At 51.5% G+C, this 230,686-nt stretch carries 209 protein-coding genes, 1 tRNA gene, 1 other RNA gene, 1 pseudogene, 1 CRISPR repeat array and 1 riboswitch (2 of these 214 cut by a window edge); of the genes and pseudogenes, 128 read left to right on the top strand and 84 right to left on the bottom strand.

Going from position 1 to position 230,686, the window contains the following annotated elements; all coding sequences use genetic code 11:
- The 12 genes from TERTU_RS14255 to TERTU_RS14200 all read left to right on the top strand — a co-directional run.
- On the top strand, positions 1 to 156 hold the end of the coding sequence (locus TERTU_RS14255) for a DUF2799 domain-containing protein (protein WP_228378163.1). It extends 297 nt beyond the left edge of the window; the window shows 156 of its 453 coding nt (coding positions 298-453); the start codon falls outside the window, past its left edge; the stop codon is at positions 154 to 156.
- Between the two features lie 449 nt (positions 157 to 605).
- The gene (locus tag TERTU_RS14250) at positions 606 to 1,574 is read left to right on the top strand and encodes a hypothetical protein (RefSeq protein ID WP_015817878.1); all 969 of its coding nucleotides are present in this window, start codon (positions 606 to 608) and stop codon (positions 1,572 to 1,574) included.
- A gap of 57 nt (positions 1,575 to 1,631) precedes the next feature.
- Entirely contained in the window at positions 1,632 to 2,669 is a 1,038-nt protein-coding gene (locus TERTU_RS14245) for a GGDEF domain-containing protein (RefSeq protein WP_015817139.1), read from the top strand.
- 510 nt (positions 2,670 to 3,179) lie between these two features.
- Positions 3,180 to 3,256 (top strand) — tRNA-Met (locus TERTU_RS14240).
- A gap of 630 nt (positions 3,257 to 3,886) precedes the next feature.
- Entirely contained in the window at positions 3,887 to 4,345 is a 459-nt protein-coding gene (gene rimP, locus TERTU_RS14235) for a ribosome maturation factor RimP (protein WP_015819781.1), read from the top strand.
- A 70-nt stretch (positions 4,346 to 4,415) separates the two neighbouring features.
- Entirely contained in the window at positions 4,416 to 5,906 is a 1,491-nt protein-coding gene (nusA, locus tag TERTU_RS14230) for a transcription termination factor NusA (protein WP_015818113.1), read from the top strand.
- A 57-nt stretch (positions 5,907 to 5,963) separates the two neighbouring features.
- A complete protein-coding gene (infB, locus tag TERTU_RS14225; RefSeq protein WP_015820772.1) occupies positions 5,964 to 8,786 on the top strand; it encodes a translation initiation factor IF-2 in 2,823 nt (940 codons plus the stop codon).
- 37 nt (positions 8,787 to 8,823) lie between these two features.
- Positions 8,824 to 9,222, top strand: a complete 399-nt coding sequence (rbfA, locus tag TERTU_RS14220; protein ID WP_015819029.1) for a 30S ribosome-binding factor RbfA — start codon at positions 8,824 to 8,826, stop codon at positions 9,220 to 9,222.
- A 3-nt stretch (positions 9,223 to 9,225) separates the two neighbouring features.
- Positions 9,226 to 10,167: a tRNA pseudouridine(55) synthase TruB gene (gene truB, locus TERTU_RS14215; protein ID WP_015818912.1), complete on the top strand. Its 942-nt coding sequence runs from the start codon at positions 9,226 to 9,228 to the stop codon at positions 10,165 to 10,167.
- A 142-nt stretch (positions 10,168 to 10,309) separates the two neighbouring features.
- Positions 10,310 to 10,579: a 30S ribosomal protein S15 gene (gene rpsO / locus TERTU_RS14210; RefSeq protein WP_015818841.1), complete on the top strand. Its 270-nt coding sequence runs from the start codon at positions 10,310 to 10,312 to the stop codon at positions 10,577 to 10,579.
- A gap of 200 nt (positions 10,580 to 10,779) precedes the next feature.
- The gene (pnp, locus tag TERTU_RS14205) at positions 10,780 to 12,897 is read left to right on the top strand and encodes a polyribonucleotide nucleotidyltransferase (protein ID WP_015818246.1); all 2,118 of its coding nucleotides are present in this window, start codon (positions 10,780 to 10,782) and stop codon (positions 12,895 to 12,897) included.
- A gap of 125 nt (positions 12,898 to 13,022) precedes the next feature.
- Positions 13,023 to 13,850 (top strand): MipA/OmpV family protein, encoded by an 828-nt coding sequence (locus tag TERTU_RS14200; protein WP_015816927.1) that lies wholly within the window; start codon positions 13,023 to 13,025, stop codon positions 13,848 to 13,850.
- Positions 13,851 to 13,890: 40 nt separating this feature from the next.
- Here TERTU_RS14200 and TERTU_RS14195 read toward each other — a convergent pair whose 3' ends face one another.
- Positions 13,891 to 14,175: a glutaredoxin family protein gene (locus TERTU_RS14195; RefSeq protein WP_015817019.1), complete on the bottom strand. Its 285-nt coding sequence runs from the start codon at positions 14,173 to 14,175 to the stop codon at positions 13,891 to 13,893.
- 207 nt (positions 14,176 to 14,382) lie between these two features.
- Here TERTU_RS14195 and TERTU_RS14190 point away from each other — a divergent pair, with 207 nt between their 5' ends.
- The 3 genes from TERTU_RS14190 (at position 14,383) to TERTU_RS14180 (ending at position 20,674) form a co-directional block, all read left to right on the top strand.
- The gene (locus TERTU_RS14190; RefSeq protein WP_015819929.1) at positions 14,383 to 16,566 is read left to right on the top strand and encodes a glycoside hydrolase family 3 N-terminal domain-containing protein; all 2,184 of its coding nucleotides are present in this window, start codon (positions 14,383 to 14,385) and stop codon (positions 16,564 to 16,566) included.
- Between the two features lie 255 nt (positions 16,567 to 16,821).
- On the top strand, positions 16,822 to 18,435 hold the full coding sequence (locus TERTU_RS14185; RefSeq protein ID WP_015817527.1) for a sensor histidine kinase: 1,614 nt from the start codon (positions 16,822 to 16,824) through the stop codon (positions 18,433 to 18,435).
- 4 nt (positions 18,436 to 18,439) lie between these two features.
- A complete protein-coding gene (locus TERTU_RS14180) occupies positions 18,440 to 20,674 on the top strand; it encodes a bifunctional diguanylate cyclase/phosphodiesterase (protein ID WP_015817493.1) in 2,235 nt (744 codons plus the stop codon).
- A 53-nt stretch (positions 20,675 to 20,727) separates the two neighbouring features.
- Here TERTU_RS14180 and TERTU_RS14175 read toward each other — a convergent pair whose 3' ends face one another.
- Genes TERTU_RS14175 through dtd form a run of 4 tightly spaced genes read right to left on the bottom strand, consistent with a single transcriptional unit; the run spans position 20,728 to position 23,485 of the window.
- Complete coding sequence (locus TERTU_RS14175; protein ID WP_015817662.1) at positions 20,728 to 21,594, bottom strand: 5-oxoprolinase subunit C family protein; 867 nt, start codon at positions 21,592 to 21,594, stop codon at positions 20,728 to 20,730.
- Positions 21,587 to 22,282 (bottom strand): 5-oxoprolinase subunit B family protein, encoded by a 696-nt coding sequence (locus TERTU_RS14170; protein WP_015820977.1) that lies wholly within the window; start codon positions 22,280 to 22,282, stop codon positions 21,587 to 21,589. The genes TERTU_RS14175 and TERTU_RS14170 overlap by 8 nt, the downstream gene beginning before the upstream one ends.
- The gene (locus tag TERTU_RS14165) at positions 22,275 to 23,018 is read right to left on the bottom strand and encodes a 5-oxoprolinase subunit PxpA (protein ID WP_015820924.1); all 744 of its coding nucleotides are present in this window, start codon (positions 23,016 to 23,018) and stop codon (positions 22,275 to 22,277) included. The genes TERTU_RS14170 and TERTU_RS14165 overlap by 8 nt, the downstream gene beginning before the upstream one ends.
- Positions 23,019 to 23,047: 29 nt before the next feature.
- Positions 23,048 to 23,485, bottom strand: coding sequence for a D-aminoacyl-tRNA deacylase (dtd, locus tag TERTU_RS14160; protein WP_015819151.1), 438 nt, complete (start codon positions 23,483 to 23,485; stop codon positions 23,048 to 23,050).
- 549 nt (positions 23,486 to 24,034) lie between these two features.
- On the opposite strand from dtd, the gene TERTU_RS14155 reads away from it, so the two are divergent.
- From TERTU_RS14155 to TERTU_RS14140, 4 genes are read left to right on the top strand one after another with little or no spacing between them, the layout of a single operon-like run.
- A complete protein-coding gene (locus tag TERTU_RS14155) occupies positions 24,035 to 24,916 on the top strand; it encodes a MipA/OmpV family protein (protein WP_019602613.1) in 882 nt (293 codons plus the stop codon).
- A 37-nt stretch (positions 24,917 to 24,953) separates the two neighbouring features.
- Positions 24,954 to 25,343 carry a DUF3019 domain-containing protein gene (locus TERTU_RS14150; protein ID WP_015817960.1) on the top strand — a complete coding sequence of 130 codons (390 nt, stop codon included), beginning with the start codon at positions 24,954 to 24,956 and terminating at the stop codon, positions 25,341 to 25,343.
- On the top strand, positions 25,343 to 26,032 hold the full coding sequence (locus tag TERTU_RS14145) for a response regulator (protein WP_015818559.1): 690 nt from the start codon (positions 25,343 to 25,345) through the stop codon (positions 26,030 to 26,032). Before TERTU_RS14150 ends, TERTU_RS14145 begins: the two co-directional genes overlap by 1 nt.
- 12 nt (positions 26,033 to 26,044) lie before the next feature.
- A complete protein-coding gene (locus tag TERTU_RS14140; protein ID WP_015817397.1) occupies positions 26,045 to 27,385 on the top strand; it encodes an ATP-binding protein in 1,341 nt (446 codons plus the stop codon).
- Here TERTU_RS14140 and pip read toward each other — a convergent pair.
- The 7 genes from pip to TERTU_RS14105 all read right to left on the bottom strand — a co-directional run bounded on the left by pip (position 27,377) and on the right by TERTU_RS14105 (position 31,102).
- Positions 27,377 to 28,348: a prolyl aminopeptidase gene (gene pip, locus TERTU_RS14135; protein WP_015816863.1), complete on the bottom strand. Its 972-nt coding sequence runs from the start codon at positions 28,346 to 28,348 to the stop codon at positions 27,377 to 27,379. The two genes, TERTU_RS14140 and pip, sit on opposite strands and share 9 nt — an antisense overlap.
- Positions 28,349 to 28,432: 84 nt before the next feature.
- The gene (tatC, locus tag TERTU_RS14130; protein WP_015817503.1) at positions 28,433 to 29,200 is read right to left on the bottom strand and encodes a twin-arginine translocase subunit TatC; all 768 of its coding nucleotides are present in this window, start codon (positions 29,198 to 29,200) and stop codon (positions 28,433 to 28,435) included.
- Entirely contained in the window at positions 29,197 to 29,583 is a 387-nt protein-coding gene (gene tatB / locus TERTU_RS14125; RefSeq protein WP_015818083.1) for a Sec-independent protein translocase protein TatB, read from the bottom strand. Before tatB ends, tatC begins: the two co-directional genes overlap by 4 nt.
- A gap of 27 nt (positions 29,584 to 29,610) precedes the next feature.
- Positions 29,611 to 29,853: a Sec-independent protein translocase subunit TatA gene (gene tatA, locus TERTU_RS14120; RefSeq protein ID WP_015820458.1), complete on the bottom strand. Its 243-nt coding sequence runs from the start codon at positions 29,851 to 29,853 to the stop codon at positions 29,611 to 29,613.
- A 103-nt stretch (positions 29,854 to 29,956) separates the two neighbouring features.
- On the bottom strand, positions 29,957 to 30,289 hold the full coding sequence (locus TERTU_RS14115) for a phosphoribosyl-ATP diphosphatase (protein WP_015820976.1): 333 nt from the start codon (positions 30,287 to 30,289) through the stop codon (positions 29,957 to 29,959).
- A complete protein-coding gene (gene hisI, locus TERTU_RS14110) occupies positions 30,286 to 30,678 on the bottom strand; it encodes a phosphoribosyl-AMP cyclohydrolase (protein ID WP_015818413.1) in 393 nt (130 codons plus the stop codon). Before hisI ends, TERTU_RS14115 begins: the two co-directional genes overlap by 4 nt.
- Before the next feature lie 181 nt (positions 30,679 to 30,859).
- The gene (locus TERTU_RS14105) at positions 30,860 to 31,102 is read right to left on the bottom strand and encodes an exodeoxyribonuclease VII small subunit (protein WP_015817745.1); all 243 of its coding nucleotides are present in this window, start codon (positions 31,100 to 31,102) and stop codon (positions 30,860 to 30,862) included.
- Between the two features lie 217 nt (positions 31,103 to 31,319).
- Here TERTU_RS14105 and pomA point away from each other — a divergent pair, with 217 nt between their 5' ends.
- From pomA to TERTU_RS14085, 4 genes are all read left to right on the top strand, one after another.
- Entirely contained in the window at positions 31,320 to 32,081 is a 762-nt protein-coding gene (gene pomA / locus TERTU_RS14100; protein ID WP_015820167.1) for a flagellar motor protein PomA, read from the top strand.
- A gap of 16 nt (positions 32,082 to 32,097) precedes the next feature.
- Positions 32,098 to 33,087, top strand: a complete 990-nt coding sequence (locus tag TERTU_RS14095) for a flagellar motor protein MotB (protein WP_015820763.1) — start codon at positions 32,098 to 32,100, stop codon at positions 33,085 to 33,087.
- 12 nt (positions 33,088 to 33,099) lie between these two features.
- Positions 33,100 to 33,672, top strand: coding sequence for a PilZ domain-containing protein (locus tag TERTU_RS14090; RefSeq protein ID WP_015820545.1), 573 nt, complete (start codon positions 33,100 to 33,102; stop codon positions 33,670 to 33,672).
- Between the two features lie 1,195 nt (positions 33,673 to 34,867).
- Positions 34,868 to 35,440 (top strand): HNH endonuclease, encoded by a 573-nt coding sequence (locus TERTU_RS14085; protein WP_015819464.1) that lies wholly within the window; start codon positions 34,868 to 34,870, stop codon positions 35,438 to 35,440.
- Between the two features lie 41 nt (positions 35,441 to 35,481).
- Here the strand turns inward: TERTU_RS14085 and moaB are convergent, their stop codons facing one another.
- Together moaB and moaA are read right to left on the bottom strand one after the other, a co-directional pair.
- Positions 35,482 to 35,991, bottom strand: a complete 510-nt coding sequence (moaB, locus tag TERTU_RS14080) for a molybdenum cofactor biosynthesis protein B (protein WP_015817906.1) — start codon at positions 35,989 to 35,991, stop codon at positions 35,482 to 35,484.
- 12 nt (positions 35,992 to 36,003) lie between these two features.
- Entirely contained in the window at positions 36,004 to 36,987 is a 984-nt protein-coding gene (gene moaA / locus TERTU_RS14075) for a GTP 3',8-cyclase MoaA (RefSeq protein WP_015818056.1), read from the bottom strand.
- A riboswitch (molybdenum cofactor riboswitch) is annotated at positions 36,975 to 37,115 on the bottom strand. (Overlaps the previous gene by 13 nt.)
- 168 nt (positions 37,116 to 37,283) lie before the next feature.
- Between moaA and TERTU_RS14070 the strand changes: the two genes are divergently transcribed.
- From TERTU_RS14070 to TERTU_RS14060, 3 genes are read left to right on the top strand one after another with little or no spacing between them, the layout of a single operon-like run.
- Entirely contained in the window at positions 37,284 to 38,861 is a 1,578-nt protein-coding gene (locus TERTU_RS14070; protein WP_015817171.1) for an alpha/beta fold hydrolase, read from the top strand.
- 10 nt (positions 38,862 to 38,871) lie between these two features.
- Positions 38,872 to 39,624 (top strand): ABC transporter ATP-binding protein, encoded by a 753-nt coding sequence (locus TERTU_RS14065; protein ID WP_015817750.1) that lies wholly within the window; start codon positions 38,872 to 38,874, stop codon positions 39,622 to 39,624.
- Positions 39,621 to 40,793 carry an ABC transporter permease gene (locus TERTU_RS14060; protein WP_015820482.1) on the top strand — a complete coding sequence of 391 codons (1,173 nt, stop codon included), beginning with the start codon at positions 39,621 to 39,623 and terminating at the stop codon, positions 40,791 to 40,793. Before TERTU_RS14065 ends, TERTU_RS14060 begins: the two co-directional genes overlap by 4 nt.
- Before the next feature lie 93 nt (positions 40,794 to 40,886).
- On the opposite strand, the gene TERTU_RS14055 is transcribed toward TERTU_RS14060, so the two are convergent.
- Positions 40,887 to 42,074 (bottom strand): alginate export family protein, encoded by a 1,188-nt coding sequence (locus tag TERTU_RS14055; RefSeq protein WP_015819008.1) that lies wholly within the window; start codon positions 42,072 to 42,074, stop codon positions 40,887 to 40,889.
- On the opposite strand from TERTU_RS14055, the gene TERTU_RS22035 reads away from it, so the two are divergent.
- The 8 genes from TERTU_RS22035 (at position 42,013) to TERTU_RS14020 (ending at position 50,524) form a co-directional block, all read left to right on the top strand.
- Entirely contained in the window at positions 42,013 to 42,240 is a 228-nt protein-coding gene (locus TERTU_RS22035) for a hypothetical protein (RefSeq protein ID WP_187148818.1), read from the top strand. The genes TERTU_RS14055 and TERTU_RS22035 overlap by 62 nt on opposite strands.
- 994 nt (positions 42,241 to 43,234) lie before the next feature.
- Complete coding sequence (locus TERTU_RS14050; RefSeq protein WP_228378161.1) at positions 43,235 to 43,813, top strand: GspH/FimT family pseudopilin; 579 nt, start codon at positions 43,235 to 43,237, stop codon at positions 43,811 to 43,813.
- Positions 43,801 to 44,313 carry a type IV pilus modification protein PilV gene (gene pilV, locus TERTU_RS14045; RefSeq protein WP_015817253.1) on the top strand — a complete coding sequence of 171 codons (513 nt, stop codon included), beginning with the start codon at positions 43,801 to 43,803 and terminating at the stop codon, positions 44,311 to 44,313. Before TERTU_RS14050 ends, pilV begins: the two co-directional genes overlap by 13 nt.
- Before the next feature lie 15 nt (positions 44,314 to 44,328).
- On the top strand, positions 44,329 to 45,450 hold the full coding sequence (locus TERTU_RS14040; protein WP_015817492.1) for a PilW family protein: 1,122 nt from the start codon (positions 44,329 to 44,331) through the stop codon (positions 45,448 to 45,450).
- A gap of 3 nt (positions 45,451 to 45,453) precedes the next feature.
- Positions 45,454 to 45,987, top strand: a complete 534-nt coding sequence (locus tag TERTU_RS14035) for a pilus assembly PilX family protein (RefSeq protein ID WP_015819896.1) — start codon at positions 45,454 to 45,456, stop codon at positions 45,985 to 45,987.
- 38 nt (positions 45,988 to 46,025) lie between these two features.
- On the top strand, positions 46,026 to 49,763 hold the full coding sequence (locus TERTU_RS14030; protein ID WP_015819046.1) for a pilus assembly protein: 3,738 nt from the start codon (positions 46,026 to 46,028) through the stop codon (positions 49,761 to 49,763).
- A gap of 13 nt (positions 49,764 to 49,776) precedes the next feature.
- Positions 49,777 to 50,079: a hypothetical protein gene (locus TERTU_RS14025; protein ID WP_015819617.1), complete on the top strand. Its 303-nt coding sequence runs from the start codon at positions 49,777 to 49,779 to the stop codon at positions 50,077 to 50,079.
- A gap of 19 nt (positions 50,080 to 50,098) precedes the next feature.
- A complete protein-coding gene (locus TERTU_RS14020; RefSeq protein WP_015819838.1) occupies positions 50,099 to 50,524 on the top strand; it encodes a type IV pilin protein in 426 nt (141 codons plus the stop codon).
- Between the two features lie 11 nt (positions 50,525 to 50,535).
- Here the strand turns inward: TERTU_RS14020 and TERTU_RS14015 are convergent, their stop codons facing one another.
- Complete coding sequence (locus TERTU_RS14015; protein WP_015818089.1) at positions 50,536 to 51,006, bottom strand: CYTH domain-containing protein; 471 nt, start codon at positions 51,004 to 51,006, stop codon at positions 50,536 to 50,538.
- Positions 51,007 to 51,156: 150 nt separating this feature from the next.
- On the opposite strand from TERTU_RS14015, the gene TERTU_RS14010 reads away from it, so the two are divergent.
- Entirely contained in the window at positions 51,157 to 52,029 is an 873-nt protein-coding gene (locus TERTU_RS14010) for an SMP-30/gluconolactonase/LRE family protein (RefSeq protein ID WP_015816793.1), read from the top strand.
- A 123-nt stretch (positions 52,030 to 52,152) separates the two neighbouring features.
- Here TERTU_RS14010 and TERTU_RS14005 read toward each other — a convergent pair whose 3' ends face one another.
- The 7 genes from TERTU_RS14005 to TERTU_RS13975 form a co-directional block, all read right to left on the bottom strand.
- Positions 52,153 to 53,898 carry an alpha-amylase family glycosyl hydrolase gene (locus tag TERTU_RS14005; protein ID WP_015818420.1) on the bottom strand — a complete coding sequence of 582 codons (1,746 nt, stop codon included), beginning with the start codon at positions 53,896 to 53,898 and terminating at the stop codon, positions 52,153 to 52,155.
- A 21-nt stretch (positions 53,899 to 53,919) separates the two neighbouring features.
- A complete protein-coding gene (locus tag TERTU_RS14000; RefSeq protein WP_015819827.1) occupies positions 53,920 to 55,143 on the bottom strand; it encodes a glycosyltransferase family protein in 1,224 nt (407 codons plus the stop codon).
- 26 nt (positions 55,144 to 55,169) lie between these two features.
- Positions 55,170 to 56,006: an HAD-IIB family hydrolase gene (locus TERTU_RS13995; RefSeq protein ID WP_015820566.1), complete on the bottom strand. Its 837-nt coding sequence runs from the start codon at positions 56,004 to 56,006 to the stop codon at positions 55,170 to 55,172.
- Positions 55,999 to 56,910 carry a phosphoribulokinase gene (locus tag TERTU_RS13990; RefSeq protein ID WP_041590251.1) on the bottom strand — a complete coding sequence of 304 codons (912 nt, stop codon included), beginning with the start codon at positions 56,908 to 56,910 and terminating at the stop codon, positions 55,999 to 56,001. The genes TERTU_RS13995 and TERTU_RS13990 overlap by 8 nt, the downstream gene beginning before the upstream one ends.
- 184 nt (positions 56,911 to 57,094) lie before the next feature.
- Positions 57,095 to 57,544, bottom strand: coding sequence for a GatB/YqeY domain-containing protein (locus tag TERTU_RS13985; RefSeq protein ID WP_015820174.1), 450 nt, complete (start codon positions 57,542 to 57,544; stop codon positions 57,095 to 57,097).
- 138 nt (positions 57,545 to 57,682) lie between these two features.
- The gene (gene rpsU, locus TERTU_RS13980) at positions 57,683 to 57,898 is read right to left on the bottom strand and encodes a 30S ribosomal protein S21 (protein WP_015817302.1); all 216 of its coding nucleotides are present in this window, start codon (positions 57,896 to 57,898) and stop codon (positions 57,683 to 57,685) included.
- Between the two features lie 268 nt (positions 57,899 to 58,166).
- Complete coding sequence (locus tag TERTU_RS13975) at positions 58,167 to 59,162, bottom strand: 2-hydroxyacid dehydrogenase (protein ID WP_015817161.1); 996 nt, start codon at positions 59,160 to 59,162, stop codon at positions 58,167 to 58,169.
- A gap of 150 nt (positions 59,163 to 59,312) precedes the next feature.
- Here TERTU_RS13975 and TERTU_RS13970 point away from each other — a divergent pair, with 150 nt between their 5' ends.
- The 4 genes from TERTU_RS13970 to folK are packed head-to-tail and all read left to right on the top strand — an operon-like array spanning position 59,313 to position 62,847.
- A complete protein-coding gene (locus TERTU_RS13970; protein ID WP_015817827.1) occupies positions 59,313 to 60,926 on the top strand; it encodes an L-lactate permease in 1,614 nt (537 codons plus the stop codon).
- A 3-nt stretch (positions 60,927 to 60,929) separates the two neighbouring features.
- Entirely contained in the window at positions 60,930 to 62,000 is a 1,071-nt protein-coding gene (gene tsaD, locus TERTU_RS13965) for a tRNA (adenosine(37)-N6)-threonylcarbamoyltransferase complex transferase subunit TsaD (protein ID WP_015817380.1), read from the top strand.
- A gap of 5 nt (positions 62,001 to 62,005) precedes the next feature.
- A complete protein-coding gene (gene folB / locus TERTU_RS13960) occupies positions 62,006 to 62,359 on the top strand; it encodes a dihydroneopterin aldolase (RefSeq protein ID WP_015816808.1) in 354 nt (117 codons plus the stop codon).
- Positions 62,359 to 62,847 carry a 2-amino-4-hydroxy-6-hydroxymethyldihydropteridine diphosphokinase gene (gene folK, locus TERTU_RS13955; RefSeq protein ID WP_015818569.1) on the top strand — a complete coding sequence of 163 codons (489 nt, stop codon included), beginning with the start codon at positions 62,359 to 62,361 and terminating at the stop codon, positions 62,845 to 62,847. The genes folB and folK overlap by 1 nt, the downstream gene beginning before the upstream one ends.
- Positions 62,848 to 62,921: 74 nt before the next feature.
- Here the strand turns inward: folK and TERTU_RS13950 are convergent, their stop codons facing one another.
- Together TERTU_RS13950 and TERTU_RS13945 are read right to left on the bottom strand one after the other, a co-directional pair.
- Complete coding sequence (locus TERTU_RS13950; protein WP_015819707.1) at positions 62,922 to 63,659, bottom strand: pteridine reductase; 738 nt, start codon at positions 63,657 to 63,659, stop codon at positions 62,922 to 62,924.
- A complete protein-coding gene (locus TERTU_RS13945) occupies positions 63,652 to 64,887 on the bottom strand; it encodes a multifunctional CCA addition/repair protein (RefSeq protein WP_015820440.1) in 1,236 nt (411 codons plus the stop codon). Before TERTU_RS13945 ends, TERTU_RS13950 begins: the two co-directional genes overlap by 8 nt.
- A 386-nt stretch (positions 64,888 to 65,273) precedes the next feature.
- Here TERTU_RS13945 and TERTU_RS13940 point away from each other — a divergent pair, with 386 nt between their 5' ends.
- On the top strand, positions 65,274 to 66,257 hold the full coding sequence (locus tag TERTU_RS13940) for a DMT family transporter (protein ID WP_015819987.1): 984 nt from the start codon (positions 65,274 to 65,276) through the stop codon (positions 66,255 to 66,257).
- Between the two features lie 29 nt (positions 66,258 to 66,286).
- Here the strand turns inward: TERTU_RS13940 and TERTU_RS13935 are convergent.
- The 3 genes and pseudogenes from TERTU_RS13935 to TERTU_RS13925 form a co-directional block, all read right to left on the bottom strand.
- Positions 66,287 to 67,802, bottom strand: a pseudogene (locus TERTU_RS13935) (SpoVR family protein).
- An 8-nt stretch (positions 67,803 to 67,810) separates the two neighbouring features.
- A complete protein-coding gene (locus TERTU_RS13930; protein ID WP_015819317.1) occupies positions 67,811 to 69,070 on the bottom strand; it encodes a YeaH/YhbH family protein in 1,260 nt (419 codons plus the stop codon).
- 19 nt (positions 69,071 to 69,089) lie between these two features.
- Positions 69,090 to 71,012: a PrkA family serine protein kinase gene (locus TERTU_RS13925; RefSeq protein ID WP_015818624.1), complete on the bottom strand. Its 1,923-nt coding sequence runs from the start codon at positions 71,010 to 71,012 to the stop codon at positions 69,090 to 69,092.
- A gap of 895 nt (positions 71,013 to 71,907) precedes the next feature.
- Here TERTU_RS13925 and galE point away from each other — a divergent pair.
- A complete protein-coding gene (gene galE / locus TERTU_RS13920; RefSeq protein WP_015820685.1) occupies positions 71,908 to 72,927 on the top strand; it encodes a UDP-glucose 4-epimerase GalE in 1,020 nt (339 codons plus the stop codon).
- A gap of 93 nt (positions 72,928 to 73,020) precedes the next feature.
- Here the strand turns inward: galE and TERTU_RS13915 are convergent, their stop codons facing one another.
- The 6 genes from TERTU_RS13915 to TERTU_RS13890 are packed head-to-tail and all read right to left on the bottom strand — an operon-like array spanning position 73,021 to position 79,844.
- On the bottom strand, positions 73,021 to 73,836 hold the full coding sequence (locus TERTU_RS13915) for a symmetrical bis(5'-nucleosyl)-tetraphosphatase (RefSeq protein WP_015819541.1): 816 nt from the start codon (positions 73,834 to 73,836) through the stop codon (positions 73,021 to 73,023).
- Between the two features lie 12 nt (positions 73,837 to 73,848).
- Positions 73,849 to 74,244 (bottom strand): Co2+/Mg2+ efflux protein ApaG, encoded by a 396-nt coding sequence (gene apaG / locus TERTU_RS13910; RefSeq protein ID WP_015816889.1) that lies wholly within the window; start codon positions 74,242 to 74,244, stop codon positions 73,849 to 73,851.
- 8 nt (positions 74,245 to 74,252) lie between these two features.
- On the bottom strand, positions 74,253 to 75,056 hold the full coding sequence (gene rsmA, locus TERTU_RS13905) for a 16S rRNA (adenine(1518)-N(6)/adenine(1519)-N(6))-dimethyltransferase RsmA (protein ID WP_015820349.1): 804 nt from the start codon (positions 75,054 to 75,056) through the stop codon (positions 74,253 to 74,255).
- The gene (gene pdxA / locus TERTU_RS13900; protein ID WP_015817810.1) at positions 75,053 to 76,036 is read right to left on the bottom strand and encodes a 4-hydroxythreonine-4-phosphate dehydrogenase PdxA; all 984 of its coding nucleotides are present in this window, start codon (positions 76,034 to 76,036) and stop codon (positions 75,053 to 75,055) included. Before pdxA ends, rsmA begins: the two co-directional genes overlap by 4 nt.
- Positions 76,037 to 76,045: 9 nt before the next feature.
- Positions 76,046 to 77,332 carry a peptidylprolyl isomerase gene (locus tag TERTU_RS13895; protein WP_015817358.1) on the bottom strand — a complete coding sequence of 429 codons (1,287 nt, stop codon included), beginning with the start codon at positions 77,330 to 77,332 and terminating at the stop codon, positions 76,046 to 76,048.
- A gap of 10 nt (positions 77,333 to 77,342) precedes the next feature.
- Positions 77,343 to 79,844: an LPS-assembly protein LptD gene (locus TERTU_RS13890; protein WP_015819634.1), complete on the bottom strand. Its 2,502-nt coding sequence runs from the start codon at positions 79,842 to 79,844 to the stop codon at positions 77,343 to 77,345.
- A 92-nt stretch (positions 79,845 to 79,936) separates the two neighbouring features.
- Between TERTU_RS13890 and TERTU_RS13885 the strand changes: the two genes are divergently transcribed.
- The gene (locus TERTU_RS13885; RefSeq protein WP_015819161.1) at positions 79,937 to 81,031 is read left to right on the top strand and encodes an aminoglycoside phosphotransferase family protein; all 1,095 of its coding nucleotides are present in this window, start codon (positions 79,937 to 79,939) and stop codon (positions 81,029 to 81,031) included.
- Positions 81,024 to 81,725 (top strand): N-acetylmuramate alpha-1-phosphate uridylyltransferase MurU, encoded by a 702-nt coding sequence (gene murU / locus TERTU_RS13880; protein WP_015820352.1) that lies wholly within the window; start codon positions 81,024 to 81,026, stop codon positions 81,723 to 81,725. The genes TERTU_RS13885 and murU overlap by 8 nt, the downstream gene beginning before the upstream one ends.
- On the opposite strand, the gene TERTU_RS13875 is transcribed toward murU, so the two are convergent.
- On the bottom strand, positions 81,694 to 82,731 hold the full coding sequence (locus TERTU_RS13875; protein WP_015820797.1) for an alpha/beta hydrolase family protein: 1,038 nt from the start codon (positions 82,729 to 82,731) through the stop codon (positions 81,694 to 81,696). The two genes, murU and TERTU_RS13875, sit on opposite strands and share 32 nt — an antisense overlap.
- A 50-nt stretch (positions 82,732 to 82,781) precedes the next feature.
- Between TERTU_RS13875 and rpe the strand changes: the two genes are divergently transcribed.
- From rpe to TERTU_RS13860, 3 genes are all read left to right on the top strand, one after another.
- Positions 82,782 to 83,486 (top strand): ribulose-phosphate 3-epimerase, encoded by a 705-nt coding sequence (gene rpe / locus TERTU_RS13870; RefSeq protein ID WP_015817203.1) that lies wholly within the window; start codon positions 82,782 to 82,784, stop codon positions 83,484 to 83,486.
- Between the two features lie 123 nt (positions 83,487 to 83,609).
- Positions 83,610 to 85,088, top strand: a complete 1,479-nt coding sequence (gene trpE, locus TERTU_RS13865; protein ID WP_015816820.1) for an anthranilate synthase component I — start codon at positions 83,610 to 83,612, stop codon at positions 85,086 to 85,088.
- 135 nt (positions 85,089 to 85,223) lie between these two features.
- Positions 85,224 to 85,976, top strand: coding sequence for a P-loop NTPase family protein (locus TERTU_RS13860; protein ID WP_015818491.1), 753 nt, complete (start codon positions 85,224 to 85,226; stop codon positions 85,974 to 85,976).
- 83 nt (positions 85,977 to 86,059) lie between these two features.
- On the opposite strand, the gene prsR is transcribed toward TERTU_RS13860, so the two are convergent.
- The 3 genes from prsR to TERTU_RS13845 form a co-directional block, all read right to left on the bottom strand.
- The gene (gene prsR / locus TERTU_RS13855) at positions 86,060 to 87,430 is read right to left on the bottom strand and encodes a PEP-CTERM-box response regulator transcription factor (protein ID WP_015820210.1); all 1,371 of its coding nucleotides are present in this window, start codon (positions 87,428 to 87,430) and stop codon (positions 86,060 to 86,062) included.
- 41 nt (positions 87,431 to 87,471) lie between these two features.
- Positions 87,472 to 89,508, bottom strand: a complete 2,037-nt coding sequence (gene prsK / locus TERTU_RS13850; RefSeq protein ID WP_015816842.1) for an XrtA/PEP-CTERM system histidine kinase PrsK — start codon at positions 89,506 to 89,508, stop codon at positions 87,472 to 87,474.
- A gap of 188 nt (positions 89,509 to 89,696) precedes the next feature.
- Positions 89,697 to 91,985: a DUF1631 domain-containing protein gene (locus TERTU_RS13845; protein WP_015817166.1), complete on the bottom strand. Its 2,289-nt coding sequence runs from the start codon at positions 91,983 to 91,985 to the stop codon at positions 89,697 to 89,699.
- A gap of 524 nt (positions 91,986 to 92,509) precedes the next feature.
- On the opposite strand from TERTU_RS13845, the gene TERTU_RS13840 reads away from it, so the two are divergent.
- The 3 genes from TERTU_RS13840 to trpC all read left to right on the top strand — a co-directional run bounded on the left by TERTU_RS13840 (position 92,510) and on the right by trpC (position 95,034).
- Positions 92,510 to 93,094 (top strand): anthranilate synthase component II, encoded by a 585-nt coding sequence (locus tag TERTU_RS13840; protein ID WP_015819494.1) that lies wholly within the window; start codon positions 92,510 to 92,512, stop codon positions 93,092 to 93,094.
- A gap of 86 nt (positions 93,095 to 93,180) precedes the next feature.
- Entirely contained in the window at positions 93,181 to 94,206 is a 1,026-nt protein-coding gene (gene trpD / locus TERTU_RS13835; protein ID WP_015818364.1) for an anthranilate phosphoribosyltransferase, read from the top strand.
- 15 nt (positions 94,207 to 94,221) lie between these two features.
- Positions 94,222 to 95,034 (top strand): indole-3-glycerol phosphate synthase TrpC, encoded by an 813-nt coding sequence (gene trpC / locus TERTU_RS13830; protein WP_015817905.1) that lies wholly within the window; start codon positions 94,222 to 94,224, stop codon positions 95,032 to 95,034.
- A gap of 242 nt (positions 95,035 to 95,276) precedes the next feature.
- Here the strand turns inward: trpC and crp are convergent, their stop codons facing one another.
- Complete coding sequence (gene crp / locus TERTU_RS13825) at positions 95,277 to 95,912, bottom strand: cAMP-activated global transcriptional regulator CRP (protein WP_018015740.1); 636 nt, start codon at positions 95,910 to 95,912, stop codon at positions 95,277 to 95,279.
- Positions 95,913 to 96,195: 283 nt separating this feature from the next.
- On the opposite strand from crp, the gene TERTU_RS13820 reads away from it, so the two are divergent.
- Positions 96,196 to 96,615 (top strand): OsmC family protein, encoded by a 420-nt coding sequence (locus TERTU_RS13820; RefSeq protein ID WP_015819729.1) that lies wholly within the window; start codon positions 96,196 to 96,198, stop codon positions 96,613 to 96,615.
- 200 nt (positions 96,616 to 96,815) lie between these two features.
- On the opposite strand, the gene coq7 is transcribed toward TERTU_RS13820, so the two are convergent.
- Entirely contained in the window at positions 96,816 to 97,457 is a 642-nt protein-coding gene (gene coq7, locus TERTU_RS13815) for a 2-polyprenyl-3-methyl-6-methoxy-1,4-benzoquinone monooxygenase (protein WP_015820097.1), read from the bottom strand.
- Between the two features lie 63 nt (positions 97,458 to 97,520).
- Here coq7 and TERTU_RS13810 point away from each other — a divergent pair, with 63 nt between their 5' ends.
- Complete coding sequence (locus TERTU_RS13810; protein ID WP_015818275.1) at positions 97,521 to 99,002, top strand: AAA family ATPase; 1,482 nt, start codon at positions 97,521 to 97,523, stop codon at positions 99,000 to 99,002.
- A 153-nt stretch (positions 99,003 to 99,155) separates the two neighbouring features.
- Here TERTU_RS13810 and TERTU_RS13805 read toward each other — a convergent pair whose 3' ends face one another.
- On the bottom strand, positions 99,156 to 100,721 hold the full coding sequence (locus TERTU_RS13805) for a SulP family inorganic anion transporter (RefSeq protein ID WP_015818735.1): 1,566 nt from the start codon (positions 100,719 to 100,721) through the stop codon (positions 99,156 to 99,158).
- A 202-nt stretch (positions 100,722 to 100,923) separates the two neighbouring features.
- Here TERTU_RS13805 and TERTU_RS13800 point away from each other — a divergent pair, with 202 nt between their 5' ends.
- The 10 genes from TERTU_RS13800 (at position 100,924) to TERTU_RS13755 (ending at position 115,429) form a co-directional block, all read left to right on the top strand.
- Positions 100,924 to 101,877 carry a helix-turn-helix transcriptional regulator gene (locus tag TERTU_RS13800; RefSeq protein ID WP_015817314.1) on the top strand — a complete coding sequence of 318 codons (954 nt, stop codon included), beginning with the start codon at positions 100,924 to 100,926 and terminating at the stop codon, positions 101,875 to 101,877.
- A gap of 190 nt (positions 101,878 to 102,067) precedes the next feature.
- Complete coding sequence (locus TERTU_RS13795; protein ID WP_015817777.1) at positions 102,068 to 104,524, top strand: CRISPR-associated helicase/endonuclease Cas3; 2,457 nt, start codon at positions 102,068 to 102,070, stop codon at positions 104,522 to 104,524.
- Positions 104,525 to 104,564: 40 nt separating this feature from the next.
- The gene (cas5c, locus tag TERTU_RS13790) at positions 104,565 to 105,275 is read left to right on the top strand and encodes a type I-C CRISPR-associated protein Cas5c (protein ID WP_015818109.1); all 711 of its coding nucleotides are present in this window, start codon (positions 104,565 to 104,567) and stop codon (positions 105,273 to 105,275) included.
- Positions 105,272 to 107,305, top strand: coding sequence for a type I-C CRISPR-associated protein Cas8c/Csd1 (gene cas8c, locus TERTU_RS13785; protein WP_015818588.1), 2,034 nt, complete (start codon positions 105,272 to 105,274; stop codon positions 107,303 to 107,305). Before cas5c ends, cas8c begins: the two co-directional genes overlap by 4 nt.
- Positions 107,302 to 108,144, top strand: coding sequence for a type I-C CRISPR-associated protein Cas7/Csd2 (gene cas7c / locus TERTU_RS13780; RefSeq protein WP_015817183.1), 843 nt, complete (start codon positions 107,302 to 107,304; stop codon positions 108,142 to 108,144). Before cas8c ends, cas7c begins: the two co-directional genes overlap by 4 nt.
- Before the next feature lie 67 nt (positions 108,145 to 108,211).
- Positions 108,212 to 108,850: a CRISPR-associated protein Cas4 gene (cas4, locus tag TERTU_RS13775; RefSeq protein WP_015818476.1), complete on the top strand. Its 639-nt coding sequence runs from the start codon at positions 108,212 to 108,214 to the stop codon at positions 108,848 to 108,850.
- Positions 108,831 to 109,850: a type I-C CRISPR-associated endonuclease Cas1c gene (cas1c, locus tag TERTU_RS13770; protein ID WP_015818069.1), complete on the top strand. Its 1,020-nt coding sequence runs from the start codon at positions 108,831 to 108,833 to the stop codon at positions 109,848 to 109,850. Before cas4 ends, cas1c begins: the two co-directional genes overlap by 20 nt.
- A gap of 14 nt (positions 109,851 to 109,864) precedes the next feature.
- Complete coding sequence (gene cas2 / locus TERTU_RS13765; protein ID WP_015819316.1) at positions 109,865 to 110,158, top strand: CRISPR-associated endonuclease Cas2; 294 nt, start codon at positions 109,865 to 109,867, stop codon at positions 110,156 to 110,158.
- A 178-nt stretch (positions 110,159 to 110,336) separates the two neighbouring features.
- Positions 110,337 to 112,354: a CRISPR direct-repeat array (repeat unit 32 nt; unit sequence TTCGCGCTCCTCGCGAGCGCGTGGATTGAAAC).
- Positions 112,355 to 113,300: 946 nt separating this feature from the next.
- Entirely contained in the window at positions 113,301 to 113,999 is a 699-nt protein-coding gene (locus TERTU_RS13760; protein WP_015820879.1) for a hypothetical protein, read from the top strand.
- An 8-nt stretch (positions 114,000 to 114,007) separates the two neighbouring features.
- Complete coding sequence (locus tag TERTU_RS13755; RefSeq protein WP_228378160.1) at positions 114,008 to 115,429, top strand: alkaline phosphatase family protein; 1,422 nt, start codon at positions 114,008 to 114,010, stop codon at positions 115,427 to 115,429.
- 414 nt (positions 115,430 to 115,843) lie between these two features.
- On the opposite strand, the gene TERTU_RS13750 is transcribed toward TERTU_RS13755, so the two are convergent.
- The 9 genes from TERTU_RS13750 to TERTU_RS13705 all read right to left on the bottom strand — a co-directional run bounded on the left by TERTU_RS13750 (position 115,844) and on the right by TERTU_RS13705 (position 125,161).
- Positions 115,844 to 116,599, bottom strand: coding sequence for a spondin domain-containing protein (locus tag TERTU_RS13750; RefSeq protein ID WP_015818931.1), 756 nt, complete (start codon positions 116,597 to 116,599; stop codon positions 115,844 to 115,846).
- 10 nt (positions 116,600 to 116,609) lie between these two features.
- Positions 116,610 to 117,311: a spondin domain-containing protein gene (locus TERTU_RS13745; protein ID WP_015819272.1), complete on the bottom strand. Its 702-nt coding sequence runs from the start codon at positions 117,309 to 117,311 to the stop codon at positions 116,610 to 116,612.
- A gap of 123 nt (positions 117,312 to 117,434) precedes the next feature.
- Entirely contained in the window at positions 117,435 to 117,737 is a 303-nt protein-coding gene (hmuQ, locus tag TERTU_RS13740; protein WP_015819853.1) for a heme-degrading protein HmuQ, read from the bottom strand.
- 447 nt (positions 117,738 to 118,184) lie between these two features.
- On the bottom strand, positions 118,185 to 118,364 hold the full coding sequence (locus tag TERTU_RS13730) for a DUF3012 domain-containing protein (RefSeq protein WP_015817560.1): 180 nt from the start codon (positions 118,362 to 118,364) through the stop codon (positions 118,185 to 118,187).
- A gap of 246 nt (positions 118,365 to 118,610) precedes the next feature.
- A complete protein-coding gene (locus tag TERTU_RS13725) occupies positions 118,611 to 118,796 on the bottom strand; it encodes a DUF3012 domain-containing protein (protein ID WP_015820396.1) in 186 nt (61 codons plus the stop codon).
- 355 nt (positions 118,797 to 119,151) lie between these two features.
- A complete protein-coding gene (locus TERTU_RS13720) occupies positions 119,152 to 120,360 on the bottom strand; it encodes a response regulator (protein ID WP_015820564.1) in 1,209 nt (402 codons plus the stop codon).
- A 153-nt stretch (positions 120,361 to 120,513) separates the two neighbouring features.
- A complete protein-coding gene (locus TERTU_RS13715) occupies positions 120,514 to 121,872 on the bottom strand; it encodes a class II fumarate hydratase (RefSeq protein ID WP_015819184.1) in 1,359 nt (452 codons plus the stop codon).
- On the bottom strand, positions 121,872 to 124,652 hold the full coding sequence (acnA, locus tag TERTU_RS13710) for an aconitate hydratase AcnA (protein ID WP_015819138.1): 2,781 nt from the start codon (positions 124,650 to 124,652) through the stop codon (positions 121,872 to 121,874). The genes TERTU_RS13715 and acnA overlap by 1 nt, the downstream gene beginning before the upstream one ends.
- Before the next feature lie 41 nt (positions 124,653 to 124,693).
- Positions 124,694 to 125,161: a hypothetical protein gene (locus TERTU_RS13705; RefSeq protein WP_015820873.1), complete on the bottom strand. Its 468-nt coding sequence runs from the start codon at positions 125,159 to 125,161 to the stop codon at positions 124,694 to 124,696.
- Between the two features lie 1,024 nt (positions 125,162 to 126,185).
- Here TERTU_RS13705 and TERTU_RS13700 point away from each other — a divergent pair.
- Positions 126,186 to 126,518, top strand: coding sequence for a hypothetical protein (locus TERTU_RS13700; RefSeq protein ID WP_015820006.1), 333 nt, complete (start codon positions 126,186 to 126,188; stop codon positions 126,516 to 126,518).
- 84 nt (positions 126,519 to 126,602) lie between these two features.
- Here TERTU_RS13700 and TERTU_RS13695 read toward each other — a convergent pair whose 3' ends face one another.
- On the bottom strand, positions 126,603 to 127,325 hold the full coding sequence (locus TERTU_RS13695) for a hypothetical protein (RefSeq protein WP_015817329.1): 723 nt from the start codon (positions 127,323 to 127,325) through the stop codon (positions 126,603 to 126,605).
- 201 nt (positions 127,326 to 127,526) lie between these two features.
- Here TERTU_RS13695 and TERTU_RS22030 point away from each other — a divergent pair, with 201 nt between their 5' ends.
- Both TERTU_RS22030 and TERTU_RS13690 read left to right on the top strand, forming a co-directional pair.
- Positions 127,527 to 127,676 (top strand): hypothetical protein, encoded by a 150-nt coding sequence (locus TERTU_RS22030; RefSeq protein WP_187148795.1) that lies wholly within the window; start codon positions 127,527 to 127,529, stop codon positions 127,674 to 127,676.
- Positions 127,677 to 127,875: 199 nt separating this feature from the next.
- A complete protein-coding gene (locus TERTU_RS13690; RefSeq protein ID WP_015817965.1) occupies positions 127,876 to 128,442 on the top strand; it encodes a hypothetical protein in 567 nt (188 codons plus the stop codon).
- A 143-nt stretch (positions 128,443 to 128,585) separates the two neighbouring features.
- Here TERTU_RS13690 and purD read toward each other — a convergent pair whose 3' ends face one another.
- The 10 genes from purD to TERTU_RS13640 all read right to left on the bottom strand — a co-directional run bounded on the left by purD (position 128,586) and on the right by TERTU_RS13640 (position 140,199).
- Positions 128,586 to 129,872 carry a phosphoribosylamine--glycine ligase gene (gene purD / locus TERTU_RS13685; RefSeq protein WP_015819302.1) on the bottom strand — a complete coding sequence of 429 codons (1,287 nt, stop codon included), beginning with the start codon at positions 129,870 to 129,872 and terminating at the stop codon, positions 128,586 to 128,588.
- Positions 129,873 to 129,958: 86 nt separating this feature from the next.
- Positions 129,959 to 131,539 carry a bifunctional phosphoribosylaminoimidazolecarboxamide formyltransferase/IMP cyclohydrolase gene (gene purH, locus TERTU_RS13680; protein ID WP_015820917.1) on the bottom strand — a complete coding sequence of 527 codons (1,581 nt, stop codon included), beginning with the start codon at positions 131,537 to 131,539 and terminating at the stop codon, positions 129,959 to 129,961.
- 227 nt (positions 131,540 to 131,766) lie between these two features.
- Entirely contained in the window at positions 131,767 to 132,078 is a 312-nt protein-coding gene (gene fis, locus TERTU_RS13675) for a DNA-binding transcriptional regulator Fis (protein WP_015820233.1), read from the bottom strand.
- On the bottom strand, positions 132,075 to 133,067 hold the full coding sequence (gene dusB, locus TERTU_RS13670) for a tRNA dihydrouridine synthase DusB (RefSeq protein ID WP_015817701.1): 993 nt from the start codon (positions 133,065 to 133,067) through the stop codon (positions 132,075 to 132,077). Before dusB ends, fis begins: the two co-directional genes overlap by 4 nt.
- A gap of 276 nt (positions 133,068 to 133,343) precedes the next feature.
- Positions 133,344 to 134,717, bottom strand: coding sequence for a zinc-ribbon and DUF3426 domain-containing protein (locus TERTU_RS13665; RefSeq protein WP_015818716.1), 1,374 nt, complete (start codon positions 134,715 to 134,717; stop codon positions 133,344 to 133,346).
- Between the two features lie 99 nt (positions 134,718 to 134,816).
- Positions 134,817 to 135,716: a 50S ribosomal protein L11 methyltransferase gene (gene prmA, locus TERTU_RS13660; RefSeq protein WP_015818397.1), complete on the bottom strand. Its 900-nt coding sequence runs from the start codon at positions 135,714 to 135,716 to the stop codon at positions 134,817 to 134,819.
- A gap of 51 nt (positions 135,717 to 135,767) precedes the next feature.
- On the bottom strand, positions 135,768 to 137,108 hold the full coding sequence (gene accC, locus TERTU_RS13655) for an acetyl-CoA carboxylase biotin carboxylase subunit (protein WP_015819112.1): 1,341 nt from the start codon (positions 137,106 to 137,108) through the stop codon (positions 135,768 to 135,770).
- 16 nt (positions 137,109 to 137,124) lie between these two features.
- Positions 137,125 to 137,589 (bottom strand): acetyl-CoA carboxylase biotin carboxyl carrier protein, encoded by a 465-nt coding sequence (accB, locus tag TERTU_RS13650; RefSeq protein WP_015819848.1) that lies wholly within the window; start codon positions 137,587 to 137,589, stop codon positions 137,125 to 137,127.
- A gap of 85 nt (positions 137,590 to 137,674) precedes the next feature.
- On the bottom strand, positions 137,675 to 138,139 hold the full coding sequence (gene aroQ, locus TERTU_RS13645) for a type II 3-dehydroquinate dehydratase (RefSeq protein WP_015820301.1): 465 nt from the start codon (positions 138,137 to 138,139) through the stop codon (positions 137,675 to 137,677).
- Between the two features lie 260 nt (positions 138,140 to 138,399).
- Positions 138,400 to 140,199: a protein-disulfide reductase DsbD family protein gene (locus tag TERTU_RS13640; protein WP_015820746.1), complete on the bottom strand. Its 1,800-nt coding sequence runs from the start codon at positions 140,197 to 140,199 to the stop codon at positions 138,400 to 138,402.
- 313 nt (positions 140,200 to 140,512) lie between these two features.
- Here TERTU_RS13640 and TERTU_RS13635 point away from each other — a divergent pair, with 313 nt between their 5' ends.
- The 3 genes from TERTU_RS13635 to TERTU_RS13625 are packed head-to-tail and all read left to right on the top strand — an operon-like array spanning position 140,513 to position 142,675.
- A complete protein-coding gene (locus TERTU_RS13635) occupies positions 140,513 to 141,112 on the top strand; it encodes an N-acetylglucosaminyltransferase (protein ID WP_228378159.1) in 600 nt (199 codons plus the stop codon).
- Positions 141,113 to 141,161: 49 nt separating this feature from the next.
- Positions 141,162 to 141,599, top strand: coding sequence for a copper chaperone PCu(A)C (locus TERTU_RS13630; RefSeq protein WP_015816980.1), 438 nt, complete (start codon positions 141,162 to 141,164; stop codon positions 141,597 to 141,599).
- A 2-nt stretch (positions 141,600 to 141,601) separates the two neighbouring features.
- Positions 141,602 to 142,675 (top strand): DUF2333 family protein, encoded by a 1,074-nt coding sequence (locus TERTU_RS13625; protein ID WP_015818162.1) that lies wholly within the window; start codon positions 141,602 to 141,604, stop codon positions 142,673 to 142,675.
- A 23-nt stretch (positions 142,676 to 142,698) separates the two neighbouring features.
- On the opposite strand, the gene TERTU_RS13620 is transcribed toward TERTU_RS13625, so the two are convergent.
- On the bottom strand, positions 142,699 to 143,691 hold the full coding sequence (locus tag TERTU_RS13620; RefSeq protein WP_015818458.1) for an adenosine kinase: 993 nt from the start codon (positions 143,689 to 143,691) through the stop codon (positions 142,699 to 142,701).
- Positions 143,692 to 144,042: 351 nt separating this feature from the next.
- Between TERTU_RS13620 and TERTU_RS13615 the strand changes: the two genes are divergently transcribed.
- Both TERTU_RS13615 and TERTU_RS13610 read left to right on the top strand, forming a co-directional pair.
- Positions 144,043 to 146,313: a DUF1631 domain-containing protein gene (locus TERTU_RS13615; RefSeq protein WP_041590249.1), complete on the top strand. Its 2,271-nt coding sequence runs from the start codon at positions 144,043 to 144,045 to the stop codon at positions 146,311 to 146,313.
- Positions 146,300 to 146,656 (top strand): hypothetical protein, encoded by a 357-nt coding sequence (locus TERTU_RS13610; protein WP_015820538.1) that lies wholly within the window; start codon positions 146,300 to 146,302, stop codon positions 146,654 to 146,656. Before TERTU_RS13615 ends, TERTU_RS13610 begins: the two co-directional genes overlap by 14 nt.
- Before the next feature lie 396 nt (positions 146,657 to 147,052).
- Here the strand turns inward: TERTU_RS13610 and hemL are convergent, their stop codons facing one another.
- From hemL to TERTU_RS13585, 5 genes are all read right to left on the bottom strand, one after another.
- Positions 147,053 to 148,336 (bottom strand): glutamate-1-semialdehyde 2,1-aminomutase, encoded by a 1,284-nt coding sequence (gene hemL / locus TERTU_RS13605; RefSeq protein WP_015820971.1) that lies wholly within the window; start codon positions 148,334 to 148,336, stop codon positions 147,053 to 147,055.
- The gene (gene thiE / locus TERTU_RS13600; protein WP_015820471.1) at positions 148,329 to 148,967 is read right to left on the bottom strand and encodes a thiamine phosphate synthase; all 639 of its coding nucleotides are present in this window, start codon (positions 148,965 to 148,967) and stop codon (positions 148,329 to 148,331) included. The genes hemL and thiE overlap by 8 nt, the downstream gene beginning before the upstream one ends.
- Positions 148,968 to 148,980: 13 nt before the next feature.
- Positions 148,981 to 149,823 (bottom strand): bifunctional hydroxymethylpyrimidine kinase/phosphomethylpyrimidine kinase, encoded by an 843-nt coding sequence (thiD, locus tag TERTU_RS13595; RefSeq protein WP_015819061.1) that lies wholly within the window; start codon positions 149,821 to 149,823, stop codon positions 148,981 to 148,983.
- Between the two features lie 74 nt (positions 149,824 to 149,897).
- Positions 149,898 to 150,323, bottom strand: coding sequence for a protoporphyrinogen oxidase HemJ (gene hemJ, locus TERTU_RS13590; protein WP_015819571.1), 426 nt, complete (start codon positions 150,321 to 150,323; stop codon positions 149,898 to 149,900).
- Positions 150,310 to 152,136, bottom strand: coding sequence for a chloride channel protein (locus TERTU_RS13585; RefSeq protein ID WP_015818439.1), 1,827 nt, complete (start codon positions 152,134 to 152,136; stop codon positions 150,310 to 150,312). The genes hemJ and TERTU_RS13585 overlap by 14 nt, the downstream gene beginning before the upstream one ends.
- Positions 152,137 to 152,511: 375 nt before the next feature.
- Here TERTU_RS13585 and argC point away from each other — a divergent pair, with 375 nt between their 5' ends.
- From argC to TERTU_RS13455, 27 genes are all read left to right on the top strand, one after another.
- Positions 152,512 to 153,552, top strand: coding sequence for an N-acetyl-gamma-glutamyl-phosphate reductase (gene argC / locus TERTU_RS13580; RefSeq protein WP_012779335.1), 1,041 nt, complete (start codon positions 152,512 to 152,514; stop codon positions 153,550 to 153,552).
- A gap of 90 nt (positions 153,553 to 153,642) precedes the next feature.
- Positions 153,643 to 154,383 (top strand): DUF6776 family protein, encoded by a 741-nt coding sequence (locus TERTU_RS13575; RefSeq protein ID WP_041590248.1) that lies wholly within the window; start codon positions 153,643 to 153,645, stop codon positions 154,381 to 154,383.
- A gap of 3 nt (positions 154,384 to 154,386) precedes the next feature.
- On the top strand, positions 154,387 to 154,854 hold the full coding sequence (locus tag TERTU_RS13570; protein WP_015816910.1) for a bactofilin family protein: 468 nt from the start codon (positions 154,387 to 154,389) through the stop codon (positions 154,852 to 154,854).
- 85 nt (positions 154,855 to 154,939) lie between these two features.
- On the top strand, positions 154,940 to 155,296 hold the full coding sequence (erpA, locus tag TERTU_RS13565; protein ID WP_015820242.1) for an iron-sulfur cluster insertion protein ErpA: 357 nt from the start codon (positions 154,940 to 154,942) through the stop codon (positions 155,294 to 155,296).
- 6 nt (positions 155,297 to 155,302) lie between these two features.
- The gene (locus TERTU_RS13560; protein WP_015820677.1) at positions 155,303 to 155,809 is read left to right on the top strand and encodes a hypothetical protein; all 507 of its coding nucleotides are present in this window, start codon (positions 155,303 to 155,305) and stop codon (positions 155,807 to 155,809) included.
- Positions 155,810 to 155,852: 43 nt separating this feature from the next.
- Positions 155,853 to 156,204, top strand: an RNA gene (rnpB, locus tag TERTU_RS21110) — RNase P RNA component class A.
- Positions 156,205 to 156,361: 157 nt separating this feature from the next.
- Entirely contained in the window at positions 156,362 to 158,368 is a 2,007-nt protein-coding gene (locus TERTU_RS13555; RefSeq protein ID WP_015819332.1) for a PAS domain-containing hybrid sensor histidine kinase/response regulator, read from the top strand.
- A gap of 412 nt (positions 158,369 to 158,780) precedes the next feature.
- On the top strand, positions 158,781 to 159,224 hold the full coding sequence (mraZ, locus tag TERTU_RS13550; RefSeq protein WP_015819777.1) for a division/cell wall cluster transcriptional repressor MraZ: 444 nt from the start codon (positions 158,781 to 158,783) through the stop codon (positions 159,222 to 159,224).
- Between the two features lie 8 nt (positions 159,225 to 159,232).
- Positions 159,233 to 160,168: a 16S rRNA (cytosine(1402)-N(4))-methyltransferase RsmH gene (gene rsmH / locus TERTU_RS13545; RefSeq protein ID WP_015817894.1), complete on the top strand. Its 936-nt coding sequence runs from the start codon at positions 159,233 to 159,235 to the stop codon at positions 160,166 to 160,168.
- A gap of 58 nt (positions 160,169 to 160,226) precedes the next feature.
- Positions 160,227 to 160,496 (top strand): cell division protein FtsL, encoded by a 270-nt coding sequence (gene ftsL / locus TERTU_RS13540; protein ID WP_228378158.1) that lies wholly within the window; start codon positions 160,227 to 160,229, stop codon positions 160,494 to 160,496.
- Positions 160,493 to 162,199, top strand: a complete 1,707-nt coding sequence (locus tag TERTU_RS13535) for a peptidoglycan D,D-transpeptidase FtsI family protein (protein ID WP_019602690.1) — start codon at positions 160,493 to 160,495, stop codon at positions 162,197 to 162,199. The genes ftsL and TERTU_RS13535 overlap by 4 nt, the downstream gene beginning before the upstream one ends.
- 2 nt (positions 162,200 to 162,201) lie before the next feature.
- Entirely contained in the window at positions 162,202 to 163,725 is a 1,524-nt protein-coding gene (locus tag TERTU_RS13530; protein ID WP_041590247.1) for a UDP-N-acetylmuramoyl-L-alanyl-D-glutamate--2,6-diaminopimelate ligase, read from the top strand.
- On the top strand, positions 163,722 to 165,098 hold the full coding sequence (locus tag TERTU_RS13525; RefSeq protein WP_015817079.1) for a UDP-N-acetylmuramoyl-tripeptide--D-alanyl-D-alanine ligase: 1,377 nt from the start codon (positions 163,722 to 163,724) through the stop codon (positions 165,096 to 165,098). Before TERTU_RS13530 ends, TERTU_RS13525 begins: the two co-directional genes overlap by 4 nt.
- Entirely contained in the window at positions 165,092 to 166,174 is a 1,083-nt protein-coding gene (gene mraY, locus TERTU_RS13520) for a phospho-N-acetylmuramoyl-pentapeptide-transferase (RefSeq protein WP_015817542.1), read from the top strand. Before TERTU_RS13525 ends, mraY begins: the two co-directional genes overlap by 7 nt.
- A 9-nt stretch (positions 166,175 to 166,183) precedes the next feature.
- The gene (gene murD, locus TERTU_RS13515) at positions 166,184 to 167,545 is read left to right on the top strand and encodes a UDP-N-acetylmuramoyl-L-alanine--D-glutamate ligase (protein ID WP_015818286.1); all 1,362 of its coding nucleotides are present in this window, start codon (positions 166,184 to 166,186) and stop codon (positions 167,543 to 167,545) included.
- Entirely contained in the window at positions 167,542 to 168,681 is a 1,140-nt protein-coding gene (gene ftsW / locus TERTU_RS13510; RefSeq protein WP_015818768.1) for a putative lipid II flippase FtsW, read from the top strand. Before murD ends, ftsW begins: the two co-directional genes overlap by 4 nt.
- On the top strand, positions 168,674 to 169,795 hold the full coding sequence (murG, locus tag TERTU_RS13505) for an undecaprenyldiphospho-muramoylpentapeptide beta-N-acetylglucosaminyltransferase (RefSeq protein WP_266352071.1): 1,122 nt from the start codon (positions 168,674 to 168,676) through the stop codon (positions 169,793 to 169,795). The genes ftsW and murG overlap by 8 nt, the downstream gene beginning before the upstream one ends.
- Positions 169,796 to 169,797: 2 nt before the next feature.
- Entirely contained in the window at positions 169,798 to 171,219 is a 1,422-nt protein-coding gene (gene murC / locus TERTU_RS13500; protein WP_015818500.1) for a UDP-N-acetylmuramate--L-alanine ligase, read from the top strand.
- A 26-nt stretch (positions 171,220 to 171,245) separates the two neighbouring features.
- Complete coding sequence (locus TERTU_RS13495; RefSeq protein ID WP_015819204.1) at positions 171,246 to 172,199, top strand: D-alanine--D-alanine ligase; 954 nt, start codon at positions 171,246 to 171,248, stop codon at positions 172,197 to 172,199.
- Positions 172,200 to 172,201: 2 nt separating this feature from the next.
- Positions 172,202 to 173,083: a cell division protein FtsQ/DivIB gene (locus TERTU_RS13490; RefSeq protein WP_015819690.1), complete on the top strand. Its 882-nt coding sequence runs from the start codon at positions 172,202 to 172,204 to the stop codon at positions 173,081 to 173,083.
- A gap of 47 nt (positions 173,084 to 173,130) precedes the next feature.
- Positions 173,131 to 174,357 (top strand): cell division protein FtsA, encoded by a 1,227-nt coding sequence (ftsA, locus tag TERTU_RS13485; RefSeq protein WP_015818532.1) that lies wholly within the window; start codon positions 173,131 to 173,133, stop codon positions 174,355 to 174,357.
- Positions 174,358 to 174,413: 56 nt separating this feature from the next.
- Positions 174,414 to 175,583, top strand: coding sequence for a cell division protein FtsZ (ftsZ, locus tag TERTU_RS13480; RefSeq protein WP_015819585.1), 1,170 nt, complete (start codon positions 174,414 to 174,416; stop codon positions 175,581 to 175,583).
- Between the two features lie 434 nt (positions 175,584 to 176,017).
- Complete coding sequence (lpxC, locus tag TERTU_RS13475) at positions 176,018 to 176,929, top strand: UDP-3-O-acyl-N-acetylglucosamine deacetylase (protein ID WP_015819010.1); 912 nt, start codon at positions 176,018 to 176,020, stop codon at positions 176,927 to 176,929.
- 241 nt (positions 176,930 to 177,170) lie between these two features.
- Positions 177,171 to 178,103, top strand: a complete 933-nt coding sequence (locus TERTU_RS13470) for a M23 family metallopeptidase (RefSeq protein WP_015818733.1) — start codon at positions 177,171 to 177,173, stop codon at positions 178,101 to 178,103.
- 98 nt (positions 178,104 to 178,201) lie between these two features.
- On the top strand, positions 178,202 to 180,937 hold the full coding sequence (gene secA / locus TERTU_RS13465; protein ID WP_015818110.1) for a preprotein translocase subunit SecA: 2,736 nt from the start codon (positions 178,202 to 178,204) through the stop codon (positions 180,935 to 180,937).
- A gap of 58 nt (positions 180,938 to 180,995) precedes the next feature.
- Positions 180,996 to 182,213: a bifunctional glutamate N-acetyltransferase/amino-acid acetyltransferase ArgJ gene (gene argJ / locus TERTU_RS13460; RefSeq protein ID WP_015817188.1), complete on the top strand. Its 1,218-nt coding sequence runs from the start codon at positions 180,996 to 180,998 to the stop codon at positions 182,211 to 182,213.
- A complete protein-coding gene (locus TERTU_RS13455) occupies positions 182,194 to 183,153 on the top strand; it encodes a Nudix family hydrolase (RefSeq protein ID WP_015817365.1) in 960 nt (319 codons plus the stop codon). Before argJ ends, TERTU_RS13455 begins: the two co-directional genes overlap by 20 nt.
- Here the strand turns inward: TERTU_RS13455 and yacG are convergent.
- Genes yacG through pilB form a run of 5 tightly spaced genes read right to left on the bottom strand, consistent with a single transcriptional unit; the run spans position 183,147 to position 187,775 of the window.
- A complete protein-coding gene (gene yacG, locus TERTU_RS13450) occupies positions 183,147 to 183,347 on the bottom strand; it encodes a DNA gyrase inhibitor YacG (protein WP_015820058.1) in 201 nt (66 codons plus the stop codon). The genes TERTU_RS13455 and yacG overlap by 7 nt on opposite strands.
- Positions 183,337 to 183,945: a dephospho-CoA kinase gene (gene coaE, locus TERTU_RS13445; RefSeq protein ID WP_015819115.1), complete on the bottom strand. Its 609-nt coding sequence runs from the start codon at positions 183,943 to 183,945 to the stop codon at positions 183,337 to 183,339. Before coaE ends, yacG begins: the two co-directional genes overlap by 11 nt.
- Positions 183,945 to 184,829, bottom strand: a complete 885-nt coding sequence (locus TERTU_RS13440) for a prepilin peptidase (RefSeq protein WP_015817013.1) — start codon at positions 184,827 to 184,829, stop codon at positions 183,945 to 183,947. The genes coaE and TERTU_RS13440 overlap by 1 nt, the downstream gene beginning before the upstream one ends.
- A complete protein-coding gene (locus tag TERTU_RS13435; protein ID WP_015819548.1) occupies positions 184,830 to 186,044 on the bottom strand; it encodes a type II secretion system F family protein in 1,215 nt (404 codons plus the stop codon). It lies immediately after the preceding gene.
- Positions 186,045 to 186,047: 3 nt separating this feature from the next.
- Positions 186,048 to 187,775: a type IV-A pilus assembly ATPase PilB gene (gene pilB / locus TERTU_RS13430; protein WP_015818976.1), complete on the bottom strand. Its 1,728-nt coding sequence runs from the start codon at positions 187,773 to 187,775 to the stop codon at positions 186,048 to 186,050.
- A gap of 398 nt (positions 187,776 to 188,173) precedes the next feature.
- On the opposite strand from pilB, the gene TERTU_RS13425 reads away from it, so the two are divergent.
- Positions 188,174 to 188,674 carry a pilin gene (locus TERTU_RS13425; protein WP_015818399.1) on the top strand — a complete coding sequence of 167 codons (501 nt, stop codon included), beginning with the start codon at positions 188,174 to 188,176 and terminating at the stop codon, positions 188,672 to 188,674.
- A 135-nt stretch (positions 188,675 to 188,809) separates the two neighbouring features.
- Complete coding sequence (locus TERTU_RS13420) at positions 188,810 to 189,550, top strand: hypothetical protein (protein WP_143876291.1); 741 nt, start codon at positions 188,810 to 188,812, stop codon at positions 189,548 to 189,550.
- A gap of 51 nt (positions 189,551 to 189,601) precedes the next feature.
- On the opposite strand, the gene nadC is transcribed toward TERTU_RS13420, so the two are convergent.
- Together nadC and TERTU_RS13410 are read right to left on the bottom strand one after the other, a co-directional pair.
- Positions 189,602 to 190,444, bottom strand: a complete 843-nt coding sequence (gene nadC / locus TERTU_RS13415) for a carboxylating nicotinate-nucleotide diphosphorylase (RefSeq protein WP_015819320.1) — start codon at positions 190,442 to 190,444, stop codon at positions 189,602 to 189,604.
- Positions 190,445 to 190,457: 13 nt separating this feature from the next.
- A complete protein-coding gene (locus TERTU_RS13410; protein ID WP_015818911.1) occupies positions 190,458 to 190,991 on the bottom strand; it encodes a retropepsin-like aspartic protease family protein in 534 nt (177 codons plus the stop codon).
- Between the two features lie 254 nt (positions 190,992 to 191,245).
- Between TERTU_RS13410 and TERTU_RS13405 the strand changes: the two genes are divergently transcribed.
- The 3 genes from TERTU_RS13405 to TERTU_RS13390 all read left to right on the top strand — a co-directional run bounded on the left by TERTU_RS13405 (position 191,246) and on the right by TERTU_RS13390 (position 195,108).
- Positions 191,246 to 193,558 carry a DUF1631 domain-containing protein gene (locus tag TERTU_RS13405; protein WP_015817848.1) on the top strand — a complete coding sequence of 771 codons (2,313 nt, stop codon included), beginning with the start codon at positions 191,246 to 191,248 and terminating at the stop codon, positions 193,556 to 193,558.
- Between the two features lie 153 nt (positions 193,559 to 193,711).
- Positions 193,712 to 194,254, top strand: coding sequence for a 1,6-anhydro-N-acetylmuramyl-L-alanine amidase AmpD (gene ampD, locus TERTU_RS13395; RefSeq protein ID WP_015816898.1), 543 nt, complete (start codon positions 193,712 to 193,714; stop codon positions 194,252 to 194,254).
- Between the two features lie 14 nt (positions 194,255 to 194,268).
- Positions 194,269 to 195,108, top strand: a complete 840-nt coding sequence (locus TERTU_RS13390) for a histidine kinase (RefSeq protein WP_015820970.1) — start codon at positions 194,269 to 194,271, stop codon at positions 195,106 to 195,108.
- A 356-nt stretch (positions 195,109 to 195,464) separates the two neighbouring features.
- On the opposite strand, the gene TERTU_RS13385 is transcribed toward TERTU_RS13390, so the two are convergent.
- Positions 195,465 to 196,751 carry an AmpG family muropeptide MFS transporter gene (locus TERTU_RS13385; RefSeq protein ID WP_015817491.1) on the bottom strand — a complete coding sequence of 429 codons (1,287 nt, stop codon included), beginning with the start codon at positions 196,749 to 196,751 and terminating at the stop codon, positions 195,465 to 195,467.
- 130 nt (positions 196,752 to 196,881) lie between these two features.
- On the opposite strand from TERTU_RS13385, the gene TERTU_RS13380 reads away from it, so the two are divergent.
- The 8 genes from TERTU_RS13380 (at position 196,882) to TERTU_RS13340 (ending at position 203,973) form a co-directional block, all read left to right on the top strand.
- On the top strand, positions 196,882 to 197,319 hold the full coding sequence (locus TERTU_RS13380) for an FxsA family protein (RefSeq protein WP_015820718.1): 438 nt from the start codon (positions 196,882 to 196,884) through the stop codon (positions 197,317 to 197,319).
- 193 nt (positions 197,320 to 197,512) lie between these two features.
- Positions 197,513 to 197,803 (top strand): co-chaperone GroES, encoded by a 291-nt coding sequence (gene groES / locus TERTU_RS13375; RefSeq protein ID WP_015819234.1) that lies wholly within the window; start codon positions 197,513 to 197,515, stop codon positions 197,801 to 197,803.
- Positions 197,804 to 197,865: 62 nt separating this feature from the next.
- Positions 197,866 to 199,506 (top strand): chaperonin GroEL, encoded by a 1,641-nt coding sequence (groL, locus tag TERTU_RS13370; RefSeq protein WP_015816860.1) that lies wholly within the window; start codon positions 197,866 to 197,868, stop codon positions 199,504 to 199,506.
- A gap of 256 nt (positions 199,507 to 199,762) precedes the next feature.
- On the top strand, positions 199,763 to 200,344 hold the full coding sequence (locus TERTU_RS13365) for a Fe-Mn family superoxide dismutase (protein WP_015818510.1): 582 nt from the start codon (positions 199,763 to 199,765) through the stop codon (positions 200,342 to 200,344).
- Positions 200,345 to 200,714: 370 nt separating this feature from the next.
- On the top strand, positions 200,715 to 201,476 hold the full coding sequence (locus TERTU_RS13355) for a hypothetical protein (RefSeq protein ID WP_228378157.1): 762 nt from the start codon (positions 200,715 to 200,717) through the stop codon (positions 201,474 to 201,476).
- A gap of 111 nt (positions 201,477 to 201,587) precedes the next feature.
- Positions 201,588 to 203,108, top strand: coding sequence for a fumarate hydratase (locus TERTU_RS13350; RefSeq protein ID WP_015817711.1), 1,521 nt, complete (start codon positions 201,588 to 201,590; stop codon positions 203,106 to 203,108).
- A 10-nt stretch (positions 203,109 to 203,118) separates the two neighbouring features.
- Positions 203,119 to 203,490, top strand: a complete 372-nt coding sequence (locus tag TERTU_RS13345) for a 4a-hydroxytetrahydrobiopterin dehydratase (RefSeq protein ID WP_015817958.1) — start codon at positions 203,119 to 203,121, stop codon at positions 203,488 to 203,490.
- A 297-nt stretch (positions 203,491 to 203,787) separates the two neighbouring features.
- Complete coding sequence (locus tag TERTU_RS13340) at positions 203,788 to 203,973, top strand: hypothetical protein (RefSeq protein WP_015818595.1); 186 nt, start codon at positions 203,788 to 203,790, stop codon at positions 203,971 to 203,973.
- Positions 203,974 to 204,027: 54 nt separating this feature from the next.
- On the opposite strand, the gene purN is transcribed toward TERTU_RS13340, so the two are convergent.
- Both purN and purM read right to left on the bottom strand, forming a co-directional pair.
- A complete protein-coding gene (gene purN / locus TERTU_RS13335) occupies positions 204,028 to 204,678 on the bottom strand; it encodes a phosphoribosylglycinamide formyltransferase (protein WP_015816792.1) in 651 nt (216 codons plus the stop codon).
- A gap of 9 nt (positions 204,679 to 204,687) precedes the next feature.
- On the bottom strand, positions 204,688 to 205,746 hold the full coding sequence (gene purM, locus TERTU_RS13330) for a phosphoribosylformylglycinamidine cyclo-ligase (RefSeq protein ID WP_015817382.1): 1,059 nt from the start codon (positions 205,744 to 205,746) through the stop codon (positions 204,688 to 204,690).
- 184 nt (positions 205,747 to 205,930) lie between these two features.
- Here purM and TERTU_RS13325 point away from each other — a divergent pair, with 184 nt between their 5' ends.
- Together TERTU_RS13325 and hda are read left to right on the top strand one after the other, a co-directional pair.
- Positions 205,931 to 207,061 (top strand): DUF2066 domain-containing protein, encoded by a 1,131-nt coding sequence (locus tag TERTU_RS13325; protein ID WP_015820311.1) that lies wholly within the window; start codon positions 205,931 to 205,933, stop codon positions 207,059 to 207,061.
- Positions 207,062 to 207,086: 25 nt separating this feature from the next.
- Positions 207,087 to 207,797 carry a DnaA regulatory inactivator Hda gene (hda, locus tag TERTU_RS13320; RefSeq protein WP_015820859.1) on the top strand — a complete coding sequence of 237 codons (711 nt, stop codon included), beginning with the start codon at positions 207,087 to 207,089 and terminating at the stop codon, positions 207,795 to 207,797.
- A 108-nt stretch (positions 207,798 to 207,905) separates the two neighbouring features.
- On the opposite strand, the gene sppA is transcribed toward hda, so the two are convergent.
- From sppA to arsC, 4 genes are read right to left on the bottom strand one after another with little or no spacing between them, the layout of a single operon-like run.
- A complete protein-coding gene (gene sppA / locus TERTU_RS13315; RefSeq protein WP_015819602.1) occupies positions 207,906 to 209,762 on the bottom strand; it encodes a signal peptide peptidase SppA in 1,857 nt (618 codons plus the stop codon).
- Complete coding sequence (locus TERTU_RS13310) at positions 209,755 to 210,147, bottom strand: DUF2069 domain-containing protein (RefSeq protein WP_015819647.1); 393 nt, start codon at positions 210,145 to 210,147, stop codon at positions 209,755 to 209,757. The genes sppA and TERTU_RS13310 overlap by 8 nt, the downstream gene beginning before the upstream one ends.
- A complete protein-coding gene (gene wrbA / locus TERTU_RS13305; protein WP_015818811.1) occupies positions 210,147 to 210,737 on the bottom strand; it encodes an NAD(P)H:quinone oxidoreductase in 591 nt (196 codons plus the stop codon). Before wrbA ends, TERTU_RS13310 begins: the two co-directional genes overlap by 1 nt.
- Positions 210,734 to 211,087 (bottom strand): arsenate reductase (glutaredoxin), encoded by a 354-nt coding sequence (gene arsC / locus TERTU_RS13300; RefSeq protein WP_015818305.1) that lies wholly within the window; start codon positions 211,085 to 211,087, stop codon positions 210,734 to 210,736. The genes wrbA and arsC overlap by 4 nt, the downstream gene beginning before the upstream one ends.
- A 129-nt stretch (positions 211,088 to 211,216) precedes the next feature.
- Between arsC and TERTU_RS13295 the strand changes: the two genes are divergently transcribed.
- The 3 genes from TERTU_RS13295 to TERTU_RS13285 all read left to right on the top strand — a co-directional run bounded on the left by TERTU_RS13295 (position 211,217) and on the right by TERTU_RS13285 (position 214,412).
- Positions 211,217 to 212,503: a YihY family inner membrane protein gene (locus TERTU_RS13295; RefSeq protein ID WP_015818268.1), complete on the top strand. Its 1,287-nt coding sequence runs from the start codon at positions 211,217 to 211,219 to the stop codon at positions 212,501 to 212,503.
- A gap of 87 nt (positions 212,504 to 212,590) precedes the next feature.
- On the top strand, positions 212,591 to 212,962 hold the full coding sequence (locus TERTU_RS13290; RefSeq protein WP_015817792.1) for a response regulator: 372 nt from the start codon (positions 212,591 to 212,593) through the stop codon (positions 212,960 to 212,962).
- Between the two features lie 220 nt (positions 212,963 to 213,182).
- Positions 213,183 to 214,412 (top strand): valine--pyruvate transaminase, encoded by a 1,230-nt coding sequence (locus tag TERTU_RS13285; RefSeq protein ID WP_015819408.1) that lies wholly within the window; start codon positions 213,183 to 213,185, stop codon positions 214,410 to 214,412.
- 35 nt (positions 214,413 to 214,447) lie between these two features.
- On the opposite strand, the gene rnt is transcribed toward TERTU_RS13285, so the two are convergent.
- Complete coding sequence (gene rnt / locus TERTU_RS13280) at positions 214,448 to 215,083, bottom strand: ribonuclease T (protein ID WP_015818992.1); 636 nt, start codon at positions 215,081 to 215,083, stop codon at positions 214,448 to 214,450.
- A gap of 18 nt (positions 215,084 to 215,101) precedes the next feature.
- A complete protein-coding gene (gene pyrC / locus TERTU_RS13275; RefSeq protein ID WP_015820100.1) occupies positions 215,102 to 216,136 on the bottom strand; it encodes a dihydroorotase in 1,035 nt (344 codons plus the stop codon).
- 231 nt (positions 216,137 to 216,367) lie between these two features.
- On the opposite strand from pyrC, the gene TERTU_RS13270 reads away from it, so the two are divergent.
- Complete coding sequence (locus TERTU_RS13270; protein ID WP_041590436.1) at positions 216,368 to 217,231, top strand: flagellar protein MotY; 864 nt, start codon at positions 216,368 to 216,370, stop codon at positions 217,229 to 217,231.
- Positions 217,232 to 217,260: 29 nt separating this feature from the next.
- Here the strand turns inward: TERTU_RS13270 and TERTU_RS13265 are convergent, their stop codons facing one another.
- Positions 217,261 to 217,959 carry an ABC transporter permease gene (locus tag TERTU_RS13265; protein WP_015820560.1) on the bottom strand — a complete coding sequence of 233 codons (699 nt, stop codon included), beginning with the start codon at positions 217,957 to 217,959 and terminating at the stop codon, positions 217,261 to 217,263.
- 154 nt (positions 217,960 to 218,113) lie between these two features.
- Here TERTU_RS13265 and TERTU_RS13260 point away from each other — a divergent pair, with 154 nt between their 5' ends.
- The 13 genes from TERTU_RS13260 to TERTU_RS13200 all read left to right on the top strand — a co-directional run.
- A complete protein-coding gene (locus tag TERTU_RS13260) occupies positions 218,114 to 219,349 on the top strand; it encodes an argininosuccinate synthase (RefSeq protein ID WP_015817727.1) in 1,236 nt (411 codons plus the stop codon).
- Positions 219,350 to 219,652: 303 nt separating this feature from the next.
- Positions 219,653 to 221,095 (top strand): cytochrome-c oxidase, cbb3-type subunit I, encoded by a 1,443-nt coding sequence (ccoN, locus tag TERTU_RS13255; RefSeq protein WP_015819586.1) that lies wholly within the window; start codon positions 219,653 to 219,655, stop codon positions 221,093 to 221,095.
- Positions 221,096 to 221,106: 11 nt separating this feature from the next.
- On the top strand, positions 221,107 to 221,718 hold the full coding sequence (gene ccoO, locus TERTU_RS13250) for a cytochrome-c oxidase, cbb3-type subunit II (protein ID WP_015818712.1): 612 nt from the start codon (positions 221,107 to 221,109) through the stop codon (positions 221,716 to 221,718).
- A gap of 5 nt (positions 221,719 to 221,723) precedes the next feature.
- Positions 221,724 to 221,924 (top strand): CcoQ/FixQ family Cbb3-type cytochrome c oxidase assembly chaperone, encoded by a 201-nt coding sequence (locus TERTU_RS13245; RefSeq protein WP_015818133.1) that lies wholly within the window; start codon positions 221,724 to 221,726, stop codon positions 221,922 to 221,924.
- Positions 221,925 to 221,938: 14 nt separating this feature from the next.
- Positions 221,939 to 222,841, top strand: a complete 903-nt coding sequence (ccoP, locus tag TERTU_RS13240) for a cytochrome-c oxidase, cbb3-type subunit III (RefSeq protein WP_329600475.1) — start codon at positions 221,939 to 221,941, stop codon at positions 222,839 to 222,841.
- Between the two features lie 130 nt (positions 222,842 to 222,971).
- Positions 222,972 to 224,405: a cytochrome c oxidase accessory protein CcoG gene (ccoG, locus tag TERTU_RS13235; RefSeq protein WP_015817242.1), complete on the top strand. Its 1,434-nt coding sequence runs from the start codon at positions 222,972 to 222,974 to the stop codon at positions 224,403 to 224,405.
- A gap of 27 nt (positions 224,406 to 224,432) precedes the next feature.
- Positions 224,433 to 224,927 carry a FixH family protein gene (locus TERTU_RS13230; RefSeq protein WP_015818711.1) on the top strand — a complete coding sequence of 165 codons (495 nt, stop codon included), beginning with the start codon at positions 224,433 to 224,435 and terminating at the stop codon, positions 224,925 to 224,927.
- Between the two features lie 7 nt (positions 224,928 to 224,934).
- Positions 224,935 to 227,325, top strand: coding sequence for a heavy metal translocating P-type ATPase (locus TERTU_RS13225; protein WP_015818112.1), 2,391 nt, complete (start codon positions 224,935 to 224,937; stop codon positions 227,323 to 227,325).
- A 24-nt stretch (positions 227,326 to 227,349) separates the two neighbouring features.
- Positions 227,350 to 227,595 carry a cbb3-type cytochrome oxidase assembly protein CcoS gene (gene ccoS, locus TERTU_RS13220; RefSeq protein WP_015817755.1) on the top strand — a complete coding sequence of 82 codons (246 nt, stop codon included), beginning with the start codon at positions 227,350 to 227,352 and terminating at the stop codon, positions 227,593 to 227,595.
- The gene (locus TERTU_RS13215) at positions 227,588 to 228,310 is read left to right on the top strand and encodes a sulfite exporter TauE/SafE family protein (protein WP_015817180.1); all 723 of its coding nucleotides are present in this window, start codon (positions 227,588 to 227,590) and stop codon (positions 228,308 to 228,310) included. The genes ccoS and TERTU_RS13215 overlap by 8 nt, the downstream gene beginning before the upstream one ends.
- Before the next feature lie 115 nt (positions 228,311 to 228,425).
- Complete coding sequence (locus TERTU_RS13210; protein WP_015820505.1) at positions 228,426 to 228,980, top strand: DJ-1 family glyoxalase III; 555 nt, start codon at positions 228,426 to 228,428, stop codon at positions 228,978 to 228,980.
- A 422-nt stretch (positions 228,981 to 229,402) separates the two neighbouring features.
- Positions 229,403 to 230,263: a choice-of-anchor A family protein gene (locus TERTU_RS13205; RefSeq protein ID WP_228378156.1), complete on the top strand. Its 861-nt coding sequence runs from the start codon at positions 229,403 to 229,405 to the stop codon at positions 230,261 to 230,263.
- Positions 230,264 to 230,426: 163 nt separating this feature from the next.
- Positions 230,427 to 230,686: the 5' portion of an RNA polymerase sigma factor gene (locus TERTU_RS13200; RefSeq protein ID WP_015817149.1), read on the top strand. It continues 232 nt past the right edge of the window; 260 of the gene's 492 nt are visible here — the first part of the coding sequence; its start codon is at positions 230,427 to 230,429; its stop codon lies beyond the right edge, outside the window.

Raw genomic sequence — 230,686 nt, 5'->3', positions numbered from 1 at the left:
ATTCGTGCCGACTTTGTAAAAGGCTATAGAGATGGGAGTCTTGCTTACATGGATCAGATCAAGCGATTTGAAAAAGCGCAGGACGATTTTACTGACGAGGCCGAGCGAGCTAAACGAATTAATGATGCGAATCGTGCGAGGCAGTCGGCTAGGTAATTGATTTCAAGCAGTGTGATCGATGACCGGCTTGGTGTGTTGGCGCAGCGGATAGTTAACTCTCACGAAGTTCTACCATGAGTGCGTTCCGCTATGTTGGATAGCAATATACATGTGATCTATTAGTACGAAAGATCCAAAAGAGAAAAGCGTTATTAATTTTTATTCAGGCCTGGTCTATGCTATAGGTCAGGCCCAAACCTATATTGTGCCAAACACGTGTAAATAAACGCCACCAGCGTCGGATGGTTTGCGCTAAATACGCGTTTGGTTTAATGCCTAGTCAGCTGGAAACGGCTAAATAAAATGGCTAAATGTAGTTAAAACCACTCGCTTAATCGTGAGCATCCCACGTCTTACTGCGTACTGCAGCTGGTTGATGAAGTTATGCTTTACCAAACCTACGCATGTGTCTATTGCGTTTCACGTCCTGCATTCGCAGGGCAAGCGTGTTTAGGCGCAGAATTTATATTGTTGTCGGCTATGACGACTGGTTCGGTGTAATGTCTGCGCTCAAACTTGTCGTACTGTGTCTGCTTGGCAGCATTGTGATTGTTTTGGGCGTGCAGGAAAAAGCCGAAGCATCAGAACAGACACTCAGAATTTCCTACCCTTATGTGCAGACTGACCCAGTTTATAAAGACATTTCCGATTATGTTCATGACCTGCTAAAACTGCTGCTCAGTAAATCTGGTAATCCGTACGTCGTAGAGCCCGTTTATGTGCCGCCTGTACCAATGAGTCGTACGGTGATGTATTTGAATTCAGGCAAATTTAATGTTGCCTGGGCACATTACGATAAGCATTTAGATGAGTTATTGCTGCCAATTCCTGTGCCAATTTTTCGTGGCTTGGGTGGCTGGCGGTTGTTCTTCGTCCGTGCCGACGATACGCGCATGGCAGAAGTCAGAGACTTGGCGGAACTAAAAAACTTTCAGCTGGGGCAGGGGCATGACTGGCCGGACACGACAATTCTGCGCGCTGCGGGTTTTGAGGTTCGTACCGGGGTCGCGAGGGACAACCTATTTCAACTGCTCAAACATCAGCGTATCGACGCATTTCCTCGCAGCGTAATGGAGATATGGAGCGAGGCTAAGCTGCCCCAGGCATCAGGTCTGAGAGTCGAAGAGCACGTGGTGTTGCATTATCCGACGGCATTTTATCTCGTCCTCAAGCGTTCTGACCGTGAGCTGGGTGAAATTCTGCAGGCCAGCTTCGACAAGGCAATTTCAGACGGTTCTTTTCAGCAACTGTTTCTCGCCTGGAAGGGCGATATTTTTGAGCAGTCTCGTTTAAATCAACGGCAGGTCATTTCCATTGATAATCCTGTTTTGGGCGCAAACGCTCGTTTGGACCGTCATGAGCTATGGTTTTCCCCTTCGGATCTCACGGGAGTAAAAAGCGATGCACAGCGTTGATTCTGAATTCCTTTCTATCGCGTTGGTCTTATCGCCTTGCGGCCCTGGGGCGCAAGAATGAAAGCTTTGTTAGCCGGAGTGACACCTGTCGTCGGCTTTGCATTGCAGTCTATTCTTGTCGGTGAACTGGGTGTCGCCAAAGTTGTTCAATGTGCCAACGCGGAGGAGTTGTTACGCGTACTCGAAATTGAACCAGATTTTAATATTTTGATTGTTGGAGATGTAGGTGAGGCTATAGGTGAGACGTTTTTGTCAGAGACAAAAAAGCGTCACTCGGGTTTACGGGTCATCGGTTTTGGTGATTTCGGCCGCTGGCCTAAGCTTGCCAATTTGGATGGATTATTGGCTCAGGAGACCAACCTGGCTCAGATCACAACTGTATTGAGAGGCGCGCTCATGATGGCACCTGAGGGCATCACTGGCGATATGGCTATAGCGGGCGGTATATTGGCGGGACAAGGGGGGAGTGAGCGCAGCAGTGGGCTCCAGCTTTGCTCTGTAGAAGACCCCAATGCCGTTGTTTCTGACTCTGTCACAGGTGAAAACTCTATTATCAGAACCCTAATCACTGAGCTGGCGGGGAAGCCTTCTCCGCTTCAGATAACAAATTTCTCCGATCCACTAACTGGCGTTGCAAACCGCAGGCTCTTTGTCGAGCGCGCAGAATCGGCCCTTAAGCATTCTCGTAGAATGCGACAGCTGTTGGCGTTAGTATATATCGATTTACGTCAATTAAGCCGGATTAATGAAAGCTTGGGTTATGACGCCGGCGATAAAGCGCTGATAGAAATTGGTCGACGCCTAACTAAAATTGTTCGGGAGATCGACACGGTCGCAAGGTTAGGCAGCGACGAATTCGCACTGGTACTTGTTGACATAGAAACACGTGCAGGTGTGGGTGAGGCGGCAGAGCGTGTACAACGTGAAATGGCCTTACCAGTGAATTTACCGCATGGCAATATTTGGGAACCGGAATTCAGTATGGGGGTTGCTGTTTCAGATGGAAATGAAACTTTGCGTGAGTTGATAGCTCGTGTGGATTCGCTAATGGCGCGGGTAAAGCGCACTCATGCCAAGCAGTTCATTATTGGCTGACTTGCTCGTATTGTCGCGCTGATGTTGCACTTGCAGCAGTGTTTACACCCTTGGCCTGTTGAGTCGATCCGCAAAGGGTTGGCGGGCATCCATAAAACGACTTGCGTTGCAGCTGAGTGTTAAGAGTAAATTCAGGGAGCATTGCAGGTCGAAAGCTATAAACGATCATAAATTGTTCCGTACAACTTTCATTCAACCGCCCACGGGGTCTTTCCGAACCACTCTCGGATTACGAGATCGAAATAAAAATGCGATTGAATGCAAAGATGGTCTTGACGCCATAAAATCACCCCCCTATAATGCGCCCCCTCTGATGCACAGGGCGTAACGCAAAGCGCATCAGTTGTCAGCTCAAGCTAAAGCCTTTGCTCAAAGGTTTTGAGTTGGTCGCGAGACTGGTTCGATGTGGTTTTAAAATCCTTATCGAAATACCAGGCTGCTGTATAAGGTTGTTAGTGGCCATTTTACAGTGGGGCTCCGGTGGAGAATCGCATAACACTAACATTCTGGTGCGGGGTGGAGCAGCCTGGTAGCTCGTCGGGCTCATAACCCGAAGGTCGTTGGTTCAAATCCAGCCCCCGCTACCAACTTACAAAGTGGGTCTTAGTAAGTAGGCCCGGGCGTCGGGCTCAACTCTTTGTTGGGCGCAGCCACTGAAGGTCGTTGGTTGGAATCAGCCTTCGTTGCCAACTTACAAAGTGGGCCTTAATAAGTAGGCCCGGGCGTCGGGCTAAACTCTTTGTTGGGCGCAGCCGCTGAAGGTAGATAGCAAACAACTTTTTACCAGCTTATATACGGGTGTCTGATAGTCGGATTCCATGGTCTGCTCAAATGTCAGGTGGATCTAAAAAGTATTTGCGTATAGTTGCGTGGATACGTATCTCTTCTTACAGTTGTATTTGTTTAAAGCGGCTGTTGTTCGGGGAGGCATTGCAACTTTAGAAGTTGCCTATGCTAACCGGTAGATACTGAATTAGATTAAATGTTGGGTTTAGTCGGTATTTGGTATTAACCCAGACAGATGGTGGTACAATATAACGGTACCACCCATTCGAGAGGCCCCGTTTGGGGTTTTTTCGTATCTGGGTACTGGAGTTTCGCAATTTAAACGTTGCAATAATCTCGTCGGGGCGTTGGCAGCGCACTGATAGTCGTAGAAATGGGCTTTAGGCCCATTTTTTGTTTTCAGAATCCAGCTTTTTTGAGGTTTGCGGCACTTGGCAGGCAAGCATACACAATTGGAAGAACTTATCGCGCCGGTTGTCGAGTCTTTGGAGTGTGAGCTCTGGGGCTTGGAATATTCCGTCCAGGGGCGGCGCTCGATGCTTCGCATATTTATCGATAAGCAGCCAGATGGCGTGTTGGTTGAAGACTGTGAAAAAGTCAGTCGCCAGGTCAGTAGCGTCCTTGATGTAGAGGACCCAATTTCTGGCGAATACACCCTGGAAGTCTCATCTCCCGGTATGGATCGCCCCCTGTTTAAACTTGCGCACTTCGAACTTTATGTTGGGCATCGCGTTGCATTGCGCCTGCGTGTGGCTTTTGAAGGGCGACGTAAGTTTCAGGGGTTACTGAAAGGTATTGAAGACGGAGAAATTGTCTTGGAAGTAGGGGAGGAAGAGTATCTACTCCCTTTCGAACTTATTGATAAAGCGAATGTGGTTCCTCAGTTTTAGAGCCCACTTACACTTTGGATATTCTGGTAATACGCGGTAATCCGGTACAGAAGGAATCAGAGGCAACTCGATGAAAAAAGAAATTTTGTTGGTCGCAGACGCAGTATCGAATGAAAAAGGCGTTGACCGCGATGTAATATTTCAAGCCATTGAATTGGCATTGGCGACGGCGACCAAGAAACGCTACGACGAAGACTCAGATATTGAAGTCTTGATTGATCGTAGAACCGGTGACTATGTCACCAAGCGTCGTTGGCTTGTTGTTGACGATGATACTCTGGCGGAACTTGGCACGCAGTTCACCCTGGAAGAGGCGCACGAAAAAGATACTGCGCTGGTCGCCGGCGATGTGTATGAAGAGGTTGTCGAGAACGTTGAATTTGGGCGGATTGCTGCACAAACCGCTAAACAGGTAATAGTACAGAAAGTCCGCGAAGCTGAGCGTGCGCAGATTGTCGACCAATACCGCAGTCGGGTTGGCGAACTGGTTTCTGGCAGTGTAAAGAAAGTGACGCGCGACAATATCATTGTTGATTTAGGCAACAACGCAGAAGGCCTGTTACCGCGCGAAGAATTGGTCGGGCGCGAAGTTTTTCGCATGAACGACCGCGTGCGTGCTCTTTTAATGGATGTTCGTCCAGAAGCGCGTGGCCCTCAGTTGTACCTCAGTCGCGCCTGTTCAGAAATGTTGATCGAGCTGTTTAAAATAGAAGTCCCGGAAATCGCAGAGGAAGTTATTGCGCTTAAAGGCGCAGCGCGCGACCCGGGTTCTCGTGCAAAAATTGCCGTTTCTACAAACGATGGTCGTATTGATCCGGTGGGGGCTTGTGTAGGAATGCGCGGTTCGCGTGTTCAGGCAGTGTCCAATGAGCTGGGCAATGAGCGAATCGACATTGTGCTGTGGGACGACAACCCCGCCCAGTTCGTTATTAATGCGATGGCGCCTGCTGAAATTGAATCCATTGTATTGGATGAGGAAACTCACGCAATGGATCTCGCGGTTGACGAAGATAATCTGGCCCAGGCAATTGGTCGTGGTGGGCAAAATGTCCGCTTGGCCTCTGAATTGACGGGTTGGGAAATCAACGTTATGAGCGTTGAACAATGGAACGAAAAACAAGCCCAGGAAGCGGGCAGCTCGAAAGAAGTCTTTATGGAAGCGTTGGACGTGGATGAAGACGTTGCCGATGTGTTGGTAGATGAAGGCTTCACCACTCTGGAAGAAGTTGCTTATGTACCTCTCGAAGAGTTTTTGGCGATTGAAGGTTTTGATGAAGATATCGCCAATGAGCTGCGTAGTCGTGCGAAGGATGCCTTGTTAACGCAAGCGTTAGCGACTGAAGAGCAGACGGTTGGTCAGGAGCCTGCCGAAGATTTGCTCACTATGGAAGGAATGGATAACGAACTGGCTTTTGTGCTCGCGTCACGGGGTGTGACCTGCATGGAAGACCTCGCCGAGCAATCGGTGGACGAACTGATGGAAATTGATGGCATGGATGAAGAGCGCGCTGCGGCACTCATTATGAAAGCGCGCGAACCCTGGTTCGCCGACGGCGAATAGCTGCAAGTGCAGTAATTATTTGAAAGAAGAAATTAATATAGGATCTGAGACGAATTTATGGCTGAAGTAACGGTAAGTGAACTCGCCAAATCTGTGGGCGCTTCGGTTGATCGCATTCTGGCGCAAATGAAGCAAGCGGGCCTATCCCATCAGACACCAGATGACACTGTGTCCGATGAAGAGAAGCAAACATTGTTGAGCTTTTTGAAGTCGAGTCACGGCGAGAGTGCGGCGGCGCCCAAAAAGATCACGTTGAAACGCAAAACCACGACAACCCTGAAAACAGGGAGCGGTTCTGGCCGTAAAACGGTTAACGTCGAAGTGCGGAAAAAGCGTACTTACGTGAAGCGCGAGCTCACCGCGGAAGATGCTACAGAAACTGCGGCAGACGAAGTATTGATTCCGGAGCAGGAGCAGCTGGAGTCTACCTCCGTTGCAGAAATACCTGAATCGGTCAGCTCTGATACCGCTGTAGAAGAGATCGTGGCCGATACAGTTGTCGAAGCTGAAGTGGAAGCTGCTAGTCCTGAGCCTGAGCCTGAGGTTGAAGCAACACCCGAGCCCGAAGTAGAGGATGTAGTCGCAGAAGAAGCCGAGCCAGCCGCTGCAGAACCTGCACCTGCGCCTGTTGTCGAGCAGCGATCCAGTTTTGTTGACGATGCGGAAATACTGCGCCAACGCGCTGCCGTGCGGAAGAAAGCCGAAGAAGAAGCTGAAGTCGCACGCCGCAAAGCTGATGCCGAAAAAGCCGAAGCTGCCGCGAAGCAAAAAGCTGAGCAAGCTGCAGTGCAGAAGGGTTCTGTAGAAAAACCTGCCGCTGGGGATAAAGACGAAAGCAAGCATCACAAGAAGCCCAAGCCCAAGTCTGAAACCGAAGAATTCGACGAAGAAGCTAAAGCCAAGCACAACAAAAAAGCGGGTAAAGCCGTTAAGAAAGTCGCCGGTCCGAAAAAAGTGGCTTCAGCTCTCGATTATGTCGAAGACAAAGAGGAGATCGATGAAGTTATTCATTCCGCTCCCAAGTCTAAAAAAGGCGGCCAGAACAACAACAGCAGTAATTCTGGTTCACGCCCATTAATAAAAGTTGCGAATCGTCACGGCTTTAAAAAGCCGACGGGTAAAATTACGTACAAAGTGGAAATTCCAGAAGAAATCGTTGTTTCCGAGCTTGCTCAGCGCATGAATGTAAAAGCCGGGGAAGTGGTTAAACACCTGTTCAAACTCGGCACTATGGTGACCATTAACCAAGCAATTGACCAGGAAACTGCGCAGTTGGTGGTAGAGGAAATGGGCCATGAAGCGGTACTTGTCAGTGGCGATGCGGTCGAACAAAAACTGCGCGAGCAAGTCGTAGAAGTTGACGACGCAGAGTTGGTTGCGCGCGCGCCTGTAGTGACTGTTATGGGGCACGTTGACCACGGTAAGACTTCTCTGCTGGACTACATCCGAAAAACACGCGTGGCTTCTGGAGAGGCCGGCGGTATCACCCAGCACATCGGAGCTTACCGGGTGAATACCAGCCACGGTGAACTGGCATTTTTAGATACGCCCGGACACGCCGCCTTTACTGCGATGCGTGCTCGCGGTGCGCAGTGTACAGACGTGGTCATTTTGGTTGTCGCTGCGGACGACGGCGTAATGCCGCAAACCGAAGAAGCCGTGCAGCATGCTCGCGCGGCAGGTGTACCGCTGGTGGTCGCTGTCAACAAAATTGATAAGGAAGCTGCAGACCCGGATCGTGTGAAAAACGAGCTGTCTGCGAAAGATGTTATTCCTGAAGACTGGGGTGGTGATACGCAGTTTATCAATGTATCCGCGCAGACCGGTGAGGGTATAGAAGAATTGCTGGAAGCGGTTGCGCTACAGGCAGAGCTGCTGGAACTGAGTGCACCGGTTAATGTGCCCGCACGTGGTGTGGTCATTGAATCGCGTATGGACAAAGGTCGCGGTGTAGTCGCGACCGTCCTGGTGCAAGGTGGCGAGCTCAAGCGTGGTGACATTATGCTTGCCGGTCAGAGCTTTGGCCGAGTGCGTGCTATGGTAAATGAATACGGTGATAACATCGATTCCGCACCGCCCTCAACTCCTGTAGAAATTCTGGGTCTGGACACGCCGCCGGAAGCTGGTGACGAATTCCTCGTAGTGCCGGACGAGCGTAAAGCTCGCGAAGTTTCCGAGTTCCGTGCAGAAAAAGAGCGCACCGAACGTATGCAGCGTCAGCAAGCTGCCAAGCTCGAAAATATGTTCGCCGGAATGGGCAGCGACGAGAAGAAAATTCTGCCTATTGTGCTGAAAACAGACGTACGCGGCTCGCTGGAAGCCATCCAGGCTGCACTTCTGGATGTTGGCAACGACGAAGTGCAGGTGAACTTCGTTGGCGGCGGAGTTGGTGGTATTACCGAGAACGACGTTAACCTGGCGCTGACATCCGGTGCCGTTATTGTTGGTTTTAACGTCCGTGCTGATAATTCGGCTCGCAAACTGGCTGAGTCTGAATCTGCGGAAATTCGTTACTACAGCATCATCTATCAGCTGATTGATGAGGTGAAATCTGCTCTCGCAGGTATGCTTGACCCCGAGCGCGTGGAAGAGATTGTTGGTATTGCCGAAGTGCGCGATGTATTCCGCTCACCGAAGTTTGGACAGGTTGCGGGTTGTATGGTGGTCGAAGGCAATGTGTACCGCAACAAGCCCATTCGTGTGCTGCGCGATAATGTCGTGATTTTTGAAGGGGAGCTGGAATCTTTGCGCCGCTTTAAAGACGACGTTAATGAAGTCCGTAACGGGATGGAGTGTGGCATCGGTGTTAAGAACTATGATGTAAAAGTTGGCGACCAGATCGAAGTCTTTGACGTCAAAGAAGTGGCGCGCGAACTGTAAGAGTGAGGATAGCCTCCTCAGGAGATATTGAGGCACTATGCCTAAAGAGTTTAATCGATCAGACCGGGTTGCAGATGCAATGCAGCGCAGCCTGGCAAATGCTATACGGATGGAAATTCAGGACCCAAGGGTGGGCATGGTAAACATTAACGCCGTTGAGGTATCGCGAGACCTGGCACTAGCGAAGGTGTTCGTGACCTTTATTGGTGTTGATGATGAGCGTGCCATTGAAACGTCCGTGAGTATCTTGAATAAAGCCGCAGGATTTTTGCGAAATGTGGTATCCAAGGATCTTACAATTCGCTCAACTCCGCGCATTCACTTTTATTACGACAAGACTGCCGTACGTGGACAAGTGCTCTCGAGCCTGATTGATCGTGCGATTGCAGAAGACAAATCACATCATCAGGATGATGCCGGGCAGGAAGAGGAATAGCGTTTGGGGCGTCGACGTAAGTTTGGCCGTCCCTTGCACGGCGTTGTAGTAATAGATAAACCCGCTGGTATGACCTCGAACGATGTTGTGCAAAAAGCGAAGCGTTTGTTTTTTGCGAATAAGACAGGTCATACCGGAGCGCTCGATCCACTCGCTACAGGCGTGCTCCCTCTCTGTTTTGGTGAGGCGACTAAATTTTCCCAATACCTGCTGGATTCGGATAAAGCGTACAAAAGTACCTTCTGCTTTGGTGTGAGTACCGATACTGCGGATGCGGACGGCCAGACTCTCAGCACTACAGACGCCTCAGCGCTGACAGCGGATCGGGTTCGGCAAGCGATGACGGCGTACTTGGGTGATATTGATCAGGTCCCACCCATGTATTCCGCGCTTAAAAAAGATGGTCAACCGCTTTATAAACTGGCGCGAGAAGGCATTGAAGTTGAACGCGAGGCGCGCCCGGTGACTATTCTTGAATATGAATTGCTGGCGTTCCGTCCGGGGGTGGTCGCGGAGGCTGACGTATATATTGCCTGCACCAAAGGCACTTACGTTCGAACCTTAGCGGAAGATCTTGGGCGCGATTTACAGGTTGGCGCGCATGTAGCGAAATTACGGCGTGTTCAAGCGGGGCCTTTTAGTGAATCACAGGCATTGGACCTGGAGGCGCTTGAGCTGGAGCGCGGTGAGGATCGCGCTGAGGCTCTGGATCATCACTTGCTTCCAGTCGATGCTCCGGTGGAAGCCTTACCAAGGCTGGACCTGGACGAGCATTCGGCGTTTTACTTTTCTCGAGGGCAGGCGGTTATCAATAACCAAGTCTACCGTTTGGGGGATGAAGGTGATACAGTGCGCGTCTTTGACGCTAATGAACAATTTTTAGGCGTTGCGGAGATCACAGACGATGGCCGCGTGGCGCCTAAACGCTTGGTTCAATATGGCTAAATAAGCCAATTACTGTACCGACAAGCAAAGAATCGCAGGAGTTTCCTGCGACCGACCTGGCTGTAAATATGCACGGGCAGGCCGGATTCATGGCAACTGGTTTCAGTTGTTGAAGCATATTCTCGAATGTTGAGGAAATACCATGGCACTGAGTGCACAAGAAAAAGACGCAATCGTAAAAGAACATCAAACTTCCGAAACCGATACCGGTTCACCTGAAGTTCAAATCGCATTGCTGACGGCTAATATCAATAAATTGCAGGGTCACTTTGCTGATCACAAGCAGGATCACCACTCTCGTCGTGGTCTGATCCGTATGGTAAACCAGCGTCGCAAGCTGCTGGATTACCTGAAAGGAAAAGATGTTAACCGTTATGCAGCTCTGATCCAAAAACTGGGTCTGCGCCGCTAAGTTGCAAAGTGCCCGCCTCGAGCGGGCACTTTTGCTTTTGAAGTACCGTTTTCTCTTTCTTCCCGCTGGATAATCGTGCAAACCGAGGTTGTCGGGTGGTGGAAAACCCGCTGTACATGCGTTTTGAATGGCAGCGTTTTATATGCAAAGAAATGAAAAATTAAAGTGCAATGGGGCACTTACTGTACGAAGGATAAGCAATGAATCCCGTAATTAAAAAATTCCAATACGGAAACGACACAATCACCCTGGAAACTGGCCGTATCGCTCGTCAAGCGACTGGTGCGGTATTGGCTTCCATGGGCAAAACCAGCGTTCTATGCACCGTAGTTGGCGCAAAAGAAGCGTCACCTGGCCAGGACTTCTTCCCTCTCTCTGTACACTACCAGGAGAAGGCTTACGCAGCTGGTAAAATTCCCGGTGGCTTTTTCAAGCGAGAAGGCCGACCTTCTGAGAAAGAAACACTTACCTCGCGCCTGATTGACCGACCAATTCGTCCTCTTTTCCCAGACGGCTTTGTCAACGAAGTACAAGTGGTATGTACCGTTGTTGCAGCGGAAAAAGATGTGGACCCCGATATTTGCGCCATGATCGGAACTTCTGCTGCGTTGGCGATCTCCGGAATTCCATTTAATGGTCCGATTGGCGCCGCGCGCGTCGGTTACACCCAAGCAGACGGCTACCTGTTGAATCCTACTTACCAGGCACTGGCCAGTTCAGAGCTGGATATGGTGGTTGCCGGTACGCAAGACGCCGTGCTGATGGTGGAATCTGAAGCGAACGAATTGCCAGAAGACATTATGCTGGGTGCTGTCCTTTACGCGCACCAGGAAATGCAAGCGGTGGTGCAAGCGGTCAACGAGCTGGCCAAAGACGCAGGCAAGCCCACCTGGGACTGGCAGCCAGAAGCGGTCAATCAAGCGTTGGTTGATGCCCTGAAGGCGGATTTTGAAGAGTCAATCGGTGTTGCCTACCGCATTACCGATAAGCAGAAACGTTACGATCGTCTCTCCGAACTGCGCAGCCAGGCTGTTGCTCAGTTGGCCGGTGAAGGTTCAGATATTTCGCAAGATGATGTGAAAAAAGTTTTCGGCAAGCTCGAGAAAAACATTGTGCGTTCACGTGTTGTTGCCGGTGAGCCGAGAATTGATGGTCGCGATACTAAAACCGTTCGTCCACTCCAAGTCGAAGTGGGCGTTCTGCCAAAGGTACATGGATCTGCATTGTTTACCCGTGGCGAAACTCAGGCTCTCGTGGTTGCCACCTTGGGCTCTGCCCGAGACGCACAAATTATCGACGCGCTCGAAGGTGAGCACCGTGATAATTTTATGCTGCACTACAACTTTCCACCGTATTCCGTTGGTGAGTGTGGCCGTATGGGCGCAACAGGCCGCCGTGAAATCGGTCATGGCCGTTTGGCGCGCCGTGGCGTTGCAGCCATGTTGCCGAAGGAAGACCAGTTCCCTTACACCATGCGTGTGGTGAGTGAAATTACTGAATCTAACGGCTCCAGTTCTATGGCATCTGTGTGTGGTTCCAGCCTGGCGTTGATGGATGCAGGTGTGCCACTGAAAGCACCAGTCGCGGGTATCGCGATGGGCCTGGTGAAAGAAGAAAACGGCTTTGCTGTATTGACCGATATCCTGGGTGATGAAGACCACCTGGGTGATATGGACTTTAAAGTCGCCGGTACTGCCAATGGTGTAACTGCGCTGCAGATGGACATTAAAATCGAAGGCATTACCGAAGAAATCATGGAGACTGCGCTCGAACAAGCACTGCATGCACGCTTGCATATTCTGAGCGAAATGAATGCGGTTATCGCGCAGCCTCGAGAGAGTCTGTCCGACAATGCGCCGCAATTCCACACCATGAAAGTTGATCCGGAAAAGATTCGTGACATCATCGGTAAAGGCGGTGCGACAATTCGCTCCATTACCGAAGAAACCGGCGCATCTATCGATATCGATGACGACGGCACCGTGAAAATTTACGGTGATGATGGCGATAGCCTGCAAGGCGCAATTAATCGTATCGAAGAAATCACTGCTGAAGCCGAAATCGGTGAAGTCTATAAAGGTAAGGTTGTTCGTATCGTAGACTTTGGTGCATTTGTAAACTTCTTGCCCGGCAAAGATGGGCTGGTACACATTTCTCAGATCGCTCACGAGCGCGTCCAAAATGTGACCGACTATTTAAAAGAAGGCCAGGAAGTGGACGTGAAATGCATGGACATCGACCAGCGCGGTCGAATCAAACTGTCCATTAAAGAGTTGCTGCCTCAGCCTGAAGAAACGGGTGGAAGCGACGCAGAATAATCCTGCGCGCAGCAAAGTTCAGGAGCCCGCTTTACGCGGGCTTTTCTTTGCCTGGAATTTACGTGAGACCGTAGCCTGTCAATGTGCAATCACCATGGTAGGATATGGCTGACTGAGGGGATTAAGTGAGTTTTGTTGCTGTGTTAAAAAAAAGTTTGCTGCTTGTACCACTTTGTTGCGCTACCGCTGCTTATAGCGAGCCGCTTCCTAAGCTTGAATTGGGCGTAGGGGCTGCAGTACAGCACCTGGGGGATTACCGGGGCTCTAGCGAGGAGCAAACGCAGGGTTTGCCTTTTCCGTTTCTGATTTATCGCGGAGAGCGATTGCGAGCCGATCGGGATGGAATTCGAGGGCGCATATTTCATAGCCGATCAGTGGAGTTGAATGTAAGCGGAGAAACCGCGCTAAATGGCGACAGCGAGGATAATAAAAAGCGCGAGGGCATGCCCGAACTGGATTCCGCACTCGAATTTGGCCCATCGTTGAATATCAACCTCAGCGGTTACGATTTTCACGAGGGCTGGTCGTTACGAATGCCGTTGCGGGCTGTTTTTACGGTGAGTTCATCGGGTTTTGAGCCTATCGGTTACAATTTTAATCCAAAATTAACGTACCGCTGGCGGGAGACAAATACCGGTTGGAAAGCCAAGTTTGATATGGGTGCACTCTGGGCGACAGAAAAATACCACGCCTACTATTACGATGTTGCGGAGCAATTCGCTACGGAATCACGGCCGATGTATAGCGCGGAAGGTGGTTTCAGCGGAACCTACTTCAAATTGAGTCTAAAAAAGCGCAGCGGCCGTTTTTGGTATGCCTGGGCGCTCAGGTACGACAACATTGGCGATACAGTCTTCGCGGATAGCCCATTGGTGGAAACAGATCACTATTACTCTACCGCCATTGCCGTGGGCTGGATGTTCTGGCGCTCTGAGACCCCGGGACGTCGCTAGGAATTGCACTCAATTGTTGTCGGTGCGCTTTTCTGTGCCCTTATTCGCTGAAGTGTTGCTGTAAAAAATCGATGATATCCAGCGATTCGTACATCCACACATAGTCACCATTTGGCTGGCGAATGCGCAGCGCTGGAACCTGGTTTTTACCGCCGCCTTTATAAAGGTCTGTGCGCGCCTGACTGTTTTGCCAGATATCTTCTTTGGGGATATCCAGATTCATATCTTTAAGTGCGTACATGACGCGAGAGCAAAAACCGCAGGCAGGACGATGGTAAAGCGTTACATCTGCTGTGGTGAGGTTTTCAAATTTATCAGTAGCCATCACAACATTTCTAGTTAAGTGGGGCGAGCATTATAGATTCTCGGGCAAATAGTGTTCAACCCATGCCAAAAGCTGTGCACACTGGCTGTTGCATAGCCCAACCTGTTTACCTGTATAGTAGCTATAGCAACTAGTCTGAGGGCGGTTGGGCGCCGAAGATAACAGATAAAAATAATGTCAGATCGCTGAAACAAGGAGATCCTAGCCGTGGGCGCTGATTTGCAAGACGCACTTTATAAAAACCCCGAAGCTCCAATTGCTGATCGCGTAGACGATTTATTAGCGAGAATGTCACTCGAGGAAAAGTTGGGTCAGATGATGCAACTTCCCGCGATTGATGAAGGCTATGAGACGTATATCGAAAAATATCACCTGGGGTCATACCTGCACGCCCTCGGTGACACCATTGTGCAGCTGAGACGCCGTAACGCGGAAAAGTCGCGCCTCGGCATTCCTTTAATATTTGGTATTGATGCTATCCACGGCCACTGTTTTGAAGACGGCTCTACCGTCTTCCCAACCCAGCTGGCGACCGCCTGTAGCTGGAATACCGAACTGTTTGGCCGCATTGGGGAGATTACCGCGCAGGAGGCGTATGGCGCAGGGCTCGATTGGACATTTTCACCAGTGCTATGCATGGCGCGTGACCCCCGTTGGGGACGAACCGGAGAGACCTTCGGCGAGGACAGTTTTCTCATTGGTGAGTATGCCGGCGCGTTAGCCGCGGGCTACGAGGGTGCCGGGGTGCCTTTTGCTGCGTGTGCCAAGCATTTTGCCGCCTACGGAGAGGCGGAGGGGGGGCGAGACAGCACCGATGTTCACGTTTCTGAGCGCAATATGCGCACCGTTTTTTTGCCCCCGTTTAAAAAAGTTCTCGATGCAGGCTGCAAAACCCTGATGGTGGGGTACCAATCGCTTAACGGCATCCCTTGCTCCGCCAATACCTGGTTATTGAACGACCTGTTGCGGGAGGAATGGCGTTATCAAGGTGTAGTGGTCACGGATTGGAATAATTGCGGGCAAATGGTAAATCTGCAGAGCGCAGCGTCGGATATTGAACAGGCCGTCGAGCTTTGCCTTGAAGCCAGTAACGATGTTTTTATGAACACACCAGAATTTTTCGATTGTGCGGTGGCGCTTGTGCGCAGCGGTAAAGTGACCGAGGAGCGGATCAACCAAAGCGTGCGCCGCATTCTCCACCTAAAATTTTCCCTGGGCTTGTTCGAAGCCGAGCTGCAGCGAGACAAAGCTGAGCACTGGCAGCCGGAACGCTGGCAGGTGTCCGAGGAGGCGTCTCGTCAATCTATCACCTTGGTCAAAAACGACGGTACTTTACCACTGGTTGCAAACCGCCTGAACAAAGTTCTGGTTGTTGGTGACAACGCTAAAAATCTGGTCAACCAATTGGGCGACTGGGCGTTTCTTGCCAATAAGGTCAATAATGTCGACCATCGCACGGTGGTGGTCACCCTCGAACAGGCATTGCGCGAACGCAGTGTCAGGGGCGGATATCGCTTGGATTATCTCGGTGCAGATTACTGTGGCCCGTTGAATAACGAAGCTCCTAATCGTTTTGCCATCGAAGAAGCGGCGAGAGATGTCGATGCTATCGTTTTTTGCGCAGGGGACGACCTCACACAATACGGGGAGTATCACGATCGAGCCAACCTATCCCTGCCAGGAAATCAATCGGCGGTTTTTGACCTACTGGTCGAGACGGGCAAGCCTATTGTTACGGTAATGATAATGAGCAAGCCGCACACGATTGGCTGGGTGCTTGAAAAATCGGCGGCCGTTATGATTGCGTTCAACCCAGGTCCCTTTGGTGGAAGTGCCATCGCTGATTGCTTGTTTGGCGATGTGAACCCTGCGGGACGGTTGCCGATAAGTTTTCCCGTAACGGTAGGTCAGTTACCGGTATTTTATAATCAGGCGCCTGGCTGGCACGCTCAACTATCGCCAAAGTATGACAAAACTGATCACTATGTCGACGCTCCCCCAGAGTCTCTACTGGCGTTTGGCGAGGGAATGAGTTACAGCTCGATCGTCTATGGTGACGCGCAAATAATGGCGTCAAAAGCAGCTAACGCATGTTCGTTGAAAGTGAACATTAAAAATACAAGCGCCAGAGCTGCAGTGGAAGTCGTCCAGTTGTATGCGCGCTGGTGTATCCCGGGGGTCACTAGCCCAGTGAAAAATCTGATCGCCTTTAAGCGTATCGAGCTGCAGGCCGATACTGGGTTTGATGTGGAATTTGAGCTGAATGCCAGTGATTTTGTGGTTTTGGATAGGCGTCTACACTGGCAGCAATATACAGGCGGATTAGTTTTGCTTGTAGGCTCAAGCAGCCGCGACAGGGATTTGCAAGTGTTACATTGGCAGTTCTCGTAGTGACAACCTGTGCTGTTTTGCTGGTGCAGTGTGTCGCTAAAGTTTGCAATGTGAATCTGGTTAGCACATTTTGTTTTAGACGCAAGTGCTGACCTGCTAGTTCGTGGTATTCGGCTATAGTTAAAGCTGGGATTAAAAAATTAAGCGAAACGGATGCCGCACTGGCGAACACTCAAAATGCTTCAGCTGCAGGAAAAAGTCCACCAAATGGGAAAGCCATTCATTAATGGGCGATCTAATCGTTAAGGATAGAGTGTGTCAAACCAATCTCCAGCGATAAAGGGTGTAGACGTTCAGGACCAAGACGGTGGTTTGCTCCCTTCAAAACGGAAAACCAGCCTTCAAACCTTTCTTGTGATTGTGGTTTTTCTCTCGATTGCGACGCCTGCGGTGATTACGGGTGGTCTTCTTATAAGAGAAAACTACCAGCGAACCATCGCCCATGAAAGCCAGGCCGCGGCCGGCAGTTACGCCGACTTACTGCAGGCAGGTATGACGATGCCGCTGTGGAATGTGGCCCCCTCCCTTGGCGAACCGTTGTTGGACACCGTAAAAATTGATCCCTCGGTGCTGAGCGTGATCGTTCAGGGCGCCGATGGCGAAACATTTTTGCTCTACGAAAAAGAAAACCTGGAGCCGCGCGAGGAAAGTATCGAGATGGTTCGGCAAATTTCTTTCGAGGGCGAAAAATTAGGCTCGGTCGCGTTGCGTTATAGTCTGAAATCGGCACGTCAGCGAGCGGCTGCAGATTCACAACTTCTGCTCACTATTATTATTTTTCAGCTGATCTTTTCGCTGGGCGTTGTAAGTTACTTCTTACGACAGCGGGTGATAAAACCTCTGGTAGCGCTGGAGCGCGCTGCGGTTGGAATTGCTGGCGGCGACTTAAAAACAGCGATTCCGCAGCTTCAGGCGGACGAGTTCGGCGGTCTGTCCCGGCAATTGGAGATTATGCGCGGTTCTCTCGAGCAATCCTTTACCACGTTGGAAGACCGGGTCAACGAGCGCACCGCAGAGCTGGTAGAGCTGAACGGTGAGTTGCAAGGTACGCTGGATAAATTACAGCAGGCGCAAGGTAACCTTGTCCAGTCGGAAAAACTCGCTGCGCTTGGAGCCCTGGTAGCGGGTGTGGCTCACGAGCTTAACACCCCTCTGGGCAATGGGCTGACGGTAGCCTCGTCGCTTTATGATGCCACTCGAAATTTCACTCGGGAAATGCAGGCTGGGATTACCCGCGCGGCACTCGACCAGTACATCGCAGACATGGAAGAGGGGACTCACCTGGTGGTAGCCAGCCTCGAGCGTGCCTCTGAGTTAGTCAGTGGCTTTAAGCAGGTGGCAGTAGATAGAACCAGCGCCCAGCAGCGAGAATTTAATCTCGCTGAAATGCTTAACGAAACCCGTATGACCTTGTCGCCTATGTTCAAGCACACGCCCTATCAGGTGCGCATTGATGTACCGGAACGGGTAGTACTCAACAGCTTTCCCGGACCACTTGGGCAAGTCGTTACCAATTTATTGAACAACGCTTTAATTCATGGTTTTGACGGTCGCGATCACGGTGAGATCTGGATTAGTGCTGAACAGGTTAATATCCTCGCTGAGCCCGGGGTGAGGATAGTGATAAGTGACGATGGCAACGGCATTCCTCCAGAGAATCTAGGCCGTATTTTTGATCCTTTTTTCACAACTAAATTAGGTGAGGGAGGGAATGGTCTGGGCATGCATATTGTCCACAATATTGTGACCGGAGTTTTGGGGGGAACTATTCAAGTGAATTCCGCATTAGGCGAGGGTACCGAGTTTCTACTAACGATTCCCCTACTAGCGCCGGTGTCGCCCATTGAAGAAGAAGGTAAAGGTGATTAGCCGTATGGCAGATGATAGGAAAGACGAAGAACTGATGCAGTTTTTAGACGAGGCTCCTGCCAGCAAAGCCGCGTTGCATAAATCTGGCGGTAACAGCGTCTGGCGAATCTTGATTACAGATGATGAAAAAGATGTGCACACCGCTACGACGTTTGCGCTGCGTAATACGCGTATATTAGGGCGACCCATTGAGTTTTTGCATGCAAATTCTGCTCGTGAAACGATTGAGATTTTAAAATCGCAGAAGGATATTGCGGTAATCATGTTAGACGTGGTGATGGAGACGCCCAATGCGGGTCTAGACTTGGTTGCTGTTATTCGTGAAGAACTCAAAGTGACCGATTCACGAATAATTTTACGCACTGGCCAACCGAATCAGGCGCCCGAAATTGAAGTCATTCGTGACTACGATATCAATGATTACAAGCTAAAGTCTGAGCTGACCCAGAGCAAACTCTACGCAGCGCTGACCACTGCGGTGCGCTCATACAAACAAATCCGAATGATTGAGGCTGGCAAAAAAAGCTTGGATTTGATTGTTCGTTCGAGTGCGGAACTGATGAGCAAAAGTGGGCTCAACGCATTTGCTCAGGGGGTAATTGTCCATTTGTCCGGTCTCTTGAGCGTTCCACCCGAAGGTTTGATTTGTGTGCGCCGCACCGACTGCAGGAATGAAGGGCAACCTGAGATCATTGCCGCTGCTGGACAGTACTGCGCCCTCATTGATAAACCCCTATCAGACCTTAGCGAAGAGACTCCGCGATCTCTAATTACCCGCTGCCTGGATTCACGAGAAAATGTTTTTGAGGCAAGCGGCTTGGCGCTTTACCTTGGTAGTAGTGCACGCGGTGATATGAGCTGTTTTGTTTCCAGCGACACACAGGTCGACGAAGTCGATCAAGCGTTACTAGAGCTTTTTTGCACTAATATTTCGATCAGCGCTGACAATCTGGCACTTGTGGAACAGCTGCGCAGTTACGCTTATGTTGATGAGCAAGTAGGGCTACCCAACCGAAATGCCTTAATCCAGGCAATTGACGAAGAAATCGCGCAAGGTCGACGGGATAAGTCTGTTCTCGCACTGGTGAATATCGACAATTTTGCCGAAATGAATGCTTCACTCAGTCAGCGATATGGCGACCAGTTATTAAAGGCGGTGGGCGACCACCTGCGGTCGAGCTTCTCACCGCCAACTATGCTTGCCCGTATCGGCGGGGACACCTTCGCAATTTTTGGCCACGAATCTGTAGTGGGAGCTGAATCGGTAGCTGCAGCATTTAACACCGCCTTTACCGTAGAAGGCGATGCGCAACTAATTTCAGTGACCTCGGGCTGTGTACCATTGCGTGAAGCCGAGGGGAACGCTATAAGCGTTATCAAAGATGCGAATATCGTCCTTAAAGCGGCCAAAGTTTCCAACCGTGGCGGTGTATTGCAGTTCGACCGTTACTCTCTGGAGCAAGCGAAGGGTCGGTTGGAACTACTGAAAAATCTGCGCGCAGCATTCGACCAAGAGCAGCTCTTTTTGATGTATCAACCTAAAATCGATATCCAAACGGGCAATACCATTGGTGTTGAGGCGCTGGTTCGCTGGCCACTCCCCAATGGCGACCTGGTGTCACCTGGTGTGTTTATTCCGCTTGCGGAACAATCCGGGTTGATCATTCGGTTGGGCGAGTGGATTCTTCGCACTGCATTAACCGAGCTGCGCAGTTTGAACGAGAATGGCTGGCCGCGGCTGGAAATGGGGGTGAACCTTTCGGTTGCGCAGCTTCAGCATCCCGCGTTAATGGATATGCTGAAAGCGGTGCTCTCTGACACCGGCGTCGACCCTAGTTCAGTGGATCTCGAAATCACTGAGAGTATTGCCATGCGCGATATGGAGCGGAAAAGTCAGCTTATTAGCGAGATTAAAGCGTTGGGTTTTAAGGTGTCGGTAGATGATTTTGGAACGGGTTTCTCGTCGTTAAATTACTTGCAAAAGATGCCTGTCGACTGCTTAAAAATAGATCAAACCTTTGTACACGCAGTGAATGAGGGAAATGGCCGAGATATCGTCGAGCTAATTGTTACCCTGGGGCGCAAGCTTAATATGCGTGTTATCGCCGAAGGTGTGGAGACTGAAGCGCAGGCAAATACCGTCTCTGAACTTGGCTGTGATGAGGTGCAAGGTTATTTCTTTGCGCACCCTATGACCCGTGAGCAACTGCACGATTGGCTGGCGACGCGCAGCCACTAACTGTGCGTTTCGTGGCTTGCACGGTGAGTGGTGAGCTGTGCAAGTCATGTTGTTTAGTCCGTATCAAGCCAACAAAAAGAAACTTTTTGCCCTGGCCGACGTTGTGTCAGACGGCTGCACGCGCTCGCTTCCACACAGCCGATTTTTGGGTAACCACCAATCGTCTGTCTGTCGTTGAGTAAAACAATGGGTTGGCCATCCGGCGGTATCTGTACCGCACCAAGCGCAATACCCTCCGATTCGATGCCCGTGGCTGGCCAATGCACTACTGGCCCCTGCAAGCGGTATCCCATGCGATTACTTTGTGGGCTGATTGTGTAGTGTCCGTCGATCAGGGCTTGGCGCTGGTCTTCTGGAAATCGATGGAATTGATAGCTGGGGCGCACGGGTAAGCACAGCGCCGAATCATCGTCGGGAATTTGATTCCAGGGCGTCATTTTGTTGAGTTTAAGCTGTTTTAACGCTGAAAAATGGATGTGTTCGCCGGCTTTTATTGGCCGTGCGCTGCCGTCATCGTTAACCCGCTGACAGCTGTCGAACAGCGTATCGACGTTCCAAACCCCACCAACACTCAAATAGCTGCGCACGCCAGACTGCGCGTATCCCAGTTGCAGCGTATCTCCTGGTGTAACCGAAAAACTGCTCCAGTTATGAACAGGTTTGCCATTGAGTTTTGCGCTATGCTCAGCGCCACAGAGCGCCGCGTGCCCCTGAAAAAGAAACTCCGCTGCGAACGGACCTGCTGCGATTTCCAGCGCAGGGGTATTGGGCGGATTGCCGAGCAGCCGGTTGCACCACTCGTAGCTGTGGATATCGGCCGCGCCACCGGCCGCCAAACCAAAATGCTGGCAGAGCCGTCGCCCACGATCCACTAACAAGGTATAGGGGCCGGGTTTGATAATTCGCAACGCATCATTCACCGCACCGACCTCCGAGTGCCACGTAATCTGCACCAGTTATCGCGCGAAATTTTACTTGATCTCCCACCGCAAAGTGGTTGGGACTTTCTCCAGGCTTCAGGTCAGTAAATGGCGAAACCAGAGGTATAGGAACGCGACCGAGCAAATGCCAACCGCCTGGTGATGCTTGCGGGTAAACACCACTGTACTCCTCTGCAATCGCCAGGCTCCCCTGGGGTACACGCGCTCGCGGGGTGATTTTACGAGGTAGCCGAAGCGATTTATGCAAGCCGCTCAAATAAGCGAACCCAGGTAAAAAGCCAACCGCGACGACCGTGTAAACACGCCCGGAGTGCAACTCAATTATTTCGTTCACTGACAGCCCGGTTTGTTGGGCAACAGGGTGCAGGTCTTCGCCATCGTAAAGCGCGGGAACCTCGTGTAAACGCGATGCAGTATCGGGTGTTTCATCCGCATGGTCGAAAAACTGAGAAATTGCCGCGTTCAGTGGCTGTAAGCGGCAATTTTGCGGAGAGTCGAACTGTAGCAATAGCGAGCGGTTAGCAGGTACATAGTCTGTGAGTTGATTGGCGAAGGTGCGGTTTAAATGGGCTGCCAGGCGCTGAATAACACCGGTTGCGGTGATTGGATCTGGGCTGGTGATATACACAATGGCACTGTTCGCAGCGATGGGTTCGAGTTTATACACGCGGCCCCTCGCTCTGGGTGTCAAGATAATGGTGCAGTTGTTTCACGGCTGTGAGAGCGTTTTGGGTATCGCTGTGCACGCACAGCGTATCGACCTGCAGTTCGATCCAGTTGCCGTTGGTTGCCTGCACCCGTCCGTTCTCTGTCAGCTCGCGCGCTTGTTTAACTATAGTGCCTATGTCTGTGTGCACTGCGCCTGGTTTGGAGCGCGGTTCCAGGCGGCCACTGGGGGCGTAAGCTCGGTCAGCGAAGCCTTCAAACCACAAGGTTTGGCCCAACTGTGCCGCGATGTGCACGTGCTCATGGTTGGAGGGCATTGCCTGGATGAGTACTGGTATGCTCGGGCAGTGACTGGCAAGAATTTTCACCACGCGGGCAAAGAGATGCAGATCGCACATCATGTCGTTGTACAAGGCACCGTGCGGCTTGATGTACGCCATGGTGGTCGCAGTTTCGCGGCAGAGATTTTGGAATAGCGTCAGCTGTGACAACAGAGTGTCTGTTAACGCAGACTCGCTAAGCGCAAGGGATTGACGGCCCATGTTGTCGCGGTCGGGGTAGCCCGGGTGGGCTCCGCAGGTAACAGCGTGGGCTTTGGCTAGTTCAAGGCTCTTCTTGAGGCGCTCAGGGTTCCCTGCGTGCGCGCCGCAGGCAATGTTCGCCATTTGTAAAAAGGGCATTACCTGCGCATCTAGCGCGTCCAGCCCTTCGCCCAGATCACAGTTCAGTTTTACCATCTCCCTCTCCATTGGCGATTATATGTGGGTCAGCTCTCGAGCATGAATGTCACGGGCCCATCGTTGATCAGGCGTACTTTCATGTCTGCACCGAAGCGGCCAGTCTCAACGTTTGGGTGCTGGGCTCTCAGAGCAGCGACAAATTCATCGAACAGTGAACGAGCGAGGTCCGGTGGTGCCGAGGACGAGAAACTAGGTCGCAAACCTTTGCGCGTATCCGCCGCCAGGGTGAATTGTGAGACAACCAGTAAACCACCACCGGTATCGGTCAGACTCAGATTCATTTTGCCTTCACTGTCAGGGAATATCCGGTATTTCAGTAGTTTTTGTGCCATGCGGCCCAGTGTTTCGCGATTGTCCTGCTTCTCCACACCTACCAGCGCGAGGATACCGGCATCGATTTGTCCGATGGTGATTGAATCCACGTCAACGGCTGCTTGGGTTACTCGTTGAATTAAAACTTTCATGCGAATGCTGAAATTGAGAAATAAGGGTGAAGCGACAAATTGTAGAGAGGCTGGGGGAGCAATACCAGAGAAGAGATAAAAAAGCCGGAGCTCGACTGAACTCCGGCAACACCTCTCTAACAGAGGGCGTGACTACTTACGAATCTAACGAATCATTGATGCGAAAGCCGTTGCGAAGTTCATGCTGGGCCTTCCGATGGCGCGTACCACACATTAAGACGATGTGGCTGGTATCCCTCCTGGATAACGCAAGCGTATTTTGACCTGCGCGCGCACTCAGTAGTGTAAAAAAATGTAAAACGGCGGCAGTTGTGAGTGCGAGCTTGCGGACATTCTCGTGATTTACAACTGCGGTTAGTTAAGTGCCTGAGTTACAATTCGTTGCATTACCCATCCGATGCTGTCGTTAAAATGCGCAGTTGTTTTGATAATCACCTATTTTATATCCGGGGATTTTGTTCGTTGCCTAGATCAACCTTCTTTGAATGTCCGCGCCGCTTTCTGTCGTGGTTTGTTCTTTGTGTTCGGAGTGTTATAGCGCTCTTACTTGTGGTGTTAAGTGCAAGTGTTTACGCACAGGAACCGGCGCCTGGTGCAGATGATGATTATTGCACCGACTCAGATCCGGGGTGTGTGCCGCTCGGAGAATGGATGGTTACGCTAGGCGCTGGTATTGGCTTGCGTACCAATCCAATTATTAACAGCGAAGATATCCCCTTGTTTCTTGTTCCCGAAGTCCGCTACTACGGTGAGCGATTCTTCTTCGATACAGACACTGCGGGTTTAACGCTAATGTACCGGCAGAGCCATATGTTAAATGCGGTGGCCACAATCGGTTTCGATCAAATCTATTTTAAAACCCGAAGTATTGGCAATTATTTTTTCGAAACCGGGGCATTCGGCAGTTCCGGAAATAACGCGTTTGCCGACACGGCGTCGGAAAATGAAGGAACCGCCCCCCAGCAAACTGTCGACCTCGATGACTTACACAGCCGCGAAACCGCTGGTTTAGCTGGCCTGGAGTACGCTTACTACAATCAATATTGGGATCTCCGTGTACAGTTACTGCAGGACGTAACCGGTATTCACGAAGGGCAGGAAATCCGTGCTGGTCTGGCACATTTGTTCTCGCTGGCAGGGGAACATTTTGAAGCGGCAGCGGGATTTTCCTGGCAGAGCGAAAAGCTTATACAGTATTACTACGGTATTAATCCTGGCGAATTGGAACCTCGTTACGATTACCTTATTTATAAAGCCAATGATGGTGTCTCGCCCTTTTTCCGGCTCGACTGGCGGCGTCCGATTTCTAATCGCTGGTCCTGGCAGGCGACATTTCACTATCGGTGGTTGTCGCGGGAAATCAGCAATAGTCCACTGGTAGACGAAACGTCGGTAGTCACTTTCCACTTGGGAGGAGTCTACCATTTTTAGAGTGGTTCCCAAGAGGCGAGGGCAACGGAGTGCGCTGATGTTTCTGGTGGCCTGCTGCTGTTGCCTGCACAGTGCTCTGTCGGTATCTCAGGTGGTCGGTTCGGTCACTGAGCTTAGTGTGGCGCCGCGCCTGTGCCTGCTTTCTGAAAAGTCGCCGGAGTGCCACGAGCAGGTGCGGGTGTCCTGGGAATCGGCCGAGGCGCGCTCGGTTTGCCTTTTTCAGTCTGGGCGCGAAGTGCCCATTGCCTGTTGGGAGCAAACCACTAATGGCGGCGTTACATTGCAACTTGCAGCCGCAGACACCGTAACGTTTGAGCTGCGGGACTTCACCGATACTTCGATAAATCTGGCGACGGCGGAATTTAAGGTTATGCACGATAAGAAAAAATACCGCCGCAGTCGGCGCAATCCATGGAGCTTTTTCTGATGAGTTTAGTATTACTGGCGGAAGATGACCGCAGACTGGCCGAGCTGGTGAAAGACTACCTCGAAAGCCACGGCTTTCAAGTGGTGGTGGAAGAGGTCGGGCATACCGTACCGCGTGCGGTACAGTCCCTCGACCCTGATATCGTGATTTTGGACGTAATGTTGCCCGGTAAAGATGGATTGACCATTTGCAAGGAAATTCGGCCACGGTATAACGGCCCTATCCTGATGTTAACTGCGCGCGATTCCGATGCTGATCAGGTATCTGGTCTGGAGTATGGTGCGGACGATTATGTTATCAAACCTGCTGAGCCGCGCGTGCTCCTGGCTCGTATTCGTGCGCTTTTACGCCGTTATCAGCAGGGAGAAGATAAGGAACAGTCCGAATTGCATTTTGGCGATTTAAGTATTTTTGTCTCGTCTCGAGAAGTGAAACTCGGTGGGGAAATTATTTCGCTGTCCAGTCACGAGTTCGACATGCTGGTGACTTTTGCCAAGCAGCCGGGCAAAGTATTAAGTCGGGAATATTTGTTTAACGTGATATACGGCCGACCCTACGATGGCATGGACCGAACCATTGATGTGCGAATATCGCAGTTGCGCAAAAAACTCGGCGACCACTCAGATGATCCAAACCGCATAAAAACTGTGTGGGGGCGAGGGTATTTGTTTGTTGCTGAAGCCTGGTAGCTTGCGCTTGTTATGAATCGTGCGTTTGCTTCACTGTATCTACTTATTGTGTTCTCTATCGTTGGGTTAGGGTGGGGTGCCGACAAACTATGGCAAATTTACCATTCTGAACCAGAAGTAAATCGCTACGTTGAAAGCTTGTTTCTCGCCATTGAGCTCGCATTGGGTAATGTCGAGAGCGCGCAGGATGAGCTCGCAACACAAAAATTAAGCGCGCAGTTGCAGTTGGATCTGGAGCTGTACGATGTGTCTGAATTTGCCGATACCGGGCTTGGCCAACGTATCTTGTCAGGGGATGTGGTGACCATCAGCGAGGACTCGCACACGCTTATCAGCTACAAGCGCATACCTGAACTTAACAAAATCATCAGTCTTAACCATTCGCCGGACGATTCTCAAGGAAATTATTTCTATCAGGCATTGCTGGTCTTTTTTTACCTGAGCATCGCTCTGATCGTCTATTTCTGGGTATGGCCACTCTCGCGTGATCTTAAAGTCCTCGAACAGCAAACCCGCACCTTAGGCAAGGACGGTGTTCCACTACCCGTGAACATTGGCCCTCGTTCCGCGATCTACGTATTGGCGCAGTCGTTTAACCGGATGTCTGAACGGATACGTGAGTTAGTCAGTACTCATAAAGAAATGACCTATGCGGTTTCTCATGAATTACGCACTCCGCTGGCGCGAATGAAATTCGCCTTGGAAATGGCCGCCGACATTGAAGATCGCCAGTTGCAGGCGCGCAAACTGGGTAGCGTGCGTGAGGATGTTGCCGAGATGGAGGGGTTGATCAATGAGCTGCTCACCTATGCGGGGTTTGAACAGGGGGTGAGTAAGCTGAATTTGCAGCCAGGAGATCTGGGGGCACTGGTGCGCGAACTGATCAAAAACAGTCGCAGCGAAATGGTCAGCCTTAAGTACCGTGTCATTGACCGGATTGCCGACCAGAAAGTTCACTGCGAATGGTATTTGATGGAACGGGCGATACACAACATTCTGCAAAATGCGCAGCGTTACGCCAGTAATCAAATAATGGTCACCCTCGAGATTGACCAGACCCATTATACGTTGGCAGTGGAAGACGACGGCCCGGGAATTCCGCCTGAGGATAGAGCACGGGTTTTCAATTCTTTCGTGCGATTGCGGATGAATACCAACTTTGACAAAAGCGGCTTTGGTTTGGGGTTATCGATAGTAAGCCGCATAATGGAGTGGCATAACGGCAGGGCCAGCGTCGGCGAGTCTTCCATGGGCGGGGCGCGTTTTGTTTTGCGCTGGCCCCAACCCTTCACCCTTAAAAACACCCAAGGCAAAATTACCCCGCTAAGGGATGCTGAACAGGGCTCAGCTTGACTGGTCGCCGTCGCCAGACAGCTCGTGTGCGAGTTCGTCGGTGGCCCGTACCAGCGCGTCGACGATGCTGGGCTCACGCGATGCATGGCCAGCATCCCGAATAATATGCAGCTTTGCATCTGGCCAGTTATCGTGTAGCGCGAGCGCATTGTCCAGCGGGCACACCATGTCATAACGCCCGTGAACTATGGTGGCAGGGATTCCCTGTAGTCGGTCCATATTATCCAGGATCTGGTTGGGTGCCACGAAAATCTGATTCATAAAATAATGCGCTTCGATGCGCGCGAGGGATACCGCTTTGTGTGGGTCTGCGAAATCGTTAACCACCTCAGGGTTGGGGCGCAGGGTCGCGCAGCGACCTTCCCAGATCGACCAGGCTTTGGCCGCGGCCATTTTGGCGATTTCGTTACTGTCAGTGAGCCGCTTGTAGAAAGCAGCCATCAAATCACCGCGCTCGGCTTCAGGAATCGGAGCGATAAAATCCTTCCAATAATCGGGGAAAATTCGGTCCGCACCGGCCTGGTAGAACCAGTGTAAATCCTTGTCACGGCATAGAAAAATACCGCGTAGCACCATGCCAAGTACCGTCTCTGGGTGGGCCTGAGCATAGAGTAGAGAGAGCGTAGAACCCCAGGAACCGCCGAACAGTACCCACTTCTCGACGTTGAGGTGAGTGCGAATAGCTTCGATATCCTGAATGAGGTGCGGCGTTGTGTTGTCTTTGAGTTCGGCGTGCGGGGTGGAACGCCCCGCGCCCCGCTGATCGAAAAGAATAATGCGGTATTTTTCCGGGTCGAAAAAACGCCGATCCTGGCCGCTGCAGCCACCGCCAGGGCCACCGTGAATAAACAATACCGGGATCCCGTCTGTGCTTCCGCTTTCTTCAACGTAGAGCGTGTGGACCTCGTCGACAGGCAGGTTATGCCGTGCATAGGGTTTTATTTCAGGATACAAAATCTGCATAGGGGCCTCGGCACTTTGGTTATGCTGAATATAATAGCCCAGTTCACTTCGAAGCAGACGTTTATCGCTGCGAAGTGTGGGGTGTTAGGAATCGGAGTCGGCGGTGTCTTGGATATTATGGGGGCGAACAAAGCGGCCGAATAGCAGGCCAAGTTCGAACAGTATCCACATAGGTATCGCCAGCATCGCTTGCGAGATGATGTCTGGCGGCGTTAATAGCATTCCAATAACAAAGCAGGCTACCACGACATAGGGCCGCTTCCTGGCCAGTTGTTGACTTGATAAGACGCCGGCAGAAATCAGCAATACTGTTGCTACAGGAATCTCAAAGGCGGCGCCAAATGCAAAAAACAGCTTGATTACAAAGCTCTGGTATTTAGTAATGTCCGTCATCACCGCGACGCTTTCGGGCCCGACAGAAGTAAAAAAGCCGAATACCAGCGGAAATACCACGTAGTACGCGAAGGCCATTCCCGCATAAAAGAGCACCACACTCGAACCGAAGAGTGGGAGCGCTATTTTTCTTTCTCGGTTGTACAGTGCCGGCGCGATAAAAGCCCAAATCTGATAAAAAATGAAGGGCATCGCGATAAACACCGAAGTGAACAGAGTGAGTTTAAATGGAGTGAGAAATGGCGAAGCCACATCAGTCGCAATCATGTGACTGTTTGCAGGCAAGTACTTTTGAAGGGGTTCGGCGACAAATTCGTAGATAGTATTTGCCCAGTTGAACAGTGCAAGAAATACGGCAAGTACTGCGGCCAAGCACTTCAGGAGTCGTGAACGAAGTTCTATCAGGTGAGTAACCAGAGGTTGCTCATCCAGTTGCTCATTGGTTTGGTGGGTCGTCATGGAGTTGTCTGGTCGGACGTTGTCGAAGCGGGCTTTTCAGGTGTCACTGCCGTGGAATTCTCGCCATTGTTTTCGGATTCATTCTTGGATTCAGCTGATTTGAGTGAGTCCGAAGCAAGGTTGTTGAGTTTGTTTTGTATTTCGTCCCGTGTGCTCTTGGCGGCACGTAAAGACGCCAAAACCTGCTCGTTGTGAATTTCGCGACGAATTTCATCTGCGCCAATTTGACGCTCGAATTCCGCCCGCGCATTGCCGAGCGTGCGCCGGATAGTACCGATCCAGATCGCGACCGTGCGTATGGCGCCCGGCAATTTTTCCGGGCCGATAATCACTAATCCGACCGCCGCAACCACCACCAGCTCTAAAAAACCAATGTCAAACATGGTGTTTTTATCCGCTATCGCACGAAGTTAGGATTTATGCTCGGATTTTTCAGGCTGCTCAACGGTTGTTGACACTTTTTCCTGCTCGTCAGCTTCAATTTTTTCTTGCGACTTCTCTTTGCTCTCTTCTTCGCTCATCGCACTTTTGAACCCTTTAATGGCGCCGCCGAGATCACCCCCAAGTCCCCGCAAACGCTTGGTGCCAAACAGCAGAAGTACGATGACAAGAATTATCAGAAGCTGCCAGATGCTAATACCACCGAGTCCCATATCAATTACCTTGTTAGCTATATTCGTAAAAAATCAAATCAACGGTTAACCGCGCAAAGCGCCGGGTCATTGGCGCGGCTCCAGTGTTCTGGAGTCTAATACGCTAAGACTGGCGCCGGGCTTTTTCTTCAAGTCCTGACAGATCAAAGCGGCGCGCCAATTCATTCAGCACATCCTCAGCGCTTAGGCCGAGGTGTGAGAGCATTACCAGCGAGTGAAACCACAGGTCCGCAGTTTCGTATATCAGGTGCTGCGTGTCGCTGTCGTGCTGCGCATCTTTAGCGGCAAGAATCGTTTCCGTACATTCTTCGCCCACTTTTTCGAGAATTTTGTTCAGGCCCTTGTGGTGCAGTTTTGCTACGTATGAGGACTCCGGGTCCCCCGCGTTTTTGCGTTGCGCCAGCACCTTGTCTAATTCCGCAAGTACATCGCTCATGAGTAAATCTCGTTCGGGTCTTTCAATGGTGCGGCGTTTTCTTTCCACTCACCGCTTTCCAGGGTGAGGAAAAAACAGGAGCGCCGCCCAGTATGGCAGGCGATACCGCCGATTTGCTCAACCTTCAGCACCACTGCGTCTGCGTCACAGTCCAGCTGTATGGCGACGATTTTCTGCGTGTGGCCCGAGGTTTCACCTTTGCGCCAGAGTTGTTGGCGCGAACGCGACCAGTATACCGCAACCTGTTCTTCGGCCGTGAGGGCGAGGGATTCTCGGTTCATCCAGGCCATCATCAGAATCTCGCCGCTTGCAGCGTCTTGGGCAATTGCGGGAACCAAGCCGTCGCTGTTCCAGCGAACCTGGTCGAGGAATGAACTAGACTCATTCATAGGGTGTTTCCGGTTGAATTACGCGAAGGCGTAAGGATACCGGAAATGGTTTGAATTGGCTCGGGTTGTTGTCACAGCAGCTATCCAATTGAAAAAACAGCGAGTTCTTGGGCATGAGCCACGACTTTCGCACATCATCTTGGAAGTACGTCGTTCAAGTCGGATGCACCCGCAGGTTGTTTCAGTTCTCGTCGTCAGTGGGGAATGGCGCAGTAGTCAGTTCGCCATCGTCCTGTTTAAGCAGAATCTCGACTTTCTGTTCTGCCTCCGCAAGCGACTTCTGACAGCTGCGAGTGAGCTTGATTCCCTGTTCGAAGGTTTTTAGGGAATCCTCCAGTGAAAGATCGCCACTTTCTAGTTGGGTTATCAACTCTTCCAGCTGTGCCAGAGAAGCCTCGAAGTTGGGGGATTTTGTTCTAGCCAAAGTGTGGACTCCTGTAGTTCGCGCGAGAACATACCGGAGGTGGCAGCAGGGGTCAATCAACGCTCTCAACAATTACCCGATGCAGCCGATAACCGGTGGAGTATTCATAACAAAGAAAGTGGATTCTTCCGCCCCCTTAGTCGATTTATGTCTAGACTTAGGGAGTTTCACAGAAGTCGTTATGGCCGCTGAGCCAAAATAGAGTGAGGAAATCCGAGTGGATTTAGCAACGATAGTCGGCATGATAGGCGCGCTCGCGCTTATCGTTATCTCCATGCTAATGAGTGGTGAATTGGGCATGTTCGTCAATGCTCCGTCGCTGGTTATTGTGGTGGGCGGGACAATCTTTGCGGTAATGGCGAAGTATGGCCTCGGCCAGTTTTTGGGCGCTGTAAAGGTGGCGGGTAAGAGTTTTTCCAGCAAACTGCCAGATCCCAACATGTTAATTGACGAAATTGTTGCCCTCGCTGATGAAGCGCGAAAAGGCGGGTTGTTATCGCTTGAGGGGAAGGAGGTTAGCAGCGACTTCTTGCAGCGCGGTATTCAGCTCTTGGTCGACGGACATGACCCTGATGTAGTGAAAACACTGCTATCTATCGATAAAAACAAAGCGATGGAGCGGCACACGGTTGGTGCATCCATTTTCGCTGCGATGGCCGAAATGGCGCCAGCGATGGGGATGATTGGTACCTTGATTGGACTGGTTGCGATGCTGGCGAACATGGACGATCCAAAGGCGATTGGGCCCGCGATGGCGGTGGCACTGCTCACCACGCTCTACGGGGCTGTTATTGCCAATGCGATGTGCGGTCCGATGGCCGACAAACTAAAGCTGCGGGCAGGCGAGGAAGCAATGATAAAAAGCTTGGTCATTGATGCGCTCCTGGCGATTCAGGGCGGACAAAACCCCCGGGTGATTGACTCCATGCTGCGCAATTATCTGCCAGAAGGTAAGCGCACGGTAGAAGCGGCGGAATAACAGGTAAAGGTGCGTTGTGAGTAGCGAAGACGAAGAAGGCTGTGAATGCCCGCCCGGTTTGCCCGCGTGGATGGGTACCTTTGCCGACCTGATGTCGCTGTTGATGTGTTTCTTTGTGCTCTTGTTGTCGTTTTCGGAAATGGACGCAATGAAATTTAAGCGCCTGGCAGGGTCAATGGCTCAGGCATTCGGCGTGCAAAACAAGCTAAATGTTACAGATATTCCGAAGGGCACCAGCATAATCGCGCAGGAGTTCAGCCCTGCGCGGCCAGAACCAACGCCTCTCAATGTAATTTATCAGAACACCCAGGACATCACGGAAATGTCGCTGGAGCAGGATTGTGCTCAAGAGTATGACATCGAGCAGGGCGAAGAGGGGGTTGATGGCGGCATCAAAGTTCGCGTCAAGCAGAAGCTGGAAGACCTGCTGCAAAAGACCGAACAGGACGCCTACGAATTAGCTGAAGCGTTGAACGAGCAAATTGAGGCGGGGCAAGTTGAAGTCGAAACTCGTGGCAGGCTGATTATTATCCGCATTCGTGAGAAGGGGTCATTTGTTTCGGGGTCTGCGGAGCTGGCGCCAGAATATCGCGATGTCATGGGGGAAGTCCGCTCTGTGCTTACTTTAAAACCGGGTCGAATTGAAGTGCAGGGCCATTCAGACAATATCCCGGTGCGGCGGGGGCGCTATCGATCCAACTGGGAGTTATCTGCGGCGCGAGCGGTATCGGTTGCTCAGGAGCTCATGTCGGGCGGTGCTCTACCCCCTAACCGTTTTGAAGTATCGGGCTTTGCGGATACGCGCCCACTCGTTGCCAACACAACACCGGAGAACAGGGCGCGCAATCGACGCGTTGAGATTCTTATTAAGCAAGGTCTGGAAGACGAGCTCGATCAACAGGATCTGGATCTTCTTAAGGATGATGCGCAAGGCGCTGATATTCTTCGAGAATTGAATCTTGAGCCTGAATACCTTTTTGACCTGGAACCAGAAGACATTTTTTAGTGGATTATTCACATGAGTGATGAGCGCAGACGCTATTTCAGAATAACGGAGCGGGTGGGTGTTGCATACGAACTCCTGGGCGCCGACGGTGAATCGCACGGTCGGGTACCCGATCAGCAGCAAGAGCAGGTGGCGAGTCTGCTGGATGACATAGAAGCGCTAGACGGGCAGATCCTGCATGAGCTAGAGGTTATGAGTGGTACCAACCCGCAAATCGCACGCTTGGTTAGCTTGTTCAACCAAAAACTGGAGCGCGTGGTCAATCATGTACTGATGGATAACCAACTGGTGAGCAAGCTTGCGCAGAAGCTGCAGGAAGTGAACATATCGGCCTGTGGAATGGGTTTTTTTTCGGACGAAGCTGCCGCTGAAGGTGCCCTGCTGCGCTTGGAACTTACGTTGTACCCAGATAAAAAAACGCTGAATACTCACGGTAAGGTCATCGCCTGCGAGCTGGAGGCGGGCAGTGGCCGGTACTACTGGAGAGTCGATTTTGAATCCATGAGCAAAGTACATCAAGAACTGCTGATTCAGCATATTGTGCGCTCGCAGAGTCAACAGCTCAAAAATAAGCTGAAATATTGATGAGACGGGAAGGTTGGTGAGACGGGCTCTAGGCGCCTGATTACTCATTTGTACGAAATGTCGTACACTTAATAGCGAGTTATGCGACTACCTGGAAGCGCCCAGTTAAGTGAGAATGGCATCACCAGGGACGGATGCATACGGATTTGCGGCAGGGAATAGGACGGAACTACGCCATATAGTTACCTAAAGGAAGCAGGTAGAATCCTGTGAGTGCGCCGCGACCGGATTTGTCGCGGCGTTTTAGTTTTAGCTATCAAGCTTGGTGACTCTATAGCCTTACTGGAATTCCTTCTCAGCGCTACAAGCTACCCTCGATCTGATCTCTTCTCACAACATCACGCAATTAAAAATTCTTAATAAGACTTTGCTGTCACATCGTAAAAGCGTAATAATTTCGTTGCAAAATTTATTTGCAGTGTGATTTTTGCTCTCTTTTAGTAGAGATTGCTTGACTATCAATTCAGTTTGGTTACTATTTTTGAGAGTGTTATTGAACACTTTTATCTGCACTGAAATCTTTTTTAGCGCAGTCTCATTCGATGTAATTTGATGAGAGGAGAACTGTCTTCAAGTACTTAAGCAGACAAGTGGCCGGCACAATTGAAAAAAATTCGATTGCGCCCGATTGCTACCAGGGTTATCACCAGTCTCCCTACTGGGTGACTCAAAGCCTTCGTCGCCTCCGCAGTTACCACGACAGCCTCGTAAGAATTCGAAAACCCCGCCCAGCTTCGCTTGGCGGGGTTTTTCGTTATGGGGGACGTGCGGAGCCAAGCGTAGTGCAATACAACCGTAAATGGTGCTAACGAGCGGTAGATTGGGGCGTTTTTCAATCGAATAAAAGATGTGTTGGTCGCATGAAAAAAAACGCATAGGAACATGCGGTGTGGTTTTTTCGCCGTAAAAAGCGTACCTGACCGGATTTTTTAATCGCGAAGTAAAGTACTTTATGTGTATTTCGTTTGGAATGCGAAGCATGTAGTTGCTGACAGAGCGAGTATTTCCTGGGGGCTTGGGCGACTGATTAAGCCTGGTATGTTGCATGTCGGCACGCTTATATTTTGTGCTTGGTGGTAATGCTGTTCGCGAGAGGATTTTCTTTTCGATAGTGATGCTGCTTCGAAGGGTATACGTTTTTTTCAACCAGTTTTTCAACCAGTAGGCGGGTAGCTCTAATTAGAGTGATTGAACAATGGAAGCGCGAATTTTACGACTTAACATGGCGGGCCAACCTATCGAGTGGATAAGTTGGAAAGAAACTACGTGTCTCTACGCTCGTGGATTAATTGGCTGGACGCTCGGTGGCGAAGTCAAAAAGGCGCGCGGTGGCTACTCCCGGCTCACCGGGTTGCGAACAGTCATTTCGCTACCGGCAATAATTGCCTGCGAAGGTGAGAAACTGGCACCGATGCGATTAAATCCACCGCTCACGAATCCCGCGCTTTTTGCGCGCGACAATTACCAGTGCATGTATTGCGGTAAAACATTTCCGTACGACGCGTTATCGCGAGATCACGTCCATCCCAGTAGTAGGGGTGGCAAAGACCGCTGGGAAAATGTTGTTGCTGCCTGTAAAAGGTGCAATCAGCACAAGGGCGACTCTCTGCTCGAAGAAACACATCTGGAGTTATTGGCGTTACCCTATCGACCTAACCCGGCTGAGTATTTGGCTTTAATAAACAGCGAGCGTATTCGGGGAGATCAAATGGCTTATTTAAAACCCCAGTTTTCCCGCTACACCCCACCTGGAAAAATTTGTGCGTAATGCAAGTACAGCCGCAGTGTCGCGGGTTTTAAGATAACCTGCTAAAGATGTTGGACAAAATTGCAGGGGCGCGTGCGGCTGTCCAATTGCGGTTCGATAATAGCGCTCCACGCTGTTTTACACGCATTAGTACTGCCTGGCATGCAGAAAATAAGCGTTTTATTGGCTAAACCTGCGAGTGCGCGCGATTGTATTGTGGATGTACCAATTTGCTCGAATGAAATTTGCCTGAAAAGCTCGCCGAAGCCATCCACTGTTTTGTCTAATAACGGGAGAACAGCTTCGGGCGTGCTGTCCCGTCCCGTGAACCCTGTCCCACCAGTAATCATTACCACTTGGGTTTTTTGATCAGCTATCCAGTGGGACAGCCGCGCGCGAATCTGATAAATATCGTCTACTTCAAGCGCCCGGTCGACCAGATTGTGGCCTGCCGTTTTAATGCCATCGATCAGGGCGTCGCCGGAGGTATCTGTTTCTAAAGTGCGAGTGTCGGAGACGGTAAGTACTGCAATGTTCAGAGGGCTGAATTGATCTGTTTTTGTGTGTCCCATGGGTTTCCCTTTCTATCCGCCCAGCATGGCTAAATGTCGTGTGCTGCCGCTGAGATTATTGTGCAGTTCGTGGGTGGCTTTTTTGCCGAGTACGCATTGCCTGATATGTCGAGCGACCTGCTCCGAGGGCATGCTCAGTAGAGGGCGGAGTGATTGGTTTTCGTCTGCGAATAAACACAAATGTAAGTTCCCCACGGAGGAGACTCGCAATCTATTACAGCTGGAGCAAAAATCTTTGCTATACGGCATTATTAACCCAATCCTCCCAGCGTACTCTGGGTGGCTGTATTCTTTCGCGGGCCCAGCATGGGGACCGGTGTCTGTCTTGCGCCAGCCTTGTTCTAACAAACGGGTTTCGATTTCCTGGCCACTAAAATGTTGTGCGTTAAAGAATGCGCCGTTGTCACCGGTTCGCATCAGTTCAATAAATCGAAGCGATATATTTTTGTGTTTAACGAAGGCAAAAAAATTGTCAATTTCGGCTTTATTGTATTCTTGCAGCAATACAACATTCAATTTGACTTTCGATAAGCCAAGCTCCAGCGCGAGATCTAAACCCGCTAATACTTCCTGTAATTTGTCGTGGCCTGTGATAAGTTGAAATTGTGCAGGATGGAGGCTGTCTGCGCTCAAGTTTAATTGATCCAAGCCTGCGTCGACTAAACTTGGGAGTAGGCGGGTAATTCGATAGCCATTTGACGTAAGCGCAACTGATTCTATGCCGGGTGTTGTTTTACAGACATGTATGATTTCCGCAAGGTCTTTGCGTAGCGTGGGCTCGCCCCCGGTAATGCGTATTTTTTTTGTACCATTCAGTGCGAAAGCATTAGCCACCGCAGCGATTTCGGGTATCGACAGATTCGGCTCGTCGCTGTCGCAGCTGTAGCCGTCAGGGAGACAATAGTTACAGCGAAAGTTACAGGCGTCTGTAACCGACAGGCGCAAGTAAGTGAACCTTCGCTGATACTGATCAGTCAGGGTTGGTATAGTGTGCATGTATGCCTTTCCAAGTGTGGGAGGCCACAAAGTTTCCCTTGTAACCCGGCAGCGGCTGGCGCTGCGGCCAGTTGTCCATGGCCGTGTGGCGGCTGTAGGCTAAACTGGCTTCGGCGAAATTAAAGTTAGAGTGTGCCCGGAAATCTCGCTTTTGCCAACTATGGCGACCGCCGACCGCTAGATTGGGCTGGCGTGAGGAACAACCGGATGCAATTTTGCTCCCGCAATCCGCGCACTCCGTGCAATGGCGGGTATTTTTTGGACAAGGATTTTCGCAAACAGTTTAAGGAGTTTTAGTGACGCGATCAGCGCTGGTCTTATCCCTTCGAAATCTATGGAATCCTGCCATTAAAGCGGTGCTGGCTGCTGCAAGCTGCTGGGCGCTTGCCGGCGCTGTTAACGCCAGAGCGAACCCGGTTGAGGACGCTTTTCCTGAGTTCGACAATGTCACTTACCTCGCTGGGGGAGAAATCTCCATTCAAGGTGCGGTGCGTTTCCGCCCCTGCAGGGTGCACGACCCGGATCGGCAACACTATCAAACCATGGATTGCGGCTACTTGGTTGTACCAGAGAACCCCGCAGCACCCGCCGGTCGCCAACTGACACTTTTTGTTGGCCGGCTCCCCGCGATTGCTCGAGAAGCACAGCCTGATCCGCTGCTGGTTATTGATGGTGGTCCGGGCAGTGCCGCCAGCGAAACCTTTATCATGCCTGGACGCGGACTGGAAAAAATACGTCAAGATCGCGAAATGTATATTGTGGACCAGCGAGGCACGGGGAAATCCGGTCGTCTGGACTGCGATGTGGACGAGGAGCAGATGCTCGAAGATGAGTTGAAACTGGCCAAATTAACCCGTCAATGTCTTGCGCAGCTTGATGCAGACCCCCGTTTTTACACCACGATGATCGCAGTAAACGATTTGGAGCTGGTACGCCGAGCTCTGGCGTTCGAGCAATGGAACATTTACGGGGTGTCTTATGGTACACGTGTTGCCCAGGAGTACTTACGGGAGTTTCCCGGCTCAATTCGCACGACGGTGTTGGATGGGGTATTGCCACCCCAGATTACGCTTATGCCGCGCATTGCCTTGGAGAGCCAGCGCGCGCTCGAGCAGTTAATAACCCGCTGTGCAAACAATAGGGATTGCAGCACCCGCTTTGGTGGTTTGGAAGCGGGAATAGCGTCTTTGTTTAGCGCACTGGAACAACGCCCGATCACAGTTGTGGTGGACCCATTTGTTTCTGCTGAGGACGGCACCTACACGCTGGGAAAAGACGAGTTAACAATGCTAGTGCGCTTGTCGTTGTACAATTCAGCAACACTCGCAATTTTGCCACTCACGTTGCATGAAGCCTACGCAAATAATAACTTTTTACCACTGGCACGAAGCGCAAAGAAACTGCTTGGAAAATTGGAGAATACTTTCGCCAACGCAATGCACAACAGTGTGATGTGCAGTGAGGATTTCGTTGGTTTCGACCCAGCCAGCCTCGAAAATCTGCACTTGGAGAACACTTATATCGGGGCTGATCAAGTCCGCGACTTTATGACTCTGTGTGAATTGTGGCCCACTGGCGCCGTCGGGCCTAATTTCAAAGAGCCGGTAATGTCCGACGTCCCCGTGTTGTTGATCTCGGGTAGCGTTGACCCGATTACACCACCGGAATATGCAGTGCTGGCGGCTAAAAATCTGACTCAAAGTCACCAGATAGTGGTCGAGGAGTTTGGGCATGGGGTTGCTGCCATCGGCTGTATGCCACGTCTTATGGCCCAGTTCGTTCAACGCGCATCCGCTGCAGGGCTTGATGAACAGTGCCTTAACGTGCTTAAACCTGACCCATTCTTTATCGACTTTAATGGCCCATCGCCCTAAGGAAATACTTGTGATCGAGGCAGTGCAATTATACAAATCGTTTAAACGCAAGGGGAAAAAGGGTGCAGTCCATGCGGTGCGCGACCTCTCGTTTGGTGCGCGGGATGGGGCTATTACCGGATTACTAGGCCCGAATGGCGCGGGTAAATCGACCACCCTGAGAATGCTGGCGACGCTATTGGTGGCTGATCATGGCCACGCCATAATTGATGGCATCGATACGGCGAAACAGCCGCAAGAGGTTCGGCTCAGCTTGGGATATTTGCCGCATAATTCGGGTGTTTATCCGCGTCTTACCGCAAGAGAGAATATTGAGTACTACGCGCGCATTGCTGGTTTGGAGCGCAGTCTCGTGCGTTCCCGTACCGATAAACTCATCGAATTGTTAGATATGGGGGAAATCGAGCACCGTCGTGCCGATGGGTTTTCTCAGGGGCAAAGAACAAAAATTGGTCTTGCTCGAGCCCTCGTCCATGAGCCCAAAAATTTACTGTTGGATGAGCCAACAAACGGGCTGGATGTTATGGCAACACGGAGTTTGCGTAAAATTATTCGTATGTTGCGCGACGAGGGGCACTGCATCATTTTTTCGAGCCACATCATGCAGGAGGTGGCTGCGCTCTGTGATCACATTGCGATAATCTCGGAGGGCACCATTGCGATTGCCGATACGCTTCCCCGTATCCTCGAGACGACGGGCCAATCCGATTTGGAAGATGCGTTTGTGGTTGCCATTGGCGAATCTCTGGAGGCTGCCGAATGAATCAGATTTGGACCGTCGCTTTAAAGGAAATAAAAGATAATATCCGTGATCGAAGAGCGTTTTTCTTTGCACTCATCTACGGCCCGGTGTTAATGCCACTGTTGATGGTTGGGCCAATCCTGTTCAGCGCGAAAAACAATGTTATCGATTTCGACGCTACCAGTGATCTTTATGTGGTGGGCGCTGAACAGGCGCCCAATCTGATCCAGATGCTCCTGCAGAACAACCTGGTCGCAAAGCCGGCACCGCCAAATTTTCGCGAGAAACTGCGCAGCGGAGAGTTGGCAGTGGTGTTGGAAATTTCTGATATTTACGGCGAGCGGCTGCGTGAGGGAAAGCCTGCGCCATTATTTGTGTACGTGAACCATTCAAGTAAAGACTCCCTGAAAGCAGCTAATCAACTCAAAAGTGTATTGAGTCGCTATAGTGCGGAATTGGGGTATTGGCGGTTGAATGCTCGGGGGCTTAGCGCTGACTTGAGCACGCCGATAAAACTGGTGGAAGAGGATGTTTCCAGTCAGGGCATCAGTGGAATGTTGTTCGGTTTTATGGTGTATTTCCTGATTATGTTCACCATGATGACCGGAGGATTTTATCTGGCGGTCGATATCACTGCTGGTGAGCGAGAACGCAATTCGCTGGAACCCTTACTTTCCTTGCCCATCGCGCGTTGGCGTTTGGTGACCGGGAAATATTTGGCAATTCTGGGCTTTGTCGCTACGTCTGCGAGCCTCGCGGTAGCCTGCGTGTATCTGATATTTACGCTGGTACCTATGGATGATCTTCACATCGTGTTGAATCTGAGCGGCACAGCGCTTGTGCAGTCTTTTTTAGTTGCGCTGCCCTGTATGTTTTTTGTCGCGGCACTGTTGCTCGCAACGTCCGCTTATACGCGTACGCCAAAGGAAGCACAAACCTATATCAGCATTCTTTACCTTTTGCCAATGGCGCCAATCCTCGTTAAGCAACTGAGTGATGCCGCAATGTCCGGGCCTTTATTGGCGCTACCTTATCTCGGCCAGTTTTCTCTAATTGATCGCATAATTAAAGCCGAGTCTTTTAGCCTTGCGGAACTAAGCTTCTCTGTAGGTGGCACACTGTTGTGTGCAGTTGTTTTAATTGTGGTGGCGCTTTCGCTGTACAAGCGTGAACAGATACTTCGCGATTAGCAGGGTTCAGATTGAGCAAATAATAGCGCTAATTCCCGAAAAAGCCGGCGTTGAATCGCCGGCTTTTTCGGGTCGGATGTCGAGTTAGTCGAGTTACAAGGTGAACTGAATCATCGCCCAATATTTAGAGGTATCTGTTGCAAAATCGTCGGCGCTATAGTTTGCATACTTCAGTACGACTTTAGTTTGTTTGTTCACCGGAATTGCCACAACCGCATCCAGTTCGGTTCCGTAGTCGATGCTGCCAACATCGCTGCTGTAGGTATGATAAGTGACCTGGAAATTTATTCCCCCTGGCTTACCGCCAAATCCAACATAGGTATCTTGAATGCCTGTATTTGGGGTATTAAGGAATTTATCATCCCAACCCTGGAATTTGTGCAAGGTTGCCAAGGGGGTGGAAAAGGCTTTGGTACCGTCATCGCTGCCCAGCACTTCGTAGCCCAGGTTCCACTTAAAGTTAGCAGGGAGTGCTCCACCCACATCCACCAAGTAGTAGTCGGCGCTGTAGTCTGTTGGATTATCCCCGGTGTCTTCTTGGGTGGCATAGCTTGCTGTCAAATTAACCGGGCCGAATTTTCCGCTGTAGCGCACGCCGAGTGTGTTGCTGGAATTCGCAATGGCATCCTCAAAGTCGAGGCTGTAGTAAAAGCCGGTAAGTTTATGATTGCTGTTAAAACTGTAGGCGCCGTTTAGTAAGCCGATATCACCTCGCCAGTCGGCATTCGGGCCTTCCGGACCAAAAATACGATTCACATTCAGGATATAGCTGGTATCCAAGGAGAAGCCACCAGCTTTATAGGTCAGACGAGCACCATCATAGGTTTGCTCATTTTGTCGCCAACCTACGCCACCGACAAAGCGTTGGTCGTCCAAGAGAATACGTTGGCGGCCACCCATCACGCTTAAGCCGCCATTTTCAACTTTGACAAACGCCTGGTTCAAATCGGTGCCTTTTGGGTCCGCCACAACAGGATAATCAGACTTGCCATTAACAGTGCTGTTGTAGTTCGCAGGGCCGATTGGACGTGAGTCGTCCATTTCCAACTTGAAGGACACCGCTCCCACTTTACCGCTCTCAAATGTGAGGCGGGTGCGCAGGGTGCTGGCATCTGCGGAATTATCAATGCCATCCTGGTCGACGAATTCGTAGCGATATCGCAAGTCCAGACCGGTCTTACTTTCTTTCATTAAAGTTTCCAGAGCGGATTCCGCATACGTGGCCTGTGCGCCAGTGGCCGCGATTACGCTTGCAGCTATGAGTGTAAACTTCGAGTTCATGGATGCTTCCTTCAAGTCACTTGGTGATGTTTTAAAAAAGGGCGATATCCCCATCTACAACGCGCTAGTGGAAAAGCGCTTTTTATTAGTGCATTTCAAAATGTCTGGGCGCTCCAATCGTCAACACGCCCTCTCCATTCAATTTGCCGCCAAGCCATCTGCATAATGTGTTCCCAAAATAAAAAATTCCTGCCCTGTCTCAGGGCTTGACTTATGTGCCACTGCGATGAAAAGAAAAAAGTAATTAAATAACAACATGTTATTTAATTACCATTTTTCGCTACGGCCAGTATCGGATAGGAGTTACGTTCTGAATAATTACTAAATTGCAAATTTTGAATGCGGATTCGCACTCAAATATATGATTTTGTGACTATATGTGGTGCAAAAATGCTGTTGAATGGTGCTTTTTATGTTCAGTAATGTTGTGATGATGTGATTAGTAGAGGGTCTATTTGGTTCGGTTTGCATCCCATCGTGCGCAATTGAAGTGCGTTTTCGTGCTTAGGGGGTTGCTCAGCCATGGCGGTATCTTTATAGGTTAAGGCTGTTGCTACTCGGGGTATAAGAAATAAGCAAGATATGTCGATAGCGAGAGTCGGTTAGCACAGACTGTGTGAACGGTGAACGTAATGTCAGAGCTTCCTGGCAGTACATGCCGCAATTGGCGGCAGAGTGTTACGGTTTCGACGGCCAACATTGGAAGGTCAACAGTGGCCATACTTATGGCGCGCAAAGTTTCACTAGGCCGAGAAGTGAGTGAATTTCTTCATAGCGATGAACACTTAATTGGCGCATAAATATAATATAATGACATATAAAACATCTTAAATTTTTGTTCAATGGCGCCCTCATGTCGGTCAAGACGCCTTTAAATGTGACGCGAGCAAGCACAAAATGTCTACCGTGTCACTACCGTAATGTGGTCAAAAAAGCATTTTTTGTTGCAATTTTAGGTGGAATTTTTATATTTATATCGTTAAAAGGAATATAAAGTCGTAAATATTTGCTATGTATGGAATATAAAGCCTGTCAAGCCCTCCTTTGGTGCCGAGATACAACCGTTAATCTTCTCTACGTTGGTCAATCGTCAAGCGGTTGCTAAGTTACGGTTAAAGCAAACCAGTAAACGAGCGCTTGGCCGCGCGTTAAACAGTGTTATGAAATCGATCCCAGTAAATGCGAATCAAAGCGGGTTCACCATTATCGAGTTGATGGTGGTGGTCGCTATTGCAGCAGTACTTATGGTGCTAGCGGTGCCAAGTTTCGAAGACAGCTCCGCAAAGAGCGCTGTTCGCGCCGGTGTGAACAACTTGCAATCCGATCTGGCGTTTGCGCGCAGTACGGCAATTACCCGCTCACGCCCCGTTGCGATCTGTGCGAGCGATACCAGCGCAGGGCGTAACTGTGGCACCGGCGATTGGAATGAGGGTTGGCTTGTGTTTCTCGATCCAAATTCCAACGGCGCTTTAGATGCAGGAGAGGAGTTGGTGCGTATAGGTTCTGCACTGGGAGCACGCGTGAGTATATCGCTGGATAACCCCGTGTTGTTTAACGGGAGGGGAATGAATTCCGCGGTGTCTGAATTTGTTTTTTGCCGAGCAGGGAGCACAGAAGCGATGTACGCGCGCTCAGTGCTCGTCAATCTGGGTGGGCTGGTGCGCGCTTCGCGCGATAGCGATGGTGATGGCATCCACAACGGTGGCGAAGGCGGAGGTAACCTCTCATGCGGCGGTTAAATGCACCTGGAGGTCGCGCGCAAGGTGGCTTCACTCTTATCGAGGTGATTATTTCTTTTGTTGTGCTCGCTGTTGGGCTGCTTGGCGTGGCATCCATGCAAAAGCGCGGTGTTGAGAGTAATCACAATGCTTATTTACGCACACAAGCTGTTTCGCTCGCGAATGATATGGCCAGCAGGGTACGGGCAAATACCGCGGGCATGGAGGCTGGTAATTACAATGCGCCCGCAGCGCAGGAAACCGCTGCATGCCTGGCCGCCGGCTGTACTGCGGCGCAGATGGCTGGCAACGATTACTTTGAGTGGTCGCGAGATATACAAAACATGTTGCCTCAAGGTGAGGGCGTCGTGTGTTTGGATTCAACGCCGGACGATGGTAGTGATGCGGCAAATGCGGCTTGCGATGGTGTGGGTACGGAGTTGGCGATAAAAATCTGGTGGGACGCGATCCCTAGAGATGGAACCGTCGACCAGCGTTATGCCATTGGCGTCGACATTTAACAGCAGGTGTTATTGATGAAAATGAGCATCTTTAATAGTCGTGGTTTAACGCTGATAGAAATGCTGGTAGCTATGGCGGTCGGCGGCATTATTCTGGCGGGTGGCGTTGTGGTCTACAGTGATCAGGTGCAAAGCTCCAAGCGCTTATCAGCATACTCCACCTTGCAAGAGTCGGGTCGGGTGGCGCTGGATATTATCGAACGCGATATCAGAATGGCAGGTTTTAAAGGTTGTTTTAGTACCGCGGAAGAAATTGAAAATAATATCGCCGGTGGCGGCCCTGCAACATTTCAACCGCAGTTCGGTGTGCAAGGTTGGGAGGCTCCAAACACGGCTAACGGTGAAACCATAGCCAATGTCGGTACGAATACCGCTGTGGTCGCGACTAATTCAGGCGGTTGGCTGACCACCGCTGGCAACGTCATCGATACCCTAAACGCGATTCCTACGTCCGATATTTTGCGTGTCTGGAGCGCTGGCGATCAGGAAATGGTGGTTGAAAATATTGCCTACGGCGCGGCGCCTATTGCCGATGTCAGCGATAGCTACCAAGTTGACGCTGGGGATTTTTATATTTTAAGCGATTGCCAGCAGGCGATTATTTTACAGGCCTGTGCCGTCGGCACTAGCGGCGCTAACTCGCGCTTAACGTTCAGCGATAGTTGCTCTCCCGGCAACGACACACCCATCCCCGAACTTGGCGACAACCCATCGTTAACTCGCTTGGTAGGCGCCACTTATATTGTTGGCAAGTTAAGCAACAACTCTCGCAACCCCCCATCATTATTTCGTGCGGAAATGGCTTCGAATGGAGTAATCGGCAATCCGCAGGAGTTGGTTCAAGGCGTGGAAAGCATGCAATTGCTCTACGGTGAAAATCTTGATGATGATAATTTTCGTAGTGCTGATGTGTATGTGACTGCGAACAATGTTCAGGATTGGAACAACGTTATCAGTGTTCGTGTTTCGTTGCTGTTGCAGAGTATCGATAACAATCTTTCTGAAGGGCCAGTGCCATACACGTTCAACGGCGTCACATACGATGGTGCGGGTAATAACCCAGCTGTAGCGGATAATCGCTTGCGCCGCGTATTTACGCGCACGATTACGCTGCGTAATCGAACGCTCGGGAGTTGATGAATGTACAAAGTCCGCACCACACAAAATCAGCAGGGCGCAACTCTGGCCGTAACCTTGGTCCTCCTCCTGATCGTTTCTGTCCTGGGTATCTCTGCGGTGCAGTCCTCCCTGGTCGAAGAAAAAATGTCGGGGAATTTGCGCGACAAACATATTGCGTTTGAAGCGGCTGAATCCGCGTTAACTGTAGCGGAAGGATGGCTCGATGAGCGCGAGAATTACCCAACGCCAACGGCGGCAGGTACAAACAGGGTATGGAATTTTGGCAGTCCTGGGAATTCCGAATGGTGGCACACCAATAGCCTCTCCTGGTGGACAAATAACGCGATCAATGCCCCGACGAATACCCTTCAGCAAGCGGCGCCCCGGTACATTATTGAAGAGCGCGCTTTCACCCAGCGCGGCGAAAATCTCACTATCGGCACCGGCGCTGTTCGCCAGGGCAAATATTATTACCAGGTCACCAGTCGTGGGAACGGGGGGAGTGCGAATACGCAAGTACACCTGCGAACCACCTTTGTTAAACGCTACGACTAACGCCAGTGCATCGGCCAGAGCGATCGACGGACATTGTTATGAAAAACTTATTTACTCCACGCAGATTTGTCTTAAGACTCGCCACGGTTGCGCTGGCGTTGTTGCCATTCAGTGCGCAAAGTGAACCCCTGGATCTGGCCGACAAACCGCTGTTCTTAGGTATCAGCACAGACCCGAACGTATTTTTTGAGCTGGATGATTCGGGTTCTATGGATTGGAGTGTACTGACCGCACCTTATTTCCATTTTTGTCAGTACGACCGCGATGCTCCTGGAGCAGGCGGCAGCGGAGATTGTGTGACCAGTAAGATGGCTGATGGTTTGTGGTCATCCTATGGCGACAACAATTATCGCACTTACCGCTTTATGTTTGACAACGCAGACAACCTTTACAACGGTTGCAATGGTAACGCGACAAATGTGGAAGGCTGCGGCGGTTTTCAAACGGTGTTAGATAATGATTGGCGTGGTGGTTCTGCCGACTTCAACGTGATGTATTACAGCCCGTTTGTTGACTACCGCCCATGGCCTGGCACAGGCTTGGCCGACGCTAACTTTTCTAGTGCTCGCAGTAACCCGCAGCCGGAAATTGCTGCAATTGCTGAACGCCAGCAAACCGAGACCGAGTATTACATTCCAGCGCAATCTCGCCGCTGGGCGCAATCAGGCTACAGTAACACGCGCAATTTGAGCGGCTTTGTGTATTACGTGTGGGTCGATTCACACGGTTATTCCGGTGATCGACCACGTCGTGGCTCGAACATTAACCGTACAGATGGATCCAACGGTGAAATTGACCTTTGGGATAACTACTATCGATATACGGTGTATGGCAATGATATTAGGCGTGAAAAAATAGAATGGAGCGTTACCTCCTGGGGTAATAGCAAAGGTCGCCTTACTCCAAGCGTGACCGAGACCGTCACTTTCAGTGGCAATAGCGTGGAGCCCAATCCACCGCAGGGTCAGCCCGCTCGTAGTGCAAACGAAATTCGCACGAATATCGCTAACTGGTATAGCTATTCCAGGAAGCGCTCTTATGTTGCTAAATCTGCGATTGGTACGGTGGTTGCCAGTTCGCCCGCGTTTCGCTTTGGTCTCAGCGTGTTAAACAAATCCGATGCGTTGTTTCACGATATGCCTTCGGCGGATATTTATCGCTACACGGGTGTGAATACCCAATTATTGAATGATCTGTACAGCTTTCGCTGGGAATCATACGGTACGCCACTGCGGAACGGGCTAAAAATGGCCGGCCGTTACTACAAAGGCGAAATAAACAATCACCCAAGCCCGATTGTGCAAAGTTGCCAACAAAACTTCACGGTGTTGTTTACTGATGGTTACTGGAATGGTGGCGACCCAGGTGTTGGTGATGCCGATGGCAATGGCCGCAACAATACCGTAGCGGACGTGGCGAAATACTACTACGACCGCGACCTAAGCCCGTTGAGCAATGATGTGGTACCTAACGCTTCAGACCCGGCGACTCACCAGCATATGGTGACCTTTCCGGTTGCCTTCGGTTTGACAGGAAATCTGGAAGATACAGACGGCGATGGTTGGCCAAACCCCGAGCTCGATGAAAATGATGAGTGGGGCGGTGATCCATTTGGCTCGGACCTCTCAAAAATCGATGACCTTTGGCATGCCGCGTTCAACAGTAAAGGTGAATATGTTTCCGCTAAAACACCCGAAGACGTTGTTAACAGCCTGGTGAGTGCGCTGAGTGAAATTTCCGGGCGTAACGCGTCTTCGGCATCCGTTGCGACCAGCACCGGCCAAATTTCTTCAGACACCGCTGTGTTCCAGGCCCAATTTAATAGCGGTGACTGGTCGGGGCAGCTCTACTCTTACTCACTGAATGCTGACGACAGTGTGAATGTGGCTACCCCAAACTGGGAAGCGAGCCAGGTGCTTGATACGCAAAACTTCAACACCGGCCGCACTATCATTTCGCACAACGGCACCCGTGGTATTCCATTTCGCTTTCCCGGCAACTACCGCTCGCGCGGTGCTAACGAAATGTCAGATTGGGATCTGTACTTCTTGATGTGGGACTCCGCCCCCTATTCACTATTAACTAACGATGCCGGACAAATTGCCGCGAACCAGCAATATGGGACTGACCTGATTAACTACCTGCGCGGTGATCGTTCCAATGAAGGCGGTAACTCCGGTGATTTGCGCCCGCGCACCACCGTGCTTGGTGACATTGTTGCGTCGGACCCAAAATATGTTGGTCCTCCAGCGTTCGGTTACCCGGATGACCTGGAGTCTGCAAGCTACGATGCTTTCCGCACCGCACGTGCTAACCGCGCGCCGATGGTATACGTGGGCGCAAACGATGGAATGCTGCACGGCTTTGCAGCGGCTAACGGTCAGGAAAAACTTGCCTATGTTCCCCGCCCGGTGTTCAAAAACCTGCACAAGCTGGCTGAGAGTCCCTACGATCATAAATATTTTGTAGACGCTGCTCCAACTGTGGTCGACGCATTTTGGAATGGGGCATGGCACTCTGTACTGGTGGGAGCACTCGGTCACGGTGGCCAGGGTATTTTCGCTCTGGATGTGACTAACCCAGCCAGCTTTTCGGAAGCGAGTGCGAGCAATATAGCACTCTGGGAGTTTACCGATAGCAACGATTCAGACATGGGTTTCAGTTACAGCGAGCCTTCTATCGCGAAGATGGCGAACGGACAGTGGGTAGCCGTATTTGGTAATGGCTACAACAATACCGAAAATGATTTAGCGATCAGCGCCAGTGGTCATGCCGTGCTCTATATTGTCGATATCGCAACCGGTGCGCTTGTGAAGAAAATCGATACCACAGTTGGCGATACCACAACGCCTAACGGGTTGGCGTCGCCAGCGCTGGTGGATGTTAATGGTGATTATGTTGTTGATTACATATATGCCGGCGATTTGCGTGGCAACATGTGGAAGTTTGATGTTACTGACACCTCTCCGAACAACTGGGACGTGGCCTGGACCAGTGGTGGCAACAAATACCCGCTGTTTAATGCTGGTATTGGCCACCCAATAACGACACGTCCAGCTGTTGGCTTACATCCTACCTCCGCCGGTCAGCTCGTGTATTTTGGTACAGGAAAATATATTGAGACCCACGACAATACGGCAGATTTGCAGCCGGATCAGAGTTTTTATGCGATCTGGGACAAAAACCTAGATACCGGAGTGAGTGTTGCAGCAGTGCGTCGAGCGCAGTTGCTAGGTCAGGAAATTACCAACGAAATCACCACGACCATTGGTGGCTACAACTACGATTTGCGCTTAACCTCGGACAACCCAATTGATTGGAGCAGCCACTTGGGTTGGTATATCGATCTGGTAAACCGCAATGCCAGTCCGGTGGACAACTTGGGTGAACGCCAGGTTACTGAGTCTTTGTTGCGAAACGGACGAATTATTTTCTCTACTCACGTACCGAGTTCCGCGCCCTGTTCGCCAGGCGGAAGCAGCTGGTTGATGGAGTTGGATGCGTATACGGGAGGTCACCTGGACGAAGCGCCGTTCGATCTGGACCGTAACCATGTGTTCGACGATGCGGATTACGACTACAACACGCCTGGTGTTGAGGATGTCCCCCCCGGTGGCTTGCGCCCTCAGGAAGGCATTATCAGCTCCCCTGGTGTATTGCGTGACAACAATCGTGAAGTTAAATACTTGAGTGGTTCGACTGGCGCTATCAGTGATTTCGCTGAGAGCACCGGTGCTCAGAATATAGGCCGACAATCCTGGCGCGAGCTGGAATAGGAGAATGACGCCGATGAAAAAGATTTTAGTCGTAATTGCTTTGCTACTGCCACTGCAGGCGTTTTCTCAGACTTTTTCTGGGACGCTTGAGGCGTTCGCTTTTCCGGGGTCGACTCTGGTAATTGATGGCGTGAGTTATAAATTCGATCCGCAAATTAAAATTTATGTGAACGACACCTTGGCACCAATGGATGCCGCCCGGGCGAACCAAAAAATAGACTATAAGATAGAGGTTCGCTCAACGGGTGAAAAGTTCGTCTCAGAGATGCGCTTTTTGCTGACTGAAGCCGAAGCAGAAAAGTATATTGTTCACTAAAACGAAGCAGAGTAGGTTTATGAAACATTCCGTTAAGCGGCAGCAGGGTTTTACCCTTGTCGAAATTATGATCGTTGTCGTTATTATCGCGATTTTAGCGGGTATTGCTTACCCGTCTTATCAAACCAGCGTGCGCAAAGGAAATCGTGCTGAAGGGATCGAAGCGTTGCTGAGTGCGGCCCAACGCCAGGAAATGCTGTATTCGCAAACCAACGCTTATTCCACAAACGCACAGCCGTTTGCACCTGTGGCTGCCACCGAAACAACACCCAGCGGAAATTATGTGATCTCTGTGGCGCGCGGCGACTGTGGCACCAGTGCGTGTTTTCGTGCAACTGCCACTGCTCAGGGCGTGCAAGCGAACGATTCTGAATGCTTAACATTAAGCATCGATAACCTGGGTAACAAAACGTCTACCCCTGCAGGCGGCCGTTGTTGGCGCTAGATATCTTGGCGCTAGATAGCTGGGGTGCCATGCGCAGCTAGCGCAGCGTTGCGATAGCGCGGATCGTCGGTTACTTCCTTGGCGAAGTTAAGAGGCGGAGAATAGGTTCGCGCTAATTGTTCATCATTAAATTCCACTTCCATCAGTAGTAGCCCCGAGAGATCTCCGAGATACTTGTCGATTACCATTTCTCCCTCGTCAATCACCCGCGTATAACGCAGTTTTTCGATGCGCGCTTCTGCGGTAAATGGCCACAGGATATCAAATAGTGTTTTGTCAATTTCCTGTTCATTCTCCTCTCTTACCAGTCCGGTTCCGTGCTTGGCGGTAAGTGTGTACTTATTACCTTTTTTTCGAATGCGCAGATCTTTATGTTGATCCTTCTGCAAATAACCTTGCAGGATGGCGGCGGGTTGCGGCCAGGTGGCAATGTCGGCGGGTAACTCGTTTAGTAAAAATTTGCGTTCTATCTCTTCGCTCATCAAGTCGGCTCCTCACGTCTGCGGCAGTCTCGTCGCAGCATAGGCAGCTGCAGTTGCGCCGTCAACTCGGTGGTGGTTTGGTTAAACTCGCATGCGAATTGGTGTAGCATGCCTCAACTAAGCCATGAGCCGAATCGGAGTGGACAATAAATGAGCGACGTTCAAGTAGCGCTAAAAACCAATGCAAACCTGGGAGAATGCCCTCGTTGGGACGAGCACGACCAGCGCCTGTATTGGGTGGATATTAATCAAAAGCAACTGCATCGTTTTAACCCGGTCACCGGGGAAGATGATTTTGTTCAATTTGAGGAAGAGATCGGCTGCTTTGCGCTGCGCGCGCCTGGCAAAGGGTTCGTAATGGGCATGCGGTCAGGCTTCAATTTTATGGAAACCTGGGGAGCTGCATTGATTCCCATCGCCGACCCGGAAGCCGAACTCACTCACAACCGGTTCAATGATGGACGTTGTGATGCTCGGGGTCGATTCGTTGCAGGTACGGTATATCCGCCGAAAGATCGCGATGGCGCAAATCTATGGAGTTTGGATACAAACTTGACCGTCTCAAAACTCGCCGATGGCTTGTTAACGTCAAACGGTGCTGCGTTCAGTCCCGACAGTGCGGTGTTTTATTATTCAGACACACCAAAACATGTGATCTACCGCTGTGACTACGATATTGAGACGGGACAAATTAGTAACCGCGAGGTGTTTCATCAGTTTGAATTCGGTAATGGTCGACCCGATGGCGCAGCGATAGACGTAGAAGGCTGTTACTGGACAGCGCTCTACGAGGGTGGGCGAGTGGTGCGCTTAAGCCCCCAAGGCGAAATCCTGCAGGAGATTGCGGTTCCTGCTCGCTGCCCAACTATGGTGGCCTTTGGTGATGAAGATATGCGAACCCTTTATATCACGACCGTCGGCAACCGCCCGGACGAGGAGCTTAAGGACTACCCAGATTCTGGGTCACTGTTTAAGGTGCGCGTGGAAACTCCAGGAATAGAAGAATACCGGTTCGGCGCTTAATCTTAAGTGCTTAACCTGATAAGCAGTTAGCGTTTATTGCAGTACGGGTGATGTCGAGTTAGCGGTATTACCCGTACTGCCCAGGGTTCGGTTTTATTTCCCCAGCCCTTTTTTGCTGGTTTATTACACCCCGGGTTTGTTGGTAAGCCAAACGAAGTCATAGGGCCCAAGCACCAGATCTTTATGCAAATCGGTGTACTTTTCACCGCTCACCAAGTCTTCCCAAGTGTTTAGGCTGATCAAGTTGATCGACGAGAGGGGTATGGCAACTTCGGTATCGCTAATATTGTGAATACAGAAAATGCTCTGATCACGCTTCAGACTCTGTCGCCAAAAGCCAAATACCTGTTCGCCCAGATGCAAGGTAAACTGAGTAGCATTTGGATGAAATGCCGGCTGTTTAATCCGAATGGCCAGTAGCTCACGCATGCGCTGCAACACTTTGCAATGATGGCTGTAGCCGTCGTCCAGTTTCTCGCAAAGTTCGTCGTAATCCCATTTATAGCGGTTGATTGTGCGGTTGTGATTGGTGAGATCGACACCCTCACTGTAATTGTTGGTGGCCAGAAAGCTGTGGATGTAAATGGCTGGCACGCCTTCGAGCGAAAACATAATGCCGTGCGCACAAATAAATCGCTCTATTTGCCACTTGTCTGGCCCCCGCACGGTACCTTGCAAAGCGTCGAACAAGGTCACGTTAATTTCGTAGGGCTTAGGCCTACCCCCTTCCGCAGTTCGCCAGGAGATGCGCGCACCGAAATTCTGCATGGTGTTTGCGAGCGCATCGATTTCCTCTTCGTTGAGCAAACCCTCGGCCGGACGCAGGCCAATTCCGTCGTGAGAGGCGATGAAATTAAGGAAGAAGGTACCCATCTGCGCTGGTGGCATACTCATCTGCCACATCTTTAAGTGGTTGCTATTCCCCGTTACCAACGCGTTAACTAACAACGGAGGGAGGGAAAAATTGTAGACCGCGTGGGCTTCGTTGGCGTTGCCGAAATAGGAGAGGTTCTCGTGATTGGGAACGTTCGTTTCGGTAATTATGATGGCATCGGGTGAGTGGTGCTCAATCAAAGTACGGAACAGGCGGACGAATTCATGGGTCTTGGGGTGATTGATGCAGCTCGTGCCAATTTCCTTCCATAGAAATGCAACAGCGTCCAGGCGGAAAGTGCGTACGCCACGGTCCAGGTACAATTTAATGATGCCGACCATTTCACACACAACTTCGGGATTAGCGAAGTTGAGATCAACCTGGTCTGGACTGAAAGTACACCACACATGGCGTTTGCCGTTCAGAGTTTCTACTTCGCGTAACAGTGGTGTGGTTCGTGGCCGAACAACCTCAGAGAGATCGGTATTAGGGTCGGTTTCGATAAAATAGTCGGCGCCTGGGGACTTGCGCTGTTTAAAATTGTCGAACCAGCCGCTACGGCTCGAACAGTGGTTGATAACCAAATCCGCCATGAGGTTGTATTCTTTGCCAATTTCGACAATATGTTCCCATTCGCCGATAGCATCGTTAACCCGCGTATAGTCAATAACCGAAAAGCCATCGTCTGAGCTGTAAGGGAAAAACGGCAATATGTGGATACCACTTACCACGTCTTTCAGCCGCTCATTAAAAAACGTGTGCAGGGTTTCCAATGGTTCCTCACCATCACGGCGAATACTGTCACCATAGGTGATGGTGAAAATATCTTTCTGACTCCAGCTATTCGCATGCACGCCTGGCTTCATGCAGGATCCATCCAGCTCCATAATCGCCATCAGGCGGTCTGCGAGTTCACCGTTGTCAGCATTTGGATAAATGAATGACAGGTGGCTTTCAACCAGGAACTTGAGTTCTTTTTGTATGGCGTCGGTCATATGTGAATTTTCACCTCTTATTTATTTGCCGAACTCTTCCATGTCGTCAGTTACAGCCTGATTGATGTCGTGCAAGATATTGGGGATAGCGCTGATTACCCGATTCCAGCAGGGCATAAACGGTTTTTCCATGGGGTTGTCCAGAAAGTTGTGGCCCGCCGCCAGAATATTTTTTGCGAACATCTCTACCGCCTGCTCTTCGGAATGAACGTCCAGTTTAAGACCGTTCATGCGCGCGTCGTTGTCGTAAGTTTCAATAAAATCCAATGCGATTCGAAAATAGGTCGCTTTAATAGAGCGAAAAGTTTCCGTGTTAAATACCACTCCATTGGTCGCTAATTTACGGAACAGGGCTTTGGAGATGTCAATCGACATCTTAGAAAGTCCACGGGCGGCATCTTCAGGTGAAAGCTCCTGGTGCTTGTGGTCATAGTTGTCAGCAATATCTGCCTGACACAGCCGGTTGTTGGCGAAGTTGCGGTGCACCTCTGACAGAACACCGATCTCCAGGCCCCAGTCGCTGGGAATGCGGATATCGCTGATTACATCGTGCCGAAAACTGAACTCGCCTGCGAGTGGGTAGCGAAAACTGTCGATATAGTCCAGGTAGTCATTGTGGCCGAGTGTTTTCTTCAGCGCGCGGATAAGTGGCGTTACCAAGAGCCGACTTACTCTGCCGTGTATTTTCCCGCTGGCGACGCGCGCGTAATATCCTTTACAGAATTCGTAGTTGAACGCGGGGTTGGCTACAGGGTAGAGCAGGCGCGCCAGCATGCTGCGATCGTAGGTTACGATGTCGCAGTCGTGTAGAGCAATAGATTCGGTTTTACCGCTCGAAAGTGAGTAACCGAGGCAAAACCAAACGTTGCGCCCTTTGCCAGGTTCTAGCGGGGCAAGCCCCTCTTCGCGCAGTTTTTTATCGACGGCCTGCAGTCTCGGGCCGTCGTTCCAGAGAATTTTAAAGTTCTGATTCAGCGGTTTGAAAAATTGCAGTGCATGCCGGTATTGGTTTTCGTCGGCACGGTCCAAACCAATGATGATTTCGGAAAGGTAGTCGACTTTACTGAGTTCGTTGACAATATTGGGGAGCGCGTCACCCTCGAGCTCGGAGAATAGCGAAGGCAATACCAGTCCCATGGGGCGGGTTTTGGAAAATTCACGAAGTTCATCTTCCATGGCCTCGAGTGGTCTCTGCTTGAGGTTGTGAAGTGTGGTGATTATCCCGTTCTGATAAAAATCGGCCATAGGAATATCCTGTTTCTACCTTATTTCTAATGTTGTAATAAAGACTGAATTGCTTCGTTCCAGCCTTCTGGTCCGAAGGCGCTCGTACGTATCTGAACGCCTTTACTGTTAAATTCGGGGAAGTTTTGTACCGGTGATCGCACCAGCACAGCATAATCGGCAACCTGAAGCATCTCGATATCGTTGGGGCTGTCGCCCAACGCGATTATTTTTGGAAAGGTCTCGCCGTTCGTGGCAAAAATGTCTGCGAATCGGGTGACGGCATAGCCTTTGTCGGTATCGCCTAACACATGTACAAATCGGCCACCTTTTAAAATACGGTAGCCCTCCGCTTCAAGCTGAGCCTTAAATTCTGCAAATGCCGCGTCTGTATCTTTCCAGACCAGGGGTTCGGAAAAGCGACGCTTCATGGCTTTACGTGCGTTCTCCTCGGGCAGACCTGTGTGCTGGATAAGGTCTGTCAGCGTCATGTCTGCGAAGCCGCTGAACTGCCAGCCGTTGGCTTCGCGCAATTCGTGCAAACGCGCAACAATGGCCTCGCGATCCGAGCCCAGTGTGCACTGCCAGAAGCCTGCAACTTGTTCAGGCCGGGTATCAGGTTGGGGATAGGTGTTCACGGGTAAGAAAAGCCCGGAGCCATTTTCCACGATAAACGGTTCGACGATTCCCAAAGCCTTTTGCAGCTCAAGCACCTCCTCGAAGGTTTTACTGGTGTTGATGATGATTGGAACCTCTGCTTCCTTAAGTGCCTGCAAGGCTGGGGCTGCGGCCTGCCAGCTATAGTCATGGTGGTCCAGGAGGGTGCCGTCAAGATCGGTAGCAACGATCACTGGCTCAGTGCCAATAGGCGTTGGGTTAAGCATAGTCGTCCCGTTGAGTCATTTGCGTGATGACGTGGTTTTGATCGAGATGAAGCGTCCAGTCCGCCTGTTGCGGCAGAGTTTGCAGCCCATGTTCTGTCAAGCGCTGATAGTGGCTGATAAACCGCTCGACCTGCTCTGGGGAGAGAATTTTACTTTTCATTTCTGCACTGGCGTTTGCCAGTGACGCGGCGAGCTTTTGTTCTTGCAGCAAGCGCCATTCGTAGACACAGGCGAAGGAGGGGGCTTTGAGTACGGCAAGCGCATTCAAGCGGCTGAAGAGGTCGTGGTAGTCTTTGGCCAGGGCCTGGTTGACATAGTGTCGCCAACGACCGTCAGGGTCTTCATCCGCTTCCAATCGGTTCACTGATGTGGTGAGTTCATCTTCCGATTGAGACTGCATCCCTACGCACCAGCCTTCAAAAATAATAATGTCGACAGGTTGTGATACGCGCGTCCAGGCGGACTCCGGTTCCCGGTCATCTATCGCCTTATTAAACCGCGGAAGTGACAGGCTCTGACCTGAACTCAGCGCTTTTAGCTGGTCAATGGTATTTAGCGCAAGCTGAACGTCGTGAGTACCCGGCACACCACGTGTTTTGAGCAGCGGGTGGACGGTGCGTGCAAGCGAGAGTCTTTCTTCAAGGGTGAGATAAAAATCGTCGATAGATAGTGCGACCGTGTTGAGCTGGTGATCGGTCGAGAGAATGACAGTGAGAAAGTCCGCCAGGGTGCTTTTGCCACTGCCTTGGGTGCCCTGAACGCCCAGTACAAAGGTACTGCCCAGCGCTTGATGCTTGCCCGCCACAGCCTCGGCGAGAGGGCGGTACCAATTATCGACAATGCTGAAAAAGTTGTCTGGTAGCCGATTCCTTTGAATAGCCACATTTATATGATCATGCACCATAAAAGATAGTGTCCCCAGGCTTTGCACCACAAAAATGCCTTATATTGCCTTAAAATGGTGCTTTTTATAGGCTTGATTGCCTGATTGGTGATGCCTTTTAAGGTATAGAGCAATAAACGCACCAATAGAGGTAGCGATTGGGGGGGCGAATTCTGGGAGAATCGAAAGGGGAGTTTAGCGGTGGTTAACCGAGAAGGGACTTAACCTGGGCGCTAACTTTGCCAACGTCTGCGCGACCTTGAATCTGCGGTTTTACTAGAGCCATGACTTTGCCCATGTCACGCATGGATTCTGCGCCCGTTGCGGCAATTGCTTGCTTGAGAATCGACAGAATATCGTCGTCACTGAGAGGGGAAGGGAGAAATGACGATATTACGTCAATCTCGAACGTCTCTACAGCCGCCAACTCAGGTCGCCCTGCGTCCTGGAATTGTTGGGCTGAGTCTTTGCGCTGTTTGATTTGTTTATCGAGTACTGCGAGAACGCGCGCATCGTCTAGTTCGATACGCTCGTCTACTTCGATCTTTTTGAACTCTGCCATTACCACACGAAGAACACCAAGTCGTTCTTTGTCCTTGGCGCGCATTGCGTCTTTTACTGCTTGTGAAACACTTGCTTTGATTTCACTGGCCATAGTAAAGAGCCTGCATCCCCTGCGTGTTGGTTGAGTTTCTAAAGACCGGCTACCCGGTAAAACTATGTTCTAACGTTATAAAACAAAGCGCCAATGTTGGCGACTTCACTAATGTTAGAACTGGCACTAACTCTCAGGTTAGTACAGGCGCTGAAACTTGCGGTTTTCGCGCTGAACCTTTTTAGCGTGACGCTTTACAGCGGCAGCTGCTTTGCGCTTGCGTACGGAAGTGGGCTTCTCGTAGAACTCGCGACGGCGAACTTCGGCCAGAACACCGGCTTTTTCACAAGAGCGCTTGAAGCGACGCAGGGCAAAATCAAAAGGTTCGTTTTCTTTCAGTTTTACAGAAGGCATAGATTAACCTGTAATTGTTTCCATTTATATCCGACGTATAAAAACGCCGAACGCTCGTATATTCGGGGTGCCGAATTCTATACACATACATTTTTAACTGCAAGGGAAAGTTGTATAAAAATTGAGTTCCGTATATTTGGCGTCTGGATCAACAATATTGAGTATATGGAAAGTCGGCGACAACGTTCCGGCTATCGCCTTGCATTAGCGGACTTTACGCTGCTAGTTGCTCTCTGATCGAGGTTTAATTGTTCTTTGAGCTGGAGGTCTAAGCCTTCACCAGGCACATCTTATCGAGCTCGTTATTCTCGAAGCTTTCGATGTTAGAGAGAGTGACTTCAGCAATTGCCTGCAGGGCTTCATGGGTGAAAAATGCCTGATGACCTGTGATGACAACATTCTTAAAGGTGGTTAGCCGGGCGAACACATCGTCCTGTAGCACTTGGTCTGAGTAGTCTTCGAAAAACAGCTCCGCTTCTTCTTCATACACGTCCAGGCCGAGGTAACCTACTTTGCCGCTCTTCAGGGCGGTAATGATTGCCGGAGTGTCGATGAGTCCGCCGCGACTGGTATTGATGACCATCACGCCCTTTTTCATTTGTGACAGGGAGTTACTATTCACAATATGGTAGGTGGAGCGAACCAGCGGGCAGTGGAGGGAAATAATATCCGATTCCGCCCACACGGTTTCCAGGGGAACTATCTCTGCGCCGAGTTCTTTTAGGGCATCAGAAGGGTAGGGGTCGTAGCACAAAACGCGGCAACCAAAGCCCTGCATGATTCGGATCATCGTCTGGCCAATTTTTCCTCCACCGACTATCGACACCGTTTTACCGTTGAGATCGAAGCCCATTAATCCACTTAAGGAGTAATCGTTTTCGCGAATACGTGAGAAAGCGCGGTGTATGTTGCGGTTCAGGTCCAGAATCAGCGCGACAGCATGTTCTGCCACCGCGTTGGGTGAGTATTCGGGAACGCGCGCGACGAGCAAATTGTGTTTTTCGCAAGCCTCGAGGTCGACATTGTTAAAGCCTGCGCAGCGCATGGCGATAAGCTTGATATCGTAACTGGCGAGCTCTGCTGCGACCTGCTGATTGATCACGTCGTTCACGAAACAGCAAACCGCATCGTAGCCCTTAGTGAGTACAGCAGTCTGTTCCGTCAGGTGAGGCTCGAAGAAGGTAAATTCCAACCCGCGCCCTTCATTGGCTTGGTTTAAGTGTTCAATGTCGTACGATTTGGAACTGAAAACAGCAACTTTCATCCTGGAACCTCAATTAGCTTTGCGGGTTAGTATATCCGATTATTTTGCTGGGTTAACCCGTGTGTCCGCAATTTAGGTGGTGAGTTCGACGGACGTATAGTTTAGGCTATGCACGCCATAAATCAGTAAATACATCTCTGAGTTGACTTCATGCCGTTGTTTTTCTCCTATTTCCCGATTGTATTTCTCATCTATTTAATGACCCGCAGAAATAGCATGCCATCGTACAAAGCGCTGCCGCTATGCGCGTTACTGCTGTATTTCATTATGTTGGTGGTCTTTGCGCGCGATCCGGTGCTGGTGCACGCTGCGGTGTTAGATGGGTTGCTGATCGCCTGGACACCTATTGTCATCATTGCCGGTGCGATATTTTTATTCCGTACTATGGAGGTGACCGGTGCGCAAGCGACTATCCGTGCCTGGTTAAACACGGTATCCGAGAATAAAATTGCGCAACTTATGATTGTTGGCTGGGCGTTTCAGTTTCTAATTGAAGGGGCGAGCGGTTTCGGTACGCCTGCTGCGCTCGCCGCTCCCGTGTTAGTCGGCTTGGGATTCCCCGCAGTTCGGGTTGCAATTTTATGTTTAATTCTGGATACCGTTCCTGTGTCGTTCGGTGCGGTTGGTACACCCACCTGGTTTGGATTTTCCGCGATTGATTTGTCGGCGGCTGAAATAACTGAGATAGGCATTAAATCCTCAGTCATTAACGGCATAGCGGCGTTTGTTGTGGTGTTTATTGCGCTGTCGTTTCTGGTGGATCGCAAGGCGCTAGTCCAAAACGCCGTGTTTATTGTGTTAAGTATTCTCGCATGCGTGCTGCCCTACGTAGCTATCGCTTTTGTGAGCTACGAATTTCCTGCGTTACTTGGTGGTGGCATTGGCCTTGTTCTAACGATCGCTTTCGCCCGCCTGGGTTGGGGGTTGTCGCAAGCCCCCATCAATGTGCGTGACTTTCAGGAACGAGACAGCCAGGAAAGAGACGGAGAAGCAACGCGGCCCCAGGTAACGTTGGGAGCGCTGCTGAAAGCGAGTTTTCCACTATGGGGTACGGTGTTGCTGCTGATTGTTACTCGTATTCCCCAGTTGGGGATTAAAGAGTTGCTGCTGTTAAAAGAGCCCGCCTGGATCCTCGAGCTCGGGAGTTTGGGGGTGTTGTCTGTGAGTGCGTCACTCGTGGTGTCTTTGCAGTCTATCTTCAATACGCCGGAAACCTGGAGCCACAGCCTTCTTTATGTGCCCTCGTTTATACCGTTTGGAGTCATTAGCCTGATCACCCTGTACCTGTACCGCAGCGGGCAGGGCCGTCGGGTGGTGACCGAAACCCTGGTGCAAATGCAAAACCCGGTGCTGGCATTATTGGGCGCACTGGTATTTGTTAACCTGATGATGATGGGGGGCGAACAGTCTGCGGTCGCGTTGATCGGCCAAAGCCTGGCTGAGCTAACCGGCGCCTACTGGCAGTTCTTCGCCCCGTTTCTCGGTGCGCTGGGCTCGTTTTTCTCGGGCTCTAACACCATTTCCAACCTTACCTTTGGTGGCATTCAGGACTCGATCGCGCTTGGCCTTGGGTTGGACCGTACAACGATACTGGCGTTGCAGTCAGTTGGCGGTGCAATGGGCAATATGGTGTGTATTAACAACATTGTAGCGGTGGCCTCGGTGCTAGCGCTTGGTAACAAAGAAGGCTATATCATTAAAAGGGCTGTGTTAGCGATGTTGGCTTACGGGGTTGTTGCCGGAATTTTAGGAGTGCTTATTTAAGTTATGCGAGTTCTTGGTATCGAATCTTCGTGCGATGAAACGGGCGTAGCCGTGTTTGACAGCCAGTTGGGGCTGCTGGGGCACGAACTCTACAGTCAAGTGGCGGTGCACGCTGAATACGGCGGCGTAGTGCCCGAACTGGCTTCGCGAGACCATATCCGCAAGCTTATCCCTCTAGTGGACGACATTCTTTCGTCCACTCATTCAGTGGGTGCCATTGATGCAGTGGCCTATACCGCAGGCCCCGGGTTGATCGGCGCGTTGCTGGTTGGCAGTTGTGTTGGTCGAGCTATGGCCTATGCTTGGGGCGTGCCTGCCATTGGTGTTCACCATATGGAGGGACACCTGCTCGCCCCATTGCTTGAAGCTGAGCCACCAGAGTTTCCCTTCGTTGCTTTGCTGGTTAGCGGTGGTCACACACAGCTGGTCGATGTAAAGGCGATTGGCGACTACATGCTACTCGGGGAATCGCTTGACGACGCAGCCGGTGAAGCCTTCGATAAAGCCGCAAAAATGATGGACCTGGATTACCCTGGTGGGCCACAGGTCGCCAGATTTGCAGAGAAAGGGCAGCCTGGGCGATTTAAATTTCCACGCCCCATGACAGATCGACCTGGGCTCGACTTCAGTTTTAGCGGCCTCAAAACTTTTACCCTGAACACGGTGAACGAACACGCGCAGGCGAACGGTTTACCGGATGATCAAACTTGTGCAGATATCTGCCACGCTTTTCAGGAGGCTGTGGTCGATACATTAGTCATAAAATGCCGTCGAGCGCTGCAGCAAACCGGCCGTAAAACACTCATTATTGCTGGCGGCGTGTCTGCCAATAATCGCTTGCGTGAGAAGTTGGAGCAGGCGCTCGCAAAAATAGGCGCGAGGGTATATTACGCACGTCACGAGTTTTGTACCGACAATGGCGCCATGATTGCTTTTGCCGGTTGCCAACGTTTAATCGCCGGGCAAACAGCTGATTTGTCTGTCGATGTTTTTCCGCGCTGGCCATTGGAATCGCTCGATGCGATTCAAACGTCTCACGCATCAAATCCTCGCACTACTTTGGATAATCTATAGGTTCTATGGACATCGTTTTTATTAATGATTTACGCATCGAAACCATCATCGGTATCTACGACTGGGAGCGCGAAGTTCGTCAAACCGTCAGCCTCGATCTCGAAATGGCTCACGACATCAGTCAGGCCGCGGCAACAGATGATATTCAGTACGCATTAAACTATAAGGCGGTGGCCAAGCGCTTGATCAGTTTTGTTGGGGATGCGCAATTTCTGCTCGTAGAGCGGATGGCGGAAGAGGTCGCCAGAGTCGTTATGGAAGAATTCAACGTGCCCTGGTTGCGGCTGACGGTGAGTAAGCCTGGGGCGTTGCGGGGTTCTCGCGATGTCGGAATTCGAATTGAGCGTGGTGTACGTTAGTGGCTTTTGTACTTCTGAGTGTGGGTAGCAATATCGACCGTGAATCGAATATTCGCTCGGGTATTCATGCGTTACGGATGGCTTTTGGGGAATTAAAGTGCTCCCCTGTGTACGAAAGTGAAGCGGTGGGATTTGATGGCGCTAATTTTTTAAATCTTGTTGTTGCTCTAAATACAGCACAGTCGGTCGCTGAATTATCGGCTGGCTTGCGCGAAATTGAAAATACACACGGGCGAAATCGCGGCGAACCCAAGTTTAGTTCCAGAACCCTAGATATCGATATTCTTACCTATGACAACAGCGTTGGTGTTGTCGATGGTGTGGAATTGCCGCGCAGGGAAATTTTAAAAAATGCCTTTGTACTCCTTCCCATGGCAGACCTTGTTCCCGAGGAGCGACATCCGCAGGTCAATAAAACCTATGCGCAGCTGTGGCGCGAGTTTGGTGATGAAAGCCAAAAACTCTGGGAAATTCCGCTCTCTGTTTAATATTTTTACCAGTGTGGATATAGGTACCTTTGAATAGTCTAGCAATTTTTCTGCGCTCTCTATTGCAATGCTTTCTATTGCAATAGAGAGCGGCCACCATCAACTGCAATGATTTCTCCTGTCACGTATTCTGCGTGCACAAGGTATCTAACCGTTTCCACTATCGCATTTTCGCCACCCATTTTTCGCAATGGAACGCGTTCCTCGAATTTTTTGGTGCCTCCGGCTTCGCCTCCTGTGGAGGGCGGTAAGATTGCCCCGGGCGCAATGCCATTTACGCGAACGTCCGGTGCCAGCTCCAGAGCTAATGACTTGGTCAGCATGACATTCGCGGCTTTTGCCATGCAGTAGATTGTATGGTTTTTAAGTGGCCTTTCCGCGTGAATATCGGCAAGGTTCACAATACTGCTGCTTTGTTGAAATAGCGGGCGCAGCTGCTGGATGAGAAATAAAGGCGCTTTGGCGTTGCTGCTGAACAACGTATCCCAGTCGCTCTCTGTACATTCACCTAAAGGTGTTGGAAAAAAACTGGATGCGTTGTTGATTAACAAATCACATCGGTTGAATCGCTGCTGGATAAAACCGGACAGCCTGCTGAGTGAGTTGTTGTCCGTTAAATCGGCTTGAAAGGTCCACGCGGAGTTGGGGCGAAGTGCGTTGAGATCTGCAGCAATCTGATTCGATTCGTGCTGCGAGCTGCCAAAATGAATAACAACGTCATAGCCATCCTGGTGCAGCGCACGTGAAATGGCGGCTCCGATACGGCGGGCTCCGCCTGTTACAATCGCGATAGGGCGGGGATGTCTATTCATGGGGCGTCTGTGCCGTTTTTAGGAGTTTTATTTTCTGTAGCCTGGCGCTGTACATGGCTTCTCCAATTTCTGCGCCCTTTTTGCCCTGTGCGACAAACATTTTTGCATCCACTTTTTGAATTTCTTCTAACGCCTGCAGGAAGTAGGCAGCTTGTGGGTAGGGTCGGTTCTCGAGACCGGTACGGCCCTGCGCATCAGCCTGACAGCACAGGCAAAATTGTTGAAAGCGCTCGGGGCGGCGTAAACCATCTAACGCCAGCAGGGTTTTGAGAAGCGTCTTTGCATTGAGTTCGAAAGCGCGATGACAGTGGGTGTGGTACGCGCATACCGCGACCGCCAGTTCCCTGAACTGGTTGGGTGTGCTCAAGCGGTTGCAGAGTTGTTCGACCAATGCGACGCCGTCCTGTTCGTGCCCGTGGTGGCTGGGCCACAGATGTTTCGGTGTTACACCTTTGCCGAGATCGTGAATTAAAGCGGCAAACCGGACCTCCGGTGTGGAGCTGAGCTCGCAGGCGCGCTCAAGTGCGAGCAGTGCATGTACGCCCGTGTCGACCTCGGGGTGATGAGCCTCGGGCTGGGGGATGCCGAAGAGCGCGTTAAGCTCAGGCATTAAGCGGTGTAGAGCGCCGCATTCGCGCAATGTCTGGATGAAAATGGCTGGATGCTGTTCCTCGAGTGCGCGTGATAGTTCCTTCCATACCCGCTCTGCTACCAAGTGATCGACCTCACCGGCTTGTACCATGTCGCGCATAAGTGCGAGGGTTTCCGGTGCAATACGAAAGCCCAGGTGATGGTAGCGTGCAGCAAATCGCGCGATGCGAAGGATGCGCACAGGGTCTTCACAGAAGGCTTGTGAAACATGCCGCAAAGTGCGGGTTTCTATGTCGCGCTTGCCATTGTAGGGGTCGATAATTGTACCTTCTTCATCCATCGCAATAGCATTGATGGTCAGATCGCGCCGCAGCAAGTCTTGTTCGAGCGTTACGGTTTCGTCAGCGTGAAAGGCAAAGCCTGTATACCCGGGCGCGGTCTTGCGCTCCTGGCGTGCCAACGCGTACTCTTCTTGAGTTTCCGGGTGTAAGAAAACCGGAAAGTCTTTGCCGACGGGTTTAAAACCTGCGTCAAGCATCTGCTGGGGTGTGGCGCCCACAACAACCCAATCTTGCTCGTGATGTGGATAGCCGAGCAGCTGGTCTCTTACCGCACCGCCCACTAAGTATATTTTCATTTAAATTTCATTTAAAAATTACGTTTTAACGGTTGACGAAGTTTCGTCGATCACGCACACTCTAAGCCATCTGCAACAGCTATGCTACTTTTGCAGAACTGAACACCAGTTTTAATTATCTCCATTTTATAAAAGCGAATTTTTAATTTCATGATTTATTCAGCCAACAAAATGATCGCGATTACCTGCGCATGGCGTGTCCTTGTGCTGCGTCGTGTCTATTTTGCGTGCTGGGGAGATGTTCATTTTTAGTATTTAACTAAAGAAAAAATTCCAAAGGCCGCAGCTTAAAAAACTGCGGCCTTTTTCGTTTTAGGGACTTCATTTTTCCAACCTTGTTGTTGGCGAGATGGGATCGCGGTCGTCACGGAAGTGAGGGGTTAGCTATGCCAGTTATATTTGCGTATATTTTTGTGGTATTTATATGGGCGACGACGCCGTTGGCCATTCAATGGAGTAACAGCAGTCTTGATTTCATTGCGGCAGTTACCTTACGCCTTTTGTTGGCACTTGCGCTTTGTGTTGTTTCCATGCGGGCCTTGCGTTTCCCTCTGGTTGAATCGAAGCGCGATTGGTTGGCTTTTGTCGCTGGCGCAATTGGCTTGTACCCCAATATGCTTATTGTTTATTGGTCTGCGCAGTACCTCTCTTCCGGATTAATGGCGGTACTGCTTGGCCTCTACCCGTTTGCGGTGGGCTTTTTTTCGCTCCTGCTTTTAAAAGAAAATGTGTTTAATCCGATGCGGATTATCGCATTATTCATCGCTCTATTGGGTTTGGCGATAATTAATCTTGATCAAATCGCGCTTGGTAGCGATGCGACCTATGGTGTATTGGGTATGGCAAGTTCGTCACTACTGTTCGCGCTTAGCACTGTATGGTTGAAGGCCCTGGGTGGAGCGGTAAATCCGCTGAGACAATCGACCGGGATGTTACTGCTCGCATCCCCGGCTTTTTTGTTGACTTGGTTTTTTCTGGACGGCCAGGTTCCGCAGCAGATCGACATGAAGTCGATGCTAGGTGTGGCTTATTTGGCTGTTGCTGGATCAGTAATGGGTTACACATTGTTTTTTTATGTATTGCGCCATTGCTCTATCGCGTCGGTATCACTGATTCCACTGATTACCCCAGTGCTGGCGTTATCCATTGGAGCCGTAGTCGCAAGAGAGCAGGTATCGCTACTAACCTTGGCGGGTGCAAGTTCAGTTTTACTGGCGTTAATGCTGTATCAGAACATTTTCGGGTTGCTGTTCAACGCGATTACGCGAAGGCGATTGGCCGGTAGGGTACCGGGTACAGTATCTGGTACAGAAGTTTCGAAGCGTGTTCGGGTCGCCGATGAGACTGTACCGGGACCGGTGGCCGAGTAATTGGACAGGTTGGTCGCTCTGCCCGCTTTTCAGCTTTCGGGGACGATCGGGCAGTGGAATTCCTGCTTGATACGGTTATCCTCCATAGAATAGAGATTCACCGGGAAGCCCCACAGCCGATGAATGTGTTTTAACACTTCATTGGCTGTTTTTTCTTCCAGCGGTTTCCGGTCAAAGCGGTAATGGTGCAGAGTGAGTGAACGATCCCCACGTATATCCACATTGTAAACCTGAATATTGGGCTCGCGGTCGCCCAGGTTGTATTGTGCGGATAGTGCCTCGCGTAATTCCTGGTAGCCGAAGTCGTCGTGAATAGCGGTTACTTCGATATCGGGGTTGTCCTCATCGTCGAGAATGCTGAACAGACGTAAGTCGCGCATAACCTTTGGCGATAAATACTGAAGAATGAACGACTCATCTTTGAAGTTGCGCATGGCGAAGTCCAGCGCCTCGGTCCAGGAAGTACCGGCAATTTCCGGAAACCACTCGCGATCCTCAGCCGTTGGGTTTTGGCAGATGCGCTTAATATCTGACATCATATTAAAACCCAGCGTATAAGGGTTGATGCCGGAGAAGTAGGGGCTGTTGTATGCTGGTTGGTAGATTACACTGGAGTGGCTTTGCATAAACTCGAGCATAAAGCCTTCGTTAACTAACCGCCGGTCGTACATGGTATTCAACAAGGTGTAATGCCAAAAGGTTGCCCACCCCTCATTCATAACCTGGGTTTGTCGCTGCGGGTAAAAGTACTGGGCTATTTTGCGCACGATGCGAATAATTTCGCGTTGCCAAGATTCCAGCAGTGGCGCATTTTTTTCGAAAAAGTACAGCAGATTTTCTTGAGGTTCCTCTGGGAACCGCTTTTTCTCTTTTTGCTCGTCTGCCTTGTCGGACGTTGGAATTGTTCGCCAAAGATCATTCACTTGACGTTGCAGATACTCTTCACGCTCTTTCCTGGAGTTCGCTTTCTTCGTGAGTAGACAAGGGGTAAGGGCGCTTATACCGGTCGACGCCATAATTCATGATCGCGTGGCAGGAGTCGAGAATTGCCTCGACAGCATCAACACCGTGCTTTTCTTCGCATTTCGCAATATAGTTTTTGGCGAATACCAGGTAGTCGATAATGGAACTTGCATCAGTCCAGGCACGAAAGAGGTAATTGCCTTTAAAAAAAGAGTTGTGCCCGTAGCACGCATGGGCAATGACCAGTGCCTGCATCATCATGGTGTTTTCTTCCATGAGGTATGCAATGCAGGGGTTGGAGTTAATGACAATTTCGTAGGCGAGCCCCATTTGCCCGCGCTTGTATGACTGCTCCACACTGAGGAATTGTTTGCCGTACGACCAATGGCTATACCCCAGCGGCATACCTACAGATGCGTAGGCATCCATCATTTGCTCTGAACTGATAATCTCTATTTGGTTGGGGTAGGTATCGAGGCCATACTCCGCGGCGATTTTCCCTATTGCGGCATCGTAGGTTTGGATCAGTTCGAAATTCCATTCGGAGGTGTTGGAAATTGGTTGACTTGTTTCTTCGTTCATCAGCGACTTCAAGTAGTTTGTTTTTGGAATAGCTGGCGGAATACCGGGTAGATATCCGCTGCACTTTGCAGCTGGCGCATGGCGAAGGTATTGGGGAAGTCGGACAATACTTGCTCGTAAGCATGCCAGAGCGCTTGTCGCTCGCGGGTGGTAATTTCAATGTAGGAGTAATACTGTACTTTGGGCAATAACTTTTCTGTAAGCAGGCGATAGCATATAACGGAGTCGTCATTCCAGTTGTCGCCATCGGACGCCTGGGCGCCGTAGATATTCCACTCGCTCGCCGGATACCGGGTTTGCAGAATGTCGTCCATCATTTTCAGAGCGCTTGAAACAATTGTGCCACCGGTTTCACGACTATAGAAAAATTCCTGTTCATCCACTTCCTTTGCGCTGGTATGGTGGCGAATAAACACCACTTCGGTGCGTTCATAGTTGCGCTGTAAAAACAGGTAGAGCAACAAAAAGAAACGCTTGGCGATATCTTTTGTTGCTTGATCCATAGAACCGGACACATCCATCAGGCAAAACATCACGGCTTTGGACGTTGGAAGCGGGTGTTTTACGTGGAGATTGTATTTGAGGTCGAAATCGTCCAGCCAGGGTATTCGCTTAATTTTGGCGTGGAGCTCTTCCGCTTCAGCTAGCAGGGCTTGGGCTTCCGCAGATTCCGGCTCAAGAATTTCGAGTTCTGCTTCGACTTCCTTCAAACGTCGTCGCTTCTTGCCAGTTAACGCGATACGGCGTGAATTGGCGGAGCGCAGTGAGCGAATAATATTGATTTTTCCGGGCGAGCCTTCGTTACTTATTCCTGCACGGCGAAACTCAAATTCCTCGTTTCCGGCCAGCTGGCGCTTGACTAGGTTTGGCAGAGCGAGATCTTCAAACAAAAAGTTAAGAAATTCTTCCTGCGATATTTGAAAAACAAAATCGTCTTCGCCCTCGCCACTGTCGCTTGCACCAGATCCGTTACCACCACCACCTTGACCCTGTTCCGGGCGTTCGATGTGATCGCCACCGTTAAAACGGTCGTTGCCGGGGAGGACGCGGTTGTTTTTGCCTCCACTACCGTGATGAAAAATAGGCTCGCTGATATCGCGAGTGGGAATGCTAATGCTTTCACCACTTTCGATATCGGTTATGGATCGCCGATCCACAGCATCGGAAACGGCTTTTTTAATGTGTTGCTGGTAGCGCCGCAAAAACCGCTGGCGATTTACCATGCTCTTCTTTTTGGAGTTCAGTCGGCGATCAATAATATAACTCACACGAAACCCTTGCGTTGGCTTATTGAGACTTGCGAACCCTGAGATACCACTCTGAGAGCAGGCGCACCTGTTTCTCCGTGTAGCCCCGGTCTACCATCCTGGCGACGAAATCCTCGTGTTTCTTGCGGTCGTCCGCAGAGGATTTAGTGTTGAAAGAAATAACCGGCAGCAATTCTTCAGTATTGGAAAACATTTTTTTCTCAATTACTGTCCGGAGCTTTTCGTAACTGCTCCACACCGGATTCTTACCGTTGTTATTCGCGCGGGCACGTAGAACAAAATTTACGATTTCGTTGCGGAAGTCTTTCGGGTTGCTAATGCCCGCGGGCTTTTCAATTTTTTCCAACTCTTCGTTCAATGCCGCGCGGTTGAGAATCTCACCCGTTTCCGGATCGCGGTATTCCTGATCCTGAATCCAGAAGTCGGCATAGGTTACGTAGCGGTCGAAAATATTCTGGCCATACTCTGCATAGGATTCGAGATAAGCGGTTTGTATTTCCTTGCCAATAAACTCCACGTAGCGTGGCGCCAGGAATTCTTTTAGGAACGAGAGGTAGCGATCGCGAATTTCCTCCGGGAACTGCTCCTGCTCGATTTGTTGCTCAAGCACATACAGTAGATGTACCGGGTTGGCAGCAATTTCCGTGGGGTCGAAGTTGAATACCTTAGACAGAATTTTAAATGCGAAACGGGTAGACAAGCCGTTCATGCCTTCGTCTACACCGGCTGCGTCTTTGTATTCCTGTAACGACTTGGCTTTCGGGTCGGTATCTTTCAGGTTTTGACCGTCGTACACGCGCATTTTAGAGAACAAGCTCGAATTCTCTGGCAGCTTAATGCGGGAGAGCACGGTAAATTGGGCTAGCATTTTGAGTGTATCGGGTGCGCAGGGCGCTGTATTCAGTGAGCTGTTTTGCAACAGCTTTTCGTAGATGTGAACCTCTTCAGACAGGCGCAAGCAATAAGGGACTTTGACAATGTATACACGGTCGATAAATGCCTCATTGTTTTTGTTGTTTTTGAAACTCTGCCATTCGGCTTCATTGGAATGCGCGAGCACGATACCGTCGAACGGGATTGCGCCAAGCCCCTCCGTGCTATTGTAGTTGCCCTCTTGGGTCGCAGTAAGCAGCGGGTGTAGCACCTTGATTGGCGCCTTAAACATCTCGACAAACTCCATGATTCCCTGGTTGGCGCGGCACAATCCACCGGAGAAACTGTAGGCGTCTGGGTCATTCTGGGGGAAATCCTCAAGTTTCCGGATGTCGACTTTACCCACTAACGACGATATATCCTGATTATTTTCGTCTCCTGGTTCCGTCTTGGATACGGCGACCTGGTCGAGAATTGAAGGGTAAACCTTAATGACCTTAAAACGGCTGATGTCGCCACCGTATTCATGCAAGCGTTTTACGGCCCACGGTGACATTATGGACTTCACGTAGCGACGCGGGATGCCGTAATCCTCCTCGAGAATATGCGCATCTTCTTCGGGGTCGAACAGGCCGAGAGGCGATTCGTAGACCGGTGAGTCTTTCAGGCAATAGATCGGTTGCTTTTCAATAAGCGTTTTGAGTTTCTCAGCGAGTGACGATTTACCGCCTCCAACAGGGCCGAGCAGGTAGAGGATTTGTTTCTTTTCTTCCAGCCCTTGCGCTGCATGGCGGAAAAACGACACGATTTGGGCTATCGCTTCCTCCATGCCATAGAATTCTTCAAACGCTTCATAGCGTTTGATAATTTTGTTCGAAAATATGCGGCTTAATCGTGAGTCTTTAGAGGTGTCTACCAGCTCAGGCTCCCCAATTGCTGCGAGCATTCTTTCCGCTGCACTGGCATAAACTGTGGGGTCTTTCTTGCAGAGCTCAAGGTACTCCTGAATAGTGAGTTCCTCTTGCTGAGTTGCAGTGTATCTTGCCTGATAGTGATTAAAAATTGTCATGCATTTTCTCCTGCTGCCTAGCGGTATCGCTCGGACAATAGACGTCTCGCTGACATGACTGGTGGCGTATTGTTGCGGCATCAGTTTGCCAGCGACCATTTGAGGGGTGACCAATGGCCGATAATCTAACGGCAATTAGCAATTCCCACCTCGCGTGGGTTTATCGATGAAATGCTTTAAGCGCCCTGCTATTAATTGATAATAGCTCTGAAGAGGCGAGGGCGCAGACTATTTTCTAGCTCTCAAGTGTGTCTATAGATTCTGCTTTGACACTTCTAAAAAGAATTAGATTCCCATAGTCCCAATATTTTTAGGTTCTTGATTAACACCCAAACATTCAGCGACTTGCGAGACAAAAAATAAAAGAACTTAACTTTTTCTCAGGTTCTTACGCGGGCTTCGCAGAGCATCTGATCTCTGGATAAGTGTGAGGAAAACCGCGGTATCATTTTGTTCGTCTTAATCGCTTTGTCTAACTGGTCAAATCAAGTGGCTCGCTATAGTGTTGTGAGGTTGGCTGCTTCAACTAGCGGCAATACACGTTGCCGCGCAGCGTGGTCAAATTCTTAGGAGAACGCTTTGCCTGAAAAATCAGTTAATTTTTAGCGAATCTCACAGCAACTGAATAGTGGTGTTTTGAAGCCTACACTACACGCCTTCATGTGAAGTTGAAACCCAATTTAACTGTTCTCGTTAGCAAAAATAAAATGTGCTAACCGTTTTAATCGAGGTCGTGGTAAAACACACAGTCAGGTTCACTGGTACTACCTGTGAATGCTGTTAGATCACACAGACCTATCATTTGGCTTAGTAAAAAAACTATTCAAGTATTGCGCCAGAATTTTGGTATCTTATTGGGTAATACGTAATTCAAAACAAATGGGATTTTTGTACTATGAGTATTCTGGTTACTGGGGGCGCAGGCTACATTGGCACTCATACCTGTATAGAGCTGTTGAGCGCGGGCTACGAAGTTGTAGTGGTCGATAATCTTTGCAACAGCAAGCGTGAGGCGCTCAACAGGGTGGAAGAAGTCAGCGGCAAAAAAGTGACTTTTATCCAGGGAGATGTCACCGATAAGGCGGTATTACGTGATATTTTCAGCGAATACTCCATTGACGCGGTCATCCATTTCGCAGGCTTAAAAGCGGTTGGAGAGAGCACGCAAATACCTTTGCGCTACTACCATACGAACCTGGGTGGCACAGTAGCCTTGTGCGAAGTAATGGAGGCGTTCGGGGTTTCCCGCCTGTTATTCAGCTCGTCGGCTACCGTGTACGGTGATCCGGCTTCTGCGCCGATTCTGGAAACCTTCCCCACGTCAGCAACCAACCCCTATGGTCGCAGTAAGCTGATGGTGGAAGAGATCCTCCGGGATGCCTGCCGGGTACCCGGCAATGACTGGCGCGTCGGGTTGCTGCGCTACTTTAACCCGATAGGGGCGCACCCCTCTGGACGCTTAGGAGAGGACCCGCAAGGCATCCCGAATAATCTATTGCCCTATGTAGCCCAGGTTGCGGTTGGAAAACTCGCCAAATTGCGCGTTTTCGGAGACGATTACCCCACAGTTGATGGCACAGGGGTGCGTGATTACATTCACGTGGTCGATCTCGCCCGCGGGCATGTGAGGGCGCTGGAAAAGCTTCTGAACTGCCAGCCAGCCTGCCTAACTTACAACCTGGGCACCGGCCAGGGGTACAGCGTGCTGCAGATTGTAGACGCATTTGCGAAGGCATGCGGCAAGGAAATTCCCTACGAGATCGCGGAGCGGCGACCTGGCGACATTGCGGAGTGTTACGCTGACCCGGCGCTGGCTACGAACGAGTTGGGCTGGAAAGCTGAATATGGGCTCGAGCAAATGGTCGCGGATACCTGGCGTTGGCAGTCCAGTAACCCCCAGGGCTATGAAGACTGAGTCAATGGGACTGGTTGAGCTTAATTAATGGGCTCATGTGGGCGTGAGTGATGCTGTGAGAGGCGGATCTGAACGCTTCGCCCGCAGTGCACGCTAAAGGCTACAGCAATCCACGCTGATTCGGCGCCCATTCTCCAGGCAGTAGGCGGTAAGGGCGCCGTCCCAGACGCAGCCAGTATCAAGACTGATAAAGTTAGGGTGATGGGTTTTACCCATCAGCGCAGCCCAATGGCCAAACAGTATCCGGTCATTGCGGCAAGCGTGGTTTTTGTGACTGAACCAGGGAGCAAAGCCAGCTGGCGGCTCATCAGGGCCGGTCTTGGCTAGAAACTCCAGCTTTCCTCGTCCATCGCAGAACCGCATTCGCGTAAAGTAGTTGGTGATCACCCGCAACCGGGTGTAACCGCGCAGGCTTTCTGACCAACGGTTGGGTTCATCGCCATACATCGCTTCGAGATATCGGGTATTCTCTTTTTTGCTGACGGCTGCTTCAACTTCTCGTGCATACGCCTTCGCTTCAGCAAGGTCCCAGTTAGGTGGGATGCCAGCATGCACCATTGTGAAACCCGTAATTTCGTCGTGATGCAAAATGGGGCGATTTCGTAACCATTTCACAAGCTGTTTTTTATCTGGGGCTTGTAGAATGCGGTACATCTCGTTGTCTGGTCTTATTTTTTTTATGCCGGCAATGGCACTAAGCAGGTGCAGGTCGTGGTTGCCCAGCACAACTACGGCGGCGTCACCTAGACCATACACCAGGCGCAGCACGCCAAGGCTGTTCTCGCCCCGGTTGACCAGGTCACCCGCGAACCAGAGCCTGTCGTTGCGTTCATCAAAATTCAGTTTATCGAGCAACCGTTCAAGCGCTTTCAAGCATCCCTGAACATCGCCAATAGCATAGGTTGGCATGCGTGTGACTGGCTAGTGGAGTGCGTGCGGTTGAACCAATGCGAATACGGGAATCTCCGCGTCAAACTGCAGGCCGCTGGCAGATTTCATTGTGTAATAGCCTTTCATCAGCCCGGTCGGGGTGGCCATTACTGTGCCGCTGGTATAGGTGTAATCCTCGCCTGGGGCAATTGTAGGTTGCTCGCCTACCACGCCTACACCTTGGACCTCCTGTACCTTGTCGTTTGCGTCGGTAATATGCCAATAGCGGCTCAGTAGTTGAACGTCTTCTATACCTTGATTAAAGATGCTAACGGTATAGCTGTACACGTATTTGTGTTGTTCTGGTAGTGACTGTTCTTCGATATAGCGCGTTGCCACAGAAATTTGTACTGTGTTCGATACGCCGACATTGAAATCATTGCTCATATACGGGTCTACTCTTCAGGCCAGAGGGCGTTACTGAGGTTAACGTATTGTTCAAGACTAAGGTTTTCGGCGCGTTGAGCCAAGTCGATTTTAACGTCAATAGATGCAAAATCTATTTCAAACGACTTGAGAGAATTACGTAGCGTTTTACGTCTCTGGGCGAATGCTGTTTTTACCAGCGTCTCAAAACGCGCCATGTTATGGGCTTTGACGGGCAATTCTTTGTGCGGCACCAAGCGCACTATCGCTGAGTCTACTTTCGGTGCGGGGATAAAGCACTCAGGCGGCACTTCAAACAGGTTTTCCACCTGGCAGAAATACTGCGCCATAATACTCAACCGGCCATAATTTTTTTCGCCCGGGCTCGCGGCAAGCCGCTCAACCACTTCCTTTTGCAACATGAAATGCATGTCGCGTACCTGTTCGCGAAAGCTTAGCAGGTGAAAAATCAGCGGTGTCGAAATGTTGTACGGCAAGTTGCCGACGATACGCAGCGGGTGCTCGACGGAACTTAAGCTGCTGAAGTCGAAATTCAGGGCGTCGGTTTGATGGATTTTAAAGCCGCGAAACTTGGCGAATTGCGCGAGGAGTCCAGGTATCAGGTCCTTATCCAGCTCGATCACCTGCAAATTTGGGCAGTGCTCGAGCAGCAGTCCGGTAATCGCCCCTTGGCCTGGTCCGATCTCAACCAGGTTGTCCCCCTCCTGCGGGTGAACTGCGCGCACAATGGCGTTTATCACACCTTGGTCCTGCAGGAAGTTTTGCCCAAAGCGTTTTTTAGCCTGATGCTGCAGGTTCGGTCCACGCTTCAATTTTGCGTCTCCAGGTTAGCGGCCAGGCGCACGGCTTCGCGCAGAGCAACCTGCAGGCTGCCTGGGTCAGCCGCGCCGCTGCCAGCGAGATCCAAGGCAGTGCCGTGGTCGACAGATGTGCGAATAAACGGCAGCCCCAGAGTAATGTTGACCGCGTTGCCAAACCCCTTGTATTTGAGCACAGGAAGGCCCTGGTCGTGATACATGGCGAGCACGGCATCGGCGTTGTCGAGGTATTTGGGGGTGAACAGCGTGTCCGCGGGTAGCGGGCCGATAAGATTTTCACCCTTTGCGCGAAAATTATTAAGCACAGGTACGATAACGTCGAGTTCCTCACTGCCCAAATGTCCGCCTTCGCCGGCGTGAGGGTTCAGCCCGCACACCAGAACTCGCGGCTGCTCAATACCGAATTTGCGTTTTAGATCGGCCAGCAATATGGCAATGGTGTCGGATAAATCACTGTCGGTGATAGCGGCAGACACATCTTTGAGAGGCAAGTGCGTTGTGGCGAGGGCGACTCTCAGGCCCTCAGTCGCAAGCATCATGACTACGCGCGCCGTATTACTTCGCTCGGCAAAGAACTCAGTGTGACCTGAAAATGCGACACCCGCGTCATTAATAATGCTTTTCTGTACCGGGCCTGTTACCACCGCTTGAAAGCGACCATCCAGGCAGCCAAGTGCGGCCAGCGCTAGTGTGTCCAGCACGTAGTGTGCATTAGCTTTGTCGAGCTTTCCCGGGAGAACTTCCGCGCCGAGTGGTACATCAAGGTAACACAGTTCGCCAGGGGCGGCAGTAGCGGGGCGGCCCTCTTCGAACGGGATTAGTGTGAGTGGAACGCCAAGCTGCTCCGCCCGTTGTGCGAGCATCTCGCCGCTGGCGATGCACACCAGCTCGAAGCCGCGCGCCTGTTGTGCGATCCCAACGGCGAGGTCGGGGCCGATACCGGCGGGTTCGCCGGGAGTCAAAGCAATTCGCACTCAGCGCTCCTAAATTTTAACTTCAATGAAGGCGTCGTCGCGCATTTCCTGCAACCAGACCTGGGTTTCATCCTCAAATCGACGGCTGGTTAGAACCTGCCTGGCCTTGGCGCGGATCGCTTCCTCAGTGAGATCTTCCTGGCGTCGATCCAGGACTTCCAGAATGTGCCAGCCGAACTGGGTCTGAAAGGGCTCACTGATCTCACCGATCTTGGTATCGCGAATCGTTTGTGCAAACTCTCCGACGAAGGTGTCTGGCTCAGCCCAACCGAGATCGCCGCCAGACATTTTAGAGCCGATATCTTCAGAGTTGTCTTTTGCCAGTTCTGCGAAATCCGCTTCACCTTTGATGATTTGCTCTCGCATCTGCTCGAGCTTCGCGCGCGCTTTGTCGCTTGGCAAAATCGCGGAAGGTTTTAACAGAATATGGCGTACCTTCGCCTGCGAAACCACTTGTTTGGTCTCGCCGCGTTTGTCCATCAACTTCAGAATGTGGAAACCGGCCTGGCTGCGTGCAGGCTTTGACACGTCTCCCACTTCCAGCGTGGGTGCGATTTCAGCAAACAGGGTGGGCAAGTCGGCGGATTTACGGAAACCCAGATCGCCACCTTTAAGCGCTGAGGGCCCGGACGACTCTGCGATCGCCATTTCGCCGAAGTTCGCGCCGTTCACCAGTTGCTGGTAGATGGCCTCGGCACGCTTCTCGGCGGCTTCAGTCTGCTCCTTTGATGGGGCGGGTGGCAGCGGAATTAATATGTGGCCAAGTCGATAATCAGGGGAGATCCAGAATTGCGCATCGGCTGATTTCAAAAAGTTGCTGATCTCCTGTTCGGAGATTCGGATGCGGCCGCGAACCACGCCTTGCGATACCTGCTGGAGGGTAATTTCGCGGCGCAGATTTTCGCGGAACTCGTGCATATTTGCCGCTTCTGCGTGAATTTCACGGGCAAAGGTTTCGTCGTCCCAGCCGCGCGAAGCCTTAATGTTCTGGATTGCACCGTTCAGGTCTGCATCCGAAATTTCAATGCCATAGCGCTTGGCCATGTTGAGCTGCAAGGTTTCGGAAATCAGTTGATCCAGCACCTGTTTTTGCAGGACATCGCGGCCAGGCAATCGCATACCAGCCTGGGCCGCGCGCTGGGTAATATTTGCGATACGCGAATCCAGCTCGGATTGCGTAATCACTGATTTATCAACAATGACTACGACACGGTCGAGCATTTGCGGTTGGCTGTAGCTTGGGAGAGACAATGCCAGCGCAAAAACCGCCAGCACAGAAACAAAAATTGAAGTCATTCGGTGCATATTATTTTTTCTGGTTGAGATAATTTTCGCGCTCGCGATAGCCGTAGATGCTGTCTTCGAGAATCGAGTTCACGCGGGCCCCGGAACTGCCCAGGCCTTTCAGGTGAAATTCGACAAACAGCCCCCGATCATACAGTGCATCCGCAGAATCCGCGAGGGGCGCTATGTTACTGTCCAACCAGCGGCGCGCCAAGACGCGGACCCGGTAGCAGCAGTCGTTGTATTCGAGACCTAAAAAAGATTCCAGTTCCGTCTTGGAACCAAAGTCGTAGTTGTAACGCCCCATGGCTGTCCACTGTGCGTTCACGGGCGTGACGAAAGAGCTGTCCACCTGGTCGATGCCGGTGGTGCTCGCCGTGTCGCGGCGAATATAGCTGTAGCCGAGATTCACCAGAGTGCGGCTGTTTTCGCTACTGAACTGGATACCGGCATCGCCGCGTTTAAATACGCTGTTTTCACCATCGTAAACCGCGCTGGCGTAAAGGCGGCCGCGTTCGCCGAGGCGCAGCCGCATGTCTCCCGCAAACTCGGATTTATCTTCAGTCGAAACGTCCTCGGTGAGGGCGACGCGCTGACTGTCGAAATGGAATATCTGGCCGAGACTGATGCTGAAGTATTCAGTGCCGGTGTTTTGGCCGAACCAGTTGCTGGTAACGCCGATAGTGACGCGATTGGCGTCGTCCAGGCGGTCGCCGCCGATAAACCTCGAGTCGCGGTAGAGCTGCGAATACGAAAAAGTGCGTTGGCTGGTATCAAAATTTACGTTCTGGCCGTCGTCAGTCACGTTGTATAGCTCTGAGTGATCGGCATAACTTCGATACAGGTAGAACACTCTGGGCTCGAGGGTTTGCAGCAGCACTCCGCCCGGGTGCTCAAATATGAGGCCGGAGTCGAAGCTTGCGAGGGTACTTACCAGTGTTGGATTTGCGTCGGCGTCCGTCGCGAGGGCATCCTGATCCAGTTCATAGTGCAGGGTTTGTACCCCGAGTTGGGGCTTTACAAAGCCCCAGGTGTAACGTTGATTCGTCGACATGCGATAGTCGCTGTTGAAACGGCTGCCTTTTATGATGCTGTTGCCGTTGCGCCAGTTGTCGTCTGGGTGGTCAAAGCGTGTGATCTGGTTTTCAAGGGATGTGGAGATCGGACCGATCTGATATTGGCCGTCCAGATCAATCTGTGGCATGCGGCGATAAGGGTCATCGACGTCGTAGAGTAGCACCTGGTAGTCCTGCGCCAGTGCACGCAGTTGCCAGTGGTCGAACTGCGCTCCGACAGACGCTGACTGGTTCAAATGGGTGGTGTTCTGCAAACTGATGGAGTTAGTGCCCAGATCGCGGAAATAGTCGTTGTCGCTAACGCGGGTGTAATTGATTTCGCTGAACCAGGTGCTGCCAGTGCCGCCGTTTTGCTCGAAGTGGCCAAGCCAGCGATTTTCGCCTTTGTAAGGGACGGCTTGCGCTTCGGTCAGTTCGCCCGCCGCTATGCGCGCGTCCAGCTCAGCGGTGCGACCGCCGCGATCATTTGCAAGAAAAGCGACGTTGGCGAGGCTCGCAAAGTGGCTGTTTAAATGGCGCCCTTCCATTTCCAGCATGCCCCCGCGTTTGCCAATGTAACGAGGGGTGATCGTAGCGTCGTAATTGGGCGCCAGGTTCAGGTAGTAGGGCGTGGATATGTCTAAACCATTTTTTTCGCTGACGCTCAGCGAAGGAAAAAGAAAGCCGCTTTTGCGTTCGTCACTGACCGGGAAGCTGATGTACGGCAAGTAGATAAGCGGTACATTCATAATTTTCAGCTTGATGTTACGTCCCGTTCCCCAGTTCGATTCGGTATCAATGGTAATTTCTTCCCCTTCCAGCAGCCAGGAACGATTGCCGGGCTCACAACTGGTGAACTGGCCTTCGCGCAAGCGAATCACTTTTTCCGGGGTTTGTTCGATGGATTTTGCATTTCCGCGCAGGTGCTGCTCGTGCAATACAAACTGTGCATCACGAAATTCGGCGGAGTGATCAGTACCCTTGGCTTCGGCACCGCTACCGCGCAAGAGTAGGCCGGGCTGACGAATACTCACATTGCCCTCAAGCGCAGCTGTATCCTCCACCATGTTGTAAATCATGCGGTCGGCTTTGATTTCACGGTCACCCTGGCTAACTTCAACACTGCCCTCGAGGAGTGCGGTTTCACCCTCGGTAACTTCTGAACTGTCTGCGTCTATATAAAGTGGTTGTTCCTCAATAGGCGCTGATTCTCCGGTGGTACGGGCGCGGGTAGGGTCGATGTAAAGGCCATCGCAGCCGGGGCCGACGCGGGTGAGTTGTTCAGCCGTCAGCGTTTCTTTTGGGTGCCAGTCGTAGGGCATCTCAGTATCGGCAGGCTCCGCGCATACCGCGTTTGCCGATTGCAGGGCGAGCGCACCGGTTGCCAGCCAGCGCAGTCGGTCCCGCCTCTGCGTCTCCACCCACAGGTTTTGAGAGGGGCGCTTGTGGCGGGCTGGAGGCTTGGGCATACTGATTTTTCCGAATAGCATTTTGCAAAAAATTTTAGGCCGCAGATTCTACTGATGTCGCGCCCATTAGTACATGAGTAACGAATTTGCGGATGAGAACCCCTGGAGGTGATGTGGTAAGTGGTATAGAAATCGGTGAGCTAAATGATGCCGCAGCGAACTTGCGGCATTGGGTGTGCGCGCAATTGCAAGCACTCGGCTATTGCGTCTCGGCAGACGGGATCGATGACTGGCACGCTCTTGGGGGGGATGCCGGTAGTCGCCACTACTTCCGCTTTACGCTGACGGGTGCAGTACCGGTTACTATGCTTGCAGTTTGGGCGCCGCCATCCACAGAGAAAAACACCGAATTTTTGCAGATCGCGAACATTATGCGCGAGCAGGGTGTGGCGGTACCGGAGATTATTGCCTTCGAAATGAACTTCGGCTTCTTCATTATCGAAGACTTAGGTGCCCAGCCGCTGTTGGAGAGGCTCAACGAGGATACCGCTAATACGCTTTACCCCCTGGTTTTCGACCAGCTACTGAAAATTCAGGCCATCTCCACGACAGAAAACCCGTTACCTAAATATGACGGCGCTTTTTTGTTGCGGGAAATGCAGTTGTTTCGTGAGTGGTTCCTGGACGGCTTGCTTAACGTCGAATTCGACAGCGACGCAGTGCGAATGCTGGACGATCTGTTTGCCATGTTGGCCGAGAGTGCTCTAGCGCAGCCAGTGGTGGTGACGCACCGGGATTTCCATGCGCGAAACTTAATTTATCGCGGTGATCAACCGCCGGGAGTGATTGATTTCCAGGACGCCGTCGCAGGGCCAATAACCTATGACCTGGTCTCTGTACTTAAAGATTGTTACATCGCCTGGCCCCGACCGAAAGTGGTGGAGTGGGTACAGTTGTATTGTGAGTTCGCCTGGCAAAAAGGCCTGTTAAGCCGGGATATTGATGTGGGAAGCTTTATCCGTTGGTTCGATTGGATGGGACTGCAACGCCATATCAAAGTGGCTGGAATTTTTGCGCGATTGCATTTGCGCGACGGCAAATCAGGCTATCTCAATGATCTACCCCGAGTGCTTGCCTACATTGCTGACACTGCCAGCGCTTATCCAGAATTCGATGCTTTTTACCGCTGGTTAACGACGCAATTACAGCCGGTTATTGCTCAGCAAACCTGGGGGCGACATGATTAGACGCGCAATGATTTTGGCTGCAGGGGAAGGTCGGCGCATGCTGCCACTGACGCTGACAACACCCAAGCCGCTGTTGGAGGTTGCTGGTAAAAGTTTGATTGAGTGGCACCTGGTGAAACTGGCGAAGGCTGGAATTCAGGAGGTTGTAATCAATATTGCCTATCTCGCAGAGCAAATTGAGAATCACTTGGGTAATGGTGAACGCTACGGTCTCAGAATTGAGTATTCGCGTGAACCCCACCCACTGGAAACCGGTGGTGCTTTGAACGCGGCGATGCCACTGTTGGGAGAGGAGCCTTTTCTCCTGGTAAATGGGGATGTGTGGTCTGACGTGCGTTTCGAACCTTTGCTCGCGCACCCATTGGACCCTTGGGCGGCCATGTTAATTCTGGTGGAGAACCCACCCCATAATCCCGCTGGCGATTTCGCGTTACAGGGCGAACGTGTTTTAGCCAAACGTCCAGGCAAAACCTATACGTTTAGTGGTATTAGCTTAATCGATCCACTGACGTTTGCCGCTTACCCGCAGCGGCGCGAGCACTTTCCCCTGAAAGAATATTTCGACTGGCTAATTGCACGCAATTTGCTGGCTGGCGAGTCTTTCGACGGCTACTGGCTGGACGTGGGAACCCCGGAGCGGTTGCGTCATCTGGCGCACCATCTTACCGCGACGCCTCCAGTTCCACGCCTTTAGCGTGTTTGTTTAAAAAGCCACGTACGCGCCGGCTTAACTGAGTTTCGCCGCCGGAAGACTGGATGGGAGAGTCGATCAGCTGTAGCTGAACATAGTCAGTCAGCCGCTTGCGACGTGCATTTTTCGCGCGTATTGCTGGCTCCTTCTCATCCAGAAAGTGGCTGCCAAAATACACATCAAGAATGGGTAACCCCGGGTCGTTAAACCAATCCGACAGGTTTTTTTCTGGTACGCCGGTTTGATAAGGCACGCTGTTGCGCGCATTAATCAAAATCAGCGCGCGCACCGGGCGGCTCATTTTTGCATTCACTTTGCCGCGCGGCCGGTTTTTTTTGCTTCCGGCGAAATCGCGCGCGAGGCGGGCGACATATTGTGTCGCCCAGAGCGCACCGACGTCTTCTCCTGCAATCGCCAGGTTGTATTGACCGCGGCTGTTTAAATAGGCCACGGCGGCCTGCAGGCGCGCAGTAATCTCCGGGCTCAGCTCCGGTGTAGTGGCGTCGTCATCGTTAGTTGCAATACCGTCTGTGGGCGTCGGATTTTCCGCTGGTAGCGCGCTGGGGCGAGGTGGCGCTGGCGGCAAATCCGGTTGCGGCAAACTGATACTCAACGTCGACCAACCGAAGTCGGTAAGCGAGTTTCGCAGCTCGTGTAGGCTGGACGGCCAGTCGAGTGTTTGGCCTGCGCCGTGAATAAGTAAGATAGCGCCGAACGGGTCCCCGCTGGTGTCGGCTTTCCAGACGGCGGGAAATTTATCTGCGCCGCCTTCCAGCCAGACCACCTCTTCCTTACTCAATTCTTGCGCAATCAATTGCTGGGTACGTGCCTCCAGATCAGGCACTGGCCGCGCACTGGGTATTGGGGTAGGCGTGGGCTGTTCAGCAGGCGCAGTCGTTTCCGGGGTGGTTGCAGGTTGTGCAATTGCGACAACGGAATACCAGGTCAAACACAGCAGAAGGGGGGCTTTGCTGGCAAAGCAGAAAAACCGGTTTAGAGGTGTCGCCATATTCAGTACAATGCGCCTCAACAATCGCATAAATGGTCAGGGGTATTCCAATGAGCGGAGAATTATCCGCCACGCGCAACTCTTACAGCATAGCACCTTCCATTTTGTCGGCCGATTTGGCGCGCCTTGGTGAAGAATGTACCGCCGTGCTTGAGGCTGGCGCGGACATGATTCACTTCGACGTCATGGACAACCACTATGTACCCAATATGACTTTTGGTCCGGTGGTGTGCAAAGCGATTCGCAACTATGGCATCACGGCCCATATTGATGTCCACCTGATGGTTGAACCTGTGGACGACCTGATTACCCGTTTTGCCGAAGCGGGGGCGTCTTCCATTACATTTCATCCGGAAGCTACCCGTCATGTAGACCGCTCGCTCGAGCTGATTCAATCGCATGGTTGTAAAGGCGGGCTGGTACTGAACCCTGCAACCCCTCTGTCGACCATCGAATGGCTTGTCGAAAAAATTGACATGCTGCTCTTAATGTCTGTCAATCCCGGTTTTGGCGGGCAAAGTTTTATACCCTATGTGTTGCAGAAAGTGGCTAAAGCACGGGCATTACTGGATCAGCATGGCTCTGCTGCGCGCCTGGAAGTCGACGGTGGAGTTAAGGTCGACAATATCGCCGAGCTGGCTGCGGCGGGTGCCGATACCTTCGTTGCCGGCTCCGCCATATTTGGCGCTGACGATTATCGAGCGGTAATTTCACAGATGCGTGATAAGATTCAGCCCTACAATAAAAACTGGTAGTTCCCTTCCATGTTGAAGCGTCATTTCGTATACGGGTTCCTATTTCGCGAGCGCTGGCGACGCCAGTAATACGCACGCATTCTTCCCAATTTCCCGTAACACCGAATTTTCAGGTTATCTGTTATGACACCCGAATTGTTTTCCCAATTGGCCGCCGCTGGCCACAATCGTATTCCTGTTCGTCGTGAAGTTCTGGCCGACACAGAAACGCCGCTATCCAGCTATTTTAAACTGGCGAATGGCCCATATTCCTATCTGTTCGAATCTGTTCAAGGCGGAGAGAAGTGGGGGCGCTACTCCATTATTGGCCTGCCAGCCCGCGAGCGCCTTGAAGTCCGTGAAAATACCGTGCAGTTTTTTAACGAGTCGGGGCTGGTGGAATCCAGCGATTGCGACGATCCATTGGAGTTCGTCAAAAACTGGCAGAAAAGTTTCAACGTAGCGGAGGTAGATGGACTGCCCAGCTTTAATGGCGGATTAGTGGGGTATTTTGCGTACGACTGTGTTCGCTACGTAGAGCCTCGCCTGCAGGGCAACGCACCCGACGACGAAATCGGCACTCCGGAAATTTTGTTAATGGTATCCGACGAAATTCTAGTGTTCGATAACCTCAAAGGCAAAATCCACTTGATTGTGCTGGCAGACCCAGCGCGGGCAAACGCCTTGCAGCTTGCGAATGATCGTCTGGATGCTCTGGAGGCGAAACTTGCCAGTGGCCCCGGTAATATTCCGGCAATGCCTGCGATGAATACGTCCAAAGGCATTACTGCGTGCGAAGGCGACTTCGAATCCAGCTACGGGTGCGAGAAATTCCAGGCTGACGTGGGCCGGCTGAAGGACTACATTCTCGCTGGCGACACCATGCAGATAGTACTTTCGCAGCGTATGTCCTACCCGTTCACGGCACCGCCGGTTAACCTCTATCGCGCCCTGCGTTGCCTGAACCCTTCGCCTTACATGTATTTCATGAATCTGGGGGATCACCATGTGGTCGGCTCCAGTCCGGAAATTCTGGCCCGCCTCGAAAACGGTGAAATGACCGTGCGGCCAATTGCCGGAACACGCCGCCGCGGCTACTCCGAAGCGGAAGACAAAGCGCTGGAAGCGGAATTAGTTGCCGACCCAAAAGAAATTGCGGAACACTTAATGCTTATAGATTTGGGTCGCAATGATGTGGGCCGTGTCGCAGAGATCGGTTCCGTCAAGCTGACGGAGAAAATGGTAGTAGAGCGGTTCTCGCATGTCATGCATATTACGTCCAATGTTACAGGCCGACTCAAGGCCGATAAGGACGCCATGGACGTGCTGCGCGCGGCTTTGCCGGCAGGTACCCTTTCTGGCGCTCCGAAAATTCGTGCAATGGAAATCATTGACGAACTGGAGCCGGTGAAGCGGGGCATCTATGGCGGCGCCATCGGCTACCTGGCGTGGAATGGTAATATGGACACAGCAATTGCAATTCGTACAGCGGTTATCAAGGACGGTAAGATTTTTGTCCAGGCGGGCGCCGGGGTTGTTGCTGACTCACAACCAGAGCTGGAGTGGAAGGAAACCATGAACAAAGCCCGCGCTCTCTTCTCAGCGGTCGATTGGGTGGTATAGCCGGTAGCGCCGGGCTCCTGTTCGGCGCGCATCTCGGGTTACTATGATCCCGAGTGGTTAATACTGCATCAGGTGTATGGATGAGCGACAACAGAAAAGGATTTTGAGCGTTTGGATAATTCAGAGGAGTCAGATTTGGAACCTACAGTCGCCAGTGTCACACGAGTACCACTGGAAACCAGTGCACCCAAGGGCGCACAGATCGATAGAATGTCGGAAATCCACCGGTTCAGCAGAACCGAGCTGGATCACCAGAAGATCTTGTATCAGGGTACGCCCCACGACAAAATGCTCAAGGTGTTCCGCGACCTGCGTACCCGGGTATATGCGAAAGCCGAAGGCAAGAATTTCCTGTGCATGGTGACCTCGGTTACCGCCGAAGGTGGCAGCTCTCATGTGGCCAAAAATCTCGCTGCAGCGATTGCGCTCGATAAAACCCGCACCTCGCTTATTGTCGATGCAAACTTCTACGCGCCCTCATTAGACAAGCTGGCGGTTACCGGTACCGATTCGGGTTTAACCGACTACCTGGATAATGGCGAGCTGGGCCTCGAAAATATCATCTATGCGACCGGTATTCCGCGGGTACGTGTGGTGCCGGTTGGCGGTAACACCGAAGGAGCGACCGAGAGACTGTCATCCGGGCGTATGCATGAGTTCGCCGATGAACTGAAAGCGCGTTACGACGACCGCTACATTATTATGGATACACCACCTGCGCAGGAATACGGCGCGGAAACGCGGATGCTCGCCTCGTTATGTGATTTCGTGATTTTGGTCGTGCCTTACGGCATGGCGAGTATGGATGAAGTGAACGCGTGTATTGATACTATTGGCGATAAACGTATCGCTGCCGTGGTGTTCAACTACAGTCAGCAGCCTGCCTAAGCGCTGCTTTAACCCGCTGTGCTGTGTACGGCACACAGCGGGTTTGATGCTCTCGTATTCGTCTTTTCGCTATACCTTTTCCGTCATTCCTGCTGTACCGCAGCGACGTTGACGTTGTATTTCTTCATCAGGTCGTAAAGCGTTGGCCGAGTGACGCCAAGCAGTTTTGCAGTGGCAGAAATATTGTTGTCGCTCATGGTTAGCGCGCGCAGAATGGCCGCCCGTTCTGCGTTGTATCGCACCTGACGCAAGTTCAGGTTGAGGCTTTCGTCCGACACCAAGCCGAGATCTTCCGAGCTGATCAGCTTGTCCTCACACATCACTACCGAGCGTTTCACGCGGTTTTCCATTTCGCGGATGTTACCTGGCCACTGGTAGGCTTCTATCGCCTCTGCGGCTTCCTGGGCGAAACCGGTGATAGGCGCGTTCATTTGTTTAACGTACATGCGTAAAAAGTGTCGCGCGAGCAGCATTTTGTCCCCTTGGCGGTCGCGCAGTGGGGGAATTTGAATTTCCATTTCGCAAATGCGGTAGTAGAGATCTTCGCGGAAGGTGCTATCGGCAACCATTTGCTGCAGATTTTTATTAGTCGCGCAAACAACCCGCACATCAACCGGTATTTCTTCGCGCCCGCCAACCCGCTCGATCACCCGTTCCTGTAAGAAGCGGAGCAGCTTCGCCTGCAGCGGTAGTGGCATATCGCCAATTTCGTCCAAAAACAGGGTGCCGCCGTTAGCGGTTTCCACTTTGCCCAGGGTGCGTTTGTTGGCACCGGTGAACGCACCTTTTTCGTAGCCGAACAGTTCCGACTCCATCAGGTTTTCTGGTACCGCCGCGCAGTTGATCGCAACCATTCGATGTTTTGCACGAGGACTTAACTCGTGAAGTGCTTTTGCCAGAACTTCTTTACCGGTACCGCTTTCGCCGGTGAGCGTACAGGTCACATCCGACGGCGCCAGCTTTTCAATTGTGCGACAGATTTTCAACATTGATGGGTCGCAGGCGATAACACCCTCGAGCGGGGTTTGTGTCTGTTCCTGCAGAATGCGGTTTTGCTCTTCGAGGCTGTGAATGTGGTAAGCGCGCTGCAAAATAAGGTCGAGGGTTTCCGGATTCACCGGCTTTTGATAAAAATCGTACGCGCCCATGGCGACTGCACGCACCGCATTTTCGTAGTCGGCATTACCTGTCATTACGATGATTTTTGCGCTGGGCGACAGGTTTGAAATCTCGCGAATACAGCGGAATCCCTCGTCGACTCCTTCGTCATCGGGTGGTAAACCCAGATCCTGTAACACAATGGGAGGTTCATGCAGCCGAATTGCAGCAATAGCTTCTTCACGGTCGCTTGCACAAATAACTTCATACTGATCAAAATGCCATCGCAGCTGACTTTGCAGCCCCAGATCGTCTTCAACAATTAGCAGTTTCTGTTTGGCGTCAGCTTTACTCATAATTTTTCCAGTAGTTATTTCGGGCCGAATTCGCGTGTTAATCAAACGACGGGTACGGTGATTATAAAGGTAGTGCCCTCGCCGGGGGAGCTTTCCACCGCAATATTGCCACCGAGGCTCTGCGTATACTCACGCGCTTGGTACATGCCAATTCCCATGCCCTTGCCGGTTTTTGTTGTTTCGAAGGGTTTGAACAGGCGACTTTGAATGAAATCAAGCGTCATTCCCGAGCCGTTATCCTCGATACTGATTGCGAGAATTTTGCCTTCTATATCGCCTTCGATATCGATATAGCCATCTTCGTGTGTCGCGTCCTGCGCATTTTGGATAATGTGGGTGAACACCATCACGAGGCTATCGAAATCCGCTTTGGCTTTCCAGTCATCAGACAAGGTGCGCAGGGTCGGTGTTGGTTTCGATTTTTGGCAGCGCCTTATCGCCTCAATAAGCACCTGCTTAACTGGAAATACGGTAATCTCTTCCGGTTCGTTGTGCTGTAACTTGCGCAGCAGGTTTTTCATGCGCACAACAGAATTATTGATGGTGTTCATAGCATCCTCGACAAACGCCGGGTTGTCTTTGTGCTTTTCCGCGTTTTTCACCACCAGTGATTGTTGAGCGATAAGATTTTTTAAATCGTGCATAACGTAGGCAGCCAACTTGTTGAACGCATCGAACTGGCGCGACTCGGCCAACAGTTCCGATTGCTCGTGGCGTTCGAGGTAGCTGGCGACCTGGCGGCCCACGGTTTTAATCAAGTCGAGGTCTTCCCAATTCAGCATGGCTTTATCCTGCGGCTCCGTGAGAGCCATAAAACCGACCAGGCTGTTCTCGTTGAGCAAAGGCAGAATCAGCCACACTTCCGCAAGGTGTTCCACCCACTCCGGTAACAGTTCATTGTGTTGCGCCAGTGCCATGCTCGGTGAGTGAGGCGAAAACACCCACTCCTGCTCCAGCTCCAGGCAAAACTCCGTGGACTCCGGTTCAATCATTTCGGAGATATCCATCACCACATTGACCTGCTGCACGGGCACTAATACCTTGCCTCGTCGCAACCAGAGCGCACCGCCGCGACTCTTAAACAGATCGGCCACAACGTTTATTGCGCGTGTATGAATTTCGTCGGGAGTGGTGGGCTGCGATAGCTGGTTGATCAATCGCAGCCACTCTGCGCGATAGTCGTATTTGTGGCTGAACAGATGTTTATTGATCAGTACTTTGAGGCGCTCGCGGGTAGTATTCGAAGAAAATACGACGGTGATGGAAATCAGCCCGGTTGCCAGCAGCAGGGTGTAGATCACCGTTCCCCAGCTGCCGCCATGCAACTCGACATAGTAGCCGGCGATGGCGAGCAGGGTGAGTAAGGCCCCTGCCAGCGTCAGCGAAGTGGTGTAAAACGCGATGGGGCGAGACAGCGTCAGTTTTGCCGATTGCATTGCCGGCTGGTTAAGGGTCACGACCCCAACGGTCATAAATAAACTGGCTGCCATGGCAACGGCCGCGCGCGCCTGCCACAGGTCTGCACTCAGGCTATAGAGGAACAGGCTTTGTGAGAATAGATAGGCGTCGAAAATAAAAATAAACGCGAGGTTTAAACAGAGCAGTTTTACCAGGCGGTAGTTAAGTACGTTGCGGTAGAGCTGTTCAACACCCAGCAGCGAAATAATCGAAAACAGAATGCCCTGCCAGATAACCAGTTGGTCGATGTGTTTGCCGGTGTAACCCATACCGTCTACAGCGAGGGCGAGCAGCAGGGCAGCGATGGCGACCGCGTACAGCCCGTATTTGTACAACTTTGGCAGTTTGCTGGAACACAGATGCTCCGTGTTGCGCACCAGCGCATATATCCAGGCGGCGTAATGCAGGGTTTCTATGCAGAACAAGCTTCCCGGCGTCGACGGGGCCAGCAAGCTGGTGACGGGAATGGACGCTAGCCAGCCAGCGTGTATCAATGCGGCCAGGTAGAAAGACCAGTGTAGCTGTATGCGCTTGCTGTAAAAAATCAGAGTGAGAGAGAAAATGAAAAACAGCAAGGCTGCGCTTGCGAAGGCAATTTGGGTAACTGTGCTGAATTCCATTTTTTGCTCTTAGTCACTAAAACGTGTGCGGACTGCCAGCATCGCAGCGCATTTTGTCCGGCGAGTGATGCCTGCGTATATTGCAATGCACACACAGCGGCACGTTTTTAAAGGGGAAAGCATAAAAACGGATTCCGCCTCCGGAAGCGAGGCGGCATTATACAGTTATTCGCGCAGTTTGCGCACAGCTATGCAGCTTGGCGCAGTTGGGTAACGACTTTGTCCATCAAACGTTCGAACAGGGGGCGGGAATCGAGAATGCGGGCGCGGTTGAACTGCATATCGTAAGCGAGTTGGCGACGGGTTTTTTCCATCATCTTAAAGCCAAAGCGATTTACAAAGATGTAGCTCTCGGAATCGATTTTACTACTCAACTTGCAGCGCACAGTTTTAGAGGTTTGCTCGTCGTCGTACGATAACCAGACGCCTTCAGGAATATCTTTGGCCTCGAGAAAATACTTGTTGGAAAGCTGTTCATAGCGGGACTGCTGGCGTTCCAGCGCAGTCATGTCTTCCCAGGGCTTTTGGTCGAGATCGGCCTTGCCCAGGGTTTCGATCTGGTGGCGGTTCAGCGGGGCGAAATCGGACTGTGGTGCTTCCGGGTCACTCAGTGAAGCCAGCAGCTCCTCGATAGCCGCTATTTTCTGTAACCGCGCTTCCGGGTTATCGATAGCAATTTCCAACCCGTTTTCCACCCGTTGCAACACTTCAGGTTGCAAGCGCTTTTTGCGCATTAGCGAGCGCTCGTCGTTATGAGGCTGGCACAGCCACATAATATCGCTCACCAGAGATTCAGACTCCACCCACTCGGCGCTGTCATGGCCGTGCTTGAGGTGGGTAATCACCAGTACCTGCAGCCAAGTGTTGGTGAGAAACTCGTTCATGGCTTCCGGCAGGTGCGCGGTTTTCAGTTTTTGGTAAAGCGCATTTTGAGCCGAGGCGCGCGCCTGGCGGATACGGGATTTACCTTCTTCTGTTTGCGTTGTGCGTTTTTCGACCAGATCCGATTTGTGGCTTTCTTTGACAATGTGCTCTTCAAGCTCGGCCAAAAATTCGGCAATAACTTTTTCGTCAGTCTTGTAGAGACGGTTGATAGTTTGAATACCGTCGGCGATTTTGCGGTACAGCGGGTCGCGCTCCAACGGTTTGGACTCATCAAAGCTGAAACCGGCATTGGTAATGGTGTTAATGAGTTTGCGTGCCGGGTGCTCCGCATCTGTCAGGAAGCTGCGATCGTGCAGGGCAATTTTGAGCACTGGAATCTGCAACCGGCAGATCAGCGATTGAACAGCGAGCGGCAGGCTTTCGTCGGACAGCACATTGTCAAAGAACATCGCGATCAGGTTGATGATGTCTTCATCGGGCTGCTCCAGCGCTTGGGGAACTTCGGGGTCGCGCTTGGCCAGCAGTTGATTCACAACGTCGGAAATAATGTTACGCGGTTCGATCGCTGCCAGTTGGCGGTCGACCAACGGCTGTGATTTCGTCAACAGCGACGAAAGCTGCGGCGATGCCATGATCGGCCCGGGATTGCTGGAGTACAGGTAGTAGGTGTAGGGCCCAGTGGAGTTAATCAGCGTGCCGCTGGGAAGTGCCTGCGGTGCGCCCGAGCGGGCCGAAGACATCAAAGCGCTGAGCGTGTTGACATCCAACTGAAAGTTAACTGCCGGTTGGGCGGCGGTTGCCGCTCTGGGCTCAAAAACATCGTGCTGAGCGGCAGCACTGCTGCCGGGATCAGGCGCGTGCTGACCAGGAGCCTCTGCGGAGCGAGAGCGGTGCAATTGACGCGGCACTTTTGGCAGTATGCCTGCATCCAGCAAAATCTGGTTCGCATCCGAATAAATATGACCTAACTGCTTTAACACATGTTTTTCGAACAATTTGAACAGGATGAGCCGCGCTTTAATGGTGACCCTAAGCTGTGTGTTACACGCATCCACAAATGCGTTGGATATCTGCTTCGGGTCCAGCGGGTTGTTGTCTTCGCTCACGGGAATGCGTAACAGCAGATGATCGAGCCGCATCGCCAGTTCGTAGAGTTCCAGCTTGTAGGTGTCGCGGGTGCGGCCTGTCATGTTATTTAGCGCGAGTTCGATCTCCAGGTCGTCGCCTTCGACGATGGAAAGCCCGAGTTCGTCTTCCGCCTGCGCGGTTTCGCGTTTGTTACTGTCGCTGTTGAGCAACTCAGTAAACAGGGTACTTATCTGGCGCAGGAACTCGGTAGCCACACCCTTTTTCTTTATGCGAATTTCGCGCATGGCATCGAAATAGAGGTTTTGCTCGTTGTTACTGGTTGCGCGTTTGGAAAGGTCGTAGAAGAGGTCGTCTGTCGCCGAGAACATGTGATCGAGCAAACGCACCGCACTCTCTTGGGCCTGATTTTGAATATGGCCTAAAAGCTTCGGCGGGTGAACCGGTTTTTGGGAAGACTTGTTCACCAGTTCAATATGGTCTGGTCGATCTTTCCTCGGCGCCATGTTTTAAAACTCTCAAATCGTGTCTTTTGTCGGTGAGCTTATCGTTATAACGTGACCTTATGCACGTTTCGTTCCCGATTATGTGAAGTATGCATTTGCCAAATTTGTGTTGATTTAGGCGCTAATCATGCGGCGTTAACGCATACCTTATGACATAAACAATGCATATTTAATTTTTACGCCAATATCTTGTAGGTAGTAAGTATGGATTTTTTGTCTGGCAGATCACTACATATGCTGATTTTTGTCGGGGGTATTCGATGCCATTTTTCAATGTTGTGAACCAATTCCTTGTTTGCTGCGCTCTTCATATTTCGTCGAGAAACTAACGGCATTGGTGTAGTAATAGCAGGTTTTAACTATTTGTAAAAAAGCCCGACACAATCTTTGGCATGTTTTTGCCGCTTCCAACGACTCATTGGCGGGGCGCCTACCCATCTTTTACAGATAGCCCCTATAATACCGGCCTGCGATATTTCTTAGTCAGCGCGCCAAGCGGCCCGCACACAATCCGGTACTTCGCCATGCTTTTGATGATCGACAATTACGACTCCTTTACTTACAACGTTGTGCAGTATTTGGGTGAGCTAAAAGCCGACGTTCACGTGGTGCGCAACGACGAACTGTCACTGGACGAAATCATCGCGCGCAAACCGGAGCGAATTGTTGTTTCTCCCGGCCCCTGTACTCCCACCGAGGCGGGCGTGTCGGTAGAGGTTGTTCAGCATTTTGCGGGCAAAATACCGGTATTTGGTATTTGTCTCGGTCACCAGAGCATTGGTCAGGCGTTTGGTGGCAACATTGTGCGTGCTCGCGAAGTCATGCATGGCAAGACCTCACCCATTCACCACAAAGGGGTGGGCGTATTTAAAGACCTGACAACGCCTTACCTGGCGACCCGTTATCACTCGCTCGTTATCGACAAAAACACGCTGCCGGACTGTCTTGAAGTGACCGCCTGGACCGAAACCGAAGATGGCCAGCTGGATGAAATTATGGGCGTGCGCCATAAAGACTTCGCCGTGGAAGGTGTTCAATTCCACCCCGAGTCCATTCTCTCTGAGCATGGCCACCAACTGCTAGAAAACTTTTTGCGTGTTGAAGTGTGACGCGAGTGTAAGCACCGGAAATGCCTGCGAGCAGTCAAATTATTGTTAGCCATAAATAAGAACGTAACCATAAATAAGAACTCGCTATGAATATTCAACAAGCCCTCGCTCGCGTAGTTGCGGGCAATGATCTCTCTCAGGACGAAATGGTTGAGGTGATGACCGCAGTGATGAGTGGCCAGGCTACGCCTGCGCAAATCGGCGGTTTCCTGGTCGCCCTGCGCATGAAAAGTGAATCGCTGGACGAAATCACCGGGGCCGCAATGGTCATGCGTGAGCTGGCGACAAAAGTCGAGGTTTCCGCGAACAATTTAGTCGACACCTGCGGCACCGGGGGTGACGGGGCTAACCTCTTTAACGTTTCCACCGCAGCGGCTTTTGTGGTTGCCGCAGCAGGTGGTCATGTGGCGAAACACGGTAATCGCAGTGTTTCCAGTTCCACCGGAAGTGCTGATGTTCTGGAAGCGGCTGGGGTAAATCTCAGCGCGGCGCCAGATGTGGTTGCCCGTGCTATTGAAAATGTCGGCGTTGGCTTTATGTTTGCGCCGGCCCATCACAGTGCTATGAAACATGCGATTGGCCCGCGCAAAGAACTGGCGCTGCGCACAATCTTTAATATGCTTGGCCCGATGACCAACCCGGCGGGCGTCAAGCGGCAGGTTATTGGCGTATTTACGCCAGCATTGTGCCGACCAATGGCGGAGGTGCTGGGCCGCCTGGGCTCCGAGCACGTAATGATTGTTTGTTCCGACGATGGTCTCGATGAGCTTTCCATCGCTGCCCCCAGCCATGTGGCCGAATTAAAAAATGGCGTGGTCACCGAATTTAAAGTTGACCCTGCCGACTATGGCTTTGGCTATAGCGATCTCGATGGTCTCTCTGTTACCAGTGCTGAGGAATCTTTGGGGCTCATTCGCGGCGCGTTTAAAGGCGATACCACCGAGCTGAGCCAGAAAGCGGCTGCCATTATTGCCATAAACGCGGGTGCGGCAATTTATGTTGCCGGTTTGGCTGGATCGATGAAAGATGGCGTTGCCATGGCGGAAGACGCATTGTCCTCTGGGCTGGCCGCAGAAAAACTAAAAGAATTGATTGAATTTACCAACGTTTAACGTTTTACCAAGTTAATGGAAACTCCTGTGTCAGAAACGCCCACCGTACTGAAAAAAATAATTAGCAGAAAATACGAAGAAATTGCGGAGCGCCGTGCAGTGCGCTCCGAAGACGAACTCTTGCGGCAGGCGCGAGCGCATTCCCCGGCGCGCGGGTTTGTTGCGGCCATGGAGTCCAAGTTGCAAGCGGGCGCCTCGGCCGTCATCGCAGAAATTAAAAAAGCGTCTCCAAGTAAAGGTGTGATCCGAGAAGATTTTCAGCCCGCTGAAATCGCGCAGAGTTATTTGAAAGGGGGCGCGGCCTGCTTGTCGGTATTAACTGACGTCGATTTTTTTCAGGGCGCAGATCAATATCTGGTGGATGTAAGGGCGGCGGTGCCTCTGCCGGTTATTCGCAAAGATTTTTTAGTGGACTCCTACCAGGTGACCGAAGCACGGGCTATTGGTGCCGACTGCGTGTTGCTGATTGTAGCGGCGCTAGATCGCACCCAGTTGCACGATTTGAATCAGCAGGCTCACGACCTGGGTATGGACGTGCTAGTGGAAGTGCATGACGCGCAGGAGCTGGAGCTAGCACTTGAATTGCCTAACAAGTTAATCGGTATTAACAACCGCAACCTGCACACCTTCGAAGTCACCCTGCAAACCACATTCGATCTGCTGCAAAAAATCCCGGAAGACAGGATTGTCGTAACAGAAAGCGGTATTTTGGAAATGGCCGATGTGGTTGCAATGCGAGAGCAGGGTGTAAACAGCTTCCTGGTCGGTGAGTCGTTTATGCGCGCGGAAAACCCGGGCGAAAAACTTCAAGCACTGTTTTACTCTTAATTTGTGCTTACTCTTAGCTTGTGGCCAGATAAAGCAGGTCTCAGGTAACCAGGCGGAGCAGTTGACTCGTCGTGGATAAAACTTAACTTGGTTGCAACTTAACTTGGTTGCAATAACGCGACGGTCAAAGCCTAGCGTTAGTTAAAACCTGGCAGTTAACACCTGACTCTTAACGCAGAGAACGGGCTGTTGAAACGGACAAATAAAAAGCGCGGCAATAGATTTGTCGCGCTTTTTTTGTATTAGCGGGTACCGAAAACCACCATGGTCTTGCCCTTGACGGAAACCAGGCCTTGCTCTTCCAGAGTTTTCAGTACGCGGCCGACCATTTCCCGCGAACAGCCAACAATGCGGCCAATTTCCTGACGGGTGATCTTAATTTGCATGCCGTCCGGGTGGGTCATTGCATCCGGCTCTTTGCACAGATCGAGCAAAGTGCGGGCTACGCGGCCGGTAACATCGAGAAACGCAAGGTCGCCCACTTTACGGGTGGTGTTGCGCAAGCGGCGGGCCATTTGAGTACCCAGCGCAAACAAAAATTCGGGGTGGGTTTCCGACAATTCCTGGAATTTAGTGTAGGAAATCTCCGCGATCTCACATTCGGATTTCGCCCTAACCCAGGCGCTACGGTTATCCTGTTCATCAAACAGGCCCATTTCACCAAAGAAATCGCCGTCGTTCAGATAGGCAACGATCATCTCGCGACCTTCTTCGTCTTCGATCAGGACAGTTACAGAACCTTTAATGATGTAATAAAGGGAGTCACTTTTATCGCCCGCGTAAATGAGCGTGCTTTTCGCCGGGTAGCGGCGACGGTGACAATGAGCAAGAAATTCTTCCACATTTTTGATGTGGGGAGTAAGAGACACAGCAACCAAGGTAATACCCTCAAGTCTTCATTCGTTCGTGAGTGGGCGCTCCGCGCAAAAAACCTAGCCGAAATCCGCCACACTTCTAGTTTTTTTGTGGGTTATGACGCGCCGAGTATAACCCGATCACAGCCAGAAACTGAATAGTTTCGCCCGATTCTGCAAAGTGTTCACGGTTTCATTACTAAATATAGCCCGTTTCTTGCACAAAGGCTGAACTAGCGAATTTATGTTAGTCTTTGCGCCCTTTTTGAATTGCAAAATCCCCTCATACACCTAAAAGGTTAAATTTATGCAGGCAACCGTTAAATGGGTCGATGGCGCCCAATTTTTAGCCGAATCTGGCAGTGGTCACAGTGTTGTTATGGATGGTCCTCCCGACCACGGCGGCCGAAACATGGGCGTGCGGCCAATGGAAATGTTACTGATGGGGCTAGGGGGCTGTGCCTCGTTCGACGTGATGAGCATCCTGCAGAAGGCGCGTCAGAAGGTGGTGGATTGCCGCACCGAGCTGACTGCGGAGCGCGCAGACGCCACGCCCGCCGTGTTCACCAAAATTCACCTGAAATTTATTGTTACTGGTATCGACCTGAAAGAAGCGCAGGTTAAACGCGCGGTATCACTGTCAGCAGAAAAATATTGTTCTGCGTCGATTATGATGGAAGCCGCTGGCGTGGAAATCTCTCACGAATTCGAAATTGTGAGTGCCTGACAGGTTTTAACTGCCACAGTTTACAGCTTGTCGGCCGACGAATGGTCGTGCGCTGATTCTGAATTTTGCCGCCACGGACCTTCCCTAAATCGCGATATAGACAAAGTGAAGCGCCAAATCGCCAACGGGCAGCAGCCAAAATGCGCCCAGTCGGCGGTAGACCCAGTGGGTTGATGCAGATTTCAGGATGGAAGACGCAATTAGATGCGATAACTGGTTTCTGTCATCAGCTTGGAGACGCCAGTCATCACCGCCTTGATTGGCCCCGGAAAGCGCGAGCCACCCGCATCCAGTGCCGTATGGGCGTGTTTGGCTTCATCTTCCAGCATTTGGGCGACAATCGCCCGGCTGGGTGTATCTCCTTCGGGTAACTTCTTCAAGTGTGATTCCAGGTGCTTGCACACCTGTTGTTCCGTGGCGGCGACAAAGCCTAGGCTGATTTTGTCGCTGATTTTGCCAGCCGCTGCGCCAATCCCAAACGACAACCCGTACCACAGTGGGTTCAGCAGGCTGGGGCGACTGCCCAGGTCGCGAATCCGGGTTTCGCACCAGGACAGGTGGTCAATCTCCTCATCGGCGGCCACCTCCATTTCTGCCCGCACTGCTGGCAGTTTTGCCGTTAGTGCCTGGCCCTGGTAAAGCGCCTGTGCACACACTTCGCCAGAATGGTTTACCCGCATCAGGCCCGCTGCGTGTTTGCGCTCCTTGTCGGAGAGAGAGTCCTCCGCCACCGCAGGCTCCGGCGCCTCCCGGTTCACCGGCTGAGTGCCGGGGGTGAGGGTTCGCAACGCCCGGTCTGCACCGGCGATGAGGTTATCGATCAGGGAGTATTGTCTGCTCATAGGGCACCTGCGTGACAGAAAGAAATCACCTTATATAATGAGCCCGCACACTGTGAGGGGCTTATGGATAATAACGATTTACGGTTAATTCTCAACACCAATGCGGCTTTGGTTGTTATAGAAACATACGACGAAGCGCGCACTATCGATCTGCTCAAGGCAGAATTTGCCGATCTGGGCCTCCCTGCATGGCGCTGGAGTGTGAGTGAAGGGCTGGGCCCGCTGGGATTTGGCTTGGAGCTGGCACACCCGGAGCAATACAGCGACCCATTAGTGGCGCTGCGCTACATAAAAGAGTATCGCGCACGCGGCGCCTTTGTCCTGTGCGACATTCACCCCTTTCTCGACGAAGCCAAGGTGGTGCGCATGCTGAAGGACGTTGCGCTCAATTATTCCCAGTGCCCACAACGGGTGGTGTTGGTCAGTCATGCACTTAAGCTGCCGCCGGAGCTGGCCCGCTATGCGGTTTCCACCGAAATTTCCCTGCCCAACGACGAAGAAATTCTGGCACTGGTGCGCGAGCAGGCCCGTACCTGGGCCGAAGAAAACGGCCAGTCGCGCATTAAAACCGACAATCAAACCTTGCAAAAACTTGTGAGCAACCTGCGCGGCCTCACCCACCGGGATGTAAAACGCCTGGCCTACGGGGCAATTGCCGATGACGGCGCGATTACTGAAAGCGACCTGCCAGAGATTACCCGCGCGAAATTCAACCTGATGGATATGGAAGGCGTACTCCATTTTGAATACAGCACGGCTCACCTGAAGGAGGTCGCCGGGCTCAACCGCCTTAAATCCTGGCTGGACGACCGCGCGCACGCCATGCACAGCAGCGCAAGTACCAACCCGTTGGACCCGCCTAAAGGTGTGTTGTTGTTCGGGGTGCAGGGCGGTGGCAAAAGCCTCGCCGCCAAAGCCATTGCCGGGGTGTGGGGCCTGCCCTTGTTGCGCCTGGATATGGCCGCGTTATTTAACAAGTTTATTGGCGAAACCGAGCGCAACCTGCGCGAAGCCCTAAAACTGGCAGATTTAATGAGCCCTTGCGTGCTCTGGCTGGACGAAATAGAAAAAGGCATGGCGCAAGGCAATGACGACAGCGGCACCCCAAAACGCCTGCTCGGCACGCTGTTAACCTGGATGGCCGAACGCAAAAGCCGGGTGTTTATGGTGGCCACCAGCAACGACATCAGCCAGTTACCGCCTGAATTAATGCGTAAAGGCCGCTTCGACGAAATCTTTTTTGTGGATTTGCCAGACGAGTCTGTAAGGGAATCCATATTTAATATTCATCTGCACAAACGCAGCCTCAATATTGCCGACTTCAATCTGCCAATGTTGGCAGTCATGACAGAAGGTTACACGGGTGCGGAAATAGAGCAGGCAATTGTGTCGGCAACCTATACCGCTGCTGCACGCCAGTCGCCGGTAAACGATACCTTGCTGCGCGATGCCATTCGCCAAACGCAGCCGCTTTCCGTGGTTATGGCAGAAAAAATACAGGCGTTGCGAGCCTGGGCGGAGGAGCGAGCGGTAAGAGCGAATTAGTGGCGCTGCCGTGTTTGAAAGCAGGCTCTGGTGCTAATTGAGAGGAAAAGAATAAATCTAGCCGAATATAAAGGGCGGGCGAACCTGCCGGTACTTCACCGGCTGCAGGCCGCCCACATAAGGCTGTTGTTTTTTTGTGAGTGTATTCCCCGATCAGTTCGCCAACTTGTCGGTGGCGACATGGTATTGCGGGTCGAGAATACTTACTTCGCATAAATCCCGCGCATTATTCAGCAGTTCCCGGCACTCGGGGCTGAGGTGGCGCAGGTGCAAGGTCTTGCCTTGTTTTTGATAGCGTTCAGCCAGCGCATCCAGCGCTTCAATACCGGAATGGTCGCTAACGCGAGAGCGCTGGAATTCAATAATTACATCGCTGGGGTCATTTTCCGGGTCGAACAACTCTTTAAAGTTGGCAACCGAACCGAAGAAAATAGGGCCGCGCAATTCGTACACTTTGCTGCCTTCTTCGTTTATATAGGTTTCCACATAAATTAATTGCGCGTGTTTCCAGGCGAATACCAGGGCGGACACAATCACGCCCACGATTACCGCAATCGCCAGGTCGAACGCGACGGTAACGCCGGACACCAGCACAATAATAAACGCATCCGTCGCGGGAATTTTGCGAATAATACGGAAGCTGGACCACTCAAACGTGCCGAGCACCACCATAAACATCACACCCACCAGCGCGGGCAGCGGAATTAATTCAATCAGCGATGCACCGAACAAAATCAGCAGCAACAACACCACCGCAGCCGTAATACCCGACAAACGACCGCGACCGCCAGAATTAATATTGATCATACTCTGGCCGATCATCGCGCAGCCGCCCATGCCGCCGAATACGCCGTTAATGCTATTGGCCACACCCTGGCCGACACACTCGCGGTTGCCTTTGCCCCGGGTATTGGTAATTTCATCGATAAGTGTGAGCGTTAGCAGCGATTCAATTAAACCTACGCCGGCAAGAATCAGCGAGTAAGGGAAAATAATTTTTAAGGTTTCCCAGGTAAAAGGCACGGAAGGAATAGCAAAGCTCGGCAACACGCCTTCGAGCGTTGCGTTCGCGGCCTGGTCTGCCGGGAGCATATCTTTTACAAAATCGATCACCGAGCGCGCCGGTAAATCGAGGCCAATCACCAGCAGGGTTACCACCACAATGGCCACCAGCGAAGAGGGCACCGCCGTGGTCAGCTTGGGTAGAAAATGGATAATCAACATGGTCAGCAGAATCAGCCCTGCCATCACATACAGCATTTCACCTTGCATCCAGTGAAAATCGCCAGCGGCGTCCGCCACTTTAAACTGGTTTAACTGCGCCAGAAAAATCACAATCGCCAGGCCGTTAACAAAACCCAGCATCACCGGGTGCGGCACCATGCGAATGTATTTACCTAAACGTAACAACCCCGCGGTAATTTGTAGGAAACCACACAGCACCACCGCGGCAAATAAATACTGCACACCGTGTTCGGCCACCAGAGAAACCATCACCACCGCCGTGGCACCGGTCGCGCCGGAAATCATCCCCGGGCGGCCGCCAATCAGCGAGGTAATCAAACCCATCATAAATGCCGCGTACAACCCCACCATGGGTTCAACGCCGGCCACAAAGGCGAAGGCAACCGCCTCTGGCACCAAAGCAAGGGCGACCGTAGTGCCGGAAAGGAGATCGGCACGCACGCTGGTGGAAGACCGCGTAAGCAAATTAAACATAACAACAACACCGTCAGTCACGCTGACACTGGGGCACAGCGCGCTGTGCACTCAAATAAAAGGCTGGGATTGCACCGGAGCTGGCGCGAGAGGGGCGGCATTCTAGCAGAATTGCCCCCCCATCCCAAGGCGTGGTCACACCAGCCACAGGTGCGTGAATGGCGCTTGTGTGATCTAATGCTGCAAAAAAAGAACCGTGCTTATGGATAAGTTCGACCGCTTTCAATTGTTGCACCGAGTCTTCACCACCCGTAAACGCCCCGTGCCTCTTAAAGTTCTAGCCGAAAAGCTGGAATGTACCGAAGGCAGCGCCAAGCGGCTGATTCACCAGCTGCGCGATTACTGGCAGGCGCCGCTGGAATACGACAGCGAAAGGCGCGGCTGGTATTACCACCCCGACACCACGTTTGAACTGCCGGGGCTGTGGCTTACCGCAGCTGAATTGCAGTCGCTCACTGCGCTGCTGCACCTCATCGAGAATATTGGGGAGGGCATGCTCGGCGATGAGCTGCAGGTGGTGGAGCGCAGCATTCACAAGCTGATTCAAGCCCGCGGCATCGACCCCGCCGCTGTTGCCCGTCACATTAAATATTTTGCCATCAGCAAGCGCCAAACCCACTACCAAATATTTGCCACGGTGGCAGAGAGCCTGCTCAAAAAGCGCCAGCTCACACTGCTCTACCAAGACTACCGCAACCAAAAAACCACCCGCACAGTAAGCCCGCAAACCCTGGTGTACTACCGGGAAAACTGGCATCTGGACGCCTGGTGCCACCTGCGCAATGGCCTGCGCACATTCGCGCTATCGCGCATTCAGCGCGCGGACGCGGCAACCGCTGCCGCGAAAGAGGTGCCCGCCAGCGAACTTGCCTCGCATTTTGCCGACAGCTTCGGCATTTTCTCCGGCCCCGCCAAATACCAGGCCAAACTCCGCTTCTACCCGGAAGTCGCCCGCGACCTCGCCAGCCAGCAATGGCACCCGCAGCAAGTGGGCGAATGGGAAGGCCAGAATTACCTGCTCACTATTCCTTACAACCAGGACGCCGAGCTGATTATGGAAATACTCAAATACGGCAATAACGTAGAAGTGCTCGCCCCAGCCACCCTGCGCGCCCGGGTAAAAGAAAAATTGCGCGCTGCCTTGCAGCTTTATTAGGGCAGGTGACTGGCGGGGGGTTTTGTGTAAGGCAGGGTCAAAATTCACGCTGGGTATTTGTCCAGTGCATGTTTTGAATAGGTGGGTGGGTAGGATAGATAGCAGGCCTCAGGCAGGGGGTGGTTGAATCAGGCTAAATTACGTTCCGGCAACCCGGCAGGGTCACCGAACCATAAAAGGAGGGATTACCATGGATTACATTGCACACATAAGGGCAACTGGCGAACGCCAACTATTGCAAACGCACCTGAGTGAAGTGGGGGAACTTGCCGCAAGCTTCGCGGAAAAAGTGGGGTTGGCGGAGGCCGGCAGGCTCCTGGGGTTGTTGCACGATTTTGGCAAATACAGCAATAGCTTTCAGGCCTATATCAAGTCGGCAAACGCTGATTTGGATCGCGATGACGCGGATTTTGTCGATCCGGTAGCGATGAAGGGCAAGATAGACCACTCCACCGCAGGTACACAATTTATATGGAAGCTACTGCTAGAGCGCTACCCTGCCGTTGGTAATGTACATTGTGTAGCGCAAATTCTCGCAATATGTATCGCGTCTCATCACGGCGGGTTAATCAATTTTTTAGACCAGTCTGGTGATAACCGCTTTAACATCCGGCTCGCGAAAGCTGATGACCTCACCCACTACACAGAATGCCTTGAGAATTGTGGTGAAGTATTTCGAGAAGGCATTCAGTCCCAAGTGAACAACGAATTTTTAAGGTCATTTATTGTTGTCCTCAAATCTATGTACCCGGCCGATGCTAAACAAACTATCGCGTTTTTTTACTTAGGGTTCTGCACACGCTTTTTGTTTAGCTGCCTGGTGGATGCTGACCGCATAAACAGTATCGAATTCGATAACCCCAAGGCAAAGGCGCTGCGACTTAAGCGAAAAAAACAATTTTCCTGGGATACCGCCATAGAACGTCTGGAAGCTTATCTATCCACGCTGGATACGAACAAGAGTATAAACCGCTTGCGCGCACAAATATCACTAGACTGCCTGAATAAAGCCGCTAGCCCCACGGGTTTGTTCAAACTTAGTGTGCCTACCGGCGGCGGTAAAACTCTGGCAAGCCTGCGCTTCGCGCTTCAACATGCCAAGTTAAATAAGCTGGATCGCGTAATTTATATCATCCCATACACCTCGATCATTGAACAAAATGCGCATGTCGCCAGGGAGGTCTTGGAGCACGCTGGCGATGAGTTCAGTTGGGTGCTTGAGCATCATTCAAACCTGGAGCCGGAGCTACAAACCTGGGAGTCGAAGCTGCTTTCTCAAAATTGGGATGCGCCGGTTGTCTTTACAACCATGGTTCAGTTTTTAGAGGCGCTATTTGGGGGCGGCACGCGAGGAGCCCGCAGGATTCACCAGTTGGCGAGGAGCGTGCTCATTTTTGATGAAATTCAGACGTTGCCGGTGCGATGTATGCATTTGTTTTGCAATGCGATTAACTTCCTGACCCAATCAGCTAACACCACTGCGGTCATGTGTACAGCTACGCAACCACTCTTGGATCGGCTATCTAAGCCGGAGCTGGGGCAGCTTGAATTTTCCTCGGGTGCAGAACTGGTTGAAGACCCCACCGCGCTGTTTGCATCGCTAAACAGGGTGTCGGTAGAAGACCTATGTAAACAGCCGGGTTGGACGGAAAGTGAAATTGTTGAATTGGTGTTGGATACTTACAAAAAAAATAAAACTTGCCTTGTGATCGTAAATACCAAGGCCTGGGCTAAGCGGCTGTTTGAGCGCTGCGGTGAGTTTCTGCCTGCGGATAATATTTATCACTTAAGTACCAACCTCTGTGCGGCTCACCGTGAGGATATTTTTAAGGAAGTCAGAATGCGGTTGGAGGCAAAGCGCCCCACCTTATGCATATCCACCCAGCTAATTGAAGCCGGTGTCGATATTTCGTTTGCCAGTGTTGTCAGATTTCTTGCAGGTCTGGATAGCATTGCTCAGGCCGCGGGCCGCTGTAATCGCAACCGTGAGCTGGAAGACGAGTCCGGAAACGCGGCCTTGGGGCACGTTTATATTGTTAGCCCGGAGGACGAAAATCTGGGTTCCCTGGTCGATATTCAACTCGGTCAGGCGGCTACTCGCCGAGTGCTTGGCGAAGGCTTTTCAAACCTATTATCGCCAGAGGCGATAGAGCGTTACTTTTTTTATTATTTCAGTGATCGTAAGGACGATATGGCGTATCAGCTCCAGGAAAAATCGCTGGATAAATCCGAAAATATTGTGCGCTTGCTGTCAACCAATCACGCAAATATGGCCTATAAGCAGCCTCCAGCTAAACACCTTCCTCAACTACAGCAGTCGTTCGCCGATGCGGCAAAGCACTTTAAAGCCATCGACGCGCCGACAGTAGGAATTATCACACCCTATGGCGAAGGCCAGGAAATTATAAATGAGCTGTGCGGTTTAGATCGGTATACGGAGCGCGATCGAATGCGCGAACTGCTGGCGCGAGCGCAAAAGTTCTCGATTAATATCTATGAGAATCTATTCAACGAATTGCGTTCTCTGGAGGCCATCTTAGAGGCGCAGCATGGCTTGGAAATCTACTATCTGAAACAAGAGTACTATTTGAACGAAAGCGGGCTGAGCGTTGAAGGGGGGGCGCTTCCCTTCTTGTTCGATTGTTAGTGGTGGTAAAGCGGACTAATTATTTTTTCAGGAGGATTATATGGAAAAAAATAACAGTATTTCGTTTCGACTGTGGGGGCGTTATGCGCTTTTCACAGATCCAGTAACCAAGTTGGGTGGTGAAAAACTGAGCTATCACTTGCCAACCTATGAAGCGATCAAAGGAGTACTTAAATCGATCTACTGGAAGCCGACGCTTATTTGGCATGTTGACAGGGTGAGGGTGCTGAAGCAGTTCCGCACGGAAGCCAAATCGATGAAGCCGCTCGATTGGGGCGGGGGCAATACGCTCAGTATTTACACCTATTTGCGGGATGTCGAGTATCAGGTAGAGGCGCACTTTGAATGGAACCTTCACCGACCGGAGCTGGAAAAAGACCGCATAGACGGCAAACACTTCTCGATAGCCAAACGCATGCTGGAGCGGGGCGGTCGGCAGGATATTTTTCTGGGAGTACGGGATTGTCAGGCCTATGTAGAACCCTGTGAGTTCGGCGCTGGGCCAGGTTGCTTTGATGAGCTGGAACAGCTCGATTTTGGGCTGATGTTCCACGGTTTCGATTACCCGGACGAATCCGGCGAGCCTGCGCTATACAAGCGTTTCTGGCGCCCGGTAATGCGGCATGGCGTAGTCGAATTTCCTCGCCCGGAGGTGTGTGAACACCGCGAATATGTTCGGCCTATGTCAGTGAAGGCATTTGCGGAGGGCAATAATTTGAAGGGCGTTGTTGCCGAGGAGGCTCTCCTATGAGCTGGATGGCGCAACTCTACCAAACCTACGAAAACTGTGTAGACATGGACTTGCCTATTGAGCAGCGTGTAATGCCTATCTGCCATACGCCGCAACAGGTGCATATTCATGTATCTATAGACGATCAAGCCAATTTCATTAGCGCAGAGGTTCTCGAAAAATTTTCCGTTGTTCTCCCCGCGACAGAAAGTTCGGCAAGCCGATCAAGTGGAGTAGCGCCGCACGCGCTAGCAGACAAACTGCAATATGTTGCTGCCGATTTCGAGCACTATTCGACGAGCAGAAAACCCTTTTTTTCCGCTTATAGTCAGCAGCTGGCCGCCTGGTGTGAGTCGGAGTATGCCCACCCCAAGGTTCAGCTAATCTATCGATACCTCACGGCCAACAATTTAATTGCCGACCTGATTAAACACGGTGTCTGCTGGGTAGACGAAAATAACAAATTCCTCGAGGCCTGGGATCAGGACGCTACTGGCAGAGATACGGTACCGCCAATATTTAAGGTGCTCACCAAAACACAAGGCGTTATCGATCAGGGCAATGCGCTCGTTTGTTGGAGTGTTCTATTGCCGGGAGACCCACAGAACAAAACATGGGAGGACGAATCCATTCGAGAATCGTGGATTCGCTTCGATTTAAGCAATGCAGGTGAATCTAAGTTTTGTTATATCACGGGAGCGAATAAACCGGCTGGAAAAAACCACCCCGCAAAAATTCGCTACGGCAGTGATAAAGCCAAACTTATTTCCTCCAACGACAATAGTGGCTTCACCTATCGTGGCCGATTCGTCGATCCCCAGCAAGCAGCGACCGTGAGTTTTGAAGTCTCGCAAAAAGCGCATAATGCGTTGCGTTGGCTGATTGACCGGCAGGGCTCCAAAGGCCGCAACGGCGAGCAGGTTGTTTTGGCCTGGTCTACCACTGGCGTACCTGTACCCAATCCAATTGTTGACCCAGCCGAGTGGGGTGATGAACTGAGCCCCAATGGCCCGGAGGTGAGCGTGGCCGATTCCGAGATCCCGGATTACGGCAGAAACTTCGCATTCTATCCGGCTCAGGCGCTCAAACGTAAAATACAGGGTTTTGCTGAGCAGTTGCACATAAACGACAGCATTAACATTTTGGTATTGGACTCCGCCACACCCGGAAGAATGGCCGTAAGCGTCTACCTGAATTTTTTACGTGATGACTACTTTGCAAGCCTGGAAAACTGGCAAACCCATTTTTGCTGGTGGCAGCGGTTGAGCGCAGAAAAGCAGGATAAAAATCGCCGCTTGTATTATCAGCGGTGGCGGGTGGAAGCTCCCAGCATCTGGAAAATTGCGGAAGCGACTTTTGGCGAAGCGATTAAAAATAATGACAAGCTCAAGCGAGCGATTGTAGAACGACTCCTACCCAGTATTCTGCTTAACCGCAACATTCCCGATGACATCTATCAGCGTTGTATCCAGCGTGCCTGCCAACGCAGTGGCAAAGAGCCTTGGGAATGGGAGCGGGATTTGGGTGTGGCCTGCGCGTTGTTCAGCGGGTTTCATCATCCAGACAGACAAATTAAACCAGAGCGACAGAGGACGTACACAATGGCGTTAGATACTAACTACACATCGAGAGATTATCTTTATGGGCGGCTGCTAGCTGTCGGGGAGCTGATAGAAACCTGGTCGAACGAGGCAATGCGGATACCCGCGCGAACTACGCATGTTAGCCGGTTGTTTCAGAGGTTTTCAGACCGGCCTGCTACTACCTGGTTAACCATAGAAAAACACCTTGCTCCTTACCGTCAGAGGTTGAAAACCCGTTCGTGGCCAAATAGTAAAGCATTGGAGGGCACGCTCGATCAGATATTGAGCTTGTTCGATACAACGGACTTTAATTCGGACGCTAAGCTCAGTGGAGAATTCCTGCTCGGCTATCACTGTCAGCGCCTGGCGCTGGATGAAGAGAGAGCGGAACGTCGAGCAAAAGCAAAAGCAGACAAAAATATTGACACTGAAGACGAAGAAATATCGACAGAAGGAGATGCAGCATGAGTTCACTAACTAAAAAAATTGATTTCGCTATTGTTGTCCGGGTTAAAAATGCCAATCCCAATGGCGACCCGTTGAACGGCAATCGACCACGCATTGATTACGATGGCTTTGGCGAGATTTCCGATGTGTGTTTGAAGCGAAAAATACGTGATCGTTTACTCGATGCAGGTCAAACCGTATTTGTGCAATCAGATCAAAAAAATGTGGATGGGATGAAAAGCCTGAGGGAGCGCGCGGAATCCGAAGAATTTGGCCTGGGTAAAGCCGTGTTGGATTCCAAGAAAACGCCTGTCGATAAAGCGGCGCAGTTGGCCTGTGAAAAATGGTTCGACGTTCGTGCATTTGGGCAATTGTTTGCGTTTAAATCCGCAGGTAAAGACGGTGTTTCCATTCCTGTTCGGGGCCCGGTAACTGTGCAGTCCGGTTATAGCTTGGCACCGATTGGCATCACCAGTATTCAAATCACCAAGAGCGTAAGTGGGGAAGGCGACGGTAGCAAGAAAAGTTCCGATACCATGGGCATGAAACACCGCGTGGATAACGCCGTGTACGTGGCCTATGGAGCGATGTCACCACAGCTAGCGGAACGCACAGGCTTCACTGACGCAGACGCCGCCATATTAAAAGAACTCCTCCCCAAGTTGTTTGAGGGCGATGCATCATCGGCCAGGCCAGAAGGCAGTATGGCGGTGGAACAGGTCGTTTGGTGGGAACACAGCAGTAAGCAAGGTCAGTATTCATCTGCAAAAGTACACGGTTCCTTTTCTCCAAACTCAGACGGCGAGTTGAGTATCACTCCGCTGCCGGGTCTGGAGCCGGAAATTCTCCAAGGATTCTAACGATCCAACTGCAGTCAGGCTGGACAGCTTCGGCCTGACTGCAACATTTGCTGAGAGTAGGCTGCACATGGATAGTACTAAAAAGCTGATTCCTCTTGCCGCGCTACAACACTATGCTTTTTGCCCCCGGCAGTGCGCGTTGATTCACAACCATCAATTGTGGGCAGAAAACTGGCACACTGCGAAGGGCCAACTGTTGCACGAGCGGGTTGATCGTGGAGAACCGGAAACGCGAAAAGATATTCGCTTTGAGAGAAGTGTGTCTGTACACGCGCCTTCCTTAAGGCTCACGGGGAAGCTAGACCTGCTGGAAATAAACAGCGCGGAAAACACCCTGATACCTGTGGAGTATAAAAAGGGCAAGAGTAAAGTCGACGATTGTGACCGCATACAGGTTTGCGCTCAGGCAATGTGTCTGGAAGAAATGTTGGGTGTCGAGATAAGCGATGGCGCTATTTGGTACTGGCAAACCAAACGTCGTGAAAAAATTGAATTAACAGAAAAGTTGAGAAAGCGAACGCGAGGCGTGATAGAGGCTGTCGGCGAATTATTTGATAACGAAAGCTTGCCTAAAGCCGTGTTTATGCGCGCTTGTAACAACTGCTCTTTGCTTGATCTCTGCGAGCCGAAAGTTTCACAAGCAGACAGAAGCGTTGGCTATATGGAAGCTATTTTCAAGGATGACTATGAAAAAACTACAAAATAGTTTATTTATCACTCGCCAGAAGAGTTATGTTCACAAACAGCGTGAAACCATTGTCGTTGAACAGGAAAGCGAAAAAATTCTCCAGATACCGATTCATGCGATTAAAAGCATTTTCTGTTTTGGCAATGTCATAGTCTCGCCCTTTTTACTGGGCTTCTGTGCGGAAAACGGGGTCGGTTTGGCTTTTTTTACCGAATACGGGCGGTTCTTGGCTCGCATTCAGGGGCCGCAGAGCGGAAATGTGCTGTTGCGAAGAATTCAGTATGAGAAAACAAAATCCGCTCCACTAGATGTGGCGCGAGCAATAATTGCCGCAAAAATTGTCAGCAGTCGCTCGGTGTTGCAGCGGCATATACGCAACTATGGCTCGCAGGATGATGTTGTGAAAGTCATCGGCCGGTTAAAACACAATTTGGAGCAGGCACGTGTTGACCCATCACTAGATCGGTTGAGAGGCACAGAGGGTGTTGCGGCAGCGAACTATTTTTCGGTATTTCAGCATCTCGTTCGCGTAGAAAACGATGCGGGCTTCGCTTTTAACGGACGGAATAAACGTCCTCCCACAGACCCAATTAACGCCATGCTGTCTTTTTTGTACAGTGTACTGGGTAACGATATATCTGCAGCGCTCCAAGGTGTGGGGCTCGATCCTCAGGTCGGCTTTCTGCATACAGACCGGTCGGGTAGAGACAGCCTTGCAATGGACTTACTCGAAGAGCTGCGGGCCTGGTGGGTAGATAGGTTGGTTTTAACACAGGTAAACCGGCGTGAAATAAAAGCGCGTGACTTTTCCCAGGCCGTAAGTGGAGCGGTAACCATGAGCGAATCTGCGCGAAAAGCGTTACTCAAGGCTTACCAAGAAAAAAAGCATGAGGAGGTAGAACATCCCTACACAAAAGAAAAACTGCCTATTGGGCTTATTCCCCATATGCAGGCAATGTTACTCGCCAGCCACCTGCGGGGAGATTTGGAATGCTATCCCCCTTTTGTATATCGTTAAACGGACATACTTCGATGATGGTTCTTATTACATATGATGTGAGTACGGAAGGTAATAATCCGCAGAAAAGATTGCGCCAAATTGCAAATGCGTGCCTGGATTGCGGGGTGCGGGTGCAATACTCGGTTTTTGAGTGCGAGGTAACCCCCGACCGCTGGGTACAGCTACAAGCGCAATTGTTTGACATTTACGACTCATCGGTGGATAGCTTGCGGTTCTACAAGTTAGGCAAAAATTGGCGGGACAGGGTAGAGCACCACGGAGCAAAGCCAGCGCTGGATATATATCAGGACACGCTGATTCTATAAAAACGCTAACCACCAGTTCTCATTAAAACCCCGATAGGTTAGCGACTGTTATTTTCTATTTAATTTCAATGGGTTACTCAAGATTCGTCTTCAGTTAAAGGAAATTATTGTCAATTTTAGGGAGGTTAGCGAATATCACAATTGAAAGCCCCGGTATTAAAGGCTTTCAGAAGCTACTTTCGCGCTCCTCGCGAGCGCGTGGATTGAAACGTCGTTTGCGTATCGCGGTTTTAATGACGTGGGTTCGCGCTCCTCGCGAGCGCGTGGATTGAAACTTCAATAACTGCGTCGGCTATGGCCTCAATAAGTTTCGCGCTCCTCGCGAGCGCGTGGATTGAAACATCAAGTGAGCGCATAATCTGTATACGCACTTTTTTCGCGCTCCTCGCGAGCGCGTGGATTGAAACTATGTGCAAAGATGGTGATGGCAAAATATCTATTTTCGCGCTCCTCGCGAGCGCGTGGATTGAAACCCGCATCCCATAGCGCCAAGCCTTTGTATTATCTTCGCGCTTCTCGCGAGCGCGTGGATTGAAACCCGGATTTTGCTCAACGGAGCATCACAAGATCTGAGTTCGCGCTCCTCGCGAGCGCGTGGATTGAAACTCCGTCCGCATATGCGGCGTTAGCGCGAGCGATTTTCGCGCTCCTCGCGAGCGCGTGGATTGAAACAATTATGATTTATGGCGGTTAAGCGCCACCCGTTTTCGCGCTCCTCGCGAGCGCGTGGATTGAAACAGTTTCACACCAAGGGCACCGGTGCAAGCTACGATTCGCGCTCCTCGCGAGCGCGTGGATTGAAACTGATGGTCGTGTTGTTGGCGCCCAATGCTTTAACTTCGCGCTCCTCGCGAGCGCGTGGATTGAAACTCGCGCTACGGCCCCAGCTGATACCGCTGCGGCTTTCGCGCTCCTCGCGAGCGCGTGGATTGAAACGCGAATACGAAATAACCGGCTATACGGCAGAGCAGTTCGCGCTCCTCGCGAGCGCGTGGATTGAAACATTGATAGCAATTGGACTGATAACTCGCCTGGCGATTCGCGCTCCTCGCGAGCGCGTGGATTGAAACAGGGTCGAGGCCGAGCATTATCATGTTGTCAATGATTCGCGCTCCTCGCGAGCGCGTGGATTGAAACCCATTTAGACGGGACCGGGATAAACCCGCCTATCTTCGCGCTCCTCGCGAGCGCGTGGATTGAAACGTGCTGCAGCCCGCATTTTGAAAAACTACGGCAATTCGCGCTCCTCGCGAGCGCGTGGATTGAAACCCATTGCGGCAGAATTGCAGGCGCAAGCATTGGAGTTCGCGCTCCTCGCGAGCGCGTGGATTGAAACGATACGCATGTGAATTATGCAACGCTGGACGCTTTTCGCGCTCCTCGCGAGCGCGTGGATTGAAACGTTGTGTGGGATTGGCTGAACATGCAGCTCCAACTTCGCGCTCCTCGCGAGCGCGTGGATTGAAACTGGTTCGACCTCTTCGGGTTCAGCTTTCGCCTTTTTCGCGCTCCTCGCGAGCGCGTGGATTGAAACGACATCAGGGCTTGCTAGATCAGCTAAAAGCCAAGTTCGCGCTCCTCGCGAGCGCGTGGATTGAAACCCGGTGTTGGTGATTTATGACCCCGGCTTTTGAATTCGCGCTCCTCGCGAGCGCGTGGATTGAAACATGATGTACCCCCGGTACCCACTCAACAGAAAAATTCGCGCTCCTCGCGAGCGGGTGGATTGAAACTTCTCGAATAATGGGTTTTGATAGTGTTACTTTTTTCGCGCTCCTCGCGAGCGCGTGGATTGAAACGTGAGCGGGTACGCTATTTTTTGTACTCATGGGTTTCGCGCTCCTCGCGAGCGCGTGGATTGAAACTCGGCCTCGTCAAGCAGCTTCTGTATCTGTGCTTTCGCGCTCCTCGCGAGCGCGTGGATTGAAACGGCGACGGATGAAGGGTTAGGTGTGGTTAACATATTCGCGCTCCTCGCGAGCGCGTGGATTGAAACATTACATGGGCCAAAACAACAGATTCAAATCGCCTTCGCGCTCCTCGCGAGCGCGTGGATTGAAACTTGTAGGCGTCCCAGGGCCTTTGCTCGTGCGGTAATTCGCGCTCCTCGCGAGCGCGTGGATTGAAACGAATATCGCCTCGTAGATTACGTCCACCGGCCAACTTCGCGCTCCTCGCGAGCGCGTGGGGGAGAGCCGGATTTTTCACAGTAACTCAATACGATTTTGATCTGCATGCCCATAGATAGCACACTTAGTGGAGCTTCGGGGTGAAGCTGCTCGAAGCTGAAAAATTTTATCGCTGTTTTTATTGGTGCGCCGATAAAACTTTAAAAAATAAAAATATTCACTTTGATTGCGTTGAGGCGTTTTGCGCTCATACTATAGTTGCGCGTTATTTTGATTATGGGTTTAGCTGTCGCTTTTTGTGTTAGCGACATCTTCGATTCCCCCAACTCCCCCAAAATTTCATCAGCACCCGTCTAATGTAAAAAAATTCGCCACTCCAAATTCAAAAAATCGCAATAAATTTTAACCGTTTCGTCACTTGTTAGAATCCATCTTGCGCCGATTTTTTCTGTTTTGGTGCAATCGCCAGTTTGTTTGTTTTTTTCTCCCCTTGGTGGTGCGTCGGGCTATATTTGTTCGATATTTTTAATGGAATAGAGTCAATCGATAGTTGGTGGTGTACAACTATTTTTATCTATAAAAAATAGTTAATTAATTATACGTTTTGCGAATTGTGGTTTCTCGTTTAAGTCTGTATTGTAAGTGCCATCTTCTGTTGCGCTCAGTTTTATATGTGCGAGTTTTTACAGGCGATGTGTTTTTAGTCGCTTGGGTTTTGTAAGTAAGCACTTATTCTCTTTTTTATCTTTTCTCTGATTGTTGCATGTTTACTTGTCTGGCTTGGTGTTAAACCTTGGTTTAATGCCGTGCGGATATCGAAATACGTTATTTTTTCATTTTAAGGCTTTGTTTTTTTGTCGGATTCAGCTTGTTTTTCTCGGTTTTTCGCCGCTTTTGAAAATACGCTGCTTTTGGCCGATTGGCTTTATTTTTAATGTTTGCAATGCAATGGGTGTACAAAAGGGTGGATCGAATTCCGTTCTCGCTGTCATGAAGATGGGGGTTGCTTCAGAATGGACCACAAGCAATTACTGGTTACGGGGTGTGGCCGCAGCGGTACGAAATATATCTCACTGCTGCTGCGCATGCTGGGTAAGGATATTAGCCACGAGAGTGGTGAGGTGCTTGGTAAGGATGGTATTGCGTCCTGGTATTTGGCGGCAGATTGTGACCGGGCGCCTTTTGGCCCTGGTTCGCGCGGCCTGGCTTTCGAGCACATATTTCATCAGGTTCGCCACCCGTTAAAGGTTATTCCTTCAATGGGGGATTTCCGTAAAGATTCGTGGGAATTTTTATCGCAGTGGGTGGCGGTGAGCGATGACGAGCCTTTAACACTTCGCTGCGCAAAGTTGTGGTGTGATTGGAACGAACTCGCCGAGAGCAAGGCCACCTGGCGATATCGTATTGAAGCCCTGCCGGAAATCTTCGAAGAATTTTGCGCGCGCCTTAACGTACCTGCCGATAGGTCTGCGTTGCAGCGGGTGCCGACCAATATTAATGTGCGGCCAAAACGATTCGAAAATTTAAGCTGGCACCTGGAAATGTACAACTACGAGCGTCGCTCCTGGCATGGCACCAAGCTAAGGCAATTGCTGTTGGCGTTGAGCGGTGATCAGAAACGTCCTTCTTTAACATGGGCACAACTTAAGGCGCTCGATTCGCAGGTTTACCAGCGGGTACGGGAAAAAGCGTATTTTTACGGCTACGAATGAAACTATCTGTGCAACCACGTGTATTTGTTTTTGGGGTTTCGGGAGCAACCTGGGATGTTATTACGCCTCTGGCAAATGCGGGGCGTTTACCCAATATTCGCAAGTTGATTGATGGCGGTGTATCGGGCGTGCTTGCGTCTGTGCGGCCAGAGGGCGACAAGCATTTTCGGCCGCAAACCGCATGGCCTTGTCTGTCGACTGGTCGCCGCCCGGAAAGCCACGGCATTTTACGGTATTTTCATACCGCTGCAGAAATGCAGGTTCCTTCCATTTGGCAATTAATTTCGGATACCGGGCGCAATGTGGGAACCTACAGTTGGCCTATGACCTGGCCACCTAAAGAAATCAACGGGTTTGATATCCCCTGTTATCACGCGCGCGACCGCCGTACCTGGCCGCCGGAGTTGGAGGATATTCGCAACCTGGATCGACAGTCTGCCAAGGCCGTGTTGGACCGCGAAGGCGATGCTCGGTTGCGACTGCTGGAAAGCCTGCGTATGGCACAGGTGCTTGCGCGTTACAATGTGTTGTACCCCATGGCGGGAAGCCTGTTGCGTTCGGCTGCGCGGGTTGCATTTTCGGCCTCTGCAGAGGAGCGCACCCTGGAGTTGCGCCATGCCAAGCAGCAACTTGCCTGTGGTTTGTTTTTGGATTTATGCCGCCGCTACCAACCTGATGCATCGGCGTTTGTCACTTTTTTGGTGGACTATATTTCGCATCGGTATTGGCGCTATCACGAGCCGGAAAAATTTGGTGAAGCACCTGCAGCACCAGCTATTCGCAATGCGGTAATCAACGCATATATCGCGGTGGATAATATGCTTGGCCGCATTTTGCAACGTATGGATAGCAATACCGTCGTCGCTTTTGTGTCGGAGCATGGCATGGCGGCCGAACCGGATTCTACCGAACATGGCGATTGGCATTACGTCATTAACGCTGCGCGTTTGAAGCAGTTTGCTGGTCTGGACGAACATATTCATGCGCATCCGATAGCACGCTGGGTTGCTTACCGGCGGGACGATGGGGCACTAATTGCTTCTGCGGAGGTAGAAAAACTCCAGTCGTTGGTGGTGGTTGAAACCGGCGAGCCTCTATTTCAGGTCTTTAATCAGCAACATGAAATTATTGTGAAATTTAATCTGGCTACCGATGTGGCATTTTATCGTCAGGCGAATTTGGAAAATTTACATATTGCCATGGCGGATAAACAGATAGGTTTTAGCGAGCTTGCCAGGCGCAACGACCGGCGCAGGTCAGCAATGCATGCGGAAGATGCGGTGTTTATTTTACACGGGCCTGGAATAAAACGCGGCGCTAGCTTGCAGGGAGCGGAAATCATCGATATTGCGCCAACGTTGTTATGCGCGGCGGGTATCCAGACTAGTGCCGTGTTCGACGGCAAAGTGCTCGATGTTTTTGGTTCCTAGGGCCTGTTAACACTAATTCAATTCGCTCTGCTGGAGCCTGTATTTTCAGGATGAAAGGCATTTTTGGCGTTGTTTAGCGGGCTAAACGAGCGAAAAATAACGCATCAGCCTGGAAATACAGGCCCAGCCCTGCGGGTTGCGGCTAAAATCCCGCTCTCAGCGTTGTTTATCGCTCATTTGGAACAACCAAACTACGCTCCAAACGCCTTGACAGCGAAATTTTAGCCGCAACAGAATGAATCGAATTAGTGTTAACAGGCCCTCGTTAACGCAGGCCAATCTTAAAAATACACGTTAATCCGGTTTGGGGTTTGGCGCGCTCACCTCAACACGGTATAAAGCCGCAAAAATAAAAACCCCGCTGGTTCGTGCGTGAAGGAGCCAGCGGGGTTTTTTATTGCATAGTGCTCGTGCTTACATTCGTGTGATTTTAATCAGCATCGGGTACTGGTCGAAGCGGTGCGCCTGGTTGAGGGTGGAATCGGCGTAGCCGTCTGCGGCGGTGACAACACCGGGGTGCATGGTGACCTGGTCCATAATGTCGTCTCGCATTTCATTAAACCCTTCGCCACCACCAGCCGGCCCGGGAACGGTTTCCGCGGTTTCGGTATTGGCTTCGGTACCCGCATCGTAAATCGGCACCAACTGCACCATGGTTTCGCCCATTGCCAGGCTGGCGATATTCAACCCGGTCACGCCAGCGAATGCATCGTTGGTATTGCCCGCCATGGAGGCCAGGGTTAATTGCCAGTTGTGCATGGCGTAGTCGCTGCTGCTCATGGTGGTGCTGATTTCGAAGCTAACGCTATTGCCGGGCATTACCGGGCCATCGCCTGCGGTGCTGCTCATGGCGGAGGTTGCTTCGCCAATAAATTCGGCAGGGGCTCCGGCTTCGGCCAGCATTTCCAGGCCTTCGGACGCAGGCTCACCAATGTGCCAACCGCGATAGTTCTGCCCGTGCAATAGGGCGGCGTAGGGCGCTAGCGGCTGCGCCTGGGTGAGGTTGGTCACCTCGATCTGGTAGCTCACGGTAACATCGGGTGCAGGCGTGGGTGACGGTGAAGGCGACGGGGCTGTTGGGCCGTTGTTGTCATCGTCACCGCCGCAGGCAACCAGCCATATGGGTGCGGATGCGAGCACACCTATTTTCGCTAAGGTAGTTAATTTCATGGCTCGCCCCTTACTTAACTGTGATTACAACTTTGGCGACCGGGTTTAACCAGCGGTGAACACGGGAATCCAGGTCACTCATGCCGCCATCTGCCATGGTATCCCCCAGGTTGCCCCGGTGAATATGCACTGTGGGGTTCAGCTCTTCAGTAGTTACGCCGGTTGCGCCTGTACCGCCCTGGCCGCCAGGGTTACCGGGAATACCGGGTGTGCCGGGCATGCCCGCGCTTGGGCCGACGACGATTTCGTTATTGGCTTCGGTACCTGCATCGTAGCCGTTTAAGTAAAGCGTGTAAGTGCCGGTGGTGGTGGGAATGGGCCAGGCGTCGAGGCCGATAAAGCCGTCGTTGGTGGGCACCATCATGCCGACGATAGACAGGTACATATTGTCGCCGGTATCGATATCCATTGCGTCTGTGGTGGTGGCCGGTGGCAACATGCCGCTGGCGGGGTTTTCCATATTTACAGCGCCCATGCCGGTAGCGTAGGTTGCCAGGCCGGAGATATCACCACCTTCGGCCATCGCCTGTAGCTCGGTGGATGCCGCGCTACCCAGTGCGTAAAAATGGGTACTGCTGTCGTGAGCGCTAATAAGTAAAGGTGCGAAGTAAACACCGTGGGTAAGGTTGGTCACGGAGACATCCAGCGTCGCCGCCTGGCTGGTGGCTGCAAGAAGCAGAGAAGAACTGAGTAATAACGATTTTATTTTCATCACATAATCCTGGCGTTGAAAGTATTTAGCTTGCGTAGGATTAAGGTTAACGATGAGACCTCATCAGAGTTTCACAGAAATATCACAAATTTATAGCGTTTTCAGTTCTTCCAGAATGGCGCGTCAAACTACAACAGTGAAGCATTCTAATTGCGGCGGCCCCAGGTAAATATCCCGACGTGCGCCTGCGTTGGCGTGTGCCTTGCGAAAAGCTTCGGATTTTGTCCAGTCTTCGAAATGCTGTTCGGACTCCCAGGTCGCGTGGGACGAAAACAGCACATAGTCTTCGGTTGTTGGGCCTTGCAGCAGGTGGAATTCTTTAAAACCGGGTACGGTTTCGAGGAAGCTGTTTCTGTCTTTCCAAATGGCAATAAAATCCTGCTCGTGCCCAGGCTTTATTTTGAAGCGATTCATTGCGATATACATAGGTTCTCCTGCAGTGTTGGGTTAATCCATGGGGTAGGAGTTTAGCTGCTATTCGGGGAGGAGAAAATCCCCGCGGTATATGGTTTGCTCAAATACACTTTCTGGTTGACCACTTTTAACCTAGCGATTAAATAGATGATCATCTCTACTTAATCGTGCATCCGTGAAATACTGGCGAAAATGTGTGAATTTTCTTATATTTCAAGGGTTTACATTGCCGTTCGGGCTGTGGCGGCGCGTTCCTGCCCCGCCTATTAACTTCGCAATTTTAATTGCCAGGTTAATCACAGAGGTATCTTTTGCCGAAGGGTATGGAGGTAAGCTAAATGGCGGGTGCGCGTACACTCAAAACGAAAATCTGGCGGCAGGGTAGGCGGGGCAACGCCGGGCTTGCCCAGCGCTGCTTCGGGGTGTCAGCGGCGCAGCTATGGCCGCCGACGCAGTGCATTATTTGGTTTTTTTACCGTTCAGTACGCACTCTTTTTGGAAGACTTTTTTGTCATCCGAGGACAGTTCCATAAAGTCATCTTTTTCTATACCGTTACACCACTTGGCGCTGCCTACTTCCGGGCTGCAGGCGCTTACGAAACCGATAACCATTGTCAGGCCAATTAATCTTAACAACATTTGTACTACTCCTTTTCTCTTTTAGATAACAACCCGACAACTTCGTACCTGCTGCGGGATAAATGTGGGGGCTTCCCACGAATGGCGGTGTCGCTTTTTTTGCAAAATACAATCAGGCATACAGTTTTTCCGCACAAGCATGTCGATGCTTGTGCGGATTGTGTTTATTGCATAGCGTGAATCTGTACCGGCTGATCTCTGCAGCCAGACTTTTGACGTATTGTCTTTGTCAGCGACGCTAAAAATTTACATGCCGGGCACTTCTATTTTATTCATGACGCAGTGCTTCATGAACGCCTGACCTTCTTCCATCGACAGGTCTTGTTGTTTTTTCTTGGTCATATCTTTACACCATTCTTCACTGCCCACTTCCGGGCCACACGCACATAACAACATGGCCATTGCTGCCAGAACCAGCGTTCTCAAATACATAGTTACATCCTTTAATATTTCTTTAACACGTTTTCCAGTTGCCGCAGGCTAGGAAGCGAGCGGCAGAAAAATGCTGATTAAATAAGCTATTTCGTTCACGAGGGGAATTTTTGGCGATGTACACAGAAGCCCACTCGAGGCGCGTGATTCTACGTAGCAGCGGCGTTCAGCAATGTGCCTAAAATGTAAAATTAAATAAATGTGAGAAATTGCGCACGTTGATGATTATTTGAATAGGAAAGGGGAAAACGCTGGAGCCATTCTTATTTGCATTAACGCGATTTGTATGGATGGAAATATTATGTGCTCGCTAAGGTTGGATGCAGTGCGAATTCAGCGAGAGAATAGATAGGGGTTAAAACAGCTCCACGTCGCCAGAGGGGTCCAGTTCGTCTGAGTCTTTTACCGCGAGTGTTTCAGTGATTGTTTGATGCTGATTCACGGCGAGTTGTTCCAATTTGTGGGCGACCGCTTCCAGGTCGTCGAGAATATGGCCGCCGCGCACGAGGGTTTGATGCACGCTTTGGGCGGCGTCGTCGAATTGATCGAGGATGTAATTTTCCTGATCTTCCTCTAACCCCAGGCGGTGCAATTCGAGCGAAAGGCCGGTATTAAGTGACGACATAATATCGCCGACCACCGACTGGTTTTTTTCCAGCATGTCGCTGATCAGTGTTAGTGAATTGCGCACAGACTCTACGGCATTGCCCAGTTCGAGATTCTGTTTGGTAAACGATTGTTCTGCGTCGATAACGCGGACTTTGGCGTCGACCGCGCCCAGAATAAAGGGCAATACATCTTTTAATCGACCGTAACGATTGCGGTCTTCCAGCGGCATGTTTTTTACCAGGATGGCAACCCGTGGATAGTTAACCTGTGTACGGCAGCCAAAATCGATAAAGCGTTTTTCCGAGTGCAGCATGGCGAGCAGGTCGCGTTCCAGCGGCGCGACGCTGGTACCTTTGGTACAGGCAAATTGATTGTCGTGGCGGGAAATAAGCATGAGTGAGGCAGAAAGCTGCATGTCGCGCAAATTGGACGCCAGCTCTTCGGCGAGTTTGGTGAGAGATGGCACCTGATAAGAGCGCTCCACAAAGCGCACGGCCTTGCCCAGTTCTGCACTGGCGGCGAGTGCTTCCAGCGCCGTGTTTTGCGCGGTCTGGTAGGACGATTCCAGCTGCACCCGCTGATCCATGTAGTCGCTCATTTTATCGAGCTTGGCGTTTAGCAGTTCTGCACTGCAGGGCTTCACCAAAAAATCGTCGGCACCGACTTCAAACCCCAGCATGCGCTCGCGCACTGAGCTTAGAGACGACAAAAAAATCACGGGAATATGTGCGGTGGCGTCCTGGTGTTTGAGAAAGTCGCAAACCTCGTAGCCGTTGCGGCCCGGCATTTCCACGTCCAGCAGGATCAGGTCTGGCTTCCACGATTGCGCCTTGGCGATACCGTCTTCACCGTCTACGGCAGTTTCCACCTCAAAGCGGCTCGATACGGCTTTAACCAGAACTTTGCGCATAAATCCGTCGTCATCGACGATGAGGATGCGGTTTATTGCTGCCATAACCAACCAGAGCGTGAGGAGTGTGTTTGCTTAACTTTAGTCAAGATCGCGCTTCGTACCGCTGTTTTGCACGACAGATTGGTTATAAAAAACGGCAATTGCTGTAGCTGGTGCGCGGCTTTGCGACTCCCGGCTTGTATGGGTAGGCGAACTTCAGGTGAGCGTGTACGGGTCCAGCAGTTCTGTCAGTTGTTCGCGCGGCAAGTCTGTCATCTCAATGGCGACCTCGAGCACAGGCCGATTTTCTGCGTACGCTTTTTTGGCAATCTCTGCACTTTTCTCGTAGCCGATTACCGGGTTAAGTGCCGTGACAAGCACCGGGTTCTGGGCGAGGGTGGCATGCAGTGTGTCGCGGTTAAGTTGGGTGCCCGCCAGCGCTTTGTCTGCCAGCACTCTAGCGCCATTCGCAAGAAGCTCAATACTTTGCAGCAGGTTATAGGCGATAACAGGCAGCATGGTATTTAACTGAAAATTGCCCGCCTGGGCTGCCATGGTGATGGTGGCATCGTTACCGGTAATTTGAGCCGCAACCATTGCGACGGCTTCGGGGATCACCGGGTTAATCTTGCCAGGCATTATGCTGCTTCCCGGCTGAAGCGCCGGCAGGGTAATTTCACCCAGGCCCGCGAGCGGGCCGCTGTTCATCCAGCGCAAATCGTTGCTGATTTTAAACAGATTGCTGGCGGCAGTTTTCAGGTGCCCACTTAATGCTTGCGCGGTGGCTTGCCCACTTATGGCAGCAAAGCGATTTTCTGCCGGGGTGAACAACTCGCCGGTGATTTCACTCAAACTGGCTGCCACCTGTGGCCCAAATTCCGCAGTGGCATTTACCCCGGTGCCCACTGCTGTGCCGCCGATTGCCAGCGCGTGTAGTGCTGGTTGCAGTTGCTGTATGCGGGTGATGTCCTGTTCTACCAGTGTTTGCCAGGCGCTCCATTCCTGATCGACGCGCACCGGCATTGCATCCATTAAATGGGTGCGTCCGTTTTTAACAATGCCTGCAAATGCCTGCCGTTTTTCGCTGAGAATATTTGCCAGGTGTTTTAGCGCGGGTAGCAGTTGCTCACTCACTGCCAGCGCGGCGCTGACGTGAATGGCCGTTGGAATAACGTCGTTGGAGCTCTGGCCGCAATTAACATGGTCGTTCGGGTGTACCGGAGTCTTTGCCCGATTGCTGGCCAGGCTCGCGATAACTTCGTTGGCATTCATGTTGGTGCTGGTGCCAGAGCCGGTTTGGAAAACATCCACCGGAAACTGATTGTCGTGCTCGCCGCGGGCCACCTCGAAGGCGGCGGCTGCGATGGCGTTGCCTAGGGCATTATCTAATGCGCCCTGGCTGCTATTTACTTGCGCACATGCTGCTTTGATAAGGCCGAGCGCGCGCAGGAATTGACGCGGGAGGGCGAACCCGCTGATCGGAAAGTTTTCCACTGCGCGCTGCGTTTGCGCGCCGTAGAGCGCCCCGTCGGGCAGGGTTACCGGCCCAAGGCTGTCTTGTTCGCGGCGGGGCATTAGACCGGTTCCTCTTCTGTTTCGTGTTGCAACTGGGGTGCTTTCTCTTCCTGCTCGCGGTGTGCGGTGTCGTTTAGCGAGCGCAGAACATATGGGAGAATGCCGCCGTGATAGAAGTAATCCCATTCCTTCGGCGTTGCGATTTGCACGTCGGTTTCAAAAATAATCGCACTGGCGTCACGTCGGGTTGCCGTTACCGTGATGGAATTGGGGCGCGAACAAAAGCGCGAGAACGAGTAGGTTTCATCGCCTTTCAAACCCAGCACTTGTGCATTCTGACCAGGCTTAAAACTCAACGGCAGCACCCCGCAACCCACTAAATTGGAGCGGTGGATACGCTCGAAACTCTCGGCAATAACCACTTTTACCCCGAGCAGATTCACACCTTTTGCGGCCCAATCGCGGCTGGAGCCGGTGCCGTATTCTTTACCGGCAAGCACAATCAGATCCTTGTCTTCCTTCTGGTAGCGCATCGCCGCATCGTAGATTGAAAGGGTTTGCCCGGTTGGAAAATGGCTGGTCACGCTGCCTTCCGATTCCGGCACCAGCTGGTTTTTCAAGCGCGGGTTTGCAAAGGTTCCGCGAATCATCACTTCGTGGTTGCCGCGTCGAGAGCCCAGACTGTTAAAACTTTCCGGGGCAACACCCTGTTCAGCGAGGTACTTGCCAGCGGGGCTTTGCGGATGGATTGCCCCAGCCGGTGAAATATGGTCGGTGGTGATCGAGTCCCCCAGTTTGACCAGACAATGGGCATTAACTACGGGGGCCGGTTTATCTATTTCCGCCTGCATGCCGTCGAAATACGGAGGCTTTTTGATGTAGGTGGATTCTGGCCACGCATAGATTTCGCCCTCTGGCACATCCAGGTTCTGCCAATCTTCACGGCCTTCAAACACATCGCGGTACAGGCTTTGGTAGAGTTCCGCTTTTAAGGTTTTACTCATTGCATCGGCAATTTCCTGTGGGCTGGGCCAGATGTCCTGCAAAAACACCGGTTCGTTCTGCGGGCTATAGCCAAGCGGCTCGGTCATGAGATCTTTTGTCATGGTACCTGCGAGTGCATAGGCAACAACCAGCGGTGGCGAGGCAAGGTAATTGGCTTTTACATCGGCGTGGATGCGCCCTTCGAAGTTGCGATTGCCAGACAGCACGGAGCACACAGTTAAATCCGCGTCTTGCACCGCTTTACTGATCGGCTCGGGCAGCGGGCCAGAGTTGCCGATGCACGTGGTACAGCCATAGCCGACCACATCAAACCCCAAGGCGTTTAAATCACCCATCACACCGGCTTGCTCGAGGTAGGCGGTGACCACCTGCGAACCCGGCGCCAGTGAGGTTTTAACCCAGGGTTGCACCCTGAGCCCTTTGCGGTTGGCGTTAGCGGCGAGCAGGCCAGCGGCCAGCATAACTGCCGGATTGGAGGTGTTGGTACAGGAGGTAATTGCCGCAATAACCACATCGCCATGTTTTAGCCAGAAGCTTTCGTCTTCGTGGTGAACCTCCACCGCGCCCTGGGGCGGCTCTGTACCGATCGCGGTGTGGCCGCCTTCGTCGGCGAAGCGCTCGGCTGCCGTATTACCTGTGGGTTCCTGGGAGGTGTTGAGGTGCAGGTTGAAGCTGGCCGCCGCGTCTGCCAGGGCGATGCGGTCCTGGGGTCGCTTGGGGCCAGCGATACTGGGTACGACGCTACTCATATCCAGTGCGATAATTTCATCGTACTGGGCAGGGGGTTGGCCGTCTTCGCGCCATAAAGTCTGCGCTTTTGCGTAGGCTTCTACCTTCGCGATCTGGTCTGCAGAGCGCCCGCTCAAGGCGAGATAATTCAGCACTTCCTGGTCAATCGGGAATATGCCACAGGTGGCGCCGTACTCTGGTGCCATGTTGGCGATGGTCGCGCGATCGGCCAGCGGCAGGGTGGACAAGCCATCGCCGTAGAATTCAACGAATTTCCCCACCACACCTTTCGCCCGCAGCATTTCGGTTACGCGCAACACCAGGTCGGTGGCGGTTGCGCCTGGGGGCAGCGTACCGGTGAGTTCGAAACCGACCACCTGCGGCACCACCATACTGATCGGCTGGCCCAGCATTGCTGCTTCGGCCTCAATGCCGCCAACACCCCAACCGAGTACACCCAGACCATTGATCATGGTGGTGTGGGAGTCGGTGCCTACCAGGGTATCGGGAATCAGCAGCTGATCGTCGTTCATCTTTTGGGTGGCGACAACGGACGCGAGATACTCGAGATTCACCTGATGCACAATGCCGCGACCGGGTGGCACCACACGAAAGTTTTCGAACGCGGTTTGCCCCCAGCGCAGAAACTGATATCGCTCGCGATTGCGCTCTGCTTCTTTGGCGGTGTTGATGCGCAGTGCATCATCGCTGCCAAACGCGTCGACCATTACCGAGTGGTCGATGACCAGATCGACAGGCACTATCGGGTTAATGTGTTTGGGGTCGCCACCCAGGTTGACCACCGCGTCGCGCATGGAGGCGAGATCGACAATGGCGGGCACGCCGGTAAAATCCTGTAAAACAACCCGCGCCGGGGAAAAAGATATCTGCTGTAGTGGCGCTGAGCGGGTGCTCAGCTGCTTGATGTCAGCAGCCAGAATGTTTTCTCCATCCTGGTTGCGCAGCAGGTTTTCCAACAGTATTTTCAGACAAAAGGGTAGCTGTTGTACCTGCGACTGGTTTGGTAATTTGGTGATATCAAAATAGGTGTATGTCTCCCCAGCAACCTGGAGAGTCGATAGCACTTGGTATGTGTTGTTTCGCATAGGTCAGGTTCTCCATTTTGCCGGGTTACACGGAACCAGCGTTACACGCTGCTGAATTCGTGAAGGCTGCGTACTGTCGTGCGCAGTGCCTGCCGCTCGTTTTCGGCCAGGTCGCCAAAAAACTCCGCCATTTCCGGCGTGGGACTTATTTCCTCCAACTGGGTGTAGGTATCGGCAATAAAATTGTGTTGTGCAGAGACAATACTAATCAGCCCTTCTTCAGTGTGCGATATATCCGGTAATTGCTTTTCCACTTCGTAGTCCATGCGCGATCGGTCTATTTCCGGTTTTTCCTTTAGCCAGGTTTCCACCTTGTTTTGGTAATTTGAGTGGTTGATAAATTCGTTAAGATTCCGTTCACGTTTGCGTTCCCAATCACTTAAATACGAGGCCATTTGAGACACTCGCTCGTTCTGAATACGGCTTTGCGACAACAGTGCATGTCGGTCGGCGAGATCGCTGTGGTACGTTTTTATCTGGCTCATGAGTTCGCATATTCGTTCAGTCATAGTGAGTACTCCCGGCTGATTTTGGTATCGAATAGGTATGCGAGACGCTAAATTTGGAAAAATGTATTTGGCTGCATTCCACTAAATAGCGTGTGTTTCGCTGGCGAACTTTTGCTGACTATGTTGCTGGCGCACTCGTGATTGAGCGCAGATCACAATCGATAGACATAGTAAATCTAGGGCTAAATTACTCTGCAGTTACTAGTTCTGATCAAGTAGTGCGAGCGAAAGTTCATTTATCAAGGGGTTGCAAATGAGATACCAAGCTGAGTTTGGCCGAGGTTTTGTTGGTTTTGTTAACGGTTTTCTAATCTAAATTAAATGTAGTGATTTATTAATTTGATCTATAAAAACAGGCATTTAAGAGCTTTTTATTTTTTATGGCGGGCTATAGCGGGCGATAGCATGAAGGGATTCTTGGTGGGGTCGATTATTTTTAATTGCGGTGGATGTTTTCGAAAATTTACAATTTATTTTTGTATTTAGTGCTTTGGTTAGTTTTTTTGCATATTTTACATTGGTGTAAGTTGGGTTGCGTTTTTTATAGTGGGCGACTTGGTGACTATTCTGCGTTGTAGCTGGAATCCATTTTCAACCGCAGAGCAAAAGCGTAAAAAAGCCGTCCACAGGGGAAATTTGTTTGGGGGGGTGTTTTTCCTGGTGTGGCGTCATGTAAAAAACCAAGTGGCTGCAGATAATAATTGAGTGCTTGTGGCGTAGAAAGCAAGTTATCCGATTGTCGGCGCGATCGTCGTGTCGCCTGGTAGCGGTATTATTTGACACGGTTCCTGTCAGAAATATTCGTTAAATCCAATTTGTTGGAACCAATCACGCTGTGGGCACTAGACCAGTTAGACTATTTTTTAATAACGCTATCAAGTGGCATGCGCCTCTCTTTGAGTGTGAATAAAGCGAGGGTAATATGGCGGCACTCAGCTAGTGGCGGTCTAATGGGTGGATGTTTGATTTTGTGTTGAGCATTCCAGCTGAGGCGGTTTACACCTCTATTGTCCATGGAGATGGTATGTCTAGAAAATTTCTTTTTGCATCCTTGTTGTTGAGCCTGGGTTTTTCCGCGTCCGCAAATGCCGTGAAGATTTTTGAGTGGAACGATCCCGTGCAGGGCAACTATCCGCCCGAATGCAGCGCCGCTAGAACTTATGGCACCGGTGGTGGTGGCTATGGTTTAACTTACTCGTACGACGAGTACACGGTGAACTGCCCCGGCCATCCATCAGTGATTGTGAGTCGCTACCAGCTGTGGCAAGGCTATCAATACACCTGCGATATTTACACAGATACCGCAGGCTATTCGATGAGTTGGAACAATTGTAATAACTGGCGTGTTTACGATTAAACCTCGTTAAGTGGCGCTTGGCTAAGGCTTTGAGTGTACGTTTGCGTCAACAGGCCCTGGCAAGCGCCTTCCTCCTTTGCGGTGCTACTGTTCGAAAAGTGATTTTCCTGCGGCGTCGTTCATATAAAACACAAGTTCACCACTTTTTTCGTCGATAAAATAGGTTACCGCAGAGAGGCCGTGCGCGGTATTTTGTTCTGTGAGTGCACGGCTGAATTTGCCGCTTAGTTGATTTGCCTGCGCGGCATCGGTTACTGCGACTACGACTTTACAGCTTGCGCTCTTACAGTCGACGGAGAGGGGGACTATGTCTTGTAGCGCCGTTTGCTGCTCGAATGAGGCCAGTATCTGGTCCTCTTTTTCGATCGACCAATCATAATTTACCGCTTCCTGCTCGAAGCGCTGCTCGGCGTAGTTTATGGGGGATACATTGTTATTTTTTGCTTCCTGCAAAAATGCCTGGAAGTTCTCTACTGAGTTTTCGGCGTCCTGTTTAGACAGGTTTTGCACGAGATCCTCGCTCATGTTTTCTGGGATCGCCGGAGTGTGCAACGTCTCCTTTTGTGGTTTTTCTGGCACGCGTGCTGTTTCAGCTGTCTGTGCGGTCGGCACTATGCCGGTAATCTGCGGTGAATTATTACTCTCTGCTAAATGCCTTGGATCCTGATTTTGAGCCAGGGCAGAGTGCTTGTGTTCGCTAATTGGCGTTGCCACCGCTGGAATATGGCTGTCGTCAGGATAAAATCGGCCAGCGACAAAACCAAGTGAAAAGGTACCGATAAGGAGCGCCAAGTGTCCCTTGTTCATTGAAACCTCGTATCGAAAGTAGTAGCGGAACTGGGAATAATTCGGTGGCGAGAAGCGCCAGCGTTTCGCAGTGTCATCAGAAGCAGTACTGTTATTCATTATTATGATTTTTGTTCGCCTGAGCGATACGCAACAACCATATACCAGCAGTTAGCAGGAGTCGAGCTGAGTGTACCGGCACAAGGCGTTAGATAGCATCACATGGATGCAGCCGCATCGTTCAATCAGGATGGAAATGCTTCCATAGAACGCAGCGGGATGTCAGCCCACGCGGGGCACGTTATTCTGAGCCTGGCGTACAGGTACGGTCACCTCATGCTCGCAGTGTTGTCGCAGGTGTCCGGGTGGTAGCGTTTCTAAAATTCAATTATCTTTCAATGGGTTACAGCGTATTTTTGCGGTAATTCACGAGTCAATATACTTCACGGTTACGAGTCTGGCGCCTGCCAGACTTTGTTCTCACATGGGCAAAAATTAATGGCAGCCTGGAGTTTCAGCGTATACATTTTCAGCACTTTATGTGAAACGTGTCACTATTTGAGGTGGGGAAATGTTCGATGTTCGATATCTGTTATCTGGTTTGACTGCACTGCTGGCGTTCTGTGCCGTGGGCGCATTGGTGTCTATGCCAGAACAATGGGAGAGCGAGTTGAGCAACGCACCGTCAACCCCAAAGCAGCAGCTGGAACACCTGGTGGCGTGGTCGCTGATCGAGGATACCGAAGTGGCGGGCGCTGGAGGCGAGGGCGCAACTAAAGACCCGGTGCGCGTTGTCGCTATGCGAAACTTGGAGCGGTTCCCCGGGAGAGGTGCAACCATTGTATTGGCAATGCCGGCTGCAGATTATGTGGTAAAAATTGTGTCCACTTATACCGGTCGGGCAGGGGAAGTAGGCTGGCGCGGCAATCTGGCGGGATTGGGCCGGCACTACACGGTGGATTATGTAGAGACCCGTAATGGGTCAGCAACTGCGTCCATTGCCACTCCGGAAGGGGGCTATGTGCTTCGCACTGTGGATGGTCTTGGGGTATTGTATCCCGCCGATGCGTTTGAGCAGCCGGATAGCGTCGACTTTGGGGGCTACTTGATCGCCAATGCGATGAGTTTCAATCGCTAAGTTGACTTGACTTTGATTCCGCCCTAGGACAACTTGGTCTTGCGTGTTTTAAAACGAAAAAAAGCTCCCAAACGGGAGCTTTTTTTCGTTAGCTTGGGCGAATCCCCGCCGGGTTCCGGCGCAGGGGAGTCGCCGTTTTAGTGCTAACTGTTTTCTCTGGCTATGGCGCGATACGCGATGTCGGTACGCATGTACACGTCGTTCCAGTCGATGTGTTTAGCCAGAACATAAGCATTGCGTTGGGCTTCGGTGACGCTGGTGCCGAGTGCCGTGGCACAGAGCACGCGCCCGCCGTTGGTGACTACCTTGCCGTCGGCTTCGCTGGTACCTGCGTGAAACACTTTAGCGTCTGCGGACTCGCCTTCACCCAAACCGGATATTACGTCACCTTTGCGGTAGCTGCCGGGGTAACCGCCTGCAGCCAATACCACGCCGACCGCTGGACGATCATCCCACTCGGTGGTGTGGCTGGCGAGGGTTTTGTCCAGTGCTGCCTGGCAGAGTTGTACCAGGTCGCTTTTGAGGCGCAGCATAATGGGCTGGGTTTCCGGGTCGCCGAAGCGGCAGTTGTACTCGATCACTTTCGGGGTGCCGTCGGCAGTAATCATCAGCCCGGCGTAGAGAAAACCCGTGTAGCTGTTACCTTCCGCTGCCATACCGCGAATGGTTGGCATAATAACTTCGTCCATGACCCGCTGGTAAACCTCAGCGGTCACCACGGGCGCAGGCGAGTAGGCGCCCATGCCGCCGGTGTTCAGGCCGGTGTCGCCGTCGCCCGCGCGCTTGTGGTCCTGGCTGGTGGCCATGGGCAGCACGTTTTCGCCGTCGGCAATCACAATAAAACTGGCTTCTTCCCCCTGCAGGAATTCTTCGATAACCACGCGGCAGCCCGCGTCGCCAAACGCGTTGCCCGATAGCATATCGGTCACGGCTGCTTCTGCTGTGGCCAGGTCTTCGGCGACAATCACGCCTTTACCGGCCGCCAGACCATCGGCTTTAATCACGATGGGCGCGCCTTTTGCGCGGAGGTAGGCGAGGGCGTCTTGTTCGTTAGTAAAGGTTTGATAATCCGCGGTTGGGATCTTGTGGCGGGCGAGAAAGTCTTTGGTGAACGACTTGGAACCTTCCAGCTGTGCCGCGCCTTTGCCGGGGCCAAAGCAGGCGAGCCCGGCGGCAGTGAACTTGTCTACCAGGCCATCTACCAGCGGGGCCTCGGGGCCTACGATGGTGAGTTCGATGGCATTGTCGGTGGCAAACTTGAGCAGCTCATCGAATGCCATAACGTCGATGGGCACATTTTCCATTTTAGCTTCCGTGGCGGTACCCGCGTTGCCAGGTGCGACGAATACTTTTTCCACATTTTCGCTTTGGGCGGCCTTCCATGCGAGTGCATGTTCGCGACCTCCGGAGCCAATAATCAGTACTTTCATTGTTCTAGTTCTATGGTTGATCTACTTGGAATAGGTGACCCTCGCGGATCACCATGGCACCGGATGGGACCCGGTGCCGCTAGTCACTAGTGGCGGAAATGGCGCATACGGGTGAACACCATGGCCATGTTGTGCTCGTCTGCGGCGGCGATTACTTCGTCGTCGCGCATGGAACCGCCGGGCTCGATTACCGCAGTAATGCCAACGCTGGCGGCGTTGTCGATACCGTCACGGAAGGGGAAGAAGGCGTCGGAAGCCATCACCGAACCTTTTACCTCAAAGCCGGCGTGTTCGGCTTTAATCGCTGCGATACGGGCGGAGTTTACGCGGCTCATCTGGCCTGCGCCCACGCCGATTGTCTGGCTGTTTTTGGCGTAGACAATGGCATTGGATTTAACCATCTTGGCCACTTTCCATGCAAATAACAGGTCGCGAATTTCGTCTTCTGTCGGCGCGCGCTTGGTGACCACTTCCAGCTCGGCTTCGGTGACCATGCCGTTGTCGCGATCTTGAATTAACAGGCCGCCAGTGACGCGCTTGTAGTCGTAGCCGCTGCTGGTGGCGTTATTCCACACACCGCAGGCCAGCAGGCGCACATTCTTCTTGGCGCTGACCACTTCGCTCGCGGCGGGGGCGACTGTTGGGGCGATAATCACTTCCACAAATTGCTTTTCGACAATGGCGGCGGCGGTTTCGGCATCCAGCTCACGGTTAAATGCGATGATGCCGCCGAAGGCGGATTCCGGATCGGTGGCAAAGGCTTTTTCGTAGGCTTCCAGGATGCTGTCGCCAATCGCAACACCACAGGGGTTGGCGTGTTTGACGATAACGCAAGCGGGAGTCTCGAACAGCTTGACGGTTTCTAATGCCGCATCGGTGTCAGCCACGTTGTTGTAGGAAAGCTCTTTACCCTGCAGTTGCACGGCAGTGGTAATGCTCGCCTCAGTGGCATTGGCTTCTTTGTAGAAAGCCGCCGCCTGGTGAGGGTTTTCGCCGTAGCGCATGCCCTGCAATTTTTCGAACTGCAAATTAAAAGTGCGAGGGAATGACTCTTCACCGCCTTCAACTTTTTGGCCGAGGTAATTTGCGATTGCGCCGTCGTAAGCGGAAGTATGCTCGAACGCCTGCACCGCCAGGTCAAAGCGGGTGGCATTGCTCACCGCGCCGTTGTTGGCTGCCATTTCTGCGGTGACGGTGGCATAGCTGCTGGCGTTTACTACGATGGCGACATCGTTAAAGTTTTTGGCCGCTGCGCGCACCATGGTCGGCCCGCCGATATCGATATTTTCGATTGCGGTGGGGAGGTCGCAGTCCGGATTGGCAATGGTATTTTCGAAAGGGTAGAGGTTAACCACCACCATATCGATAGGGTTGATGCCGTGCTCGGCCATAACCGCATCATCGGTGCCGCGGCGGGCGAGAATGCCGCCGTGTACCTTCGGGTGGAGGGTTTTAACCCGGCCGCTCATCATTTCTGGAAAGCCGGTGTAATCGGAAATCTCGATCGCGGGAATGCCGCTTTCTTGCAATAGTTTGTAAGTACCGCCTGTGGAGAGTATTTCTACGCCTTGCTGACTGAGTGTCTGAGCAAATTCCACAATGCCGGTTTTATCGGAAACACTAATCAGTGCACGTCTGATGTTAACGAAATCAGTGACGTTGGTCATGGATGTATGCGTTCCTTATAGGAGTTTATCGGTGTGCCTGGTATTGCAGGTTGCGATATTTGGCGAGTCTGCAATAGCCGTTAAATCTGTTTTCGACACGCGAGGTGCCTCTGCTGAATGCTGCCCGTCCGTCTGGTGCGCTCTCGCGCGGGCTGATTGGAGTATAGCAGGGGCCCTGAAGGCCCCCGAGTGTCTGTTGCTGCTCAGGTGTGCAACAACAGATGCACTTACAGTAAACCGTATTGCTTGAGCTTCTTGCGCAAAGTGCCTCGGTTTAGGCCAAGAACGTGCGCAGCACGGGTTTGATTGTGGCGGGTATATTTCATAACTACTTCCAGCATAGGCGCTTCGACTTCGGCGAGTACCATGTCGTACACATCGGAGACGTCCTGTCCCTCAAGGTGTTGGAAATAGTTAGATACGGCTTTTTCTACGCAATCCCTTAAGGAAGGCTCTTGGCTGCTAGCGTATGTTTCGCTATTGGCCGGCTGGCTTAATTCCCGAGCGCCTTCTCGTACTAGCGTATCCGCTGTGTTCATGCTGCATTTTCCTCATGTGTTACTGACCGTTCTAAAAACTGACGCACGGCCATTAGTTGTGATTGAAGAGTATTTAACGTATTAAAATGCTTGAGGAATGTTTCAGCGTCGCGATACCCCTGCAGGTACCAGCGCGTGTGTTTGCGCGCTATGCGAACGCCTGCTTCTTCCCCATAGAAACAGGTTAAGTCGGTCAGATGCCGTTCAATGGTTTTGCAAACCTCTGAAGTGGCGGGAAGTTCTCGAATTTCACCCTGCTCCAAAAACTGCTCTATTTGCCCGAACAACCAGGGATTCCCCAGTGCCGCGCGGCCGATCATCACGGCTTGTGCGCCGGTGTGTTGTAACACCTTGCGGGCTTTAGCCGGCGAATCTATGTCGCCGTTGGCTATTACGGGAATAGCCACACTGTTCACCACCTGAGCAATGGTGTCGTACTCTGCCGTGCCGTTAAACCGGCAGGCGCGAGTGCGACCGTGAACAGCCAGAGCCTGTATGCCATTGTTCTCGGCGATACGGGCTATGTTTATCGCGTTGCGCTGGGAGGTGTCCCAGCCGGTGCGAATTTTGAGCGTGACGGGTACGTCAACAGCTTCTACCACTGTCCGGGTGATGGCGTCCACCAGCGCTTCGTCACGCAGGAGGGCTGAGCCTGCTGCCTTCTTGCAAACTTTCTTTGCCGGGCAGCCCATGTTGATATCGACAATTTGTGCGCCTTGCACGACCGCAGCGACAGCCGCTTGGGCCATCATTTGAGGTTCGCTGCCAGCAATTTGTACGCTCACCGGTGCCAGCTCCTGTTCAAGGGCAGACAGGCGAGCGCGGGTTTTGCGGCTTTGCCACAAGTTAACGTCGCTGGTTACCATTTCGGAGGTGGCCAGACCCGCGCCCATTTCGCGACAAATACGTCGGAAAGGTGCGTCTGTGACCCCCGCCATGGGCGCCAGCAATGCGATGCTTGTGATAGCGTAATTGCCAATGTGGAACAAACGATTCTCCCCCAAGAACGGCTTGTAAATCTCGCTGGTGAGTAGGGTTATAACTCTTTGCCTTCGCCGTTCGAATACCGCTGCGGCGATTGTGTGGTCGGCGCCTCTTATCTCTGAGGCTTTAAAGCAGTAGGTGTAATGCCTGCTAACGCAGACGTGCGCCACCCCAAAAAAGGCGGCTATGATACCCGTTGTTGGCGGTATTGGGAATGCACATAGTGAGCAGTTTGGTCAAAAAAATAGCAATTTGAGGGCTTGTATTTTTTTCGAGAAAGATCACTTTGCGATTTCGATGCGGTAACCCACGGCATCGGGGCCCGGGTCGACGATCTCGAGGACGATGTGAACAGATTTCTGGCTGGGCATCTGGGTTTTGCCCGCCATCTCTCCAGCCAGGTATTCGGCGGGGTGGAAACGTCTCGCTGCCACCGGTTTATTACCAACATCGGTAAATACCAGATCGAGCGAAGGGAAGGGCTGGTCGAATTCCGCCGTGTTTTGCAGTACGGCGTCCACGATGAAGGCGCCCGCAACCGTCGGGTGGCTGCGCACTACCAGATTAACTGCGCGTATATCTTTGCGGCTGATCAGTGCAGGTAACTCGCAACCGATAACCGAGCAGGCCTTGCTGTAATAACTGCGGTAAGGCGAAATTCGGCTGTAATGATCGAAATTGACCCAGGCCAGTAAGCCGATCAGGGTTATGGCGGCGACCAAGGTGAGCGGTGCCCACAACCAGTTGGATTCCAAGAGTGTGTAGCTGCGGGCGTAAGAAAACTCAACTGGCTCTGGCTCAATGGCGTGGATCAGCGGTTGGCTGAAGTCCGGTTCCGGCTCGCGTTCGGCGTATTCATCCTGGGTTTCGTCCGACATGGTGGTGAACACCGGCTGGTGGGCGCTGGTGTTGCGGCGAAGCTCTTCTTCCACCTGCTCTGGTGGCATCTCTGGATAATTTTCTGTGATAAACGCCTGGGCTTCATCCTCTTCTGGAGTGGGCGTGCGCTCAGTGACAGCGCGGTATTCTCCCGTTGCTGTGTGCCGGGAAGCGCGTTGTACATCTTCAACGGCGACATGCTTGCTGCTGTCTTTGCGGAAGCTGGGGAGAGGAGTGTCGTCTTCCGAATCCTCCAGGAGGCTGAGTGCCCAGGACTCATCGGGCTTGTTCTCATCATTCTTGTCTTTGTCGTCCTCTTCTGTGCGCTCGAAAAGATTGGATTTTGTCGATGAGAGGCTTTTGCTGTAGATGATGTTGTCGTGGTGGTCGTGACTAAACTGATCGTCTTCAACACCCAGGTTGTCGTCGATATCCATATCGTCGCTTATCAGAATATCGTCGTCGTCGCGAATGTTCTGCGCTGCGGGAACCGGTTTGGGGACGGGCTTGGGCGCGACGGCAGGTGCGCTCTTAGCAGCACCGCGGTTGGTTGGTTTGGCCGTTTTCGGCTTGTTGGTTAACGGGCGTGCAGGCTTTTTAGTCGGTGCAGACGCTGCCGGGGTGGGTTCCTCGCCAGGGGCAACCAAATGCTCTTTAGCGTTAAAAATATTCAGACAGGAGCCGCAACGCACCGCACCCTTGGCTGAACTGAGATGTGCCTGGGTGATGCGGAACGAGGTGTGACATTTTGGGCAGCGGGTAATTGAATCTGCCATAGGGGCTCTAGTCCTGAGAATCTCCGTTAACTTACGGCGCTAATGCGTTATAGGCGTTGGGTTTACGCGAAGTTTATACGCTCACGGCGGGGGCGTAAATTATTCCTTTGCGGATTTGAGCGCCCGTCGTGTGCCGGTGATACAGATCCATTCTTCACGTTGAAACACCTGTTCGATCTCGACGGTGGGTTCGTAGGCGGCCAGGAGGTCGTCTTTTTGAGTTTCAAGGACACCGGAAAGACACAAGCGGCCGCCGGGTTTAAGCAGTGCAGACAGTGCGGGCGCGAGCTCCACCAGTGGTCCAGCAAGAATATTGGCCAGCACAATGTCGACGGGGTTCTCCGGGCACTTGTCGGGGAAGTAAACAGGGAAGCTTTCGGCGGGCAAATTGTTGCGCTTAACGTTTTCCTGGGTGGCCATCAGCGCTTGCGGGTCGATATCGGTTCCGGTAACCGAGACTGCGCCAAGCAATAGCGCACCTATTCCAAGAATGCCGGAGCCGCATCCGTAATCGATCACTGTTTTATTGGCGAGGTTTTCCCCGGCCAGCCACTGCAAGCATAAAAAGGTTGTGGGGTGGGTGCCTGTACCAAATGCAAGGCCTGGGTCGAGCATCAGGTTGACCGCCTGTGGGTCCGGCGGTGCCGTCCAACTTGGGCAGATCCAGAAACCTGGGCCGCATTGGATGGGTTGGTAGTGCGTCATCCATTCCCGCTCCCAGTCTTTGTCCTCAAGAATGTGCCACTGATGCTGAGCTTCGCTCAGCCCGGACTTCTTGAGTACCAGTTCGAGTATGGCGGTGGTGTCGGTATCTGCTTCAAACAGACCGACTATACGGGTTTCCTGCCAGAGAGGTGTTTCGCCGAGAGCGGGTTCGAAGATGGGGTGGTCTGCGTTGTCTTGCAAAGTTACCGCGAGCGACCCGGATTTTGCCATGGCGTATTCAACGCGCGGCGCCAGTTCGCGGGTGGTGTTGATGCGCAATTGTAGCCAGGGCATGTAACGTCCGAAAATAGATCGGTGTGAACCGAAGTTCACACCGGGAAGGGCTTAGAGACCGAGCTTTTTCTCAAGGTAGTGGATATTGACTCCACCTTCAATGAAGGCTTCATCGCGAACCAGTTCTTTTTGCAGCGGGGTGTTGGTTTTGATGCCGGTAATCACCAGTTCGTCGAGCGCACCTTCCATGCGGCGCAAGGCTTCACGGCGCGTTTCCGCGTGGGTGATGACTTTGGCGATCATGGAATCGTAGTAGGGCGGTACCCGGTATCCTGAATACAGGTGAGAATCCATGCGCACACCTAAACCACCGGGAGCGTGATAGCTTTCGACCAGGCCAGGTGAGGGCATAAAAGTTTTGGGGTCTTCCGCGTTAATGCGGCACTCAATCGCATGGCCTTTGATCGTGATGTCTTCCTGCTTGAGGCTGAGCTTTGCGCCCGAGCAAACGCGAATTTGCTCTTTAATCAGGTCGACACCCGTGATCATTTCCGATACGGGGTGCTCCACCTGAATACGCGTATTCATCTCGATAAAGTAGAAACGGCCGTCTTCGTATAAAAACTCGAAGGTGCCGGCACCGCGATAGCCAATTTCATTACAGGCGTGCACGCAGGATTGATAGACCTCCTGTCGCACTTCTTCCGGGATGCCGGGCGCTGGCGCTTCTTCCAACACTTTTTGGTGGCGGCGCTGCAGCGAGCAGTCGCGATCGAACAAGTGGACAGTGTTGCCCTGGCCATCGGAAATAATCTGCACTTCCACGTGACGTGGGTTTTGCAGGAATTTTTCCATGTACACGGTATCGTCGCCAAAAGCCGCTTTTGCTTCGGATTTGGTGACTTGAATCGAATTCCACAAGCTGGCTTCGGTGTGCACAACGCGCATACCGCGACCGCCACCGCCAGCAGCAGCCTTAATAATGACCGGGAAGCCGATGCGGCGCGCAATTTCAATGCAGGTTTCCGGGTCGCCGGGCAGTGGCCCACCAGAGCCGGGTACCGTGGGTACACCTGCTTTTTTCATTGCTTCAATTGCGGAAACCTTGTCGCCCATCAGGCGGATAACGTCTGCATCCGGGCCGATAAAAACGAAACCGCTTTTTTGCACACGCTCAGCGAAATCAGCATTTTCTGCCAGAAAACCGTAGCCGGGATGCACCGCAACGGCGTCGGTGACTTCCATGGCTGCAATAATAGCGGGGACGTTAAGGTAGCTGTCTGATGACGCGTTGGGGCCGATACATACAGATTCGTCCGCCAGGCGCACATGTTTTAGATCGCGGTCTGCTTTGGAGTAGACCGCCACAGTTGGGATATCGAGTTCGCGACAGGCGCGCAGGATGCGCAGTGCAATCTCGCCCCGGTTGGCAATGAGGACTTTGTTAAACATGATGGCTACCCCGCTCTTAGTTAATGACGAGCAGAGGTTGGTCGTACTCTACAGGCTCTCCATCTTCCACCAGAATCGCTTCCACCACACCGGATTTATCGGCTTCTATCTGGTTCATCATCTTCATCGCTTCAACGATGCACACTACATCGCCAGCTTTTACAGACTGACCGACTTCGACAAACGCCGAAGCACCGGGGCTTGGCGAACGGTAGAAGGTGCCAACCATAGGGGACACCACTTTGTGGCCTGCCACTTCCGGGGCTTTTTCTTCACTCGGAGCGGGCGCAGCGGCCACGGGGGCTGGTGCAGGTGCCGCGGCAACCGGCGCAGGTTGAAATACTGTTTGCATGGGAGCGGCGGCTGAGCGCGCACCACCACGGCTGATGCGAACAGATTCTTCGCCTTCTTTAATTTCCAGTTCTTCGACGTTGGATTCCTCCAACAATTCGATCAGTTTTTTGATTTTGCGAATGTCCATTGTGTCCTCTCAGTAGCTGTGTGCTGTGACTAGGTCTGTGTTTTGTTGTTGCGGGAGGAATGTCGGCACTCCTCCGGTACGATATTCAGCTGTGTTTTTGTTCGGGCTTGTTTTTATCCAGATAATTGAATGCCGCTTGCAGCGCGAGCTCATAGCTCTGTGAGCCAAATCCGCAGACCACTCCGACCGCGATGTCGGAAAAATAGGAGTGGTGACGAAAGGCTTCACGGCTGAATACATTCGATAAGTGGCATTCAACAAAAGGGATACCGACGCCTGCAAGCGCATCGCGCAGGGCGACACTGGTGTGCGTAAACGCAGCGGGGTTGATCACGATAAAGTTAACGCCTTCCCTGCGTGCGTCGTGGATTCGGTCTATCAACTCGTATTCGGCGTTGCTTTGCAGAAAATGCAGATGATGGCCCCGCTCAAGGCAAAGCGTCATAAGCTTCTGGTCGATATCTGCAAGGGTTTCTCGCCCGTAGATTTCGGGTTCCCGGGTACCTAGTAAGTTAAGGTTTGGCCCGTGAAGCACCAGAATAGTAGCCATGAAAATTCCTGTGCCTTAAGAAAGTTTTTAACGACTTAGCTTAAGAAAAATGAGGTTAAAAGCGCAGAAATGTCTCGACTTGCGTGTAAAAACGCTGTTTCGAGATGTCTGGAGGGGATTGTGCCTAATTTGGCGGCTGATGTCTATGGGTGATTGCCGTTTTGCTGACAATCACCGCATTTTGCTTCAATATTCCCGACGTTCATGAAATTAGTGGTTGTTATATGATCGAAGTCGGTTTGGATAGCGCTGGTGTTTTTTTACTCCACCGCGCGATCGATTGCGTTGATTACGGCTTTTGGCGTGAGTAATTGTGGCAGGATCTCAGCGTCGCCGCCACCTGCAGGGAACATTAAGTACAGAGGAATCCCGCTGCGGTTAAACTCAGCCAATAGTGCTTCGATTTCGGGGTTGGCATTTGTCCAGTCTCCAATCAGCAGGTTAACGTCTTTATCTAATGCGTGATTGAAGAAATCCTGTGAACTGAAAGCGACCCGTTCGTTCACTTTGCAAGTGATACACCAATCTGCCGTCAGGTTCACAAATACCGGTTCGCCCTGTTCACGCAATTCATTGAGTCGCTCCATGGAAAAGGTCTGCCACTTGTCGTAGGTCCCGGAACTCGTGGCCTTGTAGTCGGTAAGATGCCAACTGAAGTGCGCAACCGCGAGCAGGCTCACCAACACAAGGCCGCGATTGATCCAGCGTAAGATCGTCGATCTTGGTTCGAACTGCGTCAACCATAGGGCAAAGTAGAGGAATAGGGCGCCTAGCAGCGCCATAGCGGTGCCCGTCACCCCACTTTGGTTACCCAGTACCCAGAGAAGCCATACGCAGGTTGCCAGCAGCGGAAAGGCGAGTACTTGTTTCAGTACATCCATCCAGGGCCCGGGAGAGGGTAAATAACGCGCAAGCGCGGGGCTGTAACTTAGCGCAAGGAAGGGGAGCGCCATGCCGAAACCGAGGCAGGCGAAGACCAAAAGCGCGAGGGGGGCTGGCTGCGTAAGGGCAACGCCGAGCGCTGTGGCCATAAACGGTGCGGTACAGGGGCTGGCGACCACGGCCGCAAGTACGCCGGTAAAAAAGGATGCGCCGAGTCCATCACCGGTGGTCAGTCCCTGGCCTGCCCCCATCAAGCTGGTGCCGAAATGGAATGCGCCAAACAGGCTCAGTCCCATCACTAAAAACAGGTATACGAGAATCACAACAAAAAGGGGCTGTTGCAGCTGAAATCCCCAGCCGAGCGCTTCGCCGGTGTGTCGGGCTACCAGAATAATACTCGCTGCGATTAAAAACGAGATCACCACGCCAAGGGTGTAGGCCCAGCCGTGCAGATGCTGCTTGCCATCCTGGTGATTATTGGAGGCAAAGCTAAGTGCTTTCAGGGAAAGGACCGGGAATACGCAAGGCATCAGGTTAAGAATGAGTCCGCCAAGCAAAGCACCAAGCAAAATTAACGGGTTAAAGGGTTGCGATGGTGAAGCTGGTGTTTGCTCTTGAGCCGAAGGCTTCTGTGTTACAGCTGTGCTCGCGCTGGACTCTATGGTCGACTCCGGTGTCTCAACAACAATGCCGTCAGTATCCACCTGGAAGTACTGTTTGCGCGGTGGGTAGCAGAGGCCTGCATCAGCACACCCTTGTGAAACCAGTAGTAATTCGTAGGGAGGCTTGATAGAGGGCGGAGCACTTTTGAAGGTGGTATTGTCGTAATACACCTCGAGCTCTTTTTGATAGTAATCGTCGTACTTGCGTAGGCCAGGGGCGAATTGCAGCTCGAGCTCTTCGCGCTGCTCAGTGTTGTAGGCTTCCATTTTGAAGCGGTGTTGGTACAGGTAGTAACCTGGCGCGATGGTCCAGTCTGTTTCCAGGCTGTTATTGTGGAGTTCGACATTCGCCTGATACGCCTGGTCCACGCTCAGGAAGTCATCATTGTTGCTGCTCGCACCAAAATTGTAGGTATCGCCGTATGCCTGAAAAGCGACGAATAATAAGCTCAGTGAGAGAAAATAGCGCAGGGAAAATTGCGTTGCCGCGGAGGCTTTGAAAAAATAGCGAGTCATAGTATTACGGCTTGTGTGTTATGTTGCGTCAAATTGACGGGGTCTAGTGCCTACTTATCAACCGTAGCTCAGAGACCTCCGCGGCTAAGCGGAGTTCATTCTAAGTGAAACCCAGGCCTACATTGGCGTCATAATTCACAGATTAGTTTAGGGGTTTTCCACAATGCGGGCGCCTAGCGCTTTAATTTTTAGTGTTGGACTGGCGGCAGCCATCGTCGTTTTGAGTGGTTGCGGGGCTTCCGTTGTCGTGAAGGAGACCCCACTTCCACCGTCAGAGTCTGTACCTGTGGCCAGGACCGCAAAGCAGGTTTTGGTGGAAAATCTGTTAGTTCAGGCTGAGCAAGCGTTTCGCAAGGGTCACCTGACCGAGCCTGCGCACAACAATGCTTATGATCGATTTCAATCGGTACTTCTCCTCGATCCTGCCAATTCTGAAGCGCGGGCGGGTTTGCAGGCGATGGTTATCCAGTTTGCCGAAGGTGTTCGGCAGGCGTTGGCTCGCAGCCGGACCCGCGAAGCGGGCGTGCTGCTACGTGAAGCGGAGGCGTATTTTCCGGAGCACCAGCTGCTAGCCGACCTGCGCCGGGAAATGGAACAAATGAATCGCGCCTTGCCGGCCGAGTCTGCGGTGCGGACGACGAGCATAAAACGCATAGGTAAAATAGATGCTATTGATGAGTATCCACTTTCTACTGCGGTACTCAGTGGTCAGCGCGACAGTCTGCTTCCGTTGTTGGCAACGTTGGCACAGCGGGTTGCGCAGACGAATGAAAGTGTCATGATTTATGCGCGAACGGATGCTGAGGGGCGCTGGCTCTACAAGCAGATGAAAAAAGCTGCGCAAGGTTATCGGATACGCGGTGATATTCGGTTATCCAAATCACCCAAAATAGCTATTCTGCCGCCATTATAATTTAGGCGTATTTGGGCGCTTGCCCAATTATGCGGATGAGGAGATCTGAATGCGGTTGCTAACCGGGCCGATAGTGTGGTTGCTTCTTTGGTTACTACCTGGATGTGAACAAACCACTCCCCCGGACCCTGTTACAGTGGATGCTGCTGTTATGCCTCAATTACCGCCAGGACAGAAGACAGCGGTGGTGTACATGACGTTAAAAAATAATTCATCCGCGATGGTGACGCTTAACTACTTGCATTCGGATTTAAGCGACCATATTGAAGTGCACAGAAACATCTATGAAAACGGCTTGATGAAAATGCGGCCGGTACAGCATTTGCGGTTGGATCCACATGCGGCTCTTGCGTTTCAGCCAGGTGGGTACCACTTAATGCTGTTTGACGTGGAGGACGCGCCGCCAGTTGGCCAAACCTTTGATCTGGTTCTGGAATTTGAAGGCGGGTTAAAAGTCACTACTGAAGTGACAGTGAAGGAACGATAATTATGTTTAAGAAAATTACAGCTTCGGCGCGAAGTGCCGGAAGTCGCTTAACAACCGGTTGGAAAGACTGGCGCTCGGATATGGCAGAGTCAAACCGGTGGTTTGGCATTGGCGCTGGCGTTATCGTGGTGTATTTACTGGTCGCGCTGGTGTTAGGGGTAATCTGGAGCTTCGAACCCGAGCCTTTCGATGTGCGCGAGGCGGCAGTACGCGAAGTCGGTGGAGATGAATCTCGCCTGGTTACCGGAGTAATAACCACATCGGCGTTGATCAATGTGGTCGACACCATGCTCAACAAACGCGGGGGTTATTTATCCAACGATGTGGCTCCTCCGGGGGTGTGGTTGGACAATATTCCCAATTGGGAGTACGGGGTTCTTATCCAGGTGCGCGATCTCACCAAAGCCATGCGCGAGGCGTACAGTCGTTCCCAATCTCAGTCTACCGAAGATAAAGATCTTGCCGCTGCCGAGCCGCAGTTTAATTTCGATAACAGTAACTGGCTCCTACCCGCCACTGAAAAGGAATATGGCGAAGGTGTTAAGGCGTTGCGCGCGTACCTTAAACGTTTGTCCGACCCTAACGAGCCGTCAGCGCAGTTTTATACCCGTGCTGACAATTTGAATTACTGGTTGAGTACCGTCGAAACACGCCTGGGTAGTTTGTCGCAGCGGCTGAGTGCGAGCGTGGGGCAGCGCCGCTTGAATACCGATCTGGCGGGCTCACCGGGAGCGGCTAATGCGACCCGGCTGCCCGAAGAAATGGAGGTGAAAACTCCGTGGATGGAAATCGACGATGTGTTCTATGAAGCTCGGGGGACGTCCTGGGCGTTAATCCAGTTTTTCCGTGCAATGGAAATTGACTTTGCCGACGTGCTCGAAAAGAAAAATGCGGTAGTGAGCGTACAGCAAATAGTGCGTGAGCTTGAAGGCACGCAGCAAACCGTGTACAGCCCAATGATCTTGAACGGTAACGGGTTTGGCATGTTGGCTAACCACTCGCTGGTGATGGCCAACTATATTTCGCGCGCCAATGCAGCGATCATTGATTTGCGCGAGCTGCTAAAACAGGGTTAAGTGACCCTGTTTTAGCCAGTTTTTCACAGGCTGGCGACCAGTGCTTTGTACTGTTCTGGTTGCAGCCGGGGCCCGAACTGAGTGACGATTTGCGCGGCGGCCTTACATCCGAATTCGCCGGCAGTCCGGTAGTTCTTACCCTGACTGAGTGCATGTAAAAACGCACCGGCGAACATATCTCCCGCGCCATTAGTGTCGATCGCTTTGACCTCGGGCGCAGATACAGCAATGCGCTCTTCACCGTCGAAAATCAATGCACCTTCGCTGCCACGGGTAATTGCGAAAGTCTTTGCATGGGTTTTCAGGGCTTCGAATGCGCCTTTCAGGTCGTGGCACTGAGTAAAGCTCTGCGCTTCCTGTTCGTTGCAGAAAAGTATATCGACGCCATCTCCCACCATCTCCCGCATCCCATCGTGGAAAAATTTAACAATCGCGGGGTCGGAAAGTGTCAGCGCAGTTTTCACACCAAGTGCTTCAGCTTGCTGGCGAAGTTTAATCGCGGTTGGACGACCGGACTCGGACGTGACTTGATACCCCTCGATGTACACATACTTCGACTGTTTCAGCGCGTTTTCATCCACATCGTCGAAGCAGAGTTGTTCGCTAATGCCCAGGAAGGTATTCATGGTGCGTTCGGCGTCTGGTGTAATCATCACCAAACACTTGCCGGTGATGCCATCGTTACTGCCATTGCTACTGTGATACTGCACTCCGGCGCTGGCCAGGTCTGCGAGATAAAATTCGCCGTTTTCGTCGTTCGCGACACGACAGGAGTAAAAAGTGCGCGAACCAAAATAGCTGGCTGCAATAATGCTATTCGCTGCTGAGCCACCGCTGGCACGCTTTGAGGCGACCAAATGCCCTTTGAGTGACGCCATAAGTTCATGTTGGCGAGGCTCATCCACCAGAGTCATTACACCCTTTTCGACGTTCAACGCCGATAAGTCACCGTCTGATACTTCCACTTCCGTGTCTAAAAGAGCGGCGCCCAGGCCGTAGATGTCAATTTGAGTCATTGCGGTATTGGTTCCTGTTTTCGGATGGGGGCGCAGATTATAGCGTTTGGAAAGGGCAAGCGATATGTGCAAAAATTGGCGCGTGAGGCATCTAATTTGCACAGCGGTTTCTACTGTGCAATATTTGCTGTATTCCGCGACGTGCGGCGCAATTAAACGTCTATCTATTGCAATTTTTCCGGGGCATGGCAGCTATAGTTAAAAAATCAGCCTCAGTCGATTACAGCATTTTTTTGCAACAGGTGTCGGGTTTGTTTACGTTTTAAAGTTTCTGCGCAGTTATTACGGGTGATCTGCCAGGTAACGTGGTAAGTTTCTTAAAGGAACAAAATCCGGATTTTCAGAGGCATTATGTCAAGATTGATTCGAGATAATAATAACGAAGGTGGCGATAAGGAGCGCAGGGCGTCTGCTTTAACGCGCCTTGATAGCGCAGACGTGTTGACGCATTTGAAAGCGTGCCAGGGCTTGGCTGCGGAGCACGCTCGTACCGCTTTTCGAGAATATTTAAAAACCCTGGATGAAGCGTTAAACCACGAGATCGATCGGGCGAAAACCGATAAAGAGGCGCGCGAGTACAACGAGGTTCAACGTCTGTTGCGCCAGAGCCGTGCCGAGCTGGAGCGCTATTTTTGTGGCTATCTTTCCGAGGGTTTTGTTAAGTTCAAAAAAGGCGAATTACATACCCGGATTGGCAGTGAAACTGAGGGTGAATTATCGTTGGTCAACAACGAAGATCTCGAAGAAACTATTGCGATATCCTCCATTACCCAGCGCGCTGATGCCTATTTCGCAGAGCCGTTGTGGGCGTTAAATCAGCGTTTCGCGGTGTTGAATGGCGGCGATCATGTCACCGAGAGCTCAAACCCGGCGGCACCGGTGCAGTTTTGTGAGTCCCTGCGAAAAGCACTCAAACTGGTGCCTTTGGATCAAAAATCGAAACATCTCGCCTACAAAATTTACGACGATCAGCTGCTCGGCTCTGTTGCGAAAATCAGTGAGGACATAAATCAGTACTTGCAGGGGCAGGGAGTGCTGCCGCATTTAAAATACACAATTCCCTCGGGTGCCGCGCCCGCATCTGCGCTCCAAGGCGACAGTGATATGGTGGCGTCGGATGTGATGGTCAATATGCCGGCACCGGAGAGCATGCCCGACCCGAGTTTGCCGCCGGAAGAGTACCAGGCGAGCCTGTTGCAGGCGATTCGCGGCCTCCAAAACGAGTTGGTGGCTGGCGCTACAGCGCCATTGCCCGCAAATGGTGTGGTGGTATCTTCCAATGACTTACTTGCAGCGTTGCAGTCGCTGCAAGGTGCGGGCGGCCAGCCAGTCGATTCCGCAACCTTGGGTAGTAATCTGGTGGCGTTGGACGTCGGTCAGATTCAAGCTCGACTCCATGCCCAGTTGCAGGAAAACGATAAAGACGGAGCGATGAAAAAGAATGATATGCAGACCATCGATCTGGTCGGTATGTTATTCGAGTATATGCTGAACGATGAAAATCTCCCGGACTCTATCAAAGCGCTATTGAGTTATTTGCACACGCCATTTCTAAAGATTGCGTTTATTGACCCCGGCTTTTTCGAACAAGCAGAACATCCTGCGCGGGTGTTGCTGAATAACCTGGCGGAAGCTGGTGCGAGTTGGGTCGCCAACGATGGCACTGCGCAATACGATATGTACAACAAAATAAAAAATGTTGTGCACCGTATCTTAAATGAGTTTGAGAACGACGTAAAAATGATTACGGAGTTGTTGCTCGAATTCAGTAGCTACACCAAGAACATTATTCGCCGCCAGGAGCTAATGGAAAAACGCGCGACCGAAAAAGCGCAGGGCGAGGAAAAGCTGCGCGAAGTTAAGTTGCGGGTAAATGATGAAATCAGCGAGCGTACAGAAGGCAAGGAGCTGCCCTCCGCCGTGTTGCTGTTTTTATTGCAACCCTGGTCTGATTTTTTGAGTTTTGCTTTACTCCGCTATGGCGAAAAGTCCGATCGTTGGTTAAAAGCCCTGGCGATTGCTGATGAGCTGCTTTGGTGTATTGAACCCAAGGATCTCGAAGCAGACAAGTCTCGTCAGATGGAGTCTCACGACGAGCTAGTGGCTGCAATCGAGTCAGGGTTCGAAACTATAGGCTATGATCAAGCGAAGGGGCGCAAATTAGTGGAGGCGTTGTCTTCCCTGATGAAGCTTGCGATGCAGAGTAAGAAGGCAGAGCCTGCGCCTGCTCCCATGCGCGACAAGCTGGAGCGTATTGCGGCTGAAAAGGCGGGAACCACTGACGTAAGGCACGAGAATTGTTCGCCGGAAGAGGAACAAATGGTCGACAGCCTTAAAATGATTGAATTCGGCACCTGGTTCGAATTTGACGGTGGCAAGCGCTTGAAAGTAGCTTGGTATAACGCGCGAACCTCTCACTATATGTTAGTGGATCAAATGGGTAAGCGTGTAGATATGATGTCGGGTTTGGTGCTCGCGCGCCAAATGATTAGCGGTAAAGCGAAGATTATTTCCGGCAGCTCAAAACCTTTCTTTGAGAGGGCATTGGAAAATATTTTCCAAAAGCTGAATGAAAAAGCCGAGGCGAACGGTAAGCTCGGGGGAGAGAATGAGCCAGAGTGAGAGCGAAAGTGATAGTCGAAAAATAGCCCGTTCGCATATTCAACAGGTTATTCTGGTACGCGATGTATATCGCGATATGGAGATCGGGCGCGTGGTGAATCTCCATGAAGAAGGTTTTATGCTCATTGGCGGGCCTAATATTCGAGAGAACTGTGTGTACCAATTGAAGTTGGAGCTCACGGATGCGGTCGATGGGGTGAACATTCTCGATGTCGGTGCGGAATGTTTATGGGTGAGGGAAGCGGCTGGTGAAGATCGCGTGTGGGCCGGTTTTCATATTGTGGATGTTGCGGCAGAAGATCTCACTATTCTCAAGCAACTTAAGCTACCCCCGGATGAGTAGGTGTTACCTAATTTCTTTTTTAGTTTGCTTTTGTCTGCTTGGTTACTTGGTTACTTGGTTGCTTGGGAGTGCCGCTCCGGCTGAAATAGCGCGGAGCGGGCGAGTAGATTACACGCTTGTGGCTAGGGCCTGTTAACACTAATTCAATTCGCTCTGCTGGAGCCTGTATTTTCAGGATGAAAGGCATTTTTGGCGTTGTTTAGCGGGCTAAACGAGCGAAAAATAACGCATCAGCCTGGAAATACAGGCCCAGCCCTGCGGGTTGCGGCTAAAATCCCGCTCTCAGCGTTGTTTATCGCTCATTTGGAACAACCAAACTACGCTCCAAACGCCTTGACAGCGAAATTTTAGCCGCAACAGAATGAATCGAATTAGTGTTAACAGGCCCTAGGTTCTTTATTTGATATTTGCGAAGACTTTGCGGGCGGCATTTACAGTGAAATCGATGTCCTCGTCGCTGTGGCTAACCGACATAAAACCGGCTTCATAGGATGCTGGTGCCAGGTAAACACCTTCGTCCAGCATGCCGTGGAAAAATCGGTTAAATCTCTCCGTATTGCACGCCATTACCTGCTGGTAATTGCTGATCTTCTCCTCTTCCGTGAAAAAACCGCCCCACATAGAGCCCACGTAGTTGGTGGTAAATCCGATTCCTGCTTCTTTGGCCGCTGATTCCAGGTTGCGACACAGGGCTGCGGTTTTATCAAAAATGGGTTGGTAGAAGCCCTCCGCGCTGATTTTTTCCAGGGTTTTTAATCCCGCTGCCATCGCGACGGGGTTGCCCGATAAGGTTCCCGCTTGATAAACCGGCCCAACCGGAGCAATAAAATCCATAATACGTTCACTGCCGCCGAATGCGCCAACGGGCATGCCGCCACCAATAACTTTACCCAGGGTGGTAATGTCAGGTTGTACCTGGTAGTAACCCTGAGCACCACTTAGTCCCAGGCGGAAGCCAGTCATCACTTCGTCAAAAATCAGCAGCGCATCGGCTTGAGTGCAGACTTCGCGAAGTGCTTGCAGGAATCCTGGCTCCGGCGGAATGCAGTTCATGTTGCCTGCGACAGGCTCCACAATAATGCAGGCGATCTCATTCCCGCGGTCGCGAAACAGTTGCCTGACCTGTTCGATATTGTTGTAGGTGAGCGTGATCGTGTGTTCCGCAAGACAAGCCGGAACGCCGGGTGAGCTGGGCACGCCAAGCGTGAGCGCGCCGCTGCCTGCTTTAATCAGTAGGGAATCGGAGTGGCCGTGATAGCAGCCTTCGAACTTCACGATTTTGTCGCGCCCGGTGTAGCCTCGCGCGAGGCGAATCGCGCTCATCGTGGCCTCGGTACCCGAGTTCACAAAACGCACTTTGTCCATGCCGGGCATAATATTGCAGATTTTTTCTGCCAGTTCGGTTTCAATTTCGGTGGGAGCGCCAAAACTCAAACCTTTATCCAGTTTTGCACGTACTGCATCCAATACGTCGTCGTCGCCGTGCCCCAATAACATCGGTCCCCAGGACAACACATAGTCGACATAGCGTTTGCCGTGAATGTCGTATACGTAGGCGCCTTTTGCGTGATCAATGAATACGGGTTCACCGCCAACTGCCTTGAAAGCCCGCACAGGAGAGTTGACACCGCCCGGGATGGTTTTTTGGGCGCGGGCGAAGACTTCGGAAAAATTACTCATGATGGGACAGGCTCCTAAATAGCATTTCGGCTCGGGATTTTACATTATTGCCGTCAAAAAGACTGTTGCAGCAAGCGAGGCTGTCCGCTCCTGCTCGGTACACTTCAAGTGCATTTGCGGCATCAATGCCGCCAATCGCGACGATAGGCAGTTGAAACTGCGTTTTTGCCTTTTTTAAAACTGATAGCGGCGCGACTGGTGCGTCGGGTTTAGTGCTCGAGCGAAAAAAACGGCCGAACGCGAGATAACTGGCGCCCTCATCTGCTGCCTTGCGGGCGAGGGCAAGGTCGCTGTGGCAGGTAACGCCGATCAATGCTTCAGGCCCGAGAATCGCGCGCGCCTGAACAACGGGCATATCACTCTGGCCGAGGTGCACCCCGTGCGCCCCAATGCGCTGGGCCAGGTGTACGTCGTCATTCACAATAAGTACGCCGTTCAAGGTTTGGCAGAGCGCTATAAGGCGCTCGGCTTGCTTGAGTTTGGTGTCTGGATCCAGCTGTTTCGCGCGGTATTGAATCCAAGTGACACCGGCCAGTAGTGCAGTTTCCACGGCAGTGACAAGTTGGTGGGTTGTGGGTAGCAAGCCGCTATCGGTTATACCGTAAATGCGCGGCAAAGAATGTGTGGGCATTGTTTAAAACAGGTCAGTGGTTTTTTGTTTTGGTGGGAATTTTATCGCAGGATTCAATGTTTTTATCGGCCCAGAAAAAGCGGTGGGGCGTGTGAGTGGCATAGCCGAGTGGGCGCGCCGCGCGGATGGTCTGCCAGGTAAAATTTTGTGCCTGCTGAATTGCAACGAGCGGGTCGCCACTGTGCGCAAGGTAAGCCGCGGTACTCATTGTCAGGGTTGTGCTGGTCCCGTGGCAGGTGGGAGGCTCCTGTTCCCAGTTGTAGTGCTCAACCAGACCTTTTTGGGAGTAGCTGCTGTTGCGAAAATTGGGTTGGTCTTCGCCGGTACCCGTGATCAAGGTGTACTCGCAGCCGGTGCCGGCAATGGCCTGGGCTGTTGTTGCTATAGTGTCCGACTGACGGGAAACCACTCGGGCTTCATATACCGAAAAAATCCCCACTTTTACGAGCGGAAAAATAAGGGTGAAAAGGGCGTCTGCAAGGCCGCTTTGCTGTTCATCCATTTTGTCCCAGATATACAGGGTGGGGTGAGCGACTACGGGGATAGAAGCATAATCGCGCAAAATCGTGTGCACGGCTTCGACGTTTGCCACAGAACCCAAAAAGCCCAGCTTGATAGTTGCCACGTTCATGTTTTCCAGCACAGAACGCGCTTGCGAAATTAATAGCGTGGAGGAAACCGCGTGCGACTCTGCATTGCTATTAACACCCTCTGCAACCAAAGTGGTGGCAACCGGCGCGCAATGGCAGCCAAGACTGGCTGCGGTTTCTATGTCGGCCTGCAGGCCCCCGGTCCCGGACGGGTCCAGTGCTGCGAAGGTGAGAATAATCGGTGGATTATTGCCAATGCTTTCCATGATCGGTTTCTGCCCCTGTGTTACTGGCGGAGTCTATCACACGGAAAACACTGGCATGATAACTTCTAGCGCCATTAACCTGGTTGCTTTAAAACAACCAGTAATACGCAGGCTACCAGAACGAGAGTCGGGTATTCATTGAACCAGCGAAAAAATACGTGGGATTTTGTGCATTCGTCGCGAGCGAATTGCTTTAGTAGCGCTCCGCACATGTGATGGTAAATCACCAGGGTGACGACGAGGGTCATTTTGATATGGAACCAGCCGCTGTGCATATAGTAGCTCCAATTGTAGCTGGTAGCCCAAATGCCAAACACCAAAGTAGCGACCATGGAAGGAATTCCAATTCCCCGATATAGGCGTCGCTCCATTATTTTAAACTGCTCTTTGATCGCGGGATTATCGGTCATTGCGTGATAGACGAAGAGCCGTGGCAAGTAAAACAGTACTGCGAACCAACAAACCACACTGATAATGTGGAGCGCTTTAACCCATAACATTTTTTAATTCCTTAGGTTGATAATAATTTTGTATTGCTGCCAGGGTGACAATCCCCTGCGTTTTACCTGCAGACAGGCCATAGCTGCCGGCGACATAGAGTCCATCGGCTCCAGTCTGGCGAAACAGCTCGAGTGCCTGAATTAAATTGGCGGTGTCGTCGATGGCGATAGTGGAAAGGCGACGGCCGGGAATTTCCAGCAGATCCAGGGCGGCATTTGGCTCTTCGTCGCTGGAGGGGGCAGTCTCTTTGCGCTTTTCCAGTTCGATAGCGAGATCCGCCGCGCGCAACGCGATTTTCTCGCCATCATCGTCGAATAATATCCACATTGGGTTGGTCTGGAGCAGCTGATTGGCGAGTTCGGGTTGAAGTTTACGCGAACACGTGAGAAAGCGATTGTCCATAATGCTGCGCACTCCCGCGCGGCGCAAAGCTTGCCGTGCCGGGCCAAAATCCAGCTGCCGGCCAGAGTGATTTAACTGTTCAATAAAAATGCTGTTCAAGCGAAAAAATTGTCGGGTGGAAACACAGGCGACCACAATCACCAGCATCGCCGGAAATATCATATGAGGGTTGTAGCTCAGTTCCAGTACGGCGACCAGGGCAGCGAGCGGCGCATTCAGTGTTGCCGCCATCATGCCCGCCATGCCGAGCACCGCATAAAAGCTCGCGTTGGTTTGTTGTTCCGGTACCAGTAATGGTAGAAGAGTGCCTACCACACCGCCCACGCAGGCACCGATAAACATTAGTGGGCCAATCACGCCACCGGGTACTCCCAATCCAATAACGACTGGCGTAACCGCCAGCTTTGCGGCGGCAATAATTAACAGGCTATATACCGTTAATTTTCCGGCGAGAGCGGCGTTAACCGTGTCATAGCCCAGACCCATTATTTCGGGCACAAATATGGCGATTACGGCGGTGTAGAAGCCGGCTGCGAACAGGCGCAGGAAAACCGGGTACTTGCCAAATTGCAGCGCAAAAATATTCAGCCGGATATAAACGGCAGCGCAGAGAGCGATGAGCAGCCCGAAAAACACCATATATGGCAGTTCGAGCAGGCTTGTCATATCGCTGCTGCCGACGAGGAGCGAGTGTTTGCCAAACACTGCCTGACTTACTGCCGTGCCCATAACCGAAGCGAGAATAACCGGTACGAAGCCCACGATGGTGTATTCCATCATGATCACTTCCATGGCAAAGATGACACCGGCCATAGGCGTATCGAAAGACGCGGCGATTGCCGCTGCCACACCGCAACCGACCAGTGTGTGCATGCTGTTGCTCGGTAGGCGCAACCACTGCCCGAGTTGGCTGGCGGCACCTGCGCCCAAGTGCACCGCAGGTCCCTCGCGGCCGACAGACTGGCCGCTAACCAAGGCGACCACTGCGCCGGCAAATTGCACCACACAGTTTCCCAAAGGCAGTTTGCCCTGGTGATTGTGGGTGCGGTCCAATACGTGGCCTACGCTGGTCTCGCGATATTTTTTGCCTGCCAGTTTGAGCACCAGCGCGAGGGCGAGAATACCGGAAAAAATAATAATCACCCTATCGCGAGGGGAAAAGCTTTCGAAGTTATCCGGTTGTCCTGCCATGAAGTAGCTGAGCGGCTGTTCCGTGAGCAGGCGAAACACCACAATCACGCCACCGGTAAAAAGGCCGACAATGAGCCCCAAAATGGTTAACTGTGGCAGCGCATCGATGTAGGCCAGCGAATGACGGAAGCGGTTGAAGAAATTTTCGGATGTGGTGCTGGAGTCAGAGGGGGAACTCGTGCCGTGCGGGTGATTGTCGTTGTGGTTGCTATTGCTCAAATAGTCTTCTCCACGAGTGAGAGCGCAAAGGTGCCCGGCGGTCTGTTAACACTAGTTCTATTCGCTCTGCCAGAACTGGGAGTCTCAGGCTAAAACGGATCGCCGTTCGGATAATTCAGGTTATCCCCCAGCCAACTATAGACCCGAAAATGCAGGGTATTTTCAGTCTGATTTTTTGCTCGGCAGCCGAAGCTACCAAAGCTTCGTTACCGCCAAGACACGTTCTGCAAGTGTCTGTGGCAAATATTTGCGGGCCGCACTGTTCGATAAATTAGTGTGAACAGGCCCCAGAACGTGGCAGCCTTTCTTTCGATTTATCATAAAGAACATTATCATACGCCATCAAATTCGTCATGATTAGAATTGGAGTCGCAGGTGATCAAAGTTGGTATTGTCGGTGGAACAGGGTATACAGGTGTTGAGCTGTTGCGTTTGCTGGCGGTTCATCCGAAGGTAGAGGTAACACTTATCACGTCTCGAGCGGAGGCTGGTAAATGTGTCACTGAGCTGTTCCCAACCCTGCGCGGTCACTACGACGATCTTTACTTCAGTGAACCAGAAAGTCATGCGCTGGGAGCCTGTGATTTGGTGTTTTTTGCCACACCGCATGGGGTTGCACAGGCTATGATGAAAGAGGTTCTAGCGGCGGGTGTGCGCGCAATCGATTTGTCTGCAGACTTCCGCATTCGTGACATAGAGGTCTGGGAAAAGTGGTACGGCCAGCAACACGGTTGCCCGGAATTGGTAGCGCAAGCGGTGTATGGATTACCAGAGATCCACCGTGAGCAGATTAAAGATGCACAGCTTGTCGCCTGCCCGGGTTGTTACCCCACGTCTATCCAGCTGGGTTTTTATCCATTGTTGGCGAACGATTTAATTGATCCCCGGTCTTTGATAGCCAGTAGTGCCTCCGGCGTGAGCGGTGCGGGCAAGCAGGCAAAAGTGGACCTGCTGATGGCGGAAATGGGCGAAAGCTTTAAAACATACGCTGCCGGCGGTCATCGCCACCTGCCGGAAATTGAACAGGGGTTGCGTGATATGCAAACTCCCGATGCTGCGGAACCCGAACTTACGTTTGTTCCACACCTATTACCAATGATTCGCGGCATACATTCCACCTTGTTTGCGCGTCTGATTGAAAATGTGGACTTGCAGGCGTTGTTCGAAGATTTTTACGCAAATGAGCCGTTTGTCGATGTATTGCCTCAAGGTGTGTTGCCAGAGACCAGGAGCGTTAAGAGCAGCAATATATGCCGCTTAGCCGTGTTGGAACCCCAGTCGCGTGGTACTGTGGTAGTCGCCTCCGTGATAGACAATCTGACTAAAGGCGCATCCGGACAAGGCATACAGAACATGAATATTATGTTTGGCTTCGACGAAACGATGGGGCTGGCGGCACCAGCGCTGTTGCCATAACAGACTCGGGGCTTCCAGCGCCTAATCTAAATACGTTCGGTAGACCACCAGCACGCAAAATAATAAGTACTTCTTTGGATATATGATCGAATGACAGTAGTTAGAGGCACTAAGCAATTTCCCTTGCGAGTCGTGCGCGATAGACCGTTGCTGCGTGCGTTGTCGTACGTACTGCTTGTCGCTGTGATATGTGGCACCGGTTACCTGAGTTATAACCTGGGCCATTCAAATGGAATGGCGGGGCGGGAGCAGGCGCTGGATGATGTTACTCGCTTAAGTGCAGCCTTACTGACTCGTTCAAATCAAGTGGCGGAGCTGGAGCAGCAGATTGAGAACTTTAATCTGGGGGCTGAGATCGATCGTCAAGCGAATGAAGATGTGCGCCAGGAAGTCATAGAACTCAAAGACCAGCTGGCAAAACTGCAGGAAGACAACAGCTTTTACCGAAACCTGATGGCGCCGAGCGGTAACAAAGTGGGGTTGAGTTTTGGGGCGGTTGAGATAGTCGATACCGATGTCGCCCGGCAATACGATTATAAAGTGGTGTTGCAGCAACTCGCTGTAAATCATCAGCTTTTAAATGGCTACCTTATTGCGAAGGTGGTAGGTCGCCAGAATGGTGTAGAGGTCACCTTGCCTCTAAAAGATTTGTCGGAACAAGTCTCCGAAAATCGTATCAAATTGCGGTTCAAGTACTTTCAAACTGTTCAGGGGCGCCTTGCGCTGCCTGAAGGGTTTGAGCCAGAGCGACTGGAGTTGGAGGCTACATCAACTGGAAGTCGCGGCGTGACCGTGGAAAAACGTTTCGGATGGCTGGTAGAGGAGGCCTAATCCATGTTCGGTAAGAAAAAAGACAGTCCTTTCGCAAATGGCGGTCATACGCTGTTTGATAATGCTCTGGAAATCGTCGGCGACGTGCGCTTTGGCGGGACCTTGGATATTGAAGGTCGTGTAAAAGGCAACGTGGTAGCGGACGCAGCCTCTGATGCGTTGGTACGAGTGCGCTCTCGTGGTGAAGTGACCGGTGAAATTCGCGCACCCAAAATCATTATTAACGGGCGTGTGAATGGCGATGTGCATTGTGCCAAACATCTCGAGTTAGCTGCCAATGCCGTGGTAGACGGGAATGTGTACTACAAAGTCATTGAAATGGTTAAAGGCGCGTCGGTGAATGGCAAGCTCATGCATATTGGAGACGAAGATAGCGCCGCCAGTAAGGATGCCGCTGCGACCACAACCTCAGACAGCGCGTCGGTTACTGCTCTACAAACCGATGCCGTTGCGTCCAGAGTAAAATCTTGATACTTGACTGAAACACTCGGGTACTCGGATAATTTGGTTCGAATGCAATAAGCGCAACAGCATAGCGCAGACAATTGAGGCAGAAATGATGAGTGGTGTCGAGGAGTTTGTTCCAGAGCCCCTGTTGGTAACCCAGAACGCGGTTTCCAAAGTGAAAGATCTTATTGACGAAGAAGGCAACCCAGAGCTTAAGTTGCGAGTTTATGTAACGGGTGGCGGGTGCTCCGGTTTCCAATATGGGTTCGCATTTGATGAAGTCAGCGGAGACGACGATGCTCAGATCGAAAAATCTGGCGTTACCGTTTTGGTGGATTCGATGAGTTACCCCTACTTGGTGGGCGCTACACTGGATTATCAGGAAGGGCTGCAGGGCTCTCGCTTCACCGTAGAAAACCCAAATGCGTCATCGACCTGTGGTTGCGGATCTTCATTTTCGATCTAACCAGTAATGCTGCGTTCTCTCGCCATACTTTTTGCAGGCCTGCTCCTCTCTTCGGCTGTGCTGGCCGAAGTACCTCCCAAGCGTTTCGACGTGAAGCCGAAGCACTCGGGTTCATTTGACGCGCCGGGTGTTGTGGCCGCTGAGCTGGATGAGCAGGGCTATCTGGCGCGCATAGACCTTAATTCCCCGTCTGATGTAGAAAGCGCACTACTGCGTGCGGAGTCGTGGTTTCGTTCAGGCAAATTAGCGTCCGGTCAGCCGCCATTGGCATTTGTGATTCACGGCCCGGAAGTCGCCATTTTTTTTCGGGAAAACTACGAAAAATATCGCCCGATTGTCGACCTCGCCGCCAAACTAAGCGCGTTTGAGGTGGTAAATGTGCGCGTATGTGAGTCCAGCACCAGCGATCTTGGTCATGCCGTTGGCCATTTACAGCCTTTTGTCGACACGGTTCCTTTCGGTCCGGCGGAGATTGAGCGGCTGGTTAACGAGGAAAAATACCTATATTTTTGATCGTTCTCTTGTGCTTTAGTCATTGGCTTTGTACTCTTCGCTTCGAGCTGGCCAGACAATCGCGTCGTACTTTAGTGCGAGGAGGAAAGTCCGGGCTCCAAAGGGTGGAACGCCAGGTAACGCCTGGGGGGCGAGAGCCTACGGAAAGTGCAGCAGAGAGTAGACCGCCGATGGCCCTAGTGGCACAGGTAAGGGTGAAAGGGTGCGGTAAGAGCGCACCGCGCGTCTGGTAACAGTTCGTGGCACGGTAAACCCCGTTCGGAGCAAGACCAAATAGGAATCCTACAGGTGTGACCCGCACTGGATTCGGGTAGGTCGCTTGAGGTGTGTGGTGACACATATCCCAGATGAATGATTGTCCTCGACAGAACCCGGCTTATCGGCCAGCTCAATTCTATCAACACCCGGCGGTACACTGCCGGGTGTTCCACCTTTAAATCTTCGCATCAGGCGAAGGTATCGTTGCTCAAGTGGGCGCGTGTTGTCGGCTGGTATACGGAAGAACAGGTCGGCGCCCGAGGGAATTATGCCCTGTGGTGAAAAGGAAAACGCATGTTGGATGTCATCTGGAACCCTGAACTCTCCGATATCGACATTAATGATCTTGGCGAAGAAATGGCCAGCTATCAGCGCAGTATGCTGGGTTGTGGTCATGGGTTTTGGGAGTGGGATCTAGGCACAAACAAGCTGCGCTGGTACGGCACTTTTTGGCGTGAGTTGGGCTATAGCGAGCTAGACATCCAGACGATGACTGCGCCCGAAGTGTTGTTGAATTACATTCATCCAGATGACAGAGCGCTGTTCCAGCAGGCGGTTACAGCGACTATTCGCGAAGGTGTCGCGCTGGACCTGTGTTACAGGCTGCAGGCTAAAGCCGGTTATTATTTATGGGTTCGGGTAAATGGTCAGGGGTTTCGCGACGCATCTGGTTGGACGCATCAGTTGGCTGGGGCCAACTACAACATCTCTCAATTAAAGCAAACCGAACAAGCGCTGCGGGCCAGTGAAGCACGCTACTCGCGCATTATCGCCGGCACTCGTGATGGCGTTTGGGATTGGAGCTTCGACAACAACGTAATTTCCTTCTCTGATATTTGCTGGGAACAGATTGGTTTCACTGCGGAAGACGTTCGCGAGCTTAATTTGACGACAATTGCGGACTGGGAAGCGCGCATGAGCCCGGTGGATGTGAAGCGGTTTAAGGAGGCATTGCGCAAACATATTTTAGAGCGAGCTCCTTTCGATATTGAATACCAGATTAAGGCAAAAGATGGAACTCAGCGTTGGATCCGGGCTCGCGCGGAGGCGACCTATAACAAAGAAGGGCGCGCGGTAAAAATTTCGGGCAGTAATATGGATATTACTGAACTAAAAAACACACAGCTTGCCGTGGTGCAGGCAAAAGTGGCAGCGGAGCAGGCTAATCAGGCCAAATCAGAGTTTCTCTCAAGCATGAGCCACGAGTTGCGCACGCCGTTGAACGCAATCTTAGGTTACGTGCAGCTTTTCGACTATGACACCAACCTCACACCTGATCAGTGCGACAACCTGCAAGAGGTGAAGAAAGCCGGTACCCACCTTCTACACCTGATAAATGAAGTCCTTGATCTAGCAAAGATCGAAGCAGGGCGGATGACGCTATCGATGGAGCCGGTGTATCCCCAGCGTTTGCTGGACGAAGCCGTTCGCTTGGTGTCGCCGCTGGCGCAAGAGCAGGGAATCACGATTGAGCGCGATGCCCTGCAGCATCAGCAATCCGCTATTTTTGCCGACAACACGCGTCTCAAGCAGGCGCTGTTAAATTTGATTTCCAACGCGGTGAAATACAACACCAAAGACGGCAGCGTGAACATTTCGCTTACCGCGGTGGGGGAAGGTCGTTTGCGCATCATGGTTACCGACACCGGGCGCGGTATTCCAGATGCTCTGCAAGCGCAGGTGTTTGAGCCTTTTAATCGACTCCATGCAGAGCTTGGTGCCGTGGAGGGAAGTGGCGTTGGATTGGTTATCACCAAGCGACTCGTGGAAATGATGGGCGGTACGCTGGGGTTTCACAGTGAGGTGGGTGTTGGCTCGCGATTTTGGATGGATCTGCCGCTGGCTAAAGAGGGAGTCAAATCTGTTTCGGTTCAAGCGGATGATGCATTCGCCCGCACACGAAAACTGCTCAATCTTGCAGAGCCCAAACGTATTTTGTACATCGAAGATAATCCTGCAAATACACGTCTGTTTGAGAAAATTATCCAGCGGTTCGAATTGTTGTCTGTCAAAACAGTTATGGAGCCTCTCTTGGGTTTGTACGAGGCCCGCACATCTCCGCCGGACTTGATCGTGCTGGATATCAACTTGCCCGACTTGGACGGGTACCAAGTACTGGAAGTACTCAAAAACGATTTTTTAACCCGTGGAATCCCCGTGGTGGCTTTGTCGGCAAATGCGATGTCGCAGGATGTTGATAAAGGCCTCCAAGCGGGCTTTGTTGATTACCTGACTAAACCGGTGGACGTCAACCGCTTGGTCGATGTGCTCAATCGGCATCTTGGGGGGCAAGACTGCTAACCTGATCGACTTCCCAATAACGTATTCATTTGCCTGCTTTTCCTACGGAATGTCGCAACATTCCCTCCTTGCGGCGTTGATTCTATGCCTCTGGCGCCATATTCCCCTCGTCTATAAGTAACTTCGCTAATAAACCTAAATAGTCTTGAACTTAAAGTAAATTCTAGAAGCTGGGCTTAAGTTATTGCTTAACCCGGTTTTTTTAGTTGTTTGGATTTGTGTATATAGTGTGACCAACTTATAAAAGTGTCGATATTTCAAGGGCTTAGCTCAATCAGTCTCGAGTTTTTCTTGACTTTGCAGCTATGGGAAATATAGTGTGCATTAGTGGTATTAAGTGGTGATTAGTGGTGTTTTGTGGAGCTAGGAACGGCTCCTGTGGGGAAACGGGTACTAAGGCGGCACAATCAACGTGTTTCAAGGCAATCAAGCGATCAATATGGACGCCAAAGGGCGTATGGCAATTCCGGCGATGCACCGGGATGCGCTTGCGTCTGCGTGCGGCGGAAGGATCGTAATGACGGCCCATACCGAGGATCGTTGCATCCTCATTTATCCAGAGCCTGAGTGGCAGGAAATTCTGCCAAAAATTGAGGCTCTCCCCACCTTTAATAAGGCCGCGCTCCGTGCACAGCGCCTTCTCCTTGGTTACGCCTGCGCGATGGAGTTGGATAGCAACGGACGGGTGCTGGTGCCTCCTACACTACGCAACTACGCCAACCTGGATAAAAAACTCATGCTGGTTGGCATGGGCAAAAAATTTGAGCTCTGGAGCGAAGAGTCATGGTGGGCCTCAGTGGCTGACCTGGATGTGGACGAAGAGCTGCCAGCAGAAATGCTTTCGCTTTCACTGTAGGTAACGTAGTGACACAAGAGATTCATTACTCAGTGCTCCTCAAGGAGTCGGTGGACGCGTTGGTGACAAATGCTGACGGCGTATACATCGATGGGACTTTCGGGCGGGGTGGGCACAGCCGTGCGGTCCTGCAGAAACTCTCGCCGCAGGGCAGATTGCTGGCCTTCGATAAGGATCCTGAGGCAGTTGCATACGGGCGCGAATTGGCGGGTAGCGATAATCGGTTCTCAATGGTGCATGACTCCTTTGTGAATATGGCGTCTCACTGGGCTTCTGCAGCACACGCAAATAACTGGTCGCTAAGTGGTGTGTTGCTTGATCTTGGTGTGTCTTCTCCCCAGTTGGATCAGGCGGAGCGTGGTTTCAGCTTTATGCACGATGGCCCACTCGATATGCGGATGGATAATTCCTCCGGCCAGACGGCAGCCGAGTGGATAAACACGGCTGAAGAGAGTGAGCTCGCGTTCGTTATAAAAGAATATGGCGAAGAACGTTTTGCTCGGCGAATGGCCAGGGCAATTGTTGCTGAGCGTGAAAAATCGCCCATTACTCAAACGTTAAGGCTGGCAAATATTGTGAGCGAAGCGAACCCCAAGTGGGAGAAGGGCAAGCATCCGGCGACTCGCGCGTTTCAAGCGATAAGAATATTTATAAATCGAGAGCTGGATGATTTAACGGCGACGCTTGCGCAGTCTCTTGAAATGTTGCCCTCTGGCGGCAGGCTGGTTGTTATTAGCTTTCATTCGCTGGAGGACCGTATTGTTAAGCGTTTTATGCGCGATCAGGCTCGGGGCAAGCAGTTCCCAATAGGCATGCCTGTTACTGAAGATATGCTTGAAAAAAAATTGAAAACTCTAGGCAAAGCACAGCGCGCCGGAGATAGAGAACTGGCAGAAAATATACGTTCACGGAGTGCAACTTTGCGCGTGGCAGAAAAACTATAGGTGGGTGATGGGCGGTCGAGGTTCTGGCAAAAAGACACAGCTAAAACAGCAGGTTTCCGTGTTGGGAAATCTGCTGTTTTTGGGTTTGTGGTTTGGCGCTTTCGGCAGTGCAGTTGGTGTTGTCTACTCCTCTTTTAAAGCTCGTCAATCAACACATCAACTGGAAATGCTCCGTAAGGAGTCCAATACATTGCAGGTGAGGTCTGGCCAGTATTTGCTTGAAAAGAGTACCTGGGCAGCCTATGCGCGGGTAGAGGATATTGCGGTTAATAAACTAAAAATGCAGGTACCCGACTCTTCCAAAACAGTGTTGGTAAAACGTCAATGAAAGTAGCCAAAGCAGTGTCAATGTGGCGTGTGTGGGCGATGGTGTTTGTGATGGCATCGCTTCCGCTGGCGCTCGTTTGGCATTTGGCGAAACTACAGGTGGTACCAGCGCAGGACAAAGGTTACGAATTTCTACAGAGTGAGGGTGAGGCCCGCACTCAGCGCAGCGAAGTGTTAAATGCGTATCGTGGTGTTATCACCGACCGCAACGGCGAACTTCTGGCAGTAAGTACGCCGGTCACCTCGATTTATGCAAACCCGCAGCGACTCAACCCCGAACAGCACAATGCCCTTGCCAAAGCACTGGGTGAGTCGCCGAAGAAATTAAGTGCGCGTATTGCCAAATACACAAACAAGCAATTTATGTATTTGGCTCGGCACCTGCCCCCACAAGAAGCCGAGACTATATTGCGGCACCGGTTTGCCGGTGTTTTCAGCGAAACCGAATACCAGCGTTTTTATCCCGCAGGCGAAGTTGCGGCGCATGTGGTCGGTTTTACTAACATCAATGATCACGGACAGGAAGGTATTGAACTCGCGTTCGATCAGTATCTTGCAGGTTCGCCCGGTGCGAAACAGGTGGTTAAAGATTTAAAAGGAAATATCGTTAGGGAAGACGGGCTGCTTAAAGCACCTGTTTCAGGGCAGGACATCACGCTCAGCCTGGATTTACGCTTGCAATACCTGGCTTACCGCGAACTGGCGAGTGCAGTTAAAAAGCAGGGCGCTAAATCCGGATCTGTTGTGGTTATGGATGTAAAAACCGGTGAGGTTCTGGCGATGGCGAACCAGCCAGCGTACAACCCTAACGACCGCAGTTCCATTAAACCTGCGCAGTTGCGCAATCGCGCACTCACCGATGTTTTCGAGCCGGGCTCTACCGTTAAGCCCCTGACTATGATGGCTGCCTTGGAGTCGGGCAAATACCATCTTAACGACACCATAAATACCAGCCCAGGCTATGTTATGGTCGGGCGCAAAGCGCTCTTAGACCCGAAAGACTACGGCGTTATGAGCCTGACTAAAATCATCACGAAATCAAGCCAGGTCGGCATTACTAAAATTGCGCTCAGCCTGGAGCCCGTGCAAATTCGCGATATGTTTTACCGCATGGGCCTGGGGCAAAGTTCCGGCACGGGATTTCCCGGCGAAAGCATTGGTGTGTTACCAAACCGCAATCGCTGGCACCCGATTGAGGTGGCGACTCTGGCGTTCGGCTACGGGCTAAATGTGAATACCGTGCAATTGGCGCAGGCATATGCGGCTATCGCGGACGGCGGCGAATTCAAGAGTGCAAGTTTGCTAAAAGTTGATAAGTCAGCAGTGGCGAAACACTCGGCAGTTAACGCGACTATCGCACAAGAAGTGCTGAATATGATGAAGACAGTTCCACAGCCAGGTGGCACTGCAACGCGGGCACAGATTGACGCTTATCCGGTGGCAGGAAAAACGGGCACCGCTCACAAAGTCTCCAGTGATGGATATGCCGATGATCGCCACACTGCGCTCTTCGCGGGTGTGGCGCCGGCCGATAACCCGCGCCTGGTGGCGATTGTCGTTATTAACGAACCGAGTGATGGGCATTATTTTGGCGGCGAAGCGGCAGCGCCAGTGTTCGCAAAAATTGTAGAAGAGAGTTTAAAAGTATTGCGGGTAACCCCAGAGTTGCCAGCCCTGCAAACTGCACAGGTGGTAGGGTTTTGAACATGGTGACCAATCAAACCGCAACAGCGAAACGCCTGCAAACACTTTTCGAAAATGTCGTGTGTGAACGAGCGACCGAACACAATCCGGAAATCACCGGGTTAAGTTTGGATAGTCGTAGCATTGCTGTTGGTGAGCTTTTTTGTGCGGTGAAAGGGCATAGCGTCGATGGACGGCAGTTTATTTCAGCTGCGATTAGTCGTGGTGCTACAGCGGTTGTCGCGGATGCGTCAGATGATTTTGATTTTAGCTCGGTACCCAATGATATTCCGTTGGTGCTGGTAAAAAATTTAGGTCGGACACTGAGTTTGATCGCTGGAAATTTTTACGATCACCCCTCTCGATCTGTACGTGTAATTGGCGTTACCGGCACCAATGGCAAAACCACCTGCGTACAACTGCTCATGCAGTTGTTCAATCAATTAGGCGAAAAAGCTGCAAGTATTGGCACCATGGGTTACGGTTTTTCGCAGAGCGCACTACAAGATTTTGGATTGACCACGCCAGATGCTATTGCCTGCCAGCGGGTGCTAGCCCAATTGCGAAATGCTGGCGCAACGTTCGTAGCCATGGAAGTTTCGTCGCACGCTCTGGAGCAGGGCAGGGTAGATGCCGTAAATTTTGAGGGCGCCGTATTTACCAATATTAGCCGCGACCATCTCGATTACCATGGTACGTTTGAACACTATATCGCTGCGAAATCCCGTTTATTTACGTTCGACGCACTGCGCTTTGCGGTGATCAATGGTGACGACTCTGCAAGCAGAGCGTTATCGGCTGCGTCCACTGCCGAATCGTCTTTCTTATACGGGGCAGAATCAGGCAACACAGTAGTCGCAAAAGATATTGCGCTCTCGCCAGAAGGCGTGGCCGCGAAAATTTCGAGTGCTTGGGGCGAGGCAAATATCCAATCATGCCTGATAGGTAACTTTAATATTTTAAACTTGCTCGCGGTAATTACCACCGCCTGTGCTGCAGGCTACTCACTGCCAGCGGTAGCAGAACAAGTGCAACACCTGCAACCCGCTAGAGGGCGAATGCAGCGTATTGTTGTAGACGGTGGCGATGTGACTGTGTGTGTCGATTACGCCCATACACCGGATGCACTGGAAAAAGCGTTACTGGCATTGCGCGCACAAGCCGCGAATGACGTGTGGGTTGTGTTTGGCTGCGGCGGTGACCGGGACAAAGGTAAGCGTGCACAAATGGGGAGGATCGCTGCTGAGCATGCGGATGCGGTTGTCGTGACGTCTGATAATCCTCGTACCGAAACCCCCGCTTGTATCATCGATGATGTTCTTTCCGGTATTCCTGCTTCAGATAAACGAGTGACAAACTTTGAAGATCGCTCTGCGGCAATTGAGTTTGCCATTTTGCAGGCAAAGAGCGGCGATACCGTGTTAATTGCTGGCAAGGGCCACGAAGATTATCAAATTGTAGGTACCGCTAAGCGGCACTTTGACGATTGTGAAGTGAGTAGTCAGTGTTTATACGCACGGATCTCCCAGCAAGAGGTGCAGCGGTGAAACTGTCGCAATTGAAACTGGACAGCGCTAAGACTTTAGTGGGTGGTGACGCAGAATTTTTTTGTGTGAGTACCGATACGCGATCACTGCAACCGGGTGATTTGTTTGTGGCGTTGCGCGGTGAACATTTCGATGGGCATGCCTATATTGCTCAGGCTATTGAGAAAGGCGCCTGCGCCGTTGTTGTCGACACTGTACAGGCGGAAATTGCAGTACCGCAATGGGTTGTGAAAGATACCGTTCGTGCGTTGGGTTTTATTGCCGCCAATAAACGCGCTGAGTTTGAAGGAGCTGTCGTCGGGCTTACCGGAAGTAGTGGTAAAACGTCGGTGAAGGGAATGTTGGAGGCGGTTTGTCGGCAGGCTGGACCAACTGTGGCCACAGCCGGCAATTTAAATAATCACATTGGTGTGCCGCAAACGCTTATGCGCCTGGAGCAGCAAGCTTTTGCCATTGTGGAGGCGGGTACCAGTGGCTTTGGCGAAATTGCCTATTTAACAAGTTTGATCCAGCCAGAGGTTGCTCTGGTGAATAATGTTATGCCTGCTCATATGGCGGGTTTTGGATCACTCGACGCAATCGCCCAGGAAAAAGGGGATATTTATGGCGGTAGTAACCTACGCTGCGCGGTAATAAATCTCGACGACAACTATGCCCAAGAATTCTTGGCGCGAAACGGCGGAATCACAACCATTGGTTTTACGGCTAGCCCAATTCAGTACGAAAAAAATAGCGGTGTGGATACGCTGATATACGGGGAGTGCCTGACACCGGACGGCATGGGTTGTTACAGCTTCGATCTCGTTTTAGAGGGAAATCGGTTTCCGGTAAATCTGCAGGTGCCAGGCAAGCACTCTGTGAATAACGCCCTTGCTGCGGCCAGCTGTGCGGTGGCGCTTGGCGTCGCGCACGAGCTTATTGCAAAGGGAGTTTCTCAGTTTCAGGGCGTTGCGGGCCGAATGCAGCGAGTGAGCACTAAGTGCTGCCACACGTTAATTAACGATACCTATAACGCTAACCCCGGTTCTATGCGTGCTGCCGCTAATTATTTGGCACACGCAAAACACAGTGTGATGGTGGTGGGGGATATGGGTGAGCTCGGCAGTGATGAGCTGGCCCAACATTTTGATCTTGGGCGTTACGCGAAAAGTCAGAAAATTAAAAATCTCTTCGCGGTTGGTGAATTATCCAAACAGACAGTCGCCGGATTTGGTGAGGGCGCTACGTGGTTCGAGGACAAAGTCGCGCTGGCTTCTGCGTTACAGCAGCAAGACCTAAGTGATGCTGTCGTGCTGGTTAAAGGTTCTCGCAGTGCGAAAATGGAAGAGGTTATCGAACTATTGGTTAAAAATGATGAGGTGTCGCAGTGTTAGTTTGGCTTGCCAATTTCTTAGAAAGCTATGTCAGCGGGTTTGGCGTTTTTCAATACCTCACATTGCGAGCAATTCTTGGTGTGCTAACTGCGCTGGGTTTGTCAATGGTGTTGGGCCCATGGGTTATTCGAAAGCTCAACGAATTGCAAATTGGGCAAGCGATTCGCGACGACGGTCCGCAGTCGCATTTGAGTAAATCTGGGACCCCGACAATGGGCGGGACGCTGATTTTATTTTCTATTGTTACCGCTACTTTGCTATGGGCAGATTTAAGCAATAGGTATGTTCTGGCCGTGCTGTTTGTAACCATCACCTTTGGCCTCATTGGTTGGGTGGATGATTACCGTAAAGTGGTTGAGAAAAATTCAAAAGGTTTGCCCGCAAAGTGGAAGTATTTTTGGCAATCCGCATGCGGGTTTATTGTTGCTATCGCACTATTTGTGACCGCGCAGACACCCGCAGAAACAACACTCTACATTCCGTTTTTCAAAAATGTCGCATGGCAGATGGGTGTACTGTATGTCTTTGTTACCTACTTGATGATTGTTGGTTTCAGCAATGCGGTAAACCTAACCGACGGGCTTGATGGCCTCGCGATTATGCCAACGGTAATGGTGGGCTCCGCGCTTGGCGTGATTGCCTATTTGGTAGGTAATGCAAATTTTTCTGAGTATCTGCACATAGCTTTTGTGCCAGGCTCTGGTGAACTTGTCGTTTACTGTGCAGCTCTCGCTGGCGCTGGCCTCGGATTTTTGTGGTTTAACACTTATCCCGCACAAGTATTTATGGGTGATGTCGGCGCCTTGGCGTTGGGCGCAGCGTTAGGTGTAATTGCAGTCATTGTTCGGCATGAAATCGTGTTTTTTATAATGTCCGGCATATTTGTCATGGAGACGGTTTCTGTAATCTTGCAAGTTGGCTCTTATAAGCTTACCGGTCGGCGCATATTTCGAATGGCGCCGTTGCACCATCACTTTGAGTTAAAAGGTTGGCCGGAGCCACGTGTGATTGTGCGGTTTTGGATAATTACAGTGATCTTGGTTTTATTTGGCTTGGCAACCTTAAAAATACGGTAATACCTTCATATGAACGGTCTGTTGGCAAGTGATAAATATGTGGTGATAGTGGGGCTCGGTGCAACCGGGCTTTCTGTCGCCCGTTATTTACACCTGCGTGGGGAACGTTTTTCAGTAGTGGATACTAGAGAGCACCCGCCTGGGGCCGACGAACTCATGGCGCTGAACAATAAAGTGGACCATCACTTCGGCGCAGTTGAGCAACCCCAGATAGATCTGTTGTTAAACGCAGCTGAGATCGTGTTGAGCCCGGGCGTCGACAGACGCACTGACTTTATACAGGCCGCGCTTAAAAACAACATTTCTATTGTTGGCGATATCGAACTGTTTTTGCGAGAAGTCCAAGTGCCTGTTGTGGGTATTACCGGCTCGAACGGAAAATCGACGGTTACCGCGTTGATGGCGGCGGTAGGCGCAAAAGCGGGTTTTAAAACCTGTGCAGCCGGAAATATAGGATTACCGGTGTTAGATGCGCTTCAGGAAAACGCAGAGCTTTACATATTGGAGCTTTCCAGTTTTCAGCTTGAAAGCGTCAGTCGGCCTGGGCTAACGGTCGCTTGTATGCTTAATGTTAGCGAAGATCATATGGATCGCTACAACCGTTTCGTCGATTACTGCATGGCAAAACAGCGTATTTATTTTGGTGCACAAAATGTTGTTTATAACATCGACGATAAATTAACCCAGCCACCTATAGTTGACGGGGTCGCTCGGCGCGGATTCAGTTTGAGCAAGCCCATAGAAGAAGGCGAAAGTGCGTTCTACTTTTCTGCCGATACCGGGAATCTGTGCGCGGCTAAAGATAATCTTATAAATATCGACCAAATAAAAATATTTGGTCGTCACAATGTCGCTAATGTGTTGGCGGTGTTTGCAATGGCTGACGCATTGAACATTACGCGCGCGGCCACTTGCGCTGCCGTGCAGGAATTCAGTGGTCTTGACCACCGATGTCAGTGGGTTGCAAAAAAACGTGGCGTTACATTTATTAATGATTCCAAGGCGACCAATGTTGGCGCAGCTCAGGCGGCGATTGCTGGCTTGTCAGCCAGCTTCAAGCGGATCTTGTTGATTGCAGGTGGCGATGGGAAAGACGCAAATTTTTTCAGCTTCGGCAAGCTGGTTGATGCTCATGTTGCAGTTCTCATATTGATGGGTCGCGACGCGGGGGCCATTGCTGATTGTGTTTCCGACACTACACCGGTAGTGCAGGCACAAACGATGACAGAAGCCGTGGAAGTTGCGTTTTCTTCGGCGGAGGAGGGCGATTTGGTTCTACTATCACCTGCCTGTGCGAGCTTCGATATGTTTGCTGGATTTGAAGACAGGGGGCGACAATTTGCCGCTGCCGTGGAGGGATTAACGGAGTGATTTCGCAAGCATTGGCAAGTATTTCTGTTGAAAATACGACGATGGATCGCAGCCTCATTGCCGCAGCCGCACTCCTGTTGAGCGTAGGCATGGTTATGGTCGCATCAAGTTCTATGGACTTTGCCTTTGCGACTTATGGCGACCCTTGGTTTTTTGTTAAGAAACAATGCCTGTTTTTGTGTGTTGGCATCTTGGGCGGAGCAATAATCGCATCTGTACCCACCGATATCTGGCAAAAATATGCTGGCGTACTGTTATTGGTAGGGCTGGTTTTGTTGCTTGCGGTTCTGGTGCCGGGAATTGGGAAGGTGGTAAACGGGAGTCGGCGTTGGTTGGATTTAGGTCCAGTCGGTATTCAAGCCTCGGAACTGGCGAAGTTTTGTTTCATTATTTATTTTGCGAGCTACCTGGCACGCAAAAATGAAGAGGTTAAAGCACGCTGGGCTGGATTTTTCAAAATGGTAATGGTGTTGGGGCTTGCGGCAATTTTACTGTTGGCTGAACCCGACTTTGGCAGTGCTGTGGTGTTGAGTATGACACTCTCGTGCATGATGTTTGTCGCAGGTATTCCGGTATTTCGCTTTGCCATAATTGCGCTGTTTGGCGTGGCGAGTATGTTTGCGTTGGCCTATTTGTCCCCCTACCGATGGGAGCGCATTGTCGCATTTATGGACCCTTGGTCACGTCAGTTTGATAGCGGATATCAGTTGGTGCAGTCGTTGATTGCATTTGGGAGAGGGGAGTGGTTCGGCGCGGGTTTAGGTAATAGCTTACAAAAATTATTTTTCCTGCCCGAGGCCCACACGGACTTTATATTTGCCATCTATGCAGAAGAGTTTGGTTTTGTCGGAGCCATATTATTGGTAGTCCTTTACGGTTTCTTCGTATGGCGTATGATCGCGCTCGCCAGAATAGCACTGAGTAGACAAAAGCTGTTTAGCGGGTTTTTGGTATTCGGCATTGCGGGGATGTTTGCCATGCAGGCGTTTATCAATATGGGCGTCGCTTCTGGGTTATTGCCTACAAAAGGTTTGACGTTACCGTTGATAAGTTACGGCGGAAGCAGCCTGCTGATTTGCTGTTTGCTTATTGCGCTCGTATTTCGAGTTTCCTGGGAGGAAAGCGAAATTGAGTAACTCAAGGGTGCTGATAATGGCTGGCGGAACCGGGGGGCATATATTCCCAGGGCTGGCGCTTGCAGCGGAGCTACAAGCGCGAGGCGTGTCTGTCGAGTGGCTGGGTACCCGTCGTGGGTTGGAGTCGCGATTGGTGCGCGATGCGGGTATCGCGTTGCACTTTATTGATATAGAGGGGGTTCGTGGTCGCGGCCCTGCGGCTTTATTAAAAGCACCATTTTTAGTGCTGATGGCGATTATTCAAGCAGCGAAAGTTATTCGTCAATTTAATCCAGCGGTCATCGTTGGTTTGGGTGGGTTTGTGGCCGGGCCTGGCGGTGCTGCTGCAAAATTATTAGGTAGGCCTTTAGTGATTCACGAGCAAAATGCGATCGCTGGTACGACCAATAAACTCTTATCACGCATTGCGGATCGCGTGTTATCCGCGTTTCCAAATGTGTTTGCCAAAGCAGAAGTGATAGGTAACCCCGTACGCCGGGAGATTGCGGAAATCAGTGAGCCAAAAACGCGCTTCTCGGCGTCGCCTGATCAGCTGAATGTTTTGGTTTTAGGAGGCAGTCGGGGCGCCAGAGCAATAAATCAGCTAATGCCTGAAGCGCTGAGTAAGGTTTTTTCATTAAGTGCTACGCAGTGTGCAGCTAAAATTTCTGTGCTTCATCAGACAGGTGATGCACTGGTCGACGAAACGCTCGAAGCCTATAACCTTCACAAAATTGAGTTGGGTGATCAGGTGCAAGTGACGGCTTTTGTGGACGATATGGCCGCAAAGCTCACTTGGGCAAATTTGGTTATTTGTCGCAGTGGTGCGTTGACGGTGTCAGAGTTGGCTGCGGCAGGAGTGGCGTCTTTGTTGGTGCCGTTTCCGTACGCGATCGATGATCATCAGACAGTTAATGGGCAATTTCTGGTAGGTGCGGGCGCTGCGAAAATGTGGCAACAGAGTGAGCTCTCCGCAGATACTCTCGCGGCCCAAATTATTGAATTTTCCGAAAGGCCAGAGGCGCTATTGCAAATGGCTGAACATGCGCGAGCGGAGGCAAAACCAGAGGCAACGGCGCGTTTTGCGGACGTTTGTCAAACATTTATCGTCTCTGAGCTAGTGGGAAAGGTTTAGTTATGCAGCAACCAGACATCCATTTTATTCCTGAAATGCGACGTATCAGGCGAATCCACTTTGTTGGTGTAGGCGGCGCAGGCATGAGCGGAATAGCGGAAGTTTTGCACAACCAAGGTTATCTTATTTCCGGCTCGGATTTGCGCGAATCAGATGTTACTCGTCGATTGTCTGCGATGGGCATGACAATTTATGTTGGGCATCATGCAAAAAATGTCCATGGCGTAGACGTCGTGGTCAATTCGAGTGCCGTTGATGAAGCTAACCCAGAATTGTTAGAAGCTAGGCAGCAGCGTATACCAGTCGTGCGTCGAGCGGAGATGCTGGGTGAGCTGATGCGTTATCGCCACGGTATTGCGGTTGCAGGTACTCACGGTAAAACCACGACGACAAGCCTGATTGCAAGTATTTTTGCGGAGGGCGACAAAGACCCCACTTTTGTTATAGGCGGCCTGTTAAATAGCGCAGGTACCAATGCAGCGCTGGGTGCAAGCCGTTATTTGGTGGCAGAAGCGGATGAGAGCGATGCATCATTTTTACATTTGCAGCCAATGGTTGCGGTTGTGACCAATATCGATGCGGACCACATGGATACTTATGGGGGCGACTTCGGCACACTGAAAAAAACGTTCGTCGAGTTTTTGCACAACTTGCCGTTCTATGGTGTCGCAGTCATGTGCGGCGATGATCCCGTGATCACTAGTTTGATTCCGGATATAGCAAGAACGGTAATTACTTATGGTTTTTCTGAAGACTGTGACTTTAAAGCGTACGACGTGAAGCAGGAATCGGGTAAACAGCGGTTTAAAATTAAACGCCCAGAGGGCGAACCGCTTGATATTTATTTGAATATGCCGGGTCAGCACAATGTATTAAATGCGACCGCGGCGGTTGCCGTTGCAACTGATGAAGGCATAGACGATATCGCAATTCAGCAAGGCCTTGCTCAATTCATGGGGGTGGGGCGTAGATTCCAAATTTATGGTGACTACCCGTTACCACAAGGTGGTTCGGTCATGCTGGTAGATGATTATGGTCATCACCCGCGCGAGGTTGCAGCGACTATTCGCGCAGTACGAGATAGCTGGCCCGACCGTCGGTTATTTATGGTTTATCAACCACACCGTTATACGCGTACGCGAGATCTCTATGAAGATTTTGTGGAGGTTTTATCGAGTGTTGATCAGCTGGTGCTACTGGAAGTGTATGCGGCAGGAGAAGAGCCCATTCCAGGCGCAGACGGCAGGCATTTAAGTCGCACAATACGTACGCGCGGGCTGGTAGATCCGATATTTGTTGAAGGTATCGAAGGTGTCCCCGCTGTTGTCAAAGATCTGGTGAAGCCGGGGGATATTATTATCACCCAGGGAGCGGGAAATGTTGGCAGCCTGGCGCCGACACTAGCAAAGAAAAAATTTGCCTAATTGTGAGCGGAGAATTTGACGTGACGATGTACCAGCCGGGATTTAAAAATTTTGTAAATTCTGGAAAAAGTTTCGGAAAAGTTGCAGTGCTTTACGGGGGAACTTCTGCCGAACGAGATGTTTCGTTAAAAAGCGGGCGCGCGGTAGCGAATGGTTTGCGCGAACAGGGTATTGATATTTTAGAGCTGGATATTGGCAACCAAGGTGTTGCGCAAATTTTGGCTGCAACATTTGATCGTGCTTTTATCGCATTACATGGGGAAGGTGGTGAAGACGGGAAGGTGCAGGCGTTGTTGCAACTGCTTGGAATCCCTTTTACAGGCAGCTTGCACACAGCGTCTGCTATCGCGATGGATAAACTAAAAACCAAACAAATTTGGTTGAGCGCAAGCTTACCAACTCCGGATTATCGGGTATTGCAATCGTCCGATGATTTTGCGGCTTGCTTGCAAGCACTTGGAGGGTCTGTATTTGTGAAGCCTGTACACGAAGGCTCAAGTATTGGTATGACCTGTGCTAATAATAAAGAAGAGTTGAAGGCGGCTTTTGAAGCGGCGGAAAAATTTGATAGCGAAGTGTTTGCAGAGTCAACCGTAGTGGGGCGTGAATTTACAGTTGCTATTCTAGGTGAAACGGTGCTGCCCCCAATTGAGTTGTTACCGAGTAACCGATTCTATGACTACGACGCGAAATATATTTCTAATGAAACCCGCTACCTTTGCCCCTGTAACTTAACGCCGGATAAAAACAAAGAATTGTGTGAGCTCGCGTTAAAGTCATTCAAAATGATCGGATGTTCGGGGTGGGGCCGCGTAGATGCACTGCAGGACGAAGCAGGTAATTTTCACTTGCTTGAAGTGAACACGGTGCCGGGAATGACTGATCACAGTTTGGTTCCGATGGCTGCGCGAGCAGTAGGATTAAACTTTAGCGAACTGGTGGCAGAAATTCTTTACATTTCGACCTTGGGTGCACGGTAGAAATGAAAGATATGAAACCCGGGACTCGCGCGCAGAAGGCCAAAGCGGATAAAAATAAAACCGGAGGTGGACGGGCTAAGGCTGCAACAAGAGGCGCGAGTTCAAAGTCGCGTGTGCGGCCTAGCAAGGAACCGCGAAACTGGCGTGCTTTTTTTTGGCCGTTGCGTTTTTTGGTGATGCTTGCGTTTCTTGGCGTGCTGGTTTTTGGTGTGAATTGGTCTAAAGGCCTGCACAAAATACAAACTATGGTTAATCGGCCTGTGTCCAGTATTTCAATGAAAGGCGAGTTTAGTCACTTAACTAAAGATTATCTGCAGCAGGTGGTTGTAAAGCAGATGAACGGTGATTTCGTTGACCTCGACTTGCGGTCTATGAGGGCTGCGTTAGAGGCTGAGCCCTGGGTACAAACTGCAAATGTTCGCAGGATCTGGCCGGACAGGCTGGAAATTTCCATCCAGGAGCAAAAACCCATTGCGCGATGGGGCAGAGAAGGATTTATTAATGCTCAGGGGCGATTGATCGACGTAGAGAACAACTCCACATTGGCAGGGTTGCCGGTGTTTTATGGCCCACGATCTAAAAGCAACGAAATCGCGCAAACATATTTGGCAACCGCCGAAATTTTATCGGCATCAGGTTTTGGCTTGATGGGCATACAAGTCGATGAAACACTTTCATGGCGAATTTATCTGACGGATAATGTGGAAATAATTATTGGTCAATATGACGTGCTTGAAAAACTTAATAATTTTTTACTGGTATATCAGAACAATTTAGAAGAGAAAAAGGATCAGTTGGCTCGAGTGGATATGCGTTATGATCACGGAATGGCCGTTTCCTGGAAACCAAAACCAGATGTGCCACAATTACAAGCGAGTCGATAATGAATGTTGCGTTGGAACGAATGAGTCAGCTTAGGGCGGGTAAATAAATGGCGCATGCAAATAGTGGACGTATGATTGTCGGCTTGGATATAGGGACATCCAAAGTCGTTGCCATTGTCGGAGAAATTTCGCCCGAAGGTGATCTTGCGGTCGTCGGTATAGGCTCACATAAATCTGTGGGCATGAAAAAAGGTGTGGTCGTCAATATCGAGTCTACCGTGCAATCGATTCAACGAGCAGTCGAAGAGGCGGAACTCATGGCTGGCTGCGAAATACATTCTGTATATGTTGGAATTGCCGGTAGCCATATTCGCAGCCTGAACTCACACGGCATAGTCGCGATAAAAGATCGTGAGGTATTTCCTCAGGATCTGGATCGGGTCATCGATGCTGCGCAGGCAGTGGCCATTCCTGCGGATCAAAAAATACTTCATATATTGCCGCAGGAATATTTGATCGATGACCAGGAAGGTGTAAAAGAACCTCTGGGGATGTCCGGGGTGCGCCTTGAAGCTAAGGTTCACCTGGTTACCTGCGCTGTCAACGCTGCCCAAAATATTGAGAAATGTATCCGTCGTTGTGGGTTGGAGGTTGAGGACGTCATTCTGGAGCAGCTGGCTTCCAGCTACTCGGTGTTGACCGATGATGAAAAAGAATTAGGTGTTTGCCTGGTTGATATTGGCGGTGGCACTACAGATATTGCGATTTTTACTGAGGGTGCAATTCGTCACACAGGTGTGATTCCTATCGCCGGTGACCAGGTGACGAATGATATTGCTATGGCGCTGCGCACTCCGACGCAACACGCGGAAGAAATCAAAATTAAATATGCGTGCGCATTGGCCAAGCTGACCGGCGCCGAGGAAACAATAAAAGTACCCAGTGTGGGTGATCGCCCTGCGAGGAATTTATCGCGGCAGGCGCTGGCGGAAGTCGTGGAGCCACGGTACGACGAATTGTTTACTCTCGTGCAAGCAGAGCTGCGTCGCAGTGGTTTCGAAGATTTGGTCGCCGCTGGCATTGTGTTGACCGGCGGCACGTCGAAAATGGAAGGGGTTGTTGAACTGGCAGAGGAAATTTTCCATATGCCGGTTCGACTTGGTGCACCCACCAATATTAAAGGTTTAAAAGATATTGTAGATAACCCGATTTATTCAACTGGCGTTGGGCTGTTGCTATACGGTATGCAGCAATCGGGAGAGTCTGTATTCAGCCAGGAGCCTCGCGCGAGCTTTTTTAGCCGCATGAAGTCCTGGTTTAACAAGAATCTTTAGTGGCAGAGCTATGCTACTGAGTGTTTTAGTCAAAAGGGGAAAAGAGGGGAACTCTTATGTTTGAATTAGTTGATAGCATTCCGCAAAACGCAGTAATTAAAGTTGTTGGTGTGGGTGGTGGCGGCGGAAACGCAGTCAAGCACATGATTTCCAATGCCGTAGACGGTGTTGAGTTTATCTGTGCAAATACTGATGCTCAGGCGCTCAAAGATGTTGATGCGCGAACTGTGCTGCAGTTAGGCCACGGTATTACCAAAGGGTTGGGCGCTGGCGCAAATCCGGATATCGGTCGACAGGCTGCGATGGAAGATCGTGAGCGTATTACAGAAGTGCTGCAAGGTGCAGATATGGTGTTTATCACCGCCGGTATGGGTGGTGGTACTGGAACTGGTGGTGCGCCTGTGGTTGCAGAGATCGCCAAAGAGTTGGGTATCCTCACCGTGGCAATTGTTACCAAGCCTTTTCCATTTGAAGGTCGCAAGCGCATGAAGATTGCCGATGAGGGGATCAAGCAGCTTCAGGATCGCGTGGATTCTTTGATCACTATTCCTAACGAGAAGTTATTGGCGGTGCTCGGTAAGGCCACAACATTACTTGACGCGTTCAAAGCTGCGAATGATGTACTGCTGGGCGCTGTTCAGGGGATTGCAGATTTGATTATTCGCCCTGGCATGATCAACGTTGATTTCGCTGATGTGCGAACAGTGATGTCAGAGATGGGTATGGCGATGATGGGAAGCGGAACCGCAGCGGGTGAAAACCGCGCTCGCGAAGCTGCTGAAGCGGCCATCCGCAGTCCCCTGCTTGAAGATATTAATTTACAGGGTGCGCGCGGTATCCTGGTGAACATCACCGCAGGTATGGATCTGAGCCTGGGCGAGTTTACGGAAGTTGGCGATACCATCGAAGAGTTTGCCTCTCACGACGCGACTGTTGTGGTAGGTACTGTGATCGATCCAGAAATGAACAACGAACTGCGGGTAACGGTGGTCGCAACTGGTCTGGGTGCTGAAGTGAGAGCAGAAAAGCCTACGCCTGCAAAGGTAGTGGACAACACTCGCACAGCGGACGGCCGTCCAAACTATTCTGCGCTCGATAAGCCAACGGTAATTCGTAACACCAAAACGGCTGCAAGCTCTGCTGCTGCAGTTGCACAGCTCGAAGAGGCAGATAAAAACCTGGAATACCTGGACATTCCTGCGTTTTTGCGACGTCAGGTCGACTAACTAAGCGCTGCGCTTAATTAGAGTGTGCGCTAACCCCGCACGCTCACCCGTTTTGCAGACGGAGATGGAGCAGAAGATTCCAGAGGGAAGGCGTTTTGAGTTTCCCCCTCAACTTGCCGCTCTGGACATAGCACATGGATGTACGCCTTCCTGCTCCGGTATCTCACGGGTAAATGGGAACTTTTAGCCCCATCTCTCGTCTGTAAATTTGAACTTGTACGCAATTTTTTACTTGAAATTAGGCGTTTGCGAACCGATCAAGGATCATGTGAGCCAGTATTTTGAACCACATGCGACTTAGTAAATTCGTTTAATAACGACCTTTAGTAGTTCAGCGTTGCGTGTGGGCAAAAAATGCACAGAACATTTGGTTTTGCGGTCAGCACTCTGCTATGATGCGCGCCGCTTTCGAGCCCCTTTTTGAGACTGCATGAATGATCAAACAACGTACGTTGAAGAATGAAATCCGAGCAACCGGCGTAGGCCTGCACACCGGCCAAAAGGTTTACCTGACCTTGCGCCCAGCCCCAATTGATGCGGGCATCGTATTTCGTCGCGTGGATCTCAGCCCTGCAGTCGATATTCCCGCTCACGCGGAAAACGTTGGTGATACCACGCTTTCTACCACTCTGGTCAACGGCGATGTGCGAGTTTCAACGGTAGAGCACCTCATGTCCGCAATGGCGGGTCTGGGTATCGATAACGCCATTGTTGAGGTGAGTGCTGACGAAGTGCCCATTATGGATGGTAGCGCCGGGCCGTTTGTTTTTCTGATTCAGTCGGCGGGTATCCAAGAGCAGAATGCGCCCAAGAAATTCATCCGAATCAAGAAGAAAGTTGTGGTGAAAGACGGCGAAAAAGAGGCCGCTTTTTATCCGTTCAACGGCTTTAAGGTCTCTTTTGGCATCGATTTCGATCACCCGGTATTTAAGGGGCGTAAACTTGACGCGACTATCGATTTTTCGAGTACGTCATTCGTCAAAGAAATATCCCGTGCACGCACCTTCGGTTTCATGCATGAGATCGAGTACCTGCGCTCGAAAGGCCTGGTGAAAGGCGGAAGTCTGGACAACGCGGTCGTGGTTGATAAATACCGCATCATGAACGAGGACGGCTTGCGTTACGACGACGAGTTCGTCAAACATAAGGTGCTCGATGCCATCGGTGATCTGTATCTGCTTGGTACCAGCTTAATCGGTGAATACCGGGCCTACAAAAGCGGCCATGGTCTGAATAATCAGGTGTTGCGCGAGCTCATGAAGCGAGAAGACGCCTGGGAGCTGGTAACCTTCGACGAGGAAGAAACCGCTCCAATCTCCTACATTAAGCCATTATTGGCGGTCTAACACGACAGCCTGACTTATGCCAATAGTCGGGCTATCGCTCCAGTTCCTTATAAAGTTAAGTTGGAATTTTGTGGCTGAATATGCCATAGTTCGGCCGTTTCGTCACAAATAGCCAGAGCTGGCAATCCTCAACTTGCAGCCGGGGCGGAAGTGAGCAACTATTCAGGCAGGCAGCTTGATTAAAGTTTGGTCCGGCTGAATTAGCTTGAGGGTTGTGCAGAGTTATTGCGCCAAAAGATTAATGAAGATAATCGTCGTCAGTAAACGTCACGGCAGCACCCGCAGCTTTACGCTGGGCGGGTGGACTCGTGCCCTGTTATCCGCCTGTATGGTGGGTATACCTGTGGGCGCTGTGACTTTGGCTGTGTCACAACACCTCAGCTCGAATTCGTCCGATATCCTCACCGCAGAATCTACCGAAGCCTGGGAAGAAACCCTGGTGGAGCAACAGTCGCAAGTAGAGCGGGCTAAACAGGATTCCGAGCGCAAGCTCGCCGCGTTGACACTCCGCGTAGCAGAACTTCAGGCGCGCCTGGTGCGGCTGGATGCTCTCGGTGAGCGACTGACCACTATGGCCAAGCTCGATACCGGCGAGTTCGATTTTGGTCGATCGCCCGCGCGTGGCGGGCCAGAGCAGGATATCGACGAGACGACCTACGCAGCGCCAGATTTCCAGGAAGCACTGGAGCAACTGGGTGCTCAGATAGAAGACCGGCAGCAGCAGTTGGATACGCTCGAAGCTCTCCTTGCCAAGCGCAAGCTGCAGAACGATGTCTTTCTCGCTGGCAGACCTATTAAAAAAGGCTGGATGTCGTCACGCTATGGTCGTCGCAGTGACCCGTTCACTGGGCGAATTGCCTGGCATGCGGGTGTTGATTTCGCCGGCAAAGAAGGTTCGGATATCATTGCTGTGGCATCCGGCGTGGTTACCTGGTCTGGCGAGCGTTACGGTTATGGCCAGATGGTGGAGGTTAACCACGGTAATGGCTTTTCCACCCGTTATGCGCACTGTAAGGAAAACCTGGTTAAGGTTGGCGACGTAATCAAGAAGGGCCAGGTTGTCGCGCTAATGGGCTCAAGCGGCCGCTCCACGGGCCCTCATGTTCATTTCGAAGTCTACAAAAATGGTCGTACCGTCGACCCGGCAACCTATATTCATCGGGCCAGTCGTTAAGTTTTCTTCTTCTCTCCGGCGTTTACGCCTGCTCAAAACACTTCATATTTATTAGATAAATACGTAGGGCGCATGCCCCTCCAATAGTTGGATTTTCTATGATAGGCAAACTCTTCCGGGCCGTATTTGGCTCGAAAAACGATCGTGAGTTGAAAAGAATGGGTAAATTGGTGCGTAAAATTAACGCGCTGGAACCCGAATTTGAACCGTTGGACGACACCCAATTAAAGGCGAAGACGGCCGAGTTTCGCGAGCGTTTTAATAATGGCGAATCGCTAGACCAATTACTGCCTGAGGCTTTCGCCGCCGCGCGGGAGGCGAGTAAACGCGCAATGGGCATGCGTCATTTTGACGTGCAGTTGATTGGCGGCATTACGCTACACGAGGGCAGGATCGCAGAGATGAAAACCGGTGAGGGTAAGACGCTGGTCGCCACTTTGGCCGCGTACCTCAACGGTATTCCTGGTAAAGGTGTTCATATCGTTACGGTGAACGATTATTTGGCGAGACGCGATGCGAACTGGATGAGGCCGGTGTATGAGGCACTGGGAATGACAGTGGGATCTATCGTGTCCATGCAAGACCCCGCCGAAAAACGCGAGGCCTACGCAGCAGATATTACTTACGGAACCAACAACGAATACGGTTTTGATTATCTGCGCGATAATATGGCGCTGCGGAAAGAAGATCGTATGCAGCGACCACTGGCATACGCTGTTGTTGACGAGGTGGACTCGATCCTGATCGATGAGGCGCGTACGCCTCTTATTATTTCCGGTGCGGCCGAAGATAGCTCAGTACTTTATCAGGCGATAAACAAGCTGATTCCTTCATTAAAACGCCAACCGGAGGCGCCGGAAGGCGAAGAGCCGACTGAGCTGGGCCACTTCACTATTGATGAAAAAATGCGCTCAATTGAGCTTACCGAAGACGGTCATCAACTGGTGGAAGAGTTACTGATAAAAAATGGTTTGCTCGGTGAAAACGACAGCTTGTACCACGCATCCAACCTGAGCTTGCTGCACCACATTTTGTCCGGTTTGCGTGCGCATCACCTGTACCACAAAAACGTGGAATACATCGTTCAAAACGGGCAGGTGGTGCTGATTGACGAACATACCGGCCGCACCATGCCGGGTCGCCGGCTGTCTGAAGGTTTGCATCAGGCTATTGAGGCGAAAGAAGGTGTGGCGATTCAGGCGGAAAGCCAAACCATGGCATCCACCACCTTTCAGAACTATTTCCGTATCTACGACAAGCTTGCCGGAATGACCGGCACTGCCGACACTGAAGCGTTCGAATTTCGTCAGATTTACGGGTTGGACGTGGTGGTTATTCCGACCAATCGACCGGTTGCGCGTAAAGATCTGAATGATCTGATTTTCCTGAGTGTGGAAGATAAGTATGACGCGATTATCGAGGATGTGAACGAATTCCGGGGCAAGAACGCACCCGTACTGGTGGGTACAGCGTCGGTTGAAACCTCGGAAGAAATGTCTAAACGGCTGACGGAAGCGGGCATCGCGCACGAAGTACTTAACGCGAAACAGCATGAGCGTGAAGCAGATATCATCGCGCAAGCAGGTCGTCCAGGTGCGGTAACTATCGCAACCAACATGGCTGGACGTGGTACCGATATCGTTTTGGGCGGTAAGTGGCAAGCGGAAATCGATAAGCTCGAGAATCCCACCGAAGAACAGATTGCAGCCATTAAAGAGGATTGGAAAAAACGCCACGAAATTGTCCTTGAGGCAGGCGGGCTGCATATTATTGGTACCGAGCGCCACGAATCCCGTCGTATCGACAACCAGTTACGTGGCCGTGCGGGTCGTCAGGGCGATCCGGGTTTGTCCCGGTTCTATCTGTCGCTGGAAGATAATCTGATGCGCATTTTTGCCTCTGATCGCATGCGCGCGATTATGCAAACGCTGGGCATGGAAAAGGGCGAAGCGATCGAGCACCGAATGGTGACCAATGCAATCGAAAAAGCGCAGCGCAAGGTTGAAGGTCGTAACTTTGATTACCGCAAGCAGCTGCTCGAATATGACGATGTTGCCAATGATCAGCGTCGCGTAGTCTACGCCCAGCGTAATGAGCTGCTTGAAGCGGACGACATCGAAGAGGCGATTCACGGTATTCGCGAGGATGTGATCGCCGCACAACTGGAGAGTTTCGTTCCTCCGCAAAGCGTGGAGGAGCAGTGGGACATTAAAGGCCTGGAGCAGACGCTGTTAAACGATTACGGAGTGTCCGTGCCCCTGCAGCAGTGGCTGGACGAAGACAGTAAAATGGATGAAGAGGGGCTGCGCACCAAGCTCACAGAAGTGATGGATGAGATTTACGCGCGTAAATGCGAGGCCATTGGCTCCGCTATGCGTACGCTCGAAAAGCAATTAATGTTGCAGGTACTGGATACCCTTTGGAAAGAACATTTACAGAATATGGATGCGCTGCGACAAGGCATTAACCTCCGGGCATACGCGCAGCGAAACCCGAAGCAAGAGTACAAGCGTGAATCATTTACGCTATTCGAAGAGATGTTGCAGAACCTGAAATTCGACCTGACCCGGGTATTGTTCCGTGTGCAGCCTATCAGTGAAGAGCAACTGGCTGAGATGGAGCGCCGCCGTCAGGCGGAAGCCGCTGCCCGTAAGATTCAGTTGCAGCACGAGCAGGTTTCCGGCTTGGAGCCCGAGGCGGGTGAAGCACCCAGCGCAGGCGAGCCGCGATCTGAACAGCCGTATGTCCGCGCAGGAAGAAAAGTAGGGCGCAACGATCCTTGTCCCTGTGGTTCTGGTAAGAAGTTCAAGGCGTGTCACGGTAAATTAGGCTAATTATTGCTGCGCGCAGCTGTTTGCCTGCGCGCTCTTTATAACGGCGGTAGAGACAATTATGGCAGTGGGTGAGTTCGTTCTACCAGACGTGCGTCCGGTAGCTGGTGTACGCTTGGGTGTGTCGGTAGCAGGTATTAAGCAAACGGTAAGGCCCGATTGTGTTTTGATCGCCCTCAACCCGGGAACTCGGGTCGCAGGTGTGTTCACGCAGAATGCATTTTGCGCTGCCCCGGTCACTTTGTGTAGACAGTATATTGGCGATAAATCGCGGTATCTCCTGATCAACTCTGGCAACGCCAATGCGTGTACGGGAGACGCTGGTATGCATGCAGCTCGTCTGACTATGGCTGCAGTAGCTGCCGAAGGCGACGTTGCACCGGAAGCAGTGCTGCCGTTTTCCACAGGCGTTATTGGTAACCTGTTGCCCGCTGAAAAAATAGTGAATCAGGTTCCTTCGCTGTTTGCGGATTTGGCCGAGGACGGCTGGCAGCGTGCGGCGCGAGCGATAATGACAACCGATACACGCCCCAAGCTGGCAAGTAAAACACTCACGATCGCTGAACGAATGGTCACTATCACGGGCATGTCCAAAGGCGCCGGTATGATTAAGCCAAATATGGCCACCATGCTGGGTTTTATCGCGACAGATGCCGTAGTGTCGCAATCACTTCTGGAAGATATCTCTCGTATAGCCGCGAATCAGTCGTTTAACCGCATTACGATTGATGGCGATACTTCAACCAACGACTCCTGCATCCTCATGGCGACTGCAGCAGCGGGCCACCCGGAGATTGTCTCCAGAGATTGTGAAGAGTACGGACTTTTACTTGATGCTGTTTGTGAGATATACCAGTCACTGGCGCAGCAAATTGTACGCGATGGTGAGGGTGCAACGAAATTTGTCACTGTTGAAGTCAAGGGTGGCGCCACTAATAACGAATCTCTTACAGTCGCTTATGCGATTGCCCACTCACCACTGATTAAAACAGCGTTATTCGCTTCCGACCCGAATTGGGGGCGAATTGTCGCGGCTATCGGTTATGCAGATGTACCTGAACTGGATGTATCCAAGGTGAAAGTCTGGTTGGATGAGGTTCAAATTGTTGCTGATGGCGGGTGTGCTGCCGGATATACCGAAGAAGCCGGTCAAGCGGTGTTTAATCAGGCGGAGTTCGCTATTCGGGTAGATCTAGGCCGAGGTGAATGTACCGAAACCATTTGGACTTCGGATCTCTCACACGAATACGTCACCATCAATGCTGAATATCGCACATAAAGTTATACACGTTGCAGTCGGTGTTGTCCGCAATGCCAAAGGCGAGGTACTCATTGCCAAACGCCAAGCCGGGCAGCACCTTGCTGGTTTTTGGGAGTTTCCCGGTGGCAAGGTCGAACAGGGTGAATGCGTAACCACTGCTCTGGCTCGGGAGCTGCGCGAAGAGCTTGGGATTGAGGTTTCCGAAGCACAACCGCTCATCACAATTCCATACGATTACCCAGAAAAACGTGTGTTATTGGACGTTCACGAAGTCACTCAATACAGCGACTCGCCAGTGAGTGGTGAAGGGCAGTCGATTCGCTGGGTCTCTCAGTCTGATCTCCGCGACTACACTTTTCCACCAGCTAACGCACCAATCGTCACTGCCGTTCAATTGCCCGCTGTGTTTTGTATTTCTGGTGAGTTTGAAGGTTTCGCGGCGTTGCGCGACCGGTGTGGCTCTCTACAGTCTCAGGGGATCACCCATATCCAGTTGCGTGCACCGCACCTCGAACCGGCAGAGTATCTACAAGTGTATCGCCGTCTGTCTGGTGAGATTGAAGGGGTTTCGTTATTTGCCAATACGGATTGGCAACATCCCAATGTTTCGCAGGTTGAGCAAATGCCGCGGTACATTCATTTGTCCAGTCGCGTTTTACGCGCGGGCTATAAGCCTGTCGCTGGCGGGGTCATCAGCGCGGCTTGTCACGATGTGGAAGAACTTAAACTGGCTGAACACGCTGGCGCACACTTCGTATTTTTCTCTCCTGTGAAGCCAACTTCAAGTCACCCGAATACGCCTGGTGTTGGTTGGGAAGCATTGCGAGATTTTTGCGCAGTTGCGAAAGTGCCAGTCTATGCACTGGGTGGTTTAAGCGAGTTAGATATCAGCCAGGCGCGGCAGTGCGGAGCGCAGGGAATAGCGGCCATTTCTGCTTTATGGGGCCGCATTCAGTAGCCCTGCGAGTCGTCCTCAGACCAGGCATCACTTTCCAGTGTATTGCCCTCGATCACGTTTTTTTCCGCAGCCCATCCACCAAAATCTATGGTTTTGCAGCGATCGCTGCAAAACGGGCGGTATGGAAAGTCATCGGTCATTAAGACCTGTTTGTCACAGGTAGGGCACTTTACTGCCAGCGTTTTAAAGGTCATTGAGCGTAATATCAGCCAGTTGCAGGTAACGAAGGTGCAACGCGTCTACTTGGTAGAGCGTTTGCTCGAGGCTGCCGGCATTATCGACAATATCGTCTGCATGTTTCAAGCGCTCTGTTCTGGGCAGTTGACTGGCGATGATTTTTTCGATCATCCTGCGGTCTGCATTATCCCGAGCGCTCGCGCGAGTGATTTGCTCAACCACTGGTAGGTCGACAATCAGCACCCGGTTGACGTTGTAGTGGCCAGACTCCAATAACAAAGGGGCAGAAAGAATCGTGTAGGGGCCGGGCGCCGCCTGAATGCGCGCTTCGATCTCAGTACGGATGAGAGGATGGGTTAGAGACTCGAGCCAGCGTCTCTCAGATTCGTTGGAGAATATAATTTTTCTTAGTGCCTGGCGGTCGAGTGAGCCGTTGGCCAGGAGAATCTGCGGGCCAAAATGCGCGGTAATTTTTTTTAGCCCTTCGGAGCCCGGTGCTACCACTTCTCTGGCGATGGTATCTGCGTCAACCACCACTATGCCATGGTGTTCGAACCTTTGTGACACGGTGGTTTTGCCGCTGCCGATACCGCCTGTTAGCCCGACAACGAACACTAGCCGACCTTGGCAAATTGCAGGTAGGCTTGAGTTATCTTGTCACCCCAGAAAAATGCAATCCAACCGGCGATCGCCAAATAGGGCCCGAACGGAATGGGAACGTTCTTGTCTCTTCCCTGAATCAAGATGCCTGCAATCCCAATTACTGCACCCACCAAGGACGAAAGAATGATAACCAGCGGCAGCATTTGCCAACCCATCCAGGCTCCCAGGGCGGCGAGTAATTTAAAGTCGCCGAAGCCCATACCTTCTTTTCCGGTGAGCATTTTAAATACCCAATACACAGACCATAGCGATAGATAGCCGGCGGCGGCGCCGTATAAAGCGCTGTGTAGATCGACAAATAAACCGCCACTGTTGGCCAGAAGCCCCAACCATAACAACGGCAGGGTAATGGTGTCCGGCAGCAGCTTATGGTCGATATCGATCATTGTGAGGGAGATAAGGCACCAGGTGAACACTGCAACCAGTAGCCCCTCAAGCGAAAGCCCGTAGCTATAGAAACAAAATCCCGTTAGCAGACCCGTCGCCAACTCCACAAGCGGATACCTGATCGCGATCGGGCTCTTGCAACTCGCGCAGCGACCCTTCAGCAGGATGTAGCTCAAAATGGGGATGTTTTGCCAGGGTTGAACTTTGGCTTTGCATTTCGGGCAGTGAGACGCAGGGAAAGCGATGTTGAAAGTCGTGGTGGACGTATCCAGCTCTGAATTATTCTCCAGAAACTCCTCGCATTCTCTTTTCCACGATTGGAGCATGGAGAGGGGTAGGCGATAGATCACTACATTGAGGAAGCTACCCACGATCAAGCCAAAGGAAAGGATGAAAAAGATAACGCCCAGCATAAGGCTGGGCGTTTGAAGAAGCTCCGTAATAGGCATCTAAACAACGGATCCTAATTGGAAAATTGGTAGGTACATAGCAACCATCAATCCACCGACCAGAACGCCAAGTACAGCCATAATCATTGGTTCTAGTAGGGAGGTCAAGCTATCTACAAGGTTATCGACGGCTTCTTCGTAGTAGCTGGCGACCTTATCCAGCATTTCGTCTAACGCTCCAGACTCCTCTCCTATTGTGGTCATCTGGACGAGCATGGGTGGAAAAACCTTTGTACTATTTATTGCCACATTCAATTGCGTCCCCGTAGATACCTCTTCTCGAATACGGAGTACCGCAGATTCATAGATCGAATTTCCAGTAGCTCCGGCTACAGAGGACAAAGCATCTATAAGCGGCACGCCCGCAGCAAAGGTTGTGGATAGTGTTCTGGCGAATCTGGCAATGATTGATTGATAAACAATGTTGCCCACCACTGGCACGCGTAAAATTAGTTTATCTAGCGAATCTCTCACAGCTTTGCTTCTCTGTTTGAGTTTGCCAAACAGTACAACGGCACCAATGATTGAAGCTAAGACTACTAACCAATAGTCTTGAGCTAAATTGGACAGGTGCAGAACAAAAAGTGTGAAAGCAGGTAAGTTTGCTCCGAAACTACTGAATGTTTCAGCAAATTGCGGGACGACCTTTACCAGTAGTACGCCGGTCACCACAACTGCTACGACGACAACCGCGATTGGGTAGGTCATTGCTTTTTTAATTTTGGCTTTTAATTGCTCGGTCTTTTCTTTGTAAGTGGCAATTCGATCAAGCATAGTTTCCAGCGCACCGGACTGCTCGCCCGACTCAACTAAATTGCAAAATAGGTCATCAAAATATTTGGGTCTTTTTCTTAGTGAGGCTGCAAAGCCACCGCCTGCGGCTACATCTTCCTTGATATCTAAAATCAGTTCAGCAAGCGTTTTGTTGTCTGCGCCTCCCGCAACAATGTCAAAGCTTTGTACCAGGGGTACGCCCGCTTTCATCATTGTTGCCATTTGACGCGTAAAAAGCGCTATATCCATAGGCTTGATAGGCTTTTTACCTGCGCCGAACAATGCTTTCGGTTTTTTACGTACTGTGTTTGCCCTGATCCCTTGCTTCAGTAGTTGTGCCTTAGCCATAGTGCTGCTCTGACTTGAGACCTCGCCACTGACCTTATTCCCTCGTTTATCGACTCCTTTATATACAAAAAGCTCGGAGCTTGCGGTTGCCATAGGTTAATCCTTGGTTACTCGGTTTGCTTCTTCTAGGCTGGTAACGCCAATTGCCGCCTTTCGCAGGGCGGAGGTTCTTAAATCGTGAAAGCCTGCCTTCCTGGCCGCGTCGGCAATTTGAATAGAATTGCCGCCTTCCATGATAATTCGCGAGATTTCGTCTGTGATACGCACCACCTCGTAAATTCCCACACGACCTTTATAACCTTCATTGCATTTGTCGCAACCCACAGGGTGAAAAAGTGTGATTTCGTTCTTTTCCATGCCAATATTATAGAAGCCTTCTTCATTTAGAATTTCTTCAGGAATATCGGTCGCTGGCTTTTTACAGGCGCTGCAGAGTCGCCGAGCCAATCGTTGCGCAATGATCAAACTTACGGTTGTGGCGACGTTGAAGGTGGGTACGCCCATGTTGAGCAGTCGGGTAAGCGTTTCTGGGGCGCTGTTGGTGTGTAGGGTCGACAGCACCAAGTGACCTGTTTGCGCGGCTTTTATCCCGATTTCGGCGGTTTCCAGGTCCCGGATCTCCCCGACCATCACGATATCAGGGTCCTGCCGAAGGAATGAGCGCAGTGCTTCTGCAAACGTAAGCCCGACTTTAGTGTTCATATTGACCTGGTTGATGCCTTCCAGGTTGATTTCTACAGGATCTTCCGCGGTGGATATGTTGCGCTCGGTGGTATTTAGAATATTCAGACCGGTATAGAGCGATACGGTTTTGCCCGAGCCAGTAGGGCCTGTTACCAGAATCATGCCCTGTGGTTGCGCCAACGCATCGAGGTACATTTTTTTCTGCTCTTCCTCGTAACCCAGGGCGTCAATACCGAGCTTCGCGCTTGAAGGATCCAAAATTCGTAGAACGATCTTTTCACCAAACAGCGTCGGCAAGCTGTTTACCCGGAAATCAATCGCGCGGGTTTTGGATATTTTCATCTTTATCCGGCCGTCCTGAGGGACCCTGCGCTCGGAAATATCCATTTGTGACATCACTTTTAGGCGTGCAGCCAGGCGAGTGGCCAGGTTGACCGGAGGGCGGGCAACCTCCTTCAGAATACCGTCTGCGCGAAAGCGCACGCGGTAGGCTTTTTCATAGGGCTCAAAATGAATATCTGATGCGCCGAGTTTGATGGCGTCAAGCAGAACTTTGTTTACAAAGCGCACTATCGGAGCCTCGTCAGCCTCGGATGCGTCCTCCTGGCTACCGCCTCCGTCCTCGTCCACTGCTTCGATATCAAGCGAGTCTAGTGCTTCCTCGTCCAGGCCTCCCAGCGCATCCCCGATTCCTTCTTCCTCAGAATGAAGAAAGGCTTCGATTGCAGCATGGAGCTTGTCTGCTTCCGCCAAGAGCGCTTCGGTGTTCAGGCCTGTGTTAAATTTGATTTCGTCAAGGGCATGAAGGTTGGTGGGGTCTGAAAGAGCAAGGAACAAGCGATTGCCACGCTTGTACAAGGGTAATGCGTGGTGTTTATGAATAAGTTTGGCGTCTACTACACCTTTGACAGAAGAGGTATCGTTTATACACTGAAGATCAATGAGTGGTGTACCGAATTCGTCCGCGGCGGACTCCGCAATTTGCCGACTATCAAGAGAACTGTTTTTGACCAAGTATAGCGCTAGCGGGATTTTGTCTTTAGCTGCGCCGGTAATGGCTTTCTGCGCATCTTCTTCTGAGATGAGGCTGTCTCGGACGAGTCGGCGTGCCAATCCGCTGAGATTTGCTGAACTATTCATAGTTGTAATGCCCGGTGCAGGATCAATAGTGCGATTTTGCGACAGATTTAGATAAAAGTTATACCAACGTCAGACTATAAACTTTACCATCTTTTTTAAATTCGGCCAGTAACCTACTGTTAATTTTAAGTTTTTTAGTGAGGTAATTGGCATTCGTCATGGGCGTTGTGGTTCTACGCGATTTCGCAAATATGCGGGTACCCCCGTCTAGCTTAAACAGGACAGTAAGTGACAATTTAGGGCATATGCTCGGGTGGCGTGACTATTGGTTAGCGTGGTAGCTATGCCAGAAGGCTAGTTTTATCCGCCAAATTGTTTAGTGATTCACAATTGTGGTGTTGGCACCAAAATTGTATTTGTTCGGCTGTATCTCAATAATCCTTCGGAGGAGTTTAATTATGAATCGAGTACAACAAGGTTTTACATTGATCGAACTGATGATCGTTGTTGCGATTATCGGTATTCTCGCTGCGGTAGCTCTGCCTGCTTATCAAGACTACACCGTACGTGGTCGTGTGTCTGAGGGTATGCTTGCTGCTGCGGCCGCGAAATTGAATGTTGCAGATGTACTGGCCGGCGGTAACGTACAGGGCTTGGCTACGGGATATGCCAATGGTTACACTTCGCCTACCGCAACTGCTAACGTTACTAGCGTTGCTATCGCAGCTGCTACAGGGGCGATTACAGTTACTACTACAGCATCTGCAGGCAACGGAACGTTGATTTTTACTCCAAACTCACCAATCGGCACGGCTCTTCCAGTAGGTACTGCTGCGTTCACTCCACCTAACGATTCTGTTGCATGGCGTTGTGCTGCCGCTGGTGCTGATGTGTCTGCTTTTGCTGGTGGTGCTGCCGGTACTTTGCCTGCTCGCTTCGCACCTTCTGAGTGTAAATAATAGATTAGTCGATTATTGGCATGTTCTTGATGCCAGTGATGAAAAACCCCGCGTAGTCAGCGGGGTTTTTTTTGCTACGGCGCTTGTACCGTTTAAAAATTTTACTTTTAAATATACTGATGTATGAATTTCTATTTGGCTAAAGCGAAAATTAAGGCCGCTGCCGTTCACGCGATCGCGAGTCTGATTCTGGCGGGAATTTGTGGTGGTTTAGTTTTTTATGTTTGGTTTCCAGGGCAGTTGTCTAACATGCTCAGGGGGACAGAGATGTATTGGCTGGTGCTGCTCGTTGAAGTGATCTTGGGCCCGTGCATGTCATTAGTGATTTATAATCCTTCCAAATCATTGGCAGGGCTTTTTAGGGACTATGGGGTAATTGTTTGCGTTCAGTTTGCGGCTCTCGGATATGGGCTTTATGTTGTTGCACAGTCACGACCAGTGTATGTGGTTTTCGTAAAAGATGCTTTTGAAGTGGTTACTTCGCTGGAGTTGGACAAAAAAGATCTCGATGAAGCGAGTTCTCCTGAGTTTGAAAAAGTATCTTGGATTGGCCCCAAAGAGGTGTGTTCTGAGAGCCCCCAAGATTCAAAAGAAAAGAGCGACCTTCTCTTTTCTGCATTGGAGGGCAGAGACATTCAAGTATTTCCAAAATATTACCGATTTTGTTCTGAGGGAGAGGTGAATAAAGCCTTTCTTTCAAGTGAACGATTGTACTCGATCATTGCTCAGAACGTATCGTATGACCATTTTAAAAAGCAGTTGCCAGTAGGGGGATTTTATTGGCTGCCCGTCAAACACAGATTTGGTGCTGGCATTAGAATTTATCCTTTAGGAAATATGGAGAGCTATTATTTGCCTCTCGACCCTTATTCATAGATTGTTTGGCGTTTGGCGTTTGGCGTTTGGCGTAATCACTTGAATAATATATTACCCTGCAATCCTCATCGACAAATCCACAGCCACACAATTCTTCGTCAAATCCCCGGTAGAAATATAATCCACGTTTAAACCGCCGAGCTGCTTTACTTTTTCCAGAGTAACATTGCCTGAGACTTCGTACTTGGCGGTTTTCTCTATCTTTTGGGTCTGCTCGTACATTTCGGTGGTGAAGTTGTCGAGCATAACGACGTCGACACCTGCAGTTAGTGCCTGCTGGAGTTCATCCAGGGTTTCCGCTTCAACTTCAACCAGTTTGCCCGGCGCGATTTGACGGGCTTTGGCAACAGCTTCAGCGATCCCGCCGCAGGCAGCGATGTGGTTTTCTTTTATTAAGAACGCGTCGAACAGGCCTATGCGGTGATTGTGGCAGCCGCCACAGGCGACAGCGTATTTTTGTGCGGTGCGCAAACCTGGGATCGTTTTTCGCGTGTCCAGGATTTTAGTTGGCGTACCTTCCACCAATTTCGCATAGGCCGCTGCTTTGGTGGCGATGCCTGAAAGCAGTTGCAGAAAGTTCATTGCGGTGCGTTCGCCCGTGAGCAAAATACGGGTGTTGCCCGACAGCGTCACCAGGGGGGTATTCGCCTTAACTGCTTGACCATCCTCTACGTGCCAGTTGATTTCGTCCAAACCACCGAGTTGAGCAAAGGTTTCGTTCAGCCATGCAACGCCACATACAATACAGTCTTCGCGGGTAATTATCGTTGCAGTGTCAGTTTTGTTTTCGTCGATGAGCATTGCCGTTATATCGCCTGTGCCAACGTCTTCTTGCAGGGCAGTCGCAACAGTGCGTGTGATGTCTGGGCGGATATCGTCGAGCAGTAAATTCATTTTGATAAGGCGCTTAATTCTTGGAGTTGAGGTGTTGGGTTAGCGTGAGAAAGCGGCCGCTCTGGGCGAAGTCGAGTGTTTTGAGTGCGCTCATGCCGAGCAGAATTTCATCGCCATTCATGCCTGGGTTCAGTGCCGCTCTAACGTTCTGCAATTCTATCGGCCCTAGACGCAGGGCGTCTATATTAGTCGCTCTCACCTGAACAACGCCGTTTGCTGTTTGTACAGGGTAGCTGGCCCCGGGTTGTAAGCTCAGCTCTCTACCCAGGTTAGCGGGAACCGATACCATTGTTGCTCCAGTGTCTAGCAGAAAAGTCACTGGTTTGCCGTTTATATAACCGGAGGCAACATAGTGATGGTAGTTGTTGCGCTCGAGCGTGACAGTACGGGACTGTCCGTTATCTGTGCCTTCCAACTGGGTGTTGGGGTTATACCATTGCGCTTCTTTGCGACTAAAGAATAGGGTGAGTCCACCCAGTATGAGGAGCCACACTATGGCAAGCATGCCCTTTCCAAGGCGTTTGCCGGGTGGCTGACTGTCTGACATAGATGGCGTTCAACTCTTTTTGTTTAATTTGCGACCAAATACAGAGGTTTGATTATAACAGTGGTTTTAGGTGAAAAGGAGAAGTTTTAAGCGCGTCACGAATTACAAAATCCGTTGTGATTTATGTCTCGACTTACTCAGACTGCCATAGGCGTCTTTCTTAAGAGGATTATACTAGTTCTGGTAAAGAACTCTCATGAGTTGTTATGTATGAGCGAAGTGCGGCAGTTAGCCGCAATTTGGGGAGGCCGTAAGTGGCTGATCATGCCAAAAAAGTTGCTAATGTGAAGGTAGTTCATTTGGAGCCGGAAAGCGCGCGCCTGGCGAAAGCGCGTATTGCGCGGTTGCCTGCCGCAGTACACGCCATACATGAGAAGGGCAAGTTTTTGCTTGCCGCACGCCTCAAGCAGTTTTTTGATCGCGCTGATGATTCCCTGTTCGAATTGGCGGACAAGGCCACTACCAACGCAGAACAGAACATTTATTTCGATTCGATGCGTGAAGTACGCGTGCAGCGACGCGGTATTGAGCGCCGTTTTGCCATCGAGATAGACGCAGCATTCGCAAATCTGGCAACAGGGGCAATGCCAGAGACTCCCGAAGTTGATGAAGCATTTACTGCTGATGCCTTATCGCTGGTTCAGAATGACGACCTGGAACAAATGGTGGCGATTGAGTCGTCCGTCAGTCGCGCGAACAGCGAGTATGCGGAGCAGGTGCAGCAGCTGAGTTTGCGCCTGGATACTCTGGTTTCGGTTAAGGTTTTCGAAAAAAACAATCCGCTTGGCCCCAGTGTGTTGGCGAACGGATTCATGGCGCAGGCTAAGCGCCTTGATATCGACCTTAAAGCCAAGCTGGTGTTGTTTAAGCTGTTTGATAAAACTTTGATGCACAATTTGGGCGGCGTGTACGAAGCGGTCAACCAGATACTTATCGACCACAATATCCTGCCATCGCTGACTACTGCGGCCCGTCGTCAAGCCAACACACCTGCTCCAGCGCAAACCACGCCGGGCGGAGACGCAACCCCAGAACTTACGCAAGCCTTACAGGGGTTGTTGAATCCGGCGGGCGCAAGACCTGCAACTGAACCACAACTAAATGAACTCGTCAGTATGTTGTCGATGGTGCAACAAGCACCCGCTGTCAGCGAACGTGCACAAACCGGCATCAGTAGTTTGCAGTTGATTGAGGAGCTCTATAAAAACAAAGGCGGTCAAGCTTCGATTAGCGCGACTGAGCGCGAAGTAATGAACCTGGTCGACATGTTGTTCAAGTTCATTCTGGCCGATCGCAATCTCTCGCAGCCGATGAAAGAGCTGCTCGCGTTAATGCAAATTCCTGTTATTAAAGTTTCTCTGCTGGATAAGTCATTTTTCGCAAAGGGCGGCCATTCTGCACGCAAGCTGTTGAACGATATGGCCACGGCGGCATTGGGATGGCAAGGTACTGACGGCCGTCGCGACGCGCTGTACACAAAAATGCAGTCGATTGTTGATCAGCTGTTGACGTCTTTCGACTCAGACGTGTCAATTTTTAACGATCTTCACGCAGATTTTTCTTCGTTCGTCGAAAAAGAGCGGCGCCGCGCAGAAGTCATCGAGAAAAGGACGTTAGACGCTGAAGATGGTAAGGCAAGAGCCGAGGTTGCGCGTACCGTGGTGTCGATTGAAATAGAGTTGCGTACAGTTGACGAGCGTTTACCTCAGGTTGTTGCAGAGCTGATTAATGGCCCTTGGAACAACGTGATGTTTGTGACCTATCTTAAGTACGGGCATAAAGCGCATGAATGGCAGTCTGTATTGTCGACGTTGGATGATCTGGTATGGAGTACCAAAATTCCACGTACCAACGATGCTCGAAAACAACTTATTCGCCTGATACCAGAGCTGTTAAAGCGGCTGCGTAGCGGTCTGGACTCTATCTCGTTCAACCCATTCCAAATGTCTGAACTGTTTAAAAAGCTCGAAGACGTTCATTTGGGTGCAATTCGTGGGAAAGCGGAAGAGGATGCGCCGAAGCCTAGAGCTGGCATAGATAAGCGCAGCGCGCCTAAGGTGAGTTCGGCTTCGAACGATAACGAAGTGCTGGCGCCGATTCCGGATACAGCTAAGCGGCAGAGTGCTCCGCCCCCCACTGTTAAAGCGGAGGTGACACCTGGAGAAATACCTGCGGCGCCAGCTGTAAAGACACAGAGTGTGCCCGGACCTCAGCGTCAGCCTGTTGCCAAGGCAAACCCTGCCGACGCCGAAAAAGTGCGTCAGTCGCCGCCTCCAATCTCTGCCGACAACGCTGATTTGCAGCAGGTTGAGACTTTTGGTCAGGGTGGCTGGTTTGAAATGGTGGACGAGAAGGGCGAATCAACTCGTTGTCGTTTAGCGGCGATTATTAAACCCACCGGCAAATATATTTTTGTAAACCGCAGTGGTATGAAAGTCGCTGAGCATACTAAATATGAGCTTGCGGAGCTGCTTGGCGCGAAGCGTTTGCGTGCCCTGGATAACACGATGTTGTTCGATCGCGCGTTGGAGACCGTCGTCTCTAGCCTACGTAAACCACAGCCCTAGGGCTTGGTAACACTTCCCGAATAGTTCTATAAGGCGCCGCATCCCCCTGGTTGCGGCGCACTTCGCCTTCCTTTTCGTTTCAATCGTTCTCTCGTTGAATTTTCCCTCGCTCTGGCACCTTCGGTTATCATGCTCGGCGTTAGGGAGAATTCTATGCATATTTCTAATGGCTGGTTGCAGGAGGTTCGCCATGTGGCGTCACCTAACTACAACGCGCGCCCCCCGGCGTCTGACATCTCGCTGCTTGTAATCCACAATATCAGCCTGCCGCCGGGAGAGTTCGGGGGGGATGCGGTCGAGCGGTTTTTCACTAACTGCTTGGCCGCTGACGAACATCCTTTCTATTCATCAATTGCAGATATGAAAGTCTCGGCGCATTGCTTTGTGCGACGCAACGGCGAGATTATTCAGTTCGTTAGTTTCGCAGAGCGGGCCTGGCATGCGGGGCGATCCTGTTTTGGTGGCGAGACCGAGTGCAACGACTTCGCAATTGGGGTGGAGTTGGAGGGTACGGACTCGACACCCTATACTGACGAGCAATACGCCAGTTTGGCATGTCTGACTGTGGCCCTGCAGGCTGCGTATCCAAAAATAACAAAAAGCCGTATCACCGGCCATGCTGACATTGCGCCGGAGAGAAAAACAGACCCGGGGCCAGCGTTCGACTGGCCTCGATATTTTGCGTTGCTGCCATAGTTTTGGGGACTGCTATGAATTTATTTATTGTCATCTTGAGCATTGCGTTTCTGCAGGTTTGGGGCGCAGCAAACCCGTTGCACAAAGACAACTGGTTTGCTGTTTGGGCGGATTGGTGTGAAGCCTTAGTTAAAGGTAACTCTACTTTCGCGTTTATTTTTGCTGTGCTGCTGCCATTTTTCTCAATTGTCGCAGTGCAGGGCTTTTTACTCTGGTTTTCGCCTTGGTTACTCTTACCCTTGGGAATGCTGGTTCTGCTCTATAGCTTTGGCCGCGGAGAGTTTGCGGATATCGTGAGCGAGTATACCAAGGCCTGCTACATAGAAGATTGGCCGTCCGCGTTGGAGCGCGCGCGACGTCTTGGGGTTGATGTAGATAACCTTGCTGATAACGACTGGCCCACGCTTCACAAGCACGTATTAGATGAAGCTGGTTATCGCGGGTTCGAGCGCATGTTTGCGATACTCTTCTGGTGTTTCAGTTTTGGGCCGGCGGTTGCTTTTCTATATCGCCTGAATTTTCTCTACTCACATAACCTGCGCCCAGATAACCCACAGGCTGAGAAATTACTGTGGGTGCTTGAATGGCCCGCCGTGCGCTTACTGGGCCTGTCGTTCGCACTTACCGGTAACTTTGTTGGCTGCTTCCAGCGCTGGAAAGAATGTTTTTTCTGCGCCCGGCGAACCACTGTCGCGGTACTCAGCCCTCTTATTCTGGGTGCGTTATTGGTGGACGACAGCATGACACAAACTGATGAGGTGACGCGCAAAGAGCTGAATCTTCTCACAAGTCTGTACACTCGAACGCTCTGGCTTTGGTTAGCTGCCGCTGCAGTGTTAATTATTGTGGTTTAAAACAGCTCGTCTAATACCGGGATGGCTGTGTTTGTCGTGTGTTGATTGTTGAAATCAGGCGTTGTTAGTTAGTGACTAATAACGCCTTAGCCCTTTTAGATAGACTGTTTGGCGTCATAAATTCTATATTTGGCGCCGTTGATTCCATTTCGGTTTTGTGACTTATAGCAAAGCGCTTGACCTGGTAAATTCATCGTCCTATGATGGGAACACTTACCGGTCGGCTGTATGTATATACAGTTCTCCCCGAAATGCACGGATGCGGCCATAGTACCCTTGAGGCACCGATTTGGTGCCTACCCCTTGAGCTGATAGCTGCGCCGGCCGGTAAGATTCCCCCTCAAGTTGTTCTTTTGCTATTCCCTATTGCGCTTTTTATACACAACTATGGCCAATAACACGGCCGGTATCCCCATGATTGCCGCATACCCGAAAAATCCGGCGTAGCCGATATGGTCCACTACGACGCCCGAGAATCCGCTTTGAAACTTGCCAGGCAGAGTCATGAGGGAGGAAAACAGTGCTGATTGTGTGGCCGTATAAGCGCGATTGGTTAGCGACGCGATATAGGCGATAAAGCCTGTCGCTGCCAAGCCTCCGCTGAGGTTGTCTGCACTTATTGCCGCGATAAGCCATGGCAGTTCCGGGCCGGTGTAGGCTAGCTGAACGAACAGCAGATTGGTGCTCGCCACCAGTATTGCGCCTGCGATCAGGGTGCGATGCACGCCGTAACGCGCGACACACAAGCCGCCGACAAACCCGCCCACAATGGTCATGATGAACCCGAACAGCTTGCTCACGCTGGCGATTTCGGTTTTGCTGAAGCCTAGATCCAGGTAGAAGGGGTTGGCCATAATCCCCATCGTTATATCGCTCAATCGGTATAGCCCAATAAACGCAAGAATCAGGATAGCGAACTGGCCGTTACGCTTAAAAAAGTCAACAAATGGGGCAACTACCGTTTCGTATAGCCATTCGCGGGTAAATAGTGTCAGAGGATTACCCGTGCGTTCGGCCGGCACCGGCTCTGCGATCGTCAGTGACACGAGCATAGCCCCAAACATGAGAGCAGCCATGGAGGTATAGGCCGCAGCCCAGGTACTGGTATCGGCAATCAGAAGGCTGCCAGCCCCTGCGACGAGCAGCGCGAGCCGGTAACCGAGTATATAAGTTGCTGCCATAGCGCCCTGATATTCTTCACTCGCGCTTTCGATTCGGTAAGCGTCTATGACGATGTCCTGCGTGGCGGATGCAAAGGCGATGAGCACTGCGCAGAGCGCAACCATAACCAGGTGTTGTTCCGGGTCGCTTGCGGCCATTAATAGCAGACCGATGGTGATAACGCCCTGGGCGAGCAGAAGCCAGCTGCGTCGCTTACCAAGCCAGCGAGATAAAAATGGCAGCGGCAAATGATCGACCACCGGTGCCCACAGCACTTTTACGGAGTAGGTAATACCCACCCAGCCAAAAAATCCGATTGCAGAACGACTCACCTCCGCGTCTCTCAGCCAGGCGCTCAGTGTCGAAAAAACCAGCAGGTAGGGAAGTCCGGCGGAGAATCCCAGTAGCAGTAGGGTGATCACTGGGCGGTGGGTGTAGAGCTTGAGTGCCCCCATCCAGGAGCGGTGAGTCTGTTTGTCCAAAAGGTTGTCCAATAAGCGGTATCAGGAAGTCAGAACACTACGCATATTTAACGCCTTGCGCCAGCCCCCTTGTTATTCCCGGGTTAGGCCTCACCTTTGTTTGTCTTAGCTTTTTATTTTTGGAGCCGTCGTGAGAATTTTCACTCTGTTGTTTATAGCCGTACCTATTCTTGAGATGTGGCTGTTGATAAAGGTCGGTAGTTTAATCGGGGCTCTACCAACAATTGGCCTGGTTTTTTTGACTGCTATGCTGGGCCTCGCGCTGTTGCGGCAGCAGGGTATTCAAACATTGTTTCGCGCACAGCAAAGGATGCAACACGGTGAGTTGCCCGCTTCAGAAATGGTTGAGGGTATTTTCCTCGCGGTCGGTGGCGCTCTGTTGCTTACCCCGGGATTCTTCACGGATGCAGTCGGCTTTTGCTGCCTGCTGCCGGGTGTACGCCAGGTAATTTTGGGTTGGGCGTTAAAGAATGCGGTATTTGGCAAAGTAAACGTTCGTTCAGATGGCCCCCACAGAGCTGGCGAGTCACATACCACCATAGATGGCGACTACAAGCGCGAAGACTAACCCGGCTTAACCCTGGGCGGTGTAAATTTATGCTTAATTTTTAAAAATGGGTGTTGAAATCATAAAAACGGTACCCATCTTGGGGAACACGAAGGCTTTTGTGCCCCTGAGCTAACTCGGTGGCACGCTAAAACAATGCCCCTCAACCGGGCATAAAAGTGTTGATATAACGTGAAATCTGGAGAAATCATCAATGAATATTCGTCCTTTACACGATCGTGTTGTGGTTCGCCGCAAGGAAGAAGAAGAAAAATCTGCTGGTGGCATCGTTTTGCCTGGTTCGGCTAAAGAAAAGCCAAACCAAGGTGAAGTCGTAGCCGTTGGTTCCGGCCGCGTTTTGGACAACGGTGAGACTCGCCCTGTAGACGTAAAAGTGGGTGACACTGTGGTGTTCGGCAAGTATGCCGGTAGCGACACTATCGAGATTAACGGCGAAGAGCTGGTAATCCTCAGTGAGAGCGACATCAAAGCGATTATCGAGTAAGTCGCGCTTCAACACTGTAACTGTTAACGATCAATATTCTAGCTAGTTAAGGAATCATTACTATGGCTGCTAAAGACGTAAAATTTGGTGATGACGCCCGCCAGAAAATGCTGGTAGGTGTAAATGTTTTGGCCGATGCGGTAAAAACCACGCTTGGCCCTAAAGGTCGCAACGTAGTTCTCGACAAAGCTTTCGGCGCTCCAACCGTAACTAAAGACGGTGTTTCTGTTGCAAAAGAAATCGAGCTGAAAGACAAGTTCGAAAATATGGGTGCGCAGATGGTTAAAGAAGTTGCTTCTAAAGCCTCTGACGATGCCGGTGACGGTACCACTACAGCAACTGTTCTGGCGCAAGCCATTGTGAACGAAGGCCTCAAGTCTGTTGCTGCTGGCATGAACCCTATGGACCTGAAGCGCGGTATCGACAAAGCCGTTGCTGCTGCTGTTGAATTTGTAAAATCTTCTGCCCAGCCATGTGAAGACAGCAAGTCTATTGCACAGGTAGGCACTATTTCAGCCAACAGCGATTCTCACATTGGTGACATCATCGCTGAAGCGATGGAAAAAGTTGGCAAAGAGGGTGTTATCACAGTTGAAGAAGGCAGCGGTCTGGAAAACGAACTGGACGTTGTTGAAGGTATGCAGTTCGATCGCGGTTACCTGTCTCCATACTTCATTACCAATCAGGATAATATGAGCGTTGAGCACGAGAGCCCATTCATCCTGTTGGTTGATAAAAAAATCTCCAACATTCGCGAGCTTCTGCCAGTTTTGGAAGCGGTTGCGAAAGCGGGCAAGCCTCTGGTTATCGTTGCAGAAGACGTTGAAGGTGAAGCGCTGGCGACTCTGGTTGTTAACAACATGCGTGGCATTGTTAAAGTTGCAGCATGTAAAGCGCCAGGTTTCGGCGATCGTCGTAAAGCCATGCTGCAAGACATTGCGATTCTGACCGGCGGTACTGTTATTTCCGAAGAAGTTGGTCTGGACCTGGAAAGCGCAACCTTGGAGCATCTTGGCCAAGCCAAGCGTTTCACCATGTCTAAAGAGAACAGTGTCATCGTTGACGGTGCCGGTTCTGCAGACGACATCAAAGCGCGCGTTAACCAGATTCGCAAGCAAATCGAAGAAACCAGCTCTGAGTACGATGCTGAAAAACTGCAAGAACGTGTGGCGAAACTGGCCGGCGGTGTAGCAGTCATTAAAGTCGGTGCCGCTACTGAAGTTGAAATGAAAGAGAAGAAAGCCCGTGTCGAAGATGCTCTGCATGCAACTCGTGCGGCAGTTGAAGAAGGTGTTGTGCCTGGCGGTGGTGTTTCTCTGATGCGCGCTGTTGCTGCTATTGCAGATCTGCAGGGCGAAAACGAAGATCAAACCGCTGGTGTAGCTATCGCGCGTCGTGCGATGGAAGCACCACTGCGTCAGATCGTGACTAACGCTGGCGAAGAAGCTTCTGTAGTTGCCGAAAAAGTTCGCGGCGGCGAAGGTAACTTCGGTTACAACGCTGGTTCAGGCGTATACGGCGACATGCTGGAAATGGGTATTCTCGACCCTGCGAAAGTGACTCGTACTGCGCTGCAGGCGGCGGGCTCCATCGCTGGTTTGATGATCACCACCGAAGCAATGGTTGCGGACAAGCCAGAAGACAAAGCCGGTCCAGCAGTCCCAGATATGGGCGGCATGGGTGGCATGGGTGGCATGATGTAAGCTACGGCTTCATCAGAATTCATCCAAGCTACAAAAGAACGGCCCCCTTGGGGCCGTTTCTTTATGATCGATAAAATCTGGCTACACTGTCGATCAATTACGCTCCTACCCGTGGAGCGTTGAATTTAAGTAAAATCGGGCCGTCTAAGATATTTAACGTGTGGCGGGGTGTTCATCCACCTTCATTGTTCGTGCGTACTCAATCATGGCGTAGATATTGCGCTGTATCAGGACCCAATCCAAGAGGAAAGCAATTATGGCATTTGAATTACCAGAACTTCCCTACGAGCGCGGTGCGCTTGCTCCGCATATTTCCGAAGAAACCCTCGATTTTCACTACGGTAAGCATCACAAAACCTACGTTGATAAATTAAACGGTCTGGTTCCTGGCACAGAATTCGAAGGTAAGACACTCGAAGAAGTTGTAAAAACGTCAAGCGGTGGTGTGTTCAACAATGCTGCGCAGATCTGGAACCACTCGTTCTACTGGAACTGCTTGAGCCCCAACGGTGGCGGTGAGCCGACTGGAGCCATTGCCGACGCAATTAATTCCGCGTTTGGCTCATTTGCAGACTTTAAAGAGAAGTTCACCACTTCTGCGATCAACAACTTTGGTTCAAGCTGGACTTGGTTGGTCAAGAAAGCGGATGGCAGCGTAGAAATTGTTAACACCTCAAATGCCGCGACGCCACTGACTGACGATACTCTGACGCCTCTGTTGACTGTGGATTTGTGGGAGCATGCGTACTACATCGACTACCGCAATGCGCGCCCCTCGTATATGGACGCATTCTGGAACCTGGTGAACTGGGATTTTGTGAACGCAAATTTCGCATAATTTCAGCTAGCGAAGTACACCAACAAAGCACGCGTAAGCGTGCTTTGTTGGTTTTGGAACCGCAAAAATCCGCAGAACCAGCTTTTGTGTACGCTGAATGTGCCGTTGTTCGAACAAACCTGCTTGTTTGGCTGTCAACAACACTACGCAGTAGCGTATTCCCCTGGCACCGAGTGAAGAGCAGCGAATTATCGAGCGGCCACTGCTCGATGCAGATGCGAAGTAAATCGCTGTTTGCGTAACAGTGAACTTCATTGCTTTGTGTGGTTTCACTGCTAACTCGTTGAAACTGCTAGAATAGCGTGATAATTGTTAATGCGTCAGTTTACGATTGGCGCACCTGGTTTTTAAATTCAATTTGCTGACTTTTATGACTGAAAGAAAAGAACCCACGATTAGTGCCATTCGCCCTGACCCCGATGAAATTGCCCGCCGTCAACGCCCGTCATCCGGCGCGAACCGCGCAGTAAAAAGCGATACGCGAGCTGCGGTACCTGCGCAGCCCTCATCGTCGAAGCCCAGCGGTGGTGGGGTATCTATCGTCGGCGTCATTGCCCTGTTAATTGCGTTTGTCGCTTTGGGCGGGGTTGCTTATATGTATCAACAGAACCAGCTGTTGATGGCACAACTGGGCTCGGCAGATAGCCGGATTGTCGATTTGGAAAAGCAGTTGGAGATGACTGGCGACGAGTCAACCGCATCCATGGCGGCAGTTCAGGCTAAGCTAAAATGGGCCGACTCGGAGATCCGCAAACTTTGGGGCGTGTCTTACGATACCAACCGGAAAGCGATTGCAGCCAACACCGACAAGATTGCAGCACTTACAAAATCCGCCGGTTCAGTGGACAGCAAAATTGCAACAGCCCTGAAAGGGCCAAAGGCTGATATCAAGCTAATTAACGATCTTATCGAAGGCCAGCAATCTGCGATTTCCTCAGTGGAAACGCGCGCATCGCAGGGGGTGGCTCAGGTCCAGGCATTGACCGATACGATGCGCAAACTGGAAAAAAGCGAGGCAGCGCTACAATCTCGGATTAAAACCAACGAGGAAGCCATCGAAGCCATTGATGCTTTCCGTCGAACCGTGAACCAACAACTGTTGCAGTTGCGCGCTGGGTCGACGGCACCCTAAGCCGCTATTGGGTCTTTAACTTGATCCAAACCTGCGGCGCGTGACGCTCGCTGGGCTAAAATGCCCAGCACTCCATTTCTACGCATACCACCAATCAACGTTGGAATTGTTATGACTACCATCATTCGTCAGCAAGATATTATTGATAGCGTTGCCGATGCGCTTCAGTTCATTTCGTACTACCACCCGAAAGATTTTATCGACGCCGTGCATGAGGCGTATAAGAAAGAAGCAAACCCTGCCGCCAAGGACGCCATGGCCCAAATTCTGATTAACTCGCGTATGTGCGCGCAGGGTCACCGTCCCATATGCCAGGACACGGGCATCGTCACTGTGTTTGTTAATGTAGGCATGGATACCAAAATTGATGCTGATATGAGTTTTGATGACATCATCAATGAAGGCGTACGCCGCGCTTATAAGCACCCGGATAACGTTCTGCGCGCGTCTATTCTTTCCGACCCGGACGGCGCACGTAAAAATACCGGCGACAACACGCCTGCGGTGATTCACTACAAAATGGTTCCCGGCAATACCGTTGACATTCATGTTGCAGCCAAAGGCGGAGGCTCGGAGGCAAAAACCAAATTCGCCATGCTGAACCCGTCGGACTCGGTCGTTGACTGGGTATTAAATGTTGTCCCACAAATGGGAGCGGGCTGGTGTCCTCCCGGCATGCTCGGAATTGGTATTGGTGGCACCGCTGAAAAGGCCATGTTACTGGCGAAAGAAGCGCTTCTTGATCCTGTCGATATTCAGGAGTTGCGCGAACGCGGTGCTGAGAATCGCTCGGAGGCATTGCGTCTTGAGCTGATGGATAAGGTTAATGGTTTGGGCATTGGCGCGCAGGGGTTAGGTGGCTTGACAACGGTTTTGGACGTAAAAGTCAAAGACTACCCGACTCACGCGGCGAACAAAGCCATTGCGGTGATTCCAAACTGTGCCGCCACCCGTCACGCACACTTTACTCTGGACGGTTCCGGACCGGCACTGCAGACGCCACCCAGTCTGGAAGACTGGCCGGAAGTCAGCTGGGAAGTCGGTGATTCTGTCGAGCGTGTCGACTTAAATACGATAACGGCGGACGACATCACCCGTTGGAAACCCGGTCAAACCTTGCTGTTGAACGGTAAACTGCTTACGGGGCGCGATGCAGCCCACAAGCGCCTTGTGGATATGATCGAAAAAGGTGAGCCCATGCCTGTGGACTTCACCAACAAATTTATTTACTACGTTGGCCCGGTCGACCCCGTTGGTGATGAGGTTGTTGGTCCGGCAGGACCCACGACAGCCACGCGGATGGACAAATTTACCCGCACAGTGCTGGAAAAAACCGGTCTTATCGGCATGGTGGGCAAGGCTGAGCGGGGGCCTGTTGCGATCGAGGCAATCAGAGACAATAAAGCGGTCTACCTGATGGCCGTTGGGGGGGCTGCCTACCTGGTTTCGAAGGCCATTGTTAACGCGAAGGTTCTTGCATTTGAGGATCTGGGTATGGAAGCCATCTACGAGTTTGATGTGAAAGATATGCCGGTAACTGTAGCGGTAGATAGCGAAGGCGTATCGGTTCACCAAACCGGGCCGCAGGAATGGAAAGCGAAAATCGAAGAGGGTGTGGTGACGGTCAAGTAGAGGCCGCGTTGTGCCTATTGAGATTCCGGCGGCTGAGTTGGCGACCGCGCACTGCGAAATATGCGGCAAGGGCGCGCAGTCTTTGACTGCGCCCGAGCAAGCTGCGATGTTAAAAGTGCTCGATGGGTGGCGGCTGGAATCTTTGCCCGATACTCCTGCGGCTTTTATCAAAGATTTTCAGTTTGCGAATTTCTCGGACGCACTGAATTTCGTTAACGAACTGGGGGTTGTTGCGGAGCAGGAGTCGCATCACCCCTTGTTGACGCTCACCTGGGGGCGCGTCACCGTCAGCTGGTGGAGTCACAGTATTGGCTCGGTACATCGCAACGATGCGGTTATGGCAGCAAAGACAGATGCCGTGTACCAGCAACGATTCGCTTGATTTAAATGGCCTAGCACCGCAGGCCAACTCTGTCCTATATAGCCATTCGCTTTAATTATTCCCAACATTACGCGTTTTTATTCCAAAACTTCCTTTCGAACTCTCTGCACCTGGCATATTCACCATTATACTTGGCGGTAGGATTGGCGTATAAATTGTGCTCTAGCGTATTCTCGGCGCACATTTAGCGGCAGTCAGGAAACTGTACGACGCTGGACTTGTCTTACTATGCACCGTAAATAGCGCAGCGGCGGTTTGCGCTGGGCGATTCGCCCTGACTACATCAGGTACAACGATATGGCGGAAATACTCGAGTTTAAAAAGAAAGCGCCGGCAGAGGTTCACAAGGGAAAATCGCTCTGCCGACATGGCTTCCACAAGTGGATTATCAAGCAGGAAAAACAGTTTGATTCCCAGCAAGGTAAGCTGGTAACGGTCTACAAGTGTGAGCGCTGCGGCAAGTCGAAAGTAAAGGCGCTTTAGTAAGCGCCTTTCCTGATTTAGTGTTGTCGTTTTTCTCTGGCTTGGTGCGGGCAGCTATTGCTCCCCTAAGTCAACCACTTCTCCATCTAAGAATGCTTTCCCGTCTTTCATGCTCAATCGACCTTGGGCAAACCAACCGATAACGCGAGGGTAGAGCAGGTGTTCCTGTTCTAACACTCTGGCTGCGAGCGTATCCGCCGTGTCGCTGGACAGTACAGGAACCCTTGCCTGACTGATTACAGGCCCGCCGTCCAGCTCAGCCGTCACGAAATGAACAGACACGCCGTGCTCTGCATCACCAGCCTCTAGTGCTCGCTGATGCGTGTGAAGCCCCTGATATTTTGGCAATAACGATGGGTGTATATTGATCATTTTGCCAAGGTAGTGATTGGTAAACTCTGCAGTGAGAATCCGCATGAAGCCGGCGAGCACAACTAAGTCCGGTTCGAATGCGTCAATCTGCGCGCTGAGAGCCCCGTCGAATGCTTCTCGACTCTCATAGGATTTGTGGTTGAGCACACGGGTGGCGATACCGGCCTGTGCGGCGCGCTCCAATCCAAGAACGCCTTCGCGATTGCTGATGACCGCACAGATCTCTATTGGCAATTGGCCTGCGGACTGTGCGTCGATTATGGCTTGTAAGTTACTTCCGCTGCCGGAAATCAGAACAACGAGTCGGCACTGAGATGTGGTTTTGCTTTTCACGGGACGACCTTAGTTGCGACGCAACTCAACCTGTTCTTCTCCGGCGGCGAGAGGCTCGATCTGGCCAATCACAAAAGGCGCTTCACCTGCATCGCTGAGGAAACTGATCGCGCGCTCAGCATCGTTTGCGCTGACGCAGATCACCATGCCTACACCACAGTTAAATGTGCGATACATTTCTGTGTCTGCCACGTTTCCTCTTTGCTGCAACCAGGAGAATACCGGGGGGAATTCCCAGCTTGCGCAGTCAATAACTGCTTTGGCGTTGTCTGGCAGTACGCGTGGAATATTTTCGGTTAAACCGCCACCTGTGATATGACTCAGTGCTTTCACGTCTAACTCAGCAAACAGTGCTAGCAGGGTTTTAACGTAAATCCGGGTTGGCTCCATGAGCGCTTCACGCAGTGGTTTACCGCCGACATCTTCGTTAAGGTCGGCGTTACTGACTTCGAGGATTTTGCGGATGAGCGAGTAACCATTCGAGTGCGGGCCGCTTGAGGGAAGTCCGATCAGGGTATCGCCTGTCGCTACCTTGCTGCCGTCGATAATCTTTGCCTTCTCTACAATGCCAACGCAAAAGCCTGCGAGGTCGTAGTCGTCACCTTCGTACATGCCCGGCATTTCTGCGGTTTCACCACCGACCAAAGAGCAACCCGCGAGCTCACAGCCGTTGCCAATTCCCTCCACAACTTGCGCGGCAATATCGACGGAAAGCTTGCCCGTCGCGTAGTAGTCGAGGAAGAAAAGGGGCTCAGCACCACCCACAATCAAATCGTTCACACACATCGCAACCAGGTCAATGCCAATGGTGTCGTGCTTGTTCAGCTGCATTGCCAATTTGAGTTTGGTGCCCACACCATCCGTGCCGGAAACCAGAACCGGCTGGTTGTAGCCACTTGGCAGCTCGAACAGCGCGCCGAAGCCGCCAAGGCCCGCCATCACTTCCGGTCGTCGCGTGCGCTTGGCCACAGATTTAATGCGCTCTACAAGGTCATTGCCTGCATCGATATCAACGCCGGCGTCTTTGTAGCTCAGTGAGGGGGAATTGCTGGAGGATTGGTCTGTCATAGGGAAACGTCTGATCTTTTAATGATTAGCTAAAGCGTGCACCTTGAGTGGTCGCCTGTCTTAGAGGGCGTGCATTTTAACAGTTTCATTGCGATGAATCTCGGGAAAACTGTGTCTCGAAACGCTGTCGACCTACGGCGGAGTTGGTACAATGCCGCGCGGATCAACTTGGCTTGGAGAATTTATGGCCCTACACACCCGTTATAACGCAGTATGGAACAAAATTTTTATTTTACTGACGGGCGCATGTTTTCTTAGCTTCGCAGCGCAAGCAGCAGAGCAAAACTACTATCAGGCCGAGGTCGCAGTGCAATCACAAAGCACACAGGCTCGCAAGCAAGCAGCAGAGACGGCACTCGCTGAAGTGCTGGTGCGCATGTCCGGCACGATGCAGGTACTCGAAGACCCAGTCATCAGTAAAACTCTGCCGAACGCTATTAGTTATGTTGAGCAGTTTCAGTACGCCCCCAACACCAATCAGGCTCAGCGTTTCGAGGGGTACAACGAAGTTCTCAGTCTCGAATTTTCGCCTGCTGCGGTGGAGCGTTTGCTGCGGCAGGAGGCGGGCATGCCATTTTGGCCGACAAACCGGCCAAGTACGCTGGTTTGGTTGGTGGAAGATAGTGCCAACTACGGCCGCCAGCTGTTAGGGCCGGATGATATCCCCGCGGTGTTTACCAGTCTGAACATGGCCGCGCGGCGACGTGGCTTGCCGTTGAGTTTTCCGCTGATGGATCTGGAGGATCAACTGGCACTTTCTGCGGAACAGGTATGGGAATTGGACGAGAGTGCGATACTCTCAGCTTCCGCGCGTTATGGCGCTGATGTCATTCTGGTCGGTCGTTATTCGTCCACCTCTTCAGGACGTATCCTTGCCACATGGCAGTTTTTTCACCGTGACGAAACTCAAGTGTATGACAGTCGTGCCGAGGACGTTGCGGAGCTGGGCGACCAGGCGCTTGATCCGCTTGCGGATTATTTAGGCGCGCGTTATGCCATCACTAACGCGCCGGGTGAAACCAAGGCTCTGGTGATGCAGTTGGAGGGGGTAAGCGACTTTAAATCTTACCGTGGAGCAGTCGGCTACCTTGAAAATCTCGCGTTAACCACCAAAGTAGTGCTCGCCGCAGTGCGTAACGATACCTTATTACTCCACTTGAGTTCTGATGCCGGGGTAGATAAATTTATCAGCACCTTGGCGTTGGACTCGAAGTTGGTGCCGGTAAGCGCACTCGCCGCCAGCGAAGAGGTTCCTGTCTGGATGCAAATTCCGAAAGGAACTGCACAAAACCCGCTAATTTACCGTTGGCGTTGAGAGATGAGTTTTAGTTAGGAGTGATATGGCCGCCCAACCGCAGCAACTAAGCCTGGGAATTGCTCTGCACGAGGAGGCGACTTTCGCCAATTACCTCGCAGTGGGCTCTGGTAACCGCCAAGCCGTGGATGCGTTGGAAAAGGTCGCGTCAGGTGCGAGCCTGGAAAATACATTTGTGTGGGGCGCCCATGGCACTGGCTTGAGTCACCTCTTGCAAGCCGTTTGTCACCAGGCGTCGGACTGTGGCCGAAGCCTTCAGTATTTTCCGATGGCTGATGTTCGCGGCTATGCGCCTGCAGCATTGTGTGAGGGCCTGGAAGATTTGGATTTGGTGTGTCTCGACGGTATCGAGCATATTTGTGGTTCGCGGGAGTGGGAACAAAGTTTGTTTCACCTGTTTAACCGCATGCGGGATGCAGGTAAAACACTGGTTTTTTCATCGCATGTGAGCCCCGCAGCGTTGCCCATTGTATTGCCGGACCTTAAGTCACGCTTGATGAGCTGTATTATTTATCATCTGGAAAGTTTAACGGACGATGCTAAAAAAGCGGCGTTGCAGCAGAGAGCCCACGAGCGTGGTTTTGATATGCCGGAAGAAGTCGCCAGTTTTATTCTTAATCGTGCTTCGCGGGATACGGCAGAATTATTCGAACTGCTGGATAAGCTGGATGACGCGTCGTTGCAGGCGCAACGTAAACTCACCATTCCTTTTGTTAAAAGTGTTTTAGAGCTTTAAGCTCAGTTCTTTTTCTCCTGTTTTTCCTTCATTAAACAGTTAAGCCGCTGCCAGCTTCGGCAGCGGCTTACTGATCTGATTCCAGATTGCAGTCAGAAAGGAGCCTAATCAGGTAGGATTGCACACCATGCAAAATGCCATGATCTCCGGTTGCTCACCGTCGTTGTACGACCACTGTACTTTTTGCATTAGCTTGGCGAGATTGCCGACAGGGCTTGTGTCGAAAAGTGCTGCCAGGCTACCAAGCTGACTGTGCTGATCCACCAGACCGCTCACACTAACCTCTTGCATAAGTGCGTGCATAATTTCTTCGGTGGGCGTTAGTTCCCGCTTAATCTGCTTAACTCTATAGCTGCCTGCACCGATATGTTCGGCAACAGCGTCGAGTGTGTCGTGGAGGGTGCCGAGCTTGTCGACTAAACCGAGTGAAGCTGCGGCTTCACCAGACCAAACACGGCCCTGAGCTATTTCATGCACGCTGGCGGGGTCGCTGTCGCGCGCTTCAGCAACGATATTCAGAAAATGATCATAAACATCGTTGATACCGCTTTGAATCAATTGCTTGGCTGGCGCGGAGAGTGGACGGTCTGGATGATAGATATCAGCCAACTCAGTTGTACCGACACCATCAGAGTGTACGCCAAGCTTGTTAAGTGCATTGGCCAAGTTTGGAATCAGCCCCCAAACACCTATAGAACCCGTCAGGGTAGACGGAGTGGCCCAAATTTCGTCGCCAGCAGATGCAACCCAATAGCCGCCGGACGCTGCCATGCTGCCCATCGAAATATACACCGGCTTACCAGATTTTCGGGTGTTGAGTATTTCTTGGCGAATCACTTCAGAAGCAAATGCACTGCCTCCGCCACTGTCAATGCGCAATACGATAGCCGCAATACTATCGTCGTCGCGGGCCCTGCGAATCAACTCTGTCAGGCTGGCACTGCCGATTACGCCGTTCGGTTGATCGCCCCCAACAATATTGCCCTGGGCAACAATAAGGCCGAGGGTTTTCCCGCCAGATGGCAATTCGAGCTGCGTGGCCTGACGGTATTCCTCGTATCCGATCGCGTCGTAGGTCTCGCCGTCGTCGCTGGCACCGACTTTCTCCGCCAATAACTGGCGCACGTCGACACGCGATACAAGTTTGTCCACCAAGCCCGCCTGTAACGCTTTTTCTGCTTGCGAATCCTCGTTGGTTTCGTTTGCGTCTGTTAGTGAAGCTAAATAACTGTCGATAGCTCCCGGGGCTAACTGACGATTTCCCGTTACCCGGTTCACATAGGTATTCCAGAGCTCATTAAGCCAGCGACTGTTGTGTTCGCGAGAGGCGGGCGACATATCATTGCGCATAAAAGGTTCTACCGCATCTTTGTATTGGCCGACTCGAAACACATGGAAGTCGACTGACAATTTGTCTGCGGCATCCTTGAAATAGTTCTGGTACATCCCGAAACCAGTAATGAGGACGCTGCCCATCTCATTGAGATAAATCGTGTCGGCGAAGCTCGCTAGAAAGTATTGCTGCTGAGACAGGTTGTCGCCGTAGGCGTAAATGGGTTTGCCTGCGGCTTTAAAATGCTCTAGCGCTTGGCCCAGTTCTTCCATTTTACTGATCCCACCACCCGCAAACTTGGTGAGGTTGAGTACCATGCTGGTAATCCGGTCGTCGGTTGCCGCGTGATTTATGGTGTCGACCAGATCAATTAATGATGTTTCCAGCCGGCGGCCGTCAGAGCCCAGTACCAGGTCGGCGGGGCTGGCTTCGTATGTCAACTGATCGACCAGGAACCCCTCCGGGGCAATGTTCAAGGCGATATGGTTGGGCACATGCGGTTTTGGTGCATTGACTATCGCGGTAATGATTGCGGCGAGAATTATCAAAAATATCAGGTTAAAAAACGCAGCGCGCAGCCAGCTGATAACGGCCCAAATAGCACTAAAAATGCTGGCAATAAATTTAAACATAAGGTGTTTCCTTGGCTTTTCGTTGCGACCATCGCGACGCAAGCATGGCGGCGATAAAGATGTATACGGTCAGTATAAGAAACAGAATATCGAGGTATCCGGCGGTAGAAACAAGCGCACCGTCCACGGCTTTGACAAAATAGATCAATATGACAAAGCACAGCCAGCTAAAACTACGGTAGTAGCCCGTCAGCATACCGGGCAACAGCGCAGCAAGAGGGAGACTCTGAGCGATAAAAACTACCCAGTTGGGCCCCGAATGGCGTAAAAAATTCCATGCGAAAAAAAGCAGGATCAGCGCCGCCAGACCAACATAGGTGGCTATCAAGCTAAAGCGAAGTTTGGTGTTCAGGTGTGGAATCGGTTTGGGTGGGCTAGAACGCATCATTTCTCCAGTTTTTGTGCGAGTTCGGCAATTCTTGCACCAAACGCGATGCACAGGTTGCGCTCGTCCTGGCTCGGGGTCGTATTGGATGCATGGCCTGCCACGTGGCTCGCACCGTAGGGGGTGCCGCCGGTTTGCGTGTGATGCAACTCTGCTTCGCTGTAGGGAATTCCCGCGATAACCATGCCGTGATGCAGTAATGGCAGCATCATCGAAATCAAGGTGGTTTCCTGGCCACCGTGCAGTGAGCCGGTGGAGGTAAACACGCCGGCGGGGCGGCCAATAAGTTCGCCGTTTAGCCAGAGTCCCGATGTGTTGTCAATGAAGTGTTTGAGTGGCGCCGCCATATTGCCGAAACGGGTAGGGCTGCCGAGCAGGAGTCCGGCGCAATTGCGCAAATCCTCTTCTGAGCAGTAGATGTCGCCTTCCGCGGGAATATCTGGGTCGACCGCATCGCAGGTGGCTGATACCGGCGGTACAGTGCGCAGGCGGGCCTCCATACCTGCCCGCTCGACGCCTTCGCCTATCTGGCGGGCCAGCTCTCGAGTTGCTCCAGTACGGCTGTAGTAAAGGACCAGGATGTAACTCATAGCAAAGTGTTCACTCGCTCAGGTGGGCGCCCAATAATCGCTTTGTCGCCTTTGGCTACGATGGGGCGTTCAATCAGTTTGGGAAATTTAACCATTGCCTCTATCAAGGCATCGTCAGACAGTTGGGGGTCGCTTAAATTGTTTTCTTTGTAGGCATCTTCACCTTTGCGCAACAGATCGCGTGCGGGCATGTCCAACTTAGTTAGAAGATCGCGAAGTTCTTCTGGGGTCGGCGGTGTTTCTAGGTACTTGATTACCGTGGGTTCTACGCCGGACTCTTCAATTAAGGCGAGTGTCTGGCGAGATTTTGAACAGCGAGGGTTGTGAAAGATCCGAATATTGTCTGTCATGTGTCGCTCTCAGTTAAAAGCGGGCATTCTAACCTGTCGCTGGAGCAGACTCCTACTCCATGGCTGCTCGCGTTGATGTTGTATTGATTACTGCTACAATTTTTTGCCCAGTCAAATGGATATTTTGTAATGCAAAAACTGGTAAAAACCTGGCTCAAGCGCAGTAAGCGCATACGGGGAGTCTTGCTTCAATTCAGTAAAGAATTGTTTTTCGAGTTTAACGAGCGCGGCTGCCAGCGCAGTGCCGCGGCGCTCACCTATATGACGTTATTTGCGCTGGTACCGTTGATGACGGTTACCTATACCATGTTTTCGGCAATTCCTGCCTTCGATGGAGTCGGGGACCAGCTAAACGGGTTGATTTTTCATCATTTCTTGCCCGAAACCGGTGAAGAGGTGTCCCAGTACCTTTCCGACTTTTCCTCCCAGGCGCGGCGCTTGAGCGGGGTTGGTGTGGTGATGCTACTTGTCACTGCTTATCTCATGCTGCGCAATATAGAGACCACGTTTAACAGCATATGGGGTGTTAAGCAGGCTCGTTCCGGTCTGTCGGGTTATCTGCTGTATTGGGCGATTCTCAGTGTGGGGCCGATTCTGGTTGCCGCGGCTTTTCTTTTGAGCACCTATTTGCTGTCTGTGCAAATTATGCTGGAGGATCTCGATGGTCTCGGGGTGATGCAGCTGGTGTATCGAGTGGTGCCTTGGGCGCTTACCAGCGCGGCATTTACGCTGCTGTTTGTGGCTGTTCCTAACTGTCGGGTGCCGTTCAAGTTTGGGGCGATTGGTGGTGTTATCACAGCGTTTGCGTTTGAGGTTGTGAAGGCGGTATTCGGTTATATCGTCGCCAACTCCAGCTTCAAACTGATCTATGGCGCATTCGCCGTGGTGCCGCTATTCCTCCTGTGGGTTAACCTACTTTGGACTATTATCCTCGGAGGTGCCGTGTTTGTGCGCACGCTCGCGGAGCACAGTTATGCATCGCGGATCTCACGGCTATCGGATATGATAGTGGTTCTTATTTGCTTGGCGTTGTTTCGTGAGAAAGCAGCTCTCGGCGAAAGTGTCTCGGACAGAGATTGTGTGCGCCTCGGTATTGGTCTTGTCCATTGGCAGCGGATGCGGAGTTTGATGGTTGAACACCGCTGGATTGCTGTAACCGAGTCTGGGGATTATGTGCTGAGCCGCGATTTGCGCCGCGCAAACATCTGGGAAGTGGCAAGCATGGTGCGTATGCCTGTCTCGGAGGAGCTGTCGTCGCTACGCGAGAATATTGCGGGTCGTGCGCCCTGGTTCGCTGATTTTCTCGAACGCCAGAGTGAGTTGCGCAGTCACGCAGAAAGTGCCTTTTCAGTCTCGCTTGAAAGTTTGTTTGCCGCAGAACACGAAGAAGAAAAACCGTTGACGGATCAAACCTGATGGCATATTCCAAAACGCAGGCGATATTGCTGTCTATACTCAACTACATCGGATAAGTACACCCTAACCAGATTACGATACAGACACATGGCGTTACCCATACTCATTTGTGACGATTCAAACATGGCCCGCAAGCAGGTGACTCGTAGCCTCCCTGCCGGTTGGGACGTGGAAATAACCTATGCCACAAATGGCGCAGAAGCGCTTGACGTTATCAGGGCTGGCAAAGCGGATATGGTGTTCCTCGATTTGACTATGCCCGTTATGGATGGTTACGGAGTGCTTGAAACCGTGCGCCGTGAAGACCTTAATTGCATGATTATTGTGATTTCCGGTGATATCCAACCAGAAGCGCATGAACGGGTTAGAGCGCTGGGGGCAATCGACTTTATTAAAAAGCCTGTCGACAAAACCAAATTGGAAACCGTGCTCACCACCTACGGGTTGATTTCTGGTTGACGTCGTCAACTGGCGTAACCTTCCCCCAAAGTTTTTAAGCTTGTAGCCGGCGTATACGGTCTTGCACTGCTGCATCGTCGGTTCACCGCGAGATCTTCAATCATTCGGACTTGCCGACCTCTCTCCGCACGACTCCGAAGGCATTCGCCTCTGCTAACTCGGTGCCCGCTGTAGCCCGCAATCCTGATAGAATCGGCAAAATTTTTATGAATACGCTGATATGAATCCCTCATCTTTTGCTCAAAAGTTCACTGGCGACGCTGCTATTGTTGACCTCATGGAAGACCTTGGCGACGCACTTAATGTAAATCCGGATCTGTTGTTTCTCGGTGGTGGCAACCCGGCGCATATTCCAGAGTTTGAAGCGCGTATTGGCGAGCATTTAAAAGCGATATGTGATCAGCCAGCTGAGTTGCACAAGTTGATTGGGATTTATCAGTCGCCCCAGGGCAATGAAGCGTTTATAGACGCGCTTGCCAGTTATTTGCAGCAACGCTACCAATGGCCGGTGACTACGGCGAATATCGCGGTTGCAAATGGCAGCCAGTCTGCGTTCTTTATTTTGCTGAATTTGCTCGCAGCACAAGGCCAGATATGCTTACCGATGATGCCGGAATACCTGGGCTACCGCGACCAGGGGCTTGGAGATAACATATTTAAAGGCTATCGCCCGCGCATAGAGCTGATCGGTGAGCACCGTTTCAAATACCATATCGACTTCGCTGCACTCGAAATCACGTCCGATACTGCCGCACTTTGCGTCTCACGGCCAACCAATCCATCAGGAAATGTTGTTTCTGACGATGAGATGCGCCAGCTGCAAGCCATCGCTCGCGCGCACAATATTCCGCTAATTGTTGACTGCGCCTACGGTTTTCCGTTTCCTGGTGTGGTTTATCAGGAAGCGGAGTCGTTTTGGGATGACAACACCATTCTTATGTTGAGCCTGTCCAAGCTCGGCTTGCCCGGCGTGCGCACCGGTATCGTTGTCGCGCCCGAAGCTGTTATCAAAAAGTTTGTGAGCGCAAACACCATTATTTCCCTAGCCTGTGGCAATCTAGGGCCGATGCTGATGAATTCGCTGATGGCTGCCAATGAGCTGGATTCGATCTGTGAAACGGTTATTCAGCCCTACTATCGTGCGAAGCAGGCCTACATGTTGGAGCAAATAGATCGGCATCTAGCGGGGCTGAACTATCGGGTGCACGAGTCGGAAGGGGCGTTTTTTGTTTGGATCTGGTTTCCGGATTTACCTGTCAGTAGCGAGCAGTTGTACCAACGCATGAAAGAGGCCAACGTGCTGATTATGGCCGGAGAGCATTTTTTCTTTGGCATGGACGAGAATTGGGATCACGCGCACCAGTGTATTCGCCTAAATTTTTGTCAGGCGCCAGAGGTGATTAGTGACGCATTGCAGATCCTTGCAAGAGAAGTTCGCGCGCTAGGGTAAAGCCCACGGCGCGATTGCCGGGGCCTATGCCGTATTTACTCGAGAGGCCAGCCGCCGAGGGCTTTCCATTTGTTCACCATCAGGCAGAAGAGGTCGGCCGTTTTTTCTGCATCGTAAGCGGCTGAATGAGCTTCGCGGTTGGAAAACTCGAGGCCGGCAAGTTTGCAGGAGGTCGCCAGCACCGTGTGGCCGAAGATTAGGCCGCACAGGGTCGCAGTATCAAAACAGGAAAACGGATGAAAGGGATTCCGCTTGATATCGCTGCGTGCCGCCGCGGCGTTAAGAAAGTTTAAATCAAAGTGCGCGTTGTGGCCCACCAGCACCGCGCGGTTACAACCGTAACCCTTTACGGCTTTACGTACGCCAGCGAAAATATCGCCTAATGCAATTGCTTCGGGTACGGCTTCTCGATCTTCGCTTTCCAGGTCAATGCCCGTAAACTCCAGTGCCGCCTTTTCAATGTTGGCTCCCTCAAACGGCTCGACATGGAAAGAAAACGTTTCGTCCCGCTGCAGGAATCCATTGTCATCCATATGTAAGGTAACCGCTGCGATTTCCAGTAGCGCATCGGTGGCTGCATTAAAACCGCCGGTTTCCACATCGATAATTACAGGTAGAAAGCCGCGAAAACGTTGTGCGAACGGTGTTTTGACTATCTCGGTAGAACTCACTTACTCACGCCTTGTAGGTTATTTTTGAACTCGCCAATTCAGGGTTTCGCCCGCTTTTACCGGTACGAGTGACTCGTCGCCGAAGGTCAGGGTATCGGGTACAGACCATGGTTCGCGGCGCAAGGTGATGGTGTCTGAATTGCGCGGCAAACCATAGAAATCGGGGCCGAAGTGGCTGGCAAAGCCCTCCAGGCGGTCCAGTGCGCCAGCATCCTCGAAGGCTTCGGCATAGAGCTCAATGGCAGCAAACGCCGTGTAGCTGCCTGCGCACCCACACGCCGCTTCTTTGCGACTCTTGGCGTGAGGCGCGGAATCGGTACCGAGGAAGAACTTTGGGCTGCCGCTAGTGGCCGCAGCCACTAGCGCTTGCTGGTGAGTTTGGCGCTTCAGAATTGGCAGGCAGTAATAGTGGGGGCGAATACCTCCGGCCAACATATGGTTGCGGTTGTAGAGCAGGTGGTGGGCAGTAATGGTGGCGGCGACGTTGTCAGGGGCTTGAGCGACGAACTCCGCTGCTTGCTGGGTAGTGATATGTTCCAGCACAATTTTCAATTTTGGAAAATCGGCTACAACCTTGCGCAGCGTTCGTTCTATGAATACGGCTTCGCGGTCGAAAATATCGATTGCACTGTCGGTGACTTCACCGTGTAAGAGCAAAAGTACACCTTGTCGTTCCATCTCTTCCAGCGCTGGGTAAATGTGTTGGATATCCGTAACCCCGGACGCAGAGTTGGTTGTGGCGCCGGCCGGGTAGAGCTTGCAGGCCACAACACCGGCCGCTTTTGCTGCGGCTATCGTTTCAGGTGTGGTGTTGTTTGTTAGATACAGAACCATTAAAGGTTCGAACGGTGTCTCCGCTGGAATCTGAGCCTCAATGCGGGCCCGATAGGCCAGAGCCTCCTCGGCATTTGTTACCGGTGGCACCAGATTGGGCATGATAATCGCTCGGGCAAAGCTGGCTGCAGCGTGAGGTACGGTGGTTTCCAGGGCTGTCCCGTCGCGCAGGTGAATATGCCAGTCGTCTGGGCGCAACAGGGTCAGTGAATCTGTCATGGATTGAAGCCTTATGGTTGTCGGGGCGGCCAAATGGGCGCATACCCACTATGCTTAAGATAATACGCAGGGGCGCATGCTACCGGAAATGGCGTCAGTTGCCCATGACTCAAGAAATGGCTGCGCCTGCCGATAATCGACGAATAACCCGGAATTCATTTGTTCACCATGCGAAAGCTTTGCCGTTATCTTTTGTTCCTACTGTGCGTTTTTGCGTACGAGTGCGGCGCTGTGCGCTTTACGAATGGAATTAATGATAGCAACTGGACCACGTCTGGCTCGGTATTCGAGTGCCGGCTGGCGCAGACTGTACCGTTGTTTGGGCAGGTGGTGTTTCGTACCCGAGCAGGAGAATCGTCCTCATTTTATCTTCGTTCCAAAGTGGCGCAGTTCGAAGCTGGTGAAGCCGCGTTGGTAGCCAGGTCGCCGGTTTGGGCTCATCCCCAGGTTCAGGAAGTATTGGGTAGTGTGCAGGTGAAGCGCGGTACTCGCCCTCTGTGGTTGGGGCGGGAGAAAACTGAGCTGATGCTGGCGGGCCTGAACTCCGGTAAAGAAATAGCATTGCTGAGGGAAAGCTGGTACGACGAGGCAGAAAATGTCGACCTGGCTATTTCGAATATTGGGTTTCGGTCAGAATATCGCAAATATCTGGATTGTCTGGCAGGGCTCCTGCCCGCAAACTTCGATCAACTAAAGCGCACGTCCCTGTATTTCGTGGTTGGCTACACCGATAAACTCAGTCGAGCCGCAACGCAGAAGCTCGATCAGATCATACTCCTGGTAAAGCATGACAAAGCGATTAACCAGTTTATTATCGATGCGCACGCCAGTGCAGAGGGGACGCGGATTGATAATTTGGAGCTGTCTAAAACTCGGGCAGATCTGGTGCGGGACTATCTGGTCGGCCATGGTATTCCGGAATCTCAGCTGGTTGTCCGCTGGCATGGCGAGCGCTACCCGGTGGCATCTAACGACTCGTCATCGGGGCGGGCAAAAAATCGTCGCGTTACCGTACGCATGGAAAAACTGGCGCAACCCGAAGCGCCGCCTGAGGGTACCACGACTATGGCTGCGCAGGCTGCTGACGAGAGTTGAGGTCTAATTTTAGCTACATTTTATCTGGCCTAGTGTTTCCTGTAGTTGCGCTTTACCTGCCAGAAGTAGAGTGCCAGGGTGAGGCTTGCGTTGCCTGCAATCATACTCATCACCAGAATCTGATAGCGAACTGCCTCCAGTGGTGCCATCCCGGCGAGAATTTGACCTGTCATCATTCCCGGCAATGAAACTAATCCCACCGCCAGCAATGAATTCACTTGGGGAATCATTGCGGCTCTAAACGCACTTACACAGGCTTCCGGCAGTTCATGGCTATCAATTTGTGCTTCAAGTCTTTCAGCGCCGAGACTCAAGCTGTTCATGCCATTCGCGACCACCATACCCGCGAGCGGGATGATTTGCTGTGGTTGATACCAGGGGGCTGGCTGTAACACCACGAAAATAATCCATACCAGGTGGAGCACACTGGCAATAGTCAGGCTAGACAGCGCTGCGACATATCGCCAGGCAGACTTGTTTTGTAGCGGTCGCAGTGCTATCCAGGAGGCTGCCATGAGCATGACGCTGAGCACGCACAAACCCAGAACTGGCGCGGGGCTGGTAAATAGCACATTAAGCAGGTAACCGATACCAACCAACTGGAGTACCATGCGCACCGCCGCAATGGCGAGCTCGCGCGTATGGCCGAGTTGCCATTGAAAAATCAGCAGGGCTAATAGCAGAGGGGCCATCGAAAGCAGTGTTGCGGATACGGAAAGATGGGTCATGTTCAAGCCTCTGCAACCTGAGTAATGATTAATGCAGACGTTAATCGGTCAGGGTAACCGTAAAAGCACTGGAGTTTAGAGAGGCGAGCCTTTAAAATTCGGCCCCCTCATTGTTTTATCCGCTGTTCGCGGGCAATTCCGTTACGGAGTCAACATGTCAGCCGAAAATTCTTCAATAAAAAAAGTCGTTCTTGCCTACTCTGGCGGCCTCGATACGTCTGTGATCGTAAAGTGGTTGCAGGAAACCTACCAGTGTGAAGTTGTTACATTCACGGCCAATATCGGCCAGGGCGAGGAAGTAGAGCCCGCTCGCGCCAAAGCTCAGGCCATGGGTGTTAAAGAAATTTATATTGAAGATTTACGCGAAGAGTTCGTTCGGGATTACGTTTTTCCAATGTTCCGCGCCAATGCAATCTATGAAGGCGAATACTTGCTGGGTACCTCAATAGCACGTCCGCTGATTGCTAAGCGAATGATCGAAATTGCGAATGAAACCGGGGCCGACGCGATTTCTCACGGCGCTACCGGCAAGGGGAATGATCAGGTTCGCTTCGAGTTGGGCGCCTATGCACTGAAGCCAGGTGTAAAAGTTATTGCTCCCTGGCGCGAATGGAACCTCACATCTCGCGAAACTTTGATGGCCTACTGTAAAGAACATGAAATCCCGGTGGATTTTGCCAAGGCGACGAAAAAGTCTCCTTATTCCATGGATGCTAACCTGCTCCATATTTCATATGAAGGCGACATTCTGGAAAACCCCTGGGTTGAAGCTGAGGCGGATATGTGGCGTTGGACGGTTTCCCCTGAGCAGGCACCAGACACACCGGAATATATCGAGATCTCATTCGAGAAAGGCGACCCTGTGGCGATAAACGGCGAGGCAATGTCGCCTGCTACAATTCTGGAAACACTTAACAAAAAAGGCGGTGCGCACGGAATTGGTCGTTTGGATATCGTAGAAAACCGCTACGTGGGTATGAAATCCCGCGGTTGCTACGAAACGCCAGGGGGCACCATTTTGCTTCCTGCGCACAGGGCTATTGAATCGATTACCCTGGATCGCGAAGTCGCTCACTTCAAAGACGCGTTGATGCCCAAATACGCAGATCTCGTTTATAACGGCTACTGGTGGAGTCCTGAGAGAAAAATGATGCAGGCGGCAATTGACGAAAGTCAGGCGTGTGTCAACGGTGATGTGCGCCTCAAACTGTACAAGGGTGCCGTTACGGTGGTGGGCCGTCGTTCCGCAGATAGCCTGTTTGACGAGTCTATCGCCACGTTTGAAGACGACGCAGGCGCGTATGATCAAAAAGATGCGGCTGGTTTTATCAAGCTTAATGCGCTGCGCATGCGCATCGCCGCGCAAAAGGGTCGTAAGCTGGAAAACTGATCTTCATCGCGGTTGTATGGAAGTTGCCAGTGCTAAAACTGGCAATTTCAAACGGGTTCTCAGGTATCATGTTGTTTAGTGTGCCATTTGATGGTAATCAAACCTATGCTTGTTTGAGTACCTATAATCTCAGGTAACTTCATGCGCGCGATTTATATCGGTGCCATATCCATATAAAATCCGCGTGATTCCCGGTGCTCAAGCTAGCGCCAAACAATGTATTCGTAGACCAGGGGCATGGGTGGTGCGCTCCTGGCGCTGTCGTTTCTAAACTCGTAAAAACCAAAAACACAGGACTTCACTATGAGTAATGGCTTGGCAACAGAACAGCCGGCATACAACTACAAGGTCGTGCGTCAGTTCACGATCATGACAGTTGTGTGGGGTATTGTCGGTATGTTCATCGGCGTATTGATCGCCGCGCAATTGGTGTGGCCGGACCTGAACAACCTGCTGCAACCCTATACTCACTTTGGTCGTTTGCGCCCGCTGCACACCAACGCCGTTATTTTCGCATTCGGTGGCTGTGCGCTGTTCGCGACCTCCTACTATGTGGTTCAGCGGACCTGCCAAACCCGCCTTTGGGGTGGTTTTTTAATTCCGTTCACCTTCTGGGGCTGGCAGGCAATCATCGTTGCGGCGGCGATTACCCTGCCACTGGGCTATACCTCGTCTAAAGAATACGCCGAGCTGGAATGGCCAATTGATATTGCGATCACCCTGGTTTGGGTGTCATACGCCATCGTTTTCTTCGGTACAGTGGTTAAGCGCACAACCTCCCACATCTACGTCGCCAACTGGTTTTTTGGCGCGTTCATTGTGACTGTCGCGCTGCTGCATGTGGTTAACAATATGGCCGTGCCCGTTACGCTGTTTAAGTCTTATTCTGCCTATGCTGGCACTATGGATGCGATGGTTCAGTGGTGGTACGGCCACAACGCGGTTGGCTTTTTCCTGACGGCGGGCTTCCTGGGCATGATGTATTACTTCGTGCCCAAACAAGCGGGCCGCCCGGTCTACTCCTACCAACTGTCTATTGTGCATTTTTGGGCGTTGATCGCGGTTTACATTTGGGCGGGTCCTCACCACCTGATGTACACCGCGCTACCAGATTGGGCGCAATCGCTGGGTATGGTCATGTCTTTGATCCTGCTGGCGCCATCCTGGGGTGGCATGATCAACGGAATGATGACCCTGTCAGGTGCCTGGGATAAGCTTCGCACCGACCCAACATTGCGTTTTTTGGTCGTGTCCTTGTCGTTCTACGGAATGTCCACTTTCGAAGGCCCGATGATGGCTATCAAAACTGTGAACTCCCTGTCGCATTACACTGATTGGACCATCGGTCACGTGCATTCCGGCGCATTGGGTTGGGTTGCGATGATTTCTATCGGTGCGGTCTACCACCTGGTTCCACCGCTGTTTGGCCGTGCCAAAATGTACTCGGTGAATCTGATTAACATCCACTTCTGGATGGCAACTATCGGTACCGTGCTTTACATCGCCTCCATGTGGGTAAACGGTATTATGCAGGGCCTCATGTGGCGCGCATTTAACGCGGACTCTACCTTGACCTACAGTTTCGCTGAGGCGGTGGAATCCAGCCACTACGGCTATATTGTTCGTTTCCTGGGTGGTTTGACCTTCGCATCAGGCATGCTCGTTATGGCCTACAACGTATACAGAACTGTGAATGATAAGCAGCCTGAAGAAGCGACTTCCGCTTCAGAGCCGCAGGTTGCGTAAGGGGATCAAACGTGAAGAATCATGACATAGTAGAAAAAAATGTTGGCCTTCTCGTATTGCTGACGGTAGTGGCCATCAGCTTTGGCGGTTTAGTGCAAATTGTGCCGCAGTTCTTTCTGGAAGAAACAACCAAACCTATTGATGGACTAAAGCCGCTTACAGCGCTGCAGCTGGAAGGACGCGATATTTATATCCGCGAGGGTTGCACCGTTTGCCACACCCAGATGGTGCGCCCGCTGCGCGCTGAGGTAGAGCGTTACGGTCATTACTCAGTCGCTGGCGAGTCTGTTTATGAGCACCCGTTTCTTTGGGGCTCTAAGCGTACCGGGCCAGATCTGGCTCGCGTGGGTGGTCGTTACAGTGACAACTGGCACCGGGCTCACCTTTACAACCCGCGCAACGTGGTCCCTGAATCCAATATGCCTGAGTTCCCCTGGCTATTTGATGCGGTGTTGGACGGTAAAGATACAGCCAAGAAAATGAAAGCGTTGCGCAGCGTGGGTGTGCCTTATACCGATGACGACATTGCAGGCGCCGCTGATGCTGTTAAAGGCAAGAAGGAAATCGACGCGGTGGTTGCCTACCTTCAGCAGTTGGGCACTTTGCTCACACAGAAGCGGTAACGGGTATGGATCTTATAACACTCCAGGGGCTTTCCACGATCTTTGTGATGATCGCGTTTGCCGGGGTTTGCTGGTGGGCGTTTTCACCTAAACGCAAAAAGCGCTTTGAAGAAGCGGCAAATCTGCCGTTTGCCGACGAACCCGAGAGTAAAAACAAACAACAAAAAACTGAGGGCGAAAGTCATCAGTCAGCTGAGCAAAAATAAGGGCAGGGCTGAATATGAGTACATTTTGGAGTCTTTGGATCATGATCCTCACATCAATGTGTTTAGCATTGGTGTGTTGGGTACTGTTCGCCAACCGCAAAGTGGCGGTAAAAGACGATGGTCAGGACGAGAACAAAACGACGGGTCATGTGTACGATGGCATTGAAGAGTACGACAACCCGCTACCACGATGGTGGTTCATGCTATTTGTGGGCACGCTCATTTTTGCTGCTATCTACCTGGTGATATACCCAGGCTTTGGCGCCTACAAAGGGGTTATTGGTTGGACTTCCGTAAAACAACTGGAAGCCGAACAGGAAGCCGCCCGTGAAGATCACACCAAAACCTACGGTGTTTATTCAAGCATGCCAGTGGAAGAGCTGATTCACGATGGTCGTGCGATGAAAATGGGTGTGCGTTTATTCGCGAACAACTGCTCTGTTTGTCACGGCGCTGATGGTGGCGGTAACTTTGGTTTCCCCAACCTTACTGACAAAGACTGGCTCTACGGTGGTTCCCCGGAAGAAATCCAGGCCAGCATAACCCACGGTCGTTCGGGAGCTATGCCTGCCTGGGGTGAAATACTTGGCGAAGAGAAAGTTGTCGCCGTTGCTGAATACGTAATGAGCCTTTCCGGCATGGACCACGATGCTGATCTGGCTGAACAGGGCGCTGGCCAGTTCCAGAGTACCTGTGCTGCGTGTCATGGCCCGGATGGAAAAGGCCAGAAGCTGGTCGGCGCGCCTAACCTGACTGATAGTATCTGGTTGTATGAGGGCTCGCGTGAAGCGATCCAGCAGGCGATTCGCTCGGGGCGTAAAAACCAAATGCCCGCGCAGGAAAATAAACTGCGAGAGGAAAAAATTCACTTGTTAACAGCTTACGTATACTCACTCTCGTACGACTACGACAAGTAAACTGTAGAGCAGATACAAGCTTTTTAAGCGGAAGTGCAGGGAGCCTGAACGGTGACACGCCTTCCGCTTTTTTATTGGTGCAAGTTTATAGTATATTAGATAAATCTAAAAAAAGTGGGAGCCAAAGAAAGTGTCAGACAAGCTGTCGCCGGAAGAAGAGCAACCTATCCGCTATCGGAATCTCTACGAGAAACCGGATAAAATATACATTCGCAAAATTTCTGGTTTTTATCAGAGCATTCGTCGGTATACAGGTATACCTTTAATTGTTGTCTTCGCGCTTTTGCCCTGGCTGACAATTGACGGTCGGCCCGCTGTTTTGTTTGATCTTCCTGCGCGGCAATTTCATGTGCTCTGGCTGACATTCTGGCCACAAGATTTTATGTTGCTGGCCTGGCTACTTATTATCTCTGCGTTTTCTTTGTTTGCTGTAACCACGTCTTTGGGGCGGGTTTGGTGCGGTTTTACTTGCCCGCAAACAGTCTGGACGCTTATTTTCTTTTCAGTCGAACACTTTTTTGAGGGCGACCGCAACAAGCAGGTCAAGCTTGATAATTCCCCATGGAATTTTAATAAGATTTGGCGCAAAACAGCTAAGCATGCTGTGTGGCTCGCAATCGCCTTTGCCACTGGTGCTACGTTTATCGGTTACTTCCTACCGGTGCGGGAGTTGCTTTCCGGAATGCTTCCCTATTGGGGGGAGTCGGGAATTCTTACGTTTGACATCCCTCCAGCAGCCGCGTTCTGGACGTTTTTCTTCACTGCTGCGACTTATCTGAATGCTGGCTATATGCGTGAGCAGGTGTGTAAGTACATGTGTCCTTACGCGCGCTTCCAATCAGTGATGTACGATAACAATACTCTGGCTGTATATTACGATGTGGCACGTGGTGAACCGCGCGGCGCTAGAAAACCGAAAGATGATCCCAAAGAAAAAGGTTTGGGTGATTGCACCGATTGCTCATGGTGTGTTCAGGTTTGCCCCGTGGATATCGATATTCGAGACGGCTTGCAATACGAATGTATCAATTGTGGTTTGTGCGTCGATGCCTGCAATGCAGTCATGGATAAAATGAACTATGACCGTGGTCTGATTCGATTCACATCGGAAGTGGAATTACAAACCGGTAAATTCAGGTTTTTTCGGCCACGCGTTATTGGTTATGTGCTGGCGGTTGTGGTCATGGCAACGGCATTTATCTATACCATCTCCAGCCGAACCCCTCTGAGTGTCGATGTTATTCGCGATCGGGGTGCACGTCTTTACCGGATTAATGGTGATGATGTGCAAAATGTATATACGGTAAAAATAAATAATATGGACAACAGCGCGCACAGCTATACGCTTACGGTGTCCGGCGATTACCCGTTCAGAGTAGTGAACTATCGCAAAGTGGAGATTATGCCAGGCGAGGTGTTTACCGTACCCGTACGTGTTGCCGTAGAGCGCAAATCGCTGGATAGCGAAAAAGCGCGATTGGTGATGACCGTCACCTCTTTGGATGATGAAAGCCTTGTCGCGACCGAAACCACGAACTTCCTGGGGCCAGTTCCTCGCAAATAAACTGAGATGTGCAGCTTGGAAACAAAAGTGATTAAACCCTGGTACCGAGAGCCTTGGGCCTGGCTGGTTGTAGGCCCTTTGTTCTTTGTTATTTTTATCGGGCTGGGGCTGGTGTTTATTTCTGTTAAATATCGCGATGACGTGGTGCGCGATGACTACTACAAGGAAGGCAAGGCCGTAAATAAGCTCTTCGAAGCAGAACGCGAAGCACACGATCAAGGTCTGGCCGCGACTTTGACACTGAATTTGTCTGACTCGATAATAAATGTGACCCTTAACGAGCCGGTGGATAGTGACGAAGAGCTCATCCTGATGCTTTCCCATCCGCTGAAGGCTAACCAGGATCATGAGTACCTTCTTCACAGAAAATCATTTACCGGTTATGAAGCAGAGGCTGACGTATTACCCAAGGGGCGTTGGTATTTGCGGATTGAGTCGCGACGCGGTGACGCGTCGGAGCTGGTTTGGCGAGTGAGCGGCGAGGCAGATTTTTCCCAGCAAGCTTCCGTAGAGTTGCGCTAGTGTTGCGATGACCCAGTGCTTTCATTGCGGTTTGCCTGCCGATGGCAATATCACCGCCAAAATAGACGATCACCCACAATTGTTCTGTTGCGAGGCTTGTCGCTTGGTCGCATTGACGATCAGTGAAGGGGGCCTCTCCAGTTATTATCGCTTTCGCGACGAACTTGCAGAAAAACCTCGTGCATTAAACAATGATTTTCTCGGTTACGATTTGCCCGAGGTCCAATTGGACTTCGTTCATCGCGATGCCGACAATTTAGCGGTCGCGCGCCTGAGTATTCAGGGTATCAGTTGTGCGGCCTGTGCCTGGCTCATTGAGAAACACCTGGGCGAACAGCGCGGGGTGTCCCAGGTTAGAGTTAACGCGACGACGCGTCGGTGCACTTTGCGTTGGAATCCAGAGACGGCGCCGTTAAGTACGTTATTGAACGAGATTCAGCGCATTGGTTATCAGCCGCTCCCGGACCGCTTGGAGAGCAATCAGCAGCAGCGTAAAGCTGAGCGCCACCAGGCTTTTATGCGGCTCGGCGTCGCCGGTATTGGAATGATGCAGGTGGGTATGGTGGCCGTGGCTCTCTACTCTGGCGATCACTACGGCATTGAGCAGAATTGGCAAAGTTTCTTGCGCTGGGTGAGTTTAGTTATTGCAACACCGGTCGTGTTTTTCTCTGCAGCGCCCTTTTTTCTGAGTGCCGCGCGCGCGCTTAGAGCAAAGCATTTAAATATGGATGTGCCGGTCTCGCTGGCAATTGGTTTAGCTTACACGGCCAGTGCGTTTGCGACTTTAACGGAAACGGGGGATGTCTATTTCGATTCGGTTTCCATGTTTACATTCTTTCTTTTGCTGGGGCGTTTTCTGGAGATGCGTGCGCGCCACAGCAGTGCCTTTGCCAGTGAAAATCTACGCCAATTATTGCCTCTGACCGTAACCCGGATGGATGAGGCAGGAAGTAAAGTGTCTGTCCCTTTGAATGCATTGCGGCCTGGCGATCAGGTTTGGGTGAATGCAGGGGATATGATTCCGGCCGATGGTGTATTGACCAACGCGCAAGCGTCTGTCGACGAATCGATTTTGACGGGTGAATCTCTACCACAAATAAAAAAACGTGGCGATTCTCTCTGTGCAGGAACGCTGAATCGTGAATCAGCGTTGCAGATGCATGTTGTTCAAACTGGCGCGAATACGCAATTGGCAGCCATCGAGCAATTGGTTGAGCAGGCAGCTTTGCAGAAACCTCGGCAAATCGCTTTCGCCGATTTAATCGCCGGTAGGTTTGTTGCTGCAGTGTTAGTTTTGTCGGTGATCGTTGCTTTCGTGTGGTGGCACATTGAGCCAGAACGGGCGTTGTGGGTAGTGCTCTCGGTGCTGGTGGTCACTTGTCCTTGTGCGCTCTCTCTCGCTACGCCAGCAGCTTTAACCGCTGGATTAAACCGTGCTCGGCAGCTGGGGGTGTTAGTTAGCGGGCCGCAAGTGATGGAGAGCCTGGCGCGGCTGACCCACGTGGTATTCGACAAAACTGGTACCCTAACCGAAGGGCATTTGCGCTTGCTGGGCACGGTCTCCCCAGGCGCTGGGGCGCAGACTGGTGAAGCTGAATCTCTTTCCATCATTGCTGCACTGGAGCAGTACGCGCAACACCCGATTGCCGATGTTTTTAGAGCGTTTGATCGCGGGTTGGTGGCGACTGACGTGAGCGTGAGTGAAGGCGAGGGTGTTTGTGGATGCGTAAACGGAACACACTATCGGTTTGGCAGGCCGGAATTCGCTGCGCCCGGGGTGGCTTATCCAGATGAGGACGCCCAGGTTTTGTGGCAGTTGCTGGCCGCGGAGACTGAGGCCGATGGCCAAGCTATTCCTCTGCGCTGGATTATGCTCGGCGATTGTTTACGAGAGTCTGCAATAAATGCGGTAACCGAATTGGGAGAGCTGAACAGGAATGTCACCTTGCTGAGCGGCGATCGCTACAGCGTTGTCGCGGATGTCGCAAAGGCTGCGGGTATTGCAGATTGGGCCGGGGAGGCACGGCCTGCAGACAAGTTGCACTGGCTAAATCAGCAACAGGCTCAGGGGGCGCGGGTACTGATGGTCGGTGACGGAATAAACGATGTGCCCGTGCTTTCTGCGGCAGATATATCGATGGCGATGGGGTCCGCTACGCGACTCGCGCAATCGAAAGCTGACGGTATTTTGCTTAACGGTAACCTCACCGCGATTCCGGCCATTATTGTATTGTCTGCCCGAGTTCAAAAAATCATACGTCAAAATCTCACTTGGGCGCTGGTGTATAATCTTGTTGCGCTACCTGCCGCCGCAACAGGGATTCTCCCTCCGTGGCTGGCGGCGATAGGCATGTCCGCCAGTTCGCTCGTTGTTGTGCTCAACGCAATGCGCACCTGATTCTTCCCCACCCAGGATAACCTCGTGGAAAGTTTATTTATTTTAATTCCGATTGCGATCGTGTTCGTAATTATCGCTGTGAGTATTTTCTTCTGGGCGGTGCGCTCTGGGCAATACGAAGATTTAGATACTGAAGCACGCCGGATTTTGTTTGATGAAGACGAAGCCGCTAAAAGAGCTGATTCCGCTGGCCCACATAGTTCTAACTCTAATGATTCTAGCCCCAAAAATTCCGACACCACTCTAGAGAAAGCAGACGCTGATGATTGAACCTGTAATTGCTGCATTTACTTTAGGCTTGATGGGAGCAGGCCACTGCCTGGGTATGTGTGGTGGGGTCACCGCTGCACTGGCTTTCGCGAACCAGGCGCAGGGTCGGGTTTATTCGATTTTCATTTTGCTGGCGTATAACCTCGGCAGAATTGGGAGCTACGCGCTTATCGGCGGCCTCGCCGCATTGGTCGCGGGTATGTTCGACGGCCTGACGCCACTACCGATTTTACGCGCACTGTCTGGTGTATTGCTCATCGGCATGGGGTTTTATCTGGCGGACTGGTGGCGAGTGCTTTCCCGGTTGGAAAAAGCGGGTGGTATGCTCTGGCGATTTGTTTCACCTTTAGCCGGAAAATTAATGCCCGTAAAAACGGTGCCGAACGCACTGCTATTAGGTTTTCTTTGGGGTTGGTTGCCCTGCGGCCTGGTTTATTCTGCGCTCGTGTACGCTGCAGTTCAGGCGAATTTCGCTTCAGGCGGCACCGTGATGCTGGCTTTTGGGTTGGGAACCTTGCCAGCCGTATTTGCTGGAGGTTTGGCCAGTGGTTATATCAAAAAGGCGATCGCCCATGTGTGGGTGCGCAGAATATTTGGGATAGGTTTTATTGTCTATGGCGTATACACATTAATTCCTGTGGCCAAGATACTGCTTGTTTCCTGGGGCCTAATTGACGCTCCGGCAATGATGATGGACCCCGCACACTGCCACTAATTTTTCTGCTTTTGGCTAATTAGCGCTCGGCCGGCAGGGGCGGGTGTAGCCAATAAAATATTTATTAGGTTAATCAGACGTTCCTTAACATCTTAATGTAATGGAGAATCGAGTGATGGCCAATGTTTTGGTTCCAATTGCAGACGGTAGCGAAGAAATCGAAGCCGTTACGATTATTGATGTGTTAGTGCGAGCAGGCGCTGAGGTTACTGTCGCTTCGGTCATGGAGCACTCCCAGATTATCGCGTCTCGCGGTGTAAAACTCGATGGCAGCTGCTTGATAGGGAGCTGCGGCCGGGATTGGGACCTGATCGCGCTGCCTGGTGGCTTGCCGGGAGCGGATCATCTCGCTCAGAGTGGGCCTCTCATGGAGCTTGTGCGGCAGCAGCTTGCCCAACAACGTTTGCTGGCTGCGATATGTGCGGCGCCGGCTGTGGTCTTGGGGCGCCATGGGTTACTTGCCGATCGGGTCGCTACCTGCTATCCCGGATTTCAGGAGGAACTTGCCAGCCAAGCCAGGGCGGTGAGTGTGGAACGCGTGGTGGAGGATGAAAACCTTATTACCAGCCAGGGGCCGGGCACCGCGATGGAGTTTTCTTTGGCGCTGGTGACGCGTCTATTTGGCTCGGAGAAGGCGGCAGCGGTCGCGGACGGTCTGCTGTCCCGATAGATAGACCACAGCTCCATTGCGGGTTTGCCTGCGAACTCACTCTGCTCTATTGCTGACAGTATTTTGATACTCGCGACAAAGGCTTTCTTTGGGCGTAATTGTGCACTAAAAACAAGAGCCAAAATTATCCTGTCGATATTCTTTACCTTGTGAATTTTCACGACGATTTTTCCCCGAAAACTAGAGTCTCCACAATATTTTTGTGCAGTAAAAACAGGCGCTGCGAGCGGAGTTATTACTAACTTAAATTATTGGCCTATATATTGCTATATCCGGGCCGTGCACCAGTCTGGCGTTAGGATTGGGCAAAGGGCTGAAAACAAGAATGTTTACAAGATGACTACGGGGTAAGATCGGTGAAAAAAATAATCGGATCATTGTATGTATCCGCCGCGCTGCTGGTGAGCCAAGGGGCCGCGGCTATGAGTATCCCCCTCGCTGAATATAATCTGGTGGTTGCTGGTGATTATGTTCACGAAGGCGGTTCAGTTTGGGGTAAAACGTTTATTGGCGGCGACCTTAACGGCGGCGCTTCGGAATTTGCTGTCCAGGTGCCTGCGGCGCCGGTGGTGGATTCATTGCAGGTGGTTGGCGATATCAACGCTGGCCATGTAAAAGTTAAATCGGGCAACCTGGTACTCGGTGGCGCAATCTCTTCTTCCTCCAACGTGGAACTTCACGGAGCGGGAGCGAGTATTGTCCATGACGCTGGTTTAAGTATCGACAGCGTGGTGGCAGATCTTAAGTCTGCGAGTCAAACCTTCAGTGGTATGTCCGGTGTAGGCAACAGTGCGTCTTTCGTCAATGGCGCCTTCAGCTACAGCGGTACTTCTAGCGTAGCCTTTTTTGATATGTCTTATGACGAGCTGTTTCGTCAGAACACTAACTTCACTTTCTCCGGTGTACAGGCGGACACATTGATCATTAACGTGTCTGGTACCCATGTGAATACTGGCTACGGGTACAACTTTCCTGGCCTGGACCTTAGTGGTAACAGTGGTTTGGGTGCCAGCGACATATTGTGGAATTTCTTCGAAGCAGAAGAACTGACGATTTCAAACCCTATTGTTGGTTCAATCCTGGCGATTGATGCGGACGTGACTCTCATGGGTACTCTCGACGGTTCCCTGGCTGCGGGTTCTCTGCGCACACAGCGCCAAATCCACGACTACGAGTATCCGCACGATGTAAGTACGGTACCTCTTCCCGGTTCAAGTGTGCTGTTTGGCTCGGCTTTGCTGGCTTTTGCTGCTGCACGCTATCGTCGCAAGAAGCGCGCCTGAGTACTTCTTTGTCGACTCTCAGAGCCGGGGTAACCCGGCTTTTTTTTGCCCGCTCAAAACGGCACTTTCTAGCGTCTCGATAGAATTTTGCAGTGTAAGGGAATATTTTGTTCTTCAACCCGTTTATAGAGAAAGTCCTTGGAGACTGGAGGCAAATAACCCGATGGAGCAATGGCTGGTGTTTCGAGCTGGTGCGTTGATACTAGCCGAAAAGCTAATCGCAGATAAATCTGAAGCTCAGGATATTGTGCAAGAGGCGTTGGTGAAAGCCGGCAAGGCTCGCAAAATACCGGATGGCGAGGAGAGTTCCCGCGCCTGGTTTTTTACGATAGTGCACAATCTCTGTATTGATACGCTGCGGGTGCGCCATCGCTTAAAGTACGACAGCACGATATCGATGGACAGGGAAGTCTGCCGGAATTG

The organism is Teredinibacter turnerae T7901 (genome assembly GCF_000023025.1).
GTDB lineage: Bacteria > Pseudomonadota > Gammaproteobacteria > Pseudomonadales > Cellvibrionaceae > Teredinibacter > Teredinibacter turnerae_B.
This window is presented reverse-complemented; position numbering and strand designations above follow the sequence as displayed.

Excerpts from the sequence above, each read along its gene's own strand:
- TERTU_RS13410 (WP_015818911.1), bottom strand. The coding sequence starts at position 190,991 with ATGTCAGACAGTCAGCCACCCGGCAAACGCCTTGGAAAGGGCATGCTT.
- TERTU_RS13725 (WP_015820396.1), bottom strand. The coding sequence starts at position 118,796 with ATGTATTTGAGAACGCTGGTTCTGGCAGCAATGGCCATGTTGTTATGT.
- TERTU_RS13560 (WP_015820677.1), top strand. The coding sequence starts at position 155,303 with ATGCTGCGTTCTCTCGCCATACTTTTTGCAGGCCTGCTCCTCTCTTCG.
- ccoP (WP_329600475.1), top strand. The coding sequence starts at position 221,939 with ATGAGTACATTTTGGAGTCTTTGGATCATGATCCTCACATCAATGTGT.
- TERTU_RS13225 (WP_015818112.1), top strand. The coding sequence starts at position 224,935 with ATGACCCAGTGCTTTCATTGCGGTTTGCCTGCCGATGGCAATATCACC.
- TERTU_RS13845 (WP_015817166.1), bottom strand. The coding sequence starts at position 91,985 with ATGGCGCCGAGGAAAGATCGACCAGACCATATTGAACTGGTGAACAAG.
- purH (WP_015820917.1), bottom strand. The coding sequence starts at position 131,539 with ATGACCAACGTCACTGATTTCGTTAACATCAGACGTGCACTGATTAGT.
- TERTU_RS13340 (WP_015818595.1), top strand. The coding sequence starts at position 203,788 with ATGGCGGAAATACTCGAGTTTAAAAAGAAAGCGCCGGCAGAGGTTCAC.
- TERTU_RS13975 (WP_015817161.1), bottom strand. The coding sequence starts at position 59,162 with ATGAAAGTTGCTGTTTTCAGTTCCAAATCGTACGACATTGAACACTTA.
- cas7c (WP_015817183.1), top strand. The coding sequence starts at position 107,302 with ATGAGTTCACTAACTAAAAAAATTGATTTCGCTATTGTTGTCCGGGTT.
- prsR (WP_015820210.1), bottom strand. The coding sequence starts at position 87,430 with ATGAGTAAAGCTGACGCCAAACAGAAACTGCTAATTGTTGAAGACGAT.
- TERTU_RS13945 (WP_015820440.1), bottom strand. The coding sequence starts at position 64,887 with ATGAAAATATACTTAGTGGGCGGTGCGGTAAGAGACCAGCTGCTCGGC.
- TERTU_RS13800 (WP_015817314.1), top strand. The coding sequence starts at position 100,924 with ATGGATAAGTTCGACCGCTTTCAATTGTTGCACCGAGTCTTCACCACC.
- TERTU_RS13570 (WP_015816910.1), top strand. The coding sequence starts at position 154,387 with ATGTTCGGTAAGAAAAAAGACAGTCCTTTCGCAAATGGCGGTCATACG.
- rbfA (WP_015819029.1), top strand. The coding sequence starts at position 8,824 with ATGCCTAAAGAGTTTAATCGATCAGACCGGGTTGCAGATGCAATGCAG.
- murC (WP_015818500.1), top strand. The coding sequence starts at position 169,798 with ATGCAGCAACCAGACATCCATTTTATTCCTGAAATGCGACGTATCAGG.
- TERTU_RS13640 (WP_015820746.1), bottom strand. The coding sequence starts at position 140,199 with ATGACTCGCTATTTTTTCAAAGCCTCCGCGGCAACGCAATTTTCCCTG.
- cas2 (WP_015819316.1), top strand. The coding sequence starts at position 109,865 with ATGATGGTTCTTATTACATATGATGTGAGTACGGAAGGTAATAATCCG.
- TERTU_RS13245 (WP_015818133.1), top strand. The coding sequence starts at position 221,724 with ATGGATCTTATAACACTCCAGGGGCTTTCCACGATCTTTGTGATGATC.
- TERTU_RS14090 (WP_015820545.1), top strand. The coding sequence starts at position 33,100 with ATGAGTGATGAGCGCAGACGCTATTTCAGAATAACGGAGCGGGTGGGT.
- nusA (WP_015818113.1), top strand. The coding sequence starts at position 4,416 with ATGAAAAAAGAAATTTTGTTGGTCGCAGACGCAGTATCGAATGAAAAA.
- moaA (WP_015818056.1), bottom strand. The coding sequence starts at position 36,987 with ATGCACACTATACCAACCCTGACTGATCAGTATCAGCGAAGGTTCACT.
- TERTU_RS14025 (WP_015819617.1), top strand. The coding sequence starts at position 49,777 with ATGAAAAAGATTTTAGTCGTAATTGCTTTGCTACTGCCACTGCAGGCG.
- hemJ (WP_015819571.1), bottom strand. The coding sequence starts at position 150,323 with ATGTTATGGGTTAAAGCGCTCCACATTATCAGTGTGGTTTGTTGGTTC.
- TERTU_RS13665 (WP_015818716.1), bottom strand. The coding sequence starts at position 134,717 with ATGGCAGATTCAATTACCCGCTGCCCAAAATGTCACACCTCGTTCCGC.
- TERTU_RS14030 (WP_015819046.1), top strand. The coding sequence starts at position 46,026 with ATGAAAAACTTATTTACTCCACGCAGATTTGTCTTAAGACTCGCCACG.
- TERTU_RS13265 (WP_015820560.1), bottom strand. The coding sequence starts at position 217,959 with ATGACCCATCTTTCCGTATCCGCAACACTGCTTTCGATGGCCCCTCTG.
- purM (WP_015817382.1), bottom strand. The coding sequence starts at position 205,746 with ATGACAGACCAATCCTCCAGCAATTCCCCCTCACTGAGCTACAAAGAC.
- TERTU_RS13555 (WP_015819332.1), top strand. The coding sequence starts at position 156,362 with ATGTTGGATGTCATCTGGAACCCTGAACTCTCCGATATCGACATTAAT.
- TERTU_RS13990 (WP_041590251.1), bottom strand. The coding sequence starts at position 56,910 with ATGGTGCATGATCATATAAATGTGGCTATTCAAAGGAATCGGCTACCA.
- secA (WP_015818110.1), top strand. The coding sequence starts at position 178,202 with ATGATAGGCAAACTCTTCCGGGCCGTATTTGGCTCGAAAAACGATCGT.
- TERTU_RS13535 (WP_019602690.1), top strand. The coding sequence starts at position 160,493 with ATGAAAGTAGCCAAAGCAGTGTCAATGTGGCGTGTGTGGGCGATGGTG.
- TERTU_RS13750 (WP_015818931.1), bottom strand. The coding sequence starts at position 116,599 with ATGAAATTAACTACCTTAGCGAAAATAGGTGTGCTCGCATCCGCACCC.
- argJ (WP_015817188.1), top strand. The coding sequence starts at position 180,996 with ATGGCAGTGGGTGAGTTCGTTCTACCAGACGTGCGTCCGGTAGCTGGT.
- TERTU_RS14245 (WP_015817139.1), top strand. The coding sequence starts at position 1,632 with ATGAAAGCTTTGTTAGCCGGAGTGACACCTGTCGTCGGCTTTGCATTG.
- pilV (WP_015817253.1), top strand. The coding sequence starts at position 43,801 with ATGCGGCGGTTAAATGCACCTGGAGGTCGCGCGCAAGGTGGCTTCACT.
- tsaD (WP_015817380.1), top strand. The coding sequence starts at position 60,930 with ATGCGAGTTCTTGGTATCGAATCTTCGTGCGATGAAACGGGCGTAGCC.
- TERTU_RS13705 (WP_015820873.1), bottom strand. The coding sequence starts at position 125,161 with ATGACTGAACGAATATGCGAACTCATGAGCCAGATAAAAACGTACCAC.
- TERTU_RS13390 (WP_015820970.1), top strand. The coding sequence starts at position 194,269 with ATGAATTTATTTATTGTCATCTTGAGCATTGCGTTTCTGCAGGTTTGG.
- TERTU_RS13215 (WP_015817180.1), top strand. The coding sequence starts at position 227,588 with ATGATTGAACCTGTAATTGCTGCATTTACTTTAGGCTTGATGGGAGCA.
- rpsO (WP_015818841.1), top strand. The coding sequence starts at position 10,310 with ATGGCACTGAGTGCACAAGAAAAAGACGCAATCGTAAAAGAACATCAA.
- TERTU_RS14050 (WP_228378161.1), top strand. The coding sequence starts at position 43,235 with ATGAAATCGATCCCAGTAAATGCGAATCAAAGCGGGTTCACCATTATC.
- TERTU_RS13715 (WP_015819184.1), bottom strand. The coding sequence starts at position 121,872 with ATGCCCCGCCGCGAACAAGACAGCCTTGGGCCGGTAACCCTGCCCGAC.
- TERTU_RS13365 (WP_015818510.1), top strand. The coding sequence starts at position 199,763 with ATGGCATTTGAATTACCAGAACTTCCCTACGAGCGCGGTGCGCTTGCT.
- TERTU_RS13695 (WP_015817329.1), bottom strand. The coding sequence starts at position 127,325 with ATGAACAAGGGACACTTGGCGCTCCTTATCGGTACCTTTTCACTTGGT.
- moaB (WP_015817906.1), bottom strand. The coding sequence starts at position 35,991 with ATGGGACACACAAAAACAGATCAATTCAGCCCTCTGAACATTGCAGTA.
- TERTU_RS13615 (WP_041590249.1), top strand. The coding sequence starts at position 144,043 with ATGTCAAGATTGATTCGAGATAATAATAACGAAGGTGGCGATAAGGAG.
- TERTU_RS13260 (WP_015817727.1), top strand. The coding sequence starts at position 218,114 with ATGTCAGCCGAAAATTCTTCAATAAAAAAAGTCGTTCTTGCCTACTCT.
- TERTU_RS13915 (WP_015819541.1), bottom strand. The coding sequence starts at position 73,836 with ATGCCAACCTATGCTATTGGCGATGTTCAGGGATGCTTGAAAGCGCTT.
- TERTU_RS14055 (WP_015819008.1), bottom strand. The coding sequence starts at position 42,074 with ATGAACTCGAAGTTTACACTCATAGCTGCAAGCGTAATCGCGGCCACT.
- nadC (WP_015819320.1), bottom strand. The coding sequence starts at position 190,444 with ATGAATTTACTGCTCGACGATATCCGCCCAGACATCACACGCACTGTT.
- trpD (WP_015818364.1), top strand. The coding sequence starts at position 93,181 with ATGAATATTCAACAAGCCCTCGCTCGCGTAGTTGCGGGCAATGATCTC.
- TERTU_RS13440 (WP_015817013.1), bottom strand. The coding sequence starts at position 184,829 with ATGCCTATTACGGAGCTTCTTCAAACGCCCAGCCTTATGCTGGGCGTT.
- TERTU_RS14010 (WP_015816793.1), top strand. The coding sequence starts at position 51,157 with ATGAGCGACGTTCAAGTAGCGCTAAAAACCAATGCAAACCTGGGAGAA.
- fis (WP_015820233.1), bottom strand. The coding sequence starts at position 132,078 with ATGAACACAGCGGATACGCTAGTACGAGAAGGCGCTCGGGAATTAAGC.
- tatB (WP_015818083.1), bottom strand. The coding sequence starts at position 29,583 with ATGTTTGACATTGGTTTTTTAGAGCTGGTGGTGGTTGCGGCGGTCGGA.
- apaG (WP_015816889.1), bottom strand. The coding sequence starts at position 74,244 with ATGAGCAATGATTTCAATGTCGGCGTATCGAACACAGTACAAATTTCT.
- TERTU_RS13840 (WP_015819494.1), top strand. The coding sequence starts at position 92,510 with ATGCTTTTGATGATCGACAATTACGACTCCTTTACTTACAACGTTGTG.
- TERTU_RS13985 (WP_015820174.1), bottom strand. The coding sequence starts at position 57,544 with ATGGCCAGTGAAATCAAAGCAAGTGTTTCACAAGCAGTAAAAGACGCA.
- yacG (WP_015820058.1), bottom strand. The coding sequence starts at position 183,347 with ATGACCTTTAAAACGCTGGCAGTAAAGTGCCCTACCTGTGACAAACAG.
- murD (WP_015818286.1), top strand. The coding sequence starts at position 166,184 with ATGAACGGTCTGTTGGCAAGTGATAAATATGTGGTGATAGTGGGGCTC.
- TERTU_RS13805 (WP_015818735.1), bottom strand. The coding sequence starts at position 100,721 with ATGTTTAATTTGCTTACGCGGTCTTCCACCAGCGTGCGTGCCGATCTC.
- TERTU_RS13760 (WP_015820879.1), top strand. The coding sequence starts at position 113,301 with ATGGACCACAAGCAATTACTGGTTACGGGGTGTGGCCGCAGCGGTACG.
- murU (WP_015820352.1), top strand. The coding sequence starts at position 81,024 with ATGATTAGACGCGCAATGATTTTGGCTGCAGGGGAAGGTCGGCGCATG.
- TERTU_RS13730 (WP_015817560.1), bottom strand. The coding sequence starts at position 118,364 with ATGTTGTTAAGATTAATTGGCCTGACAATGGTTATCGGTTTCGTAAGC.
- TERTU_RS13625 (WP_015818162.1), top strand. The coding sequence starts at position 141,602 with ATGTTTAAGAAAATTACAGCTTCGGCGCGAAGTGCCGGAAGTCGCTTA.
- TERTU_RS14150 (WP_015817960.1), top strand. The coding sequence starts at position 24,954 with ATGTTTCTGGTGGCCTGCTGCTGTTGCCTGCACAGTGCTCTGTCGGTA.
- TERTU_RS13310 (WP_015819647.1), bottom strand. The coding sequence starts at position 210,147 with ATGCGTTCTAGCCCACCCAAACCGATTCCACACCTGAACACCAAACTT.
- TERTU_RS13355 (WP_228378157.1), top strand. The coding sequence starts at position 200,715 with ATGACTGAAAGAAAAGAACCCACGATTAGTGCCATTCGCCCTGACCCC.
- prmA (WP_015818397.1), bottom strand. The coding sequence starts at position 135,716 with ATGCCCTGGCTACAATTGCGCATCAACACCACCCGCGAACTGGCGCCG.
- TERTU_RS22030 (WP_187148795.1), top strand. The coding sequence starts at position 127,527 with ATGGATGCAGCCGCATCGTTCAATCAGGATGGAAATGCTTCCATAGAA.
- accC (WP_015819112.1), bottom strand. The coding sequence starts at position 137,108 with ATGTTTAACAAAGTCCTCATTGCCAACCGGGGCGAGATTGCACTGCGC.
- TERTU_RS13700 (WP_015820006.1), top strand. The coding sequence starts at position 126,186 with ATGTCTAGAAAATTTCTTTTTGCATCCTTGTTGTTGAGCCTGGGTTTT.
- rpsU (WP_015817302.1), bottom strand. The coding sequence starts at position 57,898 with ATGCCTTCTGTAAAACTGAAAGAAAACGAACCTTTTGATTTTGCCCTG.
- hmuQ (WP_015819853.1), bottom strand. The coding sequence starts at position 117,737 with ATGTATATCGCAATGAATCGCTTCAAAATAAAGCCTGGGCACGAGCAG.
- TERTU_RS14085 (WP_015819464.1), top strand. The coding sequence starts at position 34,868 with ATGGAAGCGCGAATTTTACGACTTAACATGGCGGGCCAACCTATCGAG.
- TERTU_RS14165 (WP_015820924.1), bottom strand. The coding sequence starts at position 23,018 with ATGGTAAAACTGAACTGTGATCTGGGCGAAGGGCTGGACGCGCTAGAT.
- TERTU_RS13290 (WP_015817792.1), top strand. The coding sequence starts at position 212,591 with ATGGCGTTACCCATACTCATTTGTGACGATTCAAACATGGCCCGCAAG.
- TERTU_RS14035 (WP_015819896.1), top strand. The coding sequence starts at position 45,454 with ATGTACAAAGTCCGCACCACACAAAATCAGCAGGGCGCAACTCTGGCC.
- TERTU_RS13875 (WP_015820797.1), bottom strand. The coding sequence starts at position 82,731 with ATGGCGACACCTCTAAACCGGTTTTTCTGCTTTGCCAGCAAAGCCCCC.
- TERTU_RS13610 (WP_015820538.1), top strand. The coding sequence starts at position 146,300 with ATGAGCCAGAGTGAGAGCGAAAGTGATAGTCGAAAAATAGCCCGTTCG.
- lpxC (WP_015819010.1), top strand. The coding sequence starts at position 176,018 with ATGATCAAACAACGTACGTTGAAGAATGAAATCCGAGCAACCGGCGTA.
- TERTU_RS14115 (WP_015820976.1), bottom strand. The coding sequence starts at position 30,289 with ATGAGCGATGTACTTGCGGAATTAGACAAGGTGCTGGCGCAACGCAAA.
- TERTU_RS13425 (WP_015818399.1), top strand. The coding sequence starts at position 188,174 with ATGAATCGAGTACAACAAGGTTTTACATTGATCGAACTGATGATCGTT.
- TERTU_RS13950 (WP_015819707.1), bottom strand. The coding sequence starts at position 63,659 with ATGAATAGACATCCCCGCCCTATCGCGATTGTAACAGGCGGAGCCCGC.
- TERTU_RS13895 (WP_015817358.1), bottom strand. The coding sequence starts at position 77,332 with ATGACTTCAATTTTTGTTTCTGTGCTGGCGGTTTTTGCGCTGGCATTG.
- groL (WP_015816860.1), top strand. The coding sequence starts at position 197,866 with ATGGCTGCTAAAGACGTAAAATTTGGTGATGACGCCCGCCAGAAAATG.
- cas8c (WP_015818588.1), top strand. The coding sequence starts at position 105,272 with ATGAGCTGGATGGCGCAACTCTACCAAACCTACGAAAACTGTGTAGAC.
- hemL (WP_015820971.1), bottom strand. The coding sequence starts at position 148,336 with ATGAGTAATTTTTCCGAAGTCTTCGCCCGCGCCCAAAAAACCATCCCG.
- TERTU_RS14060 (WP_015820482.1), top strand. The coding sequence starts at position 39,621 with ATGAATCAGATTTGGACCGTCGCTTTAAAGGAAATAAAAGATAATATC.
- cas4 (WP_015818476.1), top strand. The coding sequence starts at position 108,212 with ATGGATAGTACTAAAAAGCTGATTCCTCTTGCCGCGCTACAACACTAT.
- TERTU_RS14180 (WP_015817493.1), top strand. The coding sequence starts at position 18,440 with ATGGCAGATGATAGGAAAGACGAAGAACTGATGCAGTTTTTAGACGAG.
- TERTU_RS13690 (WP_015817965.1), top strand. The coding sequence starts at position 127,876 with ATGTTCGATGTTCGATATCTGTTATCTGGTTTGACTGCACTGCTGGCG.
- TERTU_RS13745 (WP_015819272.1), bottom strand. The coding sequence starts at position 117,311 with ATGAAAATAAAATCGTTATTACTCAGTTCTTCTCTGCTTCTTGCAGCC.
- cas5c (WP_015818109.1), top strand. The coding sequence starts at position 104,565 with ATGGAAAAAAATAACAGTATTTCGTTTCGACTGTGGGGGCGTTATGCG.
- ftsA (WP_015818532.1), top strand. The coding sequence starts at position 173,131 with ATGGCGCATGCAAATAGTGGACGTATGATTGTCGGCTTGGATATAGGG.
- pnp (WP_015818246.1), top strand. The coding sequence starts at position 10,780 with ATGAATCCCGTAATTAAAAAATTCCAATACGGAAACGACACAATCACC.
- TERTU_RS14000 (WP_015819827.1), bottom strand. The coding sequence starts at position 55,143 with ATGGCCGATTTTTATCAGAACGGGATAATCACCACACTTCACAACCTC.
- ccoN (WP_015819586.1), top strand. The coding sequence starts at position 219,653 with ATGAGTAATGGCTTGGCAACAGAACAGCCGGCATACAACTACAAGGTC.
- folB (WP_015816808.1), top strand. The coding sequence starts at position 62,006 with ATGGACATCGTTTTTATTAATGATTTACGCATCGAAACCATCATCGGT.
- TERTU_RS13940 (WP_015819987.1), top strand. The coding sequence starts at position 65,274 with ATGCCAGTTATATTTGCGTATATTTTTGTGGTATTTATATGGGCGACG.
- groES (WP_015819234.1), top strand. The coding sequence starts at position 197,513 with ATGAATATTCGTCCTTTACACGATCGTGTTGTGGTTCGCCGCAAGGAA.
- TERTU_RS13530 (WP_041590247.1), top strand. The coding sequence starts at position 162,202 with ATGGTGACCAATCAAACCGCAACAGCGAAACGCCTGCAAACACTTTTC.
- TERTU_RS13205 (WP_228378156.1), top strand. The coding sequence starts at position 229,403 with ATGAGTATCCCCCTCGCTGAATATAATCTGGTGGTTGCTGGTGATTAT.
- TERTU_RS13295 (WP_015818268.1), top strand. The coding sequence starts at position 211,217 with ATGCAAAAACTGGTAAAAACCTGGCTCAAGCGCAGTAAGCGCATACGG.
- pilB (WP_015818976.1), bottom strand. The coding sequence starts at position 187,775 with ATGAATAGTTCAGCAAATCTCAGCGGATTGGCACGCCGACTCGTCCGA.
- erpA (WP_015820242.1), top strand. The coding sequence starts at position 154,940 with ATGATGAGTGGTGTCGAGGAGTTTGTTCCAGAGCCCCTGTTGGTAACC.
- aroQ (WP_015820301.1), bottom strand. The coding sequence starts at position 138,139 with ATGGCTACTATTCTGGTGCTTCACGGGCCAAACCTTAACTTACTAGGT.
- TERTU_RS13490 (WP_015819690.1), top strand. The coding sequence starts at position 172,202 with ATGAAAGATATGAAACCCGGGACTCGCGCGCAGAAGGCCAAAGCGGAT.
- TERTU_RS14140 (WP_015817397.1), top strand. The coding sequence starts at position 26,045 with ATGAATCGTGCGTTTGCTTCACTGTATCTACTTATTGTGTTCTCTATC.
- TERTU_RS14040 (WP_015817492.1), top strand. The coding sequence starts at position 44,329 with ATGAAAATGAGCATCTTTAATAGTCGTGGTTTAACGCTGATAGAAATG.
- thiD (WP_015819061.1), bottom strand. The coding sequence starts at position 149,823 with ATGGAAAGCATTGGCAATAATCCACCGATTATTCTCACCTTCGCAGCA.
- accB (WP_015819848.1), bottom strand. The coding sequence starts at position 137,589 with ATGGACATTCGCAAAATCAAAAAACTGATCGAATTGTTGGAGGAATCC.
- TERTU_RS13820 (WP_015819729.1), top strand. The coding sequence starts at position 96,196 with ATGCAGGCAACCGTTAAATGGGTCGATGGCGCCCAATTTTTAGCCGAA.
- ampD (WP_015816898.1), top strand. The coding sequence starts at position 193,712 with ATGCATATTTCTAATGGCTGGTTGCAGGAGGTTCGCCATGTGGCGTCA.
- TERTU_RS13890 (WP_015819634.1), bottom strand. The coding sequence starts at position 79,844 with ATGCCCAAGCCTCCAGCCCGCCACAAGCGCCCCTCTCAAAACCTGTGG.
- galE (WP_015820685.1), top strand. The coding sequence starts at position 71,908 with ATGAGTATTCTGGTTACTGGGGGCGCAGGCTACATTGGCACTCATACC.
- TERTU_RS13620 (WP_015818458.1), bottom strand. The coding sequence starts at position 143,691 with ATGACTCAAATTGACATCTACGGCCTGGGCGCCGCTCTTTTAGACACG.
- thiE (WP_015820471.1), bottom strand. The coding sequence starts at position 148,967 with ATGCCCACACATTCTTTGCCGCGCATTTACGGTATAACCGATAGCGGC.
- acnA (WP_015819138.1), bottom strand. The coding sequence starts at position 124,652 with ATGCGAAACAACACATACCAAGTGCTATCGACTCTCCAGGTTGCTGGG.
- TERTU_RS13630 (WP_015816980.1), top strand. The coding sequence starts at position 141,162 with ATGCGGTTGCTAACCGGGCCGATAGTGTGGTTGCTTCTTTGGTTACTA.
- TERTU_RS13885 (WP_015819161.1), top strand. The coding sequence starts at position 79,937 with ATGAGAACCCCTGGAGGTGATGTGGTAAGTGGTATAGAAATCGGTGAG.
- tatC (WP_015817503.1), bottom strand. The coding sequence starts at position 29,200 with ATGACGACCCACCAAACCAATGAGCAACTGGATGAGCAACCTCTGGTT.
- TERTU_RS13810 (WP_015818275.1), top strand. The coding sequence starts at position 97,521 with ATGGATAATAACGATTTACGGTTAATTCTCAACACCAATGCGGCTTTG.
- TERTU_RS14020 (WP_015819838.1), top strand. The coding sequence starts at position 50,099 with ATGAAACATTCCGTTAAGCGGCAGCAGGGTTTTACCCTTGTCGAAATT.
- pyrC (WP_015820100.1), bottom strand. The coding sequence starts at position 216,136 with ATGACAGATTCACTGACCCTGTTGCGCCCAGACGACTGGCATATTCAC.
- trpE (WP_015816820.1), top strand. The coding sequence starts at position 83,610 with ATGACACCCGAATTGTTTTCCCAATTGGCCGCCGCTGGCCACAATCGT.
- arsC (WP_015818305.1), bottom strand. The coding sequence starts at position 211,087 with ATGACAGACAATATTCGGATCTTTCACAACCCTCGCTGTTCAAAATCT.
- tatA (WP_015820458.1), bottom strand. The coding sequence starts at position 29,853 with ATGGGACTCGGTGGTATTAGCATCTGGCAGCTTCTGATAATTCTTGTC.
- TERTU_RS13575 (WP_041590248.1), top strand. The coding sequence starts at position 153,643 with ATGACAGTAGTTAGAGGCACTAAGCAATTTCCCTTGCGAGTCGTGCGC.
- trpC (WP_015817905.1), top strand. The coding sequence starts at position 94,222 with ATGGAAACTCCTGTGTCAGAAACGCCCACCGTACTGAAAAAAATAATT.
- hda (WP_015820859.1), top strand. The coding sequence starts at position 207,087 with ATGGCCGCCCAACCGCAGCAACTAAGCCTGGGAATTGCTCTGCACGAG.
- TERTU_RS14145 (WP_015818559.1), top strand. The coding sequence starts at position 25,343 with ATGAGTTTAGTATTACTGGCGGAAGATGACCGCAGACTGGCCGAGCTG.
- prsK (WP_015816842.1), bottom strand. The coding sequence starts at position 89,508 with ATGGAATTCAGCACAGTTACCCAAATTGCCTTCGCAAGCGCAGCCTTG.
- dtd (WP_015819151.1), bottom strand. The coding sequence starts at position 23,485 with ATGAAAGTTTTAATTCAACGAGTAACCCAAGCAGCCGTTGACGTGGAT.
- hisI (WP_015818413.1), bottom strand. The coding sequence starts at position 30,678 with ATGAATGAGTCTAGTTCATTCCTCGACCAGGTTCGCTGGAACAGCGAC.
- TERTU_RS14015 (WP_015818089.1), bottom strand. The coding sequence starts at position 51,006 with ATGAGCGAAGAGATAGAACGCAAATTTTTACTAAACGAGTTACCCGCC.
- TERTU_RS13455 (WP_015817365.1), top strand. The coding sequence starts at position 182,194 with ATGCTGAATATCGCACATAAAGTTATACACGTTGCAGTCGGTGTTGTC.
- pip (WP_015816863.1), bottom strand. The coding sequence starts at position 28,348 with ATGCAGATTTTGTATCCTGAAATAAAACCCTATGCACGGCATAACCTG.
- TERTU_RS13285 (WP_015819408.1), top strand. The coding sequence starts at position 213,183 with ATGAATCCCTCATCTTTTGCTCAAAAGTTCACTGGCGACGCTGCTATT.
- TERTU_RS13350 (WP_015817711.1), top strand. The coding sequence starts at position 201,588 with ATGACTACCATCATTCGTCAGCAAGATATTATTGATAGCGTTGCCGAT.
- TERTU_RS13995 (WP_015820566.1), bottom strand. The coding sequence starts at position 56,006 with ATGCTTAACCCAACGCCTATTGGCACTGAGCCAGTGATCGTTGCTACC.
- TERTU_RS13470 (WP_015818733.1), top strand. The coding sequence starts at position 177,171 with ATGAAGATAATCGTCGTCAGTAAACGTCACGGCAGCACCCGCAGCTTT.
- TERTU_RS13795 (WP_015817777.1), top strand. The coding sequence starts at position 102,068 with ATGGATTACATTGCACACATAAGGGCAACTGGCGAACGCCAACTATTG.
- wrbA (WP_015818811.1), bottom strand. The coding sequence starts at position 210,737 with ATGAGTTACATCCTGGTCCTTTACTACAGCCGTACTGGAGCAACTCGA.
- TERTU_RS13720 (WP_015820564.1), bottom strand. The coding sequence starts at position 120,360 with ATGGCAGCAATAAACCGCATCCTCATCGTCGATGACGACGGATTTATG.
- TERTU_RS13435 (WP_015819548.1), bottom strand. The coding sequence starts at position 186,044 with ATGGCAACCGCAAGCTCCGAGCTTTTTGTATATAAAGGAGTCGATAAA.
- sppA (WP_015819602.1), bottom strand. The coding sequence starts at position 209,762 with ATGTTTAAATTTATTGCCAGCATTTTTAGTGCTATTTGGGCCGTTATC.
- ftsZ (WP_015819585.1), top strand. The coding sequence starts at position 174,414 with ATGTTTGAATTAGTTGATAGCATTCCGCAAAACGCAGTAATTAAAGTT.
- TERTU_RS13495 (WP_015819204.1), top strand. The coding sequence starts at position 171,246 with ATGTACCAGCCGGGATTTAAAAATTTTGTAAATTCTGGAAAAAGTTTC.
- cas1c (WP_015818069.1), top strand. The coding sequence starts at position 108,831 with ATGAAAAAACTACAAAATAGTTTATTTATCACTCGCCAGAAGAGTTAT.
- infB (WP_015820772.1), top strand. The coding sequence starts at position 5,964 with ATGGCTGAAGTAACGGTAAGTGAACTCGCCAAATCTGTGGGCGCTTCG.
- TERTU_RS14005 (WP_015818420.1), bottom strand. The coding sequence starts at position 53,898 with ATGACCGACGCCATACAAAAAGAACTCAAGTTCCTGGTTGAAAGCCAC.
- coq7 (WP_015820097.1), bottom strand. The coding sequence starts at position 97,457 with ATGAGCAGACAATACTCCCTGATCGATAACCTCATCGCCGGTGCAGAC.
- TERTU_RS14195 (WP_015817019.1), bottom strand. The coding sequence starts at position 14,175 with ATGGCTACTGATAAATTTGAAAACCTCACCACAGCAGATGTAACGCTT.
- TERTU_RS13970 (WP_015817827.1), top strand. The coding sequence starts at position 59,313 with ATGCCGTTGTTTTTCTCCTATTTCCCGATTGTATTTCTCATCTATTTA.
- purD (WP_015819302.1), bottom strand. The coding sequence starts at position 129,872 with ATGAAAGTACTGATTATTGGCTCCGGAGGTCGCGAACATGCACTCGCA.
- TERTU_RS13925 (WP_015818624.1), bottom strand. The coding sequence starts at position 71,012 with ATGACAATTTTTAATCACTATCAGGCAAGATACACTGCAACTCAGCAA.
- TERTU_RS13210 (WP_015820505.1), top strand. The coding sequence starts at position 228,426 with ATGGCCAATGTTTTGGTTCCAATTGCAGACGGTAGCGAAGAAATCGAA.
- TERTU_RS13325 (WP_015820311.1), top strand. The coding sequence starts at position 205,931 with ATGGCCCTACACACCCGTTATAACGCAGTATGGAACAAAATTTTTATT.
- rpe (WP_015817203.1), top strand. The coding sequence starts at position 82,782 with ATGAGCGGAGAATTATCCGCCACGCGCAACTCTTACAGCATAGCACCT.